Below are 230,686 nucleotides of genomic sequence, written 5' to 3'. Positions count from 1 at the left end.
ATACGATCCCAATCCTCAGCGCTGATCAGTCTCGGAAGGAGATCGTAGGGAAAAATTCTCTCCGTTCCTTCTTCCTGACCGTAGACCGTGAAGGTGATGCCCTGCATCAGGAACGAGACGTCGGCATAGTGCTTGCGACGCTGCAACTCTTCCGGAGGTAACGAAGTGAGGACCTTCAGGAGCGCTTCATACTGAGGCCGGATTTCACCGTCCGCGCCGAACATCTCATCATAGGCACGGTCCAGGCAATACTCGCGCAGCAGCGGGTTCTGCGAATGGCCTTGCGGAAGCGTTGTACTCATCAACACCCTTGACCGTTCCCGAGCTACCTGCGCCGTTGTGGAAACACGATGTCCTGAGGTTGCGATCGAACCGTTTCCCAATTCACTTTCAAATGTCTCGAACCAACCTTTATGCAGGCCGTGTTACAGCGCAAGGTGATTTTGTTTGTAGCACGTCTTGCAAATGCCAGCAAGAAATAGTGCACTGCTGAGGGAATCATCGCCGCCAATTCCCTGCTCTTCTGGCGCTCAAATGCGCTTTACCGGTCCAATGAGATTCCAGTGGATAGCAAGGACGCTCAGGAGCAGGCAGGCCAGAGCGACGAGTGAGTACTTTACCCGCGTGATGTTACGGATGCCAGCCCGCTTCCAGATGCGAATTCCCGAAAAGATTGCACAAAAGCTCAGCATCAAAGCCAATGCTGTCACGAGATTGATCAGGAAAAAATACTTATCCCATGCCGGTGTTGGCGGCAAAAAGTCGTCCCCTTTTGCGGCAAAGAAACCAGCAATGGCCGACAACATTACGACCCATACCCATGCGGCTGTCTGTGAGATGAATGGAAGCCACTTGGTTCCCGATTGCGGTGCGGGCTTGCTCCGCTTCCGCAGAACAATTCTTCGACACAGCCGGCTCAGCGATGCAATAACCACTGCCAAAAGAATGGCGAGACTTGCTCCTGCAGCAGTCAACACCAACTTACTGTTGTCATACCAAGATACGCGCTGGCCTTGCACGCCGGGGAAATCGTGGGCCAGTCGAATCACTCTTCCCCGCTCATCGCGAATTGCGAAAAGCTTGCGTTGGCCGTCGATCTCCTGCCAGAGATCTTTGCCGATCGGCTTCCACTTGATGGGATGATTGCGAAGATCCGTGATGTCCTCGATATGAAGAACTCCGTCCTTGTCGACTTTTGCGCTGTGTTGATTGAAGAGGTCTCCGAGTCTCAGCCTGGTGCTGTCTGCACGACGCGTGCTCTGGTATGTTCCCTCAATCGCGTCGAGTTCATAACGCGGCAGGTTGACGAATGTCTGCTTGCTGTTGCCCGGAAAATACCGATCGGAAAACATATCGATGATTTCAGGCCGCGGTTTGTCCCCAGCGCCCGCTGAATTATAGGAAACGAAGAGCACGAGCTTTTCTTTAGGCTCGACGAAAAAAAGACTGTGAAATGCGATCAAGTCGCCCTCATGGCCAATCCAACGCAGGTTGTTGCGCCACGTTTGATAAAAACCCATGCAGAGGGGTGGCATCTGGTCATTGGCGCGAAACTGCGGAGTCCACATCTGGGCGAGTGTTTCAGGCTTGAGGATGCGCTGCCCGTCGAGTTCTCCGCCGTTCAGCAGGGCCATGCCGAAACGTCCCATATCAGAAGCGGTAGAAGAGAGCCCGCCTGCGCCGACTGGGTTGAAAATCTCGAAGCCTACCGCAGGCTTTTCTGTGTTGCCGCGATATCCCTCGGAAGGCAGGGACGACAGAGCTTGGTGCGGTGGCTCGTAGAACGTCGAATGCGTCATTCCCAGCGGGCTAAAGATGTGGTCGGCGACGTATTGCTCGAACGGTTCTCCGCTCACACGCTGGACAATGTAACTGGCCAGACCGACGCCATAGTTGGAATAGGCGGGAACGACTCCCGGTGGAAATAGTCTGCGAGGCTGGTTCTGGATTAGATAATCTCGAAGGCTGAGCGCCCACCTCGGGTCGGTAATGATGATGTCGCGTAGAACCTCTTCGAATCCTCCGGTGTGCGTCATCAGGTTGCGCAGCGTAATCGGCTTTCCGAAGGCTGGCTCAATTTTGAAATCAAGATACTGATTGACATCTGTGTCGAGGTTGAGCTTGCCCTGCTCTTCAAGCTGCATGATGGAGACCCAGGTGAACAGCTTGGAAATGGATGCGAGACGGAAGATGGTTGTGTTGGGATCGACCGGCTTCTTCGTCTTCTCGTCCGCGTAACCGTAGCCCTTCTGCAGCAAGACGTTGCCGTCCTTCATCACCAGAACGGCTGCCCCGGCAATATCGCTGCGCTCCAGTTGCATGGGGAGTATTCCATCAAAAAACGCCTGCAGATCGGAGGCATCGAGGGCATGGCCGCCAGCAGGAACAGTCGGTAATGTCTGCTGGTCTGCATGCGTTGGCTGTAGAACGGGGGCAGGACCAACTGGCGCCTGAGATGGTTGCGCTAATGCCGAGACAGCTATAGGGAAACTCAACCAGAAAACTACGGTGCGAAATAGTGTCATGCTGGCTCCGCAGCGCAAAGGTGCGGACCATTCTAGCAGCACTGGAAAATGTGCTGTCCGCCGGATTTGGTTACTTGATGGAAGGCAAACGCTAGCGCAAAAACAACTGCGGCCGGAGAGGAACCTGATTAGGTAATACAACCTTTCCGGCCTCAAGCGGAGGAATCGAGACTACTTCTTTCTTCGATTCCGCGTCTTACAGATGGCTCTCTCGACATTCCAGACCAGCAGGTTGCACCTGTGGGGTTCGCTGCAGCCGTGGGACCGAGGCGTGAAACGGCCTGGAACCGTTAGAATTGAAGGTGGTAGTCCGCATTGGCCCTGAAAGTAAAACTCGCCCCCCGATCTTTCTCTGGCAAGCCACTTAATCGCATGGTGCTCAAAATAGCAGGCGTAGCGGTAGGCATTGTCGCTCTCTTCTTTCTTCTTGTTTTTAGCTTCTACTACAACAAGTACAAACATATTGTTGACGAACGGCTGGAAAGACCGCTGTTCACGAATACGGCGAAGATTTACGCCGCACCCCATGAGGTTCGGCCGGGGCAAAAGCTGACTGCCAGTTTTGTGGCGCAGGAACTGCGCTCAGCCGGCTATACAGAAGATGGCGCCAGTCCCGTGTCGCCCATGGGAACGTATTCGCTCAATGCACGGAGTATCACCGTTCATCCTGGTGCGCAGTCCTATCATGCACCAGACAGCGCGACGATCAGCTTTGAAGGCAGCACCGTAAATCAGATCACGGACGCCAATGGGGAACAGCTTGCCGCCTATGAGCTCGAGCCCTTACTCGTCACCGGACTTTCCGACCAGACCCGTACGAAACGGCGGCTGGTGACTTACGATGAGTTGCCGCACGATCTGATTCTGGCTGTGACCTCGATTGAAGATCGCAGGTTCTTTGAGCATGGAGGCGTCGATTATGTCCGCCTGCTGGGCGCCATGCGCAGTGACCTGCTCTCGCACCGGTATCGTCAGGGCGGATCGACCCTCACGATGCAACTCGCGCGCGGCTTCTTCCTGTCACCTGAAAAGCGCTTCAGACGCAAACTGATCGAGATTGTTATTACGTTCCAGCTTGAACACCGCTTCACGAAGCAACAGATTTTTCAGATGTACGCCAACCAGATTCCTCTGGGGCAGCAGGGCAGCTTTGCCATCAATGGATTTGGCGAAGCTGCGCAGGCATATTTCGGTAAGGATGTGCGTCAGTTGAACCTGCAGGAATGTGCTTTGCTGGCTGGGTTGATTCAGAGCCCGAGCCGCCTTAATCCTTACCGGCACCCGACGCGAGCGCTTGAACGCCGCAACGTTGTGCTGGATGCGATGGTCGAAACGGGAAGTGTTACCAAGGAGCAGGCAGAGGAGGCTAAAGCTAGTCCGCTGAAACTGGCGACGCAGAGCGTAGATGCGAATGAGGCTCCTTACTTTGTTGACCTGGTGCGTGACCAGATCGTGCAAAAGCTCGGTGATGCGGAATACAACCAGCAAGGCCTGCGGATTTATACATCTCTCGATCCTCAGCTGCAGGCTACCGCTAGCGAAGCCATCAATGAGGGTATGAAGCGCGTGGATGACCTGGTGACGAAGATGCACACGCACCGCGCATCCAAGAATGCTCCGGCAACTGTCGACAGCAACATTGTGTACCCGCAGGTAGCTCTGATCGCGCTCAATCCTCATACGGGGCAAGTACTGGCACTTGTGGGCGGGCGCAACTATGGAATGAGCCAGTTGAATCATGCGGTAGCGCATCGCCCCACAGGATCGATCTTCAAGCCGTTCGTCTACGCGGCGGCGTTTAACACCAGCCTGTCGGGAGCGCAGCTCACGAATAGCGACGGTGTGAGCGGGGTCTTCACTCCTGTCACTATGCTGAACGATGAACCGACAACATACACGATCGGCGACCAGGAATATACTCCGCACAATTATCACAACGAAGAATACGGTGAGATTACGGCCCGGTTTGCATTACAGCAATCACAGAATGTTGCGACGATTGCTCTTGCGCAGATGGTGGGATTCAACAATGTGGCTTCTTTGGCGCGTGACGCCGGCATCAAATCCGCGCGAGGAACGCCTTCCGTAGCCATCGGGGCATATGACGCCACTCCACTTGAAATGGTAGGCGCATACACTGTCTTCGCCAATGCCGGGGTAAAGATCGATCCTTGGATGCTTGCCTCGATACGCAATGCGAACGGTGATGTGATCAGCGACTATGCACCAACCAGCAAGCCGATTCTGGATCCGCGCGTTGCATATCTGACAACCAGCCTGATGGAAAATGTCATTAACCACGGTACAGCTGCCGGTGTCCGCGCCATGGGATTCTCTGCTCCAGCGGCTGGCAAGACCGGAACGTCGAACGATGCCTGGTTTGCCGGATACACCTCGAATCTGCTGTGCATCGTTTGGGTGGGTAATGACGACTACAGCGACATCAAGCTTGACGGAGCAAAAGCAGCAGCCCCGATCTGGGCTGAATTCATGAAGCGTGCTGTTGCGCTGCCGGAATATTCGGACACAAAGGATTTTGTGGCTCCGGAAGGCGTGACTGAGGTGCAACTGGACAAAGGCACCAACCTTATTGCCGACGCAGCTTGCCCAGGCAATTCTTATGCCGCCGCTTTTCTGGATGGAACACAACCCACCGACACCTGCGACCACTCGAACGGTGACCAGCGAAATCTTTTCCAAAAGATCTTCGGGCTTGGCGAAAAACCCGTCGGGCCTCCACCGCCAGCTCAGGCGCAACAGCCTGTCCCGCAACCGGTGAGACCAATGAATCCTCCGTCGAATCCTGCACAAGGAGCCGTAGCGGACAATCAGCAAACACAAACGCAGCAGCCCAAGAAGAAGCGCGGATTTTTCGCCCGCCTGTTTGGCAGCGGCAAAAAGGATGACCAGCAGCAACAACCACAGCCCCAGCCCAATCCCCAATAGCCGATGAGCGTATGCCTGGATTTCCCGTATGCGTTCCTTCAGTGGCGAATCTTGTCACATCAAGCCAATTCGCGACACTTGGCCGCGCGTCGCCCCCAATGCGATCCGCACACCGATTCCGGTGTGACGACCTGCCAGGCTTCTTAACGAAATCTGTCAAGAGCGAAAAACCCCTTCGAGCCTGTAACCGCTTCATTCCAAAGCGAAAAAACCTCGCCCAATTTGGCCGACTTTCCTTTCCAGTCAGCTATAATGGATATAGAAGCTCTGAAAACCCGCCTCAAAGTAGGCGGGTTTTTCTATTGGGTGTAAACCTTTCAAAATCAAATAGATGCTCATAAGCTAAATGGAATGAAATAAGTAGAGCAATCTCAGAGAAAATGGCTTATTTTCAATAATTTATTGGACAGGGGTATGCTCACTCGGGTTATTGCACCTCGGCTGAAACAGACTGCAATGGCGGCATGCGGCGCACGTTGAAACCAGGCGGAGCGGCCTGAAATCCCGCGTCTTGCAGAAAGCGCGACAGCGGATGCATATGCACAGGCTGCCCATTGATGGTTGAGATCAGCAACCCACCGCGATGGCGCGCCTCCCCTTCCTGACGCATCTCCTCTAGCGCCAGATGGACGAGAAATGCGGCGAGATCGCGCGCGGCATTCCCGCGTTCCGGCTCATCGGACGGCAGAAAGACCAGGATATTCGGATTGTTGCGGCGCAAATATCCGATGAGTTCGCCATTGCGCAGGATGACCGTTGCTCCAACGCTGCGCGCCAGTGAGCGCATTCCACTTTCGTCGACGCCTTCAACCTGCACCGTTGGCCACGGAAGCACAGCGCCATATGGATTTGCGGGATCGGTTGCAGCAAGCGATAGGATTTCCGTTCGATCCGGTTGTGAAGTGCCGCGCAGCGACCGAAGAAGGTCGACCGCGGAAGGCAGCGCGAACTGCGTGGCTCCTAAACCGGCAACAAAGTAACCGCGACGGACGCGGCCGCTTTCTTCTAGAGCCTTCAGTACGTCGTAAATTGCGCTGAAGCCGCCCGGGATGTTTTCCTGCTTTACCGATTCGCGCGATACGATGCCATATCGATTCAGCAATTGCTGCGCGATGGCGTGACTCCATTCTGTTGGAGAGACTGTTGAACCCGGCAGAAGACCCCAACGACCTTGCGCGCTTGGCGGTGTGGTTCGGCGTGAGCGAAAGCTTTGAACATTGTGCTGGCGTTTCGTAGGCCTTGATGTATATGGACGGGTTACATACGCGCGCAGTGAGTGAAATGTGTCGTTCGTAACAACGCCTCGCCATACCATGTTCCAAAGAGCGTCCAGCGTTTCTCCGGGATATCCGCCTCCAACTGTTTCATGTAGTTTGCTGAAAAAGAGTGCTCCCCTTTGTTGCAGTGCCGTGATGATTGCCTCTTCCCGAGAACTTGGGCCATCTTTTTCGTTGGGTCTAGCGAGCGCGGGAGGGAACAAAGCCGTCATCTTGTCGGCGAGATAAAGCGCAATGCGCCCGTCGCGCTCTCCAAGGGGATCGAGCCCGCACCAGATAATTTCTCCCGCAGCGATCAGAGTATCGAGATCGGAGGGCGAGTATTTCGCCAAGCGCGCCGGCAGGATCGTCGACTCCAACAGAGATGCCGGAAGTGGTGCTCCCTGCAGATTTTCAATCGTATCGAGCAGGGCATCGAGACCGCGTCTTCGCTGGAGAACGCCTTGCCAGTGCGTCTCAAGCCGGGCAAGCATCTGCTGTTCTACGGGCTCGATTTCTTTTCGCAGCCGCGCCAAGGATTTTCTGCGAATCATGCGCAACACTTCCGCATCGCACCATTCGCGGTGGACACCGCCTGGACGAAAGCCGCCTTCTACGATGCGGCCATCGAGAAGCAACGCGCGCAGTACTGACTCTGCTTGTGATTCAGCCAGACCAAATCGTTGCGAAACATTCTGTAACGTGAACGGACCGTGAGTGCGGGCATAGCGGCGAATCAGTTCGAGCCTTGGTGCGGCTACCGGTTCGAGTAGTTGCTTTGGAATTCCCGGAGGCACCGGAATGCCGAGCGCATCGCGGTAGCGCGCAGCGTCTTCTACTGGGATCAGGCGTTTCTCGCCCGCGATCTTGATCTCCAGCAAACGCTTTGCCCGCAAGAGCCTATCCACAGAAGCAAGCAGGTCCTGAGAAGCGAGCCGGAGCGAAAGCTCTTTTTGTGAAAGATCGCCTAGGCGCAGCAACAGATCGTGCATGGCATCGGCCGATCGGGCACGGTAGTTTTCTCCGAGCATCTGCAGTTGCTCTTCTACCTCGGCAATCGCATCGGCATCCAGGAGTTCGCGTAGATCGGCATCGCCGAGGAGATCCTGAAGCTGCTCCTGATCGATGGAGAGGGCTTGCGCCCGGCGCTCTGCCAAAGGAGCATCACCGTCATAGATGTAGTTCGCCACGTAGCTGAAGAGCAGCGATGAGGCAAAAGGCGACGGGGTGCGGGAATCAGCCACGTGAACCCGAATCTGGCGTTTTTCGATCGCGCGTAAAACTTCCAGAAATGCCGGCATATCGAAGACATCCCGTACGCATTCGCGGTAAGCCTCCAACAACATGGGGAAAGAGGGATAGCGCGCGGCCACAGAGAGAAGGTCGTAGGCGCGTTTGCGCTGCTGCCAGAGCGGCGCTCGGCCCTGCGCGCGACGTCGAGGCAGGAGAAGCGCTCGCGCCGAGCTTTCACGAAATTTCGCCGCGAAGAGTGCTGTGGTTCCAAGCTGACGCAAAACAAAATCAGATGCTTCCGCTGGATCGAGGAGCAGGATCCCGGAATCCGGCGCTGCTTCGGTGTCCGGAAAGCGGAGAACGAATCCGTCATCGGCCCACATCGTTTCTACATCGACTGCACCCATGGCACGGAGTTTTCCGCTGATCGCCATGGCCCACGGCGCGTGAACGCGATTGCCGAAGGGAGTGAGCACGCAGACACGCCAGTCGCCCAGTTCATCGCGCACACGCTCGATGACGATGGTCTGGTCATCTGGGACAGCGGTAGTCGCAATCTCCTGATCGGCGAGAAAACGGATGAGATTTTCAGCGGCAACCGGATCGAGATCGTGCTCGCGAACGAGGCGGCTGATCGCAGCGTTCCTCGGCATCTCGCGCAGTTCGCGTACCAACTGTCCGATGCGCTTGCCAAATTCGAGAGGGCGGCCGGCGCTGTCTCCATGCCAGAAGGGCATCTTGCCCGGCTCACCCGGAGCGGGCGAAACGAGAACACGATCATGAGTGATTTCATCAATGCGCCAAGTCGAGGCGCCGAGAATGAATGTTTCCCCAGTGCGGCTTTCGAAGACCATCTCTTCGTCGAGTTCTCCCACCCGCACAGGCTTGCCTTCGGTGCCGGAAAGGAAAACGCCATATAGACCGCGATCCGGAATCGTGCCACCGTTGAGGATGGCAAGGCTCTTTGCGCCCTCGCGCGGCGTGATAATGTCGTGCACTCGATCCCATGTAATACGAGGGCGTAATTCTGCAAACTCGTCTGAAGGATAGCGGCCAGCGAGCAGATCGAGCACTCCATCGAAGGCGCCGCGGCTGAGCGAGGCAAATGGCGCTGCGCTGGTGACGATGCGGAACAGATCGGCCGTGGAGACTTCTGCGTTTGCCGGCGGCTGGCCCTTTGTCCGAGGAATAGAGGTCCGCGGAGGTTGCGCGACCGTAGCGACGATCTGCTGGGCCAGCACGTCCAGCGGATTGCGCAGATAACGCGTCGACTCAACCAACCCTTCATGCATGGCTCGCGTCACGGCGGCGCAGGCAACGAGATCAGCACGATACTTGGGAAAGATGATGCCTTCGCTTGGCGCGCCTACTTGGTGGCCCGCTCGCCCGATGCGCTGTATGCCGCTGGCGACGGAAGGAGGCGCTTCCACCTGGACCACGAGATCGACCGCGCCCATGTCGATGCCAAGTTCAAGCGTCGAAGTGGCGACAAGAGCCTTGATGGATCCCGCTTTGAGTTGCTCTTCGATTTCGGTACGCTGTGCAGCGGCTAGAGAGCCATGATGGGCACGCGCGATCGGTTCATTGGCAAGTTCGTTGAGCGCGCCGGCAAGGCGTTCTGCGATTCGCCGATTATTCACGAAGATGAGCGTTGACTGACGTTCGCGAACAATTTCGAGGAGTCTTGGATGTATCGCGCTCCAAATGGAAGTGCGCTTTGGCCCCTGAGATGCGGCGCCACTCGGTATCTCCTCTGGCTGGCCAAGCTTCGCCATATCCTCGACTGGAACTTCAATGCGAAGCTCAAGTCTCTTGGGCTCGCTCGCGTTGATGATGGTGACTGGGCGAAATGCCGGAGCTCGATCTTTGCCGATCGCATCGACATCGGAGGTCCATTCTTTTTCGAGCGCAGTGAGATTATCGTCTGTCTTTGCTGTTGATGGTGGCGGTCCATCACAGCCTGCCAGAAAATGTGCTACCTCCTCAAGCGGGCGTTGCGTAGCGGAAAGACCGATCCGCTGGACGCGCTTCTCGGTGATCGCTTCAAGGCGTTCAAGGCTAAGAGCGAGATGGGCTCCCCGCTTGGTGGGCACAAGGGCATGGATTTCATCGACAATGACGGTATCCACGGTGCGCAGAGATGCGGCTGACTCAGAAGTCAGAAGCAGATACAGCGATTCCGGCGTGGTGATCAGAATTTCCGCAGGATGACGACGGAATCGGCTACGCTCTTTTTGCGGAGTATCCCCGGTGCGTACGCTGATTTCCGGCTGAGAAAAGGCCGCGCCTCGTTGCCGGGCCATGTTCGCAATTCCAGCCAAAGGCGAGCGTAGATTGCGTTCCACATCAACGGCCAGCGCCTTGAGAGGGCTGATATAGACGACCCGGCATCCTTTCACTGCTGTCTCACGCTGTCGAAGCATGAGCCGATCCAGGCACCAGAGAAATGCTGTCAGCGTTTTTCCTGTTCCTGTCGGAGCAAGGATCAAGGTGCTCTCACCCCGAGCGATTGCGGGCCAGCCGAGACGCTGAGGTGAGGTGGGCTTGTCGAAAACGGCTCTAAACCAATCTGCTGTTACCGGATGAAAGAGATGAAGCACCTCCTTAAAACCGGCGTTGTCCGTCTCGATCTTCTTGATTCGCCGCTTCTCCACCCATGGCCTCAGCAAGCAGGATATCCGCCTGCACAATAAGATGCTCAGGCATTTTGATGCAATGGAAGGGGCCGCGACGTTTCAGCGCGGACTGTAGTAGCAGGTCTTGTCGTCAAGAGCCGGCTGCCAGAGATCGAGTTGCGCGGGCTGCTCGCTCGAACCGAGAATCAGGAATCCGTCTGACTGCAGGGCAACGTGAACATTTTGAAGGACGCGTTTTCGTGTGGCGTCGGAAAAGTAGAAAAGCACATTGCGCATGAGGATGCCGTCGTATACATCCAGCGCTGGTAAGGTGTGGCTCAGGTTCCGTTGCTGAAAGTGACAAAGAGAACGCAGCTCCGGTGTGACCTCCCATTCGTCATCGTCGCGCGTGAAGTACTTGAGCAAGAGACGAGCAGGCAAGCCGCGGTTGATCTCCATGCGTTGGTAACGGCCGGACTGTGCGCGGCGAATCATGTCTGCATGAATGTCCGTGCCTACGATCTCTATCTTCCACTCGGCAATTTGAGGGAAATGGTATCGAATGAGCATTGCCAATGAATAGGCTTCCTGACCACTGGAGCATGCAGCGCTCCAAAATCGCAGACTGCGCTGCAGGCCACGGCGTTCGATCAGTCTCGGCAGCAGCTCGTTGCGCAATAACTCGAATGGGGCCTGATCACGGAAGAAACTAGTCTCATTGATCGTCATAGCCTCGACCACTGCCTGATCAAGCATGGGATCCGCCGCAAGTCTTAACCTGCGGACCAGGTCATCGATGCCCGACATGCCATGCACTTGCAGCAGGCGATAGAGGCGCGCATCGAAAATATCGTTGCGTGAGGGATCAAGGATGTTCTCTGAACGGCTCTGGATAAACTTTCGCAGGAAACTGTAATCCGTCTCGGTAGAAGGCATGTGCAATCACTCCTTCGCTGCGAGAGTAGCGTGACGTGACGAACAAAGACGGATCAGTTCGGCCGCGATGGACGGAAGGGGCAGAATGCGATCTGCCAATCCGGCGTCGGCAACAACACCGGGCATGCCCCAAACAGAGCTGCTCGCGCGGTCCTGCACGAGGATTCTTCCTCCTGCGCGGCGAATGGATTTGCAGCCTTCCAAGCCATCGGCACCCATTCCGGTGAGTACCACGCCCAGCACAGCATCGCTGTAAACCTGCGCGGCTGAACGAAAAAGCATATCGACCGAAGGACGGCAGTAGTGCTCCGGTGCGGCTTGCGAGAGATGAAGTAAGTGTCCATAGCCAAATGGGGTCTGGACAAATTCGAGATGCCAGTCTCCGCGAGCAATCGAGACCGTTCCGGGCTCGGGAAGCATGCCGGTCGCCGCTTCGCGCACATTGAGGGCACATTCACGATTCAGTCTCTCGGCCAGAAGAGCAGTAAAAAGCCGAGGCATGTGCTGGACAATGACGATTGGAACGGGGAAATCTGCAGGCAGCATAGGCAGTAAGGTTTGAAGAGCGGCAGGACCTCCGGTTGACACTCCAATCGCGACAATCTCTGGCGTCCTCTGCAGCCGGGTTTTGCCTCCTGCGTAACCAGCGAGGATGACGCTGAGTTGTGGTGCTGGAAACAGAGCTTTGATCCGCGGAAGAAGCTCACGCATAAGCGTAGCGACTGCATCCGCAGCGCCATTCTGCACGGTCGGCTTTGTAACATAGTCGGTCGCCCCTTGCACCAGCGCATCAAGGGTGATGCGAGCGCCACGACGTGTGAGGGTGCTGCACATAATGATCTTTACTGTGCTGTGCCGTGAACGCAGTTCGGCCAGCACTTCAAGGCCATTCATGCGCGGCATTTCAATGTCCAGAAGAATGAGGTCTGGTCGAAGCCGCTCGACGGCATCGAGAGCTTCGATACCATCTTTCGCCATTCCTGCCAACTCAATGGCGGGATCCGAGGCGAGCACCATGCGCAGAAGGCTGCGCATCACGAGGGAGTCGTCCACTACAAGGACACGAATTGGTCGGGGCATCGAGATCGAACCTTATGCGATGCCAATCATCTGGAGCTTGTCGATGAGCGCGTCAGCGTCAAAAGGTTTCATCAAGTATTCATCCGCACCGGCTTCAAGCGCAGCTTCGATGAAGGCATGGTCTGCCTCCGACGTCACCATCATGATCTTCATCGACCTTGTTTCCGGATTGCCTCGCATCGCCTTCACGCATTCCAGCCCGCCCATGACGGGCATGTTGACATCGACGAGAGCAAGATCACAGACGCCGTTCCTCTGCATCGCGTCTAGCGCCAGCCGTCCGTCCTCTGCTTCGATGCATTCGAGTCCCTGCTTTTCCAAAAGCAGTCGCAAGTAACTTCGGATGGAACGCGAATCATCGACGATAAGCGCACGCATATTCTTTCCCTCATCGCTCAAGCGGGGGATGTTTCTGCAAGACACATCGGATCGAGACGATCCGGATCGAGCATCACCAGAAGAGCGTTATTGAGTTTGTAAGTTCCGGCAAACAGCGCTTTGCGGCGATCATCGAGAGTTGAGGGGTTGCTCTCGAAATTCGCAGGCTGCACCGTCATCACTTCACCTACCTCGTCCACCAACAGGCCGAAGTATCCATCGCCGCCTTCAAAGACGAGGATGTCTTCCACGGCATCGTGCTCCGGCAGATCCACCAACCTGCGTAGCGAAACAGCCGTCAGTACCTCGCCACGATAGTGCACCAACCCGCCGATGTAGCTGGGAGCAAGTGGAACAGGCTGCTTCGCAGGCCTTCCCAGAATTTCCAGAATGCGGGTTACAGGAACGCCGTAGAGCGTCTGGCCCACACGAACAGAACACATCTCGATGCCTTCGTCCTGTGCGTCAGTCTGCAGTAGTAGAGTAGGCATCATGCGGACATCTCAACAATTCCAACTGGTTTCCATGTCTCCACGAATTCGCCCGAAAGCGGGTGCGTGCCGTGCAATGCCGGGATGCTTCGAAGATCGACGATGCTTGTCACTTTGTCCTTTAAAAGGATGGCATCCTGCGTCGCAGCATTGGTTCCGGCCTCAGTCAAAGACTCGCCCGGAGCCACGTCTAGAACCTGCGTGACGGCGACTCCTACGTGACGCTGCCCGTCGCGGCAGACGACCACCGTCATCTCGCTCTCTGGTGATTCTGCTCCAACATCCGTTCTGTCTTTGAGCGGCAGAAGTGTGCCGTCAAAACGCAAGACAGGGATACCGTTTAGCCACTCCATTTGCCCACGCGGAATGCGCTCAATCCGTAACACGCTATCCAGAGGTACTGCCGAATGCTCGCTCGCGGATTGCATCAGCAGATATTCGGCAGTTCCTTCCTTCAAATTTCCCCCCAGAACCTCGGGCTCGTCATCTTCAAGCGCCATGCCGATATTCGATTGTGTGGCGATTGCTCCGGGATCAAGAATCAAAGCCATCTCACCGTTGCCCAGCACTGTCGCTCCCGAAAAGAAACCGATTCTCTTGAGCACCGACGACAATGGCTTGACCACAATCTCTTCCGGGTCCGCAAGGCTGTCGACCACCAGGCCATAGCGGCGGCCTTCCGCATTCAAGACGGCGATATATACTTCACGCGGCTCTTCTGACCGCGTATGTTGTTTAAGAAGAGAACCAAGGAAGATCAGCGGGAGGAGTTTGCCCCGCAAACGGTACAGCGCCGCACCCTCCATCCACTCCACTTGCGCGCTGACCTGGTCGGAAGAAAGGTGCACGAGTTCAGAAAGAGCCCCCTGAGGCAACGCGAAGCTCTGGCCTCGGCTGTGCACGATCAAGGCAGGCACAATGGCCAGGGTGAGCGGAATACGTAGGCGCAGCGTTGTTCCCTTGCCGACACGGCTGTCGATCTCAACCTTGCCACCAATTTTCTCCACGTTGGTGCGCACCACGTCCATGCCGACGCCGCGCCCGGAGACATTCGTAATGGCCTCAGCGGTGGAGAATCCTGGCAAGAAGATCAACTGCATCAACTCGCGGTCGGAAAGCTGCGCTGCGCGTTCGCGGGTGATCAACTTGCGCTCAAGGGCTTTGTCACGGATGCGCTCAACCTTCATGCCGCCACCGTCATCGGAGACTTCGATGACAACGTGGCTGCCCTCCTGATAGGCACGCAGCCGCAGCGTGCCTTCCAGGTCTTTGCCGGCGGCCTCGCGGAGGTGCGGCAACTCGATGCCGTGATCGATAGCGTTGCGAACAGAATGCGTCAGCGGATCTTTGATGGCTTCGAGCAGGCTCTTGTCGAGTTCCGTCTCCTGCCCTTCCATGACCAGACGTACCCGCTTGCTCAGCTGCTGCGCAAGATCGCGCACCATGCGCGGAAACTTCGAGAAGACATGGCTGACAGGCTGCATGCGCGCCTTCATCACTGCTTCACGCAGATCGGCTGTTACCATGTCCAAGCGACGCGAGAGCATGGCCAGGCTGGCATCGGCGCCGACCATCTGCAGGATCTGATTTCGGGTGAGCACAAGCTCCCCCACGAGATTCATCATGCGGTTGAGCAGATCCACGTCGACGCGCAGCGTCGATTCGGCTGCGTTCACCGCTGCCCTCGCCTGCGCGATCTGTGGCTCGGCTTGATAAACCTCGATGGCCCTGCTTTCCTCTTGCGGCCTCGCGATCTCCGCGTCACTGAGCGGCGTGATCGCAGCGGGTGATGCAGCCTTTGGTTTGCGCGCCCGCTTCTTTCTTGCGGCAGCATGCGGAGAAGAGCACACCTCGGGAAGCGAGACATCTTCGAGAGACCTTCCTGATGTCTGCGCGTTGTTCTCACCTGTCGAAGGCTGCTGCAATGCGTTCAGACGATGGATCATCGCGGCATGATCCTCGCCGCCTTCCTTCCCGCTTGCTTCAATCTGTCCAAGAATTTCGCGCAGGATATCGAGCAAGGCAAGCAGACCACTGACAATGTCTGCGTTGGCCAGAAGCTTGCCGTCGCGCAGTAGACCAAGCAGATTTTCTCCGGCATGAGCCAGCGATTCCAGTCGTAAAAAGCCGAGAAAACCCGTGGTTCCCTTGATGGTGTGCACAGTACGAAAGATCTCAGCCAGAAGCTCGCGGTCCTCGGGGCGTTCCTCCAGATCGGTCAGGCACCGCTCCATGCGGTCCAATCCTTCCTGGCTTTCGATCAGAAATTCTCGCGTCAACTCGTCCACACCTCTACTATCGGGTGGAAGACCAGTAAACTTGAGCAGCCTTGCTCTCCGGGAGCAATGCCGTTAGCCTCAGGATGATGGCAAATCTAACGCCTGAAATTACCGCACAATTACGTGCCTCTGCCGAATCAGCCGCCGCGAAAGCTTATGCTCCTTATTCAAAGTTTCGCGTGGGAGCGGCCTTGCTCTTCGATGATGACACCATCGTGAGCGGGTGCAATGTCGAAAACATCTCCTACGGCCTCACCATCTGCGCGGAACGCACAGCGTTGTGCCGCGCGATCGCAGAACGCGGAGCACAGCACAAGATCGTCGCAATTGCCGTTACAAATCTGAATCAGGCTGCCAGTCCTCCGTGTGGTGCATGCCGCCAGATGCTAAGCGAGTTCGTCACTTCCGATGCCGTCGTTTATTTCCCCGACGATCAGGGCATCACATCCGCTCCATTCAAAGAACTACTGCCCCACATATTCCACCACTGGACGAAGGAAGAGCATGCACGCGGTTGATCTGATCCGAAAGAAACGTGACGGCGAAGAACTTACACTCGCAGAGATCCAGTTCCTCGTGCGCGGAGCGGCCACGGAAAGCATTCCCGAAGAACAGCTGGCCGCTTGGCTGATGGCAGCATTTCTGCGCGGTCTTAGCCTCGCAGAGGTCGATGCATTGACGACGTCGATGAGGCTTTCCGGAGTTGTCTTTGATCCTGCTCCGCTCAGGCGCTTTGCCGTTGACAAACATTCAACCGGAGGCGTGGGAGATAAGACATCGTTTCTGATTGCTCCGATTGCAGCCGCTGCCGGGCTCGTGGTTCCCATGATCAGCGGACGGGCTCTGGGCCACACCGGCGGCACGTTGGACAAACTCGAAAGCATTCCTGGCTACCGGACTCACTTGAGCCTTGCGGAAATGGCGGAAGTGCTCGCGAAATGCGGCGCGAGCATTGTTGGCCAAACCAATCAGCTTGTTCCAGCCGACCGAGTTCTCTACAGTTTGCGCGATCGCACAGCTACGGTAGAGAATCCGTATCTCATTTGCGCATCGATCATGAGCAAGAAACTTGCCGCCGGCCTGAACGGCCTAGTCCTTGACGTAAAGACCGGCACAGGAGCTTTCCTACGGAACAAGCAAGATGCTCTTTTTCTTGCAGCCCTGATGGTGGAGATCGGAGAACGCGCTGGTACACGCACGGCGGCATTGCTCACGAATATGAATCAGCCGCTGGGACGCTTTGCCGGCAACTGGATCGAAATACAAGAGTCGCTCGACTTGTTAGCCGATAAGCGGCATCCCCTGAACGAAGACCTGCGGGAGCTCTCCCTAGTACTAGCGGGATGGATGATTTTCCTCGGCGGAGCCAGCGACAGTGCGGAAATGGGGCGCGACCGTGCCGAGCAGATTCTAACCTCGGGCGAGGCACTCAAGATCTTCACGCAGATGGTAGAGGCGCAGGGTGGCGACACGGCAATCTTCGACCAGCCTGAGAAATTCCATAATCCTCACGCGCGCATGGATTTTGTAGCCGACCGATCAGGCTATCTGGCACATGTCGATTGCACGCTGGTGGGCTGGGCAGTCCAGCGACTTGGAGCAGGGCGCGAGCGTGCAGGAGAGCCCGTCTCGGCGCACGCAGGACTGGAGATGCATGTCAAGCTGGGCGATAAGGTCGAGGCTGGCAAGCCGCTGTGTACGCTGTTTGCAGACTATGATGGGCGGTTCGCTGAACCGGAGATACTGTTGCGGCTAGCACTGATGGTTGCCGATGAGCCCCCCCCCACTGAGCCACTCATCCAGGACACGATTACGGTTGAAAACAAAAAACAGTACCTCGAAAACGCCTATCGCCCATAGGATGAAGAGAATAGGAGAACGATTTGGGGCGATTTACCGGAATTCTGGGCCTGCTTACCATGCTGGGCCTGGCATGGATTTTCTCTACCAATCGGCGGGCTATCCGCTGGCGTACGGTCATTTGGGGCTTAGGACTACAGATTTGCTTCGCGTTCATCGTCCTTGACTTCTCGTGGGGCCAAAAGGTCCTTGCGGTTGCCGGTGATGCCGTTACCCGACTATTGTCGTATGCCTTTGTGGGTTCGACGTTCGACTTTGGCGAATTAGGCAAACAGCACTCCACTTTTGGCAGTATCTTCGCGTTTCAGGTGTTGCCAACGATCATCTTTATTTCTGCTTTCTTCGCGGTCCTCTATCACCTCGGCATCATGCAGTTGCTGATTCGGCTCTTTGCCCGACTCATGCAACTCACTTTGCGCGTAAGCGGCGCGGAGAGCCTGAATGTGGCTGCCAGTATCTTTATGGGGCAGACAGAGGCGCCTCTGACCATTCGGCCATTTCTGCCGGACGCGACGCAATCCGAGCTGATGACGATTATGACTAGCGGCATGGCGCACGTTTCCGGCGGCATCATGGCAGCCTACATTTTGTACGGTATTGAGGCACAGCACTTGCTGGCTGCGGTCATCATGACAGCTCCGGGAACGATTCTCATTTCGAAAATGCTTGTGCCGGAGACTGAGACACCTGCGACGGAAGGCATTGTCCACATGCCCAAAGATGCTGAGCACAAGGAGGAGAATCTGCTGGGAGCAATCGCGCGTGGGACCATTGACGGAGGCCGTCTCGCCTTTAATGTCGCCATCATGCTCATTTCGTTTCTGGCCCTGATTGCCCTGGTGAATGGAATTCTTGGCGGGATACACAACTGGCTCAGCCCACACCATATCCCTTTTCCGTCCAAGCTCGATATGATTCTTGGCGTGCTCTTTGCGCCTATAGCGTGGGTCATTGGTGTCCCGTGGCACGATGTGCGAATCGTAGGCAATTTGCTTGGAACGCGCATGGTGCTGAATGAAGTAGTGGCCTATTCCCTCCTGGGAACACAGAAGGCGATGATGGACTTTCGCTCCTTCACGATTGCAACCTTTGCGCTTTGCGGCTTCGCCAACTTGAGTTCGATCGGCATTCAAATCGGAGGCATCGGTGCGCTCGCTCCGAATCGCCGGAATGATCTGGCACGGCTGGGATTGCGCGCCATGCTGGCGGGGACGATGGCAAATCTGATGTCCGCCTCGATTGTTGGCATCCTGATGCGATAAAACATATAGATAGACGTGAGCAACAACATCTCTTTGTTTGAACAAGCCACAGCGGCTGTCGCCCACATTCAAGCCCAGACGCCCCTGATCCCCACGGTAGGCATCGTCCTCGGGTCGGGGCTCGGGGCCTTCGCCGACAAGATCTCGGACTCGATCGCTATCCCCTTTGCTGAAATTCCGCATTTTCCGAAGTCCACTGTTCCCGGTCACAGCGGTCGGCTCGTCATCGGTACTCTTGATGGTGTCCCCGTTGCTGTAATGCAGGGGCGCGTGCATGCGTATGAAGGCTATTCGCCGCACGAGGTCACGTTTCCCGTTCGGGTGCTTGGTCTGCTCGGCATCAAGACATTGATCGTGACGAACGCCGCCGGCGGTATTCGGCCCGGGTTAAAACAGGGCGAGTTGGTGCTGATTTCCGATCACATCAACTTTACCGATCGCAATCCAGTCATCGGAGAGAACGATGAGCGCTTCGGGCCACGATTCTTCGATATGACCGAAGCTTACTCGAATCGCCTGCGCAAACTGGCGGCGAAAACCGCCGAACAGTCGAGGTTCTCTCTTGCGGAGGGCGTGTATCTCTGCGTGCTTGGCCCCAGCTTTGAGACACCGGCAGAGATTCGCGCATTTCACGCGCTGGGCGCAGATCTCGTTGGCATGTCGACGGTGCAGGAAGTGATCGCGGCGCGGCAAATGGGGATTGAGGTGCTCGGCATATCCTGCGTAACCAATCTTGCTGCCGGTATCCAGACTGAGCCACTGAGCCACGAAGAAGTTATGGAAACAGGACGCCGCGTATCGGCGAAGTTCACGCAGTTGCTCACGGCGCTGATACCTGCCATACAAGGGAAGACCGGCGGCACATGAACGGAACAAACAACGGCCCAGTTGTTATTGGCATAGCAGGATGTTCAGGCTCCGGGAAAACGTCCCTGGCGCAAGAATTGGCGCGCGAGTTGGAAGGCACTCACTTTCATCTGGATCACTACTATCACGATTTAAGCCATCTTTCTTATGAAGAGCGATGTAAGCAAAACTTCGACCATCCCGACGCACTTCAGTCCGATCTGCTTATTTCGCAAATCGGCGAACTTGCATCGGGGCACAGCATCGCGCTTCCGCAATATGACTTCTCAGCTTACACGCGCATTCCAGGAGCTTCTGTAACCATCTATGAGCCGCATTTCCTGCTCGTGGACGGAATTCTCGCACTTCACTACGAGGGCTTGCGGCGCCTCTATCATCTCGGCGTTTACGTCGATACTCCGGACGAGATTTGTTATCAGCGGCGCCTCGCACGAGATGTGCGGGAGCGCGGACGAACTCAGGAATCCGTGGCAAAACACTATGCCGAGACGGTGCGACCGATGGCAGAGGAGTTTGTCAGGCCCTCTGCTCAATATGCCGACCTGATTGTCGACGGGACGTCCTCATTCGACTGGTCGGTAGAACAGGTTTTGAGCGTGCTGCGAAAAAAGCAGCTTCTCGCAGCACATGACATGTTTGTGAAGGATGGATTTGCCGGTCACCCATAAATGGAGACCGATTACTCGTAGTGGGCCTCAGGTACGGGTTTTGCACTCTCAAGCCAACGCTGAGTAGATGATGTCTCGCAGCATGCTCGCGCCTGCGGCGAGGCGTTCAGAGGTAAACTGCTTCGCTTCCGGAGTACCGGCGCCATCGAATCCATGCGTCTTATCGAGCTGGTATACACGCTCGACAAGTGTGCTTGAATGCCGCAGATATGACCTGTAGTTATCGAACTCGTCGTCGACCGGATGTATCGCCGTCAGCAGCGGCTTGACGTCCGATTCCTTGATGTTGGCTCCGAGATAGACGCCTTCAAATTGCCAATGGATCTTGTGGTCGGTGGTGTATCCATTGGGATTGTCTTTGTTCACCCATCCGTTGTAATTCACCGTGGTATGAAGCGGCTGCGAACCGTCTCCAACATAATGACCAAGCCAACCCGCATAAAACAAAATGGCTGCTTCGACCGGTTTCGTGTCCTCGTGTTTGGCGCTGAGATCGCGATACTCTCGCATCGCGGACTTAAGCCGCTCCCACACTTCGTTTGTGATGTATGGTTGAAAACCGATGCGTTCCGGACGAAGATCACGCGCCTGTGCCTGATGCGTGAGACTGGCTGCGTAGGCGGAAGCGATAAAATCGTAGCGGCGGTGCGGCAGCGGCTGAATCACATCCGCCAGTTCCATGTCGATGAAGTGCTCTGGAGCCTGCGCGGCATTCAGTTCAGGCTCGGCAGGTGAGCGCCAGCGGTCGGGCTCCGGTCCCAGGTACTCTATCTCGTCGATCGCGGCTTGCGTATGCATGAAAGCGGGCATATCGGCAGGCAGGCTCTCTGCGGCTAGTTTGTTGATCATGCTATGCCCTACGTTGCCCCAACCAAAGGAAGGCGGCACGACGACCAAAGGCAGAAGGACACTAACAGCAACGTGACGCAAAATTCGAGCGGCATTGATTCTCTCAATGCGAATATAAACGTCGGTCAGATGACATAAAGGACAGTCTCAACACGCGCATTTATCATCGAAGAAATGCTCTTCCGCAAAGAGAAACTGAAACAGGAACACAAAGTCATGCTGCAGGCAGAACGCGCTGCTGGAGCGCTGCTGCCTGAATACCACCGCGCCACTCCTGAGTGCCCTCATCCTGAACGCTGGAGCATGTACGACTCGATGACTGCCGAGGCGGAGGTTCTGGAATTTCTCCGGACTCTGATCACTACGGTGAAACCAGAATTGGTCGTCGAAACGGGAGCTTTCCTGGGGGTCAGCACGCTGTGGATCGCTGAAGGGCTGAAGCGCAATGGCTTCGGCAAAATCACCAGCTGTGAGTTGGATCCTGTCGTCTTTGCTAAGGCTCAGGAAAAGGTTGCAGCTTCCGGCCTTTCTGAATGGGTTGAATTGCGGAACGAATCGAGCTTGGAGATGAAGATTGATGGCCGGATTGACATCCTCTTCAGCGACAGCGACATGCCGATCCGCGAACCCGAAGTGAGACGTTTTCTGCCACAGGTCAACCCGCAGGGACTCATCTTGCTGCATGATGCGAGTTCGCACCTTAAAGTGGTTCGAGAAGCCGCACTGCGGTTGGAGGCAGAGGGACTACTGTCCGTCGTACTGCTGCCAACTCCGCGGGGTCTGGTGATCGCGCAAAAACGGCAAGGACGGAGATAATCCAGAATTTCTTCGCCTTAGATTCGCCATTCCGACCAACAGAAATTAACACAAATCGCCTGTAATGACGCGGGTTTTGTTGATATTCTGAAATGGCTATGCCTACGAAACAGGAACTTCTTACCAACCCTATCCAGCACATCGATATCAAGCAGCACAATGTCGTGGCGCTGGTAGATGCCATGGAACACATGGCTTATAGCTCCCGTGATCTCCACCGGGCAGCTTCGATTTATGAGCGGATGCTTCGCGATAAGGATTGCGGCGTCATCCTCTGCCTCGCCGGCTCGCTGATCAGCGCAGGCTTGAAGCAGATTTTCATCGATCTGGTACGCAACAACATGGTCGACGCCGTGGTTTCCACCGGCGCGAACATCGTCGATCAGGATTTCTTTGAAGGTCTCGGCTATAAGCACTGGATTGCCGACGACATCCTCAAGCAGGGCACGGAAGACGGGATGCTCCGAGAGCTGATGATCGACCGCATCTATGACACGCTGATCGACGAAGAAGAGCTGCGCATTTGCGACGCGACCACAGAGAAGATCGCCGATTCGCTCGATCCCCGCGCTCATAGCTCGCGTGAATTTATCCGCGCGATGGGTGCCTACCTCGAAGCCAACGGCAAGACTCCGGCAAAGGGTGGCGTGGATTCCATCGTCTACGCGGCTTACCAGAAAGATGTGCCGATCTTCTGCCCTGCGTTCAGCGATTGTTCTGCCGGATTCGGCCTTGTAGCGCATCAGCACAAGCGTCAGGACAAGCCGAAGGTTGCGATCGACTCCGCGAAGGACTTTTACGAGATCACGCAGCTGAAAATCGCGAACCCGACTACGGGTCTGCTGATGATCGGCGGCGGTGTGCCGAAGAACTTTGCGCAGGACATTGTGGTTGCTGCGGACATCCTCGGTACCGAAGCGCCGATGCACAAGTATGCCATCCAGATCACGGTCGCTGACGTTCGCGATGGCGCCCTTTCTTCAAGCACGCTTAAGGAAGCCAGTTCCTGGGGTAAGGTGGACACCACCTTCGAACAGATGGTTTACAGTGAAGCAACTTTGGCTTTGCCGTTGATCACGGGTTACGCTTATCACAAGAAAGCGCAGGAAGCGCGGCCCGAGCGGCGCTGGGCGCGCTTGTTAGAACCGGTCACAGCCTGATTTCAATCTAACTTGGAAAAAGCCGCGAGATGCTCGCGGCTTTTCCTTCGCGGGAAGATCGGCCTCCCTGCTCAACTATCCACTTGCGGGATAAGATTTGATTCACTCTCCGACGGAGTTTTCTGCCACGTTGTTCGTGTTCTCATCCATCGGTAGTCTTTATCTGATTTGCTTTCTCTGGTTCCGCTCATTATGCCGCGCCGCCATTCGCTCCTACCAGTCAAGTGTCGAACAAACACGTACCTCGAATCTTATTCCCTTTGAGCGTGTCTAAAGCTGCACGTCCAGAAAATGCACTGAGCGGTTAAAGAGGCCTATCTATTCAAAAATGATGGTGTTCTTCATCGAAGAGTAACGCGCGTGCATTTTCCGCGGCGCTCTCGTCTAAAGTCCCTGCCTCTGCGTCAGCTCGAAGTTTTGCGACGGAAAGCCAATTGTCTTTGTGGGGATGTTCAGACACCCAAGGTGGAAGATCCATACAAAGATAACGGCTAAGCGCCTCGGCATAGCCTTCATAAAGTTGCCGCATCTGACGCAGTCGTACGGATGAGTGAGCATCACGGCAGAGTCGCACGCCGGACTGGCACATCTGGTCATATACCTGCCCAAACTGCTTCTCCGTCAACCGGTCCGGCATGTCTTTGACCGGTTCCAGCGAGAAAACCTGAGCCAGATCAACAAGCGCATGCCGCGCCATAGCAAATGTAAGCTGTGCCTGTCGCGCTGGCCGCTCCTGCACTCCGGATATCAGCAAAGCACAGGTATCGAGGATAGCAGTAAGCGCGCCAATCCAGCTCTGATGCGTATGTTGGGAACGAAAATAGCAAAGCAGAGGATAGGAAATATGACTCTCGAGCAACTCAGCGGACCAGCGCTCCCACTCTTCCAGTAAAACGACCAACGCGGCATTTCCACCATCGAAGGCATGCCGGTGCAGAAGCTCGACCGCGGTCGGCGGGGAGCCGGCACGAGCATCAAGCAGAGCAATACTGACCTCACGCCGCGAAAATGCCGCATACAGGACCGGGAAATAACCGATCACCATCGCGACAAATCCCAATCCCATTCCCGCTTCGAGAATCACGAAATCTCGGATGAGGTACTGGCGCGGCACCACATCTCCCAGGCCGAGTGTGAAGAGCGTGGTCCCGCTGACATAGATGTCGGAGCGCAAACCAACAGTGCGGCCAAGTGGATCGGCAAATGGTGAACCGAACCCGTAATAGATGAGCGCAAAACCCAGGACCAGAGCACTGGCCCACACAACGATCAGCAATACGAGCGAAAGCGGACCGTAGAAGCTCAGCATGGTCTCGCGCTTGCGTTCGTTCTTAATCTTATTAGCGAACCCTGACCAGGGCGCCCAAGTGAAGATGTAAAAGACTCCCGTGATACGAAACCTGCCCGTTGCCCGCCTCGGCAGAATCACAGTCTGAAACGCATCAAGCAACGCCAGGACCAAACACGCAATACCGGCAATCAGGCTCAAAATCTGCACGTGCTTCTCACTTTCTCGTGCGCTTAGAAGAGCAGGAATTATGGGTCCGCGTCAACGATGAGCGAGGCTGTTCTAAACTGGCAACATGAATGACTTTGGCCGCATGCTTGTGGGCCTTGGGCTGCTATTTCTCGTTGTTGGCAGCTTGATTCTTCTACTGGGCAAGACCGGCATCCCCTTGGGCAGATTGCCCGGAGATATCACGTATCGTGGCAAAAATACGTCCTTCTATTTCCCCTTGGCCAGTTCCATTCTGATCAGCATTTTGCTTTCGATTGTCTTCTACCTCATTTCGCGCTTTCGGCGATAAACTAAGCTTTTGTGAATCACACAGCATCAGAATCCGATCCGCAGCTCGGCTTTATCTTTGAAGCACCAAAGACGGAAACGCGACGCATCTGGAACGTCGCAGAGCTCGTTAGCGAAGTGCGCACTCACATCGAGCGCGCTTATGCAGATCTTTGGGTGGAAGGAGAAATCTCCAACCTACGCCCGGCGCCGTCGGGGCATGTCTACTTCACCTTGAAAGACGGCGATGCGCAACTGCCGGCTGTTCTTTTCCGAAAACAGTCTTCGCTTCTCCGCTTCCGTCCGGAAGATGGTTTGCACGTAATGGTCCGCGGTAAGATCTCGGTCTATGAACAGCGTGGGCAAATGCAGATTGTTGCCGAATTCATGGAGCCGGTCGGTGCAGGCTCCCTCCAGATCGCCTTTGAGCAACTAAAAGCGGGGCTGCAGCAGCAGGGCCTTTTCGAACAGGAGCGCAAGAAGCCGCTACCGGCGTTTCCCAGGTGCGTCGGAATCATTACTTCTCCGACGGGCGCCGTCATTCGCGATTTTTTGAACGTAGCCGGCCGCCGACATGCAGCGTTGGATATTTTGCTTTATCCGGCTTTAGTGCAGGGGGAAACTTCTGCCGCAGAAGTCGCTGCTGGCATTACCTTTTTCAACCGCAAGCGCAACGTCGATGTAATCGTGATCGCCCGTGGCGGCGGATCGCTAGAAGACCTTGCACCGTTTAATTCCGAACTTCTCGCACGCTCCATCGCCGAGTCCGAAGTGCCGGTTGTCTCGGCCATCGGCCATGAGACGGATTTCACGATCGCAGATTTCGTCGCCGACCTGCGTGCTCCCACTCCGTCCGCGGCAGCTGAGATTATCACCGGCGCGCTACACAAAGTGGAGGAGCACGTCGAGCAATTATCGCTTCGACTTGATCGTGCCTGCCGCTATCGCCTGATGCAGGCGCGTGACAGCTTCGCCCGGCTCGATGTGAATACGTCATTTGCCCGCCTGCGCGAGGGTTTTGCGCGTCGTCAGCAACGCGTGGATGAATTACGGTTTCGCATAGAAGTAGGGTGGAATCTGCTAAACCGCATGTTCTCGGAACAATTGCATCTGCTCACAGCGCGTCTCCGACGGCAAGACGTTACACATCGTTTGCAGTTTTTGCGCGAACGGCTGACGACTCTCGATAGCCGCCTTGCGCTGTCGCAGCAGAACCTGGTTCGCAATTTATCGATCCGGCAACAAAATCTGGCACGGCAGCTGCATGCTTTGTCACCACTTGCCGTTTTGAATCGTGGTTATGCGCTCGTGTTCGATGAGGCGGGAACACTGATCAAGAGCGCGTCTAGTCTGACGCCGAACCAACGACTCGTAACACGCCTGGCTCAAGGAAGTGTTGAGAGTCGCGTAATAGAAATCACTCCTGAAGGCACTTCGTAACTTATGAGAAAACTTTTCGGCACTGATGGCATTCGCGGCGTAGCCGGTCAATCGCCACTCGATCCCAAAACCATTTACGCGGTTGGGCTGGCACTCGCGCACCAAGTAAGAGCAAGCAATAGTCATCCGCGCCTGCTCCTTGGCATGGACACGCGCGAATCGAGCAGCTGGATTGCAGCCGCGCTCAGCGCTGGCATCGTCAGCGGGGGGGCTAAGGTCGAGAGCGCCGGCATCATCACCACTCCGGCTGTTGCGTATCTTGCGCGAACGCATGGCTTCGATGCAGGAGTCGTGATCTCGGCGTCTCACAATCCCTGGCAGGACAACGGCATCAAAGTCTTCGGCGGGAACGGTTATAAGCTTCCCGATGAAATAGAACTGCGCATCGAAGAAGAAATATTTCGCCAGTTGGAAAATGTAGCTGCTCCTGACATTTCCTCTCTGACTGCGCCAACAGTCAATCCTCGCTTTCGCGCGGACTACGAAGATTTTCTGCGAGAGGCCGTTCCTGATCTCAGCCTCGACGGTTTACGTCTAGTCCTCGACTGTGCGAATGGAGCGGCATCAGCAATAGCGCCGGAACTGTTTGCTCAGCTTGGCGGAAGAATCGATCTCACGCACATCTCGCCGACTGGCCGCAACATCAATGCGACTTGTGGCGCCCTTCATCCGGAAGTTGTCGCTGCCGAAACGAAATCACTCCGCGCAGACTTGGGTGTGACCTTCGATGGCGATGCCGATCGCGCCCTGTTTGCCGATGCCCACGGCAATGTCGTAAATGGAGATGCCGTGCTTCTTCTCGCCGCGCGCGATCTCTTGGCGCGCAAGCTTCTCAAGCGGGGACTGGTTGTAGCTACAACCATGTCGAACATGGGCCTCGAAGCAGCACTGCGTAGCGATGGCATTCTGATGCTGCGTGCTCCCGTAGGTGACAAGTACGTGCTGGAGCGCATGCAGCAGGAAGACGCTTCACTTGGTGGCGAGCAGTCCGGCCATATTCTCTTCCCGCACCTTGCGACTACAGGCGATGGGCTTCTGACCGCGCTCGTCGTGCTCGACATTATTCGCCGTGCCCGAAAACCGCTGCATGAACTCATTGCGGATCTGAAAGTCTTTCCGCAGGTCATCGTCAATGTCCGCGTGAAAGAGAAAAAGCCGCTGGAGGAAATTGCAACCGTCAGAAGCACAATTCGTGAGGCAGAAACAGAGCTTGCAGAAAATGGACGCGTCGTCGTGCGCTATTCCGGAACGGAAGCACTGGCTCGTGTCATGATCGAAGCTGAATCTGAAGAAGCAATGCGGCATCATGCCGACCGCATCGCCGGTGCGATCCGCGAAGCGCTCGGCGCATAACTCTCTCAGCAGGGACCTGAAGGCACCGGCGCTATTTCAGGTCTCGCCAATTTGGTCCCAGTCCGCAATCAGCAACGATGGGCACCTTCAATTCAACGACGTGCTCCATCTCGTGCTTAACCATAGCCTGCACCTGATCCGCTTCGTCTTCAGGCACATCGAAGAGCAATTCATCATGGACCTGTAAAGTCATCACAGTACTCAATTTCTCTTCAGCGAATCGACGATCGATCCGGATCATCGCCAGCTTAATCAAATCCGCTGCTGTTCCCTGCAGTGGGGTGTTGACAGCGGTGCGTTCTGCAAATCCGCGGAGATTGGCATTGCGGCTTTGAATATCCGGGATGGGCCGCACGCGTCCAAAGATTGTCTTCACCCGCTGGTCACGCCGAACTTCCTCGAGCAAATGATCAATGTAAGCGCGCACTCCCTGATAGCGTGCAAAGTAAGTGTCGATATAGAGTCTCGCCTCGTGCTGATCGATGCCAAGTTGCTGTGCTAATCCAAATGGTGAGATTCCATAAACAATGCCAAAGTTCACGGCTTTGGCTCGATTGCGGGTCTCCTTGCTCATCTTGTCTACGGGAACACCAAAGACCTCGGAAGCAGTCAACGTGTGGATGTCTTGTCCGGTCTGATAGGCGCGAACGAGCAAAGGATCGTCGGAGAAATGCGCCATCAGTCGTAGTTCAATCTGCGAATAATCCGCCGAGAAGAGAACCCGGCCCGGCGCTGCGATGAATGCAGCTCGAATCTCGCGCCCTAGCTCAGTACGTATCGGGATGTTCTGCAGATTGGGATTCGTCGATGATAACCTCCCCGTGGCTGTACCCACTTGATTGAACGTCGTATGTACGCGACCTTCACTATCTGCCAGCAGAGGCAGCGAATGCACATAGTTCGACTTCAACTTGGCGAGCTGCCTGTATTCAAGAACCAGTCGCGGCACCTCATTGTGATCGGCAAGTTCTTCGAGCACATCTTGCGCAGTGGAAACTACCTTACCTTTGCCGTACTTGAGCGGCTTGGGCAGGTTCATTTTGTTAAAGAGCACATCACCGAGTTGCTTTGGTGAGTTGATATTGAAGCGATGTCCAGAGCGCTGGTAGATCTCCTCGCCGACCCGATGGATTTCCGTCGAAAGCCGTTCTCCCATCCGTTGTAGAACACCAGAGTCGATGCGGACGCCCGCTTCCTCCATGCGCAGCAAAATGGGGACCAGCGGAAGGTCGATGGTTTCGTAGGCCTGACGCGTTTCCAATGCATCCGCTTCACTGCGCAAGACTGGAGTGAGTGTCTGCACCGCGTGCACTGCTTCGGTGAGTTCATTTTCTCCCGTTTCTCGTAAAGGATGATTGCTGAAACGCGCCGCAACATCACTCAACCGATGAGAGGCGTGGGTCGGATTGATGAGATACGAGTAGAGCATCAGGTCGTCAAGCGCATTCCTGAGTTGCACACCTTGATGCTCCAAGGCACGAAGAGCACCTTTCAGATCGTGCACACGCTTGGAAATAGACTCGTCTTCAAGAATCTGCTTGATGGCACTCAGCGGAGCCAGCAACGCCTGTTCGGTGTTGGCGGCCACAGCAATCCGCAATTCCTGTTTCCCTGAAGAAGTCGGCTCTGTTGTTTCGGCCAGATCAAGAAGCGACATGGTCTTGAATTTCGGCTCGTTCTCCTCAACGCTCTCTGCTTCCTTCTCGCTAACCTGCTCGGCTATCGTTTCCAATTCGGATGTTGGCAAAGCAAATGCGAAGCCGTTTTGGCGTGCTTGTGTAATGAAATTTTCAATCTCTTCCGTTGAAGGGTTGAGCACATGTTCGACCGGGTGCTCCACTTCAGCCGGAGCAAGCTCCTTCAGCAAAGTTGTGAATTCAAGCTCAGTGAAGAGTTGGCGGCAGGCGCTCACGTCGTTTGGCTGCGTTCGCATCGCATTCAGGTCGAGTTCAAGCGGCACTTCGCAATGGATCGTCACCAGTTCTTTGCTCAGTAGGATGTTGTCGCGGTTATTCTCCAGCGATTCGCGATAGGTCTTGCGCTTTACTTCAGATGCTCGATCGAGAGCTGCGTCCAGAGTGCCAAATTGCTGAATGATTTCAACAGAACCCTTGTCGCCGATGCCGGGTGCGCCGGGGATGTTGTCGATGGAGTCGCCGCGTAGGGCCATGACATCAATTACCTTTTCGGGTGGCACACCGAGCGTTTCTTCGACTTTGGCGCGGTCGAGAACCATGTTGTCTTTCACCGGGTTCAGGACTTTTACGTCGTCGTTTACCAGCTGCAGCATGTCCTTGTCATTCGAGACAACGTAGACTGGGTGGCCTTCTTCTGCGGCCTTCTTTGCTAACGTACCGATGACGTCATCCGCTTCGAATCCTTCGGCTTGCAGGATCGGAATGTGGAAGGCTTCGAGGGCGCGTCGGATGTAGGGGAGTTGCTGCTTCAGGTCCGGCGGCATTTCGGTGCGGTTGGCTTTGTAGCCCTCGTAGTCGATCTCGTCGAAGGTCTGCGTCTTGATGTTGAACTTGCGGATCTTGGTCATGGCGCGGGCCCGTTCGTCACGGAAGACCTGTCCGCTGATGTCGAAGACGGCGGCAAAGTACTCTGGCTGGAAGTCGCGGCGCAGCTTGTTGATCATGTTCACGAAGACGTAGGTGGCTGCTGTTGGCACGCCTTTGCGCGTGGACATGGGCCTCTGACGCTGCATCGCGTGGTAGGCACGGAAGATGAACGACATCGAATCGAGCAGGAAGACAGGCTTTTTATCGGAAGAAGACATCGAATTCGAGTCTAATTCTTTTCACTGCTGCGGCGCTGACGACAGGAACATGCAGTCGCCGTAGGAGAAGAAGCGATAGCCTGTTTCGACGGCGTGTTTGTAGGCGGCGAGAACGTGCTCGCGTCCGCCAAAGGCGCTCACCAGCATAAGCAGTGTCGATTGCGGAAGATGGAAGTTGGTCAGGAGTGCTTCGACGATGCGGAATTCGTATCCGGGCGAGATGAAGATGTTCGTAGCTCCAGAGTGTGGTTCGAGTCTGCCGTCCCGGGCGATGCTCGCGCAGTGTTCAAGCGTGCGGACTGTGGTTGTTCCTGCCGCAACGACTCGGCGGCGTTCGCGTTTCGCTGCGTTGATGGCTTCGGCGGTGGTTTCCGGAAGTGTGTAGCGCTCGGTGTGCAGATGAATGTCTTCGACCTTGTCGACGCGGACTGGCTGGAAGGTTCCTAGTCCTACGTGCAGTGTTACGTATGCGATTTGGACGCCTTTTTCTGCGATTTTTTGCAGAATTTCGGACGTAAAGTGCAGTCCTGCGGTCGGTGCGGCGACTGATCCCCGCGACTCGGCGTAGACGGTCTGGTAGCGGTCGCGGTCTGCGGTTTCGTCCTGGCGGTGGATGTAGGGCGGCAGGGGGATGTGGCCCAGATTCTCCACGACTCCATAGAAGTCAACGACCGGCTCGAAGCGGATCGTTCGTTCGCCGAATTCGCCGTGGGCGATGACTTCAGCGCAGAGGGCGTGATCGCCGAAGGTCAGCTTCTCTCCGGTCAGGACTTTGCGTCCAGGGCGCGCGAGAACTCTCCATTCCCATTCGCTGATCTGCTCGGTGAGCAGGACCTGGATGCGTCCGGTGGTTTTGTGGCCCTCTTGCGTGTGCAGTCCAGCGCGGTGTGCGAAGAGGCGCGCGGGAATGACCCGGCTGTTGTTCAGGACCAGCACGTCGCCTTCTCGGAGCATCTCCGGGAATTCGCGGAAGTGGTGGTCTTCGTAAGCTCCTGTCTTGCGGTCGAGCGTTAGCATGCGTGATGCTGCTCGGTCCCCGAGGGGTTTCTGGGCTATGGATTCTTCGGGAAGGTGGAAGTTGAAGTCGGAGACTTGCACTCAGTTGATTTTATCTGCGCTACGTTTTAGCTCTTTTGAGAGAAAAGCCCTGGGCTAAAGCCCTTTTCTCTTCGTCCACTTATTCACCGGCCTGAAGGCTGGTGCTTTTACCGGGCCTTGCTTGCGCAAGGCTTCGCACGAGCTTTGCTCGCGCGGGCCCTTCGACTACGCGCTTCGCGCTCCGCTCAGGATGATATCTCGGAGGAGAGGCGGCGCTCGGCGTTCAGTCGTGCTCGTTCGATGGCTTGGTTCAGTTCTTCGCGCTTGGCTTCCAGCGTTGTCGCGTCTGCATCGAAGGCGGGAGGCGCAACGCTGCGCGACCAGCTTACGATGACCCTTGAGAACGGCTTTGGGATGAGGAAGCGGTCCCAGGAATTCAGCTTCCAGGCTCGCTCGGGCAGGAGGTGGAAGCTGCTGATCTGCTCCTGCGTCATCTGCGCCAGCTTTACGGGACCCATCTTGGTCTGGTAGATGGGGCCTCTCGGGCCGTCGGCGGTGAAGACTACCGGCAGGCCGGATTCGAGGACTTGCTGGAGGGCCAGCAGTCCGGCTGCTCCTCCGCGGGAACTGGAGCCGCGGACGGCGTCAAAACCCAGGATCGAGAGAGTTCGGGTGATCAACTCGCCGTCGAAACTGCGGCTGATGAGGATGGAGCAGCGGAACTTGCGGAAGTACCATCCGCAGGGCAACGTACACTGGTGCCAGAAGCAGAAAATTCCCTTCGCTGGCGGCGTGGCCGGGATGGCTCCTTCTTCGGCGATGACCTCGAAGCGCAGAGTGATGCCGATGGCAGCCAGAATCGCGGCGGTGAGGCGCGGGACGATGGCCAGCGCGATCCGCTGCGGGAGGGTGAAGTCTTTCCGGGTCACGCTCCTGATTCTACCTACCCCCTCCCCCCGCCCTCTTTCTTTTCGCTCCTATATTTTTCAATGACTTAGAGGGGGATCATCCCCTGATATCCTTTTGATTCTATTAGGCTTAGGTGCTTTCTAGTGTTTTCAACAACTTAGCTGGGGATCGACCTTCCCGGCAATAGAAAAGCCCGCCATCGGCGGGCTTTTTCTCCTCTATATCCAGAATAGCAGTTCTGGCAAAATAACACGCCAAATTGCTTGTCTTTTATGTGCTTTATTTTCTTTGATTTGAAAATTATTTTGCTGATCATCCCTTGACAAAGGAGAAGGCAGGAAAAGCCCGGGGCTGAAGGCCCCGCTCTTCACCGCCGTCCTGCTTCGCAGGACAAACGGTCCAACTCCAACCTCATTCAAAGGAATCACCACTATTATTTTGCGGTTGGAGGGCTTGACACGCGGTGGCCGGGTAAGGGGCAGATAATGTTCTTTGATTGAGCCGATCGACGGGATTTAGTCGCTACGCTTTCCAAACTCAATGCCAAGCTGATCAGCGGAATTCCGTGTCGTATTTTCTAAGGGCAAGGTCCTTGATCTGTTCCCTGGTGAGTTGTTTTGCGGGCATGCCAGGCGGGCTGCAGGTGTCACGGAAAAAGCCGTCCAGGCCTGCGGGCGACACGACCCAGAGCAGGAGAAGTTCGTGATCGGGATTCTCGAATCCATGCCAGGTGTTTCTGGGAATGTATATCGTTGAGCCTTTTTCGAACGGATTACGCACATCGTTGAGGAGGACCGTTCCACTGCCTTCGAGAACGTAGAAGTCTTCGTCCATCTTGAAGTGCCGGTGGGTGGGAATTCCGGTGCCGGTCATCACCTGCTGGGTTCCCATGGCGAGTTCGCTGGAACCGTTGGCCGCGCCGAATTTGATGAAGATGTTGCCGTGGTCACGGAAGTGGATGAGATGTTCGCCTTCGGTGGCGTTGAGTACAGAAGCTTGTAGCGCGGTGGCCTGGGCGACGGCGATGCCTTGCGGTAAGACCTGGCTGATGCCGAGGCTTCCCAGGCGGAGGAGGATGGATCGGCGTTGATGTGCGAAGGTGTCCATGGCGTTCTTCTCTGTGACGAGTATCGCCTTATTTGGTCGCTTCGTCCTTTCGGACTGCGCTCCAGCCTGCGGCAGCGAGGTACGGCTCTTCGAGCCGGTTCTTGTTCACCGGCCTGAAGGCCGGTGCTTCTACCCCTTTAATTTTGTGCACGTCTTCGACGGCGTTAACTCTCTTAACGTACGCACCTATGCTAGCGCTGTCAGGATCAGTCAAGAGGAAGTCCCGAATTCACCTGGGAATTCAATTTTGAGTAATAGACGTACCCATATTCGGAGAAGCGGAAGCCATTTCGTTACAGCATTGACATCTTCCAACCTATCAGCAACAGTCTCGATCTTACCGGACCGCATGAGGGCATGTGCGACTCGATCTCGAAGTGGTTCGAGGTATTGCCCTCTGATCGCTTTGAATCTTTTTCCACGCGCTTCAGCTGGAAGAATTTGATCCATTGTAAGATCGTCGTCCCAATCTGTCCGCCACGGGTAAAGTAACCCGAGAAGGCCTTTAATTGCTTCTCTTGAGAGAGGCACGTCCTCAGAGTATTTTCGCGGTTGTTCTCCCCGAGTTTTTGCCTGTTTTGCATTATCGCCACGACGCACATAAATGCTTTCTGCGATTTTGTAAAAACAAAGAAACCGATAGAACGAGCTATTGGTATTCATCCCTTCCCGATAAACGCTTGCATAATGGCGGAAATCCTGGGAAAGGGCTGCGGTATGCCCCGCGCCTGGGGTCATCTCCACATACGGAGCGTTAAGGCGAAGCATATCGGTGTGAGTAGTAAGGTCAGTCACCTGGATTGTTTCAATTAGGACTGGAACATCAAGCGTTAGTGACCAAGAACTCAGAAATGGGGTCAATGCTTGGTAAGCAACAGACTCGGCGTGACGATAATCTTGAGCGGGAAGATTCTCGACAACAATTTTGCCAATGTAACCATCATCGTTGATGACGCATTTGAATTCGATCTGCCAGCTGTCACCTCGAGTTTGCAGAACCATACCCACGATATCTTCATCGGACGTTCGCTGTGAAGCAGGTTTACCGATACCTAGATGGGAGTCACCTACTACGTTTGTCAAAAAGGAGGGCTCTCGTTCCGAAAACTTCAATCGTCCTGGCCTAGCCAAGAGGAATTGAACTCGGAATCGACCAGGAACGCTGATTGGGCGTGAACCAAGAGGAAAATCGGTAGTTCCAAACAATACAAGCATTTTTTGCTCCTCTCCTGGTACGCCACGCATCCGTATTCTCTCGGTACTGCTAAACGACGCCATGCCGGATCTCCTAATTGTTGCTATAGACAAAAAGTGATTCTAGCGATCAAATCGCGTACTTATCACGACATAATTGCAAGGAATCAGCGAAGAGAATATTGGTCTTGCCTTCGGCAAGACCAATTCGCACGAGCGTTGCTCGTGCGGGTCCTTCGACTTCGCTCAGGATGACATCGGTTGGGATGGACTGTGCTTTCCCACCCCTTCGGCTGCGCTCAGAGCAGGCTTTATCGCAAACTACGCGATAGGATGGGCACCCTTTTTCGTGCTGCTCGATGTGAAAAGCAGAAGAGCTCGGTACATCGGGCTCAGTACTTCGGGCTTAGAACAGGGAGGGCCGCGCTGATCCGCCGAGAAGCGAAGAGTTCATATTGAAGATGTTGTGATGCCCTTCGCTTCCTCCCCAGGCGAACATGAGCGAGACCATCGGGAAACCGCCGGCTCTGAGTGTGAGTCCAGCGGCGAAGCTGTCTCTCAGGTTATCGAAGTCGATGTCGCTGCGCGCAACCGCGACTTTGCCCTGGTCGGCGAGAAAGCTGAAGCCGAAGGGGCCCCATATCGAGTGCTCGAAGGTCTCGCGCAATAGGAAAACGTTCGGTGCGCGGAAGCGATAATCCTGATAGCTTGGGAGCGCCATTGCGCCGTTGATGTCCGATCCGCCAAGGGTGGGCTGGAAATAGAACGGGACTGTGTTGATTGACGACGTGGAGGATTCGGAAAGCAGTACGCGAAAGCCGATCGAGCCGTTGAGGTTTCGCGAGTGGGAGACCGGCGGGCACTTTTCGCTAAGCGGCGCGCACTCGTCCGGACCATGCACGTCGGTATTGACCATCCCCGACTTGGTGTATCCGTAAAGATAAAAGGTGTGATTAAAGTCGGTCGTCCAGCGCAGAAAAGAATGACGAGAGTCCGACGAGGCCGCGAACTGCTGAAAGCTGCCCTGATAGTTCAGCTGGAAGCGGGCTCCAAATTTGGGATTGATGCGCACGCCTTCACCGAATTGGGCCATGGATGGCTGCGAGCTGAGGCCAGGCGCGGTTGCTTCCGTGTAAAGGGCTCCAATCGAGGGTTGCGACTCGCCGTGATTGCCACGCACGCTCACGAATCGGCCATTGAGTTCTCCAAGCAGCGCAAGGTTGAGGCCGCGGATGGCTTTCCATTCATACACCGGCTTGATGGCGTTTACGCCGACAATTGTCTGCGTCATGCCGAAGACAGACTGTCCCGCAAGTGTGGAGTCGTTGCCCAGCCCAAAGTAGTACAGCTTGTTCAGCGAAATCGCCTGGGCGTACAGATTCAGAACGGTGTTGGGATGAATGAAACTGGGCGGCTTTGTTCCCGATGCCGACCCTGTTGTGCCCGTTCCGGAAGGGACTGGAGTCAGCACATGAATGTTCTCAGGCGGCGTGTGGATCATCTTCATGTAGCCACCTGCGCGAAAGGAGCCGTTTACCGAGCCCACCGCGTCGACGTCCCATGTCATGCGCCAGTTTTTGGTGTTCTGGCCGGCAACGAAGGCCGCTCCGAGCGCGAAGCCGTTCTGCGGCGACATGCTACCAGCCGCAATGTGCAATGGATGATCGGTGAAGAGCTCGATACTGCATCCGGGAATCCCCTTGACACCTGTGCCTTTGCAGGCCTCTGCCACGCGTTCGCTTTCGCGCCGGAAGTCCGCCTGTAACTTACCCTCCTGGGCGAATGCCAGCAGAGACGTAAGCCACAAGATCACCGCCACACTCCATCGCATATCGCCCTCCTCAAAAATTGAATTGCTATTTCTTCTTCGGTGCGGTTTTGGCCTTCTTACCGTCTTTGGTTTGGCCCGTGAGTTTCGGCGCGGGCTTCTCTTCGGCAACTGCAGCAATCTGAAGCATGGTCTTCCGCTTTGGTACGGGCCTTACTCGCTGCCTGGTTGCGTCTGCGTGCGCTTGATGGATCGCCTCTGTTACTTCACGGATGTACCGGGCGGCTTCCCCTTCCGTCTTGATGGCATTGACGTAGATCTCGGTGCGGTAGCGCAACGGGAGCCGCCTCTCTGCCTCGTGCATGTGCTCCACCTGCTTCAACAGCAAAGCATTTGCAGGACGGTTCGGGTTCATTGCTTCTTTTGGCGGTCTGGGGACTTGAATCAGTGTCATCGGTCTGTCTCCTTGCCTGCGCTAGACATCAAACTCGGGACAATCGTTTCGCATGGTCGCGAGCGAAAGCAGATTTCTTTGCGGATCGACGGGCTGCGTCTTCGGTTCAAGAAACACGTCAGCATTCTTTTCGCGGACAGAGCGTGGCTCGTAGTCTCCCAGAAAAAACTTCGTTACGGTCCCTGGAATTGAAGCGTGATCGAAGGTGCGATCGACGACTGTTCCCTTCGGAATCCATGGCGAGATGAGTATGGCTGGTACTCGCACTCCGAGCCGGTCGAATTTGAATTCTTTTCCTGTTCCCGTATCGTTTGCCGAAGCTGTGAATTGATCGGGAGGACACGCTGGAGGCACCACGTGGTCGAAAATACCGCCGTGCTCATCGTAGGCGATGAGCATCGCTGTGCTGGCCCACAGCGGGCTCCTTTTGATGGCCATATACACCTGCGCGATGAACAGTTCCCCTTGCTGCACGTTGTGGTCGGGGTGCTGGTCGCTCGCTACCGCCTCTCCCGTATCGGTGTCGTGGTCGCTGTAATTCGGCTCGATGAAGGAGTAGTCGGGGAGCTGTCCTTTGCTGCAGTCGTCCATGAACTGATCAAAAGTGCCGAAGAGTTCCGGCTGGTTCTGGAGCAGGTTGACAATTTCAATCGTGGAACTGGCGACGTCGAAATAGTAGAGCTTCGATGTATGCTTCGGAGACGCATTGATCAGGCGGCTGTAGGTACTCTTGAATGGTTCATTCACATACAAAAGATTCATGTCGACCCGCCCGAAGGACGTGCCGTAATGCGCAAACGCGCGATTGCAAACCGTCGGTCCCGGGATCGATGCAAACCAGCGATTGAAAACGGCGAACTCCTGCGCGAGAGTCGTCAGCACGGGCAGCTTTTCTTTCGGGAAGTAGTACGTGATCTTCTGCGAGTGCGCGACGTCTCTTCTCTGGTTGAAATAGCTCTTGATGAATCCTTGCATGTTCGCTGTGCGGTTCTCGCTCGTGTCTCCGCCAAAGATTTGCAGATCGACGGCAGGAAAATGATGATCGGGGTCGGGGTCGAGCTGGCCCTGAAAATCCGCCAGTGGCTGCGGCTTGATTTGCGCGCCTGCCGTATCTGGATTGCTGATCGCATTTTGAATGCCGTCGATGCGCGGATTGTCGGCGCCGAGCGAGCCCAGCATGTGGTCAAACGAGCGGTTCTCCATCATCAAGACGACGATGTGTTGGAGAGCATCGAGTCCGGGTGCTGTTCCATTTGCCATTCATGGCTCCATTCATGAAGTACAGGCTAGTTGTCTTTACTCTTAACGACGAGCGCAGGAGAATGCCTGCAATCGGCCGACACTTTAATAGGGCAGCGGCAATTGCTTTCGTTTCTTAAGTCGACTCGTAGGCACTCGCATCGGCGTTATGTCGGGCGACGATTGAGAGACAAGTTTTACTCCATTGCGTTACATATGCCAAGTCTTTGCATTCAGGGACTGGGCAATCGAATAACTGGTTGGGTTGGGTTCGTGCTTTCCCACCCTGACTGCGTCAGGATGGCGCGCCCTTTTTCTTGCTGCAGCTTAGAAAAAGCAGATCCTTCCTCTTCACTTCGTTCAGGGTCAGGATGACAGCATTGTTGGCGGGTGCAGTGTCGTGCTTCAGTGAAAGGCGGCAGTGCCGTCTCCCGCTCTTTCGCTGGCAAGGCCCGTGCGGCGAGCCGCTTTCCGCGCAGAGCCTGCCCTGAGCTTGCCAAAGGGAGCCGCCGGAGGCAGATTTAGGAATACCGCAGCCAGCGGAAGATTTCTGGCAGGGTGGCTCGTTTGCCGTACATCAGGATTCCGATGCGATAGATGCGCGATGAGAACCAGACGACGAAGACGACTGAGAGCAGCAGCAGGATGAGTGAGACAGCGATTTGCCAGAGCGGCGGGAACTGCGAGGCGATGCGCAGGAACATCGCAATGGGCGCACAGGGCGGGAAGAGAGACACGACCACCGACCAGAAGGAGTTGGGATTGCTCATGATGAAGGTGATCATGCTGAAGCTGAGCCAGACGGGGACGGCGGCGAGCGGCGCGTACTGCTGGAGTTCCTGCTCGCTTTCGCAGGTGGCGGCGAGGCCGGCGAAGAGCGTGCTGTAGAGGGCGTATCCGAGCAGGAAGTAGACGCCGAAGAGAATGACTTCGGGGAGGGAGATGTGGATCTGAAATTCGCCGGTCATCAGAGTGGCAGCGAGGGCGGTGCTCAGGAAGATTCCGGCGGCTGCGGCCCAGATGGCGAGCTGCGTGAGCCCGACGGCTCCGATGCCGATGAGTTTTCCCGCGAGCATGTCGCGGGGCTCGACGGTGGAGAGCATGACCTCAAAGATGCGCGAGGTCTTTTCCTGAATGACGGAGCGGCCTACGTTCATGCCGTACATCATGACGGTGAAGGTAAGCAGGAAGGCCATGACGTAGGCGGCGATGAAGGTGCCGAAGGTGCTCGAGTCGACTTCTTTGCCGTCGCGCACCTGACGGGTTTTGATTTTGACGCCCTTGGTGAGCATGGTGGCGTCGGTTGATGCGACGCCGTGGCCGGTGAGCTGCTGTTCGAGGATGGCGTGGTCCACGGACTCGGAGAGACGCGAGGCGGTCGAGAAGTCTCCGGAGGAGCGTCCGGCATAGACGGCGGCTGTCTGCCCGTTCGCGTCCTGGACGAGCCAGAGGAAGCCATCGATCTGCTTCTGGCTGACCTGGTCGACGAGCTTCTGGCGGTCGGTGTCGGCTGCGGGAGCGAGGATATCGACGTGCAGATCGGCGTCTTTGTCGGTGAGGAGCTGCTCGCGCACGTCTTCAGCTAAGGTGGCGTTGTTGGCCGCGACGGTGAAGTGCTTGCCGGACCCCGAGTACTTGTCAGCAACAAACGAGATGGCGATGACGGCGGCGAAGATGACGGGGATGAGGATGGTCGTGATCCTGAAGGCCTTGCCGCGTACCTGTTCGAGGTATTCACGCTTTGCGATGAGCCAGGTATCACGCATCGATTTTTTCTCCCACGGTTCGGATGAAGATTTCTTCGAGTGATGGTTCCATCAGCTCGAATTTGTAGATGGTCGCTTTCTGCGCGGCTTCGCGGAGGAGGCTTTGCGCGTCGGCGTGCGGCTTGAGTGTGATTTCAACGTGGTCGGCGTAGTCCTTATATTCGGCGATGGCGGGATGCTGGAGGAAACTGCTGTCGCCTTCGAAGTCGATGAGGACGCGGTTGCGCTCATAGCGCGACTTGACTTCGCGCATGCCCCCGGAGAGCACGGCGTGGCCGCGATCGATGAGGCAGATGGCGTCGCAGAGCTTCTCGACCTGGTCCATGCGGTGGGTGGAGAAGAGGATGGCCCTACCGGCTTTCTTGAGGTCGACGAGCGTGTCCTGCAAGAGGATGGCGTTGACGGGGTCGAGGCCGGTGAAGGGCTCGTCCATGATGATCAGCGTAGGGTCGTGCAGAAGTGTGGCGATGAACTGAATCTTCTGCTGCATGCCTTTGGATAGCTCTTCGGTTTTCTTGTCGGCTGCGTCGAGGATCTGGAGGCGCTCGCACCAGTCGTGGGCCCGCCGTTTTGCCGTCGCTGGGTCCAGGCCCCTTAGCTCACCTAAAAAGATGAGCTGGTCCATGACTTTCATCTTTTTGTAGAGGCCGCGCTCTTCAGGCAGGTAGCCGATCTGCCTCAGGCTTTCACGGGTGAAGGGCTTTCCGAGGAGACTGACCGTGCCAGAGTCGGGCATGGTGATGCCGACCATCATGCGGATGCTGGAGGTCTTGCCTGCTCCGTTGGGGCCGAGGAGGCCGAACATGGTTCCGGCGTCGATCTGTAGGCTTAAGTCTTTTACGGCGATTTTGTTTTCGTATGACTTTGAGATGTGGTCCAGTTCTACGACTGCGGCCATGCGTTCTCCCTTGGGGTGGGGACAGTGTAGCAGCGTAGCCTGTTGACCAAGGAATGCCCGGGGCTAAAGCCCCCTTGGATTTCTCAGCTTATTCACCGGCCTGAGGGCTGGTGCTTTTACCCTTTCGTGCGCTGCGAACTGTTGTGCTCTCCCACCCTTTGCTACGCAAAGGATGGGGCACCCGGCCCGGGGCTAAAGCCCCTCTTGAATTCTCAGCTTATTCACCGACCTGAAAGGCCGGTGCTTCTACCCTTTCACGGCGGACTCACATTTTGCTCTCCCAGCCTTTCGCAAACTACGCGAAAGGATGGGGCACCCGAGGTTTTAGGCGCGAAGAAACATGGACGTTCGTTCCTGTTAGCATCCATTTTGTGCTGGGGCTGGAAACTGACGTTCAATTTGTAAAAGGCATTGGGCCTCGCATTGGCGAGTCGCTGAAGGCGAAGGGTGTTTCGACGGTTGAGGATTTGCTGTATCACCTCCCGTTTCGGTATGAGGACCGGCTGCATCCGCAGCCTTTGAGTGAGCTGAAGCCGGGAGAGATGGCGAGCGTGATTGGCGAGGTGCGCGGTACGGTGCTGCTGCGGACGCGTGCGATGCCGATCTTCGAGATGACGGTTGGGCAGGGCATCTCTTCGCTCAAGTGCATGTGGTTTCACGGCACGTATCTCAAAGACAGGTTCAAGCCGGGGCAGATGCTGGCGCTCTACGGCAAGGTCGAGCCTTCGCGCTCGGGGCGCGGCTTCAAGATGATTCAGCCTCAGGTGGAGATTTTGACTGCGGACGAGGATGAATCGGAGCTGCTGGAGGTTGGGCGGATTGTTCCTGTATATGAATCGCTGGGCGGAAACAAGCTGACTACGCGGTGGATTCGGCGGATTGTCTACAACCTGCTCGGAGAGCTAGAGGGGCATGTTGCGGAGACGCTGCCGCGTACTCTGGTCGAGCGATTGAATTTGCCGAATCGCGAAGAGGCGCTGCGAAGTGTGCACTTCCCCCCTGCGGGAACGCCGATGACGCAGTTGCAAGCTTCGGGGACTGTCGCGCATAGGCGTCTGATTTTTGAAGAGCTGTTTTACCTTGAATTGGGATTGGAGTTGAAGCGGCGGCGCTTTAAGGAGCGCGTCGGGATTGCCTTTGAGACGACCGAGAAAGTACGCGAGGCGATCCGCGAGATTCTGCCGTTCCATCCGACGTCGGCGCAGAAGAGCGCGCTGGGCGAGATTGTTGCTGATATGCGGCGGCCTTCGCCGATGCGGCGGCTGCTGCAGGGTGATGTCGGCTCGGGTAAGACGATTGTGGCTCTGCAGGCAATGCTGGTAGCCATTGAAAGCGGCTACCAGGCCGCGCTGATGGCTCCTACGGAGATTCTGGCCGTCCAGCATTACCTGGCGGCAAAGAAGCTGCTGGAGAAGTCTTCGAGGCGGTATCGGATTGTGCTGCTGACCGGATCGCTCGATGACGATGTGAAGCGGCTGGCGCGGAGCAGGATTTATCAGGGTGAGGCTGATGTTGTCATCGGCACACATGCGCTGATCGAGGAGAAGGTCGAGTTTGCGAAGCTGGGGCTGATTGTTGTCGATGAGCAACACCGGTTTGGTGTGCTGCAGCGTTTTCGGCTGATGAAGAAGCCTAGTGATGGAGAGCCCGATGTTCTGGTAATGACGGCGACGCCAATTCCGCGCACGCTGGCGCTGTCGTTGTATGGCGATCTGGATTTGAGCGTGCTCGATGAGCTTCCGCCGGGACGCACGCCGATTGTGACGCGGCAGGTTTCGGATGAGCGCGCGGATGAGGTTTGGAAGTTTGTGCGCGAGCAGGTGGGACGTGGGCATCAGGCTTATGTGGTGTATCCGGTGATCGAGGGTGCCCGGGACGATCAGCCGGAGCTGGATTTTGCTCCTCCTGAGGCTGAAGAGGAGCCTAAGAAATCAGCGAAGAAAGCGAAAACGCCAGCTTTATTTGAGAAGCCAACGCTCAAAGCCGCGACTGAGATGTACGAATCGCTGAAGGCGGGTGCGTTGGCTGGGTTGCGGCTGGGCTTGCTGCATGGACGACTGGATTCGGACGAGAAAGAAATTGTGATGCGGCGCTTTCAGCGCGGCGAGATCGATGTGTTGATTTCTACCACGGTGATCGAAGTGGGCGTGGATGTGCCGAATGCGACCCTCATGGTAATCGAGCATGCGGAGCGGTTTGGGTTGGCGCAGATGCATCAGCTGCGCGGGCGCGTCGGGCGCGGGGCGGCGAAGTCGTATTGCGTATTGATGACGGGTGGCAAGGTGTCTCCGCAGGCCGAGGAGCGGCTGGCGGCAATGGTGAGCACGCAGAATGGGTTTGAGCTGGCCGAGCTGGATTTGCAATTACGCGGGCCGGGGGAGTTTTTTGGGACGCGGCAGGCTGGGCTGCCGGATTTTCGCGTGGCGAATCTGGTGCGTGATCGGGAGTTGCTGGAGTTGGCCAAGGCCGAGGCGGCTCGTTTTGTAGAGAGTCCTGAAGGGACGGATGAGGAGAAGAAGCTGGTTCGTACTCGATTGCGCGAGGCGTGGCAGCGGAGGTATGGGCTGGTCGAGGCTGGGTAATTGCTAGGGTAGTTTTGACTCCGGGCAAACTGTCGAACCCGGAATAACAACCTCTGGATTTGCGGCTGGATTTTCGTCGCATGGATTCTTCCTCCCGTTGGTCGTCAGAATGACGGCTCAATCTGCTTTTTGCTCTCCCACCCTTTGCTCCGCAAAGAATGGGGCACCCGAATTCTTGATCTGAGTGAAAACCCGCAGGTCCTTCGACTACGCGCTTCGCGCTCCGCTCAGGATGACATCACTAAGGGACGCGGCCTTACCATCTTCTCTGAGGAAGCGCCTTTACCTTCTTCCGGCTTGCGGCTGGTTGTCGTTTGCTTCCTTGCTACCCAACGGAGCAGCGTAAACGAACAGGCGAATGCGGGCTACGTCAAAGCCTTTGGTGGCGAGCAGATTCTTGGTGCACTGGCACAGCTCGGTCAGGCTGATGTGGGCGTCGCGACTCAGTTCGAGGCCGCTGGCGATGAGCATACTGTAGATTTCCAGGCTGACGCCGCGGGCAAACTCAAAGCTGATCTCCGCGGTATCTGAGCCGGGCAGGCTGCGCGATAGTACCCACCCGCCGCAGGCGAGCACGGCGCCGGTGAGGAAGCGCAAGAGTCGCTGCGGGTCGTCGGCGCAGGTTGCCGTCAGCCTGAGGTCCCACTCTACGAGTTCATCTGCCTCTAACACACCTACCATGATCGGACGAGAAGGCTGGAATCTTCATCGTTACCTTGAGCACTCTTTGGTGTGGTTCGGTAACCGCTTGTGCTAACTTGCAGGGAGGAAATTTCTGCTCATGCTTGTTGGCACCGGAATCGACGCTGTGGAAATCGAGCGAATTGCACAGTCCATTACCCGCTTTGGCGACCGTTTTCTGGAAAAGATTTTTACCCAGGGAGAAATTGACTTTTGCCGCCGCAAAAAGAACTTTGCCGAGAGCTTTGCCGCGCGTTTTGCGGCGAAGGAGGCAGGAGCGAAGGCCCTTGGAACCGGCATTCAGCACGGAATTACGTGGAAAGAGCTGGAGGTACTGCGGCAACCGGGGCATCGTCCTACATTGCATTTGAGCGGGCGGGCGCTGGAGTTCGCGAATCGTCTCGGAGTGACGCATGTGTCACTTTCGCTCACCCATACGGCGACGCTGGCCATAGCTTCGGTCCATCTTGAAAACGACGCGGTAAGATAGTGACTTGTATCGTTTTGCAACGGCTGGCCAACTGCCTTCATCAAAACGAGAGCCGTCGACGCCATAGCCGTGTTTGATATGCTCAAGTCGCAGATGCAGAGTTTGTGAATTTCCGGGGATAAACGAGGAGGGCTGTGCCGAGCCAGCAGGAAGTCCAGTGGTCACAACTGAAAGTCGGCGTGCTGGTGCTTGTAGCGCTCGCTGCGCTCACCGCACTGGTATTCCTCATGTCGGGCAGCACAGGTGGCTTTCTGGCAGGGAAGATTACGGCTCACTCCTATTTCGAGAATTCAGCCGGATTGAAGGTTGGGGCACCCGTCAATCTTGAGGGCGTTACCATCGGCACCGTCACGAGCGTTCGCATTGTGCCGGAGCGCAAGCTTACTCCGGTCGAAGTTACGATGCGCATCGGCAAGAAAAATCAACCGGCACTGCACACCGACTCGAAGACGAGTCTGGAAACGATCGGCGTTCTTGGCGACACGGTTGTGGATATCAACAGCAAGTTTGCCACCGGCCCTGAAATCAAGGATGGGGCTGAGCTGCAGACCACCGAGACGCCGAACCTGACAGATGTCATCAAATCGAGCCAGGGAACGATTGAGCAACTGAACACGATTCTTGCGAAAGTCGACAATCTGGTCGATTCCCTGAACAGCGGGAAAGGCTCGATCGGCATGCTGATCAACGATCCAACCCTGTATAACCGGGCCATTTCTGCACTGAATGAGATTCAGAGCCTGGTGGATCAGGTGGGTAATGGTAAGGGATCCATCGGGAAGCTCATTGCCGATGACACACTATACAACCGCGCCAATGATACTGTGGCAAAGTTGGAAGACGTCGCCAACCAGATCGACAGCGGCAATGGCACCATCGGGAAGCTGATCAAAGATGAGACGCTCTATAACAATTTCCGCGAGGCGACGCAGAATCTGAACGGATTGCTGAAGGACATCAACGCCGGGAAGGGCTCGATCGGGATTCTGGCCAAGGATCCGAATTTTGCACACAAGCTGAATGACACGGTCACCAAGCTCGATTCGATTCTGAACCGGATCGACAATGGCGAGGGCACGATCGGCCAGCTAATGGTGAACAAAGACCTCTACAACCACACGGACGAGATGATTCAGAATACGAATAATCTTATGACTGCCATCCGCCAGAATCCGAAGAAGTATCTGACGATTCATCTGAAGATTTTCTGAAGACAGCTAGAAGCGGTCAGCTAAAGTCCGGTCAGCAATACTACGATCAGCTGAGAAGCCGTCAATGGAAAGACTTCACGGTCAGATATTTCTCACCTTGGTATCCCGTAACGTCACCCGATATCTCTGTTCCTGCCTATAGGCCGCACCTGCTCATCCCGAGAAAAACCGGCGGGCTGATTTGCTGACCGCTTCCTGGCTGAATGGACTTTCGCTGACCGCTTTGCAGCCAGCCGCCTCTTAGCTGCCCTCGCGTGTTAGGCTTTGTGCAACCACCGCTCATGCCGCTGTGGTACTTCCGGCCAGCACCCTATCACGCACGCAGAGGTGTGGCCTGCGTTTTCGAGGACTCACTATGCAATCGCTTCGCCTTGCTTCGGTGCTCTTGCTCTGCACCGGATTCGCCATCGCGCAAAATTCGACTATCGCTGCGGCAGACCAACCATCTGGCAGCGCTCCTGTTGCACCTATGGCGCCACACAGCTTCGATCTTTCGGCGATCGACAAGACAGCCGATCCCTGCACCGATTTCTTTCAATACGCCTGCGGGAACTGGCGGAAGGCCAATCCTATTCCCGGCGACCAGGTGCGTTGGGGACGCTTCAACCAGCTGTCCGAATATAACCGCTATCTGCTCTATCTCGATCTGAAAAAGGCCGCCGATGCGCCGCAGACTCCGCTGCAGCAGAAATACGGCGACTTCTATGCCGCCTGCATGAATACCGATGTAGCGAACCAGCTTGGCGACAAGCCCATTCAGCCGATCCTGGCGCACATCGACAGCCTGACCGACAAGAAACAGCTTGGCCTGCTGCTGGCGCACATGCAGACGGACGCCGGCGTGCCTGCGTTCATGCGGTTTGGCGTGGAACAGGACCAGAAGGATTCGAGCAAACAGATCGCCGACACGGCGCAGGGTGGGCTGTCTCTCCCGGACCGCGACTATTACCTTGAAGACAATCCGCACATGACGAAGATTCGCGGACAGTATCACGACTACGTGGTGCAGATGTTCAAGCTCATCGGCGATTCCGACGATAAGGCCGCGGCCGAGGCGAAAAGCGTGATCGAAATCGAGACGGCTCTGGCGAAGGGTTCGATGCCGCGCGTCGAGCTGCGCAATCCTGACAACGTGTACCACATCATGAAGCTCGCCGAACTGGATTCGCTCACGCCGGACTTTGACTGGACAGCGTACATCGGCGCGCTGGACGCTCCCCACTTTGACACCCTGAACGTGGCCACGCCGGAATACTTCAAGACGCTGAACACAGTGATTGCCGGCCAGAGTCTCGACAACATCAAGAGCTACCTGCGCTTCCGCACCGTCAACACCTTCGCGCCATGGCTCTCAAGCAATTTCGATGACGCGAATTTCGACTTCTTCCAGAAGACGCTGCAAGGTCAGGCCGAGCAGACAGCGCGATGGAAGCGCTGCACGGCACTCACGGATCGCACGATGGGCGAAGCCGTGGGGCAGGACTGGGTGAAGGAAAACTTTCCTCCATCCGCGAAAGAGAATATGGAGAAGCTTGTAGCCGCTCTGAAGGTTGCGCTGGCGCAGGATATACAGTCGCTGCCCTGGATGAGCGAGGAGACGAGGAAACAGGCTGAGGTCAAGCTGGATGCTTTCCGGCAGAAGATTGGCTACCCGGATCACTGGCGCGATTACTCGAAACTCGAAGTAAAGCGCGAGGATCCTATTGGCAATCTGCGGCGAGCGGCAGCCTTCCACTGGGACTGGGAAGTCCATCATCTTGGCAAGCCAGTGGACGAGAAGGAATGGACGATGACTCCGCCGACCGTCAATGCGTACTACAACGACGGATTGAACGATATCAACTTCCCTGCCGGCATTCTGCAGCCGCCATTCTTTGACAACACCAAGGATCCGGCTGTGAACTTTGGTGGCATTGGCGTGGTCATCGGCCATGAGATGACGCACGGCTTCGACGACCAGGGTAGCAAGTTTGACGCAAAGGGCAATGTGAAGCAATGGTGGACGCCGACCGATCAGAAGGAATTCGAAGCGCGCACGGACTGCGAAGTGAAGGAGTACAGCGGCTTCGAGCCGGTTGCAGGAACGCATCTGAACGGCAGGCTGACGCTCGGCGAGAATACCGCTGACAACGGTGGCATTCGCATTGCGTATCAGGCGCTGCTGAGCACGCTGGCTTCCGAACACACGAGTCCGGACAAGAAGATCGACGACTACACTTCACCGCAGCGCTTTTTCATTTCGTTTGCGCAGGTGTGGTGTGAAAACCGCACCGATGAAGTGCAACGCCAGTCCGCGAAGACAGATCCGCATTCGCCGGGACAGTTTCGCGTAAACGGCGTGGTGCAGAACTTCGATGAATTCGGTAAAGCCTTTGGCTGCCACAAAGGCCAGCCGATGATGCCTGACAATTCCTGCCGCGTCTGGTAGCCAAAGACAGGGCACGGGCTCAGAAAATTTTCTGGGCCCGTGCTCACTGTTTCAAATCCTAAAAAGTCTGAAGAACAGCACAAACATGACAGGTTTCGTTTGCATAAGCGGTGTCAAATGCGAGACCTGCACGCCTCAAGACCTTTGCCTGTTTTACAATGCAAACGGGAGCCCTCTCCCGACCCAGTTGCCTGCGCCATCCTTTGTGGCCAGGATGAAGGAAGCGCATGAAGTTTAAAAAAATTGGCCAGATCTCTTTGGCTGCGGTGGTTTCCCTTGTTCTGATGTTCGGCGCCACCTCGTGCATGAATGATTTCACAGTGGCGTATGTCTTTACCGTTGGAACCCAGTACAACCAGATCGGTTCATTTAAGGAAAGTAGTGAAACTGGTGCGCTGACGAATGCACCCGGATCGCCTTTCGGCTCGGGCGGCACCAACCCTATTCGCACCTTCGTCCTTAGCGGAGGCCGTTATCTCTACGTCCTGAATGAGGGAGCGCAGCAGGTTGACGCGAGCGGCAACATTACTTATACGGGCGCGAACATTTCGCTCTTCAGCGTTGGCGGCAACGGCACTCTTGCCTTCCAGGCCAGCTACACCAGCCAGGGCACAAACTCGATCCGCTTCCTCCCTGACACCACGGGCAAGTTCCTGTTTGTGCTGGATAGCTACGCGCCGGTCACGAATGGCGCAGTGACGCCGCAGACCAGCTACAGCGCCGAGTATCCCTGCCAAGGTTCTGATGGACGATTCTATCCGACCGGCGATATTACCGCGTTCAACATCGATCCGAATACGGGCCGGCTCTCGATCATTACCAACCAGCAGCAGCAGAATGGGAACGGCACACAGCTGACCTACTTCCCGCTTGGGTGCTCTCCTGTTGACTTCACCGTTGCCTCGGGCTTCATCTTCACCGCGGATGCGGGCAGCAAGACGAACAACGACGTGCAGACCGTGTTTCCATATCAGTTGAACGCGAGCACCGGCCAGCTGACGCTCACGCAGAACGCTCCGCTGGTGATGGGCACGCAGGGGATGTCGGCCATCAGCACGGCGCAGGGATCGACCCTCAGCGGCAGCAAGTACATTTACGTTCTGGACGCCGCAGCCAACAGCGGCTCGGGCGAGATACTTCCCTTCACTGCCGGCACGAATGGTTCTTTGCAGGCGCTGACGAATGGAGCAGTGGCAAATGACGCGACTGCCTCGAATCCGGTTTCGCTGGTTGTGGACAGCAGGAGCAAATATCTGTTTGTGGTGAATGCCGGGCCGACGAGCGGCATTGTGAACCCAATCAGCCAGATCACCGGATGGACGATTGACCCGACCAACGGCACGCTGCAGCACATTGCCGGTGAGCCATTCGGCTCGGGCTCCGGCGTGAACTGCATCTTTGAAGACACCTCGAACCAGTACATCTACACGACAAGCTTCAACGACAGCCAGATCACCGGACGCATTCTCGATCCGAACTCAGGCAGTTTGACGCTGTTGCGCAGAGGTTCGACGTTCAATGCGGTCGGCAATCCAACGTGGTGCGCTGTCAGCGGACGCACGACCTAACCGGAGAGATAACCTGCTTTGCAGCGTTGCCCGCGGGAACACGGGCGCGCTGCTCAGCAGAGGCCGCCCTTATATAGCCGAAAGCGGCCCGAACTTTTACAATGCAAGGGAACATTCCCTTATAAAAAGAAGCCTGTACCACGACGGACAGGATGAAGGAAGCGCATGAAGTTGAGGAAATCGGGCCGGACGCTACTGGCCACCGCAACAATTCTAGGACTGGGTCTCGGTCTTACGTCCTGCAGCCCCAGCAACACGGTTGACTTCGTTTACGTCACCGCCTCAAAGAACAATCCAGGCCAGATCAGCGTTTACAAGGTCGACTCCGAGTCGGGTGCACTCACCCAGATTCAGGACTCGCCGTATCCTTCGGGCGGAAGAAATCCGGTGGGCACCATTACCTCGCCCGATGGCAAGTACCTGTATGTGATCAACAAGGACGACAACAGCATCGTCGAATTCGCGATCGGCACGGATGGCAAGATTTATCAGCAGCAGACCTGCAATACTCCAGGCTCAGAGCCTGTGGCGCTGACGATGAACGCCAGTGAGACGCTGCTTTACGTCGTCGACTTCTTCTCACCGACGACTCCGGGGGGCCCGGTTTACAGCAGCGCTAACCCAGGGCCGGGTGCTCTAATCGTGTATCCGGTGGATAAAACGACAGGCAATATCGGCGGCAGCGGTTGCGCGCCGGTGCAGCAGACCTTCGTCGATGCGAACAACGTGACGCAGACCGCCACGTATGTGCCGATCGGGTTCCAACCGACGGGTGTGAACGCGCTGGCCAACGGCAATTCGGTGTTTGTCGCCGCGCAGGATGGGCTGCCTTCAGCAACCAGCACGCTGGGTGTGGTGGATGCGTTCGACGTCAATTCCAGCGGCACCTTGTCCCCTGTGACCACGTATCCAACGGGCACGGCGCCATCGTCGATTGCCAGCGACCCAACCAACCGCTTCCTCTACGTGACGGACAGCCGCCAGAACCAGCTGATTACCTACACCATCCTTTCGACGGGCATCTTGAATGCAAGCCAGAACCCGCCAGTGAAAACTGACACCTTCCCAGTGGCTATCACTGTGGATCCACGCGGCTTTTACATTTACGTCGCCAACTACAACGCTTCAGATATCAATGCTTATGCCATCAACCAGTCCACGGGTACGCCATCGGCAGTGGCAGGAGCCAGTGCTTACGCGACAGGTGCGGGTCCCTCCTGCGTGCTTGTGGAACCGGGGCTTGGGCGCTTCATCTACACAGCCAACTTCATCGATAACACCGTTACCGGTATGGAATTGAACCCGAATACAGGCGCGCTGACCGCGAATCAGAACTCGCCGTATCTGTCGGCTGGGCAGCCGACTTGCGCGGCGGCGATTCCGCACGGCAACCACTCAACGCAGGCAGTGTCGGCAACGGCTGGCAGCTAGCTGATTTTTCCTCAGCTTCGCGACTACCTTTGTGATCTGGGCCCGCCCTCACCGGCGGGCCTTTTCTTGTGATTCAATCAAGAATGTGAGTCACGAATTCGAAGTTGGTAACGTACATGTCGGCTCTGGCAAGCTGTTTCTGATCGCCGGGCCCTGCGTCATTGAAAGCGAAGCGCATGTGCGCAAAATGGCGGATGCCATCCAGCGCATCACGTCTGGTCTTGGTGTCCCCTATATCTTCAAAGCTTCTTACGACAAGGCCAACCGAACATCCGTCGAGAGCTTTCGCGGTCCCGGCCTGAAAGAAGGCACGGCGATCCTGCGCCGTCTGGCTGAAGCCACTGGGCTCCCAGTCCTGACCGATGTCCATGAGCCCGGGCATTGCGAAATTGCCGCTGAAGGCGCGGACGTGCTGCAGATTCCGGCGTTTCTCTGCCGCCAGACGGATCTGATTCTGGCCGCCGGCCGCACGGGCCGTGCCGTCAACGTGAAGAAGGGCCAGTTTGTGGCGCCCTGGGACATGAAGCACACCGTTGGCAAGCTGCAGACGACGGGCAACAACCGCTTCTTCCTGACCGAGCGCGGCGCAAGCTTCGGGTACAACAATCTCGTCGTAGACATGCGTTCTCTTCCCATCATGCGGAAGCTTGCGCCTGTCGTCTTCGACGGTACGCACTCGGTACAGACACCTTCCGCTGCGAACGGCGTTTCCGGAGGACAGCCGGAGTTTATTCCGGTGCTTACACGCGCGGCGGTTGCCGCCGGTGTAGATGGCATCTTTCTTGAAGTGCATGACAATCCGGCAGAGGCAAAGTCGGATGGAGCCAACGCGCTCGATCTGAAGTACCTTCACGGATTGCTGGAGACGCTGCTTGCCATTCACGAGGCCGCCCACGCAAAGGTGACTGCTGAATGATGGTGCCAGGGACACCGGCAGTGCAGCCGGGACGCATTGAAGTCATCACCGGACCGATGTTTTCCGGAAAATCCGAAGAGCTGATCCGGCGGCTAAAGCGGGCAAAGATTGCAAGGCAGCGCATTGTCTGTTTCAAGCCGGATATCGATCTCCGCTATCACAAGACAGCGATTGCCTCACACAGCGCACAGACGCATGACGCCTGCGTGGTTGCCGACGTTGAGCGGCTGCGGGAAGTCTTGTTCGCGCAGATCGATCAGGTGGAGGTGATCGGCATCGATGAAGCGCAGTTCTTCGATGAGAGCCTGTTGCCCCTGTCACTGGAGCTGATGCATCTGGGCAAGCGCGTTTTGATTGCAGGGCTGGATACGACCTTTGCCGGGGAACCATTTCGGCCCATTCCGGACCTGATGGCGGTGGCGGATGAGGTGGTAAAGCTCTCGGCTGTCTGCATGCGTTGCGGTGCTCCGGCGATTCATACGCAGCGACTGGGGGGTAGCCAAGAGCTGGTGGTGGTGGGCGCAGCGGGGCTGTACGAAGCGCGCTGCCGGGCGCACTTTGAGCCGTTTGCTGATTCAGAGCAGCTGGAGTTGCCGGTTTCAGCTGGTAATGCGGTCAGCTAAGAAGCGGTTAGCGGGCCTTCGGCGCCGAGCGAGTCAGCAAGTCAGCTTCTTAGCGCCGAGCATATTGCCATAACCCCCAAAAAGCAGATCCTTCGCTTCGCTCAGGATGACAAGTCGTTGAAGAGATATCCAGTAGGGCTGACCGGACTTGCTTGCGCCGAAGGCCGCGCTGGACTCGCTGACCGCTTTATCGGCTGACCGGCCTTTAGCTAACCGCTTTACCAGCTGGTCGGTTCTTCGCTGTTTTTTTCCAGGAACCCAAACCGCCCTACCCGGTGTCTAAGCAGGCAGAGTGAGCGAGACACTCGGCCGCCGGCGGCTTGATTGCAGACCTGAAATGGGCCTCCGACAGGCGGTCGTATCAGTACGTGCTCGCTGCTGTGGTGTGGGAGATGCCAGAATCCCAGACTATTTGTTACTGTAGGAGGATACCGAGAGGTGCAAGCAGGAACAGTAGTGGGAAATCTGGCAGGCGTTGTAGTAATCCGGCCTGACGAGGCGGATGTCGTTGCGGAGCTCAAAGCGGGCTCTGAAGAGGCCTTTGCGTGGCTGATCTCGACTTATCACCAGCCGATCTATAGCGTCATCGCACGCATGCTGCAGAACCCTGCCGATGCCGCCGATGTGACGCAGGATGTTTTCATCAAAGTATTTCGCGGCGTTGGTGGTTTTCATGGCGAATCGAGCCTACGCACGTGGATGTACCGCATTGCGCTACACGAGGCTTCGAACCGGCGCCGCTGGTGGTCGCGCCATTGCCGTCAGGAAGTTACCATCGAGGCCGAAACCGGCCACTCAGCGGATGGCCAGCCGCTCTGTATTAAAGACACTCTGGTCGACTTGAATGAGTCGCCCTTTGATCTTGCCGCGCATGCGGAAATCCGCGCCCGCGTGGAAGCGGAGCTGCGGGAAATCTCTGAGCCGTTCCGCACTGTCCTGATCCTGCGTGACATCGAAGGACTGGCCTACGAAGAGATCGCCGAGATTCTGAATGTTCAGCTTGGCACAGTGAAGTCGCGCCTGATGCGCGGCCGCGCCACGATCAAAGCTCGGCTTGCCCCATTTGCTGAAGCTGCCGCCAAGCGCCCGGCTGGCGCCGCACGGCGGCCTGTATCTGCGGTTGCCTGCGTTGCAAAGGAGGCCCAATGAGCAAATGCAGCAGCATTCGCGCTCAGTTCTCGGAATACCTTGACGGGGCGCTGACCGGAATTGCCATGCAGGGCGTGGCTGCACATCTGGGGTCGTGCAGAAAGTGCTCCGTTGAGTTCGACCGCTGGCGCAGTGCGCAGCGGATGCTTGCCGATCTCGGTCCGGCGAAGGCTCCCGCCGACCTGGCACTGCGTCTGCGTGTCGCGATTTCGCAGGAGAAGACAAACTCGCCGAAACGGAATCTGGCGCGGTGGCAGGTGCGCTGGCAGAACACAGTTGCCCCTTTTCTGCTACAGGCGTCGGCAGGCTTCGCCAGCGCTATTCTGTTGATCGGTACCGTCGGCCTGCTGGTAGGCGCAGTCGCCGCTCCTGAACCGGCTTCGGCAGGCGATCAGCCGCTCGGCGATGCCTCGGGTCCGCATTATCTCTATTCGAATATGGCGGCTGCCACGTCTGCGATCGGCGATCGCGACAACCCGGTTGTGGTTGAGGCCTATGTCAACGGCAACGGCCGTGTGTATGACTACGAGATTGTCTCCGGTCCCAATGACGCCCATACGCGCTCCCAGGTCGAGAACCAGTTGCTCTTCAGCGTCTTTGAGCCGGCGCGCTTCTTTGGCCAGCCTGTCCGCGGACTTGTTGTTCTCTCCTTTTCCGGCGTCTCTGTCCAGGGCTGATTTCGCATCCATCTGCCCCGATGGATCATCTGTAAATTAGTCATAATTTCGGCGCCGTGGGCGCCATTTTCGTTCTTAGACAATCAATCCCCTGAAAAATTTTTACCTGGAAAGAGACATAAAACATGCCGAATGCAAAGGGTTATGCCGCTGCCGTCGCCAAGGCTCCACTTCAGCCTTATTCTTTTGAGCGCCGCGAGCAGCGCGAACACGATGTAGCCATTGAGATTAAATATTGTGGCATCTGCCATTCCGATATTCATCAGGCGCGCGACGAGTGGGGCGGCGCAATCTTCCCCATGGTGCCGGGCCATGAGATTGCCGGAATTGTCACTGGTGTTGGCAGCAAGGTTACGAAGTTCAAGGTCGGCGACAAGGTCGGTATCGGCTGTTTCGTCGATTCGTGTCGCACTTGTGAGCAATGCAAAGAGGGTCTGGAGCAGTATTGCGCGGTCGGCGCTGTCTGGACCTATAACGCCAAGGAGAAGGACGGCGAGCCGACCTTCGGCGGCTACTCCAACAAGATTGTGACCGATGAAAACTATGTTCTGCGCTTGCCGGACAATCTTCCGCTGGATGGCGTTGCGCCGCTTCTCTGCGCAGGTATCACGCTGTATTCCCCTCTCAAACATTGGAATGCGGGACCTGGAAAGAAAGTCGCGATTGTAGGCCTGGGCGGACTTGGGCACATGGGCGTGAAGCTTGCACACGCTCTCGGGGCTGAAGTGACGGTCCTGAGCCAGTCGCTGCGTAAGCAGGAAGACGGCAAACGGTTGGGCGCTGATCACTACTACGCGACATCTGATCCGAAAACGTTTGAAAAGCTTGCACGGTCGTTTGATCTCATCATCAACACGGTCGGTTCGGATATGGATCTGAACCCGTACCTCGAACTGCTGAAGGTGGATGGATCGCTGGTTGTTGTCGGTCTTCCGGACAAACCGGCGTCGATTGCTCAGTTTGCACTCGTGCTTGGACGCCGCAGCCTGGCAGGCTCCGCAATCGGCGGCATCCCCGAGACGCAGGAGATGCTCGACTTCTGCGGAAAGCACAACATCGTCAGCGATATCGAAGTGATCCCGATCCAGAAGGTCAACGAAGCCTATGAGCGCGTGCTGAAAAGCGATGTGCGCTATCGCTTCGTGATCGACATGGCTTCACTGAACGCGAATTAACACACCGGGGCAAGCAGCTTACTGCTTGCCATCCGTCATATTGATGTCGTGCCGGTGAACACTGGCCTGCAGCTCCGGCACGACGCCATCGTTTACGATCACCTCGGTTGGCAATCCCTGAACGAGCATGCGGTGCGTCACTTTGGAACGCGCGGGAATCTGCACACGCACCGTTTGCGTTGACGCCTGCGAGCGCACCGTAACCGGCACCTCTGCTGCGGCGTAGCCGTCGTTCGCGAGGTCGATGGCCACGATATACTGCCCCGATTGCGATGACGTTGCCGGGTAAATGGCGGCGATGGATAGATCGGGTAGTCCTTTGTCGTGATAGACCCAATCGTCGAAGAACCACTTCAAATCCTTGCCGCTGGCCTGCTCGACCAAATGCTCGAAGTATTCGGGTGCTGTGTCCTGCTTTGGGTCGTAGGCGCGCAGGGCTGCCGCGAGAGCTTTGTCTCCAGCCAGATCGCGGAGCATCCAAAGCACATAGGTGGATTTGTTGCGGTAGTAGACAGCATCGGCTGCCTCGATCAGGGGTTGCCCCGAGCCCTCGCCAGGGCTTGAAGGCTCGCCTACCGCCAGTGCACCGCGCGATGCTTCGAGATGTTCGAGCGCGGCATCGCGGCCTTTGGTCTGCTCGATCCAGAGCGTGCCCAGAAAATTCGCCACACCTTCATTCAGCCACTGACGCGGAGATTCGAAATACGCATGCGCCATGCCGTGGCTTAGCGCGTTGGCCAGATCCTGCGGCTCAAGCGCCTGCAGACCGGTAGCGGTCACGGCTCCCTGCTCAAAGGCGGCGGCGTGCTTATCGGGCAGGTCGAAGATGGTAAGAGGCTCTTTCGGCTTGCTGCCGAGCCACTGCTCGATGAGCGGTTGCACCATGGTGGCCGCAGTCAGATAGCCCTGCACGTTCGGTTCGTCATAGTCGGCGGCGAGAACACGTATGCCATTCGCTTCATGCGTAATGCGGGTGGCAAGAAAGAGGTCGAGTGTGCCAAAACCGAGGCGTGTTGCCGGTAGTGAAAATGTGACGACGCCAGGGAAGGACGCCGTAGGCGTGACCGCGGGAGCCTGAACGGCGATGAAGTGGCCATCGATGACCGCGGAATTCGGAGCCGTTCCGATGTACTCGGCAGTTACCCGCATCGAAACCTGCGCGTTCTGCGAGCGCAGCTTCTGACGCCCAATCTCGGTGAAAAGCTTTGCGCCCTCGCCCAAAGCTTGCGGCACAGACGATACCGGATACCAGACCACGTCGCCAAAACCGCGCAGCCCGGTGAAGTCCTCAGAGATTTCATCCCAGTCAGACTGTTGCGCAAGGTCGGCTGGCGTGCCTATGTCTTCGAGTCTCTTGGTCGAGGCTGGAATCGCGCCGCTATATACGACATTGAGCGACTGCTCTGATTGGGGAGCGAGCGGCTTCGGCAAGACTACAACAACTTCACGCAGCTGGCCCGTATGGTCGGCATCGCTGTTGATGATCTGCTGGCTGAAGGCGAGCTTCTGGCCCTCGATGCTGATGCTTTCAAACTTGAGGGATGACGAGAGCTGCAGCGGAAGCTGAGTGAGTGCCTGGCTACCGTCGTTGCGAACCGTCACTCTCGCGCGGACGGCGATTCCCTGCTCCTTGAGTTGCAGATGCACGTCGAGATCGTAGGCGGTGAAAGTTACCGCTGAACGCTCTGTGTCACTCACCTTCGCATTTGCCGATTCCGCCTCTTTCGCCTCAGGCTGCTGAGCGTCTTTCGACGAGCGCGAGAACAAGACCTTGCCGCGCGGGGGCGGCAGCTGATCGTCCTGAGACGTGGGCTGCGCCTGTTCCTGCGTTGCGGCTGGCTTCGCCTGAGTTTGTGAACTGGGAGCCTGCTGCGCGAAGACAACGGCACTGCATACAACTGCCGCCAGAAGCGGCGTTACTACCTTCATGAACCTAAACCTTTTTGCTCTTTCTTTTTTGCAGGGGCTATAACCTTCGGCTCGGCCTTTGCTTCGCGCCGTTGCCGGGCGGCTTCATACAGGACCACGGCCCCTGCCACTGACACGTTCAGCGACGCCACATTGCCCGCCATGGGAATGCGCAGCAGGTGATCGCAGTGCCGCCGCACCAGATCGTGCAGGCCTGCACCCTCCCGTCCCAGAACCAGCACACAGTTAGACGTGAAATCGAATTCCTCGTAAGACATCGTTCCGCGCTCGTCGAGCCCAACGCACCAGAGGTCGTGCTCCTTGAGCTGCTCAAGCGCCCGGCTCAGGTTTACGACGCGGGCGATGGGCACGTGCTCGGCTGCTCCGGCTGAAGCCTTGATGGCGACCGGGCTCAGAGGCGCGGAACGGCGTTCGGTGAGGATGACGCCGTCAGCCCCGGCCCCATCGGCTGTGCGCAGAAGCGCACCCAGATTTTGCGGGTCTTCCACGCCATCGAGAGCCAGCAGCAGGCGCGACTTCCCTGCGAGGCCGTCGAGAAGATCTTCCAGCTCAAGCGTAGCTTTGGCCCGGACGACGGCGACCACGCCCTGGTGCCCGGGAGTTTTGGCAAGTTTGGTGAGGTGGTCACGCGGCTCGAAGCGGAGGCGGACGCCGGATTCGCGGCAGGCGTCGATGATACGCTGCAGGCGCTGGTCATGCCGCTCGCGGGCGACGCAGACGTGGTCGAACTGGCGGCTTCCGGCGCGCAGAGCCTCCTCCACCGGATGCAGCCCGTAAAGAACTTCCATTGAGTCTAGTGTATCTCTTGCGGCATCGTATCTATGTGCCGGATAATAAGAGTGTTAGCGGATCGCTCCTAAAGTTGCGCCACGTGCTCTCATCCGCCGCCGGGAATTTGCTATGAGTCCGATTGAAAAAGTGCAGAATTTTCTCTCCAAGAGAGTCTTTGGCGGTTCAGAGTCCGTCTCTCAACCTAGTATGAGCACAGCCTCCATCTCATTGACGGCACAGTCGCGACAGGAGAATGTCCTGATCGCGCAAGGACTGAAGCGACACGATGAAGGCCTGCTTGACGAGTTGATCGTGCAGTATCAGCATCGACTGCTGCGCTACCTGCTGTATCTGACGGGCAACCGCGAAGTCGCGGAAGATCTCTTTCAGGAAACGTGGATGCGGGTGCTGATGCGCGGTGCGCAATACAACGGCAACGCCCGCTTCGATACCTGGCTCTTTACCATCGCGCGCAATCTCGTCATCGATATGCGGCGCAAACGGACAATGGTGAGCCTCGACGAATTGTGCGAGAACGCCGAAGATGAGCGCGCATTCGAGGTGCCCAGCAACGGGCCGAATCCGTTTGAGCTTTACCAGGGATATGAAAATGGCCAGCTTGTGGCCAAGCTGCTCTTGACTCTCGATCCGCTTCACCGCGAAGTGCTAGTCCTGCGTTTTCACGAGGAGCTTTCGCTCGATGAGATCGCCCATGTAACGGCAGCTCCGTTGTCCACGGTGAAATCGCGTTTGTATCGCGGGCTGGCTGCGCTGAAGCCACGGCTTGAAGCGATGACCCGGCAACAGGAGGCTTTGTGAAGCAGCCGGGACCCCTTACAAATCCACAAGCTGATTGGCGGAATGCAGATCCACAGATCATCGAAATGCTGGCGGGCATGAATGCCGCCGCCGACATGAAGGTGGTTCAGCGGACGCGGCGTGCCGTGATGCTGGCTGCGGCTGAATTGCGCGAGCAGCGGCGGCGCAGTCGCCGGAATATGGCGGTTGTCCTGCTGACGATCGCTGTGTTTGCGATGGTTCTAACGCCTGCGATCTGGAGCAGCGTGGACGACTTTCTTGGCGGTGAGCAGTGGTTTGAGCTGCCCGGCATGGTGATGGTTCTCGTGCTGTTGCTCTTTTCCACCATCGTTGCGGCACTCATCATTGGCTTCCGAGGCCAGCGACAGATGCACGGACGGCGATAACGGGCGATGGCAACCAATTATTCAAACCGGGAAGAGTCGCAGACGTCATTCTCCAGCGAGCTGAAGCTGATTCCTCGTTGGTCGGTGGCGGCGGCCATCCTGGCCTTTGTGGTCATGGAATATCTCTTCTGGGTTGTGTTTCCGCATGAGCGCCATCATCCCGGACCGCCATTCGGATTGCGTCTCTACTTCGCGCTCTCATGGGGCGCGCTGGCGTCGCTCTACATGCTGATGGTGGGCTATATCAGCAACGATTCGCCACGCCGCGGCATGAGCGTGCGCATCTGGATGATCATCTGCCTGGTGATGCCTGGAGGTATCGGCGCTGTGCTCTATTTCCTGCTGCGTCAGCCGATCATTTCACTCTGCCCGGCTTGCGGCACGCATGTGCAGAGCGAGTATCATTTCTGCCCCCAATGCGCGTATCAGGTATCCGCATCGTGCGGAAACTGCTATCGCAGCGTACGTATCACCGACCTCTACTGCGTGAATTGCGGCCATGATCTCGCCTCGGACAATCGCCCGGCGCGACTGCACGCATTCCGCTAGCAAACCCGATACACTCTCTCGGGAGAGTGCTTTCTCTGATGACCATAATCGAACTCCCAAAGCCAGTCCGCGCTCAAGCTATTACTTCGATTCAACACTACTTCGAAGAGAATATGTCTGAACCTATCGGCGAGTTGGCCGCAGGGCTGCTGCTCAGCTTCTTCATCGAGGAAATCGGACCTGTCATTTACAATCACGCGATCTCTGAGGCGCAGACTCGATTGCAGCAACGCGTGTCCGATCTTAACGGTGAACTGTATGCGGATGCGTTTCAATACTGGCCCAGACTGGACGCAAGGAAGCGGAAGAATTCCCGCTAGTATTCCGGATACGTCAGGGATCGGATTCCTCGCCGACACGAATGCCTCAGAGCGTGTATTTCTGCTTCACATCTCTCAGCGTGTACTGGCCAGGCGCTGCAGAGGTGCCATTTGCTTGCCAGATTCCGAAAAAGGCTTCGCTGTTCGATCCATTCGGCGAACCCTTCCACGGTTCGTCATAAGCCTCAAACATGAATGTCTTGATCGCGTTCGCAACTGACCAATTCTTGATGGCCTCGTAGTGCCACTGGGCTTGCTGCGTGCTGGCCAGAAAATCGTTCGGCTGTGCTGGCTGAGAGCCCTTGCTCGGCCAGCCTGTTTCTCCAATCCGAATCTCAGTCGATACTTTTTGGCTCGAGAAGGCACTCTTGAGTGCTGCCAGTGTAGCGTTCATGCTGTTAGTCACCGCCTGGGTGAACGAAGCTTGATTTGGATTCCTCCCGATCTGACCGGCAATGTTGGGATCGAAATAGGCATACATATTCGCGTATACGAACCCCTCACATGCGGACAGCAGACTGAGCAGCGCTTGTCGCATGGCGGCATACCCCGGTGTTGCGTTACTGACTCCTCCCAGCACATCCCACTTTTGACGGGTTGTGACGGGCAGAGTGCGCTCATTGAAATTCGGGGCTCGCTTTGACTTTGCGTAGTTGATGAGCTCAACGATGGCTTGCGTCGAATCAGGCCCCCACAAACATTCATTGCCGATGACGAGTTCGATTACGTTGCCATGAGTTCTTGCCTGATCGAGTGCGTAATTGATCTCGGTCTTGGTCCATTCGACATTCAGGAAGTCTTTACCGGGGTCCGCTCCCTGTTGGTAACAGCCTGCAGAAACCTTTAGTCCCACATTTTTGGCGGCCTGGATGTTGTACCGGTTGGAATCTTGAATGTTAGGAACGTTTTGCCATACAAATGTGCCCTGTCCGTAGGTGGCGATTAAGGGAAATCCCTTCGCGACGGGACTGAGAAGCTGAGTCACCTGCTCCAACGTGTAGGTGTTGAAAAGGACTAGAACATTGTTGACCCATGGCCCCACGTAGGGAGAGAAGGCGATTCCATAAATACCTGTTGCAGCCATGTCATCCTCCTGCAACTAGAGAATAATCTCCATGAAACCACGATTTGACATGACGTAGAGCGTCTCACGTCACTCATCTCCCTTCACCTCTCGCGTTTGACCTCCCTTTCTGCGGCTTCCTATACTTAATCTTTGTGCTCTATGGCAATGACTGCACTCATCATCGATGACGAAGAGCTGGCGCGTGAAGAGTTGAAGTATCTGCTCGACACGACAGATGTGGAAGTGCTGGCTCAGGGAACGAATGGTATTGAGGCTGTCGATCTGATTCGCACGCACCAGCCCGACGTCGTCTTTCTCGACGTGCAGATGCCGGGGCTGGATGGTTTTGCCGTGCTCAAAAAGCTGCTGGAACACGGCGACGGCGAGCATCTTCCGCAGATCATCTTTGCCACTGCCTTCGATCAGTACGCAGTCAAAGCTTTCGACGTAAACGCCATCGACTACCTGCTGAAGCCCTTTGACAAGGCACGTGTGCTGCAGGCGCTGGAACGCGCGCGGCAGCGGTTGCAGGAAGTGCATTCGCACGACGACAGCGCGGTGAAACACGGCGACTTGAGCGGAGACATCCGCATCGGCGCGCTGCTCAAGCTCATCGAGCAGCAACAACAACCGCAGCGCCACAGCGGAAAAATCGTATTGCAGGCGCAGAGCCGCCTGCTGCTCATCGATCAAAAAGACATCTGCTTCGCTTCAATCGACGAGGGCGTGATCACGGTCGTAACGCCAACTCTTGAAGGGCAATCGAAATGCAGAACACTCGAAGAATTGCTCGACCTTCTCGATCCGTCAATTTTCTGGCGCGCGCATCGCTCCTATGTCGTCAATATCAACCACATCAAGGAAGTTGTGCCGTGGTTCAAAAGCAGCTACCAGTTGCGCATGGACGACAAGAAACAGACCGAAATCCCGGTGAGCCGCGCGCAGACTCGCAGGCTGCGCGAATTATTCAAACTTTAGTCCCTCTACTTGTTCTTGTTGCGGGCCTTCCACGCGACTGAAACGCCAAAGATACTGGCGTTCTTCCAACCAACGGGGAGATTCACCGACTGAAGCATGTAGTAAAGCCGCGTCGATAGATAGCCGGTAATCGGCAGCCGGATTCCCGTCTGGAAGCGATTCTGCGTAAAGGCGCTCCCACTGGAGAAGCTATTCGTACCGGGGACAACGAAGATCTCGTCATTCACAACCAGCACCGGAGGCCTTGTCACCCGAAGCGGAAGAACATAGTCGATTCCCGGCCGAAATCGTAGACGTGCGGAGGCAATGCGGTTTTCGGGGAAACGTCCCTCAGTCAGCATGCGGAAATTCGGCCGCCATCGGCCTGTCGTTCGCAACAGAGTCAGGTTCAGCAGAAGACGATTCTCATAAGAAGATGTTGGGTTACTTGGATAACGCGCATAGCGATAACTCGGCAAGAGCATGAGCCATGGCCTTGGACGAAATGCCAGGCCGGCCTGGCCAAAATACTCGAACAGGTTCGAAGCCCCATCGTCGAAGCGTTCGTGAAATTCGGATTCCAGAGATTTCGTCTTCGACAGATCGAAAGAAATTCCCTGATCGAGCCAGAGCCCGATCTGATGCTCGTCTTCCGGGTCTTCCGGCTGCTGTTGCTGCGCGCGGACAGGAAAGACAATGCAACAGCACAGCAGAAGGAGGATAAGGACCGTTCGATGATTTGCGGTGCGGTGAAAACTGGAGACGTCGTCATCGCTCTGCGGTGCGCGAGCCCATCGTCCATTGAGATGGACCCGTAATCTCATCGAGACCCAGTATACCTAGAGAGGCGACACCTTTGGTTCTGCAATCACTCAGGGATACTTAATGCGACACGGAAACGGGCGGCAGGTCGTACACCTCAATGGCGCCCTGGCGCAGAATCGCGAAACGCAGTCCATCGGGTGAGAGTGCGTAGTTCTGCCCCGCGCTGAGAATCGGTGTTGCATTCTTGACAAGACGCAACTGACCGGTCTGCGTATCGAAGACTCCAATCATCTGGTTCACGATGTTGGTTTCGTCGATCGGGTCCATGATGCCGACAGAATGATTTACCTGCAAGGAACTATAGGCGAAGCGGCTTCCGTCCTGCGTAAGCTGGAACGTTGGCCAGATATAGCGGCTCTCCCACTTCTGTTGCCACAGGGTTTTCCCATCAAGGTTCACCGCCATTACCTGATGATCATTGCTGGATCGGGGGCAGGTCATCACCAGAGTGACATCGCTGCTGATTGTTTCCTGAGAAGGATGGCAGTTGGACTGAACCTCGGTTAGTGTTCGCGCCTCGCCGTGAAATGGCATGTAGCGAATGAGCCATTTGTTCTCCTTGCCCGGAATCGCCTGCAGGTGGCCTTCGCCCATCATCGGAATCTCGACTGCATTTAGCGTCTCAGCGTGAGCAATCACAGAGCGCGTGTCGGCACGCATGATGTAAATCTGTATTGGCTTCGGCTGAGGCGTCGGATCTCCGAGCGTTGGCACGGTGCTCGCGACCGCCTGCCGGTTTTCTTTCTTGCTCTCCGATTCAACGACCAGCATCTTGCGGTCCGGCGAAATTTGGACCGATTCAAGCGCTGTTTCGAGGTTTATGTAGGGTTTCAAGTCCAGCGACGTGTCGGTAACGAAGAGGCTGCTGCGCTGTCGCACAAGAAAATGCCCCTCAGCCAGGCGCCACAGATAACGTGAGCGGTCGTGCATGCGCCAGTCTGTTTTGGCCGTCACGTGGCCGCTGGGTAACTCGAGAACAACGGCTCGAATCGTCTGGTCTTCGTCATCCGGTGGCTCATCCGGCAGGCGCTTCATCAGCCCCGGCAGCCGGAACGTGAACAGCAGATGATCCTTGTCGATGAAGTCGAGAGAAATCGATGACAGCCGCGATGTCAGATAAAACGAGCTTGGTGCGACAAATCCCAGCGGTTCTACGGGAATGCTCAGATCAGGCTTCGGCCCTGGATCGCTATTCTTCTGCCCTGCGCGCGCCTGAGTTGTTACACACAGGAGGGCCATGAAGAACGCCAGCAGCATTCGGACCGGTACCGGCAGGTCCATCTTCAAACCCATGCCCAACATTCTCCTACAAAAAGGAAACGATTGACTTTCTTCGTTCGTATGTTTTTGATAACGCTAGCTTGCCTTGTTTACCTCATAGGCAACTTTTTGAGGCCTGTATGCCCTTTTTGAGAACATCGATTGTCTCCGGCATGATGCTTGCCGGCTGTCTGATTCCTGCGTGCCTGAACGCTCAGGATACTACTGACATGCAGAAGAATCTTAAAGCGCTTGACCCCAAGCTCATGGATACCAGCGCCGATCCATGTGTCAATTTCTACCAGTATTCCTGTGGAGGATGGTCAAAGCAGAATCCAATCCCAGCGGATGAATCCTCCTACGGACGCGGCACCGAGCTCGAAAACCAAAACCGTCTCGTGCTGAAATCCATTTTGGAAAAAGCAGCAGCGGGTGGTTCAGAACGCAGCGCGAATGAGCAAAAAATTGGTGACTACTATGCAACATGCATCGATGTAAATGCAGTGAACGAGGCCGGGCTGAAACCACTGCAGCCGTTACTCGACCGCATCGCCGCGCTGAATTCGAAAGATGGCCTGCCGGAACTGACGGCTTACCTGGACAGTATCGGGATCGGCACATTCTTCGGCTTCAGCTCCGATCAGGACTATAAAGATGCGACGCAGCAGATCGCTGAATTCGATCAGGCCGAGCTTGGCCTTCCGGAAAAAGGGTATTACGACCGTACAGACGACAAATCTGCGAAGCTGCGTGACCAATATAAAGAGCACGTCGCCCGCACCTTCGAACTGCTGGGCGAGTCGCACGAACAGGCAGCAAAGGACGGCGACACGGTTCTGAAAGTCGAGACAGAATTGGCGAAGCATTCGCTAACCAACGTCGAGCGGCGCGACCCGCAGGCACTCTACCACAAGATGACGCTGGCCAATTTCGAGAGCAGCGCTCCGAACTTCGCATTCAACAAATACTTGCGTTCGCTCGATATTCCGCCGGTGGACTCTTTGAATGTCACCGAGCCTAAATTCTTTGTTGGGTTGAACGAGGTGCTGGCCTCGACCGATCTCGATTCGCTCAAGGCCTATCTGCGTTGGGCGGCGGTACGGCAAACGCCGAGCATCGCATTGCCACAGGCGCTCGATGAAGAGTCATTCAATTTCTACGGCAAGATTCTTGAGGGCCAGCCTGAGCAGCAGCCGCGCTGGAAGCGCTGCGTCCGTTCCACGGACCGCGACCTGGGCGAGGCATTGGGTCAGGTGTATGTTGCCCAGCGCTTCAGCTCGCAAGACAAGCAGCGCACGGTTGAGCTGACGCATGACATCGAAGCCGCTATGGGGCGCGACATCGATCAGCTCGAATGGATGAGCCCGGCGACCAAGACGCGCGCGAAGGAGAAGCTGCACTCCGTCGCCAACAAGATCGGATACCCAGACAAGTGGCGCGACTACTCAAGTCTGGAAGTGGTTCGCGGAGATGCCTTCGGCAACGCACGCCGCGCAGTGGCATTCGAAGTTCACCGCCAGATCAACAAGATCGGCAAACCCGTCGATCGCGGCGAATGGGGCATGACGCCGCCGACCGTAAATGCCTACTACAATCCGCAGATGAATGACATCAACTTCCCTGCCGGAATTCTGCAGCCGCCATACTTTGATCCGCGTCAGGATGATGCCGTCAACTACGGCGATGCGGGCGGCGTGATCGGTCACGAGCTTACGCATGGCTTCGATGATGAAGGCCGCCAGTTCGATGCGGCAGGCAACCTCAAAGAGTGGTGGACTCCGGAAGACGAAAAGAAATTCACCGAGCGCGCCGATTGCGTCGTGAAGGAATACGACGGCTTCGTAGCAGTCGACGATCTGCACGTGAACGGCAAGCTCACGCTCGGTGAAAACATTGCCGATCTCGGCGGATTGAAGCTCGCCTTCCTCGCCTATCTCGATCGCGCGCAGAAAGCCGGTGTGGATGTGACGAAGAAAGGCGATGCGGAATACGGCGGCCTTACTCCGGACCAGCAGTTCTTTGTCGCTTTCGGGCAGAGTTGGTGCCAGAACAACCGCCCTGAAGACCTGCGCTTGCGAGTGCAAACCGATCCGCACTCGCCGGAAGAATTCCGCGTCAACGGCGTCGTTGTAAACTTGCCGGAATTCCAGAAGGCCTTCGCCTGCCAGACCGGCCAACCCATGGCCCCTGCAAAACGCTGCGCCATCTGGTAGCAATCCGCTAAGACAATCGCGCCCGCTCCTCGCGGGCGCGGAACCCAATGGAAACTTTTTTTTGAAACCGCATGGAAACATTTATTTCGGTATAGCTTGTAAATTCAGTTTATACTGAAATTACAGTCTCAGGAGAATATTCCATGACCCTGTCGAAAGCTGCGCTCGAATTCATACTTCACTGGGGCGAGATGGGCAACCGCTGGGGCGTGAACCGCACAGTCGCGCAGGTACATGCACTTCTGTATCTGTCGCAAGAACCGCTCACGGCAGAAGACATCGCTGAGGCACTCCAGGTAGCCCGGTCGAATGTCAGCAGCAGCCTGCGTGAGTTGCAGAACTGGGAATTGGTTCAAATAACGCACCAGATCGGCGATCGCCGCGACTTCTTCTCTACCTCGCACGATGTATGGAGTCTCTTTCTCACGGTGGTAAGGCAGCGCATGGAGCGCGAGATTGAGCCCACCATCGCTGTACTTGGAAGACTTGCCACAGAAACACGCGCGGAAAAGCCTGAGGTGGCGGCACGCATCGCTGGCATGCACGCGTTTCTACAGGAACTGCACGGGTGGTACCAGCAGGTGATTGAGTTGCCGCCCAGCACATTGCGCACCCTCGTGAGCATGGGCGCAGGCATAACTAAGTGGCTGCCAGGCCAGCGCAAGGCAAAGGGGGAGAAATGATTGCCGCGGACGTCGACGCTATCAAGGAATCTGCAGCTCAAACAGTGGCTGCGGCAAAGGCCACACCACAGATCGGCCTGGAACAGTATTACAGCGAAGCAGGTCCCGACTATGCAGCCTGGAGCCGCGAATTCAATATGCATTTTGGGTACTACCAAGCCGGGACAAACCCTCTGCATCGCGAAAGCATGTTGGAGCAGATGAATGCAGAGGTGCTCGCACGGCTACAGTTGGATGATGTCGCGGAACCGCAACTGCTCGATCTTGGCTGCGGTCTCGGCGCCACGCTGCGCAGTTTGGCGCGCCGCCTCCCGAATGCGCGACTGTTTGGACTAACGCGAGTTCCATGGCAGGTGGAACAGGCGCGCGCTCTAAACGAGGCAGCCGGATGCAGCGAACGCGTGCGGCTGATCGAGGGCGATTACGAAGACACTCTCCTACCGCCTGCCAGTTACGATGGCGTGTACGCGCTTGAAAGCAGTTGCCATGCGCACGGTGCAAATAAGAATGCGTTGCTGGCGGAGGCGCATCGCTTGCTTCGACCCGGCGGACGTCTCGTTGTTGCGGACGGTTTTCTCAACAGCAACCGGTTCGCCAACACACTTCAAAAGCGCATCTATCTCAAGCTCTGTGAGTGCTGGGTCATTCAAGAACTGGCACAATTGCATCTCTTCACGGCACGACTGAAACAACTTGGGTTCGCAGATATTACCGTTGAGCACTTGCAGATGCGTGTCGCTCCTTCGGTCGCACACATCCCTTGGGTGACGCTGAAGTTTCTGCTCACGGATGTAGTGTTCGGCGAACGAAAAATGACCCGTGCTCGCTGGAACAACGTGCTGGCTCCGGTATTGTTGCCGCTCGTCGGCGCACCATTGGGTCCTATGATCTACTGCATGATCACAGCGACAAAATGCTGAACACTGCGAGTTATTCTTTACCAGTCAGTTATACACTGCTAAATAGATGCGGCTTAGTCCGCTGATTCTAAACAATCGCCGCACGGCACAGCCCTCGTAACCATAACAAAATAAACGATCTTAGCACAAACGACCGGGGTACTACCGAATCGTCACAGCATGAATCGGAGCGCGCCGATTTCCAGCTTGTGCCACAGTGAATACATGCCTTCAATTGCAACCAACAGCGTAAGAATACCCACTCGTGCCTTGATTGGCTATGGGGCATGCGCGCTTGCCGGATGCTTGTGGGGAACAGGGTTTTTCTTCGGCAAGATCGCGCTGGCTGAGATGTCGGTAGGACACATGGTGCTCTACCGCTTTCTCTTTGCCTGCCCTCCGCTATTCTTCTTGCTGCGCCGGCCGGGATTCACGAGCCGCGACTGGACACTGTTGCTGATCGCTTCGTTTCTTGGAATTCCCGTGCAGTACTTGCTGCAATTTCAAGGGCTGGCGATGACCACGGTTAGCCACGCGGCGCTAATGGTCGGCACTATGCCGGTGATTCTCGCCGTGGGTGCGTCGATCTTCGCGCATGAGCGGCTCGATTGGATGGGATGGCTGGCCCTGGCCGGATCGACCGCAGGCGTTTCGATGATCGTCCTCGGAGGTCATCGCAGCCCATCAGGACATGGCCCTACACTCGCGGGAGATCTTCTGATCGTGATTTCTCTGCTGATTGCTCTGGCGTGGGTCCTGCTGAACAAGCACCTGATGCAAGGCCACTCGCCGATGGCCGTGACCGCCTATGGTCTGCTCACTGGCACGGCCATGCTCGCGGTGTGGGTTGTCTTCAGGGATGGTACGCCGCCGGTGCATGGGGTCAGCATCAAAGCATGGCTCGCACTCGCCGCCAGCGGTCTGCTGTGCAACGCTGCCGCCATGCTGCTATGGAACACGGGGATTCACCGCGTACCTGCCTCACGCGCAGGGGTCTTCCTGAATATCGAACCGGCTCTCGGTTCGATTCTCGGCGTGAAGTTACTGGGAGAGACACTGGGCCCGCTGGCGTGGATCGGGGGTGGACTGATTCTCGCAGCCGCCATCACGCTGACTGCAGGAGGCAAGGGCGTAGAAGAAGTTGTCGTTGAGTAGCGGCTCAATCTAAGCTCCGCATATTCAAGCAAATACCACTGATTCCTTCGCTCATCTTCTCGGCCCGGGAAAATTCAACGAAATTCCTTCGCATTCGTAAGTCATTCCGTGTTAGCGTTTTGGCGATTCAGAACTCGCCCATGAGGCGCATGCTAGGAGGAATCGTTTGTGACACCAACATTGATTCGTCGTTCGGTCGCGGAGTTTCTGGGTACATTCTGGCTCGTCTTTGGAGGTTGCGGATCTGCCCTGATTTCAGCGGCGTTTCCTGAGTTGGGCATCGGCTTTGTCGGCGTTGCGTTTGCATTCGGATTGACGGTTTTAACCATGGCTTACGCCATCGGCCATATTTCGGGATGCCACCTGAATCCCGCTATATCCGTGGGACTGGTTGTCGGCAAGCGTTTCCCGGCGAAGGACCTTCCCGCCTACGTCGTTGCGCAGGTGTTGGGCGCAATTGCGGCTTCCGGCGTTCTCTACATCATTGTTACCGGCAATCCGTCATTCAACGCCGCGAGCAGTTCGTTCGCCTCGAATGGATTTGCCGAGCATTCACCGGGTAGCTATTCGCTGCTGGCCTGCTTTGTTGCCGAATTCGTTTTAACCTTCTTCTTCCTTTGGGTGATCATGGGCTCCACAGATAAGCGCGGCGTGCCTGCCGGCTTTGCACCGATCGCAATCGGTCTGTGCCTCACGCTCATTCACCTGATCAGCATTCCGGTTACGAATACATCGGTAAATCCCGCACGAAGCACGGGACCGGCCATCTTCGCTGGATACTGGTGGCCGTTGCAGCAGTTATGGCTCTTCTGGATCGCGCCTATTCTCGGTGGGGCGGTCGGCGGTGCGGCCTACCTCTTCCTTTTCAAGGAACCCGATAAATCTTTTTAACCCCGAAGTAGCCTTCCATAACCAGGAGCGGTGTTGTTACGAATGCCGCTCCTTTCCTATTGCAGACAACATATAAGCAACATCCTTTGTTCCTATCAGCATTTCCTCAACTGAGTTAGAAGAGATACGCAAAGGTTACGCAATCGGATTTATGGGCGAAGAATATTTTTCCAGCCCTCGTAACGGAATCTCTGCTTCTTTCACTACTTGTGCGTAAGACATCTCTGGGCCTCGGGGCCACCTCCCCAAAATCCTACAAAAGAAAGAAGTAGAAACGATGAATCAGCGTGTGTTCTCTCTCGTTTCGGCATTGCTCCTTGCTGCGCCTCTGACAGGCGTAGCTCAAGAGCAGCAGCTGCATCAGCTGAAGCCGAATGAACTTGCAACCAATGTTGCGGGTGTAACCACAATCGCAGCTCCACCAAAGGGATTTAATCCTCTTAGCGCCTCTGATCAGGAGCTGGAATACTACGGCTTCCCGCCGCGGCCGAACGAGGTCGACGCTCCAAAAGCATTCGCGAGCTGGCAGAAAGCGATGAAGGCATCTCAAAACCGCGTGACACCTGTACTCGAAGTCACCAAGAACTTTGCTGGTCCGGCGAAATTGAAGGCTGGCGCGAGTGCTGCCGCACCTGCGAGCGGCAACGCAGCTCTCTCCTATAACTGGAGCGGCTACGTCAATACGAATGGAGTTACCAAGTATGGCAGCTCTTCTTTCTATTACATTATCGGCGACTATGTTGTTCCCGTTGCCCGTCAGGCTTACAGCAAGTGCGACGGAACCTGGGACTACACGGTAACGTGGGTCGGAATTGATGGCTGGGGATCAGGCGATGTACTGCAAGCCGGTAATGAAGCTGATGCATATTGCAGCGGATCCACGAAAGCTACCTATTACTCAGCATGGTATGAGTGGTATCCCTATGGCTGGACACGCATTCCCAGCCTTCCAATTGCTCCTGGCGATGATCTCTTCGTTGAAGTCTGGAGCACCTCCTCAACCGCAGGTCATGCTTATCTCGTGAACTACAACACCGATCAGTATGTGATCATCAACTTCTCTGCGCCTCCGGGAACGCAGCTGGTAGGCAACAGCGCAGAGTGGGTTGTGGAGCGCCCGGGTGTTGGTGGTGGTCTGGCAACACTGTCGAACTATATTTCGGATTACTTCTCGGATGCTTATGCTTATAACTTCAGCTACAGCGCAGTCGATCCGGGCAGCGCGGGATCGTTCCCTGTAACCATGCTCGACAACAACGGCTATGCCATTTCGTATCCCACGCCTCTGGGCGTGAATGCGATCTGGATGCAGGACGAAGGCTCAGCTCGGTACTAATTCTGGATCAAAGAATTAGGGCCATCTGCCTTGCGAATGACGACGCGAACCTGCGTCGTCATTCGTTTTTGTGTGTATGGAGTGACGATTAAGTTAGAGATTCCAAACTCATCGGAAACGAAGTGCGTGCCGGCCTCACTACTTCTATGTAAGTCATCCCTGGGCCTCTGGGCCAAATCCATACAACTTCATACAGAAAGAAGCAGGAACGATGAAACAGCGCATGTTTTCCCTCGTTTCGGCTCTGCTCCTTGCTGCGCCTCTGATTGGAACAGCGCAGAACCAGCAGCAGCTGAAGCCGAATGAACTCGCGACCAATCTCGCGGGTGTAACTACAATCGCAGCTCCTCCGAAGGACTTCGATCCTTTAACGGCCTCCGATCAGGATCTGGAATACTATGGCTTCCCGCCGCGACCGAATGAGATCGCTGCGCCGAAAGCGTTTGCCACATGGCAGAGAGCGATGGCCGCATCTACAACGCGCATCACGCCTGTACTTGAAATCAGTAAGACCTTAGCTAATCCATCGACAGTGAAGGCCGCACCACCGAGTGGCAGTTCCGGACCTGTTACCTCGACCAGCTGGGCTGGCTATGTTAACAAGAATGGAGCTACCACTTATGGAAGCTCTTCCTTCTACTTTGCGATTGCAGACTATGATGTGCCGAATGTGCGACAAGCCACGTGTGATGGCGGCTGGGATTATGCAGTAACATCTGTTGGCCTGGACGGCTGGGGATCGAGCGACGTTCTCCAAGCTGGAACGGAAGAAGCGGAGTACTGCAGCGGCACGGTGAGAGCCTCCTACTACGCTCCCGTCTATGAGTGGTATCCCTTAGGTTTGACGAGCGTCACCAGCATGTCCATAGCGCCCGGCGATGAGTTGTTTGTTGAAGTGTGGACGACTTCTTCTACCAGTGGCCATGTCTATCTCGTGGATTACAGCACAAATCAATATGTCATCGTGAGCTTCGCGGCTCCCGCTGGAATCTATCTCGTAGGCAACAGCGCACAGTGGGGGATGTCGCTTTACGGCGGTCTGGCTACGCTGAAGAACTACATCTCTGAATATATGTCGAATGCATATGCTTATAACTTTAGTTACAGCGCGGTAGATCCCGGCAGCGCGTCATCCTTCCCAGTGGATATGGTGACTGGACTCGGCGCGATTGCCACTCCAACACTACTGGGACCCTCTGGAATCTGGATTCAAAACTGAGGTTGCTTTCGATACTAATTTTCGTCCCTGAAAACCCCGTTGATCTGCCCTGCAAGAGGACGATGCGCAAAGCGCGTCGTCCTCTTCGTCACTGAATTGCTTCTTGTCTGCGGACGACTAAGTTTAGAGATCCATAGCATACTGGGTCGAGGATGGCAGTAACTGTGCGGGCTTCGGTTCGCTGGCCAGGTCCATCACCAAGCGCTCCAGCACGAGTTTCTTATCCGGCGGTTGCGAGCGAAGCTCTAAGTCTGCCCGCGCAATGAGGCGCAGAGCGCGGGTCAGCTCCCTCTTCGATTTGTAGCGGCGTGCCTGGCGGATCAAATCTTCGGCTGCGAAGGGTGGCATGCGAAAGCCCTGCCACAATGCCTGCCAGATTGCGCGTGAGTCGCGCACATTCTTTTCGAGGATCACGAGCATCTGGCGGAAGGTGCGCGCCAGCATGTAAAGATGTCCGATCGCCGCATCTTCGCCGCCGTCAGACGCGTTCAGCAGGCCAGCTAACAATGCGAGAGCGCGCCGCTTATCTTTGGCTGAGATGGCGTCGGTCAGTTCGTACAGTGAGCGTTGCTTCGCTGCCAGGACCATCGTTTCGACATCGCCCAGCGTGATGAGCTTTTTCGGACCGGCGTAGAGCGAGAGCTTTTCAAATTCGCTCGCGATGAGCATCATGTCCGCGCCGAGTGCATCGACCAGCTCTCTCGCTGCGTCCTGTTCCAGCTTAATCTGCTGCTTCTCAGCTTCCGCCAGCAGCCAGCGCAGCGCGTCGCTTTCATCGACGCGGGCCAACTCGACGATGCCGCAGTGATCGCCAAGAGTTTCGCGGATGCGCTCATAGCGGTCCTTGTCCGTCATGTCCATGCGGCGCGGGTCAGATGGAATGCGGAGGTGGTCGGCGATGAAGATGAGCATTGCCTGCGGATTTGGCGAGCGGAAGTAGCCGTCAATTGCGGCGAACTCTTCCTTTTTTGCGCCGCGCGTGTAGAGCTGCTTCAGGTTGCGAATGAACAGCACTTGAAAAGGCGCCATCAGCGACGGCGTCTGAGCGCGGTCAAGCGCTTCAAAGATGCTCATCTCGGCAAGATCGATATCCGACAGGCAGAAATCGCGCAAGTCAGCGGGGACGAAGACTTCTAATACGGCGCGTCGGCAGCGCTCGTAAAGAAAGATCTCATCGCCGACAAGAACGTAGCCGGGCCGCAGTTTGTTGCTACGCAGTTCAGCGAGGAAGCGGTCAGTAGAGGCGAAGCCTGCGCCCATGCCTAGATCGTCTCCTGTCGGAGCGAAAAAGCGGATTCTTCGACTGCGCGCTTTCCCCACTCCATTGCACAAAAACGGTGCGCTGGGGACCCCGGTCTTCGCGCTCCTCCGCTCAGGATGACATCATCGTTGGTGCGTGTGACTTGCATCAGAAGGATTCCAGAATATCGGAGACGAGCGCCTGCGCAAAGTCACGTGAGAGACGTTGCACGGCAGCGGGGTCTTCCTGAATAAAGCTGACCAGGTCCTGCGTGGTCTGGTACTGCTGGCGGAAACTGTAGGTTTTGTTCTCGTAGAGCACGCGCTTGTCCCTATCAAGGACTTTGACGCTGGCTCCAACGCTAATGAGATAGCTCGACGACTGACCTGTCTGGATGTTGTAGGTCAGAGGAATCACCTGAAAGCTGTTGATCGCGCCTTCCAGCACGGCATCGCCTTCATCCTGCTGATCCGTTGCCAAAACCTTGTATGGAGTGCGGCTGGCGAATTCGCGGATCACTGCATTCGTGAAAGACACTTCTGTGTGGAAGGACTGCGTGTGGTTGGCAAAAGTCGGCACGGCCAGCGTGTGCACCGTCTTGGGTAGATGTGCCGCGGAGTTGACTGAGTGGTAGCCACAGCCCGTGAGCAGGCAGATCAAAGCAAACAATGCAGCCAGAGGAAAACGAGACATGCTGTGACATTCTCTCATTTCACAGATAACCTTTGCTCTTCCCACATATTGTTTCTAAGCACTTTATTTTCACGAGCGTAGCGTCGGAGATGTATGATGGCAAGGTTCGGAGGGGCCGGAAAGTTGCCGCTGGATCGTTTTATTTTTGTTGTTTTGCTGTTCTTAATCAATTGTCCGAACCTGCTTGCTGATGACCAAATCCCCCAAGCTGCCTGGCACATCGCAATTGGGCAGCCGCCTCCTAATCCCGGCGGTAAGAAACCCTCGTTGCCTACGGACATTGATGATGGCTTTTGGCAGGGAGCGCCTGTCGGAGGATTAGGCGCTGGCACTTTTTCGCGCAGTTATCGTGGCAATTTCGAGCGCTGGCATGTGAAGGTCGGGGTTCATAAGTATGAGAATGTACCGGGTAATCAATTTGCAGTCTTTGTACAACCGGAGGATGGCACAGCAAAGGCGGTTGCGCTTTCCACTGGCAAGCCGCTGAACGGAGCGCTCTCGGCGTGGGACTGGTCGTATCCGGCGGGTAAGGGCGAGTATGCGGCCCTATATCCCAAGTCATGGTTTGCCTATGACCCGGAAGTGCTCGGCATCAAGCTTACCCTTGAACAGTTTTCGCCTTTGCTTCCGAACAATTATCAGGAATCGAGCTATCCGGTTGCGCTTTACAACTGGTATGCGGAAAACCCCTCGGATAAGAAAATCACTGTCTCGTTGCTTTTCTCGTGGACGAACATGGTGGGCTGGTTCCGCGATCAATCCGCTGGCTTCAGCACGGCGCTCAGTAACCAAGACAAAAACCGCTACGTCACAGAAGACCTGAATGGCCCGACCGGAAGCGCGGAGTCGCTACGAGGTATCATCTTCGACCGTATTCGTACTGGTGCGGTTCGCGATGAGTGGGATGGCCAATTCGCTATCGCCGTTAAAGACGGCCCAGGTTTTGAAGTGTCTTACCTGACCACTTTTTATCCTCAGTTGACGGGCGACGAGGTATGGAGGCCATTCGCAACCGACGGACGGCTGCCGAATGCGAATCCGGATGTGGCCAGTAGCGGCGAGCAAATTGCCGGAGCCATCGCGGTTCGCTTCACGCTCGATCCGCATGAGAAAAAGCTAGTGCCCATGGCCTTGTCATGGGATCTGCCTCTGATTCAATTTGGCGGCGGTCGCAAGTGGGTGCGGCACTACACCAAGTTCTTCGGCGCCGAAGGAACCAACGCCTGGAAAATTGCAAAAGTCGCTCTTGAAAAAGATGAGGAGTGGAGCAAAGCGATCGACGAGTGGCAAAAGCCATATATTGAGGACGAATCGAAACCGCTGTGGTACCGCGGTGAACTCTTTAACGAGATGTACATCCTCGCCGATGGGGGAACGGTCTGGGCGCATGAACTCGATGGCATGGGGAATCCGAAGCATTTTTCCTCAAAAGACGAGGACAGCTTCAGTTATCTCGAGTGCTTCGATTACCCCGACTACGGCACTTTGGATGTTCGGTTCTACGGCTCGTTTTCTCTTATCCGTTTCTGGCCAGAGCTTGAAAAGCAGGAGATGCGCGAATATGCGGATACGGTGCAGGAGAGCAATCCTCAAAGGTATCTGTGGATATGGCAGGCGCTGCATGAGCACAAATTTGTGACCATGGAGCGGAAGACGGCTGGTTCGGTGCCACATGATCTCGGCGCTCCCGCGGAAGACCCATTCGTAAATGTGAACCAGTACAACTATCAGGACGTGTCAAACTGGCGCGACCTGAACAGCAAGTTCGTACTGATGATCTGGCGCGATTATGTCTACACCGGCAGCAAAGATCTGACTTTCCTGCATTACGCATGGAATGGGGTGAAGGCCGCGATGGAGCATCTGCGGCAGTACGACACCGATGGCGATGGACTGATTGAAAATGGCGGCTTTCCCGATCAGACTTACGATGACTGGATCGCCACTGGCGAAAGCGCTTATAGCGGCGGATTGTATTTAGCTGCGTTGCGGGCGACGACGGAAATCGCGCTGAAAGTCGGGGACACGAACGCCGCCAGTGAATACAACTCGCTTTTCAGAAAGGCCCAGTTGGCCTACATCACGAAACTCTGGAATGGAACCTACTTCGACTATGACACGCGGAGCGAATATCGCTCCGACATCATGGCCGATCAATTGGCCGGGCAATGGTATGCCAATCTCACTGGCCTGGGCGACCTTGTGCCGAAACGGATGCGCCTCTCGGCATTGAAGACGGTGTATAGCAACAACGTGATGCTCTTCGGAAACGGTGAGATAGGAGCAGCCAATGGTATGGGACCGAAAGGGGAGCCGCTCGATCAGAACCCGCAGGTCACCGAGGTATGGACGGGCACGACTTTCGGCGTGGCCTCGCACATGTTGTCAGAAGGGATGCGCGACGAAGCCTTCAAAACGGCGGAAGGTGTGTATAACGTCGTGTGGCGCGACCGCGGATACTTCTTCCGCACGCCGGAGGCGTACGACGAAGATGGCATGTACCGTGCCAGCATGTACATGCGTCCCGGCGCAATCTGGTCGATGGAATATGCGATGGAGTTGGCGAAACAAGAGCCGTCTAAGAAGAAGTGAGCGCAGTGCCGGGAGCCGGAGATAGGTCTCCGCGCATCTCATTCTTATGACGTATCTCGATCGACGCAGATTTAATGCTCTTCTCGCAGGACTCGGTCTGGCTTCAGCCGGTTCCGGATTCGCCAGCACGTCCAAGCCAGAGACATTGCAGCTCTCCCGTAACGGATGGATGCCGAACAATGAGCATCTGCCAGTGCTGCTCTATCGAGCAGTGATCCCTTCCGCCGGAGCAGATCCGGCAGCAGCGTTTGACGCCGCTTTTCTGCGCAATGGCTGGCCGCCGCAGTGGCGCAATGGCGTCTATGATTTTCATCATTATCATTCCACTGCACATGAAGTGCTTGGATTTGCCGGCGGTCATGCGCGCCTGATGCTAGGCGGCGAGAATGGACACGAAGTCGTGGTTCGTGCCGGAGACGTTGCGGTTTTGCCTGCCGGAACCGGCCATTGCAAACTAGACGCGAGCGCGGATTTTCTGGTCGTAGGCGCGTATCCTCCAAACCAGAATTGGGACATCTGCCGCAGCGCCCCGTCAGAGCAAGCGCTACAGCGCATGGCGAAGCTGCCCTTTCCTAAATCCGATCCAGTGGATGGATCTGCTGGAACACTGACGAACTTGTGGAAGTCAGTTTAGGACCTCAGCCGACAAGATTTTCCTGGCCGCCCAGAATATTCGCGTGCCGAGCGAGCGTTTGACGAGAAATCTATCCAGAACGGCTGATTTTGCAGAATCAGACTCGTAGCAAACTTGATACACTGGCGGTGTCGTGGTTGAGCTAGCTCCATCTATACTTTCGGCGGATTTTGCCCGTCTCGCGGACGAGGTTGCGGCTGCAGAACGCGGCGGCGGTACGGTCATCCATGTGGATGTAATGGATGGTCACTTCGTTCCCAACATTACGCTGGGTCCGCCTGTCGTCAAATCGCTGCGTAAGGTGACCACACTGCCGCTCGATTGCCACCTGATGATCGAGAATCCCGACGAGTTCATTCCCGAGTTTGCCGATGCCGGAGCAGACTGGATCAGCGTGCACTATGAAGCCTGCCGCCATCTCCACCGCACGCTGGAACTGATCGCTCAGCACGGGATGCAGCCTGCTGTGGTTATCAATCCGGCGACGGAGGTCGCGGTGCTGCGGCCCATTCTTGGAATGGTGCACCACGTTCTTGTCATGAGCGTGAATCCCGGTTTTGGCGGGCAGAAATTTATTCCCTACTCGCTCACGAAGTTGCGGCAGCTCAGGGAACTTCGCCAGGAACTGGGGCTGAGTTATAGGATTGAGGTGGATGGTGGAGTAGCTCACGATACGATTGTTTCTGTCGTCGAAAATGGAGGCGAGCTACTGGTAGCTGGGAATGCTGTTTTCGGTGATGGCAAGGCAGAGCAGAATGCACGCGAGTTGCTTGATACCGCACGCAAGGCAGCAGAAGTGGAGAGCTGGGGGCCGGTGGCCTGAAGGCTTATCAACGCAGGTTAGGGCTTTGCATGAGGAAGTATGGGCTCGAAGGCCTGCATAGGTTTGAGGTGTTATGAATCGTTTTGTGACCCAAGTCTCGACTGTTTGTCTGTGTCTGGCAATGGTGCCCGCAGCCCATGCAATCGGGAAAAAGAAGAAGAAGCAGTCGGATCTGAGTACGAATCCGTTGGGCAGTGTGAATTCAAAGCAGCCGGACAAGGAACTCTTCGACAAGGCCATGAGGGCCATGCAGAAGGGTAAGTATGATGTCGCCCGCCTTGATCTGCAGACGCTGCTGAACACCTATCCCGACACAGAATATGCGATGCGCGCCAAGCTAGCCGTCGGCGACACCTGGTATAAGGAAGGCGGATCGGCAGCGCTGACGCAGGCGGAGCAGGAATACAAGGACTTCATCACCTTCTTTCCCAACACGCCTGAAGCTGCCGAGGCGCAGATGAAGGTGGGCGACATCTACTTCCAGCAGATGCAAAAGCCCGATCGCGATCCGCAGAACGTGATGCACGCGGAAACAGAATACCGCCAGATGGTCCAGCAGTTTCCGGACTCTCCGCTCGTTCCTCGCGCCAAGCAGCGCCTGCGCGACGTGCAGGAAGTTCTGGCACAGCGCCAGTTTGAAATTGGCCAGTTCTACGCCTCGCATGAAAACTGGCCGGCGACGATTGCCCGTTTGCAAACCGTTGCCGACAGCTATCCACTCTTCAGCCACAGCGATCAGACGCTCATCACGCTGGGCGATGGTTATGTGACACAGGCACAGCTTGCTGGCAGACTGAATCTTCCACCGAAAGCAAAAGCAGAGCTAATCAGGGCCTATAACGATCGCGCGGCGGATGCCTACAGCCGCGTGGTGACCGTGTACGCGATGGCTCCTCACGTGGAAGATGCCAAGGACCGTTTGATTGCAATGGGCCGTCCGGTTCCTGAGCCGACGCAGGCACAGCTGGCCGAAAGCGAGGCAGAGGAAGGCAGCCGTACAACGGTCAAGCTGAAGGATCGCGCCATGCTACTGGTCAAGCAGGGTCCGTCCACCGTGCGTGCTGCGCGTGTAGGCGAACCTACGATGGCAGATGCGACGCAGACTACCGCACCTCAGGTCCGCGATAACACCGTGGCAATGTTTAACGCCGCGATGAAGGGCGAAGCCATGCCGCCTGCTCCGACGTATGGTGGAGGAGCAACGACCGCTTCTGCTGCAGCCGCTGCATCTACTGGTGCCGCTCCTTCTGCAGCTACAGGGAATGGAACAGCAGTGGAAATGGAAGCCGTTCCGACGGGCACGAGTGGTGGTAACTCGACCAGTGTTGAGATTGTGAACCCGAGCGCCAGCTCTTCCGGTAATTCCTCGAGCGGAGCAGCTCCTGCAGGAGCAGGAAATGAAGCTGCTCCCGGTGTTGGAAATGGGGCGTCCCCTGCGGCTGCTGCGCCAGCACCGGCTGGCAATCCGGCAGGGGCGGGAGCACCGGACCCAAATTTTGGACTGAAGCCAGTCGGTCCGGCAGCTACAAACGCTGCTCTCCCGCCAGTTGACAAGCCGGCCGAAGCTCCTGATCAGGTCAACGACGTCAAGGCGGGCAATCAGCCGGCACAGGTGCAGACGGGGACGAAGAAGGGCAAAGCCAAGAACGTCCCGGTCGACAAGAGCAAGGAATCTTCCAGCAAGAAGAAGAAGACGGGACTCGACAAGCTGAATCCGTTTTAAAAACAGAAGCAGTTGAATCGAAGAAGGCCGCCTCTTTGGCGGCCTTTCTGCTTCTGGCGAAATGCTTTATCGTGAAAGGTTAGGTCTTCTTTAAAAAATGTCACACGATCTACCGAAAGCTTATGACCCGACAGCGATTGAAGATCGCTGGGCAGAATATTGGGTTCACGAACGTCTCTTCGACGTGCCAACTCCTGAAGGCGCGCCCGCTGCGCCAGTTTTTACTATTTTGCTCCCTCCGCCGAACGTGACTGGCCGTCTCCACATGGGGCACATGCTCAACCAGACAGAGATGGATATTCTCACGCGCTGGCGTCGCATGTCAGGCGATCTGGCCCTCTGGCTGCCTGGAACGGACCACGCCGGCATCGCAACGCAATTGATGGTGGAACGCCAGCTCGCCTCAGAGAACAGTACACGGCAGGAACTTGGCCGCGAGGCTTTCGTTGAGCGCGTGTGGCAGTGGAAGCAGCACTATGGCGGGGCGATTCTCGATCAGATGAAACGCCTGGGCGCAAGCGTGGACTGGTCGCGTGAGTACTTTACGATGGACGACAATCTGTCCATTGCAGTGCGCGAAGCCTTTGTCCGTCTGCATGAACAGGGCCTGATTTATCGCGGGGCCTACATCGTGAACTGGTGCCCACGCTGTCAGACGGCCATCAGCGACCTTGAAGTAGTACATGAAGAACAGCAGGGTAAGTTATGGGAGATTAACTATCCTGTCATTGAAGAGCCGGGGCAGTATTTGACCGTCGCCACAACTCGACCTGAGACGATGCTGGGCGACGTAGCGGTGGCTGTGAACCCGGACGATGAGCGCTACAAGCATCTACATGGCAAACGCCTGCGGCTGCCGCTGGTGGAACGCGAAATTCCCGTCATCACTGACGCGTGGGTGAGCGCCGATTTCGGCACAGGCGCTGTGAAGGTGACACCTGCGCATGACCCGAATGATTTCACACTTGGACAGCGGCATGGGCTGCCCTCTGTCAATGTGATGGACGAGACTGCGCATATCAACGCAGAAGGAGGAATATACGCGGGACTCGATCGTTACGAAGCTCGCAAGCGCGTTCTTGCCGCGCTTGAGGCGCAGGGCCTGCTTGTAGCAGCCAAGGATCACGTGAATGCGATCGGCAAGTGCGATCGCTGCGGAACGGTTGTCGAACCACGACTCTCGACACAGTGGTTCATCAAGATTCAGCCGCTTGCCGACAAAGCGATTGCTGCCGTCGAACAGGACTACATTAAGTTCACGCCTGAGCAATATGCGAAAACCTATTTCGAGTGGATGCGCAACATCCATGACTGGTGCATCTCACGGCAGTTGTGGTGGGGACATCGCATTCCCGCGTGGCACTGCCTGACGTGCAAGCAGATTACGGTGGCACGTGATACTCCGGCGACGTGTTCCCACTGCGGCGGCGCGGAGTTGCAACAGGAGACCGACGTACTCGACACCTGGTTCTCGTCGGGTCTCCTTCCCTGCTCCGTTTTTGGCTGGCCTCACCACACACATGCTGCCGATGTTTTTTATCCCACGCAATTGCTTGTAACCGGCTTCGACATTCTTTTTTTCTGGGTGGCGCGCATGATCATGCTCGGCTGCCACTTCATGCTCGATATGCCGATGCCGGATGGTTCCGAACGCATGCTGAAAGATGCTGTGCCTTTCCGGGAGGTGTACATTCATGCGCTGGTGCGTGACGCCGACCGCCAGAAAATGTCGAAGACCAAAGGCAACGTGATCGACCCGATCGAGATCGTCAGCAAATATGGCACCGATGCCGTGCGCTTCACGCTGGCAGCGATGGCCTCGCCAGGAACCGACATTGCATTCAGCGAAGCGCGGACCGAAGGATACCGCGCTTTCGCAAACAAAATATGGAACGCGGCTCGCTTCATCTTTATGAATGTGGACCGCGCCGCCGAAGTAGGAATCGTGGTCGATCCTTATACGCTGGTAAATTCCTTTGGCCCGGATGAGCATGATCCCATCGAAGCGCGATGGATTGTGTCGCGCCTGAACAACACGGCGACTGAGGTGAACAAGGCTCTCGAAGAGTATCGCTTCCACGAAGCCGCCAACCTCGTATACCAGTTCTTCTGGGGCGACTTCTGCGACTGGTATCTGGAGATCGTAAAGCTTCGGCTGAACTTCAGCGAGTCAGCAGGCAAGCAGGCCATCAAGTCCGCCCTCACAACTCTTCTGAGCACATTTGAAGCAGCTCTGCGCCTGCTTTCGCCCTTTATGCCATTCATTACCGAAGAGTTATGGCATGCAATGTATAACGGCATGCCTCCTGCGAAGTCGATTGCGCTATCACGTTATCCGCAGCCGCTCGAAGAAGCGCTGAGCGCCCAGGTCGAAGCGGATATATCGATCCTGCAGGATTTGATCGTGACGGTGAGGGCTCTGCGGAAAGACCTCGATGTACCCGAGCGTCAGCTCGTGGCCATCCAGGTCACGGCATCCGAAAAAGTTCAGGCACTTATGGAAACAAACCGCTCGATCATCGAGAAACTTGCGCGCGTCACCACAATTGATTTCCCTGCCGTTTGGAATCTGAGCTCTGCCAACACAAGAACGACAGCCAACTTCACCGTCGGCTCGCCTTACGAAAAGCCGATTGATATCGCCGTCGAACGGGAGCGGCTGAAGAAGAAGCTGGAACAGTACGAGAAGATGCTTGTCAATGCGGAGCGTCAACTCGGCAACGAGGCGTTTCTCGCAAAGGCTCCGGAAAAAGTTGTCTCGGGATTGAAAAAGCAAGCATCGGAAGCGGCAATGCTGCGCCAGGAAACACTCGACGCGATTGAGAAGTTGGAAGGTCTCGCTTAATCACAGAGGAAGCCTATGGATTGGAAAAGCAGGCGGGTTGAGGCAATTCTGGAGCAGGCGCTGGTGGAGGACAAGGCCACGAGCGATGTCACCACGGCAGTCACGATCGATCCGAACCTGCGCGCCTCGGCCACGATTATTGCCAAGCAGGATTGCGTGATCTCTGGCCTGGGCTGCATACCGCGCTTTCTGGATATCTTTGGGAGGCTCGATAAGCGCAACAGTGGACGCTATGAAGTTATCAGTCACCCGGAGATATTCGAGGGGGTGCGCGTCAAGAAGGGACAGGCAATCGCTGTAATTCGGCATAACGCACGTGTCATCCTCGCCTGCGAACGCGTCACACTAAACCTGATGCAGCGAATGAGCGGCATCTCGACGATGACGCGACAGTATGTCGACGCAATTGCCGGCACTGGCGCCCGCGTGCTGGACACACGCAAAACGATTCCGGGCCTGCGTATCCTCGACAAGTATGCCGTGCGGTGCGGTGGTGGCGAGAACCATCGTCTCGACCTTTCCGACGGCATTTTGATTAAGAACAACCACATCTCGCTCGGTGGTGGCATCGAGAAAGTACTGCAGCGCGCGCAGGAATTACGCAAGCCAGGACAAACCATCGACATTGAAGTGCGCACCTTTGACGAACTAGAAAGGGCCTTGGACAACGGTGCTGAGTCTCTGTTGCTCGACAACATGACTCCTGGCGAGATTAAGAAAGCAGTCGGCATCGTGCATGGTCGAGGACTAACGATCCCCATCGAAGCCTCTGGCGGTATCGTGCTTGAGAACATCCGCAATTATGCCCTCGCCGGAGTGGATTACATCTCTGTAGGCGCGCTCACGCACTCCGCTGTTGCAGTGGATCTGAGTATGAAAATTACGGCTGAGATTTATTAGCCAATCGATTCGTCCATCTTAGCGAAGCCAAGAATCTGACCGATGCAGTTTGACCCAGAAGATCCATTCAATATTGCAGAACTTGACCGGGGCCTGATTGAAACTCCGTTCGCCGGCAAACTGCATTTCTTTCCCTCCATTCATTCGACCAACACTTATGCTATGCAGCAGGCAGAAGCGGGCGCTCCAGAGGGTACGGTCTATTTTGCTGACGAGCAGACCGCAGGACGTGGACGCGGAGCGCACAAGTGGTCCTCACCTCCAGGCTCCGGCCTTTATGTAAGCATCTTGCTGCGGCCTGGCATTCCTCCTGCAGATGTGCTCTGGCTTTCATTGGCTGCCGGGCTTGCCGTACGGGATGCTGTCATGCAAGTAACATCGCTCGCTTGTGACCTGCGCTGGCCCAATGACTTACTATTCGGACCCCGAAAATTTTGCGGTATTCTCACTGAGCTCAATGCAGAAGTCACCCGCATCCGTCACCTTGTGATTGGCATCGGCATTAATGTGCATCAGCGGCAGTTTCCGTCGGAACTAAGCCAAATTGCGACATCGTTACAGATCGAAACTGGCCGCGCCTGGCCACGCCAGGACTTGCTCACTGCCCTGCTACAATCACTTCATCGTGAAGTGATTACACTTACTGATTTCACCCAGTCAGAGGCCGCAAAGCAGTCTATTCTTTGTCGGCTGGAAAAAGCGTCCAGTTGGGTGCGTGGCAAACAGGTGCGCGTTGAAGAGACGGATGGCTTCGAGGGAGTGACCGAGGGCCTTGACACTCGCGGTTTTTTGCAGGTGCGCACTCCGCATGGTTTGCGCACGGTCTTTTCAGGTGGAGTTCGCGAAACAAGAAATGTCCGTGGGAAATAAATGCTCCTTGTTTTGAACGTAAACAACACAAATACCGTCATCGCGATTTACCCTCTCCATGCTGACGGCCGCGTGGGCGAAATGCGCGCAACCTGGCGGATCAGCACGCGGCACGCACAAACTGCCGATGAGTACGGCATTCTGGTACAGAGCCTGCTGCAAAGCAAGGGGGTCGAAAGCAGCGCCGTCAGCGGCATCGTGGTCGCGTCGGTTGTTCCCCCCATGGATTGGATACTGCGAGTCTTTTGCGAACGTTATTTTCATCACAAGCCGCTCTTCATCGAGCCGGGAGTTAAGACAGGACTGCCAATTCTCACGGACAATCCCAGCGAAGTGGGAGCTGACCGCGTGGCCAATTGCGTTGGGGCATTCCAGAAATATGGCGGGCCGTGCATTGTTGTGGACTTCGGGACCGCCACAAACTTTGACGTGATTTCAAAGAAAGGCGAATTTCTTGGCGGCGCCATCGCTCCGGGCATCAACATTTCGGCGGAGGCACTCTTTGCGCGAGCAGCGCGGCTTCCCCGTGTCGAAATCAAGAAGCCAGCGAAGATCATCGGCACGAACACTGTCGATAATCTGCAGATCGGGCTCTTTTACGGACATATAGGCCTCGTGGACAGCATTCTCGAACGCATGATCGCGAAGCTTGGCCCTGACACAAAGTGCGTGGCCACCGGAGGGCTTGCGCATCTCATCGCCGATGAGTCGAAATTCATCTCAGAAGTGAATGACATGCTCACGCTCGATGGCTTGCGTATCATCTATGAGCGCAATCGCGCTACGAAAAACGTTGCGAGTTGAACCGCAGGCGTCCGCCTCCTAATATCGTCGTACCTTGGAAAACTATTTCAATTACTTCACGGAGATCGAAGAGCACTTCCAGCGGCGGCGGGGCTCGCTGTTGTTGCTGTCGACGCTTGACTGGGCGTTGATTGAAACCTGGCGTGAGGCAGGCGTACCACTGACCGCGGTGCTGCGCGGTATCGATGCCGCGTTCGACAAATATGAATCCCGAAAATCGCGGACACGTGTTCGCCGCGTGAATGGCCTCGCGTATTGCACACAGGAGGTCATGACGGCGGTCGAGGAGATGCAAGAAGCATCGGTTGGCGCCTCACCCGCGCGCGGTAAAGAAGAGCCTGCACCCGGGTTTGAAGCTGACCGAATTGCGAATCACCTTGAATCGTGTGCCAGTGCTTTACTGACCGCGACACTTACAGGCATCGCCGAAGAGGGGGCTCACGAAATGAATCAGCGATTGCGCGGACTAGCGACAGGCGTTCGTACCGAGCAGCCGGAACTCGAAGAATTGGAGCGAACACTCACTGTACTTGAAGAAAAGCTTTTTGCGTTGTTGCTCGCCACCACAGCAGAAGCCGATCTGACAGCGGTCCGCGAACAAGCATCGCGTGAATTGGCTCCCTATCGAAGGCGTATGCAGGCGGTGCAGATTCGCCAGATCGAACAACAATTTCTGCACAAACGACTGCTCGAGAAATACCGGTTACCGCGCTTCAGCCTCTTTTACATGAGCCAGCTATGAGGCTTGAGATTGAAAAGTGCGTCTATGGCGGTGCAGGACTTGCACGTGCCGACGGCAAAGCGATTTTTGTGCCTTTTACGCTGCCCGGCGAAGTTGTTGAGGCACACATCACCGAAGACAAAGGCAGCTATGCCAATGCGGAGTTGGATGGCGTGCTTGATCCATCGAACGAACGTGCGGCTGCCCCTTGTGATTATTTTGGGCAATGCGGTGGGTGCCAATATCAGCACGCTGCTTACGCACAGCAGGTGGACCTAAAGGTCAATATTTTGCGGGAAACGCTCGAGAGGGCGCGGATCGCTTCCATTCCTGAGATTATTTCGGTATCCGCGGAGCCGCTCGCTTACCGCAATCGCGTGCGCCTGCACATACAACGTGAACCCTTCGCTCTTTGCTATAAGAAGCGTGCCTCCCACTCGAATCTTGCGGTAAACAGATGCCCTATCGCAGCTCCCTTGCTGCAACGAGCTAGTGCCGCCGCAACACGAATCGGTTCGGAGTTTTTTCAAGAATTCGACGAAATCGAATTCTTCTCAAACGGCGATGAGAGCGAGCTGCTCCTGTCGCTTAGGACGCGGCACTTAGTCAGGAACTTGCCCTCAGCGCTGAAAGAAGTTTGCGAGGATTTGCGACAAGAGCTTCCAGCGCTCGCTGGGGCAAGCGTCTTCTCAACCAGCGACGCAAAACACCCGGATAAACATGTGGCCGAGTGGGCAGCACAGGCGCTCTCGTATCGAGTGGGTGATTTTGCATATTCCGTGAGCGCCGGATCCTTTTTTCAAGTGAATCGATTTCTCGTTTCGCAGCTGGTCGAGCTTGTCACTGCGGAGTTTTCCGGCGGACTTGCATGGGATTTATATGCGGGTGTTGGGTTGTTTGCGCAGGCACTCGGCCGGAACTTTGGGAAGATTGTTGCAGTTGAAGCTGCTCCATCGTCATGGAACGATCTGCGTCGGAATCTTTCTAGCGACGCGCACAAAACGGTTCGGAGTGGCACCCTGGAGTTCTTGCACAGACCGCAAGGAGGAACGCCCGACCTTGTCGTCATAGACCCGCCGCGCACTGGCCTTGGAGGCAAAGTCGTCTCCCTGCTTACCAAAGTAAGGCCGCAGACCATCGTTTACGTCTCGTGTGACCCGTCAACGCTCTCGCGCGATCTCCGCGCGTTGGTAGAATCCGGTTATCACCTCAGAACTATTCACATGGTGGATCTCTTTCCGCAGACGTTCCATCTCGAAAGCGTCACGGTGTTGTCGCTCGGTTGACCTCTGCTGGAGCGATGGCGGATCATGTCTCGGGCATCGATAAAGACGCGCCGTTTTCTATGATCACTGAACCATTACGCTTCCATTTTGTTCCCTTGCTGTTCGCTTCTATTTGTTTTTCAGTTGGCATTTCCATTGCACGCTATATCTGGCTCTCCCCTGCACTGCTCCTCTTTGGGCTCTTTCTTTGCGGCATCGTGTCCCTAGTGGCCGCGTACAAGGAGTCCAAAGTTTCTTCGTTGCCGCTTGGTGTCGTCTTTCTTCTTCTCGGAGCCGTTTGCGCAGAGATTGCTCCACGACCAGATCCGCAAACTCAGCTTGTCCAGCTTGCCGACGGGACACAACGAACTATCGAGGGAACGGTCATCAGACTTGGACCGATGCGGCGCATCGAATCTACGCTTCCTTTTTCGGATAAGCCACGGGAGGAGCAAAGCCAACAAGTACAAATTGCCGTAACGTCCATATTTTCGGAAGCCGGTACAAAACGGGAGGTGACGGGCGGCCTTTCCCTGACACTCTATGCACCGTCAGATGCTGTATTGCCGGCCATTACGTGCGCCGATACGGTGCGCGCGACGGTAACCATGCGACAGCCTGAAAGATATCTCGATCCCGGAGTGTGGGACGAGCGCGAGTATATGCTCAACGAGGGCATTGGGGCATTTGGCAATGGCAAACCAGCTGGATTCACAATCATTTCCAAAACGGCTTATGCATCGCCTCGGTGCCGGCTACACACGATTCAACTGAATGCAAGCTCACGCCTGCTCGCCTTCGCGGACGATCAAGAATCGTCATCGAAGTTGCCTTCCTTCTTCAGACTGAACCACGAAGATGCGACTATGCTGGCGGCGATGCTGACCGGTGACCGGAGCTATCTCTCACGTGGTGTGCGTACCGGCTTCGAACGTACGGGATCGTTCCATCTGCTTGTTGTCTCCGGCATGCACCTGGCGATTTTTGCTGGACTCATCTTCTTCATCGCGAAGGCTGTCCGCGTCCCACGCATTCCAGCAACATCCACCACCATTCTGCTTGCCTTCTTCTATGCGCTCTTTACCGGATACGGCCAACCGGTGCAGCGCTCGTTCTGGATGATCGCACTATTTCTTCTGGGTCGGCTCTTATGGCGGGAGCGTAACGCGCTGAATGCAATTGCCTTTGCGGCTCTTGCCCTGCTAGTGATGAAACCGCAGGCACTCTTCGACGCCGGATTTCAGATGACGTTGCTCTCCGTGCTGGCGATTGCGGGTATTGCCGCGCCGATTGCGGAAAAGACCTTCGCACCCTATCTTGCAGCGTTGCGCGACCCTTGGCTGTTGGCAATTGATCCGACGCTTCCTCCACGAGTCGCGCAATTTCGGGTAAGCCTGCGGCTGATTGTGGAGCATACTCGCCTCTTGGCGGGCCGGAGAGCAGCCAACTGCATCCCTTTTCTTCTGCGTATATCCCTCAGATCTGTTGAGCTGTTACTGATTTCGGTCATCGTGGAGCTAGTCATGTCGCTGCCGATGGCTCTCTATTTTCACCGCATTACTGCCGTTGCATTACCTGTGAATTTTGTCGTAATTCCGTTGCTTGGCATTCTTCTGCCATCCGCGATTCTTACGCTTCTGGCTGTGCTGATTGTGCCTGTCGCCGCATTCGTGCCGGCTGCTATAACGACATCTGTGCTGCATGCGGTACTGTGGACTGTTCATCTGTTTGCCGCCACGATGTCTAGCGATCTGCGCACGCCAACACCATCCATTGCGGCCATTATCTGCTGGATGATCTGTTCCGCATTTGCGATATGGATCGTCCGGGCAAACCGCTTCGCGATTGCCATCGCGATAAGCTCACTTGCAATTGCTGCTTCGATTGTGCTCCTGCCACATCGGCTTCTCTATCGCCATGACGCATTGGAAATAACGACAATTGACGTTGGGCAAGGCGACTCGTTGCTGGTGGTCACGCCGGACGGAAAGACACTGCTCATCGACGCTGGCGGCATTGCCGGTACGTCAGCTGACTCGAAATTCGATATGGGCGAGGATGTTGTCTCGCAGATGTTGTGGGCGCGCGGCATTCGCAGGCTGGACGCTGTAGCGATCACCCATGCTCACGCCGATCACATAGGCGGTATGCCAACAGTTCTCGAAAACTTTCGTCCGCGTGAGTTGTGGATTGGATGTAACCCGAATTCGCCGGCTTACGACCGCCTCATGCGCGAAACAGAAGTACTTGGCATCAAGACACTTCGCAAAATGGCGGGCGATTCATTTCACTTCGGAAGCGTCGACATCCATGTTCTTTCTCCAGCGCGTGGCTACATTCCCAAGACAAGTCCTAGCAATGACGATTCCCTGGTACTGCGCGTAAGCTTTGGCGCAACTTCTGCCCTCCTGGAAGGAGACGCCGAAGCGCCAAGCGAGGCAAGCATGGTTGCCTTGGGCAATCTGCGCTCTGATCTGTTGAAGGTGGGCCACCACGGCAGCAAGACGTCCACCACATCCGGATTTCTTGGGGCCGTATCGCCTTCTTATGCCGTCATTTCGGTCGGGCAGCGCAACTACTATGGCCACCCTAAACTAGAAACTCTTGAAAAGCTTGAGACTGCCAACGTTCATACCTATCGGACAGACTTGCTTGGGGCTTCAACGTTTTACCTCGATGGAAAGCATGTCACTACGGCTGGATGGCGGCAGGTTCCAGTCAGGTAAGGTACCAAATCGGTTAAAGCAAGCATCTTTTCCATTTGCAGAGCATCCCTACCGTTGTAGGATGACGGGAAAGCAAGCCCCAAAGTCGCCTATGGAGGACAAGAATGGGCCCAAGTGAAGTTGATGGTAGCAGAGACCTTCCGCGTACACACATCAACTCCCCCGCTACAAATGGTGAGTCTTCACCTCAGACCCTTGAAGAACTGCGCGAGGAACAGCGTAAGATCCGCCGCCTGCAAATGATGATGAACATGGTGATGTCGGTCATCAGCCAGGACAACACCCTTACCGTCGACGAAGCCGCCGCAATGGTAGCCGATACCCGTCGCGCTGCGCTGGCCATGTTTCCGGATAAGGAACTGGCTTACAACCTTATTTACAAGCCGCGCCTGCAGCGATTGATGCGTGAGCGGTATCGAATCCAGTAATTCATTTCTGTTCGACGTTTGTCAGCAGGAACGTAATCGTTCCCCAGAAGAGTCGCGCCCGCATCTGCACCGGCATGTGGCGATCATCATCCGTGTACCATATCCAGATGTTACCGCGGTTCTTCACCACGCCTGCGTCCGCAGTAGGCTGTACCCGTACGGTCTGATATGTCCCTGTAGGCGTCTTGACCGATTCCTTACCCTCAATCTTCATGGTTACAGGAATCGTTTTTCCCGCGTCGAAAATCGGCATCTGAAAACCCTCGCCAGTCTGTAAGGGCTGCGATGCTGTGTAGAAAATCGCGGAGAGCAGGTCCGATACGCACGCAGGAATCGCGGTCTCCTGGTGCTTGCTGATGCCGGAGACGAGGTTCTTCTCATCCAGGATCCCCTTGCCCTGTAGATAATTGAACTTCAGGTCGCTGTTCACCTGACGGCGCCCCTCGATGAGCTGTTTGCTGAATCCAAGGGAGCATCCAGTGCGCCGGTTAAAGGAAGACTGAAAGCGGTCGCTGACGCGGTAGATGAGATTCACGGCACCGATCGAATCGCCGACAACGGTGATGCGCTGTACATCGCCGTCCGCTTCCTGACGGAAGGTTACGGTGCCAGCAGGAAAGACGCGCCAGTCTACGCTATAAGTGAGGCTCTGCCTGGCCGGGAGACCGAGGCCAGGATGCGGAGCCGGAAGCTGGGGACTGTTTTGAACAGGCTGAGTCTGCGAACTTTGGGCCCGTATAACCGCCAGCAACAAAAAGCACAAAAGGATGGGGAGAAATCCACGACGCCAATTCAAAATCCGTGCTCACTCTTCTAATGCTTGAAAAAAACTCTGAGGGCGAGCACAGCATATATGGCCGTCGCACCCATGAGTGCATTGTACTCGCGGTGCTTGCGGTACAGCGGGAAAGAAAAACTACCTCGCTCTATTTCGGAACCGATGCTGCCTCCGACACGAGCGGGGGTCACGCGTGGTATCAGACGTGGAACGCGTGCTGCATACGTATCAAAATCTGCGAATTTTGATCGCAGAAACTCCTCTTCCGATCGAATCACGGGAATGTAGATAATCGCAAAAAGCGCAGCCAGCAAGAGCACAATCACAATACTTTTAGATGCAGCTGCAAATCCAAACGCGATCAACATCGAGCCCAGATATAACGGATTGCGCGTGTACGAGTAAGGTCCGGTCATCGTCAACTCAGCGTTCTTCTTCACATATCCAGCTGCATAGCCGCGCAGCCACAGGCCGGGCGCTACCAGCAGCAGGCTCCATGCCATAGATAGAAGCGTGGGGCGCGCCAGCCAGATGTAGACGCCGGCAAAGACAAAGCCCATAGGCACGCGAATACGCCGCGCAACCATACTCCAGTCAGCGGACATCTTCTAAGAGCTCCATTGCAGCACTCGAAACTTCAGCAGCTGAGATCGTCAGCAGACCGGCTTCCGGCTCGGCGCGGCGAGTGTGATCGCGCTTGCTCTCAGGATGCCGCAGAATCCGAAACTTTCCCCCGAACGGCCCGTTCCGGGCGGGGTCCGTAGGGCCAAAGATACCGACGACGGGCTTACCCAACGCCGACGCCAGATGCAGTGGTCCTGTGTCGCCTGCAATCACCAATGACGCGCGACGCGTGAGAGCAATCAGTTCGTCGAGCGTCGGAGAAAGACTCATGGCAGTATTTCCGCTCGCAGAGCACACTTCTGCGGCCAGCATTTCCTCCCCTGGTCCGGAATTGATTACTGCGCCATATCCCTTGTCGGCACAAGTGCGAGCCACCTCACCAAAACGTTCAGTGGGCCATCGCTTCGCTCCCCATCCGGCTCCCGGATTCAGAATAACGAACGGCTTACCCCCGAATGCCGCAAGCTTTGTGTTGCAGTTTCGCTCGGCCCTTTCACTTACCGGCAGACAGGGCAACATGAGCGGCAAATTCTCACGAGTGACGGCATTTGCCACTTCAACGGCTTGCTCGATCACATGTGTCCCCTGTGTTGCAATATGTTCGTCAAAAAGATACCGCGCAGCCCATTCACGCGGCTTATCTTCTCCTAAAAGCCGCCGCGGATGCGCCCATTTTCCGAGCACAGCGGAGCGCACAGCCCCCTGCAGGTCAAGGCAGATGTCGTATCGTGCAGCACGTAGTTCGCGGCGTGTCTGACGAATCTGCTCTATAGTACTGGGACTTAGCGGCCGTCGCGCCCAATCTTTGGCCAGTACGATGTGAAGCGCATCGACGAGTGGCATTGCCGCCCCTCTGACGTCAGCACCTTCTCCAGCCAACAATCCACGCCACTGCGGCTCCACTGCCCAACCAATGAACCACTCGGGGTGCCTTGCACGCAAGGCTGTAACTGCAGGCAGGGCATGGAGAATGTCGCCCATTGCGCCCAGCCGCACAATGAGCACTCGTAACTGCTGACTTTCTGTTGGCAAACTCTAATTTTCTCACAGAGAATGTGCAAAGTTGGGTGGCAACAGTCCCTCAAGACTTTGCAGTACAGAAGCTTCGTCGTGCACAGCAGTCACCAATTTCGCAACCTTGAGCGGCACAACTGACGCCATCATCGTTCTCTGAGTTGGAGACAAGCGCACAAGATCTTTCTCTGTGGTAAGAAATGCCTCCGCTCTCTGTGCCTGTGCCATTCGAATAAGTTGTTGCACATCGCCCTCACTGTAGCGATGATGATCGCCGAAGGTGCTTCTTGCGACGATCTTTCCCTCCAACTTCTGTAAGGAGTGAAAGAACTCATCAGGCCGGCCTATTCCGCAGAAAGCGACAGCCTTTCCGAGATTCTCTGGAAGGATGATCGACCGCTTGACGAACCAGACAGGCTTCTCGATGCCACGCCGCTTCAACTCCTGCTCCAGATCAACATCCTCCTCTCGCAGAACGAGAACTGACGCGCGGTGTAATGAGCCGAGCGACTCGCGCAGATTCCCTGAAGGCAATAGCTTTTCCTGAAGATCACTGCGATGCATGACGACGATATCGACTGCTCTTGCCAGCCTGCGATGCTGAAATCCATCGTCGAGCAGGTGTATCCCCTTATTCCCCAAAATGTTTTCCGCAAGGAGCCCGGCTGCATAGCGCCTTGCTCCAACGTAGACAGGCACATTCGCGGACTGCGCGATGAGGACCGGTTCATCACCAAAGCGCTCCACGTCTCCAGTCGGGTCAACCTGTTCCACTGCATCCGAGTTGCGGCCGTAGCCGCGTGACAGCACATCGACATACACGCCATGTTGCTTCAGCAACCTCGCAAGAGCGATGACAAATGGCGTTTTGCCAGAGCCTCCAACAGAAATGTTGCCGACGCTGATCACTGACCATAGAAGACGCCGCGCCCTGACGAGTCCTTTGTCAAAAGCAGCATTCTTTGCCCCGACAGCCGCCGCATAGATGGGATTGAGCGGAAATAGCAGGCGGCGCGTCATGGTCGCTCACTTACAATCTCGGTCAGCGCGTCAACAGCACGCGCGGTCGCACCAGCCTCTGCTGAAAATACAGCATGGGCCCGCTCCCCGATGGCTTTGGTAGCCAATTCATCGGACAATAGTACGTTCAACTCATTTCCGATTTCGGTGGGTTGCACGATACGAATGGCATCTTGCGCCCGTAGAACATCTACGATTGTCCGAAAATTTTGATAGTTCGGTCCCATCACTACCGGAACCCGGAACTGCGCCGCTTCAAGCGGATTGTGGCCGCCGCCAGAAACCAGGCTCCCGCCAACGAATGCAACGGTTGCCAGCGAATAGATCGAGGCTAACTCGCCGATCGAATCGAGCAGGAAGATTGTGGGAGCAGAGAGTGGGGTTTGCGCGTTCATCCATTGCGTTCGCTGCACCCAAGGTTTGTCACAGCTTTCCAGCAATCGCTTTACGGAGTCAAACCGCTCAGGGTGACGTGGCGCAAGAATCAGCAGGACATCAGACGGAACAGCATCGAGCAGTATGGTTTCCTCACCTTCGAGCGTACTTCCGCACACCAGCACTTTCGATCCAGCAACGATCCGTTGCGCCAAAGCCTGTGTAACTGCGGCTGGATCAGCGACATGAATGTCGTATTTCAAGTTGCCACCATAGCGAACATTCGCGGCACCAATTGTCCGCAACCGATCGACATCAGATTCGCTCTGGGCTAGAACTATTCTGAGACTGCCGAGCAGCCGCTTCCACAGAAAGCGCAATCGCAAATATCGAGGCCAGGACCGATCCGAGATACGCGCATTCACCACCGCGACGTGAACGCCTGAACGATTGCACTCAAAAAGCAGGCGAGGCCAGAACTCCGTTTCCATGAGGACAAGCAGCCGCGGCTTCAGCCTGCGCACGTATGCGCGCACCGCGAAGGCAAAATCCAGTGGAAAGTAAAAGACGTTTTCCACCCCGAAACGCTCGCGCGCCAGTGTTTGACCGGTACGTGTCGTTGTCGACACAACAATGCGCCATCCGGGCAGAGTTCTCTTCAGGTCTTCGATCATGCGCGTAGCTGCTAACAGTTCGCCCACCGAAACTGCATGCACCCAGATGATTGGGCCGCTAAAGCGGCTGATGAGGCGTTTCGGAACGAATCCAAGCCTTTCTCCCAGCCCTTCACGGTATTTTCCGCTGGTTGCCATGCGGAAGAGCCAGTAGGGCGCACCCAGAATGATCACAAGAGCGAGGGCAAGGCTGTAGAAAAGCAGCATTCGCTTACGAATCTCACTTTACTGAAGTCTTAAGCGATGATGATAATCGTCCACAGGATGATTCGCTTTCGTTCTTTTCTTTCCCTTGGGTTCTTTGTTGCCTGTTTGATTGCACGTTCATCAGCTTTTGAGCATGGCCCGGCGGCAGCCAAGGATGCGTCCACCTATCCCGCCGTCGATATCCATCAGGACGAGCATGTCGCCATTGCCGCCGAGCCCTATAACACGGAAGAAAAGGTAAAGATCTTTAGGGTGAACTATCTCGAACACCAGTTCCTACCGATCCGCATCATTATCACTAACAGCGGTGACAGGCCCATTTCGCTGAACGATGCGCGTATTAACTTCATCAGTGCGCATGGAGACCGAATTCCAGCCGCCGAACCCGACGATGTCGAGCGCCGAATTTCTCTTCGCGATAAGGAAGGAGCCACCGTGCCGGTTGGCCCAATCCACATCCATACCAAACCAAAAACTCCCAATGGCAAGGTTGAGCAGGATTTTTCAGAGTTTGAGTATGCTGCCTTGGTTGTTGAGCCACACACGACCCGTGCCGGCTTTCTTTTCTATGATATTCAGGGGCTGGGCTCAACACCTCTACGAGGAGCAAAGCTGATGCTCCGTCAGATAAGAGATGCCGATGGGAAAGAGCTGTTTTATTTCGAAATTCCGTTCGACAAATATTTACAGACGCAACCACAGTGAAAGCGGAGAACTGATGCTCCTCAGCTTCGATGGGCATCTACTGATCCGCTCCCAAAGCACTGACAACGCCTAAACGCCCTTTTTCTGCGGCTCCCAAATGTACTTGTGAATCTGCAGACTCAGCCGAGCATCCACACCATCCGCAAGCATCCACTCCACCAACTCGCGCGGATCTAGCATGCAGTTCTCCGTGCTGCGCATTGTCGACGGCGCTTTGTGGAAGGCGGGGGATAACAAGAGACTTCTAACGCAGGCCTCAAGCGCATGCTGTCGAACGAAATTGCGAGCGAACTCATAGTCGACACGATCAGTGATGACGAATTTGACCTCGTCACCCTTCGTCAAGAACTCGAGGTTGCTTAAGCGAAAGCTACCGCCCTCACCTGATCCTGGGCATTTCACATCAACAATCTTATGTACGCCAACAGGAACGCGATCCAATGCCCGCTCACCGCTGGTTTCGATCATCAACTCGTATCCAGAGGCCAGCAATCGTTCCATCAGTGGAACCAATTCGCGCTCCTGCAGTAAAGGCTCGCCCCCGGTAAACTCGATCAGCTTCACCGGAGCTAGTTTCTCAACCTCTGCCACGATCTCGTCTTCCGAGAGTTTGTAACCGCCCTTGAAGGTATATTCCGAGTCGCACCAGGAACAGCGCAAGTTACAACCTGCTAGACGCACGAAGATACAGGGACGACCAGCAAAGCTTGATTCCCCTTGAACTGATTTGTAAATTTCAATCAGATACACGGCTCGTTACTCGTAATACGTCGCCGTAGTGGTGTCTGTTTCGTAGATCGTGCAATCTTTCACTTGGACCCGTCCGTCAGTCATCTCTGCCAACTGCTTGTTCGTTTCCTCAAAGAAATAACGCGCGAGATTTTCTGCGGATGGGTTAATCTCCGTGAACGGCTCCAACTCATTCAGCATCTGGTGATCAATGCGATCGATCACCGGGCGCATCACCTGCTTCAAATCCTTGAAATCGAGCAGAAGGCCTGCGTGATCGAGTCGCTCGCCAAGTAATGTGATGCGCACCTTGTAGTTGTGACCGTGCGGATTCTCGCACTTGCCTTTGTAATTGCGCAGGTAATGCCCAGAGGAAAACCCGCGCTCCACAGTTACTTCATACATGTCGTTGCTTGCTCTCTCAGGGGCGGTTGGGCCCTTTATCTATTGTAACTTTTTCTTAGCTGCGAGGCTTACGACTACGCATACCTAGGCGCTCCTGAAAGCGCCGCTCTTCGGCTCGACGGTCCACCTGTTCAAACATCGCAGTCATTACACCGAAAAGCGCAATCACTAACCCGCCGAGCGTAAGAAACAGCGAAGTTGTCTTCCATAAGGAACCATTCCCAGGAAGTCCAGTCTGCCCATTACCGATCAACGTCATGCCACACGAAATCAGGGCGAATAGTAACAGTGTTCCGGCGAGAATGTAAAGATTACGGGCCATGCTCACTTTAATGCTAACGGATTCCGGTCAGTCCCTGCACGAATGCCACAGGTTCAGAAGGTCGTAGCCAATGCCGCCATTGAATCGCTGGCGATCTCTTGGGACGCGCGCAACTGGACGCAATCATGAGCGCAGCTTCACAGCGCTCAGTGAAAATCATGCGACCTGACATCAACAGCGCTAACAGCAAGACGTTGGATTGAGGAAGCTTTTACTGAAACAACTCCATCTTGATTCTGTACTGTTCCTTCGACCAGCAAAATCTTGCCCGAAGTGACCACTATTTTGTTTTGCTCGTAAAGACTGGGGTGAATGATTACGTTTGATATTCCGCTTTCATCTTCAAGGCTCAGAAACACGAAGCCGCTGGCAGTTCCCGGCCGTTGGCGAGCAATCACACATCCAGCTGTTCTCGCGGGCTTGCCATCCTTCACTCTATGCAGGTCAGCGGCCTTGGTGATACCAAGGCTATTCATGCGCTCACGATGGAATGAGAGAGGATGCTTATCACTTGTTGCCCCGGTTAACTTGAAATCCGTTACCAGACGCTCCTCCGTGGTCATAGCAGCCAGTGGGGTTGAGATGTCCAATTCGCAAGCATCTGCAACCTTCTCAAACAAGGGTCCCGTTGGCTGGCCAGCGCGTTCAGCTCGCCAAAGTGCTGTGCGGCGATGATGTTTTTCTCCTATCCAGTTCAACGCGCCAGCCCTTGCCAGCAACGTTAACTCTGACTTTCGGATGCCAGGTACACGACGCTGCAGATCGTATTCAGAAATAAACGGGCCATCTGCCTTTCTGGCGATAGTAATGGAATCACCAGTCTGCTGGCGCAGTCCTTTGATATATCTGAGACCCCATCTCAGGGCGAGTCGGTCGGAGTACTTACTTCTCTCAGTGTCGCTCAACTCTTCCAGCGCGCATTGCCACTCCGAATGCTGCACATTTATGGGAAGAACCTTCAAACCGTGACGTTTTGCATCATTTATCAACGTCGAAGGCGAATAAAAGCCCATCGGCTGATTATTGAGCATGGCACAAGTGAACGCAGCAAGATAATGCTGCTTAATGTATGCGCTGGCGTATGCAATGAGTGCGAAGCTGGCAGCATGAGACTCAGGGAACCCATACAATGCAAATGAACTGATGGCCTGCACAATCTGCTCTTGAGCTTCCGGAGTAACATTCTTGTCTGTCATGCCTTTGCGAAGTTTCCCTTCTAGAGCTTTCATTTTCTCGCGTGAACGACGCATTCCAACCGCTCGGCGCAACTCTTCTGCCTCACCACCTGTGAAACCAGCCACCACCATTGCAATACGAATCAGTTGCTCCTGAAAGAGGGGCACACCAAGGGTACGCTTAAGCACAGGCTCAAGCAGCGGGTGGGGATATGTAATCTCCTGCCTCTTCTGCCTGCGCAGCATGTAGGGATTCATCATCTTGCCGACGATTGGCCCCGGCCTGATGATGGCCACTTGTACCACCAGATCGTAAAATTCTTCTGGTTTATTGCGCGGCAGAGCGGACATCTGTGCGCGGCTCTCTACCTGGAACATCCCTACTGTGTCCGCACGTTGAAGAGTTTTATAAACTTCTGGATCTTGTGGGAGTTGGGCCAGATCAAGAGGGTCACCGTAATGACGCGGGACAAGTTCCACGCAATCCTTCATCACTGCCATCATGCCTAGACCCAGCAGATCAACTTTAATGATCTTCATATCGGCACAGTCCTCCTTATCCCACTGAACGACTGTCCTGCCAGGCATGGAGGCACGTTCCAAAGGCACTACTGAATCGAGATGACCCTGGCAGATCACCATACCGCCTGAATGCTGACTCAGGTTTCGCGGCAAGTCCTGCATCCGCGTACATAGCTCCAGATATTTCGCAATTCGTGGATGCCTGAGGTCAAAGGAGGCAGCGCGGAAGCTGTTTTCCAGTGTGTCGTCCGGGCCTTTCCATTCCCATGCTCCTACCAGCGAGGTCAACCGGCCTAAAGTGCCATGGTCAAAACCGAGCACTTTGCCAGCCTCGCGGGATGCAGATTTTCCACGATAGGTCGTGACATTCGCGGTCATGGCGGCACCCAGCTCACCATAACGCTTGTAGATGTATTGAATGGCTCGCTCTCTATCTGTATCGCTAGGCAGATCCATATCGATATCCGGCCACTCTCCGCGCTCTTCCGATAGAAATCTTTCAAAAAGCAATCCCATGCCGACTGGGTCAATTGCGGTGATCTCAAGCGCGTAGCAAACTACACTATTCGCTGCTGAACCTCGCCCTTGTACAAGGATGCTATTGCGTTTACAGAACTGCACGATATCCCAAACAATCAGGAAATAACCCGCCAACCCAAGCTGCTCGATTAAGCGCAATTCTCTCTCGGCCTGCTTTTGCGCTTTGATAAAAAGATTCGCATTGTTCTTCGGCAAGTAGCGTAGAAGTATTCCTTTGCTCACTTGCTCGCGCAGAAAATAGTCCATCGTTTGCCCACCTGGAACCGGATAACCTGGGAACTGATAGCCGAGATCATTCATTTCATACTGCAAACGAGACGAGAGTTCTTTTGTGTTGGCAATCGCTTCCGGGTAGTCATAGAACAACTGCCGCATCTCATTGGCAGGACGTAGATGACGCTCAGAATTGTTTGCCAGTAAACGGCCTGCAGTATCGAGCGTCTTCTTATGACGGATGCAGGTAAAGACATCCATTACTTCGCGTTCGTATGCTGTCGCGTAACTAATCCCACCTGTAGCCAGCAGAGGCAGGTTTAATGATCGCGCAATACTGACAGCAGCACGGTTGCGATGCTCTTCCTCGCGGTTGAAGTGACGCTGCAGTTCTATGTAAACATTGCGCCGGCCAAAAATTCCTACCAGATTCTCCACGACTTTCAACGCTGCATCGTATCCACCGCCGGCAAGCGCAGCCGCGAAGGGGCCTTCGTCACCACCTGTGAGGCAGACGAGCCCCTTACTGAATTGCTTCATGTCACTTTCAAGTGCTGAGCCTTCTGCTTTCGTGCTTTCACGCATCTTGAAGCGAGTAATAAGTCGACAAAGGTTCTGGTAGCCAGCACGCGACTTCACGAGCAGAGGCAGGCGTACTGGTTCAACAGGACATTTGTGAGGCAGATATGCCGGCGGCCCGGATCGTTGCCCCAAACCAGAGACGGCAGTTTCTGCTCCGATGTGAGCTTTGATTCCTAACTTCTGACCTGTCGCGTGAAATCGTGGCGCACCGTATATTCCATTGCGATCTAATAGAGCCATCGATGGCATTCCAAGATCGGCAGCACATGCCATCAGAGTTTCAGGCAGGGATGCGCCTTCAAGAAAGCTGAAAGCGGATCGTGCGTGAAGCTCAACATAGTCAGTCATATGTCCCTTGCACGCACCAGCAGTTTGAGTTGGGGTCACGCTCTATCCGGCAGGTTTGTATTGAACTGCCGTTTTCCAGCTTTACATCCCATTGTTCCCCGTTCCAGGTCGATTCAGACCACCATTGACCGCTGAGACGCCAAGGACCGGCATGCTCAACAACAACATATTTCTGGCCATTCCAAAACACATGCTCTGGCGCGGTTCCATTTAGCAAAACACCGATAGATTGAGGTGGACGATATATGCGCAGTGCCGTCGACCTGGACGCGGGTCGCTGCTGCAATTTCGTACATAATGGAGAAAACGGCGTCATGTGAAATGCATCCCGCCTATTTTCGTCGAGTAACTCCGGTGAGCCGACACGCTCGTTGCCCAGCAACTTACGCAGACGTGCCAGTAGTACTTCTAGACTTCCTGGCTCAGGAGACTGGGGCAGGAATAAACCATGCTGTGCGCGATGTGGTTTTGCAGATTGCGCACGAAGTTCAAGCCCAATGATTGCGGCCTTTGGTGGATGAGTTTCCAGGTCTAGCTGCACAAGCTTGAGCAGCGTTCGTTGGTCTTGCAGAGGCAGTGCAGGTCGGACAACGCGCCGGTAAACCTGAAACCGTCCATCTGCATCTCGTTCCAATTTCAAGATGACTTGCAGAGATGCAATAGCGCGCGAATGCGATGCTGCTCGCTTAAGTAGTTGGTCAATCATTCGCGCCAGCAGGAACAACAACGGCTCAAGCATCTCGACTGGATAATCCAGTTCAATTTTCTCTATCAATCTCGATTCAAGGTCTGCCTCGATTGGAACCATGAGGTGTGGCCATTCTCCGCGAGCAAGCGCATGCAGAAACTTTCCGCTCTGCCCCATCCGAGACACGAGGTCAATTTCGGGCAAAGAGGCGAGTTCCGCGAGCGTGCGAATTCCCCATGATGCGAGCGTCTCTGCCTGCTCCGGCTCAGGATCTAGAACAGATATAGGCAGCGCTCCTAATGCTTTCGCTTCGTTCTGGGGTGGAATAACCGAGATCCCCGCCTTACCACGCGCAAGACAACAAGCGGCATGAAAGTTCTGTGAGACCGCAATGTTCACCAGAAAACCTGCTGCCATCACTCTACGGCGCAATTTGTTCGCGAGTTGCGCAGAATCTCCAAACAGGCGATGCATGTTTTGAATGTCGAGCACATATGTCCCGGGATGAGCTTCAATCGCTTCAATGCGTGGAGAGAAGCAACAAAGTATTGTGTGCAGGATTATGAGCCCGGCCTCTTCGCGCTCTCGATCTCGACGCAAAACAGTTGCGCCAGCAAAGGATTCAGCTTGCAAACGGCTCATCGCTTCCTGGATACCCAATGCTCGGGCCTGCTTGTTTGTTGCGAAGACCGTTTCTAACGGAGACTCGCCATCAATTAACGCCACTGCCTTCTTGCGCAGTTCCGGTCGCTGTTGTGTGAGGGACTGAACGTTAAAGTCCGGAGTGTGCAAAGCAGCATACATCACCGCACCTTTGCCCATTCCGTTTGGGTCTGCCATTCGGCTCTGGCAGGTGGTTTCTTCTGGATGATTGCTGAGCTTTCATTCCGATTTCGTTCTCGTATCAGCGTGTATTGCTGATTCTGGAAGAGTGGAGTTTCACCATTGCTCCACGCCTGATTGCCTGCCGACTCGCTGATAAGCACAAGGGCAGCACAACTACTTGCACATGGTGATGGGGTAAGAAGAATTAGAGCAGTACGTGCTTGTTCGGCTGCAAGCCTGAAGCGATACCAGGTGGCCAAAGGAATGCGCATTAAATGCCAAGATGTAAGATCGCTCATATCGAGCACAATTGCAGCGAAACCTCCAGCCTGGAGCAGCAGATCAGTCGCTCTAAGCGCCTGATCCAGACGTGACCAAGGGTTTTCGCTTGATGGAAAAGGTTTAGTGGCCATTTTTCTGCTGAATCTGGGTTCGGCCGGATTGACGTCAACAAATTCTCGAAGGAAATACTCGCCTCGTCTGGCAGGCAGACGATCGTATGCCACTTGTTCGTTGCGCTGAGCGCGGGGCAATGGTGCTGCGCATCTCGGTTCAGTTAGGGGACGATTTGTTCTGCCAGGAGTACCTATGCTTTTATCACGTAACAAACCACCTTCCCCTTTGAAGAGGAGCGAGACAGCGCTATCCATTCCATGCATCTCATTTCGAGGGTGCTGACCGCCACCGCTTTGATAAGTAGTCGGCCTTATCTTTGTAGCTGGCAATGAAATTTGGCTTACACTCTGAGGATCACATGCCCTTTGTTCAGATTTTGCAGGATTGATGCGCAGCCAGAGCAGCCTTTGTAGCACAATGCCGGCCGCAGCCGCTGATTCGGGAGACAGGGCATCGCTAACATCTACCCAAGCGCAGGCAGCCCCCGATTGTGTAATTCCAGAGAGAACAGAAAGTGCAAGCGAGGTTCGTCCTGTTGAAGCCGCTCCACTTATTTCCGTAATACTTCCGCAAGGAATCCCGCCTTCGAGTATTGAGTCTGCCTCCGCTATGCCAGTCGTAAAGAGCTCCGGCGGTTGTTTGATTTTTGGTGTGAAAGCCGCAGGAACACGATGTGCAAGTGTGGCCTCAATTTGAGCGCGAAGCTGTGCTGCTGTCGACATAAGACAAAAACAGCATAGGCGAAACAAAGGCGAAAGTCACTAGGACTTTTAAAGATTTGAAGTCAAAAATTCCGGGGCAGGCATTTCCTGTAAACTCGCCCCGAACGTCTTAAAAACAGTCAAACCTAGACTCGCGTTGCGCGGAAGGAACATTATGCACACCCCACTCTCCGAACTATTGGATCTTTACAATCCCGATGCCCTGCTGGAGGAGGCTTATACGTTACCAGCAGCATGGTACCGGGATGAACAAATCGCAAGTTTGGAGCATGAACGCATCTTCAGCCGCAACTGGATTGCGGTGGGACGCGTTGATCAAGTCGCTGTGCCTGGTCAATTCTTCACCATAAATCTGACAGGAGAGCCCCTCATTGTAGTACGTGGGGCTGACGGCGAGCTTCGAGCTTTCTACAATGTATGCCGGCATCATGCCACCGCCGTCGCCAATGTTCCATGTGGCATAGCTGATCATCTGCGTTGCCCGTATCATGGTTGGACCTATGGACTGGATGGTTCCTTGAAAGGAGCCCCGGAATTCGCAGGAGTGCGCGACTTCAACCGCGCAGAGAACGGCCTTGTTCCAATTCGTGCAGCTACTTGGGAACAATTCGTGTTTATCACCCTGAACGAAAATGCTCCCTCACTTGAGCACTTTCTTGGGGACCTGCCGGTAAGGACAGCGCCACTTTCTCTCAGCAAGATCCACTTTTTCGAGAGAAAGACCTATACCCTCGCATGTAACTGGAAAGTCTACATGGATAACTATCTGGATGGCGGATATCACGTACCTCACTTACACAAGGGGCTTAACAGTGTTCTGGATTACAAAGAGTACACAATCGAGAACAGCGAACGTTACTGCCTGCAGACAAGCCCAATGGTTGCTACACACGACAATACTTCCATCGGGACGACAAGGACGGGCGATCGTGCTTATTACTATTGGCTCTATCCCAACTTCATGATCAACGTATACGAAGGCGTCATGGATACGAACCTGGTTCTTCCGCTCACAGCGGACACATGTCTCGTCCAATTCGATTTCTTTTTTTCTGATATTAGCGACAACAAGGAGAGCTACAACCTTGAGAGTGTTACCGTCAGCGATCGCATTCAAGATGAAGATGTAGCTATTTGCGAATCCGTGCAGCGTGGATTGCACTCACGTGCTTATGGCGCAGGCAGACTCTCGGTCCGCCGTGAGGCTGGAGAACATCTTTTTCACCGCCTCCTGGCAAACGACCTTCGTAACCTTCACGAACTGGTTCAACTAACTAAGACATCAAATGAATAGGACTATCTGAGCGAGTTTATTCCTCGCGGAGAAGAATCAAGGGGCTAACGGAGAGTGCGCGTTGCGCTGGAATCCATGTGGCAACCAGACCCAGGATCAGCATGATCAGAACAACGCCGGCCAGCACCAGAGGATCGCGCGGCGTTGCTTGATACACAATAAAAGCCAAAACCTTGGTTGCCAAAAGACCTAGGAACAATCCTAGTGCAGACCCGAGCGCCAGGAGTTTGAAAGCCCGTCCTAACGCTGCCTGCAAGACTTCCACTCTCTGCGCACCGAGGGCCACGCGAATTCCCAGCTCCCGCAAGCGCTTGCTGACTGAATACGCAGCCATTCCAAAGATACCCGTTATCGAGAGCATCGCCCCCATAACACCGAGCACGCCAAGCGAAATCGTTGCCATACGAGCGGCGAATAGGGCTCCATAGAGTTGTTGGTCCCACGTTTGGATGTCGGCTGGCAGGCCAGCGTCTAACTCATGCAGTTTACTTCTTAAGGCTGCAGTGAGTTGCTTCGGATCTCGGCTCGAGCGCACCACGAGCAAGGTTTCGTTCACCGGCGTTTGCTGCATGATGGGTAGAAACATGGCTGGCTGAAGATCTTCGGTAATGCTGCCGTATTTTCCGTTTTCGACGATTCCTACGACTTGTATCCGCGTTCCATCCCGCCTCTTGAAATATCCGCCAACTGCACCGGCTACTGAGCCAAATATTCGATCTGCAAACTCTCGGTTCACGACCGCTACTTGTGACGCGTTTCTGTCGTCGTGCCAAGTGAGCGACCTGCCTGCTAACAATGCCGTCCTTGCCGCATCGAAGTATTCCGGGGATATGTTGTATAGCATGGCTTCGGCGACGGCATTCTTGGGCCTGAGATCGGTCGTCGTATCGGTAAATACGCTCGAACTGTTCGCGCCGTAATACAGCGGCGATCGGTCTACTAAACCCACAGCTTGTACACCTGGAATCGTCTTCAGACCTTCGATCATGCGCTTCTGCATTAAAGGCGCACGATCGCCGCTGTAGCCAGCCATCATCAGGTTGGTGCCAACAAGCATTGCGTTCTTTGGTTCAAAACCAAAATTACTGTGCAGCGAACGTATGAGACCGCGCACGGCTACCATCGAAGACGTGACCAGCACGGCGCAGATCGCAATTTGCGCGACAAGCAACAGGTCTTGAACCGTAATCCGGCTTCCAGTGGCACGCGTGAACCTACCGGCTGGTCCTGACTTGACCACCTCGTAGGGATTCGTTCGAAGTATCTGTCTTACCGGCACGGCGGCAAAGAGAAGGCCGCTCGTGAAGGCCAATAGCAAAGCGACCACGTAGACTTTCGCGTCCGGATCCGCAGGTATATGAAGGGAGAATACTCCTGGAAGCGGTCTCCATACGCTTAACCAACGCAACAACATCACGCTGGCTGCCAATCCGATGATGCCTCCGATTAACGAAATCAAGATAGCTTCAGTGAACACCTGTCGCAGAATTCGTCTGCGACTTGAACCAAGCGCGAGCCGCAGAGCCACCTCTCGCCCACGATCTGCGGCTCGTGCGGCGAAAAGGCTCCCTAGGTTCGCGCATGCAGCGAGCAGAATCAGCCCGGCAAGCAACATCAATCCTGCAAGGAATTCGCGTACTGGATCACCCAGCCAGTCTCCGGCAAGATATGGACGCGTTAAGTAAAATGTCATTTGTCCATCGTCTTTTGGGTAACTCTTTTCCAGGTAAGCGCCGATAGAGTTGAGGTCAGAAATAGCCTGTAGCGGAGTGACTCCCTTTTTAAGGTGTCCCATCACCATCAAAATGCCACGATATCCGCGCTCGTTCAGGACATTCGTACCCTCTACTTGCTCCTGATTGACGATCGGCACCCAGATATCGGGAGCCGCAAATAAAAGAGTCCCTTTGAACTCAGGTGGAGCTACACCGAGGATGGTAAAGGGATGCCTGTTCAGTTGAACTACACGACCCACAGCGTTGCGATCATCCTGAAAGTGGCTGTGCCAATAGGCATAGGAGAGCACGATGTATGGCGCGCTGTTTGGTCCATGCTCATCTGTGCGATGGAAGAAACGGCCAAGATAGGGCCGAATCCTAAGCACGTCGAAGTAATTCCCTGTTACTTCAAAAGACCAGACGCCGGATGGATCTTTACCCGTGTCGAGACCTGCGCCGGTAACGTTATAAGCGGCCAAGTCATCAAAGCTGCGGTTGCGATCACGCAAATCTACATAATCAGGATATGAATGATTGATGGCCTTATCGCTCCCACGCTCAATTGCATAAAGGCTCTGAGCCTGAGGCACATTCAGCGGGCGCAGGATCATGGCGTTCAATACAGCAAAAACAACAGCGTTTGCGCCAATTGCCAAGGCCAGCGTCAAAACGGAGATGATGGTGAACCCCGGGGACTTCCTCAAGATACGGAGACTGAATCGTGCATCCTGCAAAAGCGTCTCGAAGAAATGGCTGCCGAGCGATTCGTAGCTCTCCTGCCTGAACTTCTCATAGCCTCCAAACTCAATGCGCGCTCTACGCTCGGCTTCGGCACGATCAAGACCCGAACGCTCAAGGTCTTCGATTCGGAAGTGGATGTGCGACAAGAACTCTTCCTCCATGTCGTATTGAATATGGGAACGACGCACGAGCTTGCCGGCGAGGGAAAGGAAATATGCCAGAAACTTCATATCTCCTCCGATTGGGCCGCGAGGGCCGCGGCCATAGCCGTTGACAGGCGGTTCCAGTCTTCGGTCTCTTGGCGAAAGCGCTTGCGACCGGTCGCGGTGAGTTCATAGAACTTAGCTCGCCGATTGTTCTCTGATGTGCCCCAGCTTGCCTTAAGCAGACCCTGCCGCACCAGACGGAACAAGGCGGGATAAAGCGCGCCCTGTTCAATGAGCAGCGCCTGGCCCGACATTTGTCCAATACGCAAAAGAACACCGTATCCGTGCAAAGGACCTAGAGAGACGGCTTTCAGAATGAGCAGATCGAGTGTGCCAGGAAGAATCTGAGCCTGGTCGGCCATGTATCCCTCCTAAAATGATTAGGAGAGTAGCTCAGGCTCTCCTAAGCTGTCAAGGAGAAATCATCTCGGATGGCTAATAACTAATAAAATCGCTCCATAATCGAATGACCTTCGATCACTTCTAGGCTAATCGTGTCAGCTCGAAGAAGTGGAAGTTCCACGGACCAAGGTCTACGTATAGGCCCGGGGACTGCATCTGATCCCCGTCACGCTCGTGAACCTCGCCGCAAAGCCGATCCGTTAATTTCCATGCCCTGCCTTCGATGTCTGACCATGGAATCTGCACCTCGGCTTGAGCCGGCTTGTCACTCAAATTGACTACGATGACGTATCTTTCTTCATCTTTGAGCCAGCACCATGTAACGAGGTTTTGATAGCTCGGGTTATCGACCCAGCCGGATCGTCCACACAAACGCCATTCACCTTCGCGAAACACTGATTGACCGGTTACATCGAGTAGGTTTTTGGCGAATGTTTGCAAATCCTCATCGGCGGGCTCATCCGGGCGTCTTCCCAGAAATACCGGCGGCCTCACTTTCCGTCCTTCAAACTGCCCTTCGTGGAAGAGCCTTGCTCCTGGTAGTGTGGCAACGATCAACATGGCGGATCGAAGTTTCGCGGCTGAAAAGGTGGTGCCAGCGCGCGGCTCGTCGTGGTTCTCGATAAAACGAAGCAGTTTGTTTTGATACGCAGGATCGGCGCACAGATGCAACCGAACGCTCTCTGCGTCGCCGTGTTCGAGCCGATCGTAGAGCTTCTTGTCGTAGCAGAAGTCGAATCCTTGTTGCTGAAGTTCCCACTCCAAATCCCAATACGCCTCGGCAATGAAAAGGAATCCGGGGTGCCTGTCCTTTACAGCGGGGATCACTTCTCTCCAATACTCCGTTGCAGGCCGCAGATTGGTGCGGCCTGTCCAAGTACGCTCGAAGATAGGATTCATTACGAGCATCGCCATATCGCAACGCACGCCATCACACTGCTGCGCAATGTTTGAGAGACTTTCAACCACAGCTTGCCGCAGACCTGGCTCAAATGCATTTAACTGCAGAACGTCCGGCCACGCCGGGAAGAAGGGATCGCGCCCGCAGGCAAAGACGTTGCCATCCACATCGATGAAGGACGATGGATCATTCCTGGCGTCTTCACGATCGCCTCGGATGAAATACTCTGGATGTTCTCTCACCCAGGGATGGTCCGGCGCAACATGATTGGGCACAAAATCGAGCACTAAGTTCCGTCCCCGCCGTGACAGTTCAGCACGCGCAATTGCTAGGCCTTCGGCGCCTCCGAGATGCTGATCGACCACATAACGCCGCACACAGTAGGGCGATCCCACGTTGTCATCTTTGCTAAAGTCAGGAAGCGCTCGTTGAAAATCTTCAATCAGGCTCTGATTTCGATTCGCGATTGAAATACCGGCGGGACTTCGCTCCCATACACCCATCAACCACACTGCATCGAAACCATACTCAGCGATCGCATCCCATTCACACGACGGGACAGATGCCAAGTCAACTATGGTTCTATATTTCTCACTCAATTCAGTGAGCCAGACCCACGTGTTGATTTCATACAAAAAAGGATACTGGGGCCATGTTGACATGTGAGAAGGTGTGCCGTTTTTAGCCGGTGGTGAAGTCATCATTACACTCCTCTTGCTTACGACTATCCTAAGAGTCTATTGAACCTCAGATCAGGAAAGCTCGGGCAAAGATTCGGTGATTCGTAGTAACCTTCATAATCTCTATTTATGGTTACTATGAAAGGGGCTTTTTGCCTTTATACGGATGCAAGAAGTTTACCGTCTTAAAAGGATCTGCCAGTGAAGACACGAGCATCACAGGCCGATTATGTTTCTTCTCCGCTCGATTTCGTGGGCGATCATCCAGCCATCAATTTCATCAATACTCTCCGGATGAAAGGTAGTGAACTGATCGACACGTGGCAAACGGATGTGATGACGTAGCGGTGTGGACTATTCGTGAGGGATTCCGCGATACTCCATCATCGACAACATGGCCAGATGGCGCTCTACTTCGAAAAGCACGTAATCTGAGAGAGATCGCGCGTAATGCTGTCGAAGCGAGAAAATCAAAAAAGACTATTCCACTGGAAGAACTTAATGATTTTCTTGGGCACTTAGTCAGTCATTGCATTCTAAAAGCAAAGTCGCGAATAGAATTTCGTCTGGAGCGCGTATACCGCCAGAAGACGGTTGAGGAATATCTGGCGCCTGTTGCTGAGTCCGTAACAGAACTGCTGTCGCATGCGGACTTTGACCTCGTCCGTCATTGCGAAGGCGAACAATGCGTACTGCGGTTTTACGACCGTACTAAGTCTCAGCGGAGACGCTGGTGCAGCCCACAGTTCCGCGGCAATCGTGCCAAGGTAGCGGCATTTCGAGCGCGCGCCAAGCGATCTCGGTAGTTGATTCGGTTTATGAACACTCCGAGCAATTCGCAGGCAAGCTGAACTAGGCCTCGAACTCGCCAGCCGCACTAAGCGATAGAATGAGTTGGGTCTGCGCCTCGTCGTAGGGTCGAGATCTAATTGCTCGAACTTGAACTTGTTCCCGCAGCCAGTCGGAGTGCGTTATATGCGTCGATGCACTTTTGCCCGATCAGATAACCATAGACACACCTGTCTGAGATGCTGGCAATTCAGATTTTAGATGTAACTTTTTAAGAATCATTAACAGGTTACACGAGTCTTCTACTGTGTAAGGACAAGCAATAAGCTTACTTCAGGCCTCACATTGATTAGCAATCGCGGGAGCTGGAATCTCTGAGGCTCCCACGAGAGGGCAGCAGGCAGGTAAAAAGACAGTCATTGTGACCAGTCAGGAGACTTTCTTGACCGGCCCAAGGTCGCAGATGCTGTCTCAGATCTGTTTCGAGATGTTTTTGGCATCGAAAAGATTCAGGATACCCGTAGAACTCAAAGTCATCTTCGAAGTCACAGGGTAACCGGCAGGCAGAGGCAAAGGGCCTCTGCCTACTGCTTTAGAAGGGTAACGATGAAACAGCAGTCTACCAATTCGTCATCGCAATGGAATAAGACTCGGTTTTCCTCCCGTATTGGGATCGAGTACCCAATTATTCAGGGCCCTCTCGGTGGCCTCTCGACGCAGCGATTGACAGCAACTGTATCTAATTTTGGGGGCCTCGGCTCATTCGGGGCGCATGGATTGACCCCTTCTGCAATCAAAGACGTGATCGATGAAATTCGCGCGCTGACCTCGAAACCATTCGCGATCAACCTGTGGGTCTCGATGGAAGACGAAGGCGCTCGTTCTTCTGGCAGCGAGGCATTTTCGCGAAGCCTGGCGCCTCTCGCCGGACACATCCATGCCCTTGGCGGCACGCTCCCGACATTCAAGCCCTACGTCCCGATCAAGTTTGAAGATCAGGTGCGGGTCTTGCTTGATGCAAAAGTGCCTGTGTTCAGCTTCATCGTTGGAGTTCCACCGAGAGAGATCCTCGACGAATGCCGCGCACAGAAAATCCTGACGATTGGAACCGCGACGACACCGGACGAGGCCATCGTTCTGGAGCAGGCGGATGTCGACATTATTGTCGCGTCAGGCTTTGAAGCAGGCGGCCATCGCGGTTCATTTCTGTTTCCCGCTGAAGAATCACTCACCGGAACGTTTTCACTCGTGCCCCAGGTTGCAGATGCCGTTTCGGTTCCCGTGATTGCCGCCGGAGGTATCGCCGATGCGCGCGGGATCGTTGCGGCTTTTGCTTTGGGGGCCGAAGGAGTGCAGATCGGCACAGCTTTTCTAGCTTGCGACGAATCAGGTGCGAGCGCGCTTCATCGCAACGCGATCCTCACTGGGAAGGCCGGCAGAACGGGATTGACCAAAGGCTTTACTGGAAGGCTTGCCCGCGGAGTCCAGAATCAATTGCTCGAAGAACTCAATCGCCCAGGGGTTGAGATCCTCCCATATCCACTGCAGCGCTTTCTCGTGAGAAATCTTGTCACCCTTGCCGAGGAGAACCGGAACCCGGAACTCCTTCAGCTTTGGGCCGGGCAGAGTGCGAACCTTTCACGGCAAACTGATGCGACTGCACTTTTGCAGACGTTAACATCCGAGGTCTCTGCGATGGCCGATCGAGTTTTAAGTTGGAACCGCCATCCAGATAGCCAATCATTGCGTTGAGGCCTAGGAAGCTCTACTACAGAAGAGAGGCACCAGGTCGCCTGAAGTGGCCTTTAGACGATGGAGTTGAGATCGTGAAACTCTGCACAATGACGCATTCCAGGGTGGTGGTAGAGTCAAGCTTGGGACGGTAGATCGGCTATGCCTGAACACGAGAGATACGACGCTCATCACAAAGCTCTTTCGGTCAACCTCGATCCAACAACCTTTGGCTCGTTTGCTGAAATCGGTGCGGGGCAGGAGGTGGCGCGCTGGTTCCTGCGCGTCGGCGCTGCCTCCGGCACAGTAGCCAAAACGATTTCGGCTTACGACAAAGAGGTCAGTGATGACCTTTACGGGGCCGGGACACGCTATGTCTCCAAGCCGCGATTGCACGCCATGCTCGATAACGAGTGGCAGCAATTGTTGTCGCAGCTACAGGCCACTCGCGGAGACCACACCAAGTTTTTCTCTTTTGTCGACACGATCTCTGCGCGGAATTATGCGGGAACAAACGACTGTCACGGTTGGGTGGGACTGCGCTTTATGCAACAGCCGGGCGGGCCACCGAGCGACATCTTCCTGCACATCAACTTGCTGGACCCCAGTAACGTACAACAACAGGAAGCGGTAGGCATTCTGGGAGTAAACCTGATTTATGCGGCATACTTTGTCTCAGGGCCGGCAGAGAAATTTCTTCAAAGTGTGTTCGAGGAACTAGGGCTGGAGCGAGTAGAGATCGACTACGTGGAATGGAGCGGCCCGGCCTTCGCTGACTGGAAGCGGGACGAAGCTCATGCACTTCTGGTTGTGGGCGGATATGCCGAAGCTGTAGCGTTTCCAGCAGGCGATGAACTGGCGCCTTCCAACGAACTGCTCTATAAGCGAGCGCTCGTGCTGGCGCCGGGAAGGTTCGACAACGTGTGCGACCTTCATGCGGACCTCATCGAAGACACGGTGGCGCAACTGCCTGAGGAGGAACTCAAGGAGAGTAAAGGCGGCTTGGGGTTGTTCTGTCTATCGGTCGAGGGCATCAGTGCTCCGGGCCAGCAAGCATCGGTGAAAGAAATTCTGGAACATGTCGAGGAGCTGCAACGGCTGGGCTACGGGGTGATGCTGTTTCGCGCGCAGGAACTGTATACGATGAGTGCGTTTGCGAATCGATACACGAAGTTGCGAATTCACTTTGCGATCGGACTCACAGTGCACGTGCGTGTTTTGCAAGACAGATACAAGGACCTGCCGGGCTCGCTGCTTGAAGGTTTGGCCCGGATCTTTACGCAGAATGTCAGGGTGACGGTTTATCCGATGCCGGCGGAGGAGCTGCGGAGGCGAGCGGCGGCAGCCGGGCTTGTCGGATGGAGTTGGAAAGAGACTGATGGAATGGTCAGCGCCGACAATCTGCATCCACCAGGGTCGCTGGATTCGCTTCATCAATATCTTCTGGACAGCGAATTGGTTCTTCCGGGAAAGCCCAGAACAGCGCAGCCGAGCGCTTCGTCGGCTAAGGTTTAATCGAAAGCCGCCTCGGCGCCCGATACGAATCGCCACATCCGCATCGACGAAATGGGCTGCCCATGCAAGGTTTTCGACCATTTCAGAAACTAAGACTTTCTTCGTGCCGGTCAGCGGCGCCCGGAAAAATCTGCCGGAGTCCAGCGTCGGAACGGATAGGAGGACAGCATCCCCTCACCGACTGGTCCACTCGGACAGGTAACTCGGGCAAGGTTTCTATGCGCAGGTCACTTCCGGTGCCTTGGGCAGCACTCTCGGCAGCCGTAAGGTTGAGACGAGCAGGAGCAAATGCAGGACGGCGAGCACTAAGAACGAGAGCGTGAAGGCGCTGGACATCCCGCCGGCCAAGACGGCGAAGTGCATCCTCCACGCCAGAAATGCCGCCATCAGCGTCGTCACGGTAGGACCGCCCAGCCGCTGCACGATGTTCAGCGTGGTCGTTGCCATGGGCAGCTCCTGCTTGGGCAAGCCGCTGTATGCGGCCGAGAGTGACGGCACTCCGATTGCGCCCTGTCCCATGCCACGCAGCAGCAGCGACACGACAAAGACCGTCCCCACGATGAGCGCTTCTCTTACTTCTCGCTGATCACCACGGTCGGCACACCAGTGCATCACTGCACAGGAACTGCGCGTGGAATGCATGTTTCCGATTCATGCCGAAGAGAGATGAACTCGAATGAGTTTCCGATGTTTGTCGGCGAAAGGCCCAGTACACAGATTTCGACGTTTTCCGCTCTCTGTCGGCTGCCTGATCTTCCCACAGATGGATCAGATTGACTTCACTGGGCCATTTGAAATTCTTTCACGCATGCCGGACACAAAGGTCCACGTCGTGGGAAAAGACCTTGAGCCTATTCGCGACGTGCAACGGCTTCTGCTTACGCCGGATACTTGTGTTGCGCGAGCGGGAGATTTTGTTTGTACCGATGGCGGCAAGCGTAAGACCCCAAAGCTGCAAATCCGCTAAGAGCCATATTGAAGCGCGGCTGCTGACTCTTCATCTAACACTTCGTCGAGCGTCACCGGGCGTAAGGCTGTTTCAACTTCCAATGCTCACTTGACAAACGTTCATGTAAGCGCTTACCTTTCACCGTTAACGTACACAATCGTGGGCTTTGATTGACAGTCGACCCCAATCAAATGGATCCAGGCCAGGCAAAGCTTGCGGCGCATTAGGTGGAAGTAGAACCAGGGTGGTTCAGCCGCGTACGTATTGTGCGGCTGACTATCTACATCAATTGTAAGGGACCGGTCCACAAAAGAGCCCTTGACTTCAAGCCGATTTCATTGCGAGGCAATAATGATCATGTTCAAACACGAATCCAGTGCAGCCAGACGTCTTCTTGGCTGGGTAAGGTTAATGCTACTCTCGCTCCTGTCTTTCATGACCGGCACGAGCTGCTTTGCACAGGTCGATCAGGGCGCCATTATAGGAATTGTTCAGGATCAGAGCGGAGCCGTGGTGCCTGGCGCTCAGGTTACGGTAACGAACATCGACACTGGCTTGGCGCTGCAGGTAAAAACGAACTCAAGCGGCACATACGTCTTTCAGCCGCTTAAGATTGGGAATTACACGGTGACGGCCACAGCAGAAGGCTTTCAGACGGTGACCCGTGAGAACCTTCACGTAGACGCTCAAGCGCGTGTCAGCGTAAACCTGCGGCTGCAACCCGGAGCGGTATCCCAGACCATAACTGTTTCAAGCGCGGCGCCTCTGTTGGAGACGCAAAATGGCGCCGTAGGACAGGTCATCAGCACAGAGGTGATCAACAATACACCTTTGAATGGACGAAACTGGGTGTATATCGCGCAGCTCACCGCAGGTGTCGCGCCTCCCTTTGGAAATACCCGCGGCAGTGGCAGCGGCGATTTTGTAGCCAATGGCCAGCGTGCAGAGCAGAACAACTTCATTCTCGACGGTGTGGACAACAACACCAATCTTGTCGACTTCCTGAACGGATCGAGCTACGTAATGCGGCCTCCGCCTGACGCGCTTTCCGAGTTCAGCCTTCAGACCAGCAACTTCAGCGCAGAATTCGGCCACTCGGCTGGCGGCGTGATGAATGCCAGCATCAAGTCAGGAACAAACCAGATTCATGGAGATGTTTGGGAATACTTTCGAAACACCAACCTTGACGCGATCAACTGGAATGCTGGACCCGACGCAAAGACTCCGCCGTATCACCAGAACCAATTCGGTGCTACGCTCGGGTTTCCAATTTTGAAGAACAAGCTCTTCTATTTTGGCGATATCGAGGCCAATCGCATTTCCATCAGCAACCCGACGCCGATTAATGTGCCTTCGGCACTGGAAAAGCAGGGCAACTTCTCTGAGTTGCTGAATGGCGACTTGACCGGTGTGGGAGCACCAACTGTGCTCTATCAGCCAAACTCCGCCAATCCCGCCCAGCCGCTGACGTGCAATGGGCAGCAGAACGTGTTGTGCGCCAACCAGATCAACGGAGTCGCTTCCAACATTCTCAACTTGTATCCAGCACCGAACACAAACAACGGCAAGCTCTACAACAATTACCTCGTCAACCTCGGAAACACCGACAACATTATCCAGTGGGACCAGCGTCTGGACTGGAACATCAGCGCGAAAGACCAGACTTATGCACGCTACAGCTACCTGCATGAGATTAAGACAAACGGTCTGCCGCTGGGTCCACTGCTTGACGGCAGCGGGTATGGCGGTCAGTACGATACCAACCTCGCCATGAACTTCATGGGCAGCGAGACTCACATTTTTAGCCCCAATCTCACCAACGAATTCCGCTTCGGCTACAACTGGGGCGTCTTCAACTTCCAGCAGCCGAATGCCTTCAACCCTAACGCTGCTTCTTCGCTGGGATTGGGCCCGCAACCGGCGAATCTCAAGCCCGGACAGTTTGGTCTGCCGTCGGGCTATGTCAACGGCACCATACAACAGTGGGGTTCGGTTGGTATCAGCAGAGAATCGCAGAATGTTTACCAGATCCTGGACAACGTTTCGAAGATCTGGGGGAACCACGCACTAAAGTTCGGCGTCTCGTTTCAGGCCGTTCGCTTTTATTACATCTATGCTCCTGCAGACCTCGGCCAGTATCACTGGAACGGTCAGTTTACCGGCTTGCCTGGTGTGGCCAATACTGGCTCGGCCGTAGCTGACATGCTGGTAGATCAGGAAAATTATGCGACGATTTCGCAGTCGCCCAACGTGAACGATGCCCAGTGGTATGACTCAGCCTATGTGCAGGACGACTGGAAGGTAACACCAAAGCTGACGCTGAACCTGGGCGTCCGTTATGACTACTTCCAGCCTTACAAAGAGAATGGAGGACAGCAGGCCAACTTTGTCGCCACTGGACCGCTCGGAATTGGCACCGGATCCGGCGTGTACCAGTTGCCAAAGAGCCAACAGAATGTCGACCTCGGCACACCATTCCTCAACATCCTGGCAAAGGACAATGTTTCGGTACAGTATGTCGACAATGACCGTCTGGTGACGTCGCAGAAGACCAACTTCGCTCCTCGCATCGGCTTTGCCTACCAGGCACAACCGAGCACGGTCGTTCGTGGCGGCTTTGGCATCTTCTATGGCGGCCTGCAGTCAGAAGGCAATGGAAACCTGGGAGCAAATTTCCCCTATTCCAACCAGGCGCAGTTTTTCGCTCCTACCTGCGCCACCGGAAATTGCCCATCGCTGGCTTCGCAGGGCATTACATTACAAGCTGGATTAGTTCCGTCGATTGGTGCAGGCCTGCAGACCTTCGTCTCTCAACCTGGTTTCCATGCAACTGATCCGGAAGTCAAAACGCCTTACACGATGAACTACAGCCTCGGGGTACAGCAGGCGATTTCCCCGAACACCGTAGCAACTATCAGCTATGTCGGCAACGTTACCCGCCACATGGAGCTGTACAATGCCGTCAACACCGCACCGGGACTGTGGCGGCCCGGCACAAACACCAACCCATTCAATCCATTTCCGGATCTCGGCGGGGTTGGCCAACTCCACTTCGCTGGGGTGAGTACATATAACTCGCTGCAGGCCAAGCTGGAGAAGCGCTACTCGCATGGATTAACGTTCCTGGCGACGTACACCTGGTCGCACGCCCTCGATGACGCCAGCGATGCCGGTGGTCTCTTTACAGCGATCGGCACGCGAAACCAGACGCTGATCCCGTTTATCGATGAGCTGACGAATTCAGTTTTCGATATCCGCAGCCGCTTCACGATCAATGGAAACTATGAGCTGCCTTTCGGTCATGGCAAGGCCTTCATGAACAATTCCCGCTGGGCCGATGAGACGATCGGAGGATGGTCCACAAGTCTGACGTGGGCAGCGCAAACCGGCACACCGTTTACGGTCTCCCCAAATATCTCTACAGCAGCGAATGGCGGCGCGCGCGCCTACCCCGTCAGAGATCCATACAGCGGAGGCGGCACACCGGATCCAACCAATCCAAGCCTCACTTCCTGCCCGGGCACGGTGAAGACAAAATTGAACTACATCAATCCTTGTGCGTTCCGCAATCCATTGCCAGGTGAAACGATTGCCGATGATCAGCATCCAGTTGGTTCGACAAACCCGGATGGTGTTCCGGTTCTTTTCTCGGCCCCCGTCGTCGACAAAGCCACAGCGATTGATCTACTCGGCAGCGTGCAGAACAATGTCTATGGTCCCGGCTACTACCAGGTGAATATGTCGCTTTTCAAGACATTCCCCACCTGGCGTGAGCAGAACCTGCAATTCCGCGCAGACGCCTTCAATCTGCTGAATCACCCAACGCTGGGAACTCCAAACGGGTCAATGAATGCGAATGGAGGCCTGATCTCCGGGCCGAAGTTCTTCCAGAACAATACGCCTGATGCCCGGTTCTTCCAGCTGTCACTGAAGTATATTTTCTAGTTGTTCTGCAAATCATTTGCGAGCTGCGCTTCTAGTAGCTCGCAAATTTGCTTTTACTCGGCAACACGCCAATCCTGTTTCAATTCCGCAATCTGAGGCAATTCGACTATGTTGAAGGTTTGCACTCCTCTTCTTACTTGCACTGCAATGGTTTCTTTCGCTTCCTGTTTTTCGCAAACTGTTCCCGTAAAGCTCGCGTCCCCTGATGGGCAGATTGTTGTTCACTTTGGGACGCAGCCGCAGAAGAGCACAGAGAGCGGTGGCGGCAAGTTGGTCTATTCCGTCGATTTTCACGGCAAGCCTGTGCTCTCTGAATCAGGCCTGTCGCTCGAACTGGGCGACCAGCAGGCCCTCGGCTCCGATGTGAAGATTACCGGCGCCGACACAGGACAGGGCGTCGATGACTACACGATGCAATACCAGAAGGTGAGCAAAGTACATGATGCCTATAACAGTCTAACCGTGCATGTGGTTGAGGATGGCAGTCGGCATCGACGGATGGATATCGAAGCACGGGCTTATAACGCCGGCATTGCGTTTCGTTACGTACTCCCCGAGCAGGGCTCAGTGAAAGAACTACAGTTAAGACAGGAGAACACTGAGTTTCGATTAACGACCGACGCGACCGACTGGTTGCTGGCATTGCCGAACTATCGCAGCAGCTATGAGAGCGAATACGTCAAGCTGCCTACGTCGGCATTGAGCAATCAGGGAGGCGTTTCCAGCAACTTTTTGATCGGCCTGCCGCTATTGATGCACGAGCCCGGCGCCGCCTGGATGTCGTTGATGGAAGCAGATATCGAAGGCAATAGCTCAATGTATGTCAGCAATCCATCGGGAAACTGGGCGGGCCACTGGTTCGTGTCGAAGCTCGCGCCGCGCTTTGATCGGCCCGAATACGCCGTCCTGGGAACGCTTCCACATCACTCCGCATGGCGAGTGCTTGCCATTGCCGATGATCCGGGAAGGCTGGTTGAGTCTACGCTCGTCTACGACCTGAGCCCGCCAAGCCGCGTACAGGATACAAGCTGGATTCATGCCGGGAAGGCTTCGTGGAACTGGTGGGTGAACGATATCGACAAGAATGGCAACTCGGCCTACACGACCGACAATATGAAGTACTACGTGGACTTTGCGTCAGAGTCCGGCTTCCCCTACATGATGCTCGATGCAGGCTGGGCGACGGGGCGCGATATTACGCGGATGAACGGCAAGATCGACATTCCGGAACTTGTCCGCTATGCCGCAATGAAAAATGTAAAGGTGTGGATCTGGTGCTATTCCGAATCGGTGATGGACCAGATGAAGGAAGCATTTCCGCTATTTGAAAAATGGGGGGTCGCCGGCGTAAAGATCGACTTTGTGAATCGCGACGACCAGCAGGGTGTGCAGTTTTATTACGATGTTGCGCGCGACGCTGCAGAACATCATCTGATGGTAGATTTTCACGGGACGCGAACGCCGTGGGGTCTTGAGCGCACCTATCCCAATGTGCTGAGCTATGAAGGCGTCCTTGGCATGGAAAACAACAAAGTCGGACGGCGCGACAGCCCCGTGGACCGCGCAGTCTTCACATTCACGCGACTGCTGGCGGGGCCGATGGACTACACTCCCGGCGGTTTCAACAATGCGACGGAAGACGGCTTCGTAGCGCAGAATACAAGCCCCATGGTGATGGGGACGCGCGCGCAGCAGCTTGCGCTGTATGTGATTTTTCAAACGCCGATTCAGATGGTTTCCGACAGCCCGCAGATGTATGCTGGTCAGCCCGCATTTCAATTCATTAAGGACGTGCCGGTTTCCTGGGACAGCACGCACGTGCTGAATGGAGTTCCAGGAGAATACATTACGATGGCCCGGCAGAGCGGAGACGAATGGTATCTGGGCAGCATGACAAATTGGGAGTCGCGAAAGTTGTCGGTGCCACTCAGTTTTCTAGGCGAAGGAAGTTATACCGCTGAGATTTACGAAGATGGGGCCAACGCCGACAGTAACCCGAAACACGTGACGATCCGCAAGCAGACCGTGCGGAAAGGACAAACACTGACGTTGCAGCTTGCACAGGGCGGTGGATGCGCGATTCGGTTTATTCCAGCGCAGAAGCATTGAGGAGCCTACTCAAGCCTCCAACAGCGCAATGTCCAGTTCCTCGTCTGTCTCGATGATCTGGTTCGAGAAGATGGAAAGATTGCTGCGAAAAATAACATGAGGAGCCAGACGAACGACCCGCTGAGGCACGGCTTCCCTGCGAAGATACGCAAGCAGGCCCTCGAATGCGACCTTGCCCTGCGTGTAGGGACGCTGGTACATCGTTGCCAGCACTTTGCCAAACTCGAGGAAGGGGACAAGCTCGTGAAAAAGGTCTGTCGTGATGACCTGCACCTTGCCGAGAAGCCCAAGCTCGTCGAGTGCCCGCAACACGGGCATGCTATTTGCAGTGCTTACATACAGGCCTTCCGGACGGTCCGAACCCTGCATGACGGTGAGTGCCTGTCGATAAGCCTCCTCAGGGCGCTCATGGCTCTCAAGTGCAGGGAGCAATGTCAGATGGGGAGCCTGGACAGCGAGAGTTGCGGCAAAGCCCCGCAGCTTTTCAGCGTGGTCGAGGTTGAACAGTTCTCCGGAGAAGATAGCGACATTCGCCTTATGAGGAAGCTTGAGAGCAAGCAGTTCGGCAGCAATCGAGCCGCTTATATAGGCATGTGTCGCGACCGAGCCGATGCGATCTGTACTGGGCACTTCTGTGCCAACGCACATGACGGCGGTACCGCTGCGCGTGATCTTACGAACCATAAGATCGAACTTGCGTGTGTCACCTGGGAGAAAAATTATTCCATCGTAATTCCGCTGCAAGGCCTGCTCGATAGCTTCCCCGTCTCCGGCCCCAAGGCGCGGGAATTCATGAAATTCAAGGTTCACCATCGTACCCACGGTCGCAGCCGCTGCATCGCGAATACCGGCACGCAGCGGATCGAAGAAATGCGAGATGTGTTTCGGCAGGACAACACCGATCGAGACTCGCCGATTCAACTTGAGAGCCTGCGCGGCGAGATTGGGCTTGTAGCCAAGGCGCTTGGCCATCTGCAAAACGCGAGCCTTCGTCTTCTCGCTCACGCCGGGGCGGCCATGCAGCGCGCGATCCACGGTGCCAATCGAGACCTTCAGTGCCTTGGCGATATCTTTGATTCCGGCGTTTCCCGCCGTGTTCTGCATGGCTTTACCTTATATGCGCAGATAATGTTTACTCGATTGTCTCACTCAAAATGGTTTTTGCGAACGAGATTAGATTTGCTGTTTTACGGAGCATAGATGCCAACGAGCAGGCGTAATTTCCTCAAGTGCAGTGCAGCCGCTGCAACTCTCCAATCCTTGCCGGGATTCGCATTTCAGCCCGACGAGAAACGCTGCGACGAGCTTTGGTATCGCAAGCCGGCGGAGCGTTGGCTGGAGGCATTGCCTATCGGAAACGGCCGCATGGGAGCGATGATCTTCGGCGGCGTCGAGCTGGAGCGAATTGCACTTTCCGAATCCACCGCGTGGTCTGGCGCGCCTGAAACCGGCGTTGTGAACCCCGGTGCCCTGCCGCATCTGCAGGAGATTCGTGAGTTGCTCTTTGCGGGGAAATATGTCGAGGCCCGCTCTCTCTGCGAAAAATATCTTCTCGCGCACCCAAAGAACTTCGGCACAAATCTCCCGCTGCCTGAGTTGACTCTATCTTTCGAGCATTCGGGACGGGCAGACAACTATCGCCGGTCGCTGAACCTTGAAGAAGCTACGGCACAGGTGAGCTACCGCAGCGGTGAGGCCGTTTTTACGCGCGAGGTCATTGCCTCGCATCCGGATGACGTGATCGCTCTGCGCTTAGGATGCAGCAAAGCTGCGAAAATAAGCTTCGATCTGGGATTTCGCGCAACAAAGCTACCGCATTCCATCAAAAGCATGGGGAGAAATGTTCTCGTACTCGAAGGAAAAGCATTCGAGACCATGCACAGTACGGGTCGCGACGGTGTTAGCTTCCAGATACATGTCCAGGCGATTCCGGACGGCGGCAGCATTCGCTCCGGGGACTCGTCTCTTCATGTGGAAGCCGCCGACAGCGTGACAATACTGGTCGCGATCGCGACCAGCTTCGGCGGGAAGCGGCCTGACGAAATCTGCACACGCGCACTGCAAACAGCAGCGCAAAAGTCGTACGCACAATTGCGGAAGGCCCACATCGCTGACCACGCACAGCTTTACAGCCGTGTTGCGCTGGACCTGGGGAAGACCGATGCTTCTCTGCGAATGAAGCCGACGGACGAAAGGCGCAGTCAAATGGCAGCTGGCTCAACGGATCCTGAATTGCTGGCCCTCTTCTTTCAATATGGACGCTACTTGACCATTGCCGGATCGAGAGCGGACTCACCCCTGCCGCTTGCGTTGCAGGGAATTTGGAACGACGGCCTCGCCAGCAGTATGGGCTGGACTGACGATTTCCATTTAGATATCAATACACAGCAAAATTACTGGGCTGCCGAGGTGTGCAATCTAGGCGAGTGCCAGACGCCCCTCTTCAAGTTGATCGAGGGGCTTCGCGTGAGCGGCCGGACAACCGCGCGCGAGATGTACGGGGCTCCCGGATGGGTAACTCACACGGTGACAAATGCCTGGGGCTATACGGCGCCGGGCTGGGGAACTGGGTGGGGGCTTTACGTAACCGCGGGCGTCTGGATTGCGCTGCAACTCTGGCAACATTACACCTTCAATCCCGACGAGGCGTTCCTGCGCGCCAGCGTCTATCCGGTATTGCGAGAGGCGGCGGAGTTTTTTCTTGCGTACATGGTGCCCGAACCCAAGCATGGATGGCTGGTGACAGGACCATCCGACTCCCCTGAAAACTGGTACAAGACGCCATCAGGCGACCAGGCTGCCGAATCGATGGGAAACACCTGCGATCGCGCCTTTGTGTATGCGCTGTACTCCATGTGCATCCAGTCGTCAGAAACGCTGAATGTCGATGCGGATTTCTGGGAACAGTTGATGGAGGCGCGGGCGAAGGTGCCGCCATTTCAGATCGGACGCCATGGCCGACTGCAGGAATGGCTGGAAGATTTTGAGGATGCCTCGCCGAATCACAGGCACACATCGCATCTGGTAGCTTTGTATCCCTTAAGTGAGATATCGCCGCGGCGGACACCAGAGCTGGCGCGGGCGGCCGAAGTCACTCTCGATCGGCGCATTCACGCTCCCAATTGGGAACAAAGCGAATGGGGCCGCGCTAACCTTGCAGCATACTATGCGCGTCTGCTGAAAGGCGACGCAGCACTCGATGCGTTGACGGGGCTTGTGGCCCGTGCGGCCGATGACAATTTGCTGACGTTCTCAAGCAGCGGCGTGGCCGGAGCCGACCAGAACATCTTTGCCATCGATGGCAATACAGCAGGCGCTGCTGCGATGGCCGAAATGCTGCTGCAGTCGCAGGACGGTGAGATCGTGCTGCTGCCTGCGTTGCCCACGGCATGGCCGGAAGGATCAGTGCGTGGCTTGTGTGCACGCGGCGGTTACGAAGTCAGCCTGCAGTGGGGCAACGGCCGCCTGCGCGGCGCATCCATTTTGAGCCGCATAGGCGGCAGTGTCCCTGTTCGCTACGGCGAGCGCACGACAACAATTCACCTGCAAGCCGGCCGGACGGCACGGCTGTCTCCTAGCAGCTTTCAGACAGTTGCCGGCTAATTTCGCGAGGAGGCCCGAACTGTCGTGCCTCCTCGCATTTTATCCAGCTAGTGCAGGATTTCTCCCATCAGATCACCCAGAACCGTTGGGGCTACGACGATGCGATCAAGATCAGGCGCATAGCCGGTTGCGTTGTCGAAGCGCAGCGTATTCGTGCCTGCGTTCAGGTGGACGCGAAGAACGATATAAGTAGGCTCGTCGAATGTACTGCCATTCAAATCCAGTTCATTCGCTGTCCCGTTGTTGATGGTGAGGAAGAATGAACGCGGCCCGCTGGTCGCATAGTCTACTTCGAGCAGATACGTTCCAGCAGACGGCGCCGTTACATTCGAGAAGGTAACTGCATTGCCCGCTCCGCCTCCAATGTTTCCAGCCTTGGCGAGTCCTGAAGAGTAGTTGCTGAATCCGCCGCTCGCGTTGCCGCTTAGAGTGGCGACCTCCGCTTCGTATACCCGGAACGAAGGCTCCGGCGCATCTCCATTTCCGCTGATGACGATGCGGTCAAGATCGGGTGGATAGCTGACCGGGCTGCCGAACTGAATGGAGTTCATGCCTTTTTGCAGGCGCACGGGAATCGTTGTGCTGGCGGGAAGAAAGAAGCTGCCACCGCCCGAATTGAGCGTCTGGAAAGGCCCTCCGTTCACACTGTAAAGATACGACCGCAATCCCTGCGTCATGGAATCGACCTGCATCAGGTAAACTCCGGCGCGCGCGACGTAAACATTGTTGAACGTAACAGTGTTGTTTGCACCCAGGCCCAGGCCACCCACCTTCTCTCCGCCTGAACATGCTGCGCAGTCAGCGATGACAGCAGAGCCGCCCAGCGTAGCTGATTCTGCCTCATAACTGGTCGAAGACGTAGGCGCTGCCTTGCCATACGTGACGACCTTCAGCAGACGCACATCGTGCCCCTTCAATACGGTGGTGAAAGGCAGAACGGACGGCCCGAGATTCTGGTGGTTCCATAGATCACGCACCTGCAGAGCTCCGTTGACGCCGAGCAGGTTCCATGGAAGGTGGATGATCGCCGGCGTCGCGTTCAGATTAAAGAGCGCAACGTAGTAAGTGTTGTTGCCCTGGCTTGATACCCATACCGGCTGTTCGCCTCCAAGCACTTGCTTTGCGGGCTTGCCCGACTGGTCGACAGCAATCATCTCGTCGTTGCTGACAAGCTGCTTGCCAAAGCTGTCGAGCTTAGTCAGATCGCCGCCGAGATACATGGGGGCATTCGCCATGGCCCAGAGCGAGATGGCGGTTCTCTTCTCATCGTTCGTCAACCCATCGAGCGACCCATCTCCAATGTCGAGTGAATCAAGATCATTCCAACCCTGCGTCGGACTGGCGTCATTCTGCCAGCCCGGCAGATCGCGAAAGCGCTGATAGATGCGCTGCCAGTCGGTGAGTGTGCCGCACCGCCCTTCGCATTCAATGTCATCTTCGATACGACGCGCATTCTGATAAGGCCGGAAGTCTCCGAGATAGTCCTGATCGATTGCCCAGGAGATTGTCAGCCAGATAGGGCGTCCGCTCGCGGCGATCGCTTTGGACCACGCGGCAACATCCGGCCGGTCATCGATGGACAGGCTGTCGCTGTAGGAGCCGGGTGCAACGCCATCGAGTTTGATGAAGTCCACGCCCCACGAGGCGAAGAGCGCGACCACCGAATTGATGTATTCCTGTGCGCCGGGTTTCGTGAAGTCGATCTTGTCGTGATAAGGATTTGGCGGGGCGCCCGCAAAAGCATTTCCCTGCGCCAGCGGAATGGTGACGATGTCCTGTGTGTGATACTGCGTACCAAGAATCGGATAGTTGCCGTCGACAGCAGGCTGCTCGATACCGGGAATCCAGTAGATGCCGGCCTTTTGTCCGTTGGCGTGGATGTGGTCGATCAGCGCTTTGATATCGGGAAAGGTGCCCGTGTTCGGAATGGGACGTCCGTTGCTGTCAAAGCTTCCCATCCAGCCGGAATCAATATTGATATAGTTGAAGCCGTGATCCTGCATGCCTGAGGATTTCATGGCATCGGATTGAGCCTGGATGTTTGCCTGCGTCAGGAAGCTTCCATTGATGGTCTGCTCGCTGAACGTGCTCCACCCAAGATACGGTTTCTGTCCCACATTGTTCGCTTGGGCATGCGCTGCCGCAGCGCCGATCACGAAAGCAGTGAGCGCCGCTGCACGTAGCTGAGAGAAAAGAGTGATTGCGTGCCTCTGTATTAGCGTCGAGCCTGCGTAAATTCTCGCCTTAAGTTTCATTCTTTTGCCGCTCCAAATCGTCGTTTTGTGACTCTGTTGCTCTTCGGGCGCATGACAGCATGAGCTTGCAACGGCAACGCGCATGCGATCTAAGCGCCGGTTTTGGCAGGAAGGGGGAAAGTCCGGCAGGACTGAAGGACGAAAGAGCGTCGGTGTCATCAGAAGTCTTCGCTTCAAGAGTTTTTCGACGCGGGTTATATATAATCGTGTACGAACACGATCTGTCAACATCGCTCACATTTTAATTCTAAACAAAAAGTAATTCATTGAATTCGTTAACGTTAACTGTGGGGGTGCTAAATCACTTTCTCGTTATACCGGAAGCGATCTCTTCGAGCGTTCGCCCTTTTGTTTCCGGGACGCATGCTACGACCAGAATCCAGCCGCTGAGGCAGATCAAGCCATAAATTAGAAAAATGCCGGTGGTACCGAGATGTTCATTCAGTATGGGAAAGCTATAGGTAAGCACAAAGGATGCAATCCACAATGCGCTGACCGCTGCTGAAACTCCCTGCGAGCGCACTCGGTTCGGGAAAATCTCTGCGATCAATACCCACGTGACAGGTGCGAGCGTGAGGGCATAGCACGCAATTGCACTCAGCGTAAGCACCAGTACGGCGCTCCCGCGCCATCCGGCGTGATAGGCGAAAGAACACAAAAGATGTGAGAGGCCAATGCCCACGCAGCCGAAAAGCATAAGCCCGCGACGCCCTACGCGATCGACAAGCATCATCGCCGCCACCGTGAAAATCAGGTTGATGGCGCCTGTAATGACGATGTTGAGAAAAATGTCATTGGCTCCATAACCCGCGCGGCGGTAGACCTCGGCCGCATAGTTGAAGAGCGTGTTGATGCCGGTCCACTGCTGGAGCACTGCCAGTGCTATGCCAACCAGAACAATACGGCGGATCGAGGGGCGGAGTAACTCCCGCCATGAGGAGCGCTCCATTGCAGCCTCGGCGGCAACCGCCACCCTGATGCCTTTGACTTCTTGCTCGGCATAAGCATCGCCACCGATCCGTCGCAGCACATTCTCTGCTTCTGAACTGCGGCCGCGCGTTAGCAGCCATCGGGGACTCTCTGGAATGAAGAGTGAAGCAAAAATAAAGACAACTGCTGGCACAGCTACTGCCGTAAACATCCAGCGCCAGCCATATTGCACATTCCAGCTATGCCAGATCAAGTCGGATGTAAGCGTGGAAGGAACAGGCTGCGCAATGCGCCAGTTTGCGATCTGTGCCAGCAGAATCCCCACGACGATCGCAAACTGGTTGAGGCTTACGAGACGGCCTCGCATCGCCGCAGGACTGATTTCCGCAATATAGAGCGGGGACACATTCGAGGCGAGCCCAATAGCAATCCCGCCCGCGATTCGGCAGAAGATGAAGGCGGAAAAAGACCATGCCCAGCCGGTGAAGATGGAAGAGACCGTGAATAGGACAGCGGCAATAAGCAGAATTGGGCGACGCCCATAGCGATCGGCGAAATATCCGGCGGCTAGTGAACCGATCAGGCAACCAACAAGCGCGCAGCTATTGGCCCATCCCACAAGCGCTGCGGAGGTGAGGCGAAAATAGACCTCGTAGAACTGGCGCGCACCGCCAATCACCACCCAGTCATAGCCAAAGAGCAATCCCCCCAGAGCTGCGACAATCGCGATTCCCCATACATAGGCAGTGGTCTTGGCTGCAATCGAGGTTGGCGATGTGTCGCCTGCTACGTGGATTCCCTGCATGCTATTCCGTGAATGCATTAAGCATATCGACTGCGCCTGTGTGGCTAGAGTCTTTCTGCTGAACCCGATGTAGAAGCGCGATGCCTTCTGCTTTTTTTCCAAGGCCAAGCAACGCCTGCGCGCGTAGAAAAAGCGCTGTAATCACCTGCCGCTCGTTCAGGTCTTCTTCAAACAGCAGCATGGCAGGCAGTGATGTTGCGAAATAGTCGATCTTTGGTGTTTGCTTTTCAAGCGCAGCAGCATGGTCGAGAATCTCTCGAAACAGAGCGTCTGCTTCGCTCTCGCGGCCCAGTTTGCGCAGAGCCATCGCACTCCAGTATGTCGTCTCGGAGACTGCCTGCACCTGCATCTGCTGAAAGTCCCCTTTCTGAGCGGCGGCCTTTTGCCAGTGCACCGAAGCTTTCTCGTTGTCACCGTTTGCGGAGTACGCGATGCCCAGCCAGTAGTCGATCATGCTCAAGTTCATGAGCAGATGCCTGGCTTCACTGAGGCTGTGAGGAGGATTGGAAGCCGCATGCAGATAGTCGATGGCAGCGCGCGCGTCATTTTGTGTGAGCGCGCGTTGCGCAAGCAGTACATTGGCACGCACATACTGCGACAGCACCATACCTTCGCCGCCCTCCCACGGCTGAAAATGGCGAGCCAGCAGCAGGCGCAACGCTTCCTCCGGGAATCCTGCGCTGATGTAAAGCGAAATCAGTTCTACTGAAAGATCGTCGCGTTTCTCGACCAGCTCTTTGTGCAATTCAAGCGTCGCCAGTCGTCGAGCAGGATCCTCGCCAGTCCGCTTCAGCAACTGGTCCTGCTCGTAGAGGATGCGAGCATCCCGCGGTGCCAGGGAGCGTGCTTTTTCAAACGCCTTTAGAGCTCGCCCCGTGTCACGCAGCACGTTGTAGTAGCCAAACCCGAGATTTCGCCATGCAGTCGGCAAATTGGGATCGAGTTGCGCAGCCCGCTCCCACATCGAGATCGCCTCCTCGTGGCGGCGACGGTCATACAGAAGATTTCCAAGATAGTACGGCGCGCGCGCGTCAGCTGGGTTCGCCCGGATGGCACTTTCGAGCAGAACCAGCTCTTCAAGCCGGCTCGGGAAAACATAGTCGGGATTCGCGAGAGACGCCTCGTGATAGGCCGCGCTGCTCTCATGTTCGAAGCCAAGCTCGCCCAGAACGAAGGCACGCGCGTAGCGGAGCAGTGCTGCGGTGCCATCATGAGCCTCAGCCTGTAGAGGAGCGAGTACCTGCAAGGCTTCTTCGAGCAGTCCCATCCGCACCAGATCAAGGGCAAGATCGATCCGCTGTTGCCCGTCTGCAGGCAGCGTGTCTGTCGCAAACCAATAGCCAAAGATGTCCAGTTGATCGAGAGCGCGTGTTTCATCGAGAAGTGCCTCAGCCTCGTCCGTGCGCTCCAGTTTTCGCAGGACGACCGTCTTGAGATTCCGTGCATTCAGGTTATCGGCATCGGCGAGGAGCGAGCGGTTGATATGGTCAAGCGCTGCGGCCCACATGCTACGGCGGCAGTCGATCTCTGCGAGCCGATGGTAACCGGGTCCTCGCCAGGCAGCATTCCATGTGCTCTTGAAGAACGCAGCATAGGCTTCATCCACGCGTCGCTGGTAGAGCAGCGCTAATCCAAGGTTGTAAAACGGTTCGCCATCGTATGGATTTGGATTTCTCACCGTAAGTCGCGCGATGCTGGCGCGCAGATATTTTTCCGCTTCGATGAACTCGCCACGTCGCAAATGCCAGCGTCCGAGTGCATGGTTACAACGGCTGTCGCCCGGATCGCGACGCAAAACTTCAAGCCAGTAGCCTTCGGGAGAGCGCGTGGGGTGACGATACTGCTCCAGGTGCAGGCCATTCAGATAGAGCTCATCACTGCTGGCGACATCCGCGGGCAGAGGTGGTTCTGTCGCAACAACGGGAGGCTTCGCTGGCGTAATCTCAGCGGGAGCATATCGCAGCAGCATCTGGTTGCTTTGCCCTACGACTACTATGAGATCATCGGTAGCTCCATCGGTGGAGAAGTCCTCGTGCAGCGGCTTTTCAGCCTCCAGATCGCCATGCCAACAGCCAATCTCTCTGCCACCCAGGCTGACCGTCACCACACTGCCGGGAAAAGCCCCGGTCGCCTGCAGGTGTAGTCGAACACCGGATTCAGTCGGCTCGACACGCAGCGCCGCATCGAGGTTGGCGAGATCCGGCACGCCAATCTCGCTTATCGGATACCAGAACTGACTGAAGGTCTTCGTTTCACCCGGCGCGAGAAATGAAAAATCTGGCTGATTGTCGGTGTAGACGCCAGACATCAACTCGACATAAGGCCCATCTTCATCTGTCAGGTTGCGGTCCCAGGCATAGCCAAAATCGTGATTGCCCCAGGTCCACTGTTTTTTGCCGGGAGCAATAAAGTGGTTTGAAATAGCAACGGTGCCCGCGTCTTTTTTGTGATCGTAGCCACCAAAAAAATCGCCGCTCGAATCGACGATCATATAGCTGGTCGGCACCGGAATGTTCGCATACCAGCCCAGATCGTTGGGTGGGTACGAACCATCAGGAACAAAGTGTCGGGGCTTTTCAGACTCGGGGACGCCATTCCGAGCACGCTCTCCGTAATCAATGCCGTAATAGACGCCGTGGCTGAGCGGGTATTCCGTGACTGCGCGCTTGGCGTGGTCGGCTGCAAACCGCACATCGTGTGGAAAGAAAGATTGATATTGTTCGTGGACGCGCGTCGCTACATTCGCCCACCACAAGAAGGTCTGAGTGTCCTGCGTGCGGTTGTAGAGACGCACGCGCACTTCAAGATACGCTTTGCCCGGACGCAGGCAGAGGCCGTGCATTCCTTTCATCCGGGCCATCGGATCGTGGTCGCTGCACCATACGATGACGGTGCCGTCAGGTTCGCGCTCGATGGCAACCTCGACCGGCATAAACGTTGCCGGACGGTGGTGCTGAGGCCAGTTAAACTCGACGCCACCCGAGATCCAGGGGCCGGCAAGGCCGACCAGCGCGGGCTTGATCACGTTCTGCCGGTAGAAGAAGTCATAGCCATTTCGCTTGTCAAGACCGACGTGAACGCGACCGCCGATCTCCGGCATGACCATGATGCGGAGGAACTCGTTCTCAAGATGCACTGCCTTCCAGACTTGTTCACGAGCTTCGGTTTCGATGTAGTCGATCACGGGCAGCGGATAGACACGACCGCTGCTGCCCTGATAGACGCGCTTTTCAAGGAAGAGAGGATTGCGATCCGGACGGGCAGGTGCATAGGTCCGCATTGTGACGCACTCTTCCCAGACCTTCACCGGCCCGGATTCTGATGTCGGAGCCAGAGGCAGCTCCAGCTGGGCAATACCTTTCTTTTCCTCCTTCAATACGCTTCCCATACCTTCGAGTTCACCCTTTTTACGTCGCAGAATCATCCGGTCCATCTCTTCTCACGCACTCTCTCTAACTGTTACGTGTACGTTACCGTAAGGCAAATTTAGGTTCTAAGATTAGGGATGTCAAGCCTTTTAACTTAACGAATTGTAGGGGAAACCTACCGCTCGGGAAATTACCTATAACCCTCTTTCCCTGGGAGCTACGGGATGCCACTTGTCCGAAATGCTGACTACTCAGTCACTTGGTTTGCCCTCAGTCGTCTTTTGTGCCAGATAAGCATCTCATGATAAATCACAAAATATGCTCAGAGAACCTCCCCACGCAGGCCGATTTCAGACATCAGTTCGCTCGCTAATCTTTCGTCCATACGAATTCAGAGCAGGGGCTGTATTGGCAATTTCCTCATGCCCTTTGTCTCGTGACCGTTCTCATGCAAAATCAGATAGCTAGCCTGGCCCTTGTCATCGGTTTAGAACTGTGAACGCACTCAGAAGGGGAAAAACGCTCTCTCCCGGATCTCTCGATCAGCGACGTAGTCATGCCCCGGAGTGAGTTGTCGAACTCGCGAAAAAGATGAAGTCTCAAGACCCTCAATGCAGAGTCATCCTCTCTTTCAACGGGGCCAGCCATCTGGATTCATTCGTTTTACATCCAATCCACTGTTCCAGCGAATGCTCAGGCTCGCTTTCGAGGGTATGCCGTCCGAGACTGCGGTAGGTCGCTGGTTCCACCCAACCTGTTTATGCTAAGAAGGTTCTCCAACACCCTCATGCGCCGCCTATCATCCGCGTTCATTCTGCTTTGTTGTGCTGCAATGTCATTATTTCTACGAGCGCAATCTGAAACGTCTCCGCAGGGGCCACCCGCAGCAGTTACGAATGCATCAGACCCTCGCCAGTCGGAGTCCCAGCCTGACTTGAGTGTCGACCGCGATCCGGTTCTTTCGCCTGATCCAGAGGACAATGCGCCCTTAAGTGCCAAGACACAAAACGCAGGTCGGTCTGAGGTTCAGAAGACACATGACAATATCTACACCCTGCACGCGGACGTTGATGAGGTACTACTGAACTGCACGGTAGTCGACGAAAAGGGACAATTGGTCAGGGATCTGAATCGGGATGACTTCCGTGTTTGGGAAGACAATGTTCCTCAGACAATCGCGTCGTTTCAGCATCAAGACCTTCCAGTATCGGTGGGCATCCTGGTCGACAACTCAGGTTCCATGCGTGCTAAAAGGTCAGCGGTCAATACGGCTGCTTTGGACCTGATAAAGGCCTCGAACTCAGCAGATGCGGCATTTATCGTAAACTTCTCGGATGAAGCCTACATCGACCAGGACTTGACCTCGAATCTCGGCGACCTGGAACGCGGGCTTTCGCATGTCGACTCAAGAGGTAGTACAGCTCTGTATGATGCAGTGGCAGCCTCGGCAATTGAATTGGCCAATCACGCGAAACAGCCGAAGCAAGCGTTGCTGATTATTACGGACGGAGAGGACAACGCCTCGAGACTCGACCTGAGACAAACAATCCGCCGTGTGCAGAACCTGGGAGGGCCAGTCGTATACTCCATCGGATTGCTTTTTGATGACGACAACAGGGAAAAATCACTTCACGCGAAGGATGCATTGGAAATGTTGTCGCAAGAGACCGGAGGCATAGCCTACTTCCCGCGCTCTTTACAAGATGTAGATGCCATCGCGATGGAAGTCGCCAGCGATATCCGCAACCAATACACCATCGGCTACCATTCGACCAAGCCAGCTAACCTTGGGGGATATCGGGTTGTGCATGTTGAGGTGAAGTCACCGAGACGCGGCAAACTAATCGTCAGGACACGCAACGGTTACTATCCGAAGCAGATCCAAAGCACTCCCATGCAGACCGCACAAAAGACCCAATAGCGCTCCCCCTACCCTTTGCACATTTAATAAACCTTTCGTGAAGTGAGACTGTTGTGTGCAATTCGATCCACAATCTGTGACCTCGACGGGTTCACTGCATTCATCCAAGAAGTCGGAGCTATCGAAGGGTCAGGGCTGTAAGTAGGTAACGAACGAGGGATCGATTGAGTTCTAACGCTTACCCCAGACATTTGATTGCCGGATTATCCTCGCTAAAAGAAGGAGGAGCCGAATGGCTCCTCGCGTTCTTAGCTGATCCATACTATTAGTACAGATGGAAATTTACGTCGATAACGACTCTCACTGCTACTGGATGCCCTTGGTACATCGCGGGTTTGAATTTATACTGTTTTATCGCTGCTATGGCCTTCTCGTCCAGTCCCATTCCAAGATGACGAACTACTTGGATGCCCTGAGGATTTCCATTCGTATCGACGATGAGTTGTATCGCAACCGCACCGGTGAACTTTTCACGACGCGCCTCATCTGAAAATTCCGGGTCGACCGAGTGGATCACCTGAGGAGCAGCGACACCGCCGCCCACGCTCATGACTCCGCCACCATAACCGCCACCACTGCCCGGACCAATTCCATTGCCATGGCCCGAGCCAAGCCCACCGCCGCTGCCCTGGCCGAATCCAGAACCGCTACCACCTCCCTGGGAGGCCATGGCGACCTGTGGTGACTGCGGTAAGCCAACGTTTGGCATGTTGTTATCTGGCAATTTCACTGCCTGCGGCATTACGACCGTCGGCTCAACTGCCAGCTTAGGATGATCGATTCTTAGTATCTGTGGAGGCGCCGTCTGTGTCTTTGCAACGGGTGGGATACGTCCCTTGCTGGGCTCTACAATCTGATGAGCTCCGCCTCCACCGCCTCCGCCCATAGCTTTTGCTGCCGGCATTGTCACTGGAATAAACGGCTTGATGTCTATCGGAGTAATCGATACTTTTTGCGGCAGAACAATGTGAGAGTGAGCTTGCAATGTCAGCCACACGATCAGGCCAATCATGCCAGCATGCATGACGAAAGAAATAGCGCTCGATGTTGGGTTACGCTTCACCGCCATCGGGTCTGCAACCGCTACTGGCCTTGACGTTAGTTTGAGCGGAGGTTGTCTTTTCGAGAAGAATGCGTCACCAAGGTTTGAAAATAAAGATTTCCAGACTGAAGTATCATTTTCCAGTTCCAACATGTTCAGGGAAACTTCTGTGGTCCCGCGATTGCCGGGGTTCAGTTCCAGATCTGTGAATACCAAATTGCCCATAAGTAGTTTGCCGGTGGCAGAAATCCCGGCACCTCCTAATTGTTACGTTCAAGCTATGTACCGGTTAAGCCTCAAGCCCACTGGCATAGTCGGCATTAGAAGTATCGGTTACCAGATACCTTTGTCGCTCCCGGTGAGCTTTTGCCCAACAACGGCTGCGGTGGCCAGCCAGGGCAACAAACCGAGTCGCGCACTGTTGTTCAATTCCCGCTTGCGTAGCAGCCCAGCTAATTGTGATCCATAAAGACTGGCGGACTGCGGCATAATCGGGACGCGCAAAAAGTCACGCGCGAAGTAAACTTCAGCGCCGCCAAAACGCGCAGCGGTGCTTACTGATTCGGGAAGATCAAGGCCGGTTCCACGATACTGCCTCACATAATCCGACACAATCGCCAGATAGGTGGCTACACCTTCCCAAATTCCGGCAGCTCCCGCCGAGGCGCACAAATCGTCATAATCGATTGCACCGCTCTCTACTAGTCCAGCAGAGTCAACAATGTCGCACAAACGGAAATAGAAATGACGGTACATGCGTTGCAGAGTCGAGATCATGATGCGATCCGAGATCGCGGATACATGAAACGTGAGATCTTCGATTTGAATCACTCGAGCGCGTCTTGGCACCTGGGAAGCTATTCTGACTTGTTCACCTGTTTGTCCCAGTCGGCCCATGTGAATCTCGACTGCTTCTGGCAGGCCAGGTATGAGGAAATTCCATTTGCAAGCAAGGCGATCCCCCCAACTCCGTGGGGCAATCTGTGCACGGAAGCGCTTTTTCATCAACCGGGAGACTGTTTCAGAGTCAGCACTTGTATACAGATCGAGATCGCTACCAAGGTCGGGCCAGTGATCCAGTGATTTGATCACTGTAACGTCGAGGCTCTCTCGTTCAAATGCTCCACAAATTTCATGCAGGAATGATGTTGCATTCTTGATACGTGCGTGCTCCGCTGAGAGTGCGGTGGCTGCCCATTCGGAACGCACATCATCTCGCGCATGGCACGTGAGTCGAAACAACACTTCCAGACCACGTACGATTACGTGATTCGTATTGGCCAGATACAGCAAGTCACCGAATTCATTTCGACTGATGTTTGTGATTGCATGTGAAAGTGAGTCATCTTTATCACGCCGCGATAACAGCAATTTGGAGAGAAGGATCATCGACTCATTCGATAGCCGCGGAGCTGATTGATTGGGCATATATGCAACATATCCTTGATATTTATTGAGGAGGAGTACTACTGGAAGGTGCTGAAGCGTTGCTCCCACGGTGCCTAAGTTCAATCGGCCCAGTCTGCTGCCGACGAGTCTGCGTGTATTGATCAATCTGTTGATCTACCTTCTGGTCACTATCGGTAGAGACGGCCACAATATGTTTTCCTTCAGCCGCACTCTGTGTCGCCAACCCAACGCGAGCATCTGCATTGCCAGCCTTCTGCGCTCTTTCGTAGAAAAATTCCGCTGTTTCGAGATCGCCATCTCTCTCGGCAACGTACCCGAGGTTATTCAAAGAAAATGCGCTGTAGGGGTCGAGTGAGTAGGCTTGAATAAAGTCCCGCCTCGCAGTGCTCCAATCATTCCGATTTACCGCTGACACTCCACGCACAGTAAGCACAGTTGCGCGCGCTTCTGCCGACTCGCTCTGCATTCGCTTCTGAAGTCTCCGCGCACTCTCGGCCGCCATCTCACTGACAGGCTTCCCTTTCCAGCCGTGATTTAGCGTAACTACGACGGGTTCAGTAGAGCGCGAATCAGAAGCGGCAACGTAGTATTTCAACGCGGCTTCGTAGTCACCCAGTGCTTCCTTGGCAACTCCCAAATTGTTCAGGGTGAAGGTATTTTGTGGATCTAACGTGAGGGCTTGCTGCAGAAGAAGATCTGCCTCCGTATTGCGACTCTCCGAAAGCATCTTGATCGCTTCCACATTGATGCGATTGACGCGCATTGGTCCCTCTTTAAGGGAACCCAAGGCATACATCATCGGCTTTCCTTCCAGCTGTTTCGCATTGCTGCGATCTATATACGCATTACTGCCCTGCTCAGTTGCTAACGCGTAGAACTTCTGAGCGCGATCCAGTTGTCCTTGCAATTCAGATATGTAACCAAGATTGTTCAGTGTGAACGGATCGGCCGGATCATAAAGATATGCCTTGTAGAAGATCCCTTCGGCCTTGTCATACTGGTGCTTCCGAATGGCTTCTACACCTTCTCGATTTAGACGCTGCACTGGGGTTAGTTCACTATGCTTTGGGAAAGTAATCTTGATGTCCCCTGCCCAGACCGGGCGAAGCCCTGAGCCGGCGATGATCACGGTAAAAGCAAGCAATCTTAGTCGTGTAGGAAGCATCTCTCGGTTTTGGCCCCTTGCATATTCACATATCAGGCGATGCAAGCAATCATTTTGATGCGTAGCACGGACATATGTTGCCTTGCGGGGTGGCTGCCGCATACCGTCCCTTTTGCTTCATTCAACAGCATGCGAATTCTCTCTTTATATGCGTTTCAGGCCACCAGCTCTTAACAATCACCATCAAATAACTGCTGAATTTATTTGAATGCCAAGGTGCCGAATGGGCCGATGTCTTGCAGTCGCTATCTTGAGTAGTATGGCAATCACGCAACTATCATTCGCAGGCGCAAAGCCAGAGCAAACGATTGATAAGCAATTCATTGCAAGCCCTGAAGGCACAGCCGATAGCTTGCCGTCTTTGCCACCCAGTCCTCGAGGAAAGAGCACGGTCATGGGCGGCGCCATCCACAATGTCGATCCTGTGCGAGACCAGTTGACGCTGAACGTATCCGGCGGAAAGCAGCGGGTGAAAATACTCTTTGATGAACGCACGCAAGTTTATCGCGATGGAGTAAGGGTCAAATTGGGTGATTTGCGCCCCGACGATCATGCATCGATCGAAACTGTGCTGGATGGAACAAGTGTCTTTGCTCTTAGCATTCACATGTTGTCGCAATCTCCTGAAGGCGAGTGCGAGGGGCAGGTGCTGAACTACGATGCTGGAAGTGGCGAACTAACTGTGAATGATGTTTTGTCTCGCGAACCAGTAAAACTGCGTGTCCCCGCAAAAGTGGCGGTGACTCGTGAGGGCCAAGCGGCAACATCCTCCTCAGGTACAGGGCTCGCAAAAGGAACTTTGATATCAGTAAAGTTCCAATCCGACAATCAAGGCCATGGGATTGCGAATCAGATCGCGGTGCTGGCTACTCCAGGATCTTCATTCGTTTTTAGCGGAAATGTTGCTTTTCTTGATTTGCATTCCAACTTGCTGGTCGTAGTCGATCCAAGGGATGAGAAGAGTTACAAGATTTCTTTTGACCCAGCCCGCTTCCCTGCCAGCAAAGATCTCCACGAAGGTGCGAATGTGAGCGTAACTGCAAGCTTTGATGGAACACACTACGTTGCTAGTGCCATTATCCCCAGGCAAGGCCGATGACGCCATTGTCGTTTTCGCAATGAGATAGATTAGAAACGAGTGCTGAAAACCAGGCGTGATTTCCTCACAATGTGTGCTGTATCTGTCCCGACCTTGTCTCTGACAAGCGGAGCCAGTGCCGAAGAGTTAAAGAATGCCGCGTATCGCACACCCCATACTCTCGAACGATATATAGATCCCCTTCCCATTCCCAAACGATTAACACCACAGGCGATGCATGGGGGCAGCGCCCATTATCGGGTGCGGATACTGGAATCGAGACGGCAACGTTCCCGCTCTTAATAGCGGGACTCTTCAACTCGCCGGAACACCACGCCTCCCTCATGCAAATGAAGCAGGCTGGAAGGATACGGCAGTGGTCAATCCGAAGGAGATACTCACAATACTCATTCGATTCGACGGATACACTGGGCGCTACGTATATCACTGCCACATGCTTGAACACGAAGATAACGACATGATGCGCCCATATGAGGTTGTCGCTAGCGATCTGAAGACGCCTAAGGGATAATCCGTCCACCCCGGCCGCGAATATGATCACAGGTTCGCATTCACGGTTGAGCCAAGTAAAGGCCATCCCCTGCGTAAAACATAGTCGAAGTATGCGACAGTGATGTCCGCCCTCTTAGACAATAATGCCCTCATGGTCCCATGCTGGTTGGAGTACATGGGTCGTGACCTAACGACTCTGCAGTCACTGGCGCAGGGGGCGATGGTGGCGTAGCCCACGGAGTATTTGTGAAGTCGAAGAATTCGAGCAAATTGGGCTGCACTTCGTCACGAGCAGTCAAGTGCGCGGATGCGCCGATGAATCGGTTTTCGACAAACTTGATCACTGCGGTGTGATCCATGGGCGTGTGCGAGACATAGTGCTTACGCGTGAAAGGCGAGATGATAATGTTCGGTAGCCGAAATCCAAGTTGTGCGGCAAAGCCCTGGACTGCCGGGGCATCTCCTGAATTAGCTCCAGGATCTGTTGCTGACAAGTCACAATGGGCGGTGCCATCGGGTAGACATGGGTTGTAGTTATCGGCATTCACCGCAATCTGTGAGACATCCGGGATCGTTCCAAGCGAAGCATCGGTGTAGTCATTTGAGTGTTTGGGGACGGGTGGCACATGATCGTATGGTCCTCCACCTTCGTCATAGCTAAAGAAAAAGATGGAGTCCTTCCACTCGGGGCTGGTCATGAACGAATTCACAATGTTTGCCACTTGTGCCTGACCTAACAGAACGGATTGGCCCGACCCTGGATGCTCGTCATTGTTACCATAGCCAGCTTCAATGAAGGCAAAGCTGGGTAGCGTGCCGTTCGTGAGATCGGTGAAGAATTGAGACAGCGGAGCGATATGGTCCGTGTCGATGCAGAATGAGTTCGATGAATCGCCGACTGCACTCGACTGTACGGTTGGGGGGCTACAAGGGGTTGCTGGCGAATACTCGTGCAAGTACTGATATGAATAGGACAAATTAGAAAAGTCTGTTGCGGGATATGCCGCGCTTGACGAGCCCGTGCAATCATCTTCTTCAAGGCAAAAGCCCAAGGTGACAGTGTAATAAATCTTCCATGACACTTTGGCTGTATCGAGCTCCTGGAAGATTGTTGGAAGATCGAGCTGACCAGAAAGATGGTCGTCTCCGCTCGGATCCTTGACCAATCCTTGAGTAGTACCGCCGGTGAACGTAGCGATGCGATTGCCGATGCTCTTCGTCGCAACCGGGGAGAACCAACGATCAGACACAGCAAACTGAGAGGCCATGTAGTAGTAATAGTTCAGGAAGTCCTGATCGTAGTACCCCATGGAACGTTGTCCCTGAGTATCAGTAAAATTGCCAGAGCACGAGCCAGTGGTGGAATTCTGGCAGCTCTTCGCAAAGCCTTCAGCGTTGTGGACGAAGCCATCCATCAAAATCGGGCGCGTGGTGAGAAAATCATATCGATTGACGTCGCCATAGCTTGCCAGCCAGTCCGAGCTCTCATCATCGACGCAAGTACTCTTCAGCTTAAATGGGGAATAAGGAGTGCCTTCATCGTTTACGTTGCTGATGATAGCCGACTTGTGATCGAGGCCATCTACGTCATATTCCTTGCCATCGTCGCCAATGTTGTAACCGTTCGCTTTGCGGTAAGGATTCAACATGCCGAAATAATTATCGAATGAGTGATTCTCCTGCAGCATGAAGATGACGTGATCGACGGATTGAAGGCTGCCCGCCGGAGTTACCGCTACAGTCGCACTCGCCGTCGCAGTTCCTCCGGCGCCGGTTGCGGATGCGGTATACGTTGTGGTTTTGCTCGGGCTGACAGATTGCATTCCCCCGCCCGCTTGCAATGTATATGAGCTGCCGTCGGTTCCGGTGACTGTTACCTGTGTCGCATTCATTGCAGTCACAGTCAACGTAGAGGAGTTTCCAGAGATGATTGCGGTCGGGTTAGAAGTAATGCTGACTGTTGGTGGAGGATTCGCTGTCACTGTTACGGTGGCGCTCGCCGAGGCCTTTCCCCCTGGGCCAGTCGCAGTAGCAGTGTAAGTCGTTGTGGCATCTGGGCTCACCGATTGCGTTCCGTTGCTCGATTGCAAAGTATACGAGCTTCCATCCGTTCCTGTGATCGTGACCTGGGTGGCGTTTGCTGAAGATACAGTGAGCGTGGACAAACTTCCTGCAGTAATTGAAGCAGGGCTCGCAGTCATGCTGACAGTGGGCGGTGGATTCGGAGTCACTGTTACCGTCGCAGTCGCTGAAACTTTCCCTCCCGCTCCCGTGGCGACCGCAGTGTAAGTTATTGTTGCTGCCGGACTGACCGATTGTGTCCCACCACTCGGTTGCAGAGTATATGTGCTGCCGTCTGATCCTGTTAACGTGACCTGCGTAGCATTCGTCGCGGTTACAGTCAAGATCGATGAACTCCCAGCACTGATGGATGCTGGACTGGCAGTGATGCTGACTGTCGGAGTCGGATTCGCAGCTACGGCTACAGTTGCGGTCGCTGTGGCCTTCCCCCCAGCTCCGGTTGCGGTTGCAGTATAGGTAGTTGTTGCAGCCGGGCTGACAGATTGCGTCCCCCCGTTGGGCTGTAAGGTATATGAACTGCCATCCGAACCAGCGACCGTCACCTGAGTGGCGCCCGCTGCAGTCACGTTCAAAGTAGAAGAACCGCCCGTCGCTATCGAAGTGGGACTGGCGGTGATATTGACCGTTGGCGCTCCCGCTGCCGCGACCGTTACCATCGCACTTGCAGATGTGCTCCCTCCGATTCCCGATGCTGTTGCAGTGTACTTTGTTGTCGCAGTTGGGGTAACGGTTTGTGCGCCTCCGTTTGCTTGCAAGGTATACGAACTGCCATCCGAGCCTGTAATTGTGACCTGTGTAGAGTTCGTCGCAGTTCCAGTTAATGTGGAAGAGCTTCCCGGCATTATGGAAGTTGGGCTGGCGCTTATGCCGACAATTGGAGCTCCTGATATTTTGTTTTCGCTACCGCAGCCAATCAGCAAAATAAACAGCGAGCAGCTGAAGGTCGCAGCCGCCATGCAACAAACCCGAGAGAGTAACCAACCAAGACCCACCTTAAAGAAGAGGTCATTCTTCTTAACATGCTCCACAAAACGCCGGCGCCCACTAAACAAGCTCATATCATTCTCTCTGTTCTGCTTCTTCGATCAGCTTCTACGCCCGATTCGAATGGCTCCATGCTCTAAGTACCTTCTTTTGCGCAGAACAACTAAGCAGAATTGAAATCACGTGCATACCTAAAAATCGCTTTCGAGCATTGGGGCGGATTGATACCCGTCACCGCCGGGATGTTCTGTTAAGGCCTCTTTGTCATGCCACACTTGAACATCCGCAGAATCGATGGATTCTGCATAGTCTCTAGGGGGCTCAAGACTGTGGCTCCGCTCTTTGCCATTTCCGTCTTTAGTCGGGAAACTCACATCGAATGTTTTGTCGTGACGTGAGAGCCGGGAACGCAGCCTGAGGCTGAGCCAGTTAGGAACAACGCGCGCATGATGTCGCTTGAATCGATTAAGCTCAAACCAGCGAAGATAGTTACGAACCACACTGGCCATCGTCATTTGTATGCCCGCGGCATAATTATGCTCAGACATCTGTTTTTGCAGTTCGGCTGAATGAAGAATGGTTACGAGTTGGTCTGCCAGATCCGCGGCATCCCCCACCCTGTAAAACTTGACCGCCATGTCTTCGTCAGCCGCCATTCCGCGAAAGTCTGCGATGTCCGCGCAGAGGATGGGAACGCCATATTCGCACGCTTGATGGGCTGGACCGCTCGATCCCGTTGCGGAATCGTATGGCATCACCACAACCGAGGCCGTTCTAAAGAGTTCAGGGATAGCTTCTTCAGCAACGTATCCGCGGAACTCGATCGGTAAGTCCGCAGGTTGTGCCTCACGCACCGACTCCCAATAGCCAGCCTTTGTGTGATGATTTGCGCCGGCGACGATCAATTTGGCGTTCGGAACCTTTGCCAGCACTGCTGGAAATGCCTCCATGAGCGTCTCCAGCCGCTTGTAGGTTCCCCAATGTCCGATCGCCAAAATACGAACCTGCGGATCCCCGCGCTTCGTAAAATCCGGGGGACTAGGTACAGACGAAAATGTTCCGTGCGTACCTAATAGAACATTTCGAGCCGAGTACTTTTTGGTAAGGGTGCGCCGGTAGCCGGAAAGCAGTACTGAAACCGAATGCGCCTTCAGTAGGGTCCTAGTGGCGACCTGAGTTCCTATACGAAATATCTTTTCCCGGCGCACTCCGGCGGTAGAAAAGTCTACGTGTTCGATGATGTGATGCAGCGTAATATGCGTATAAAAACCTGAAGATCGCACCAGTGCAGGTGCAGAGAGTCCCGCAAACGCGGCAAATGGATTTTCTGGTGTCGCAAAGCTTGAGAATACGAGATTGAACCACACCACATCTGGCTTCAATCTTCGAATTGTGTTTAGGAGACGGATCGGAGTTGCCAGGCTATTGAATTTCCAACAACGAATCACATTGAAGCCTGGCAACTCGGGCTGTTCCTGCGCGTTGAATGATTTGCCGTCCTCGTCAGTGGCGAATTCATAGTCAGTGAGTTCGTCGGCCAGAATAGTCAGTTCGATGGCGGGGTTGCGCCGAAGCTCTCGCGCAATGTGGAATGCATATTCATTCAACTGTCGTCCGCTAGGGGGGAACGTCGCAACTAAGCAGATTTTCATCTAGGGGCCCCTATTTCAAAACACCGTGATGCTTACGTAAGGTCTAAACTGCTGATTGTTCCCGCCCGGAAAATTGAAGAATGTTTCCTCCTGGAATCCCGCAGAAAAGCGAATCGGATACTGCAAGGTAACTTCTCCGCTCTCATCGTTAAACTTGCGATGGAGCGATCTTGCATACGATATGGAAAAACCGTTCTGTACCGCGTCATAAACGTGGAAGCTTCTGGTACTCGAATAGGATGTTGAAGCCTGCAAGTCCCAGTTACGTGTTGGCGCAAAGTCAACCGTCCCACTTGGACGTAGATTCTGCGCAATTCCTGAGGCTGTGCCGACCACTCGCCATGCTCGCAAATCCTCTGCGACAGCTCTAATCCTCAGTCGATCCGTAAACCGGCGTTCCAGACCGATATAGGACGAGGTGTAGTAGTTTTCATAATTTGTCGGCGCAAACTGTTGGTCATTACGGCCCCATCCAGTAACTAAAGCGGTTTTTCCCCAAGGCGCTCCGACTCGAAAGTCAATCGCTCCGGTCAACGACTGTGAGTGTAGATTGCTTTCGGTGAAAGGCCCGGACTCGCGAATGATGTAACCGCTAGCTGATAGCACGTTGAAAAACGAACTCGTAGATACATAGGTAAATACACGAAAGAGATTTTGGTTCATCTGCACTGGGGACTCGGAATCACGGCGAACCGTTGTCTGAAGACCGGCGTTGAAGGTCAGCACATTGGTCCCGAAATGAACCGTTGGATTTAAACCAAAGTTGAATGTGTAATCTGTTGTATCCCGATTGACCACTGAGTTCGTGCTGGGAACTGATATTTCACCTTGAGCGTTCCGAACTTGGAAAAATCCTCCAGGAGCCGGTAGGTATCCAAAGTGAAGATGATATGCAACTGTCCCTTGCGTCTCGATTGACGACCGCGGTGGCGGAAGAAGAGCTGTGTCAGAGCTCGACACTGGAAATGGTGCATCGAGTTTGGCATCCAGCACATAAACAGTTGAGTCTTCGAATACTGGCTGAATGGAAAAATCGGAGAGGAGGCTCAATTCGGGTGCCACTCTCCATCCTTCATTAGCCCCTGCTGCAATCAGGCTTTGCTCCGCCGTTTGATCATCTCCTGCGGCGTTTGTTGCTTGACCAAAAGCTGTAAGCGCCTGTGTGTTTTGATGTTCCTGCTGCAACACATTGGCTTCCGCCAGCAAGTACTGGTAGTTCGGTTCACTGTCAGGTGCATTACTGATCGCCGAAAGCTCACCTTGAGCTCTGGCGGTGTCTCCCAGTGCGAGATAGTTATCCGCCATACCGATGCGCACAGTTGTTTGGGACGCACCTGCAGCCTGCGCTCGTTCGAGATATGTCTGCGAGAGCTGATAATCATGCAAGCCACGAAATACATCAGCGGCCTCGACCAGTTGTTCGCCTGTCGGTGGCATCGTCTCTCCTGCCTGAGCTTCCATCTGAGCCAAGGCAATCTGCCGTGCGGCATCGTCCGGATCGTCTTGTTGCACCATGAGCTGCGCGATCGCTAAACGTACGCTCACGCGGTCGCTATCTGGCGCGACAAGCGCTTTGCGAAAGCAATCCATGGCAGCTGTCCGATCTCCTAGCATGTTTAGAGCCTGGCCTGTTGACACAAATATCTCGCTCTGCACGGATTTCTCATCTCCCGCCGCCGACGGCATTGATTTCGCATGCTGCTGTGCCAGCTCTACATATTTCAAGGTTTGATCTCGATCCTGAAGCTGCGCATAGGAGCGAGCGAGCAGTGCATAGATGAAAGCGTTGTCCTGTGAGAGCTTCTGTGCGATCAGCAGTTCCTCGACCGCGTCATGATACTGTCGCTCCGAGTACAGCGTGCCTCCCAAGGCAAAATGCAACGCCCCGTCATCTGGAGTAAATTTCAACGCTGCGCGATATTCGTATGCTGATTTAGCAAGCATGCCCTCTCTGCCATAGGCGGTGGCACGAATCAGGTGGATATGCTCTGAGTCGCCCAGTTCGGCTTCTGCCATCTGCGCTTGTCGAAGGGCTACTTGAGGTTTGTGAAGATCCAGGCTGGCGTATGCAAGTCCCAGGTGCGCCTCGCCGTTCTTCGGTTCTCGCTTAAGGGCCGCCTCAAAATCCTCCGCAGCGGATTGAGGCTGATGAAGATCATTCAGCATATATCCGCGGTTCACGTATGCCGTAACCACGTTGGGGTCCCGACTCACCGCCTCTGTGAAATCCTCCCGCGCCTTCTCCGGTTGTCCTTCGTGCTTGTGTACATAGCCGGCGAGCAGAGGAACGTCAGGTTCTTTTGGCAGGATCAGGTTGTATTTGTTCGTTAGCTCAAGCAGCTCGTCGTATTTCTCAAGATTGAGCAAGTCATAACCTAGATAGACCACAACATCTCGATCGTTTGGCAACACCTTTATCGCTTCAAGGCCTACTTCTGCCGACTGCTGATATTCGCCCTTAAACCTCAGGTATCTTTCCTTTTCTCGCAGAATTTGCGGTTCATGTTGCATATCGCTTGTTGAACGGCTCAGCCATACCCCCGCCAGGTTCAGGTCATGCGCTTCGATCGCGGCATTCATTCCTCCAGCTATGATGAGGGCATTGTGCGGGGCCATCTCATATCCTTTGCTGTAGGTTGCCTCCGCCTTGGTAAATTGGTTGTCTGAGGTATATAAATCCCCAAGAGCGAGATAGGGAACGTATAATAACGGGTAGGCTTGCGCTAGGCGTTGAAAGTATTTTTCGGCTTCCTGATCTTGACCGGATGCTCGTGAAGCGTAACCGAGAGACGTAAGCGCAAATCGGTTTGCCGGGTCAATTGCTATGATGCGTTTATAGACGGCAATTGCATCCTCGGTGCGCCCTAATTTCATCAACAGATCGCCATCGAGTTGCAAGTTATTGGGATCCTGCGCATTGAGTGCGAGCGCTTCCCTCATATCGCTCAAAGCACTCTCAAGCTGTCCAGCGTTCATTTTGATGAGTGCTCTCAAGCGAAGGAACTGACCTCTGCTGGGGCCATGGTCATCCATCGCGCTGACTTGTGTCTGTGCTATCTCGAGCTGATGTTTGGCAGCGGCTGCATCATTTATTTTCTGGTCCATCTCCATCAAATCCATGTGAAGCTGGATGCCGTAAAGCGGACCTTCCGCAGGATTCAGCGGGAGATGAGCCAATGCGGAACTGTACTCTCCTGCCGCCTCCCGGTCGCGTTCCTGTATCTGCGCGATCTCTCCGCGGATTGCGTGCAAACGGTAATAATCGGCGTCAATTCCTGTTGCTCGCTGGAGAAATGAGTTCGCATGGTCAATCGAACCCGCAGCGATTGCAGCTTGGGCTGCAGAAAGCTGCAAGCCAAGGTCTTTCGGCATTGCATTGGCCGCTTGCGCGTAGAGCTGTGCGGAATCATCGAGCTTGCCATCGAGCTGATAGGTATAGGCGAGTTCAGCCGCTACGTCCGGCTTTGGATTGCGAATTGATTTAAGAGAAGCAATTGCTTGCGGATAGTTTCCTATTTCACGGTAATAGCCCGCGAGCGATCGCTGAACATCTTGATTGTCGGGAGCACGCCGTTTAGCTGCCTCGAGATAACGGCTTGCCATATCCATTTGCTTCAGGTGCTGATAGCAAAGGGCCATGAGCAACTCTGACCGTGCGTCGGGCTCAATTCGTTCCGCCTTGCTTAACCATTCGAGGGCCGCGGTGTAGTCTCCGGATCTCATGGAGAGATCGCCAAGCAAAAGCGCATCGTCTCTACGCCTTGGATCCGCTGAAACCACCTGCATTAGCAGATGCTGCGCTTCGTCGTTTCTACCAATGGTGCTATAGGTTTGTGCAAGACCAGAAAGACCATCGAGTGCTGATGGATTCAGTTGAAGGCCCCGGTTGTAAGCGTCAATGGACAACTGAGTCTTCCCGTCAAGGCGGGCCGCATAACCAAGCAGGAACCAGAGCTGCGCATCGCCTGGAGCAGCTTGCGCGGCACGCTGGGCATAGTCAACTGCGAGGGCATGATCCCCACGCTTCAATGCCGCTGTTGCCGACTGCGCAAGACGGGCATTCTGAATATTCGTACCCCAACCCAAAGATTGGTCCGGGGAAGATGTTTGAGATGATTTGCTCTGTACCCTTGCGGAAGCATCATCACCTACCTTGTAAGTCTGCGCATTGGTGGGGCATGAAAGCGCAGCAAGCAGTGGAGACAAACTTATAATCTTCAGAATGACAAATCTATCTATCAACTGGTCACCGGGAAAAGTTCTAGTTCGAGCAGTGTCTGACTAAGTTTTGAAGTCATGATTAGTTCAACTAGTTTTGACTACCAGCTCAACTAGAGACTCTTTTAATTTCGAGAGCTTTGATGCTGATGCGGCAAGCAATGTTGGCTTAGACAGACTGCATGTGACCCTGGCGTCGACAGAGCAACCCTTCGCACTGATCTCAGAATCAAATGCAAAACGAGAGGGGACCTTTGCAACGCATCGAGTCTGTCGAACCGTCTACACGGCCCATTCCCTTAGCGTTCATCTTCATGGCCGCAATTGTGGTTCATTTGCCACTTTTACTCATGAAGTTGCCGCTGAAGTCGTACGATACAAACTTCCATATTTTCTTTGCATCTCACTATGTTCATCACTGGTTTGATCCCTGGAACCTGAAGTGGTATGCAGGATTTTCTCAGACCACGTACCCACCTTTACCCCAGCAGTGGGTGGCATTGATCTCTCGAATGATCGGTTTGGACATGGCCTACATGGCAGTTCAGTTTGTTGCCATACTGCTTCTTGCCCTTGGTGTTTACCGATTCTCTCTGCTGTGGGTTAGTCCGCGTGCGGCATCAATCGCCGCACTCGCGAGTATCTTTTTAGGCGCAGAGGGCTTTTTGGTTTACTCCACGGGACAGTTGGGCACTACCTCTGCCGCCCCGCTTTATTTGAATGCGCTGCCCTATCTCTTTGAGTGGGTTCGTTATGGGAACTGGCGATCCTTTGTTAAGAGCACCGTTCTCTTCGCAGCTGCGGCAGCAGCGCACCACGCAACACTGCTTTTCGGCTCACTATTTTTTGCGGTGCCTGTTCTTGCACTGGCATTCATAGATCGCCAAAACGACACGCGAGTCGCAACGTCTGCTTTCGCCTTTCGTACGATCACCATCACTGTCGTCGTCGGTGCGGCAATCGCAACGGTTCTTTTGCCATTCTGGATTGCATTGATCCACTACCCAGTTACGCAAGCTCCTATTCCGCACCCAAGCCGCGCAAACTATATCCTGAGTCCGCAATGGGGTCTCAACTACTTCGTCATTCCGTACGGTGCTTTGATCCTTGCGTTGCCGTTCATTATCCTGCGCGGCTCCATGACGCCTCGCCTTCGCCCGCTGCTTCTGGGCTTTTGGCTGGCGTTTCTGGTAGGACTCGGAGGAACGACTCCTGTCGGACGCCTTTTGCTGGGGCGCGCTTTTGAAGTCCTGACCATGGAGCGCTTTAGCTATTGGGCAACTCTACTTGCACTGCCGTTTGTCGGCCTCCTGGCTTCGGAACTTATTGCTCGATATCGAACACGCGCTGCTGTGGGCCTAACGATCGCCGCGGCGGCAAGCTGCGCACTAGCGGTGGCGTGGGCAACTTATCGACCGGCAGACGCTGCGGAATTTAAGGTCGATTCAGTTGCTTCATGGCTCAATCGCGACGGCCACGATCAATACCGCTACATTACCTTGGGCTTCGGTAATAAGATCTCGCGATTAGCGGTTTTGACTGACGCAAGTAGCGTTGACGGCGAATGGAATTCTGGCCGCATGTTGCCAGAGTTGACACAGCATGGCGCCGGTGCGCTCACCAGTTCAAAATACTTTGGAAAGCCGGGCCTCGATGCTCTGCGCGCAATCCTGGATCACGCGGATCGATACGGTTTGAAATGGGTATTCCTGAAAGATCCGTATTATGAGCCGCTCTTGTCGTTCGCAGGGTGGCGCCGTGTCGATAATCTTGAGGACAAAACCATCACCGTCTGGATGAAAGAAGGTGTACCTCCGGCCACACCATTGAATGCCCCTCAAATCCCTCCACATTGGCAAGGCCTTATGTGGGGGACTCTTCCGTTCGGTACTAGCTTGTTGGCCATCCTCGTGGTCTTCATTCCGGAGAAGCGCCGGAGCAGAAGCGAGGAGACGGAAACGTCTCCTGTCTATGACGATCTAGCCGCAGGGAGGATGGCCTCATGAACAAGGGACGTCTACTCGCTGCCTTCATCACAATCGCAACAGTGGCACTCATTGTGGTGGGAACTCTATGGCCCAATCAATCTGCTGTGGCTCTCGCTGGCGGGAAGAGTCTGCTGAGTCAATCATCGACGCCGGAAGCTGCGGTTACAAGTCTGGCGCAAGATATCGGTCAGCAAGCATGGCAAAAAGCATATTCGAGTCTTGCCAACAAGGCTGAATTCACTGAAGCGGAGTTCGTGCGTGACTTGACGGGAAGCTATCTAAGCCTTCGCACGTATGCCACTCTGGACAATTTTGAAGTGAGGCCGTTACATGCATCCTCCAACGATGCGCAACTGCAACTCACATTACACTGGTCCACGGTTGTGGGGACGTTTGCAGATACACGCAATGTGCACGTCGTCAAAAATGGAGATCATTGGGAACCCGAATGGCCCATCGTGAAAGAGACTCGCGTACCTCCACAGGTCATCACTGTGAATTATCTGCGATGGGATGTGATTTATCGTGGCGCTGGAGACGATTGGGGCGCGCAGGACGTCGAAGCGCCGCACGTTCGCATAGTGGACATGCGCCCTATTGAGAGAAGCGATGGTGTAGTCATTCTGGGGGAGCTTCTGAATGAAGACGTCGTCCCCGCTTATGTGTCAGTAAAGGCGACTCTGCAGGATAAGAGCGGTAAGCCGATTGCAACGGAGGAGAGTTTCGATAAGATCTCGCATCTTCTCCTGCCAAAGCAGGTTACACCGTTTTTCATCCCGTTTCATGATGTAGCACTATCCGACGTTGGCAGTGTTCACATGGATCCGCTGGCAACTCTGGTGGCGGCCTCAGCTGATCCAGTCATAGAGACAGAAAATCAAAAATTCAATCCGGCTCCAGGAGCCACATTGACGGGAGAATTGGTCAACCAAAGCGGCCAGATTGTAAATATTGGACATGTTCTAAGTACGTTTTACGACAAGGGTGGGCAATTGCTTTGGGTTGCGGATCACTATGTTGATCGAGCACTCTTGCCACAAGCTCCGGTTTCATTCTCAATCAATGTTCCGGAAGACATTGCAAGAAAGGTTAGCAACGAGCGCACGATCACAACTACGTACAGTTCAGGCAGTTTCCAATGAGACTCATACTGAAACCGTTGATTGTAAGCCTGATTGCATTGGCGACCCAACTAGCCATTGCTGAGAGCAGCAATCTAGGTCTGCCCAAAACTGTTGAAGCGGGAAAGGCATTCTCAATTCAAAGCAAGGGTAGTGGCGTTGCCGTTCTCTATTTCGTTGGTCCAGACCAGGTCCTCCGGCGTGACGTACAGTTGGGCGGTACTACGTCTATCCCCGCTGGAACTCTTTACAATGCCGGCCACTACACGGTAATCCTTGTAGGAGCGTCCTCGACTGACAGCGTTGCGTTCGATGTTGTTCCTACAGGCCAACCTGCGGCGCTGAGTTTTCTTGCGAAGCCTTCTCGCCTTCCGGTTGGCCTGCACAATGGTCTTAGCGGTGCGGTGTATGTCTTCGACTCCTATCAGAATTTGATTACAGCCCCCATTCCGGTTTCCTTTGAACTCTCGAATGCATCGGGTTTTGAACAAACTCATACGGTTACTTCTCGAGACGGCGCAGCCTGGATCACTCTGGATTCAACACCAAAAGAAGGTGCTGCCACGTTTATGGCTCGAGCCGGTGGGACTTCCAGTGCGCGCGTCATAGAACAGGTTCCGGGCGAACCTTGCGGGTTAAGGATAACCGCCAGGCAATTGAGCCAAAAACTGGATTTACAAACAGACCCGGTGCGTGACTGCAGTGGAAATGTTGTTCCCGATGGGACTATTGTCACTTTCACCGAAACCTACAACGGCACCCAATCAACCGCAGACGTACCGCTTAAACGTGGGATTGCACGTGTTGAGATGCCCGCCTATGACGGAGCGCGCATCTCAGTTGCAAGCGGAGTTGTCATGGGGAATGAGATTCGGTGGGGAAGATAACGATGATAAAAGCCCTCATGATCGGTTGCTCAATCTTTGCCGCGACGACCGCCTTTGGTGCCGATCAAGCCACTGTGCGTGTCGAACCGCCAAATTTGCAGAGTCCACGGCCCATTGAGAAACAGACGGAGGCAGCAGTGATTCGTGATTATCTGCAAGCGTGGCAGAGCTTTGGCACTGCATTCGAGCAAAATCAGATTGATCTGCTCGATCGTGATTTTGTTGGAAGCGCCAAAGACAAGCTTGCGAGTACAATTCAAGAGCAAGCCAAGCTCGGGATCCATACGCGTTATCAAGACCGCGCGCACGATCTTCAGATCGTTTTCTATTCGCCGGAAGGATTGTCCATTCAGTTGATCGACAATGTCGAATATGATGTGCAAGTCCTTGATCACGACCAAGTAAAGACAACGCAGACAGTCAAGACCCGTTATCTCGCGGTGTTAACCCCATCGGAAGTGCGATGGAGAGTGCGCATATTCCAGTCAACCCCCGAATGAGCCAACTGGAATAAATACGATCGTCAGTACAGAAAAGAACGACCAGAAAATAGTACGACTCGTAAGTAACAACACTTGTTCCCGAAGGAGCTGCAATCTCAAATGATCTCCGTGGTCGTTCCTATCTTTAATGAAGAGGAACTTATATCACTATTCCATGTAGCAGTTGCTTCAGCCATGAACTCTGTTGGCGAAGACTGGGAGGTGGTGTACGTAAACGATGGCTCCAGGGATTCGTCTTTGGATTTGCTGAAAGCCCTTCAATCGGAAGATCCTCATATAGTCGTAGTTGACTTGTCGCGCAACTGGGGCCACATGGGTGCAATCTCCGCAGGCATGCAAACCGCACGTGGTGACGCCATCGTGCTCATGGATGGCGACTTTCAGGATCCTCCGGAAGTTATTCCTCGATTGGTAAATGCATGGCGGGCCGGGGCTCAGGTCGTAGTTGCAGTCAGAAGAAGCCGACAAGAACGACGGATGATTCTCGCGAAGCTGTTTCCTCTTTTCTATCGAGTCCTCGGAGCGCTTTCGGATTTCCCGATACCGCTAAACGCAGGAATATTCGGCCTCATGGACCGACAAGCTGTGGATTCAATCAACTCCATGCAGGAAAGAAACCGGTATCTGCCCGGACTGCGAGCTTGGGCAGGCTATCGAAATGCCGTCATATATTATGACCGGCAGGATCGCGCCGCAGGCGATGGTAAGTTGTCATTCATTAGCCGCATTAAGTATGCGATGGATGCTATTACAAGCTTCAGCTATAAGCCGCTGCGGCTTTGCTTTGTTCTATCGCTTTTTTCCATCTGTATCGCTGCCGTTTTGGCATTTTTTGCCGTCTTTGCGAGAAGTCCAATGAACAGTGTAGGTCTGAGTGTGGCGGCCTCCGTTTTCCTTGTAGGATGCCTGCTACTCCTTTGCCTTGGCGTGCTCGGCGAATATTTGGGGAGAGTCTATGACGAAGTGCGCAGTCGGCCACTCTCAATCATCAACAAGGTCTACTACGCTCAAGCAATAGCTGCTCAACTTGATAGCGAATACCCACAGGAGGCGGCAGACAAGATATTTCGAGTAGCTTAACGGTTCAGTAAACACCCGGTTCAATAGGGCGTGGGGCTACAACCATGCGCAAGCGGCTCATGCCTTTGAAAGATATCCCAGCCTCTAGATCTGTCTTCTTTCCTGGCGATTAGCGCATAGCTGGTTGTTGCGATTCCCCGTTACAGCTAGGAATTCCATGTTCGATTGCTGTGCCTTCTTCATAGTCGTTCCATGTTTCTACAAGTAAGAACGGAAGAGGATCACTTGGCACTGAATACTTTTTCCACAGATTGAACGTATCGGTAAAGGTTTGCCCGCAGCGGGGAGATATATGCCGGTTGAGTCCCCAGGCAGCCTTGCGGTCATCGAAGCTAGCCCATGCGCCACCTACTGTAATTTTATCCGGGTATTTTGATTGCATGGTGCTATAGAAATCATTCAGATATTGCTCTCCCCAATTGCTCCCGTCTGCCGCCCAACCATTCTTTCCAGGATTAATCCATGCATAGAAACCGTCGAACGCCGCTGCATACTGCCCAGGTTCATTTTCCTGGATGAGGAGAGGTTGAGGGTTCCATCTGTCAATCTCGGTACGTATCCGGCTCCAATCCGTATGCCCTCCCTTGGGAAAAATAAAGATGACCGGTTGGCCCTCATATGTAAGGTATGCCTCGCGTCCGGGTGCATTCGGAGCAAGGTAGGTGTCGTGAAACATCTTGAAATCGGCAAAAGCCTCGTCAGTTGCCCCTTCTTCTTCATCCGTCTCGTCATACATCATCGCAATATGGAATTGCTCTTTGGCGGCAATCGTCTGCATGAGGGCATAACTCTGATCAATGAAAGGTTCGCGATCTCCATACCAGTCCACCACAAATCCAGTGATTCCGAGAGCTTTGGCCTGGTGAATTTGTTTTCTTATCACTTCTGGGTCATGTGAGGAATATCCCACGGACATGTGTCTCGGATGGCCGAACCATGGCTCATACAATGCCAAAACTTGGGATTGAGTGCCTGCGACGGATCTTCTTAATCGTGCCGCCTGGCGCGCTTCCTGATTCGTACAACCGTGGGGCAAAAGCAAAACAAGAAATAGTGCAGCGCCTATGCGATCAAACATATAAAGATACTCTTTAGAAGCCTTCAGTTATGCTCGGGTTGTTATGCCAAGGTAGGAATACCTCATCGTCATTTCATCTATTCCAAGCAGCCGAAAACTCAAAGATTTGCATCAAAGAACGTATCGCGCGGTAGCACTGCGTTTCCTAACTTTCCCCTAGGAATCCCGCGCACATCTTTTGCAAGACAAGACTTTTATTAAGACTCCTCTCTAAAGCTGGAGCACAAACACGTGGTAAAAAGAGGCCCGACGCAAGAAGTAAAGACGCTTCAATCCCGCATTCTCTCAGGAAGTTTTGTATTGCTCTCAGGCTCAGGCCTGGCAACCGCCATTAATTTTGCATATAACATCGCAGTTGCACGTTTCCTGGGTCCGACAGGTTTTGGACACGCTACTGCGGTTTACACACTTCTGACTCTTATATCCGCAGTAACCCTCTCTTTTCAGATCGTCTCTGCAAAGATGGTGGCGCAACAGTCTTCGCCAGAAGACAAAGGCGCGGCGTATCGGGATTTCCATCGCGGCGCGTGGGGATGCGGCATCCTTGCCGGCCTTCTTCTTTTGCTGTTTCAAAGCGCAATCGCTGAGTATCTCAAGTTGCCTAGCCCGTTTCTCGTTGCCTTGCTCGCGGTTGGAGCAGCGTTTTATGTTCCCTTAGGAAGCCGACGCGGTTACATTCAGGGGGCTTATGGATTCCGTCGCTTAGCCACCAATCTAGTGCTCGAAGGTGCGGTTCGACTCGGTGGGTCCCTTTTATTGATCATGCTTGGCCTGGGTGTTGAGGGCGTGATCGCAGCAAATTCCGCAGCCGTAGCGGTCGCTTACCTTGCCGCCGTACCGAAACTCCCAACCCTGATTCCCAACCAGCTTCGTTTGTCGTATGCCCTTCGTGAAACACTCCAGGGAATGGTCTTTTTTGCCGGTCAGGTTCTCATCAATAACTGCGACATCGTGCTGGTGAAACACTTCTTTGCGCCAAATACGGCGGGACTCTATGCCGCGGTGGCTATGGTAGGGCGTGTCATCTTTGCTTTTTCCTCGGCGGTGGTCAACACCATGTTTCCGCTTGCTGCAGGCACGCGTGAAGAAGAGAGAAGAAATCACAAGCTGCTCACAACTTCACTGCTCCTGGTTTTGGGAATTGGTTCTGTATTGGCCATTGCCCTGTGTATCACGCCTGCTTCGCTTTGGACAACGTTCTTCGGATCTGGATTTGCAATTGGTGGTAGGCATGGTCTTCCGTATTTGTTGGCGCTCTACGCCATTACGACTGTGATTTATTCGTTAAGCGTCGTAATTATCACGTACGAAATGTCCTACAAGATTGCCAATACTAGCTGGATCCAGTTGGCGTTCAGTGGCGTTGTCGTCGCAGGCATTTGCCGATTTCATTCATCTCTGCAGCAAGTCATCCTGGTCCAGTTGATCCTGATGTTCATTTTGCTGGCTCTAGTCGCATTGCCGTTTTTCCGCAGTACGTTAGGCGAATCAGAAGTTTTACAGCCGTTTGAACCCGTTCGACCAATCCGAGTTCTTCGGCGCATCTCAGAGGATGAGGTCATCGCTGAGTTTCTGAAGAGCGATTTCGACAATCCCGCCTTTCGCGATTACCGAGAAGCTTTGCGCGAGATTGTTATCAATCCTGACCTTGATGATGCTGGCGAAAATGCGAAGCGCCGCGCTCTATTCTTCATACGGCATTTGTCTTTGTGGAAAGAACTCCCGTCAGGAACTAGTTGGTACGAAGTTGAAGTACGGGAAACGGGATTAGATCACATTCGGGCATTTCCTCGCGCACAGTGGCGAAAATTAGCGCGGGGCAATTACTCCATCACTGACGTGGCCGAGCGAATTCGCAAGTATGACAACGTTGTCGAAGGTCCATTTCTGTCAAAGATTACCGCAATTCGCAATCAGCTTCTCAAAGAAGACGCGATTTTGGGCACTGTAGTTCTCATTGGGATAAACGAAAGCGAACCTCTAACAGTTCTTGATGGAAATCATCGCCTGGTGGCAGCAACACTCACTTCGCCCCACAGTGTGCACAAACTCCGTTTTCTATGCGGTTTGTCGCCAAGAATGACGCAATGCTGCTGGTACAACACGAACCCCTTGACCCTCTTTCGATATGGGCGAAACCTCTTGGCGCATCTTGTCCGTGATCCCGAAAGGGAACTTACACGCCTTTTGCAGAGTTCTTAAACGTTTGAGAAATATGAACGACGAGTTAGGCAAATGCAGCAAAGGCAGGCATACAGATATGACAATTCAAGGACGCGCCGTAATGGTAAAGCAGTTGCCGGAGAAATTAAGCCTGCGGCAAAGATGGATCTTCTTTCGCGAAATAGAGAATTACATGAACGCCGAACGCCCACGTCTTGTGCTCGACTGTACCAACATACACCAAATGGACAGGATCGCAATTCACGTGTTGCTGCGGTGTTTGGAAGAAGCGATGAAACGCAATGGCGACGTTAAGCTTGCTGCGATTCCTCGCGAAGCACTAGCAACTCTGGAACGCATCGGAGCAATCCGCTTGTTTGAAGTCTTTCATACGACCCAGGAGGCGGTGAACAGCTTTCATCAGGCGCCGATGTATGCAATTTCACAAGAGTTGCTCTCCGGGTCCTCACCTCTGGCATCAGAACAAGCGGCATAGTTGATCTTCATGACGTGCAGGAAGGGTACGTATTGCAATGACAATCTCAAGTTCTTGGATCCGGCAGCAAATAGCGGCATGTCTGGTGATACTTTTGATTGCACCATTTTGTGAAGCAAGCACAGCATCACCACAGCAGGCACCACAGGAACAGCAGCCGCAAAGCGCGTCCCCTGCCCAATCGCAAATGCCAAGCAGTGAAGCTGACGCGCCACGCACCAACTCAACGCAACCTGAAACATCGTCTGGCACTTCCGCTCCTGCGGCGCAGGCTGTCCCGTCAAATAGCTTGCAGAACGCTCCGGAACCGCAGCAAAGTACTCCGCAACCTGTAGGCACTGCTGCAGCGCCATACGAAACAATCGTGGGCGTTGCAGCTTCACGTCCGGCCGGAGCAGCTATAGCGCCTGCGAAGCAGAAGAGAAGACGTGCCATCCTTATTAGTGTAGGTATTGTCGTGGCCACGGGTGTCGCAGTAGGAACAGTCGTCGCCCTCTCTAAGGGAAGCCCCAGCCAGCCACATTGAGCCAAAACACTGCCGAATGAAACTCGACGCAACACATTCAACGAATAGGCGTCCCATATTGGTAAGCTTCTCCGGCATCGACGGCGCCGGGAAAAGCACTCAAATTGAAGCGCTTCGAACGAAGATTGAGCGCACTGGAGCGCGCATTCAGCTCATTACTTTTTGGGATAACGTTGCGACATTTACGCGTCTACGAGAAGTAAGTGGGCACACTCTCTTTAAAGGAGACAAAGGAGTCGGAAGTCCAGACAAACCAATTAATCGGCGAGACAAAAATGTCCGTTCTTGGCCCATGACTCTAGTTCGATTGTGCCTTTATTTCGCCGACGCCGTCTCATTGCGACTTATGGTTAACAAAACTATACGGTCTGATGCAGACTTCATCATATTTGATCGATATGCTTACGACGAACTCTCAAACCTGATACTAAGCAATTCAGTTAATCGCGCTTACGCTCGAGTAATCATGACGATTGTGCCAAAACCGCATGTCAGCTTTCTACTGGATGCGGATCCGGTTCAAGCTCGCGCACGAAAGCCTGAATATCCTCTCGAATTTCTCCATACGAACCGTGCATCCTATATTGCCCTCACCGAACTGATTGGTGGAATAACCATCATCGATCCGATGCCCGCCCGGGAGGCTCACGAACACATTTGGAAACACGTACTGAAACAGCTGTCTCTCGATGAGTGTCAATACACGCGGAGTACAGAGTTGCTTGATGCTGATCATCGTGTTCACGCCCCGCTCGACGAGGAAGATGTCCATCCAAACGTTTCGTGAAAGATGCTCTCTACCAAAATGTGAAGTTAAGAGTGTCGATGGATGTGGTCTAGGCTGCTGTGGTAGATCCCATCCAATCGATAACTGGGAATTATAGCCCCATCATTAAACCTCAAAATCCAGTGGGATTAAGTAGTCCCAGGGTTTGCTCCAGCGATTTGATCCATCGGCAGTTCCAAAGCGAATACCGAAGCACCGTTTTGATTCGCATGGATCCAGATGCCGTGAAAGGCTGACCCCAGTTCAGGATGTACAGCCAGCATTGCTTTCATCAAGTCCACTACTTGCTTTCGTGCCGTCACCGGGTCGCGCAGCCCACCTGCCTGAATGGCACTAGGGTTGTAATACACAACGAGATCCAAGCCACCCAGCGAATCTGTCGTCTCAAGCCCGGTCACTTCAAAGGAGGAACCGGAAGCATCGAGCATCATGGACTTCACTCCAGGAAGATTGTCAGGATGGACCTGGTCGGTTTCGCGCCGTAGTTTTTCCAGGTTTGGACTGGAAATGAAATCAACGGGATCGAGAAGGAAAGCTGCGTTCAGGTAATAAAACCAGGCATCCCAATTCATTTTCTTCTGTGAGTATTGCCGCGCCTGAGACCAGTACCAAAGGCCATCATGTCCCGCCGTCAACATAGGCTTATTGAAAAAGCCTGCAAGTTTCCACTGGTTGGGTTGGGACTGCGACAGAACGAGGGAGATCTGCTGCGGTTGAGGCACGCCAGTCGCGTGAAGAATCACAGCAGCATATTTTCCCGACGGTATCGTGGGGAAGTTAAGCACGACTGTCATGTTCGAGTGTGCCGGGCTGCAATAGAACTGAATTCCCTGAGCGCCGGCCTGGTCAGTCCCAGTATCAAAAGTGAACAGGTTATCGACAGTAATGGTTGCATTCTGAAGAAGTGGCTTCAGGGTTTCTGCAGAGTTCGCTATTCCATTGAAATCAGCGGCAACAGCGGGGATGGTGCTGGTTCGAAGACCCTGCACATCTCCGCTCTGCACCTCGCCGACCATGGTGCGGGCAGTGTTTGAAAGAGCGTCTCGCTGAGTTGCGGTCAGCTGCGATGCAGTAGCGCAGGAGGTCGCATGTGCACTTGGCATCGGCAAAGCTCCCACAAGCGCGAATATCAGAAGAGACTCAATTCGGCCGCGTGACCTGAACGTAGATTTCGATCGCATAATTCCAGCGCAATATCCTTTACTGCTTCATTGTTTGAGGAACTAAGTCCCGTGCTCATTCAAACTCTGTGCCACTAAATTTCTTGAAGCACTTCTCGTATTCGCTCGCACAGGTAAACTGGGCCCTCCAGTTTGTTCAGAAACAAATCGGCGGCCAGCCCGTCAGGAATTTCATGTACGCCGGAAATCATTACTACTGGGATATCGGGTTTCCGCCGCTTCACCTCGCCTGCCAATTCCGCGCCAGTTTTGCCCGGCATTAAGAAATCGGTAAGCACGAGATCGATCAAACGCGTATCCAGAATTTCCAAAGCCTGGTTTACCGAACTGGCAGGAATCACCTCATATCCTGCTTTTTCCAGGACCCGCTGTCTTATGAGAAGTGCGATGGGCTCATCATCAACGCAGAGGATCACAAATCTGCAACCGCCTGGGCGCACTTCCATAATTCACTTAGATGCACTTCAGGCCACATCTGCCTTCGGCCGTTGTGACGGAATTTGTCCGGGAATAACTACCCGAAAGCAGGTGGCCGACATGTCAGAACGCCTGACGCTTCGGAATTGAATTGCGCCATCATATTTGTGGACGATGCCTTTGCTGATCCACAAGCCAAGACCCGTACCTTTCATCGATTTTGTGGTGAAAAAAGGTTCGAATAATTGCTTCGCATGCTCGGGTTTAATGCCCGAACCTGTATCGCACACACTCACGGATACGCCCGTGCTTCGAGTCTTGGAGTCTGCATACTCACGTATGATGATTCGCAGCCTTCCCCCGTGCGGCATTGCCTGAATGGCATTTCCGACCAGGTTCATGAACACCTGTCTCAACTCGCCCGGAAATCCCTGGACGGTCCCTTCCGTGAGGTAACGCTTTTCCAGAGTGATTCCCTGTAATTGAATATTTCGCGACTGTAATTCCAGGACGTTGTCGAGCGCCTCTGAAATCGAAACAGCTATCGGCTGCTGAGCCTCGCGGTAGAAACTGAGCGTGTGCTTCACGATGTGGGCCACGCGCAATAGCTCCTTCTCTGCTAATTGCGCATACTCTAGCGCCTCAACATCGAGCGACGTATGATTGCGAAGAAGATGGAAAATGTTAAGAATTGCTTCCAATGGATTATTAATCTCATGCGCAATAATGCCCGCGACTCTTCCCATTGCGGCCAGCTTCTCAGCATTGCGCAGTCCCTGCTCGGCCCGTAACGTCGCGGTTATATCACGGCTGATCTCCAGAATCGCCACTGGAGAGCCAGCCTTGTTCGTTTTCAACGCCTTTCGACACGCAACTGTAATCTCCTGCCCATCACGTGTGCGTTGAGTGAGATTGCCTTCCCATCTACCTGTCTCATGCAAAGAAGCTTCGATCTTGCTAAACGGAACGGGAAACTTTGTAGACAAGACTTCGTGGACGCTCTTGCCAAATATCTCCTCGCGCTTCCAGCCATATAAATCTTCCGCGCCGGCACTCCAGAACCGAAGGGTGCCATCCATGTTCCGCACCGTGATCGCTTCAGATGCGAGATCAAGCAGGTCCGCGCGTTCTCGCAGTTCCTCTGTTCGTTCCGCGACACGCTGCTCCAGTTCCTGGTTCAAATTCTCGAGTTCCAGCCGCTTGCGGTGTAGTTCAGCAAACACGCTGACTTTCGCTCGCAAAACTTCGGGAACAACAGGGACAGAGATGTAGTCAACTGCGCCTCGTTCATACCCCTTGATTCTGTCGAGATCAGAAAGATGGATTGCGGAAATAAATAGAATCGGAGTCTTCTGAAAACGTGGGTGCTGGCGCATCATGTCCGCCAACTCGAAGCCGTCGATCCCTGGCATGCTGACATCGGTAAGCACGACCGCGATATTGGCTTTCAACAGATGCTCAAGAGCTTCCGTTCCTGAAGCCGCTTTGATAAGGTTCTCGCCGAGCTCCCCTAAAATTGCCTCATAGCTCAATAGCTTTGCGGGTTGATCGTCAACAAGAAGTATGTTGACTTTTTGATTGGGCCCCGTCGATTCGCGAGGCCTTTCTTGCCCGATGGGTTGATTCTTGCCATTTGTTGACATATGAAGGATTCCCTTGGCTACCTGTGGAGCCACATACGCAGAGCTGCCAGCAACTGCTCCGTATTCACCGGCTTGGCCAGATATTCAGATGCACCCGCCTCCAGGCATTTCTCTCGGTCGCCCTTCATTGCTTTTGCTGTAAGAGCGATGATCGGAAGCCTGCGGTAGGCGTCGTTCCGACGTATGACCTGCATGGTCTCATATCCATCCATTTCCGGCATCATGACATCCATCAGAACAATCGCCACATCGGGTGTGGACTCAAGTGTGGCGATGGCCTCGCGCCCTGTGCTCGCAGTTAGAACACTCATACCTCTTCTTTCAAGAACGCTACTCAGGGCGAAGATGTTTCGCACGTCATCATCGACAACCAGTACCTTCTTCGCCACCAGAGCGTCGTCTGATCTATGCAAACGATCAAGCATATTCTGCTTATTCGTCGGCAAATCAGCAACTACTCGATGGAGAAACAGTGAAGTCTCATCCAGCAGGCGTTCGGGCGATTCGACATCCTTTAAGACCACGCTGCGGGCAAGCGTGCGAAGCTTTGCATCTTCATCTGGAGTCAACTCCTTACCGGTAAAGACGACAACCGGCAAGTCGCTGAATGATGGCATATCTCGCAGTTGTTCAAGTACCTCAAAGCCGGTCATATCGGGCAACCGCATATCAAGAACCACACAGTCAACCTGCTGTGTGCGGACTGTAGCCAGAGCTTCCGCGCCGCTTGAAGCGACGGATACATCGATATCGTCATAACCGAGCAATTCCTTGATGCTCATCTGCTCGGCAGGATTATCTTCCACCACAAGCAGCCGTTTGCGTCGTGTCGACGAAAATTCCTTGATCTTAGTCAAGGTTGCTTCCAGACCTTCGGTCGTCGTTGGCTTGGTCACGAATGAAAATGCTCCCCGTGACAAGCCGTGGTGTCTATCCTCATCCATCGTCAACATCTGGACAGGTATATGCCGCATGCCCGGGTCTTGCTTCAGATGATTGAGCACCGTCCAGCCCAGCATGTCCGGCAGAAATACATCGAGCGAAACAGCGCTGGGACGAAATTCGCGCGCCAACTCTAATGCCTCGGCGCCGCGCGATGCGACCAGAACTTTGAATCCTTTATCGCGAGCGAGATCGCACAGAACCCGAGCGTAATGGGGGTCATCCTCAACGATCAACAGTGTGGTGTCTCCCGGCTCCAGCGTTCCGCGGTCATCTTCAACCTCTTCCGTCGAGTGCTCGGCTACAGATGTGCTCGCAAGTTGAAGGACTGAAGCTACTCTTGATTTCTCCCTTGACGCATCCTCTGTATTACTTGAACTTGTAGGACCAACATACGTCTGTGGCAGATAGAGGGTGAATGTGCTTCCTTTTCCTGGAGCACTGCGCAATTGAATTTCACCGCCAAGCAAACTGGCAAGCTCGCGGCTGATTGCAAGACCTAGCCCGGTGCCACCGTACTTGCGGCTCGTACCCGCATCCGCTTGTTGAAAGGCTTCAAAAATAATTTTCTGCTTCTCTGGCGGGATTCCAATTCCCGTGTCAGCTACTTCGAATGCGATCACCGAAACCGCGCTCCCCAGGATGGGATGATTCTCGCTCCAACCATTGCCCGCTTTGAACACCGAGAGTAGAACACCGCCTTGCTCTGTAAATTTGAAGGCATTCGAGAGCAAGTTCTTGAGCACCTGCTGTAGACGCTTCGAATCAGTGACCAGGCTGCGCGTAAGATGCTTATCCGTGTGTAGATCGAAGGAAAGCTTTCTGTTCTCAGCTTCATGCCGGAACGGACGTGCAACCATCTCAATCAGGCTGGCAAAGAAGACCTCTTCCGCATCTACGGAAACCGTACCAGACTCGATCTTTGAGAGATCGAGAATATCGCTGATCAGAGTGAGCAGATCGGTTCCAGCAGCATGGATCGTGCGGGCAAATTCGATTTGCTTTGAAGTAAGGTTGCCATCCGGATTGTCGCTGAGTTGCTGCCCCAAAACGAGAATGCTGTTTAACGGAGTGCGCAACTCATGCGACATGTTGGCCAGAAATTCTGACTTGTACTTCGAAGTGAGGGCCAGTTCTTTGGCCTTTTCTTCCAGAGCTCTGCGGGCCTGCTCGATTTCCTGGTTCTTGCGTTCGACTTCCACATTTTGTTCGGCCAGCTCCTGCGCCTTCAGCCCGAGCTGTTCGTTTGTCTGCTGCAATTCTGTCTGCTGTGATTGAAGCTCGGTGGCGAGTTGTTGCGATTGCTTCAGCAGCGCCTCGGTCTGCATCGTCGCTTCAATGCTGTTCAATACAATGCCGATGCTGGATGTGAGCTGCTCCAGGAAAGCAAGATGTGAGGCTGTGAACGCCCTGAGCGTAGCCAACTCGATCACTGCCTTCACTCGATCTTCAAACAACACCGGCAAGACGATTACGTTCTGCGGGACTGACTCAAAAAGGCCGGATCGAATGGGAATGGTGGACTTTGGCGGCAGATCGGCAATCAGCATCCGCTTCTTTTCGGTCGCGCATTGGCCGATCAGGCCTTGGCCAATTGGTATCCGTTCGAGTTGTCCGGCCGGTGTGCTTGCGTAGGCGGAGAGCAGTGTAAGGGTACCGGGCTCTTCGGAATCCATCTGGTAGATCACACCCTGTTGCGCATTCACAAGCGGAGCCAGTTCGGAAAGGAGCATGCGGCCTACGGTGCTCAGTTCGCGCTGCCCTTGCAGCATACCGGTAAAGCGCGCAAGGTTAGTCTTGAGCCAATCCTGTTCTGTATTGCGCTCAGTGGTGAGTCGAAGATTGTTGATCATCGTGTTGATGTTGTCCTTCAACTCTGAGACTTCCCCTCTTGCCTCTACCTGAATCGACCGCGTGAGGTCGCCTTTTGTCACAGCCGTTGCAACTTCAGCGATGGCGCGAACCTGGTTGGTCAGGTTGTCAGCAAGCAGGTTTACGTTATCGACAAGATCCTTCCAGGTTCCAGCAGCGCCGGGCACATTCGCCTGTCCACCGAGACGGCCTTCGACGCCGACCTCGCGCGCCACCGTAGTTACCTGATCGGCAAATGTCGCCAACGTGTCAGTCATGCTGTTGATCGTCTCCGCCAGAGCGGCGACTTCTCCCTTGGCGTTCACGGTGAGCTTTTGCGTGAGCACGCCGTTGGCGACCGCCGTCACCACTTTCACGATGCCGCGCACCTGTTCGGTCAGGTTTGCAGCCATGACATTCACGTTGTCGGTCAGGTCCTTCCAGATACCGGCAACGCCAGGGACCTGGGCTTGGCCTCCCAGTCTGCCTTCGGTTCCTACTTCGCGTCCAACGCGCGTTACTTCAGCTGCGAAGGCGTTGAGCTGATCCACCATGGTGTTGATGGTTTCTTTGAGTTCTAGAATTTCGCCTTTCACATCTACGGTGATCTTGCGCGACAGATCACCGCGCGCGACGGCCGTAGTTACTTCAGCGATGTTGCGCACCTGAGCAGTCAGGTTTCCTGCCATAGCATTAACGGAGTCGGTAAGGTCCTTCCATGTACCGGCGACGCCAGGCACGACAGCTTGTCCACCCAGCTTGCCGTCGGTGCCGACTTCGCGCGCGACGCGCGTTACCTCAGCCGCGAAGGAACGCAGCTGCTCCACCATCGTGTTCAGCGTTTCCTTCAGCTGCAGGATTTCGCCGCGGACGTCGACGGTGATCTTCTTCGACAAGTCTCCGTTAGCGATTGCCGTGGCGACCTCAGCGATGTTGCGCACTTGGCCGGTCAGGTTGCTGGCCATGAAGTTTACATTGTCGGTAAGGTCTTTCCACGTACCAGCGACGCCGGGCACCTGTGCCTGTCCGCCAAGCTTACCGTCGGTGCCGACTTCGCGGGCCACGCGCGTTACTTCACCGGCGAATGCATTGAGCTGGTCCACCATCGTATTAATGGTGTTCTTAAGTTCGAGGATTTCCCCCTTCACGTCGACCGTGATCTTACGCGACAGGTCACCGCGGGCTACTGCTGTCGTAACCTCAGCAATGTTTCGCACCTGGCTGGTGAGGTTTCCGGCCATCGAGTTGACGTTGTCGGTAAGGTCTTTCCAGGTTCCGGCGACTCCCGGCACGCTGGCTTGTCCACCGAGATTTCCCTCCGTACCCACCTCGCGAGCCACGCGCGTCACTTCGCCGGCGAAGGCGTTGAGCTGGTCCACCATCGTGTTGATGGTTTCTTTGAGCAGAAGAATTTCGCCGCTGACGTTTACTGTGATCTTTTTCGAAAGGTCGCCACTGGCAATGGCCGTGGCTACCTCTGCGATGTTGCGGACCTGGTTGGTCAGGTTGCTGGCCATCGAGTTCACCGAGTCGGTGAGATCTTTCCATGTTCCCGCGACACCCGGCACCGCGGCCTGTCCGCCCAGCTTGCCGTCCGTACCCACTTCGCGAGCCACGCGCGTCACTTCAGAAGCAAATGCGCGCAGCTGGTCAACCATTGTGTTGAGCGTGTTCTTTAGTTCTAGAATCTCGCCCTTGACATCGACGGTGATCTTGCGTGACAAGTCTCCACGTGCCACGGCCGTGGCAACCTCAGCGATGTTGCGCACCTGGCCGGTCAGGTTGCTGGCCATGAAGTTGACGTTGTCGGTTAGGTCTTTCCACGTGCCAGCGACGCCGGGCACCTGTGCCTGTCCGCCGAGCTTGCCGTCCGTACCGACTTCGCGGGCCACGCGCGTTACTTCGCTGGCAAAGGCGTTAAGCTGGTCCACCATTGTATTGATGGTGTTTTTGAGTTCGAGGATTTCGCCCTTCACATCGACAGTGATCTTGCGCGACAAGTCTCCGCCAGCAACAGCGGTTGTAACTTCTGCAATGTTGCGCACTTGTCCGGTCAGGTTTCCGGCCATCGAATTCACTGAGTCCGTCAGGTCCTTCCACGTTCCGGCAACGCCGGGCACGTTTGCCTGTCCCCCAAGCCTGCCCTCGGTTCCCACTTCGCGCGCCACGCGCGTTACTTCGCCAGCGAAGCGGTTTAGCTGATCAACCATCGTATTCAGCGTTTCTTTGAGCTGAAGAATCTCGCCGCGAACGTCGACGGTAATCTTGCGGGAGAGATCGCCATTCGCAATTGCCGTCGCAACCTCGGCGATATTGCGCACCTGACCCGTCAGGTTGCTGGCCATGAAGTTGACGTTGTCAGTCAGGTCCTTCCACGTGCCAGCGACTCCGGGCACACTAGCTTGGCCGCCCAGCTTTCCCTCGGTTCCAACTTCGCGCGCCACGCGTGTCACTTCACCGGCGAAGGCGTTGAGCTGATCAACCATCGTGTTGATGGTTTCTTTGAGTTCAAGAATTTCTCCCTTCACATCCACAGTGATCTTGCGCGACAGGTCTCCGCGGGCCACGGCGGTTGTTACTTCGGCAATGTTGCGTACCTGCGCCGTCAGGTTTCCCGCCATGGCATTCACAGAGTCGGTAAGATCCTTCCATGTTCCGGCAACGCCCGGAACGACCGCCTGTCCGCCGAGCTTGCCATCTGTTCCAACTTCGCGCGCAACGCGCGTCACTTCCGAAGCAAAAGATCGCAGCTGATCCACCATCGTGTTAATGGCTTCTTTCAGCTGGAGAATCTCGCCGTGTACGTCGACAGTGATCTTGCGTGAGAGGTCGCCGCTTGCTACCGCCGTAGCTACTTCAGCAATGTTGCGCACCTGGCTGGTGAGGTTGCTGGCCATCAGGTTGACGGAATCCGTGAGGTCCTTCCAGGTTCCGGCAACTCCGGGCACCACGGCCTGTCCTCCGAGCTTGCCATCAGTGCCGACTTCGCGGGCCACGCGCGTAACCTCTGACGTGAAGACGCTTAACTGCTGAATCATCGTGTTCACGATGTTTGCCGAACGCAGGAACTCGCCTTCCAGAGGGCGGCCGTCTACGTCGAGTCGCACTTTTTCATTGAGGCTGCCCTGTGCGACTGCAGCGATAGCACGTGTGACTTCTGTCGTCGGCCGCAACAGGTCGTCAACGAGGGTATTGATGGAAGTTTCCATCTCACCCCAGGCGCCCTTGGGGGCATGGAAACGGGCACGCTCACGAATGCGCCCTTTCTTCCCGACAGCCTGACCTACCCTGGCCAGTTCGAGCGCCATCTGTTCATTTGCTGCGATGATGTCATTGAAGGTATCTGCTACTTTTCCAGCGAGCCCTGTCCACGCTCCAGGCAGGCGGACAGAAAAATTGCCCTCCTTCATCTTTTGCAGGCTCGCCAGGATTACGCCTAGTTCCGCCGTTACCGACTCCCCCGAAATAGTATGTCCGTTTCCGCTTAAAGCATTGTTGACTTCAGCAGTGGCCGGATCAGATATGACCGCACCACTCGGCCTGTTCTTTTTCATGGTTGAATCTCCCAGAACCCACCTAAACCCAAGACACGAAAAACTGCAGTTATTTCACAGCGTCGATTCTGTACCGCATACCTCACAGAGGGATTGTAAGGCAGAATATTTCATCCGGACCATCACCTCCCCGAGTCCAGGACGTGCGAGTTTTATAACCGGAACGGTAACGGCCAATTAGATGCAAGTAGCCGAATGCGGGTTGGACTAGAAACCCCTTGCAGGCGGTGCTTTTCGAGCGATAAATCCGGCGCAATGATGCCCGATTTCGAGGCACATTGGGGTTTGATAGGCTCGGTTTCAACAGTTCGAGGGATGCATGAGTGGCTATTTCCCATCTCTTAGGACGCTTCCACACAAGCCACGGCGTTTCCCCTGGTGGTGGTTCCCTCTTTGAGATTCGTCACGATGAGGCGACTCTCCTTATCAATCCTTGGCTGGAGGTGGATCGGAGTGCCACTGACACGGCAACATTACGGAAAGACATGTTCCAGACAAGCCAGGTTGGATGCTGCTGCGCACTCGAATGTATCCATGATGCTCACGCACGATCGCGCTACTGAGCCACAGACCGATGCCTGATCCCCTTAGCTCTTTCGTTGTAAAGAAGGCATCAAAGACTTTCCTGAGATTCGGTGCAGGTATCCCAACGCCCTGATCGGAAATTGTCACCCGGGCAATCCGTCCGCCAACCGAGCCATTCCGTGGGTATCCCGAAATCCTGAGACGAAGCCTCGTTTCTGGAAGTGCCGCTTCAATTGCGTTGCGGATTATGTTCGAAAATACCTGCCGTAACTGCGCGGGAAATCCCTCGATGCATAGACTTGAATCCCACTCGCGGATGACCCAAAGATTTTTGTCAACAAGTCCACGGTTGTTAAGCGCCAGAACATCTTCAAGAAGTTCGGATAACTTCACGGGAACGGGAGCCTTGGACTCGCGGTTGAAAGAGAGAATTCTCCGCGCAATTTTTGAGACGCGCTCGACTTCTATTTGAGCAGAATCGAGATAGTCCCTAGCCCTGTCAGGGTCGGACGTACTCTTTAGTAGATAAAGAAGATTCGTGATTGCTTCAAGAGGATTATTGATCTCATGAGCAATTGTGTTCGCCATGCGCCCGGTTGCGGCTAGACGTTCGTTCGCAAGTACAGCGGCCTCGGCTACCTTGCGTGCTGTTATTTCGGAAAGAATCAAAATGCTGCTTGTATGCACTTCATCAAGAAATATCGGCTCCAGGCTGAGGTCAAAATAACGATCATCGTATTGGATCTCTGAAAACTGCTGTTTCTTTCGGCAATCAACTTCCATGCCAAAATGCGCGCTGAGCAGATCGTTCAACGGATGCTTCTCAATTTCTAGGTAGGGGCGATCCAATAGTTTTGATAATGCGCGATTGCTCCGCTGCACCACTCCTAACGAATCCGTAAGGGCAATACCTTCGGAGAGTCCATCGAAGGTAGCCTGCCATTGCTTGGCGGAAAGCCGCGACTGCGATTCCGCGCGATGTAGCCTGACGAGAGATTTGATGGTAGCGACCAGAACATTTGGTTCGACAGGCTGGGTTAGGTAAGCATCTGCTCCACTCTCCAACGCATAAATCTTGCTTTCATTATCGAGAAACGCCGCTGATAGCTGCACGATGGGAATAAAGCCGGTATTTGGATTGGACTTGATTCGCCGGCAGACTTCATACCCAAGAATGTCGGGGAGTCTCACATCGAGCAAAATGACAGCCGGGATGCGGTTTGCCATCTCGAGTGCTTCTTTACCATTCGAAGCTTCCATCACCTGAAAGCCTGAACGCTTAAGAGTGTGTGCGATTGTGTAGCGATTCGCCTCGCGGTCATCGACGATCAATACGACAGGTTGATCATCGATCATTCTTCAATTCCCCCCATTTTCAGCGCATTCCGCAGTGCGGCTGTGCTTGCGTCCGTTGCTAAGGCCTGTTTCGGATAGATCGTTACGCTCATACCGGCGATTAGATTCAGTTCCTGTACGGAGAGGTTTTTCGAGGAATGAATTATGATCGGGATGAATTTTGAATTCTCATTCGCACGAATTTCCTTCAGTACTTCAAACCCATCCAGTCCCGGCATAATAATGTCGAGAAAAACGCCGTCCACGACGCGTTCCTTGACTGTCTTGATCGCTTCGCGCCCATTCCTGGCTTCTAGAACACGATACCCGAGCCTGGACAGGGCTTCACCAAGCAAATAGCGGGTAACCTCATCGTCATCGACGAGCAGGAGCGTTTTGGCAGATTGTCCTTCGATGAGTTCCTGAACCGTACTTAACAAAGTAAATGGCACCACTGGCTTTGCCAGGAATGCTGCCGCTCCCGCATCGAGTGCTGCTTTCACATCGTCGACTACACTGACAACGAGGACTGGACCTAAGAAGCCTGTGGACCGCAGCTCTTCAATGTAAAATAAGCTGTCTTCACCATCGAGCAAGCGATCCATTAATACCAAAGCAGGCTTCAGCCGTTTCATCGCGGTCCGCGCTTCGTGAAGAGATGCGACGAAAGTCAATTCATACTTTGTATTCTTGAGTGTGGACTCGTAGACAAAATTGGCTTCGCGATTATCCTCGATCAACAGTATGGCCGGACCACTTGCCTCCGCGATTTGTGCTTCCTGCGTCGTTCCCTGCTGGGTCTTCCCATAGATAACCGGAACCGTAAGAACAAAAGTCGATCCCACTCCCGGTTCGCTGTCGACCTTGAGCGTTCCGCCCAGCAGTTCCGCCAATCGCCGTGATAACGGAAGTCCCAAACCGGTACCCTTTACCTGGCTTTGCAGCTCACTCTCTACTTGAACAAACTCCTCGAATATCCGTTCCAGGTTTTCGGGCGCAATTCCAATTCCGGTGTCGGACACACTGAAGACAACATCGTTGTCTTCTGCATCGAGATTTGCCGTCACACGAACATGCCCGCGACGAGTGAACTTCAGCGCGTTCGAAATCAGATTTCGAAGGATCTGGGATACTTTTCCTTCATCCGTATACAGCGGCGGGAGGTTCACCTGTGCGTCAAAGATCAATTCAAGACTGTTGCCGACTAAAAGTGGCTTTAAAACCCCCCTCAGCGCACCAAAAACATCCTGCACTTCGAAATACTTGGCTCTTACCTCCGTTTTTCCTGCTTCAACCTTGGCAAGATCCAGAAGATCATTGACAAGTTCGGACAATTCGGACGCAGAACGTTGAATATAGATAACTTGCTTTTCCTGCTCCAGTGAGAGATCCCCATCGGATCGATTGAGCAGTAATCGGCTGAGCGAAATGATGGAATTGAGCGGCGTCCTGAATTCGTGGGAAAGATTGGATAGAAAACTAGTCTTGAGGTCCGATACCCGCCTTAGATCGTCGGCATGCTGATCGAGTTCGGCGTAGAGCGCCACGACACCTCGATTCGTATCTTCCAGTTCGCGGTTGAGTTCAGCGAGTTGCTCCTGCTTTTCCCGAAGCGTTGCCAGAGTCTTGAGCAATTCCTGATTCTGACGCTCGATTTCATCGAATGGATCAGCAGTGTCTGTACTGGCCAGTTGGGTTGAGATCGCCTTGGCTCGATTCGCATCAATGCGCGGCGCCGAAGCTGGAAGCCATTTGCCGGCTTCCACGCGGGTACCGCCTGGGGGTGCGGTGATGTTGAAGTGATCCATCAGACGGCTCGTTCCTATAATGCCTTTACCCAAGCCCGTCTTTGAAACGTATTGCCCGTTCAGAATCTCAGCAAGGTTCGCAATCCCCGGACCTTCATCCGTAACCGAGATGAGAAAGAGCTGTGGCGACGAATCCTGAACCAGAAACTCGACCGCTCCATTTGTGGCGTATCGAAATGCGTTTCGTGCTAATTCCGAAGCTGTCGTGGCAAGGCGTATTTGTTCCTGGTGATCGAACCCGAGCAGTTTCGCAATTTCTCTTGCCCGTTGGCGCGCGTAGACCACATGCCGTTCCTGCCGAAGACGAAGCGTAAATATCGAATAATTTTGAATGTCTTTCATTCTGACTGGATTCGTGACACAACGATTGTCGCATCGTCGCGTTTTCTGCTGAAGTCGCGAAAGAGAACAGCGGCAATCAAAGCAGGATGGCGTTGGGAGAGACCAGGATATTGATCCAGACTCCATCGGGTTCCCAACCCGTCGGAATGCATGATCAACATGGAATTTGATTCCCAGGGGTAGGAGAAAGACTGAAGTTTGCCAACCGAATGGCCAACTGTTCCGTTCATCGAAACCAAACTTCTGCTCTTTCCCTTTGACCAGAGGACAGCTGCTATGTTGCCTGCTCCCGCGTAATTCACGCTGCGCCTGTCATACAGGATTTCTGCGATGGAGACGGCAGCTCCACGAGTCTTTGCCAGTGCGCCATGAATCTCTCCTAGTATCTGCTCCGGGGAGCGTTCTGACGATTCATGGAATACTCTAATGGCCTCCTGCGCTGCCTCGGCTGCCAGTGGGCCATGGCCGAGGCCATCAGCAACGATGTAGATGCTGCGTTCCGGAGTATGGCATGAACTCCACGCGTCGCCACAAACGGACTCTCCAGCTACTGCAACGGAAATAGCTCCCTGCGAGGGTCCTATATTCGGCCTTGATGTGGCAGGGCCATAAAGAACACGGGCAAAAAGCGCCGTCCCCTGGCTGGCCGCCGAATAAATCTGGAAATCTCCGGCCAGACGTTGCATCGCTCCCATGCCTTGACCAGCAGTTCCCGCCGTGGAATATCCGTCTTCTAACGCCCTTTCGATATTTGCAATACCCTTGCCCCGGTCGAGCGCGAAAACATCGATACCTTTCATGCCGTCCAGCGACCAGGGGCACAGAATCAGCTCGCCTGAATCAGCATGCATCGCAATGTTGCGGGCTGCTTCTGTGACGATGATGCCAAGCTCTCCCTGTCGAGTGTCATCGAAACCCACAGAACCTGCTATGGCCATGGCCTGCCTGCGTGCATTGCCAACTTGGCTCAAATCGTTGGCCTGGAGAGATATGAGTCGATTGATGAGCACAGTCACTTCCATCGGATGACAGTGACTGTCGTTCCGCCGCCTGGTTTGGAATCGATTTCGAATTCGTTCATGAGCCGCTTGCTTCCGCCAAGACCAAGCCCCATTCCCTGCCCTGTCGTAAAGCCATCGGTCAACGCCTGTTTAACATCCGGAATCCCCGGTCCACGGTCCGAAAATGCTAGTCGCAACCCTTTCCGGATGCCATTTTCAATCACAGCTAGCTCCAGGTCTCCGCCTTTTCCATGTTCGAGCGTATTTCGAGCTAGTTCGCTCGCCGCGGTTACGATCTTTGTCTGGTCCACAAGGCTGAACTTCATTTCGATCGCCCAGGTACGCACTCGCTGACGTACCGACACGACGTCGGAGTCGGTCTTGATGGGGACTGTTTCAGTCTTCTGTACTGTCCCCATTGTCCTGGCCCTCGGTCACATTTTCCCGCAGATATTCCATACCAGACTCAACATTCAACGCTGTACGAATGCCCGGCAACGACATCCCCAATTCAACAAGTGTGATGGCAACCGCGGGCTGCATTCCGACTACGACTGTTTGCGAATCGAGCACCTTCGCCATGGAAGCGATATTTGCCAGCGTTCGTCCTATAAATGAATCCACGATCTCCAGCGATGAGATGTCAATGAGAACACCCTTTGCTCCGACTTCTGCAATTTTTGTTGTCAGATCATCCTGAAGGGTAAGAGCGAGCTTGTCGTGCATGTCTACCTGGATTGTTACCAGGAGCAAGTCTCCCATGCGCAGAATTGGAATCCGTTCCATCAGAACTCCTTGGAGACTGCCGAAACGGTGTTATTTTTAGCGACCCGAACGACTGCGCGGCCACTTCGCTCCAGGGCGAGACGGAACGCATCTGCCAGCCTCGCCTTCGTCGTCACCTCTTCGAGGTTGATGCCGAGGTGAACGATCGTTTGAGCAATCTGTGGCCGAATACCGCTGAGAATGCAATCAGCACCCATGAGTCGCGCTGCGGTAATCGTCTTAAGCAAATGTTGAGCAACGAGAGTGTCGACTGTAGGAACGCCGGTTATATCGATAATCGCAACCCGGGAATTTGTCTGCACGATGGCCTGAAGGAGCGATTCCATCACCACCTGCGTCCGCGCGCTGTCTAGTGTTCCGATCAGAGGGAGAGCCACGATTCCATCCCATAGAGTCACCACTGGAGTCGAGAGTTCCAGCATCTCCTCCTGCTGCCTGATGATGACTTGATCGCGTCCATGAATATAACTGTCTGTCGTGTGAAGGGCCAACTTGTCGATAAAATCAGCGGCGACGGTGATTTCCGCAAAGAGCTGATCCGCTTTATTGCCCCAGTGCTTTCTGATCAGGGCAAAGAGCGGTGCTCTCAGGGAAAGCACGAACATAGCTGTTTCAGAAGGAGTAAACCCCTGAATGGCCCGCGATGCCGACAGGTTAGCCAGAAGATCCTTTAATGGCCGCCACGCTGACGTGTCGAGGTTATTGAGAGGTGTTTCGGTCGGGACAATATAGATCGCCGCCAATACTTCTGAGGTCTGCGTTTCCAGCTCACGATCATCAATTAAGCCGCGCCTGCTGCTCACTTCGCGGATTGCTTGTAACCATTCATTTAGTATTGCGTCCCGATTCTCTTGAATCAGGGTCAGTAGATTACTCATGGAATCTCCATTCGAAGTCGAATACCCAAAAGCTTATGCCATGCGAGCCCGCTGATTCTATCAAAGGCAGATACCGCTTAGCTCCCAAATGAACGAATGAAAGAACGAATGAAACATCTGGGGTGCGAGCACTCAGTGATGGCATTCCCCTCTGTTGCCGGAAAGCGGAAAAACGTTGCCTCAATCGTTTTCGTTTTTTCTTCTCCTGGTCCACTTTCGCATGCCAAAGGCGATCACGACCACAAAGAGGCGAACGGAACGGTAAGAGGCGCTCTGCTCTTGTTGTAAGGAACGAGATCCCGCAAGGCAACTTCGACGTATTAAGTGTTTCTTATTCGGAGCTCACGTTCTTTGCGCCATGTGGGCTCAGCTCGACAGGACCAGACCCCTGCCTGTTTCGTTGCGGGGCAAGCACGGCCGAATTTAGCAATAATTGTAGCGCGGTGCTACCTGCCCTACCGAAGTCGACTCTTGCGCATTTACAAAGCTAATAACTAAGACGCCGTTGACTGGTTTCTGATAGCAGGCTTGCCAGAGACGACGACAAACTGTAGTTATGTTCCCTTATGGTTTGTTACAGCGACTGAATACTGATTATGTGACAGAGCTAGTAAGTTCCAGGTGTCCTTATCTCATACAGCAGAATGTCTTAAATGACAGCAGTTACAGCATTAATTTATAACTTGTAATCATTAGCCATACAAAGCTAATGACATGATGATCGCCATGGGCCAGTTCTACTCTTCTCGATCTGATTTCGTCTAATCGGATCCCTCCACAGGCCCGCGGCAATGCGGGCATCTTTATTTCAAACTCATGGGATCAACCTCCTCTAGCTTTTAAAATGAACCACTGGCTGTCTGTAACCCTTTCACACTCGGAGGCGTCCAAAGTTACGATTCAGTTTCCTGGTAGACGAGGGAGTTGCGGTTCCATGGTCCTGTTCATATTGGCCTATGTTGGAGGCATCCTCACCATCGTGAGCCCGTGCATCCTCCCGATCCTGCCCTTCACCTTTGCACGTGTTGACCAGCCTTTCCGCAGAACTGGATTGCCTCTTCTGCTAAGCATGGCAATCACGTTTGCCGTCGTCGCTTCCATCGCCGTAGCCGGAGGCTCATGGCTGATACGCGCGAACCAATTTGGACGCGTGGCTGCTCTACTGCTCTTTGCTCTCCTCGGCCTGTCCCTTCTTTGGCCAGCATTAGCAGAGCGACTCTCCCGACCTTTTGTGCATTTGGGCAATCGACTTACTCAGGTGGCATCTGACGGTTCTGTGAGTATTTGGCAACCGCTCGTACTGGGCGTCGCCACCGGACTGTTGTGGGCGCCGTGCGCAGGTCCCATCCTCGGCCTGATTCTCACAGGAGCAGCCCTGCAGGGAGCAAGTGCCCACACATCCTTGCTGCTCTTGATCTACGCAGCAGGCGCTGCAACATCCCTCGCCGTAGCGCTCTTCGCCGGCGGACGCGTCTTCGCAGCGATGAAGCGATCCCTTGGCGTGGAAGAATGGGTACGCCGCATTCTCGGCGCCGTTGTTCTGATCGGAGTGATTGCGATTGCACTCGGATTGGACCGCAGTATCCTGACGCGAATCTCACTCTCAAGCACATCGGGCCTGGAACAGAAGCTGGTCGATCGCCTGCACCCAGCAAAGGTAATACGCATTCCCGATCAGACGCTAACCATCACTGACACCGGCGAAGCTCTGACGGAAGGCTCCCCGCTCTCCGGTCTGACAAGCGCAACAGCGTGGATAAACACGCAGCCGCTAACCGCCGATCAGCTCAAAGGAAAAGTTGTTCTCGTCGATTTCTGGACCTACTCCTGTATCAACTGCCTTCGCGATCAGCCGTATCTTCACGCATGGGCCGAAAAATATAAAGACAGCGCCCTGGTAGTGATCGGTGTGCATACGCCGGAGTTCCCCTTCGAAAAGGACTTGTCGAACGTACAGAAAGCGGTACGCGATCTCGGAATCACTTATCCCGTGGCGCTGGATAACAACTATGCAATCTGGACTGCCTTCAGCAATCAATACTGGCCTGCACACTACTTCTTCGATGTGAATGGCAAGCTACGCTACCACCATTTCGGCGAAGGAGACTATGAGCAATCTGAGCAGTGGATCCAACTCCTTTTGAAAGAGCGAGCCGGCGAGCAACCTCTTCCTGGTGGCGTCGTGAGCGTCAGCGCAAATGGAGCCGAAGCCGCACCGGATATGGATGAGGTGCAGTCTCCTGAAACCTATATCGGTTACGCACGGGCGCAAAACTTTGCCTCACCTGGCGGCTTCAAGCAAGATGCCCCGAAGCTCTATGCCACCCCGCCCCACCTCGAGTTGAACCAGTGGGCGCTTGCCGGCAACTGGATTGACCACGACCAGACCGCAATGCTGACCTCCCCAGGAGGCAAGATCGCATTTCGTTTTCATGCCCGCGACTTGCACCTGGTTTTGGGTCCCGCAGCAGACGGGAAACCCGTGCGCTTTCGCGTCACCATCGATGGCCAGTTACCCAGAGAGAACCACGGCGTAGACACCGACGAGCAAGGTAACGGCCTCCTCACCGAGCATCGCCTGTATCAACTCATCCGGCAGAAGGGCGCGATCAAAGATCGAGATTTTGTGATCGAATTTTCAGATCCAGGTGTGCAGGCCTTCGCCTTCACCTTCGGCTAGAAGAGAAATACTGCGAACGAACCTCTCGTCACCACAAGATTCCATCGACCGGCTGCGCTGGCGGCGGCAGTTCGGTTTCGCCCAGCAGTTGCCGCAGATTGATCTCGATAGTTGTGGCAATCGCTGTCGTCGACACATCATGAATTCGATTTTCAAACGGATCTTCGAGGTCGCGCCCGATCTTTTCCAGAGCCAGGAACAGGAACCCGACCAATGTGGAACCCAGCGGCGTATACCACCCGAGATCCACGACCATCCCTATCGGCAGCATCAGGCAGTAAATCTGCACAAAGAATCGAGGGAAGAAATCGAACTGCTTCGGCATAGGCGTGTTTTTGATGCGCTCGGCGCCGCCTTGTGAATCCATAAGCCCCGCCAGGCTCTGATCCAGAGCCTGCCACTGCCATTCATCCAGCCAACCGCGCCGGCGCGCCGCCACCAGCATCGCGCTCATCCGGGTTTGCAACTTGAGAGCCAGGTTCTTCTCGCGGGCGAGCTTCGCCGGATCTTCCGTTGGAATCAGCCGCACCACGGTGGGCACAGGGTCCTGTCCGCGTAGCTGATGACACAGCGCGTGAACATAGGCGACCTGATGAAGTACCAGTTCCCGCTGCGCATCAGCAACCTCAGTCTGTTCGGCAGGTGTCGCAGATCGCTCAGGCGACATCGTCGTCAACACTTGCCGCGCGAACGTCCTGCTTCGGTTCACGATGGCTCCCCACAGTATCCGCGCCTCCCACCATCGCCCATATGCGGAACTGTTCCGGAAACCAACGATGATGCCGAGCACTGCGCCGAAGGACCCCAACGGTACAAAGCTCGATCCTACCCACTTCCAGTGCAGGACCTTGTAGCACACCACGATCACAAGGTCCCATCCCAGCAATGAAAACAGCGCCGGTCGCAGCCCCTGAAGCATCACCGTTAGCCGCTGAGTTTTGGAAACGATCATGCCTTGGCTCCGGCGCCCACCGTCACCGGTATGAAGTCCCTGTGTCCCTCCTCAGCGATGCGCACCACGCCGCTCCCAATGTCATAGACCCAACCAGACATGGTCAGCTCGCCACGCGCCATCGCGCCCGCCACACTCGGGTGTGTCTTCAGATGCACAAGCTGCATCAGCACATTCTCTTCCGTGAGCCGCTTCAGCTTGTCGATCTGTGGCTCGTCCTTGTGAGCCATGCTTTCGGCCACCATCAGCGCTGCCTGTCCATGGTGCAGCCAGTACCTCACAGTCGGCAGGTTGTCCGTCGCCGGAGGATGCAAAAGTGCTTTCATCGCTCCGCAGTCCGAGTGACCGCATACTACAACGTGCTTCACTTTAAGCGCGGCAACCGCGTACTCAATCACCGCAGTCACGCCGCCCGGGGTACCGCTGTAGGGCGGCGCCATATTGCCCACGTTCCGCGTTACGAAGACCTGACCGGGCCCCGAACTGGTGATCGCTTCTACGTCCACTCTCGAATCGGCACAGGAAATGATCAGCGTGTGTGGTGCCTGCGGAGTCGATGCCGCCCGCTGATAGTGCTCGGCATTCTTCGCGTAGACCTCAGCCTGAAACTTCCTTGCTCCCGCCCTCAATTTTTCCAGAACACTTTCTTCGCTCATAGCTCCACCTTTCGCGCTCCTGGTGTTTCCTGATTATTGTCCTACAAGCTGAGACAGGGTTATGTTCAGCTTTCGAAAATAGGCTTTCGCGATTGCGTCCCCGGTCTAGTAGGGTGCCGGCAGGGACGCCGGCTGCTGCAGACGGAACGAAATAAGGGTCTCGCTCGGCACCTTGATGGACTGCCCTTTCTGCGCTATGGATCCCACAGCACCCGCAGTTACACCAATGGCAGCTCCCATCCCGGCGTTCCCTGCTATGCCTCCGATGATTGCCCCCAAACCGGCCCCACCCAAAAGACGCTTGGCGCTTCTCTTCGTGCTGCTGCTGCCTTTCACCTCATAATCGCTCGTGTAGATCGGATAGCCAGTACCGTTGACGACGATATCCGTAAGTTCCAATTGCAGATTGGAGGATCCCGTCGCGCGTCCCGCCTGTTCCGCCACGGCAAGCCGTCCATACACAGTATTGCCTGCAGGAACGATGACGGTGCCGTTGACGGCGATGTTGGTCTCAAGCACCGTCGTAAACCGATAACCCTGCGGATTCTGGCTGGAATCGATCGAATCCAGCATTCTCACCATAATGGTTGTCCCGGCGGGGATCGTAACCATGTTTTCCTGTGCCACGGCCGCTGGCGCAAGGCCTGCAAGAAACACCAACACAGCGCACAAGACTCTTATCGGAGAAACTCTGGAGATATGCATTTCGTTCTTTCCTCCTTTCGGATTACGAACCCGCCAGTGGCAACGACGAGTCAATTTGCAGATCGATGATCAGCAGCAATTGGTATTCAGCCTGTACAAAGCGCGCTGCCGTAGTAGCTCCCAATGATTGCTTCATGACGTCGTAGTACTTGTTCAGTAGATCCATGCGTTGCTTCTGATATAAGAATGCGTTCTGAATCAGCTCATCTGCCTTCGCATCCGTCAAATGGTCGTATGTTTGCGAGTACTCTTTAATATTTGACACTCGCAGATTGTTCACCTTCGACAACTCGGCGTCATAGTCACGATAAATTGGCCAGAACTTAGCCGCCTGGTCCGGGTCGAGTTGCATAACCGCGCTCATCACTGCGGACTTTTGTGACCGCACATCTTTCCGTAAGAGCGTGATGTACTCATTGAGGTTCTGTTCTTCTGTCGCACCCGGCTTACCGGGCGCGGCCGGAGCGGGCGCTTTTTCCTGGGTAAAGGCCGCGGGTGCGCAAGCCAGGTACGCGAAAACGATGAACAGAATTGCCTTGTTCTTGATCACTTCTCCTCCTCCACGACAGAACCCGTGCATGCGACCCACACCGATATGGATTGAGGCAAGTTAGCGCCACGGCAGGGAGGCTCGTTATCTGAATCGAGGTTGATCCTACTCGGCTGGAATCACCCTGTAGACTGTCAATTGTGACAGGGGGCCTATCTACTGCTGCATAGACTCCCCTTACCGAAAAGAGAGCCCCCGATCCCGGCATGTCCTCTTCAGCAACCGGACTTTCCGACATCCTCCTGCAGATCTTGCTATACTTAACTAACTGGTTAATCAATGACCGATGAGTTTAACCTCAAGCACTAAGGATCGTGCAGATCAGACCCGGGGAAAGATTCTTCGCGCAGCGATACGAGAATTCAGTGCACACGGTCTTGCTGGCGCGCGCACCGACACCATTGCGGAATCAGCGAAGGTGAATAAGGCGCTCATCTATTACTACTTCAAGAGCAAAAGCGGCTTGTATGAGGCAGCATTGGAACAGGTCTCCGGCATGGTGGCGGAGCGCACGCTCGCCGTCCTGGATCCTAAGTACAGCGCTGGAGAGCGCCTGCTGCGCGCGACACTGAACCATTTCGATCGAATTCTCACCCAGCGCGATTTCCAGAGTCTCATGCAGCAGGAGATGGTCCGTTTTCGCCTGGGCGAGAGCGGATCCATGCCGCTCATTGTGAAAAAGTTCTTTAAGCCTCTTCTCAAGAAATTGCAGGAGACCGTTGCAGAAGGGATACGGACTGGCGAGCTATGCGACTTGGATTCCCTTCAAGTGGTGTATTCCATGCTCGGTGCAAATGTCTTCTATTTCCTGAGTGCCCCGATGATGCGTCTCGCCATGTCTCTTCGTCCGTTTGATAAGGCGGAGATTGCAGCCAGGCGCAAGGCTTCTGTGCAATTTCTAGGAAACGCCCTCTTCGCGGATCGGACTCATGGCGCAAATCTGGCCAAACACGTCCTCGCCGCCATGCCCGTACCTCAGGCTAAGAACGTTCAAATGTGGGGAAAGCTCTCATGAATGCTCGCAACCGCATATTCATCCTGCTTGGAGTCTTGCTTCTAATTGCACTTGCCTGGTATTTCCTTACCACGAAACGCTCTGGGGATCTCCAACTCATCGGCACGGTCGACGCCAATGAAGTGGTCGTTAGCTCACGCGTTCCCGGCCGAATCGAGACGCTCACCGTTGATGAAGGAGACGATGTCCAGGCCGGACAACTGATCGCCACGATCCAGAGTGACGACCTGGCTGCCGCCCGCAACGCTGCCAAAGCTACAGCGACGAGCGCGCAATATAAAGTCCAGCAGGCAAGTGACACCGAACGTCAGACACGCGGCGGCACGTCCAGCCAGGTGACAAACGCTGAAGCTCAGTTGTACGCTGCACAAGCCGCCTTGGCCCAGTCTCAGGCACAGTATGCGCATCAGGAAGCCGACAGCAAGCGCACAGTCGCTCTTGCAGGGCAAGGCGTAATGAGCGAACAGGCGCGTGAGGAAGCAGAAACGTCCCTCAATGCCGCGAAAGCAGCCGTCGACAGCGCGAAGCAGAATGTGGCCGCGGCAGAGGCGATGCTGAAGGTTGCTATTGCCAATACGATTCAGGCGCAGGCTGCTGCGAAAACCGTGGCCGCGACGCGCAGCGAGATGGAAAGCGCTCAGGCTCTCGTCGATCAGGCCGAAGTACAACTGGGCTACGCCCGCGTACTGGCGCCTGTCTCTGGCAAAGTAAACGTGAGAGCAGCGCGCCAGGGAGAAGTGGTCGCATCCGGAACTCCGATCGTGACCATCACAGACCTGACCCAGACGTGGATATATGCGCCCCTCCCCGAAACCGAAGCGGACTCCGTACAAGTGGGCGACACTCTGCGCGTGGTCATGCCGAGCGGCGGCGCCATTCAGGGCAAAATAATTGCCAAGTCAGCAGAAGCAGACTTCGCGACACAGCGCGACGTTAGCCGGCGCAAGCGCGATATCAAGACGATTCGTCTGAAACTCCTCATCGACAACCCCGGCATGAAATATGTGCCGGGAATGATCGCCGAAGTCTATATACCGAAAGACAAACTGGTGAAGCCATGAACGGCAGCACTGCAGGGACGGCGATGTCGGTTGAGAACATCGTCAAGCGCTATGGCGCTTTCGAAGCCGTCGGCGGTGTCACCTTCGACGTTGCCAATGGAGAAATCTTCGGACTCCTCGGACCGAATGGCGCCGGCAAAAGCACGCTGATCCGTATGATGACGACACTGATTCCGGTCACCAGCGGGAAAGCGATCGTCGCCGGCCATGACGTCTCTAAAGAACCCGATGCCGTCAGGCGAACCATCGGCGTGATTCCTCAGGCGCTGACCAGCGACATCGATTTGACCGTGGAAGAAAATCTCTCCATCTATGCCAAGCTCTACGAGGTTCCGAAAGCAGAACGGCAGGACAGTATCGATGAATTGCTGGAAGCCGTCGATCTGCTCAAGTGGCGCAACGCGCAGACCAAGACGCTCTCCGGCGGCATGCGACGGCGCCTTGAGATCGCCCGCGGGCTCGTTCACAATCCGCGAATCTTCTTCCTCGACGAGCCCACTACAGGGCTCGACCCGGTCTCACGCGTCGCTGTATGGGAGATGCTGAATAACCTCAGGAACAGCCGGGACCTCACCATGCTGATCACCACACACTACATGGACGAAGCCGATCATCTGTGCGACCGAATTGCCATTGTCGATCACGGGAAGCTGGTAGCTCTCGATACTCCGATGGCGCTCAAAGCCAGCGTTCCGGGAAACAATGTAGTGGAAGCCCAGCTCACACATGAGTCTGAAGAGTGGCCCGCGCGATTGAAGCAGCTGGCTGGAGTCATCTCAGTCGAATCGCTTGGTACGGGAATGTACAGGCTGCTGACCTCGAACGGTTCAATGACGACAACGCAACTGGTGGAGATGGTGAGCGATAAGGGTGACACCATCAAGTCGCTGAGCGTGCAGAACACCACGCTCGACGATGTCTTTGTGCACTACACGGGGCGTCAGCTTCGTGACGAACAGGTCAAGGCGCATGGCTTCGTCATGCCGCCACGACCGGGGATGCAACCATGAAACGCATGATGGCTATCGTCGAGCGGGAGATGCGAAAATTCTTCCGCTCACCTGCCTTGATGATGGTCTCGATGACGCTTCCGCTTGTTCAATTGATTGTTCTCGGGAATGCGTTTGGAGGCAAAATTCGCGGCGCGAAAATGGGCGTAGTCGACTACGACCGCGGTTCGCAGTCGTTGAAAATCCATGAGGCCTTCGACTCCATCGCCGTAAATATCCGCACCTTCACCACCGTCCCCTACGAAGATGAGCAGGCTGCGCGTGAAGACGTGCGCACCGGCAAACTCGATGGCGCAGTGATTATTCCGGCTCAATATTCTCGGCGTGTCCTCGCGGGCGATTCCCCCGCGATCGGTCTCGTCGTCGACAACTCAGATCAGACCATGAGCAACAGCCTCGAAGCAGAGATGCAGTCTCTGGTCGATGCCATGAATGCTCCCGTGATTCAACAGAAGGTAGTCACACAGATCGCGCTTGAGATCGTCGAGCTCTACCCGTACGTCGAGTACATGAAGTATCTTCTCTCCGGATCGATCGCGCTCGCGATGTATGTAGCGGTCATGATCGGCGGCGGCATGCTCTACATCGACGACAAGGCGCGAGGGGTCCACGAAGGCTATCTGGTGACGCCGATCACCAGGCTCGAGCTGGTACTCGGACTCAACCTTGCAGGCACCATCAAAGCCGTGCTGTCGGGCGTCTGCCTCACCGTCATCGGCTCGCTCTTCGCCGGCCTTGGCGTCATCTTCCATCCGATCTCTGCATTGCTACTCTGCCTGCTCATCATCTCTACTTCCGTCGCGTTCAACGGCATGATGTTCCTCATGATGGTGCGTGTCGAGGACCCCCTGGTGCCGCGTGCGATGTTTGGTGTCCTCAACACGTTGTTATTCTTCCCCAGCGGAGCCATCTCTCCCGTTTCCGGCTTCCCGAAATGGCTGCAAGCCATCGCCGTTGTTGATCCATTTACGTATGCCGTCCACGGCTTCAAAGCAGTGCTTCTCAAGGACGGCGGCTTGACGGCCATCCGCTTCGATCTGCTCTTCCTATTCGGGTTTGGAATCGCGACCCTCTTGATTGCGACGCCTTTGTTCAAGCGCACTCTATAGCCAGACCACTCGATTTGCCTGTTGGCGGAACGTCGGCAGAAGACAATAATGGCCTGAACGTCTCTACCGGGGATCTTCCATGCGTAGCCGTGTTGTCCGCCGCTTCATCCTCATTGCCGGACTCCTATGCATCATCATGGTCGCCGGTACAACCGGCTTTGTATGGATCGAGGACTACTCATGGTTCGAAGGCTTCTACATGACCCTCACAACCATCACCACCATTGGTTATCAGGAGCTGAAGCCTCTCAGCCATTCCGGCCGCGTTTTCAATTCATTTCTCATCATCTTCGGAGTGAGCGCACTCTTCATCTCCGTTGGGGCAATGACGCAAACCATCATCGAACTCGAATTGCAGGATCGCTACGGCAAGCGCAGGAAAAAACGCATGATTCAAAACCTACACGACCACTTCATTGTCTGCGGCTTCGGCCGCGTGGGACGAAACGCCTCGTATGAATTCCAACGAGCCAACGCCCCTTTCGTGGTGCTTGATCGCAATGATCAGCGCGTCGCAAAAGCAACTGCAGCAGGAATGCTTGCCCTCGTTGCCGATGCCACGCACGACGATTGCCTTCGCGAAGCCGGTGTGGCCAGAGCGAAAGGATTGATTGCCGCTCTACCCTCTGACGCAGAAAATCTCTTCATCATTCTTTCTGCGAAAACGCTGAATCCAAATCTGACCGTCGTAACCCGAGTCTCAGAGGAAGAAGCCGGAGAGAAGCTGCGCCGCGCTGGAGCCGATACGGTCTTTACTCCATACGCCATGGCAGGGCGACAACTCGCCGACGCGCTTTTAAGACCTCATGTACTCGAGTTCCTCGACTTTACCAGAAGCAATATAGGACCAAAGGTCACGATGGAACAGCTCTGTGTCACTCCCAAAACTGAATTCACCAGCAGACCGCTCGGGCAACTGTTGGAATCACACAAATCCGGAGTGATCGTACTTGCCGTTCGCAAACAGGGAGGCGAAACAATCTTCAATCCCCCGGCTGACTTCAACATCTCATCCGGCGACTTCCTCATCGTCATGGGCGAACGGCCGAGCCTCGAAAGGCTCGAACAGATTCTCACCCGCTGAAGTTCTGATATCGGCATCGGGTAACGCTCAGGTTTTGTATGCTGATACAAGATCCCTTTTCGTGGAGAAGTTGTGAGTACCAGCTATTTACCCGAAGCTCTTTACACGCGAGCCGGGTTCGCATCAAATACTGCTCTCTCGGTCGATGACCGTGGCAAGATCAGCGCGCACGCCGCCGAACCTGTGCAAACCGTATCGTTGCCACGCCGCGCATTGCTGCCCGGACTCATCAACGTCCACTCTCATGCATTCCAGCGGCTCATTCGCGGCAAGTCAGAATCGCGTGTGACCAGCGGAAAGGACTTCTGGTCGTGGCGAGGAACCATGTACCATGCTGCCGCGCAACTCACTCCGCAAGATGTGTACGACGTTGCCCGGATGACATTTCTCGAAATGGCGCGCGCGGGAATCACCACGGTAGGTGAGTTTCACTACTTGCATACCGATCCCAACGGCCACCCTTATGATGACCCAAATCTTCTGAGCCGCATGGTGATCGCTGCCGCCCAGTCGGTCGGCATACGAATTGTTCTCTTGCGAGCGGCATATTTCCGTTCTGGATATCAGGTAGCGACCGATCCAGGCCAGATACGATTCTTTGAGAACACGACGGATTTTCTTGCAAACGCGGAATCACTCCTCGCCATCTACCCAATCAATTCCGGCAATCAGGTCCAGTTGGGCATCGCGCCACACAGTATCCGCGCGATTCCGCTGGAAGACCTGCGCGAATTAACAGCATGGGCGAACGCCAAACAGCTCCCGTTGCACATGCACATCTCCGAGCAGGTAGCAGAGAACGCGGCATGTAAGGCTGAATATGGAACTACTCCGGTTACATTATTGACCAGAGAAGGTCTACTGACGCGAAATCTGACAGCCGTTCACGCGATCCACATCACCGATGACGAGATTCGCATGATGGCGGAGGCAGGGGCCACAATCTGCTCTTGCCCCACGACCGAGCGCAACCTGGGAGACGGAAGCTTTCCAGCTGACCGGACAATGCGAGCCGGTATCCCCATCGCCTTCGGCAGTGATAGTCAAGCCCAGATAAGTCTGATCGAAGATGCCCGCGAACTGGATTATCACCTTCGGCTCAGCCACCAGGAACGTGCTGTACTCGATCAGATTGACGGACAACCGCTCGCAGCGCGTCTTCTTGACTGTGCAACCATTCACGGTGCGCGATCGCTGAGTGTAGCCGCCGGCGAACTTACGGATGGCAAATATGCGGACTTCTTTACCGTCGATCTTGACCATCCATCGATCGTCGGCAATTCCCCTGAAGATCTCCTGTCGATTATCGTCTTTGGATTGGATCCCTCTGCCATTCGCGACGTCGCGGTAAATGGCAAGTTGATCATTCGCGATGGTAAGCACGAATTCGAAAAGGAGATTATCGCACGCTACAAAGAGGTATACCGCAAGGTCTGGGCAAAAGCCCCAGCCATCGAGACACTTGCATGACGGCCGCTGTCGATCACCTGCTGAACCTGATCCGAATTCCCTCCGTCTCCTCGACCTCGAATCTCGCCGTCATCGAGTATGCGGAGAAATTCCTGCAATCGAAGAAATGGCAGACACGGAGACTCTCCTATCGCGATTCGTCCGGCACAGAGAAAGTCAATCTCATCGCGGCCCCGCCGAATCAGGATGTCGCCAGAAACGATGTCGATCTCGCGTTCTTCTGTCACACCGACACAGTTCCGTTCGCTGTCGACTGGACAAAAGCGCTCGATCCATTTATCGAGAATGAGAACCTGCATGGCTGCGGCGCATGCGACGTAAAGGGCTTTCTCGCCTGCTTACTGGCAGCAACCGATCAAGTCGAGTCCAACGCTTTTGCGGATGGTTTGCGTATCGTTCTCACCGCGGACGAAGAAATCGGCTGCATCGGCGCGGCTCATCTGATCGCGGCGAATGCGTTGAAACCTGCACGGGCGATAATCGGAGAGCCGACTTCTCTCCACGTTGCGCGAGCAGGCAAAGGCTACTGCCTGGCAAAGGTCACCGTTCATGGAAAGGAAGCGCACAGCGCGCATCCTGCGAGCGGAGCCTCCGCCATCTTGGCGACTGCACGACTCATCTCCTCGATCGAAGAACTCAGCAAGGAATTGGCAAGCGACCGGCACAACTTCTTCGACCCGCCTTTCACCACGCTCAATGTCGGAACGATTCAAGGAGGCACAGCAAAAAACATCGTGCCCGGTCGATGCGAGTTCCTGGTCGAATGGAGGCCCATCCCAAGCCAGCCGGCCAACAAGGCGCTCGATGGCATCGGGGAGATCATAGCCGGAATGCGCCGAGGGGATTCGCGATTCGAGTATCAGGTAACGACTCTCCGCCAACAGTCCGGCTTTGAGACACTCGCGAATGCCCCGCTAGTTTCTCAAATCGCCGACTTCACTGGCCGTTCTGAGACTTCCATTCCATTCGGTTCAGAAGCTAGCCTTCTGTCCACGATTGCGAAGGAAGTTGTAGTCATAGGGCCGGGTGATATGCGCTCCGCTCACAGCGATCGCGAATATGTCCCGATCCCCGAACTCGATCTGACAGTCCGTCTGATGGCAGAACTGATGCGACGGGGTTGAAGCAATCGGAGGGAACCACCTCCCGGCAGCATTCCCTTAAAATTGTTGTCAAGCCCCCTCGATAGGCCATCGCCAAATAACCGATTTAATTTGAATAATTTACACAATTAGCGAGTGTGCAGGGAATTATGGGGAAAATTGCTAAAATATATATAGAAGGCAACGGACTCCAATCCAAGGAATCCCAATCCTGGAACTCACGAAGTGGCTAAATCCCGCAAATAGAAGAATTTAACGCATAAGGCACCGTCAAGTGTAGGTAAGTGCCTGTGGAATGAGTAATTTGCCGGAACAATAGGGTCGTTCGCGCAAGGAAAAATCAGGCGTACCGAGCATAGGGCTCCGGGCCTCTAGAACACGAAATCGGCTAACTCCTGCAAATAGAATAATTTGGCAGATTAAATCGCCACAAAATACAACTAAGCTCTGTGAAATGAAGAATTTGCCGGAAATATAGGGGTGGGTACAGCCCTCAGTCGGCATCCTTCACGCATCGAAAACCAAGCGCTCCGGAACGATCGTAACTCGGAGCCATCAGCAGCAACTTGCCGTGCTGATCGTTTCTGTAAGCCTGCGGAAAATACCAGATTGACCCCTGTGGCTGGTAATAGCTGCCGCCGCGCAGAATTCCACCGCGAGTATGTTCGTCAACATATTCGTCGGTCCACTGCCACACATTGCCGACCAAATCCATCACTCCGAAAGGACTCGCGCCTGCGGGATGCGCATCAACATCGTTGGGACCACGCATCGTCCGGCTGCGATCCGGAACCGGCACTTTGCTCGCATCCCAATCATTCCCCCATGGGTAGATGCGCCCATCTGTGCCCTGGGCCGAGTATTGCCATTCCCACTCATGCGGAAGCCGCTTCCCTGCCCACTTCGCGTAGGCGCGGGCATCCTCCTGCGATACCCAGGTCACAGGCTTGTTTCCCGATCCGTCTGGAAAAGTGCCATCCTTCCAATCTTTGAGGAAGTTCAGATCGTCGCTCGGATGGTAGTGCGTCGCATCGAGGAACTTCTTGAACTCGGCGTTGGCCACCGGATATTTGTCGATGTAGAAAGAGGCAATGTGCATCTCGTGCTCATGGTAGCGACGCGGAATATCCTCCCATGGATACTGCACATCGACGCCGGCGTCGTTGAAGCCTTCAATCTCAATACCTTCTACCTTGAAGACATAGTCGGCTGCTGGAATCTTCACCATGCCTTCGGGAGCCGTGGCCGCAGGCTCTGTCTTCGGAATCTCTACGAGATGTTGTGGCAGCGGCTTCCACTCATGCGAATAACCGGATAGCGGCGCCGCCGCCATCTGCTTCGTCTTCGCCATCAATTGCGTGATCGGCGCGTCTGGTTCACCGGGAGTCGCGAGCAGTGCACCATAACCATGCGCTTCCATCGCAAACGACAACACGGCCTGATCGCCGTCATGCTCCGGAGTCAGTTCGACTCCGTGGTAGAGATCGAAGTAGCGTACGCCCTGCGCGTACGGAATGGAAATCTGCCGACCGGCAATGTCGTACTCATTGCGATTGACGATGGTCCAAACCGTCTGCTGCCCGAGCGGCCACTTGCTGGCAAAGACACCGTAAAGGTGCGTGGGATAGAAAGGCTGCCATTCTTCGCTCGCAAAGAATGGAGCAACGGCGCGCTCGATGGTGGCGACGCGGCGTGTGGCTTCTTCGTCGCGGGGCGTAATGCCGTTCCAGATGCCCCAGATGTTCTCCCAGCTTTCCCAACCTTCGCCGTTGAAGAAGGCGTACTGAAGATCGTCAGTCTTATCACGGTTCCACCGATCGGAGATGTTGACCTGATGTCGCGGCTCGAGCCACCTGAAGCGATCGACCTTCGGCGCGAATTCGAATTTGTACTGACCCCAGGTGAGAACGTTCCACGCGAGGGCTTCGTCACTCGGGCTGCCTTCGGGCTCGAAGACTAACGGATGACCTGACTTGTCAGCGGCCAGCGAGAAGGCGAGCGGCACCCCATCCTGCGTGTCGCCGTTGACGCCGTCGGCGCCGATCTCTTTCATGATTTCAGCGATGGCCTGCGGCCACGGCATTCCCGGGTCACGCGTTCCCTGATCCCACATCATCATGGGAAACAGAATGTGCACGCCGCGCCCATGGAAGTCGGCCACCATTTGACGGACGCCCGGTAATCCTCCGGGCATGGAGCGGATCATGTCGTGCTGGTTGCGGTTGTCGATGCCCATGTTCGGATAAGTGGGCCAGATGAGAACCGCGTCGATGCCTCCGTAGCGTTTCTCGAGATCCTCAAGGTAGCGATCGACGGTGTACTTGCCAGCGACGGGATCGTAAAAGTAGCGGTCCTGCACCATCATTTGCGGTTGCATGAAGGCGGATTGCGCCCACTTGAACGCGGGCTGCTGATAGCGATCGTTGCTGTATCCGATGCGAATCTTGCGCTCCGTCCGCCAATGCGTGATGTCTTTCAGCCACGCGTCGAAGTCTTCCGTCGTGCAGGGCTTGGATCCGCCTTCCCACGCGCCTTTCTGCGCGATGCATCCTGGTGCGGGAATCTGCTGGCCCACCTGAGCGTAGTGAGTGTCCTGTGCTGGTAATTGGAGCGCGAGAAGAACGACAACGAGAGTTAGCCGAGAAACCGATAGACGCATCTGTGCCTATGTTCCTTTTCCAGTTTCGAGCAAAGCCTCCACTTCGGCGCGGGTCGGCATGGAAGGCTGGGCACCGGGACGGGTGACCGAAATGGCCGCCGCTGCTGCTGCGAAGCGGGCAGCCTCGACCGGCTCCATGCCCAGCATAAGTGCGGTGGCGAAGGCCCCGTTGTAGGCGTCGCCTGCTGCCGTAGTGTCAACTGCTTTTACCGGGAATGCTGGAATCGTATGCGAGAAGCCGTTCGCGGAAGCAAGGAACGCTCCGCGTGAGCCCAGCTTCAGCACGACATTCTCAACTCGCGCGTTTAGCAGAGCGCGTGCTATCTGTGCCGAATCTGATAGGTGTGTCTGATTGGTGGGCGCAGCATAGAAGGCTGCCTCGGTTTCATTAGGAGTAAACCAGTGCACTTGCGGAAATAGGTTGTCTGGCAACGCACGCGCGGGTGCCGGATCGAGCATGAGTGGGACACTCTCGTCGCTGCAGAGTTTGGCCAGGTGCTCCACGGTCTCGATCGGTATTTCGAGTTGCGCGAGAACGATCCCGGCATTGCGAATAGCACCGTGATGCATGTTCAGAAAGTCGGGCGTCACATGCGCGTTGGCTCCCGGCGTGATGATGATGCTGTTCTCTCCATCTGGAGACACCGCAATGATAGCTACGCCTGATGTACCTCTGTGTTTTTCTACTGCCTCGACATCGACTCCGGTCTGCTGAAGGTAGGAGAGCACTTGATCCCCGAACGAGTCGGTCCCGACCTTGCCGACGAGTTGCACAGGATAACCAAGGCGAGCCACGGCGACTGCCTGGTTAGCGCCTTTTCCCCCGGGATGAACCTGAAAATCCGTACCGCGCACGGTTTCTCCCGCGGCCGGAATCTTCTCGGCGTTCGCAACCAGGTCGATGTTGATGCTGCCCACAACGACAATCGGCTTCTGCACGGAGGTCATTGGGATCCTTAGCTAGAAGACCGGCGCCAGAGCGACTGTGGTCAATCCGCAGATGAAAAAGATAAACATCCAGACAAGCAGTGTCTTCGAACGCGGCGGCGCTGAAGAGAATTCTTTCCAGACGAAGACACCCCAACAGGCAGAAATCATCGTTGCTCCCTGCCCGATCGAATACGACACTGCGGGACCGACAATATGAGCGCGTGATGCGACGAAATTCAGGACGGCGCCTGTGCACCAGATTGCGCCTCCCACGATTCCCCATATATGCCATCGTCCCGGCGCAGAAGCATAAGCGGACATCCCAACCGGCGACTTGCCGTCAAGGGGATGCCGCATCAGAAGAGTATTTGCAACGACAGAGCAGGCCGCCACTCCTAGAGCAAAAAAAAATGATGTCGCATAAGGACCGGGAGCATCTACACCGCTCATCGCCTTCGAGACGAAAGGATAGAAACAGCCCATAAGCAGCCCAGCTACGAGGCTGAGAATAACGCCACGCCCGCTCATCTTCTGCTGTGTCGCCTCTCGGAGACGATATGCAGCAGCATCCAGCACGATTGCCGTCACCACAAGAGCTATACCACTGAACAACATGACGGGATTGCCCGCGGGTGAGACCAAATAACTGCCGACGGCTCCTACTACCAGCGCGAGACCTATGCCGATGGGAAAGGCGACCGCCAGTCCAGCAATGTCAATTGCCGCTACCAGCAATAGGTTGGCAACGTTGAAAATGATGCCGCCCAAGGCGGCAAGCCATATGCTATGGCTGCCGCTGTGGGCCAAGTCGAACTCAAACGAACGTCCGCTGCCTCCAATGCTCCCAAGTGTCCAGCCCCAGAGCAGAGAACCGAGGATCAGGCCAATGACATAGTCCCAGTAGAAAAGCTGAAAGCGATATTCGGGGCAAAGTTTGACAGTATTTGCCCATGAACCCCAACACAGCATGCTGATAATCATGAATGAGAGCGTAATTGCATACGTCTCCGGCTGATACAAGAATGTCCTCCTCGCAGCAAGCTAAGCGGAATCGAAAATGACTCGAGCGAGAGAGCTTTCATGCGTGTTGCAGCACAAGCTCGTTCGCATGGCGCTCGTCCAAGCAACATTACAGCAATTCTCGACGGAGTTACACGCTTAAGTTATCCGCGCCCGAGCACCGTGATGCATCGAAGACCATTTTGAAGTTGCATAGTCTCCAGTGAGGTAGCTCTAGGACTAGGGTCTTGTCCAGCAGAATTTGATCACGATAGAGGAACAGCCGCCAGCAAGTTTTGCTAGACATCCGGCCAAGGCAGACACACGGCTGCACAGCCTGTCTAAAAAAATCAAGTAAGTGCGAATTTCAGCTTGAGAGTTTTGCCTCAGACGAAGCGACGCGTGCTCGGTCCAGGTTTCTTAGGAGAATGCCAAAGCTGCTTGTTGTGCCGTCAGTGCTATTCTTCCGGAGCTTGGTAACAGCTGCGCCCCGGCACGCATCTGGCGAGATGTACATAGTTCTCGTCGGGACCAGCCGGGCCCATTGTGCACAGGCACCAGTAGCTTGAGGCCGAATGCACACCTGGGAGCCATGATTCTGCATCCTGGGGTGTTGTGCCATACGGGTTCTTGGTTCGGAGGCACTGGCATGGCTGCGGTTTGACATTTGTTGTGCTCATCATTGCCTCCTAACCGGCCGCACTCGGGTCGCGATCCATCTGCCCTGCGGCCAGAAGAATGGTGCGATAGATTGCAACTGGAAAAAGCTCGACCTTATAGGCATTCATTGACAGGGGATGCGCGCCTTCCATTGCAGCCTTGCCTGCCGCCCATGCATTTGCCTCGGTAATTGGCTTGCCGGATAGCACAGCTTCAGCCTGTGATGAGCGGCGCACTACAGGGGATGCTGCTCCCATCGTAATCACAGCCCGTCGGCAAATGTTGCCGTCCATTTCGAGAAGAACTCCGGCATCGGCAATCGCCCAGTCAAAGCTCTCTTTCTCCCCATACTTTTGATACGCCGAGCGCGTTCCAATTGCGGGCTTCGGAATCATGATCGATGTCAGAAGTTCGTCAGGTCCGACAGCAGTGAACTTTGTCGGATCGTCTTCACCAGTAACGTAGAGATCTTTAACAGCAAGGACCCGCTTACCTCGCTTCGTCGAATTAAGCTCGACACTGGCATTCAGGGCAAGCAGAGCCACGGCTGCAGAAGAGGGGGCGACCGCAGGACAGGCGCCATAATCCATAATGGCGTGATACTGATTGAGGCCGTCAAAAGCGAAGCACATATCTTTGCCTTTTCGCAGGCACTCAAAATCCGCAGAACGGTAGTACCAGCACTGTATTCGTTGAAGCAGATTGCCGCCCAGTGTTGCCATATTGCGAATGTGTGGAGTTGCTGCGCTCCCGCAGGCGTCGGAGAGAATTTGGTATTGCTTGCATATCACGGGATGCTCGCTGATTTCGGAGAGAGTAGTGAGCGCTCCGATGGTCAGTCCACTGTCTGTCTGGTGAATTCCACGCAGCCCAGAGATGCTTCGGATATTCACGAGTTTCGATGGCTGCTCGATCCCAATCTTCATGCGGTCGAGCAAATCTACGCCACCCGCTTTGATGACTGCGCCATCCCTTAGCTGCGATAGAGCGCCATCTACCGTTGTGCAATTTGCGAGTACGAAACTGTTCATGCCAACTCCCTCTCCGGCTCGGGCTTGCGTAGCGCAGCCAGCACCACCGCCGGTGTCATGGGCATCTGGCGGATGCGGACTCTGATCGCGTTATAGACAGCATTCCCAATAGCTGCTCCTATGGAGACAACGCCTGCCGCTTCGCCAATGCCCGACGCATCCGTTGAACTTTGACCGATGTAGGCTTCGACGAGCTTCACCTCAATCTCAGGAACTTCACGCGAGCCGGCGATCTTATACATATCCAGATTTGGGTTCACCATCAGGCCGTAGGCTGGATCCAACAGACGATTCTCGAAAAGTGTGTAGGACATTCCCTGGATGATTCCACCGTTGATTTGGCTGATGACCAAAGAGGGATTCATGGGCCGCCCGCAATCATGTACAGATAGAACACGCTTCACATGAATGCGCCCGACCTCTGTATCCACCTCAACTTCTGCCACATCAACACCACCATAGGTCAAGTACTTACTCTTGTCGTAGTCCGGAATCCGTTTGGCCTGCACTGTAATCTGATCGGTCGTCATTTTGCCCGCGGCACGGCGGAAACTAAGCGGTTGAAACTTGCCGGACTTGCTCCTGACATCGCCGTCAATTAGCACCAGGTCTCCAGGCGTTGTACCAAGGGCTGGTGCGATGTCTGCGAGGAATTTCTGTGATGCCTGCCAAGCTGCGTCACGAACCGCGGGAGTCAGCGAAAGCGTAGTCACGCTTCCACCCGAGTTCGGGCCGGGCGGATAGTTGGTGTCACCCGCTTTGACGACAACCTGCGACGGGGGCACACCGAATTGTTCCGCCAGAATCTGCGCCATAACCGTCTTTATGCCCGAACCAATATCCTGCACCGCGGAGAGAACTTCGAGAGAGCCATCCTTATGCACACGGACTTCGGCAGCAGAATTCATGCTGACGAACCGATACCATACAGACTGCGCGAGACCTACGCCGCGCTTCATAGGGCCAGTATCTGCGCCAGCTTTTGGAATGCGTGCCTTCCAGAGATCGCTTTCGCGCACAATCTGTCGCTCAACGCGGCGCACTGGATGAATGTCGGTTTTATCTCGGAGATCGATGGGATCCATTCCAAGCTTCACGGCGAGTTCATCGATTGTCTGCTCCAGTGCGAAAGCTCCCTGCGGATGTCCTGGCGCACGCATGGCCGCTCCCGGACCGGCATTGATGAATACATCGTTCTCCTCGGTGTGCAGAGCTGCGTACTTATAAAGGTTGGATGCCGGTCCTGCACACCCAGCCCCGGTGCCACATCCCGCTGTGCCGTAACTGACAAGATGAATGGCAGTTATTTCACCGCTCTTCTTTGCTCCGATTCGCAGCACTTGATCGGAGCTGGGACGATTGCCAACAGACAGATGCTCCTCTTCGCGATCAAGCATGAGCCGAACCGGCGCACCAGTTTTCTTCGAGAGAGCTGCCGCCACCACTCCTGGATTCCCTGCTCCGAATTTGGCGCCGAAGCCGCCACCCATATATTCAGTAATCACGCGCACTTGCGGCATTGGAATTTTGAAGAAGGCGGCCAGTTCCTCGCGCACGCTCGCTGTGCCTTGCGTCGAGGCCCATACTGTCAGTAATTCGGGCTTCCAGTCGGCTACTACGCCGTGTGTTTCGAGAGCAGAATGCGTCTGGACCTGCGTAATGTAGTGACCCTCGACAACAACATCCGCATCCTTAAAGCCTTGATCTATATCGCCGACTTTCTTGACCGACGGTCCATGAATATTGCCGGTTTGTGGAACATCATGGGGTCCACCACCGCCGCCCGCAGTGCCTGCCTGATCGGCCACACCTGGAAAAACCAGAGCTGCATTTTTCGCGCGCGCCTTGTCCAATTCGACAACAAAGGGCATCGGCTCATATTGAACCTTCACAAGCGAAGCTGCTTCCTCGGCAGCATAAGGAGTCACAGCCGCCACCGCCGCAACGGGCTGGCCGGCATAACGCACGACCGGATACTTTGTCTGCTCAAGAGAAGGATCGCGGAGAACGGCTCCCCCCATTACGTGTTCGATCACGTGAACGGCTTTGACACCAGGGTACTTCTCCGCCGCTGAGGTATCGACGAAGACAATCTTGGCGTGAGGCACAGATGCATTCACGAATTTTGCGTACAGCATGCCCGGCAACTGAATGTCGGCAGTGTAGCGTGCGCGGCCTGAAACTTTGGCCAGGCCGTCCCAACGCTCCACCGCGCGGCCAACATATTTCAGATCCTTGTTAACCGGCCACACTGGCGGCTCGTCGGAAGGGATCTCGCGCGGCTCATCTTGCAGGGTATATCCGGGCACGCCAACTGGCATCATCACGGTCTTCTTGTCAGCAGTTGTCTTATCCGGGCTATCTGCTTCCTGGAGCAGCGCGTTTTCACTCGTGTGAATTGCCATGATGCTCCTCCACTATGCCTTGCGGCTGTTGCCTGCCACCTCAAGCGTGGCCGAGAAGATTCTAGGATAAGTACCACAACGGCAGAGATTACCGGCGACTGCACGACGAACGTCCTGCGTCGTAGGATTTGGATTTTTTTCAAGTAGTGCTGCGCAACTCATGACCATGCCCGGAGTGCAAAAGCCGCACTGCAAAGCATCATGCTTCACAAACGCTGCTTGGAGCGGATGAGGACTTCCGTTCACAGAAAGGCCTTCGATGGTTGTCACCTGATGGCCAATGGCATCGACAGCAAGCGTCATGCAACTATTTACCGGTACTTTATCGAGCCATACAGTGCAGCCCGAGCACGTACCCCGATCACAGATCACTTTGGTGCCGGTCATACCCATCTGGATGCGCAAGGCTTCCGCCAGCGTCGTTCGAGGTTCAATTTCGATGGCATGTTCCTTGCCATTCACGCTCAACTTGATGGAAGTGAGGCCAGGGCCGATTTCCGTAACGCCATGCTTTGAACCGTCCGAAACGTCGCTGCCAAAGGCGTGGACTCCCTCGAGTAACGTGCTGCCAGCTGCTGTCAATCCAGCGCCCTTGAGGAAACCGCGGCGCGTGATGCCGTTCCGGCCTGGATCGCCTGTTACTCTTTTGCTTCGTTGCTCTTCCCTTTCTATCGACGGAAGATCGGAATGCGACGTCTTATCAGCCGACATACATTGCTCCTCATACGGTTGCCGAAGGCTGTGATCTTTCTTGAACAGTTGAAAACTTCTCTGTCCTGAAATCAGCGGGCGCATCGGCTGTTCAGAACTCATCTGCGTCGACTTTGGAAGTCTTCCGGCAGAGCGAAATCACCGATGCCCAACTATAACTCCGTCGATATTTGGCTTGCAACTGAGCAGGGAGAACACGTTTTTATGCAGCATGCACTCGCTTACCAATCCTGTCGCATTACACATACCCTTGCCTTCCACGACGTGCACGTAGCGATTAGGAGCAACGTTGTTGAGTTTCTCGATGTGCTTGCTTGGAGCCGGCCAGTGAATCTCCAACTCGTCAATTTGCGTGGCTGTGCCAATGCCCAGGACTTCGCGAAGATCGTGCGAGGAAAGATAACTACCGCCGTTGTTTTTCAGTTGCGTCCTTACTTTGCCACCCGCTTTCCATACAATCCGGACGCCGATAGCATCACGGTTGCAGGTGACACCCGCTAGTTTCAATCCCAGCCAGTTGTTGTCCTCTTAATAAGGAGTACAGGGGGCCGCCATTGACCCCTATGATTACGTCCAGCGCGCCATCGTTATCGTAATCGCCCACGGCGAAGGTGCCGTCGCCGTTGTTGTGGTAAAGGAAGCTGGCGATGGGCTTGAAGACGCGAGGGGACGCAGTAGTAATTCCTGCCGAGCTGATTGTTGCCGCACTCAAGCTTGCGGACTCCCGTGTAGTCGACAAAGCTGCAGACAAACAGATCTAGTCTTCCGTCGTTGTCGTAATCGAACCACGCTGCGCTGGTCGTCCACCCCGGAGTGGCGACACCTGCGCGATCTGTCACGTCCGTGAAGGTCCGATCGTGATTGTTCTTGTAGAGAATACATCTGCCATATGCGGTTACGAACAGATCTGGCCAGCCATCATTATCGTAGTCTCCAACGGCGACCCCCCATTCCGAAATACGCTCCGCTGACCCCAGCCTTTTCGGTCACGTCCGTAAGATTCCATCGCGATTGTTCTTGTAAAGAGCATTGCGAACAGGTTTGGATGGTTTCCAGAAATCACTTGGCCCACTGTTCACCAGGAAGATATCCATCCAGCCGTCATCGTCATAATCCAGAAAGGCGCATCCTGGTCCGTACGCCCTCGTCAAGCCTGACGGGACTCCGGTCTCGACTCAAAAAGGACAGATGTGGAAGGCTGCCAATCATGAAGGCCAGCTCATGAACATAAATGAGCGCCTCAAGCGTCTCGCGAATTCGGCCCGGAATAAGCAGCATCCTGCTTTATCTTGATTTCCTCTTTTCTAGGATTGCGTTGAATTCGGAGCGGGGCATTCTCAGCTTTTCGGGATGAGCATCAATCCACTTCGCTAGTGCGTCGTATTTTTGTGATGTCCAGCCACCCTCGAATTCGCCGCCATTCTTGCCCGAACGGTTCAATTCAAAGTTGAATTCATCCTGCAAATTGGTGAATTCCGCTGAGCTGACCGCGTCTTCCGCCAAAATTGCGGGGATGAAAATTACCCCATCTGTTTTCGCTAAAACAAGGTCTCCAGGAAGCACAATAGCGCGTCCAATCCGCACGGGAGCGTTGATGGCTGTCAATGTCATGTCAGCCCATGCAGAGGGATCATAGCCCCGATAGAACCCATTTAGGTTCGGAATTTCTCGGTTCTCTTCCTGGTCGCGAATTCCAGCGTCGAAGACGAATCCGGAGTGGGTGTGTGCCGCAATCCCACTTCCAAGGTTAGAGCCTATCAATGTACCTTCGATGACCTTTCCAAAACCATCGGCTACATAAACGTCTCCTTCCCGGAGTTCGTTAATGGGCCAGCTATTGGTCCAGCTTACTCGCCCTTCAGCTTTGCCTTCGGCGGCGATCGCCTTGGCCATGTCCGGTCTGAGCGGCATATATTGCGCAGTCAGGGCACGGCCAGCGAAAGGCTTGTCAATGTGAAGGGCTTGCCAACCACCATCAAATTGGCATTTATAACCTTTATCGCGAAGATAATCCCAAACATCTTCGATTGAAACGTCTAACGCTCGTTTGAGAAGATCGTCTGGAACTTTGGGGCGTCCGTCCGGGAATCGTTCGCCATTCCAGTCCGAGGTGTAAAACAGAATCTGTTCTTTCGTCATCCTCACCTGAGAAAATGCAGGCACCACAATGATTGCGCAGACAAACAAAATAGTCGCTAAAACTCTCTTCATGAATTCTCCTCCAGCAGTCGGAAATTCCTTTTGTTTGGGGAAACTGCCATCAACTGAACGTCGCGTCGTCCCATGACTGCTGTTCGTCCCACATGGGCGTTGGCTCAAAGTATCCGGTTCCAGGCTTCAAGTGACGCTTCACTTCATCGTCGTTCAGGGTGATGCCCAGACCCGGCGTATCCGCGACCTTGATAAATCCTTTGTCGATGATCGGTTTGTCAATTCCTGTGACCAGATCCTGCCAGAATGGCACGTCGAGCGAATGGTTTTCGAGCGCAAGAAAATTCCGCGTCGCGGCTGCGCAGTGCACATTCGCCATACAGCCCACTGGAGTGCCAGCAAAGTGCATCGCCATGGGAACGCCATACCGAAATGCCATGTCGCCGACTTTATGCGTGCGCAAAATTCCACCCGATGTTTCAAGATCGGGATGAATCTTGCTGACCGCATGGTTCTTACATAACGTCTCAAAATCGGTAAACTCATAAATGTCTTCGCCGGTGAGCGTCGGCGTCGGACTAGCGTCAGTGATCTGTTTCCAGAGATCGGTGTAATACCAAGGAATCAAGTCCTCCATCCACTCCAGATTGAACTTTTCATAGGCCTTGCCCAATCGAATGGCAGACTTCACACCTACATGGCCAAGATGATCCATAGACAATGGCATGTCATAGCCGATTGCATCGCGAACAGCAGCCACATACTCGCACAATCTGTCGATGCCTTTATCCGTAACTTCGGTGGCAATAAACGGGTGGGGCTGACTGTGCAGTTCCCATGAACTCAGTCCGGAGGGCTGCATCACGGTATTTGGAATGCCCTCGAGTGTATCGATGCCGAGATCCATCTTCATCCAGGTAAGCCCCATCGCTACACGCTCTTTTGCACGCCGCCCATACTCCTGAGGATCCTTTGATTCCGTCGTGTCGGCATAAATGCGGACAGTATCGCGCCACTTGCCACCTAACATCTGATACACGGGGCAGTTGTAAACTTTCCCCGCAATATCCCAAAGGGCCATTTCCACGGCGCTGACACCACCTCCCTGACGAGACACACCACCAAATTGCGCAATCTTTTCGAAGAGGTAGTCGACATTTAGCGGGTTTTCGCCGAGAATGCGGCTCTTCAGCACCATCGCATATTGAGGGCCAGCAATATCCCGCACTTCGCCCAGGCCATATACATCCTGGTTCGTATCGATTCGAATAATGACACAGGGGCTCGGACCAGGCTTAACGACTATGGCGTAGCGCATGTCTGTGATCTTGAGTGTCGATGGACTGGAATGCAGATTGACGTTCTTGACGGTGTCCTCCGCCTCAGCCTTCTTGAAAGTTTGGCCAACGAGACCACCAGCCAGCAGCATCGCAGAGGATTTCAGCATGTTACGGCGATTGAAGCTTGATCCATTTCGATCGAACATTTTCACCTCTCCCTTTCAGAATTCAAATTCAATCTGTCCGGAAAATTGAACCTCGAAAATATAGCACTTCGCAGGAGTATAGACGTCCCTTGAGTGTAGGACACTGGTGCGGTTCTATCTTTTCATTTCTGCTCTTCCTTCTCGGCGCAGATGCTCATCTCGATCGGACGAACATCTCGATTGCTGGACTCCAGATCAGTTCAGGGTACAGCTTGGGAAAGCAATATCTGGGCTGGATATTCTCTTCTGATCGTTATCCCAGATTTCCAATACCGGCAGGATGGCTCGCGGCCCGCTTCGGTCCGCGACGCCTATGGTCGCTTGGAGTCTTTTCGTGGGGGATCGTTACAGGGGGCCACTGCGCTTCTGCCTACAGGTGTGTCGCATGTATGCGGCGTGTTGATCGCAATTCGCTTCGCGCTACCACAGTCTCGCTCACGCCTTGGTTTTCACAGCACTTCGGCTGGGGCAGTTCCTTCACAGTAGCCGCCACCGCACTTGCGGGGTGCCGGTGCACCCAGCAGCGTCCTCTCGAAATGGAAAAGACACCCTGGCGTCAATTCTGTAAGTAGTCTCGCTCAGTCGTGAAATCCCGGCAAGTCGATGCGTTTTGCAATGTGATCTTTAATCCAATGGCTGTCCCACCATTCCTTCGGATCAATCTGCACGCCATCGAGCAGCATACCGAAGTGAATGTGGTCGCCGCCGGCCATGCCCGTCTGGCCGCTTGTGCCCATAACCTGCCCCCGCTTCACCATGTCACCCTCGTGCACATCAATGTGGCTTAGATGACCGTAGAGTGTCTGCAGCCCATAACCATGGTCAACTATAATGCAGTTGCCGTAGATCCCCAGAGGAGCCGCGTAGACGACTCGTCCGTCGTTTGACGCCTCCACGCCTACGTGCTGCGTGACCGCGAGGTCATATCCAAGGTGCACCTGCTGATCGATCTTTTTGCCTTTGTAGATATAGTTGCGCAGGTCCGCAAAGGTCGCCTCCGACTGCGAATGAGACTGCCGAACAAAGGGCTGTGACCATAAGAATTTGTCGGTAGTCTTGAGCCGAAGATCAAACAGCACCTGATTATTGGCACGCCTCATTTCGTTATTGATCTTTACAAAACGCGCTACAGGATCGCCCGAGCCATTCGGGTCAAGCTCGTTGACGACCTTCTGCATGAACGCGTCGCTCACCTGCAAGTCATGGACCGTGTACTTGGGCTGCTCCTTCTTGGGAAACTGGAAAACGATGGGGCTCGTCACATCGTTCCCAGCCCCGTTTGACGCATAGACGACGGGTACCGTGTTCGACGGCATATTCCAAGCAAAAGCAAAGAGGGAGAAGTAACCCGGTTTGCCCCCTGGCACCGGCCAAGCGCGAAATATCTGATCGCCGACACGGACGCCCGCGTCCGTCCACGCACCAGAGACATTGAAGGTGGCGAGATCGGCCATCCCCAGGTACAAATAGTGCTGATCTGAATCCACACTGACGGTTGGCGGTCGCGTCACAACCGTCACATCGCGCTCCCAGCGCCCAGTCTTTCGAAGCAGATCGTTCGACGTGGCTTCGAGAATCAGTTTTGCCTTACCGTCTTTAAGCTGCGGCGTGGAATTGACCCCCGCTGTGAAGTTCCATGTGCCGTCAGCGACGTGCGTGGCCTGATCCTCCTTCCAGACCGGGTAGTGGACGCCGTTCTGCTCAACTGACGCTTCCAGTTTGCGAAGACCGCGCACATCGTGCACCCGAACCGTCACCGGCGTAGCCAGGCCAAGGACCGTGATCGGAGACGTCACATCGATGACGGGTGTCGTCGAACGCGCAACGAGAAAAATGATGGGCAGTAAAACAATGAGGACAAGAATCAGAAGAAGGACTTTTCGCACAAACTCATTCTAGCTGACGAGCAACTGGAAATCTGCGTCTGAGACTGTTCCGCAGCGAGAGTGGAATTTATCGCTTAACCTATTCAAAAGATTCGATAAAACGTAACGAGACTGTTTTCTCGGGTGATTTTTTGAACCCGGCGCCTCACCTGCCGCGTCCAACCTACGAAAGTTCCTTCGCGCATGAATATTAGGCTTTTCATGTTCAGGCTAGTCTTATGCGTTTCTGTCACCTGTGCTGCGGCGGCTCAGCAAATTTCCGCGCCTGAGCCACAGACTGGAACTGTCATCGGCACAGTGATTGACGTAAATGACGGGACTGTTCCCGGAGCCAACGTAGTTCTTCAGAGTTCTTCGCTCCCTGAGCCTAAACAGGTAACAACAAACGACGATGGTTTCTTCCAAATCACTCAACTCAAGGCAGGGATTTCTTATCACATTACGATCAGTGCCAACGGATTTGCGGACTGGATCTCGCCCGAAGTCACTCTGAGACCTGGCCAATATCTGGAACTGAAAGGAATCCGACTCCGGATTGCAGTCGCGGTGACTACGGTGAAGGCTCTCTCCACCGAGGAAATTGCCAGAGGACAGGTCGAGATAGAGGAGAAGCAACGTGTCCTTGGCTTCATTCCTAATTTCTATGTGGTCTATGACCACAACGCTGTTCCGCTCACACCGAAACTGAAGTTCAGACTCGCGCTCAAGACCTCGAAGGACCCCATCACGATTCTTGGCAGCGCCTTCGTCGCGGGAATCGATCAGGCGGCAGGCACTCCCGACTACGAGCAGGGTGCAAAGGGCTATGCTCAACGCTTTGGTGCCAACTATGCCAACGGCTTGACTGACATCATGGTCGGCGGAGCCATCCTGCCCTCGATCCTGCGTCAGGATCCGCGCTATTTCTATCGAGGCACGGGCACAACGAAGTCGCGCATAATTTATGCCCTGCGAACGCCGTTCGTCTGTAAGGGAGATAACGGGCGCTGGCAACCGAACTACTCAGGACTTGGGGGGTACCTCGCCTCGGGCGCCATCGCGAATACCTACTATCCGTCATCAAATCGCGGCCCGGGACTGGTCTTTTCTGCCACTGCGATTGATATCGCTGCCGACATGGCCAACGGCGTCATACAGGAGTTTGTCCTGCGCAAACTCACGACCAGCGCCAAAAAGCAGCCCTAGATGAGTGGGCAAGCTGTTTACGCCGTAAGACAGTTGGGAGAAATAGGTGTCAGGTGCCATATATATGGCTAGACTCGAAAGGTGCATGGCGCACTTGCCCATCTCCCAGTTTTCCACGAACTAGAGCTCTTGAATATTTAGTCCTTTTACGGTGCTGGAAATCCGGGTCTCGCCACACCCTTCTACCCCCTCGACAGCATTGTGGGCACGAAACATAACCCAAGAATTTGAGAAGTGATCGGCAACTAGATCTGCAAGAGCTTCAGGGATTCGTTGACAAATCACGAGACTGAAATTGAGAAACCCATCGTCAGCCGATTTCCCTCGGGAAGCCTCTCGTAAGCCAACGATCCTGCGAAGTGTCGGAGTAGCGGTAGTCCGTTTCCGCCTGGTGCAATCGACTCAAGACTCACCGGTTCGGATCCATCGTCCCGAGGCAGAGCGTCAGCTGGATTGAAAAGCAAAGCCTTGTCATCGATCGCAAAAAACAACGTGTCCGATGAACACCAGCACCGAATAACGATACGATGCCCAGACTCACTCCGATAGCCATGACGAATGACGTTGGCCAGAGCCTCTTCCAGGCACAGCCGAATTGCGTAACGGATGTTCTCAGTCACACCGAACCGGTCTGCAAATGCCTCAGCCCATGACTGCGCTCGGCTCACCTCGGTCAGTCGGCTGTCTAGCACAAGGAAGTCTTGCAGTTGTTCGATTGGCATGTTCGGCAGTCGTTCTTCTTGCTGGCTACCGAAGCGCGGCTACTGCTGCATCAAGTTCGCGGAAAACGGGAATCACCTGGTCAACCTTGCTGGCTTTGAGCACTTCCTCTACCAGGGGAATAGGACCCAAAAGCGCCACCTTTCCTCCCCTGCGGCGAACGGCCTGCGCCGGAATTATGATTGTACTGAGTCCTAACGAACCGATGAACGACACTTTTTGGAGATCAATGAGAAGAAATTTGGCGCTTCCTGCCAACACATTCATGCGCAGGTCGATTGCGGCCGCGCCTTCAATATCCAGTCGGCCGTCCAAAAGAATACGGGTGATATCACCCGCCATAGACTCCGTCGAAATTGTCATTCTGTATTCCCTCTTGAGTATCGGTCGATTTCCGGGGATGTGTGTATATTGCGGACCGTGATTAACAATCACTGATGCTGCATTATACTTCGAGTTGATTTCTGGACCATCACCGCAGATGCGACCCATCGCGATCGCCTCCCAAACTTTTAATTCGCGTTGACACACGTCTGTGCGAACGTTATAGTCCGTTGCAGCCAAATCCGACGCCTATTCACCGCTCAGGCTGCTCGCGTCGAGACTCCCCTGAAAGATATTCGAAACATCAATCAATCGACCCTTTGATGTCCGCTCATCTGGCCGATCTATGGAGTTGCGAACGCATGCAGAAAACAATCTTTAGCGTTGTAGGCACGATAATCTTTTGCCTGTTCTTTAGCCATTCTGCTTCAGAAGCACAGACGCCAATAAAGATATTTGACCCTGTCAACGTGCGAAGTTCCGCGAATGGCACAGGTTACGGAGCCAGCGCTGTAACATTCAACAGCGCGACCATTAACCTCAGTTGTCCCAGTACCCCAATTGCGGCTGTTCTATCGTCCTCTACAGACGGAACGGGGAAGGTGCTGGTAGACAACTTCATTAACTTGACTGTGAATTCTTTGTCTGGCGTGCCCATCGTTGGGCCGGTGAACGTCTGTAGAGGCGGGACCGCCGACTCGACACCAAGTGGCCCAGTTCAGAATTGTTTCACTTCGAGTTATCAAATTCCGGCAGGCGCAGGGAACCTGACCGGTCAAAATCCCGATACTCTGGTAAGCACCGGAGGGGTTTCTCCTATCGACATCAGCTCACAACTGCAAGCGGGTGCACAGCAAATAAAAATCGATTTGGTTGACGAGGGCGGCTTTCTCGCAAGCTCAACGATTTATCTCAATACGAATTGTACACAGAGCGGGGTCACCGGCCCGTCGACGATTACCGGGAATCCAATCCCCCAGAACAATCCGACACCTCAACAGCTAACCCAGAATTTCCCATTCAATTCGGGAACTGACCAACAAATCCAGTCTGTTTACGACCTTTCCCAGGCCCAAGCTGCAGGAAGTCTGACTATATCCCCCAATACCATTCCGCAAATGCAGGATTCTCCCGTAAGTCAGACGGCTTTTCAATCGACTCTTGTTCCCGGCACCTCTTTTGCTACGTCCACGTGCCTCATTCACACCGGGGAGCTGATCGAGAATCAGCCGGCGTGCAAACTTTTTACTCTCCAATGCACGGTTGGAACTGGCGCTACGGGTAGCGGTGCTCAATGCCCCGTCTCTTCGCTGCCAAATGAAATTTTCATGGACATCTTTGACGGGCCTGGCTTTACGTTGCCAGATATCACAACACCGAGTGGCATCACATTCCATCAAGGAATCGGGCTCTTAATGGCGGCTGAAGGTTGGACGGGCGGGCCATGCACTTTCGATCCGGCTTCGAATCTGCAGGATCTGCTGTGCCCTCAGAACCTGCTGACTAATTTCAGCGGTCCAGGAGTGTACGAGGCGACTGGTCACGTAACCCATCCCAATTCGACTTTTATTCCAGTAGCACAGGTCCCTGAAGATCTGACTACGGTTACGGTTGCGAATCAACAAGCTGGAGGCTGGATCAATTCGTCAAGCGCAAGCGTTACGTTTTCAAGTCAACCGCCTGTCCTTACCGGAACGAATCTTCCAGGTGCTGCGGCCTTTGTCCCATCTCCCATTAGAAGCATTACTTACGGGATTTCGGCTGCCAATAATGTCCCCATGCCGAGCGCACCATCCACGACGGATACAACGGTAGAGAACGCCATTGCCTGTCCCACTGCTGCCAATCCAACCGACCCAGCAGCGACGACCTTTACAACACCGCAAAACCTCACCGGGTTGTCGGATGGTAATTACCTGATTCATTACTTTGCACAGGATTGCGCAGGAACTGAGGAACTTAAGTTTACGCAAGATTCCAGCGGAAGCTGGTCGACTGGCTATTACACGTTTCCAGTGAACGTAGACACCATCGCACCTGTGATCGCGTCCGGGCCAACTCTTTCTCCCGCGCCCGGAGCAGGCAATGCGTATACAGTTGGCCAAGCGGTTACCGCAACCTATAGCTGCACCGATGAACGCTCGGGGATCATACGGTGTGGCAGTTCGACCTATTCGCCGAGTTCGGGGGTGTTGAACACAGGCGCGATTAGTAGCCCTGTTGACACATCGACGGCAGGACCAAAGACCTACACCGTTACGGCTATCGATGCGGCGGGCAATCAAGTATCAACCTCAGTCCAATATGTCGTGACAGCCGCGTTTGATTCTGCAATCAAGGTCACGTTGAGTTCCACCACGGTCACATACCCTCAAGGAACCAACGTTACAATCAGCATCGCTCCCACCAAGGGACACACGCCTACCGGGACGGTCCAGTTGCTCGACGGCACGAAGGTTCTCCAGACCTCCTCACTACAAGGAAATGGCGCGGCGTATCTGTATATCCAGGGACTTCCAGTTGGCGTCCATCAACTGAGCGCGACGTATGCGGGTGACGCATTTAATCCCGGAGGCACTTCTACGCCGGTGCAACTCATCGTGAACCCAGTGCCGGTAAATCTCAGCACGTCCTGCTGGAATCTGAACTACCCTTATGGCGCCAACTTCCAATGCGGAGTTTATACCAGTTCGAATGCAGGACCACCACAAGGCGTCGTGACCTATCAGTATGATGGTGCGGCGCCCGTATCGCTAACTTTGCAAAATGGCGTTGCGCAGTTCACTTTGGTGAAGCCTCCGGCTGGAACGCATGTCCTAATCATCGGCTATGCCGCCCAGACGAACTACGCCGCTGCGAATCCGAGCAAAGTTACTTTCGTCGTGACGCCAGCTCCGGTGACTATACAACTCACCCCCTCCAGCTGGTATTTGACCGGCGGCACGCTCACGCTCACCGCGTCTATTCAGTCATGGAGTGCCGGCCCCCCGAACGCGATTGGTACTGTTTCTTTCTTCGATGGGAGCAACCTGCTGGGTAATATGCCGGTGAATGCCTTAGGTGTAGCCACAGTCACAGTTTCGGCGTCCTCGCTTTCGAATGGCAGCCATACTATAGCCGCAAACTACAGCGGGGGGACCAACTACGCGGCGGCCAGTTCGACGATAACGATTACGGTAGCTCGATAAGACTTTCGACGCTCGATTCGGCGAATGAGGCAGTCACAGATGTGGTTGCCTCCTCGCCTTGGGCGAGTCGAGTAAAAGTAAGGACCGTAATGTCATCGTTCTGACCAAAGGCTATGGCCGCTTCAGTTACCTGCTGCGCGGTTGGCTGGGTTGCGAATAGAGTGTGTAACCGGTCAAATCCGTAGAGTTCTCTAGTGGTATTTCTCGCCTCGAGCAGTCCATCCGTATAGATGCTCAGTTGATCTCGTTGTTGCAGATGCACTGAAGATTCTTCGTAGGTTAACGCTGGCGAAAGCCCAAGCGGCAGAGAACCCTCGGTAGCAAGCTCCTTTTCGTTCAGAAATGGAGGCAAGTGACCGGCATTGGCTATCGTGACTGTTCCATTGTGGTGAAGTTGTAAGATGACAGCAGTCACGAACCCGTTCTGCAGCCGCCCGTACAAACAACGATTCAACACCTGCAATATCTGCGCCGGGCTGTAAGACGCGTCAGAAAGTGAACGCAAAATTCCCACGATAAGAGAGACGGTCATAGCCGCTCTTAAGCCCTTGCCGCTCACATCGCCAAGCGCGACGATGGTGGATCCATTCTTACGACGCATGATCTGGAAGAAGTCTCCGCCAACTTCGAGAGCTGGACGATAGGCACTCGTGACAGCATAACCCTCCAGGGACGGCATGGCTTCCGGAATCAATAGTCCCTGTATCTCGCGTGCGCTTTGCATCTCGCGTTCCAGCAAGCTTTGCCGTGTCTGGCGCTCTGTGTCGAAGCGATAAACGGCATAGAGGATAGAGACAAAGAGAACAATTTCAATAACATTCGAAGCCCAAAAGGCGATGCCGTGAATCACGAAGAGCGGTGTATTGATAATGCGTTCGAAAAGTGTCCAGTGAGTGAAGCGCTGTCCTGCTGCGCTCATATCGGCAATAATGTTGATGATTTGCGATATGAAAGCGCTAATGGCTACCGCCCAATGAGCTGAATCCAACCGTTGCCGGATTCCCATCAAGATGATCAGAATCGGATATACCTGGACGGCCAGCATCAACGAGGTCAGAATCGCGTCGATAGTCTGCATCCAGTCGCCCGCAGTTCCCCAGAACGGCGCAAGAAATCCGTCCAGTAGGGCGACAGATAACGTGCAGATGGCAAGAATACGAGTGCAACGCACCAAGCGTCGTTTTCCATTCAGGCGCAGCAACCACAAGAGCAAGAGCCAGAGCGAAACATGATTCAACGCATAGATGGGTTGGTTCAGTCCTCGACCCAGTCCATAGGAAATCGGAAGAGAAAAGAGACCTTGCAGAACTGCAAGTGCTACCGTGGTCGCCGTGAACAGCGCTAGCCAAAGAAACACTCGGATCTTATGCTCTCTACCCCAAAGTAGAAGGCTGAAAATGCTTACCATCCCATACAAGATCAGCAGCGTGTACTCATATAGGACCTGATGTATGGACTCTGAATTCTGCTCTGCTTCCTGAGCAGAGATCGTATCGGGATCGCCCAATAAAGGTGCCCCATGCAATCCACCGAGCGTACCTGAGTCGACGAATAAAGGCGGAGACTTCCAAACGCGGATTGCGATTGTGTCTTCTCTGCTCGATGGCACGGTGAAGCTTTGGGGCAGCGGATTATAAAACCAGTGGGGGTTAGGTGGACCGTTACCCTGGTGGCCCACTAAGACGCCGTTCCAGTACAGGTCATAAGAATCATTTACTGGTGGCATGAGCAAAGCGTAGTTACCTTGTTGCTCAGCTGACATGATTCGCAGGTGTTTCCGATACCACGCGAAACCCGTGTAAGCATGATGCGTTTGGCTTCCCCAGGAGGTTGATGGATCTATTGATTCCCAGGCCGAATCATCATAGGAAGGTGACCTCCACGCCAGATCATCGCCAAGACGAAATTGCCATGGTCCGTCCAGCGACACTGCCCCAGGGCCGAGAGATTGAATTTCCAGTGAGGAGGGGGATGGAGACACCGTCTCGGCACAGAGACATGCGCCGACCATGCAGGTCAATGTCGCCAGAACTAGCCGAAAAAACATGCCTCGACAATATCACCACGAATCCGCTGGCCATGAGACAAAAGATAGTCAGAAAGTTGTTGAAATTCGTGAAAGGGCGAACTGCAAGTTGGCGCAACAGTTGTCTCCGGCGATGCAAGGCGACTAAATTGGCTTGAATTCTTTCAATGAATCACTGAAACTGAGGTCCTGTTTGAATGCGGTAGATGCTGGCAGCTATTGGACTTTCCGGGGCAGAGACTCTTGAGCCCCATCCCCGGAATGCATAGGTCAGCAAGAGAGGTCATTGGAACATGGATGCGGCGACACCTTTCTTGCCTCAGGATAGCCTCTCCCTGGAGCAACAGATCGCGCGATTGCAAGCCCTTCTAGAAGCTACTCGGAGGGTTCACTCCACGATACAAGTAAACGAGGTTCTAACAGAGGCTGTTCAGATTTTGGTACGAGAGCTCGAGATAGACGGAGCCATCTTTGTAGCGCCATCAACTGGAAAGCCCATCGCATTCTACGGCCAGAAACCGGAGCCACCTTATCACAACTGCCTCAAATTTCCTTTGCCGTCGAAAGAGGGCCAAACGCTGGCTGAGTTGATCGTGACTTGCCCAGAAGCAGGTGTTTGTTCCATTTATGAGCAGGACTTTATTGAGGGATTAGTTCTGCAAACTGCAGTGGCTCTGGACAATGCCACGATGCATGAACGCGATCTGGAGTGGGCTCGCGTACAGCAGGATTTGAATGCCGCGCGCGCTATTCAGAAGTCTTTACTGCCGCGAAGTATGCCGGAGATACACGGCTTTTCCATCGCCGCTCGCTCCACAGCTTGCTACGAGGTAGGAGGAGATTACCTTGATTCAGTGCTACAACCAGACGGCGATTATTTGATGGTGGTAGCAGATGTCGCCGGGAAAGGTCTGGCATCAGCGATCGTCGCGACCAGCTTTCGTTCTGCATTGCGCTCGCTTGCAGGACAGATCCTTCCCCTCGACGAGCTTGCAGCGCGACTGAACCAGCATCACTGGGAAGAGGGAATAGAGGCCCAGCGTCGTTACGTAACGGCTGTATTTTTAAGGCTAAGAGCTAAGTTTGGCCAAGTAGAAATATTAAACGCCGGCCACAACCCAGTAGCAATGATTTTGCCCGACCGATCGATCAAGATGATCGCGTCCTCGGGTACGCCTTTGGGCATGCTTCCCGAAATGAAATATGCGACCGAAATTCTGTCTTTCGAAAGAGGTTCGAGTATTCTGCTTTACACTGATGGATTAACAGAAGTTTTTCGTGACGAGGACGAGTTCGGCTCTGAGCGGCTTGGTGTTACCTTCCGCGATTCGCCGTTTTCGCAAGCCGAGCGCACACTTGACTATCTGTGGGATACTCTTGCCACCTTTTCCGCAAACGCACCACAAAACGATGACATGACTGCCCTTGTGATCTATCATCTCGATTCCGTGCAGCAGGAGTTCGCCAACAGATGAAAAGCGGAAGCTCCGTATACGTTCATCTTCCTTCGGAACTTGGTTTCGAAAAGGTCGCCATGAGCACTGCCGCCAGCATGGCCAAGCTTATGGGCTTCTCTGAGGATCGCATTGATGATCTCAAGACCGCTGTCTCCGAAGCCTGCATCAATGCCATAGAACACGGAAACAAACTCAACAGCGCGCTCAGCGTAGGTGTTGTCCTATCCACTACAGACGATCAACTTGAAGTGAAGGTCATTGATGATGGCGCAGGTATTGGCAGCAAACCGCCTGCCCCTGATATTGATCGCAAAATGCATGGCGAAGAGGACCCGCGAGGTATGGGGATGTTTCTGATCCAGGCTCTCGTCGATGAAGCCGAATGGCATCAGGGCCCTCCCGGCAAGAGTTTTGTCCGGCTGGTCATCAAGCTAGGCAAGGAGAATCATTAAATGCAGGCGACTACGAGGGTTTCTCAGCGGACAGCAACCGGAGCTTCGCAAACTCCGGTCAGCATTCTTGCTTTTTCCGGCGATATTTCTTCGTCTTCGAAGGAATCGATCCTTGGTGCTTACAACAATCTGGATGGCGCTACCTCTAAGATTCTGCTCGATTTCACTGCTGTCGATTACATCAACTCGTCGGGCATCGCGATCATCATTCAGATGTTACTCGAAGCCAGCAAGAGCGCCGCGCGGACGATTGCAATCTTTGGCTTGAGCTCACATTTTCAGAAGGTATTTTCAATGGTGGGCATCAATAAATATGCGGCGATTTATCCCAATGAGACGACGGCTCTTGCCTCAATTTGAATGAGCAGATCGGAATACACACCACTGGCCTAAGACAGAGTTCCTTCAGCGAACGCAAGTACACTGGTAAGGTTGGCAAGTAAGAATCATCTATCTGATTCGCAGTTCTCCAGCGATTCAGAATTCACCACATCACGACACTCGACGCCGATGCGCCGATGCCGCTGCTGACTTCTTGTTGCATTTGCACTCATGGCCTGAGCCATTAATCACGCGAGTCGGCGAGCCAAAAGACTTTTTGCGCTGCTGCTAAAGCAAAAAGCCGGAGCTGTTGGATTGCTCCAGCTATATCAACATCATTGCTGCAGCGAATAGTTAGTCATTATTGGGAAAATCGAACAGGCTAAAGAGATCGCCGACGGCTGGGCTCAACAGTTGTCGCTCGCGGCATTAAAGCAGGATGGATTCAGAACTCTTTCCTCGGCCAGGAGTAACGCTTCCGTTCGAAGCGTTACTCGTCTTTGAGACTGCCTTCTAAGCGGCTGCAATACCAACTCCGTCGAGGCTGGCGACAGCTTCATCTGGGAGCTCCAACGTTGCAGCCTTGAGATTCTCGCGGAGATGCTGGACCGACGATGTGCCGGGGATCAGCAGCACGTTCGGCGACCGCCGAAGAAGCCATGCGAGAGCTACTTGCATCGGAGTCGCCTCGATCGATGCGGCTACTTCGTTAAGGCGCGATGACTGAAGCGGCAAGAATCCTCCCAGTGGGAAGTACGGTACATAGGCGATGCCCTGCGCAGCAAGTGTATCGATGAATTCATCGTCAGTGCGCTGCGCCACGTTGTAGAAGTTCTGGATGCAGACAATCTCGGTGATGGCTTGCGCCTCGGCCAGCTGTTTGGGAGAGACGGTGCTGAGGCCGATATGCCGGATCAGCCCCCTGCTGCTTGAGTTCGGCCAGAGCGCTAAGCGGTTCCTCAAACGGTTCGGCCGTCGGTGCGGTAAGACCGCCAATACGCAGATTGACTACGTGGAGCGCCTCGAGGCCGAGATTCTTCAGATTGTCGTGCAGCGCGTCGACAATCTCCTGACGTGAGCGAGCATGTATCCATGATCCATCACTTCCGCGGCGCGCGCCCACCTTGGTCACGATCACAAGATCGTCAGCGTAAGGATGAAGCGCCTGTTTGATGAGTTGATTGGTTACGTGTGGACCGTAAAAGTCACTTGTATCGATGTGGTTCACTCCCGAGGCAACGGCCTCGCGCAGAACAGCGATTGCACCAGGAATATCGCGCGGTGGACCCCAGACCCGTCTGTCACCATCCTGTCCTGCGAGTTGCATTGCGCCATAGCCCATGCGGTTCAAGGTCATTGAAGTGTTGAGAAGAGAAAAGGTTCCGCCAAGCTCCGATTGCTTCATCATGAGTCTCCTCAGAATTTGCCAATGTCTGTATTAGGAATTGCTGTTTACAATCATTGGATGAAGGAAACTTCAGGTTTGGAGTTCGCATTTGCCGAAGCGACCAAAAAGTACGTTAGAACCCCGAAAATCACCGGTTCAGGCGCGTTCAGCCGCGAGTGTCGACGCAATTCTTAAGGCAACGATTCAGGTTTTGCTGAAAGTGGGCAAAGAGCGTCTGACAACAACGCGCGTCGCGGCCCGCGCCGGGGTTTCAGTCGGTACGCTGTATCAGTACTTTCCCAATAAACGTGCACTGCTGCGGGCGGCACTGCAGCGTCACATGGATGAGATCGGGGCGGTTCTGGAAACGGTATGCCGCGAAGAAGCTGGCTCTTCGCTTGAAGAGATGGCGACGGCGCTGGTAACGAGTTTTCTGAAAGCGAAGATGAGAGACACAAAGGCCAGCGTCGCACTCTATTCGGTTAGCTCAGATGTGGATGGCGCACGAATCTCGCATGAGATGGGTCTGAGAGCCAGTCGCGCCATCGTTGCCATGCTTGCGACTGCAAAGGATGAGTTGGCGACAGATCCCAATTAGTGGCCTCTATGCTGCAGGCAACGATGGCCGGCGTGGGTCGGAGGCTGCTGGAGTCTGCATCGCCAGAAAGAGATTATGAAAGATTGCGCGATGAACTCGCATTCCTGGTGCGCGCGTATCTCCGGGCTTGCTCGAAAAATAACAACCTGCACCCGCCTCAGAGTCTGTCAGCGCAATAGCTTCCTGTGACTCTCGTCAACCGGGCTCAATTCCGGCAACTCTCACTTCCAACAATGAGGTTCATTGAGTGCTAGAAGTGAGTTCTGTAGGTCAGAACAATGAAAAGGCCCGGCGCTGCCGTTTATACTGGTTAACGCAATCAGCGCCTCAAAATGCGCCATTGGCGCACGCCAGGCACAGCAAACGTTGCCGCTTAACCGTTCAGTGCTTGAACCCTCAAATCAACCGCTCTAAGCTGCACCCATGAGACCACTTATGCGGCAGCGACATCCGGTTTGATCTTGCCGAGGCATTTCAGGTTCATCTCATGCTATCTGACTCCGGCCCGGATGTTATCGATGATGGCCTGGATGTGGCACTCCGCGTGGGCCTCCCGCGGACTCGAGTGTAATCGCCAGGAAGATCCTCACTGCCAAACGCATGGTCTGCGCGTCCCCAGCCCACTTCAAGAAACACGGAGTTCCGACAAGACCGAGCGATCTTCTGCAGCATGACTGCATCCGCCTGGTGCGTGGCCGGCGGGTGATGGACACATGGCTCTTCCGGGATCAAGGCAGACGCTTTGAAGTAATCGTCAGTGGAACCCTGAGCATGACGAGCGGTGAGGTGGTGCATGACTGGGTGCGCGCGGGTAAGGGGATCGGACTGAAGACAGCGTGGGATCTGCAACCCGAACTTGCAAACAAGGCAGATGCGACCTGCGTAAATTTGATCTAAGAGCTTGTTGGGGCGTCAGTCGATTGCGCCTCGGATATTTTGCGGGCGCTATCGGAGTCGCTCCGTCTCTCAACGCCCCTGCCCACGGCATCAATTCGCCGCCGAACTGCTCTAATCTTTCCTGTCTTTCCTCCGCCGCAGAAGAACTGGTCGTCACCGTTCGACTCGAGCCCTGAAATATAAACACCATGAGGCATTTCGAGCTGTTCAAGAACCTCCCCAGTTCGAGGATCGATTCGTCTCAAGTCGCTCTCATCGCCTTCCCAGGTTGCGTGCCAAAGATCTCCGTCAACCCAAGTGACCCCGGTTACGAAGCGGTTGGACTCGATCGTTCGCAGTACCTCGCCGGTGTTCGGATTGACTTGATGGATTTTCCGGTCACGATATTGACCGACCCACAGCGTCCCTTCGGCCCACGCCAGGCCCGAGTCACGGCCGCCGCCTGGCGCCGGAATCGTGGCGACGACTTGGCCGCTCTTGGGATCGATCTTCTGGATGCGATCCTCAGCGATTTGAAACAAGTGGTGGCCGTCATAGGCTGTTCCTGCATGCGCGGCGATATCGATCGAGCGCACTGCCTGCCCGCTCGCGGGTTCGAATGCATTCAATTTGTTTCCGGACGCAAACCAGACATGCTCGCCGTCATAGGTGACTCCATCCACACGATCGGCGCCGGGAAATGGGCCATACTCGCGTACGATTTCGGCTGATTGTTTCATACGTCCACCTTATTCGATTGGCAGCGGAGCAGGGAGTAACAAGGTTGTCGTGAATCCAGGCACTGGCGGAGTGATCCAACGACGAGCTCGCGCTCGACCGAAGGACTGCACCTTTCCCGCCGCCGCTAGCGAATCAAGCGCTCTCTGCACTGTTCGCTGACTTGTCCCAAGCGCAATTGCCAGCGCTGAACTCGACCACGCCTCTCCGTCGGCGAGGAATGCGAGCACTGCCCCATTGTCATCTTCAACCGGTCGCGCCAGCACAACTACCTCGCGTGCGTGGCGAGGTACCAGTGTAAACCCATGCTTCGTCGCAGTTACATTAGCCAGTGGCCGAAGCAGCTTGCGAAGCCGTCCGATTTCGACTCGCAACCGCATGCGATGCGATTCATCAATGAATCTCGCTCCGAATGCCCGAGCAAGAAGCAGTTCCCTCGGAACGTCATCGGGCCATGCCTCGCCCAGCGCGCGTGCGAGCGAGAACAACACCGGCCGTGTCACAAGCGAAACCATTGTGCTTGGATCACGCACGACATTCCGGCATGCGTCCACGACGAGCGCTCTTGACGCCAGCAAACCTTCGACTTCTTCCAGCAGGAGTGGTCGCTCTTCGCCAAGTGCAATCAGGCGAGCTGCCGACATGTTCAGGACGTGGGAAGCATTTTCAACCTCCGCCGTCAAAGCAGGAATGCCCGCTTGGCCCGCGGCAAGTTCGGCCCGGGCGAGCGCAGCACGCGCATCTTTCGTCCGTAAACGGCGCATCGCAATCCCGGCAACTACGAGTTCGTGGGTGGCCCTCGATGCTGGCCGGAATAGCGTAGGGTCAAAATCGGCAAGCATGTGCTCCGCCTCATCTAGGCGCCCGATGAGAACAAGGCGCCGGACCTCAAGATAGCGCGCATGCGCCGCGTTCAATAGATCGCCATGTTCTTGGAGCGTCACCCTTGCTGCATTGAGCGCCTTCGCAGGCCAGCTCAGGTCGCGCGAGGCAAGTGCAATCTCGGCTTCGGCGACGATGCATCTCGCTCGTGCCACGGACTCTTTGGGACCGAAGGCGCGTGTCGCCTTTCGAAGGAGTTCCTTCGCCCGAACAAACTCTCCGAGCTGTGCCATTGCGATCCCGCGAAGCGCGAGCGCAGGCGCATCGTCGCGCAGCGCGACTCGTTTCAATGCTCCGAGGGGATCACCTGCGGCGAGGGCACGTGCTGCGGCTGTGATCAGCGAATCCATCGGAATCCCGCCACACTTGTCACTCTCCGTCCATTCGATACCTGCATCACTATTTGTATATGACCACCGAGCACCCGGTATATCGAGAACGCGGACGAAAAAGCCAACATCCGACGAACGAGAAAGAGGCAATGACGACACAGGTAATGCACTCAGGCGTGGACGAATTAGAAGTTTAGAGGAGGGAGATATGTGCCCAGCATGCATCGCAAGCACAGCAATAATGGTTGCTGGAGCCGGATCCACAGGAGGAATTCTGGCGGTATGCATCGGCAAGCTCACAGCTTTTTTAAGACCGAATCGTCTCGGTCTAATTCAGAGAACAAAGGAGAAATAAGATGGCAACAAGCAAAGAGAAAGACAAGGAACACGGAAAAGGAAATCTCGGAACGAATACACCCCCGATCGTATCCCAGCAGGAGTGGGAGGCTGCGCACCAGCAGCTCCTCGTCACGGAGAAGACCTTCACCCGCTCCCGTGATGCGCTGGCCGCCGAGCGTCGACGGATGCCGTGGATGGCAGTGGAGAAGCAGTACGAGTTCGACGGGCCCAGAGGTAGAGTTAGCCTGCTCGACCTGTTCGAGCGCCGCCGTCAGTTGATCATCTATCGCGCCTTCTTCGAGCCCGGTGTGTTCGGCTGGCCGGAGCACGCCTGCCGGGGCTGCTCGCTGGGTGCCGATCAGGTCGCCCACCTGTCCCATCTGAACGCTCGCGACACCACCCTCGCCTACGCCTCACGCGCCCCGCAGGCGGACATCGTCCGCCTGAAGGCGCGGATGGGCTGGGAAATGCCTTGGTATACCATCACAGACGGCTTCGACGCAGACTTCGGCGTCGATGAATGGCACGGCCACAATGCATTCATCCGCGACGGCGACAAGGTGTTCCGCACATACCTCATCAACAGCCGCGGCGACGAGGCGATGGGGACCACCTGGAGCTACCTCGATATCACGCCGCTCGGCCGTCAGGAAACATGGGAGGACTCGCCAGAGGGTTACCCCCAGACTCCGCCGTACAAATGGTGGAACTGGCACGACAACTACGACGCCGAGGACTCGCCCGACCCGAAGTGGGTCAAGGTGTCCGACGCTGGCGAAGCAGCCCTCCGAAAGCATGACTCAGAGACGAAAGCATGACTGATGCTAGCAACCAATACTGATGCCCCTGCAAGCGCGCTCGTGGAAATGGAGACTACATGCATGACTCACAAACTTGCCTCGCCAGCAATTTCGGACCCGGCATCTCAAGGCCGACACGCGCTCTTGTGGTCTCTTGCGGACTTCGCAAGAGTGACGACCTGTTCTGCACAGCCGTGTACCCAGAAAGACGCTTTGGAAGATGCACTGATTCACTATCGTGAATACGCTCATGAAGTAGATGATCATCCTCATGCTCATGATCTTGCAGTGAAGTTCAACGGACTCAGGTCTAGAACACCCAAAACCTGATCTACGCACTCCTCCGCATTGTAGGCAACTGTGTCCAGACGAATATCGGGCGTCTCAGGAATTTCATATTTACTATCGATACCCGTGAAATTGACAAGTTCTCCCCGCCGCGCTTTGGCATACAATCCCTTCGGATCGCGGCGCTCGCATTCTTCGAGCGAGGCGTCGACGAAGATTTCCAAGAATTCTTCGGAATCGAAACTTGATCGGGCAGACTCTCGTTCAGCGCGATACGGGCTGATAAATGCGACGATCACGATGAGACCTGCATCAATGAGCAACTTGGCAACCTCAGTTACCCGCCGGATATTCTCAACCCGATCAGCTTCTGAAAATCCAAGATCCCGGTTCAGTCCGTGACGAATATTGTCGCCGTCGAGTACATACGTGTGTCGTCCGGCCGCAAATAATCGCTTTTCAAGCAGGTTTGCGATGGTTGATTTACCCGATCCAGGAAGCCCCGTGAACCAAAGACAAACGGGCTTCTGAAGCTTTTGGCGTGCACGCGCTTCTTTGTTGATTGCTAACGCTTGCCAATGAAGATTGGCGGCCCTACGCAAAGCAAAATCAATCATGCCCGCGCCTACGGTCTGGTTATCCAACCGGTCAATCAGAATGAAACCACCCAAGCGCCTGCACCGATGGTAGGGCTCAAATGGAACTGGGCGGTCAAGAGAAAGATGGATCACTCCAATATCATTCAATCCTAATGATCGCGTGGCCAGTTGGGTGCCGAGCGTCACATCAATCCGGTACTTGATCGCTGTGATCGTGGCGACAGCCTGGCAGCTATGAAGATGGAATATGTACGATCGACCCGTAAACAGTTGGTTCTCCGAGAGGCAGAGTACATTTGCTTCGAATTGATCGCTGACTTCTAATGCATCGGCCGCCGCGGCAAAGACACTTCCGCGACTAACGTCGATTTCATCTTCAATGCAAATCGTAATCGACTCTCCGCACAAGGCCGCCTGCCGTTCCTCTTTCCATCCAACAATGGAGCGCACCTTGCTCTCCGTTCCGCTCGGCAGTACACGTATGCGCTCTCCGACTCTCACTTCCCCGCTCGCTATGCGCCCGCAATAGCCGCGGAAATTGTCTTTGTGCCGATTTACCCATTGCACAGGCATACGAAAACCCAACTCCGGTGCACTAAGGCCAACTTCAATCGACTCCAGCCAATCAAGGAGGCTTGGGCCTGTATACCAGGAAGCGGCAGACTTGGTTCCGGTGATGTTATCGCCATGCAGGGCCGACATCGGAATTGGCTGGAACGACTCAAATCCGAGTGCGATCACTAGAGGCTCGAACTGCTCCACGATCTGCCGGAAAACAGTTTCATCCCACTGCACCAGGTCCATTTTGTTCACAGCCATGACCAGATGCCGGATTCCAAGCAAGGCAACGATCCGCGCGTGGCGATGGGTTTGCGTCTGTAACCCATTCTTTGCATTTACCAGTAGCACCGCCAAGTCAGAATTAGACGCTCCAGTAGCCATGTTGCGCGTATATTGTTCGTGCCCTGGGGTATCAGCCACTACGAACCGCCGTCGTGGCGTGGCAAAAAAGCGATAGGAAACATCGATCGTGATACTTTGCTCGCGCTCGGCTTGGAGCCCGTCGACCAGTAGCGCCAGATCCAACGCATCGCCTTGCGTGCCGTAGCGAGTGGAATCCTTTGCCAGCGCCGAGAGATGATCCGCATATACCTGCTTCGACTCGAACAGCAGTCTGCCTATCAGCGTTGACTTGCCGTCGTCGACGCTTCCGCAGGCAATGAAGTGGAGAGCATCCGGCATCAGAAATAGCCCGCTTGTTTCTTTCGCTCCATGGAAGCGACCTGATCGAAGTCGATCAGTAGACCCTGACGCTCAGACAGTTGAGTGCTCTGCAGCTCGTTCACAATCTCCGACACGGTGCTCGCCGTACTTTCGATCGCGGCTGTCAGCGGATAACACCCCAGCGTTCTAAACCTGACGACTCGCATCTCCGGTCTTTCGCCGGGATTGAGCAGAAACCTCTCATCGTCGACCATGATCCACCTCTCTGAACGCCTCACCACTGGCCTCTGCGCCGCGAAATAGAGCGGCACAACCGGAATATTTTCTGCGGCGATATGTTGCCATATGTCGAGTTCAGTCCAGTTCGAAAGCGGGAACACCCGAATCGTTTCCCTGGGATGAATCCGCGCGTTATATAGATTCCACAACTCGGGCCTTTGTATCCGTGCATCCCACCGGTGCCCGGCCGCTCGAAATGAGAATATCCTTTCCTTAGCGACCCTTCCAACAGGCACTGTTTCAACACCGGTCGCCCATCGGTGAGAAGCAGACTGGAACTTTTTTCATCCAATGAGGGTTACGCGCTCATTGCTTGATGCTGGAATAACATAACGCATGCCAATTGTTTGCCCGCAACCGAAATACCAAACTCAGTGCCATTTCTCTTGATGGCAGATTGTCGAGCTAAGTTCTTTTTGCTCTGCAGAATCGATCTGCAACGGCAAAACAAAAATCTCAATTCTTAGCTGACAAAGTTGCAACGGGATATCCGACAGTGACAGATGTTAGTTGTAAGGTCGTCGCGAGATCACCACTATGATCGGCTGCTCTATACCGGAATCAGCGGTCAATTAGATCTGTAATGTCGTCCGTGTGGTGAGCGCAACAGCACTCCTAACCGAAGATGTAGATCGCAAATAACAAGGTCTCATTTCCCTGAGGGATTGAGACGCTTCGAACGATACAGTTACTGCGTTCTTCTGCCCAGCCACAGCAATGCGCGCGCAAAAAAGTCGTTTTGCTGTGGGTCATCAAAGATTTTGCTGCCGTGACCCATGTTCGTGTAGATCATTCGGTACTTCGTGTTCGTCCAGGTGACGGGAATATCCCCGCCTGTAAGCGTGTCCTTGAATCCTAGCGGATAATTCTTTACGTCAAGCGTCATCATGACGCGGATGTTGGGGCTTTTGCGTGGGCTTGGGTTCCAGCTATACCACTCATTCGCCGGAGAGACGAACTGTTTCGGCAGTCCCGCTGTGACGTTGGATGGGGAGTCGGCGACATCAAGAGTTGCCGGCATGGGGGGCCAGCTATTTCCATAGAAAACCGTTCCCAGAAAATCGGCAAACCACGGCCAGTTTTCGCGACGCTCCATGAAGCCGGCAATGTGAAACCCGAGCCACCCTCCGCCGTGTTCCATGTAATCCTGGAACGCTGCCTTCTGCGCTGGCTCGGTGGGAAAATTATCCAACCACAGGATCACCTGATAGTTCTTCAACACTTTCGAACTCAAGTCGTTCCAATCGGTCGTGGTTTCAAATGAAAAGTGTTCGCGCCGCGCAAGATCCTGGTAAAAAGCAATTGCCTGCTTGGCGAAGTCGACATGGTCCTGTTCTACTTGGGTTGAATAAAAGGCAAGGACACGGAAGTTTATTTCCTGAGCGTGTACCAACACCGTGGTCAGGAAAACCGCAGTAAGAATTCCTGGAAATCGTGCCAGTCGCCTCATGAATCTCGTCACGCCTCGAGGTAGAATTTCGCTAACGATCTTTCTAACGTTTGCTAATATAGTCCATATTTTGTCGCCCCTCAATATGAAGCTCTCCTCATCTCTCCGCCACAAACCTCTTGCCTCACACGCTCTGAGTTGCGGTCTTGCATTCTTCTGCGCTGCTGCTGCATTGTTCCCGCCCGAGGATGCATCGGCTGCTGAAGCAACAGGCAGGTTAATCACCAGCGTTGGTATCGCAATAAATCCTGTGACGCACAAGGTTTATGCAGTCAATGAGGGGGTTGATTCAGTAATCGTGACAGACGAGAGCACTGGATCTACGCACAGAGTTGAGGTAGGCAAAGCGCCAATCGCGATCGCTATATTGCCAGCTGTCAACAAAGCGTATGTGGTAAACACGGACAGCAATTCGATCAGCATAATCGATGGAACCCAGGATAAGGTGATCGCCACCATCAAGGGCGGTTCGCACCCATATACCATTGCTGCCAATGAAAAGACGAATAAGGTCTACGTTACCTACACCTACGACCATATTCTCACCGTGATCGACGGAGTCACGAATGCTTCCAGTTCGCTCGAAACAGGGAGTGCGGACGCAATCGCGATCGACGAGAGGACCAATACACTCTTTCTGTCGACATACGAAGACCCATTCATACGCATTGTCAACGCAACAAACGGAGCGCTGCGCAAGGTGAAGGTCGGAGAGCACATCTGGGGCCTGGCGTTCGACGCTGCAGACTCCAGGTTATATCTGGCACACACGATGACGGCAGATGTCATGAGCCTCGACGAAAAGACACAAGGGATGGCTACCGTACCGGTTGGGCAGATCCCCTGTGCCCTTGCATACAACCGGGCCACCCACATGCTCTACGCTGTCAACTACGGAGATCAAACTCTTAGCTTAATAGACACGGTCAAGGCGAAGGTGGTGAACGTGATCGCGGTCGGTGATCACCCGCAAGCCGTCGCGGTCGATGCCGAGAGGAATCGTGTCTATGTCGCGAATGTCCATGGCGATAGCGTGACGGTTATCGATGGCGTGAAGAATGCGATCCTCGGCACCTATCAGGCAGGAGAACATCCTTACACGCTCGCGGTCGATGAGAACACCGGCCAAGTCTATGCTGCTGTCTATGGATCAAAGGCGTCCGTTCGCGTCGACGGGCCTGCGCTTCACAAGTAGTTCTTTAGAAAGACTGCCCTAGCTACAGATTCTGTGTTCGGTGAGTGTCTCGGTAAATTAACTTATTGAAAATACAGGCTGCGAATGGCTCTCTGGAAGCCTTTTAGACACTTTTGTCGCCTTTTATTGGTCACAAAACATCGATTACGCAAGTGGCTACTCCACCGGGCCCCCACTCGCTCCCCTCAGCAAAACTCCTTTGCACTTTACAACCATCCAGAGGAGAATTTACGCTTCCATCAGCAAACGTTTACTCTTTAGCCTTTGATTCGTGCGGAATGAGTTAGAGTTTTTCACACAGTGGGTGCAGATGATGAATTGGAAGAAGCCTTCCAGCGATATTTGGGAAAACGTAGCAACAGATGCAGCAAAAGTTGAGCCACCAATGGAGCCGAGCCGCCGGGAGTTTCTGACGGGGGCAGGAGCCGCTGCCGTGTGGACAGCGCTGGGGACGTCCAGAGCGTTTGCTCAGGCTCCGGATAGCGCTCTAAATGTCGCTCGGGTCGCAATTCCGACGAGCCAATTCATGATGAGCGAGAACAAAATCTCCGCATTGAATGATGGGTTCACGCCTGAGAATTCGTTCGATCGCAGTCACGCGCTCTACGCGTTGTGGGCGGACCGCTCATCGATTGAGACTGCAAGTTGGGTGCAGTATGAGTGGAGCGAACCGATCAATGTAAACAGGCTTGAGGTTTACTGGGCAGTTGATCATCCTCGCCCGGGCACGCTTCCCGGCAGCGGTGGCCCCCGGATTCAACCGCCTGTGAGTTACAAGATTCTTTATTGGAATGGAAGCAACTTCGTTCCGGTATCTCAGCCGCAAGGTCTAGGCGTGGCTCTGGACACCTTCAATACAACGGCGTTCGAACCTGTAAAGACAAGCAAATTACGGCTGGAGGTTGTTCCACAGCCGAAGCACATGGCCGGAATTCTCGAATGGAGAGTCTTCAACTATGGCTCCATTCCTGCGCTTCCACCGGTGGTGGATGCCGGCGTAGATCGCTCAGTGGTGAGCGACGGGCAGACCTATCTCTCAGGCAAGGTGACATGGCTTGAGGATTCGCAGCAGAACAGATCGCGATGGGTGAAAACGGCAGGTCCAGGAGCAGTCGCGTTTGCCGCGGCTAATGCACCGATCACGACTGCAAACTTCTCCGCTCCCGGTGACTATATTCTTGCTTTAGAAGCGTCAGGAAGCAAGGATAAACCGCGTGCCATTAACGTCCACGTGGAACCGGCTCCGCCCGCTGATCGTCTTGACGTGGTATACACCCGCAAGTACGCGATCGACGGCGGGTTGTGGAAGGAGCGTGCCAAAGTTCTAATTACGGACTGGATTCCACACTGCATTGCGATGTGTGAGCGTACAGATATCGCACCGATGCGCGGCGACGGTGGAATCGACAACTTTATCGAGGCGGGCAAGGCTAATCGCGGTGAGCCCCACGGGCAACATAAGGGATACGTGTTCTCGAATGCGTGGGTACATCAGACCGTAGAGTCGATGTGCATTGCGCTCATGGTGGAACCTCAGGGCGATGCCGAGATCGTTAAGGCGCAGGAACTCATGCGCGCAACGCTGGAGCGCTGGATTCCGATCATTCTTGATGCGCAGATGTCCGATGGCTATTTACAGACTGCTTATATTCTGGCGGATCGCAAGAGCTGGCCGGAACGCTGGTCACCTGATCATAGAGGCAATCATGAAGGCTACGTCTCCGGCTACTTTATCGAATCAGCTATCAATCATTACACGCTCACCGAGGGTCAAGATCTTCGCCTGTATAACGCCGCGAAAAAACTCGCGGACTGCTGGGTCGCGAACATTGGGCCGGGCAAGAAGGAGTGGTTCGACGGACACCAGGAGATGGAGCAGGCGCTGGTGCGCTTCGGCCGTTTTGTGAACGACCAGGAAGGCAATCACCATGGAGACGCGTATATCGTTCTCGCGAAATTCCTCCTTGATTCGCGCAGAGGCGGATCAGAGTACGACCAGAGCCACCTGCCCCCAGGGCAGCAGTACGAAGCAGTAGGCCATGCAGTGCGCGCGATGTACTTCTATTCAGGCATGGCGGACATCGCGGCTGAGACCGGCGATCGCGATTACCAGAGCGCGGTTATTTCGCTCTGGGACAACATGGTCAACAGGAAATATTACGTGACCGGCGGGATTGGGAGCGGCGAAACCTCCGAAGGCTTCGGGCCGAATTACTCGCTCCGCAACGAATCTTACTGCGAGACGTGCTCGAGTTGCGGAGTTGTCTTCTTCCAGTACAAGCTCAACCTTGCTTATCACGATGCAAAGTATGCCGACCTATATGAGCAGACAATGTACAACGCTCTGCTGGGCGGAGTAGCGCTCGACGGCCAGAGCTTCTGCTATACGAATCCACTCGTGAATACCGAGCGTGCGAAGTGGCACGTGTGCCCCTGCTGCGTTGGCAACGTTTCGCGCACATTGCTTATGATTCCCACTTGGACATACGTCAAGAGCAAAGAGGGGCTCTACGTGAATATGTTCGTGGGTAGCCGTATTCACGTCGGGCAAGTCGCAGGCACCAATGTCGAGATCGTGCAGAAAACAGACTACCCATGGCATGGATCAGTTTCAATCACCGTAAATCCTGAAGAGGCCAAGACGTTTTCGCTCTACGTCAGAATTCCGGATCGGACCACGAGCAAGCTTTATCAGGAATCGCCTGCGGTCAGAGGTGTAAAGCGTTTTGCCGTCAATGGAAAAGAACAAATGCCGACTATTCAGAAAGGCTATGCCGTTGTTACGCGCGAGTGGAAGCAGGGTGACCACATTGAACTGGAATTGCCAATGGAGCCACAGCGAGTGGTGGCGGACAGTCGGATCAAGGCGGATAGCGATCTCATGGCTTTGAAGTATGGTCCACTCATCTATAACGTCGAGACTGCGGACAATGAGAAGATCGACCACAAACTCGGCAATGCGCCGCTTCGCACTGAGTGGCGTCCCGATCTGCTGGGCGGCGTCATGGTGATTACTGGCAAATGGCAAGACAGCTCTTCCATGATGGCAATTCCCAACTTCGCACGCATGAATCGAGTGGGGCCACCCCACGATTATCCAGACGATCGCGATGATGACTCCAAGCGCTCTGTTGACTCAAAGGTGTGGATTTAAAATTCCTAACCTGATTTCTGAGGAAGAACTGGCATATCGCGACATTACGGATGAATTTGGGCAATCGAGAGCGCTGAGGACCATTAGGGTGATACTCTAAAAGAGATCGAAGAATCCGATCTGGTTTACTTGCTTGTTCCGGCTTGCCTCTACTCGCAAAACACTCCACATTGCGTTCGGCGGTACATCAAATTTACAAGGAATAAGTCATGGAACAAGGAACAGTAAAATGGTTCAACGATGCAAAGGGATTCGGCTTTCTTAGCCGTGAAAATGGCGAGGATGTTTTCGTCCACCACACGGCAATTCAAAGCAATGGATTCCGTAGCCTGCAGGAAGGGCAATCCGTACGTTTCAACGTCGTGAAAGGTCCCAAAGGCTGGCAGGCCGAAAATGTCGAAGTCGCCTGAGCGCAAGAACAGAATCAACGGAAAAGGGAGCGTCGGCTCCCTTTTTGTGCTTAAGCATTCTTCGCAACCGGTTGACCTTCCAACCCTCATAACAGGGAGTCCTATGCAAAAGCCCGTCAAAGTGCAAGACAAATACTATCTGAAGTCTCTCCATGAGGAGATCGATCTCTACGACCGCAAGCTGGCTCATATGGCAAAGTACGAGCTTTTTGCTTCGGAAGCGGAGCGTGAAACCGCGATCGGCAAAATGACGGCAAAACGGGCAACTCTTGCACGGACTGCGCAGAAACTTGTAGAAGATGGGGTCGAATTCCACCCATCCGACCTTCCGCGCTCGTTTCGCCCGCAAACAGAAAGCACAGAGCACGCCAACATTGCCTAGTGCCGCCTAGATGGCTTTCATCTACAATCTGGGCAACGCCTGCACTGCCCAGATTGTAGGGGCTTGCTGTTCAGCATGGTCTGTCTGACACCCAGAATTCATCCAAGATCCATGTCCTAGTCTTCTGCTCGACCATCTTCTCCCGGAAAAAACCTAAAATGTATTCTGTCATGCACTTGCAAACGAAAGCGGATCGAGAACATCTAACAATAAGATCCAAGAATCCTCTAGCAGCCTTCAATCAGACATTCGATCCGTTTGAAATGGAGACAGATGAAAACAACTGAAGTATTGCAGGCATGGAGAGGCATCCTAGCTGGCCGGAAACCATCTCTTTCAATCGAGATCACCAAAGAATGCCCGCTTCGTTGTCCAGGATGTTATGCATTCGATTCTGCTCATCTTGGCGGTGAATCAGAACTGCGTCAACTCTCGGATTTCAAAGGCGACCAGTTGGTCAAGAACATTCTTGCGATCGTCGACCGTGAGAAGCCTCTGCATCTGTCTCTGGTCGGTGGCGACCCCCTGGTTCGATACCGGGAGCTGGAGCTACTGCTTCCACAACTGGAGGCACGCGGTATCCATACACAGATTGTGACCAGCGCGTTCCGGACCATCCCTGCTGAATGGAACAAGTTCACCCGTTTGAACATCGTCATCTCCATCGACGGACTTCAGCCTGACCACGATGAACGGCGGAAACCTGCAACCTATGAGCGAATTCTCAAAAATATTGCTGGGGCGAAAGTCACGATCCACTCCACTATCACCGGAAACATTGCCGCCCGGCCTGGCTACCTGGAGGAGTTTCTTAAGTTCTGGAGCAGTCGTCCTGAGATCAAGAAAGTTTGGTTTAGTCTCTTTACGCCACAACGAGGGGCAGTCGGCCCGGAGATTCTCACTTCTGAACAGCGATCGTTTGTTGTTGCGGATCTTCTGTCGCTTTGTAACAAGTATCCCATTCTGGATATGCACGAATCGCTCATTCAAGAGATGCTGACACCGCCCTCCAGTCCCGAAGCTTGTATCTTTGCGAGGACAACGCAGACGATATCTGCAGACTTGAAGGCTAAGATCACGCCATGTCAGTTTGGCGGTGATCCGGATTGCGCTCAGTGTGGCTGCATTGCTTCCATGGGGTTGGCAGCGGTCGGGCATCATCGAGTATTGGGTAGGCTGACCGCGGGTCATTTATTCATGTTGTCTGATAGAGCTGGGACATCCTGGAGAAAGGCGAGAGACAGCTTCAGGCGGCCGCTGACAGTTCCGGAAAGTTCAAGGTTCCGGATTTTGCAGGACTGATGGGCGTTTCTCGGTCTTTACTACCTACAGCCGATGACCCGTTGACCGGACATGTCCTGGCGCGCTAGGTATCACGGGCGGGTTTGATCAGGCAGGCGATCCTTCTCGGCAAGACACGTTTTCGATGTCGTGGATCACATGCGCATGGGTTGCAATAGATGAGTGTCATGGCCTTCATCGAAGGCATTTTTTTCACATTCGTAAGAATCGAGACGGTGCCGGCAGAATTGGTTGAACCGTGCGAAACCTCATGCGTCATTCGTGGTTCGTCATCATAGGCACCCTGCGTGATGTGGCGAGCCCTCCAGGCCACCAATTCCAATCGCCTGCAATACGAAGGAGCGCGGGGCCGATCACGATACGAACCAGTGTCGCGTCAATCAGAACGGCGACCGCCAGCGTAAATCCGATCATCTTGACCACCAGGAAGTTTCCGAAGGTAAATGCCGCGAAGACCACGATCATGATCGCAGCCGCGCTCGTAATCAGGCCTGCCGTTCTAGCTAGCCCCTCCGGGATTGCGTCCATTTCACTCAGTCCGCTTCTCCTGGCTTCGAGAACTCGCGCGACCAGGAACACTTCGTAATCCATGCTTAGTCCGAAGACGATGGCAAAGGCGACGATAGGAACAAGGGGGAACACGCTGCCCGTTCCCTCGGGAACTCCCAGCAGGCTGCTCCCGCGTCCATCTTGGAAGACTAAGACTAAGGCTCCGAAGGAGGCCGCAACCGAGAGCAGGTTCAGTGCGATAGCCTTCAGGGCGGCGAAAAGCGATCGGAACCCGGCCAGAAGCGCCAGCAGCGTCGCCACCACCACCATCGCCGTAACCCGCACAAAGCGGTCCGTGACAATCGTCTGATAATCGGCATTGAGTGCCGGGATGCCCCCAATTTGCAACGTTGCTCCGGGCACGCCGGTGAGAGTTGCCGCGCCGGTCTTCCGGAGCTCTCGCACCCAGTCGACCTGATCGCGCAGGGAAACCGAAGTCGCGGGTAGCACTTCAAGCAGCGCTGCCCGTCCATCACTACTCAGAAACGTGCGCTGCGTCTCCTGCGAGAGGTCAGTGAGGGAGGCACGGTCGCCGTCCGCGAGTGTTGTGATAGAAATTACGCGCGCGCAACGAGGGTCGCTCGCGAGGCGCTTGCTGAGGCGATCGAGCACATTCCATCCCGCGTCGGTTTGCGCAATGGAATCCGCTGGCAGTTCGACAATGACCCGCATCGAATAAACAACGCCGACCCGATCCATCTGTTCCAGACTGTGCAGCGCATGGAC

At 54.7% G+C, this 230,686-nt stretch carries 177 protein-coding genes and 1 pseudogene (2 of these 178 running past the window's edge); 88 read left to right on the top strand and 90 right to left on the bottom strand.

Going from position 1 to position 230,686, the window contains the following annotated elements; translation table 11 throughout:
- Together H7849_RS04870 and H7849_RS04865 are read right to left on the bottom strand one after the other, a co-directional pair.
- On the bottom strand, nucleotides 1–302 hold the 5' portion of the coding sequence (locus tag H7849_RS04870) for a circularly permuted type 2 ATP-grasp protein (RefSeq protein WP_186744618.1). The gene continues 1,171 nt to the left of window position 1, outside the view; 302 of the gene's 1,473 nt are visible here — the first part of the coding sequence; the start codon lies at nucleotides 300–302; its stop codon lies off the left edge, out of view.
- A 228-nt stretch (nucleotides 303–530) separates the two neighbouring features.
- The gene (locus tag H7849_RS04865) at nucleotides 531–2,525 is read right to left on the bottom strand and encodes a serine hydrolase domain-containing protein (RefSeq protein WP_186744616.1); all 1,995 of its coding nucleotides are present in this window, start codon (nucleotides 2,523–2,525) and stop codon (nucleotides 531–533) included.
- A gap of 372 nt (nucleotides 2,526–2,897) precedes the next feature.
- On the opposite strand from H7849_RS04865, the gene H7849_RS04860 reads away from it, so the two are divergent.
- Nucleotides 2,898–5,471, top strand: a complete 2,574-nt coding sequence (locus tag H7849_RS04860) for a PBP1A family penicillin-binding protein (protein WP_186744614.1) — start codon at nucleotides 2,898–2,900, stop codon at nucleotides 5,469–5,471.
- Nucleotides 5,472–5,898: 427 nt separating this feature from the next.
- On the opposite strand, the gene H7849_RS04855 is transcribed toward H7849_RS04860, so the two are convergent.
- The 6 genes from H7849_RS04855 to H7849_RS04830 all read right to left on the bottom strand — a co-directional run bounded on the left by H7849_RS04855 (nucleotide 5,899) and on the right by H7849_RS04830 (nucleotide 15,748).
- Nucleotides 5,899–10,614 carry an Lhr family helicase gene (locus H7849_RS04855; protein WP_186747206.1) on the bottom strand — a complete coding sequence of 1,572 codons (4,716 nt, stop codon included), beginning with the start codon at nucleotides 10,612–10,614 and terminating at the stop codon, nucleotides 5,899–5,901.
- A gap of 81 nt (nucleotides 10,615–10,695) precedes the next feature.
- Nucleotides 10,696–11,511, bottom strand: coding sequence for a CheR family methyltransferase (locus tag H7849_RS04850; protein ID WP_186744613.1), 816 nt, complete (start codon nucleotides 11,509–11,511; stop codon nucleotides 10,696–10,698).
- A gap of 6 nt (nucleotides 11,512–11,517) precedes the next feature.
- Nucleotides 11,518–12,591 carry a protein-glutamate methylesterase/protein-glutamine glutaminase gene (locus H7849_RS04845; protein ID WP_186744611.1) on the bottom strand — a complete coding sequence of 358 codons (1,074 nt, stop codon included), beginning with the start codon at nucleotides 12,589–12,591 and terminating at the stop codon, nucleotides 11,518–11,520.
- Nucleotides 12,592–12,603: 12 nt separating this feature from the next.
- Entirely contained in the window at nucleotides 12,604–12,969 is a 366-nt protein-coding gene (locus H7849_RS04840; RefSeq protein WP_186744609.1) for a response regulator, read from the bottom strand.
- 17 nt (nucleotides 12,970–12,986) lie between these two features.
- Entirely contained in the window at nucleotides 12,987–13,463 is a 477-nt protein-coding gene (locus H7849_RS04835) for a chemotaxis protein CheW (RefSeq protein WP_186744607.1), read from the bottom strand.
- Nucleotides 13,460–15,748, bottom strand: coding sequence for a chemotaxis protein CheA (locus H7849_RS04830; RefSeq protein WP_251106616.1), 2,289 nt, complete (start codon nucleotides 15,746–15,748; stop codon nucleotides 13,460–13,462). Before H7849_RS04830 ends, H7849_RS04835 begins: the two co-directional genes overlap by 4 nt.
- 74 nt (nucleotides 15,749–15,822) lie before the next feature.
- Here H7849_RS04830 and H7849_RS04825 point away from each other — a divergent pair, with 74 nt between their 5' ends.
- From H7849_RS04825 to udk, 5 genes are read left to right on the top strand one after another with little or no spacing between them, the layout of a single operon-like run.
- Entirely contained in the window at nucleotides 15,823–16,257 is a 435-nt protein-coding gene (locus tag H7849_RS04825; protein WP_251106615.1) for a cytidine deaminase, read from the top strand.
- A complete protein-coding gene (locus tag H7849_RS04820) occupies nucleotides 16,244–17,599 on the top strand; it encodes a thymidine phosphorylase (protein ID WP_186744603.1) in 1,356 nt (451 codons plus the stop codon). The genes H7849_RS04825 and H7849_RS04820 overlap by 14 nt, the downstream gene beginning before the upstream one ends.
- Nucleotides 17,600–17,622: 23 nt before the next feature.
- Nucleotides 17,623–18,861 carry a NupC/NupG family nucleoside CNT transporter gene (locus tag H7849_RS04815; protein ID WP_186744601.1) on the top strand — a complete coding sequence of 413 codons (1,239 nt, stop codon included), beginning with the start codon at nucleotides 17,623–17,625 and terminating at the stop codon, nucleotides 18,859–18,861.
- A gap of 15 nt (nucleotides 18,862–18,876) precedes the next feature.
- Nucleotides 18,877–19,728 (top strand): purine-nucleoside phosphorylase, encoded by an 852-nt coding sequence (locus H7849_RS04810; protein WP_186744600.1) that lies wholly within the window; start codon nucleotides 18,877–18,879, stop codon nucleotides 19,726–19,728.
- Nucleotides 19,725–20,396 (top strand): uridine kinase, encoded by a 672-nt coding sequence (udk, locus tag H7849_RS04805; RefSeq protein ID WP_186744598.1) that lies wholly within the window; start codon nucleotides 19,725–19,727, stop codon nucleotides 20,394–20,396. Before H7849_RS04810 ends, udk begins: the two co-directional genes overlap by 4 nt.
- Nucleotides 20,397–20,444: 48 nt before the next feature.
- Here udk and H7849_RS04800 read toward each other — a convergent pair whose 3' ends face one another.
- A complete protein-coding gene (locus H7849_RS04800) occupies nucleotides 20,445–21,245 on the bottom strand; it encodes a phospholipase C/P1 nuclease family protein (RefSeq protein ID WP_251106614.1) in 801 nt (266 codons plus the stop codon).
- A 174-nt stretch (nucleotides 21,246–21,419) separates the two neighbouring features.
- Between H7849_RS04800 and H7849_RS04795 the strand changes: the two genes are divergently transcribed.
- Nucleotides 21,420–22,061 (top strand): O-methyltransferase, encoded by a 642-nt coding sequence (locus tag H7849_RS04795; RefSeq protein WP_251106613.1) that lies wholly within the window; start codon nucleotides 21,420–21,422, stop codon nucleotides 22,059–22,061.
- A gap of 98 nt (nucleotides 22,062–22,159) precedes the next feature.
- Complete coding sequence (locus H7849_RS04790) at nucleotides 22,160–23,221, top strand: 1,9-bis(guanidino)-5-aza-nonane synthase (protein WP_186744596.1); 1,062 nt, start codon at nucleotides 22,160–22,162, stop codon at nucleotides 23,219–23,221.
- Between the two features lie 322 nt (nucleotides 23,222–23,543).
- Here the strand turns inward: H7849_RS04790 and H7849_RS04785 are convergent, their stop codons facing one another.
- A complete protein-coding gene (locus H7849_RS04785; RefSeq protein ID WP_186744594.1) occupies nucleotides 23,544–24,719 on the bottom strand; it encodes a potassium channel family protein in 1,176 nt (391 codons plus the stop codon).
- Nucleotides 24,720–24,804: 85 nt separating this feature from the next.
- On the opposite strand from H7849_RS04785, the gene H7849_RS04780 reads away from it, so the two are divergent.
- From H7849_RS04780 to glmM, 3 genes are read left to right on the top strand one after another with little or no spacing between them, the layout of a single operon-like run.
- Nucleotides 24,805–25,029, top strand: coding sequence for a DUF2905 domain-containing protein (locus H7849_RS04780; RefSeq protein WP_186744593.1), 225 nt, complete (start codon nucleotides 24,805–24,807; stop codon nucleotides 25,027–25,029).
- 11 nt (nucleotides 25,030–25,040) lie between these two features.
- Nucleotides 25,041–26,447 carry an exodeoxyribonuclease VII large subunit gene (xseA, locus tag H7849_RS04775; RefSeq protein WP_186744591.1) on the top strand — a complete coding sequence of 469 codons (1,407 nt, stop codon included), beginning with the start codon at nucleotides 25,041–25,043 and terminating at the stop codon, nucleotides 26,445–26,447.
- A gap of 3 nt (nucleotides 26,448–26,450) precedes the next feature.
- The gene (gene glmM, locus H7849_RS04770; protein ID WP_186744589.1) at nucleotides 26,451–27,800 is read left to right on the top strand and encodes a phosphoglucosamine mutase; all 1,350 of its coding nucleotides are present in this window, start codon (nucleotides 26,451–26,453) and stop codon (nucleotides 27,798–27,800) included.
- A 31-nt stretch (nucleotides 27,801–27,831) separates the two neighbouring features.
- On the opposite strand, the gene polA is transcribed toward glmM, so the two are convergent.
- The 10 genes from polA to H7849_RS04720 all read right to left on the bottom strand — a co-directional run bounded on the left by polA (nucleotide 27,832) and on the right by H7849_RS04720 (nucleotide 40,955).
- Nucleotides 27,832–30,582: a DNA polymerase I gene (gene polA / locus H7849_RS04765; RefSeq protein ID WP_186744587.1), complete on the bottom strand. Its 2,751-nt coding sequence runs from the start codon at nucleotides 30,580–30,582 to the stop codon at nucleotides 27,832–27,834.
- A 21-nt stretch (nucleotides 30,583–30,603) separates the two neighbouring features.
- Nucleotides 30,604–31,680: a tRNA preQ1(34) S-adenosylmethionine ribosyltransferase-isomerase QueA gene (queA, locus tag H7849_RS04760; protein WP_186744585.1), complete on the bottom strand. Its 1,077-nt coding sequence runs from the start codon at nucleotides 31,678–31,680 to the stop codon at nucleotides 30,604–30,606.
- A 185-nt stretch (nucleotides 31,681–31,865) separates the two neighbouring features.
- A complete protein-coding gene (locus tag H7849_RS04755; RefSeq protein WP_186744583.1) occupies nucleotides 31,866–32,549 on the bottom strand; it encodes a lysophospholipid acyltransferase family protein in 684 nt (227 codons plus the stop codon).
- A 532-nt stretch (nucleotides 32,550–33,081) separates the two neighbouring features.
- Nucleotides 33,082–33,636: a cupin domain-containing protein gene (locus H7849_RS04750; RefSeq protein ID WP_186744581.1), complete on the bottom strand. Its 555-nt coding sequence runs from the start codon at nucleotides 33,634–33,636 to the stop codon at nucleotides 33,082–33,084.
- 210 nt (nucleotides 33,637–33,846) lie between these two features.
- On the bottom strand, nucleotides 33,847–34,914 hold the full coding sequence (mauJ, locus tag H7849_RS04745) for a methylamine utilization protein MauJ (protein ID WP_186744580.1): 1,068 nt from the start codon (nucleotides 34,912–34,914) through the stop codon (nucleotides 33,847–33,849).
- A gap of 322 nt (nucleotides 34,915–35,236) precedes the next feature.
- On the bottom strand, nucleotides 35,237–36,661 hold the full coding sequence (locus H7849_RS04740) for a hypothetical protein (RefSeq protein WP_186744578.1): 1,425 nt from the start codon (nucleotides 36,659–36,661) through the stop codon (nucleotides 35,237–35,239).
- A gap of 25 nt (nucleotides 36,662–36,686) precedes the next feature.
- Nucleotides 36,687–37,052 carry a hypothetical protein gene (locus tag H7849_RS04735; protein ID WP_186744576.1) on the bottom strand — a complete coding sequence of 122 codons (366 nt, stop codon included), beginning with the start codon at nucleotides 37,050–37,052 and terminating at the stop codon, nucleotides 36,687–36,689.
- Between the two features lie 21 nt (nucleotides 37,053–37,073).
- Entirely contained in the window at nucleotides 37,074–38,312 is a 1,239-nt protein-coding gene (locus tag H7849_RS04730; protein ID WP_186744574.1) for an alkaline phosphatase family protein, read from the bottom strand.
- Between the two features lie 500 nt (nucleotides 38,313–38,812).
- Nucleotides 38,813–40,057: an ABC transporter permease gene (locus H7849_RS04725; protein ID WP_186744572.1), complete on the bottom strand. Its 1,245-nt coding sequence runs from the start codon at nucleotides 40,055–40,057 to the stop codon at nucleotides 38,813–38,815.
- Nucleotides 40,050–40,955 (bottom strand): ABC transporter ATP-binding protein, encoded by a 906-nt coding sequence (locus tag H7849_RS04720; RefSeq protein ID WP_186744570.1) that lies wholly within the window; start codon nucleotides 40,953–40,955, stop codon nucleotides 40,050–40,052. Before H7849_RS04720 ends, H7849_RS04725 begins: the two co-directional genes overlap by 8 nt.
- Nucleotides 40,956–41,326: 371 nt before the next feature.
- On the opposite strand from H7849_RS04720, the gene recG reads away from it, so the two are divergent.
- Nucleotides 41,327–43,537, top strand: coding sequence for an ATP-dependent DNA helicase RecG (gene recG, locus H7849_RS04715; protein ID WP_186744568.1), 2,211 nt, complete (start codon nucleotides 41,327–41,329; stop codon nucleotides 43,535–43,537).
- A 282-nt stretch (nucleotides 43,538–43,819) separates the two neighbouring features.
- On the opposite strand, the gene H7849_RS04710 is transcribed toward recG, so the two are convergent.
- The gene (locus H7849_RS04710; RefSeq protein WP_186744566.1) at nucleotides 43,820–44,218 is read right to left on the bottom strand and encodes a hypothetical protein; all 399 of its coding nucleotides are present in this window, start codon (nucleotides 44,216–44,218) and stop codon (nucleotides 43,820–43,822) included.
- Nucleotides 44,219–44,318: 100 nt separating this feature from the next.
- Between H7849_RS04710 and acpS the strand changes: the two genes are divergently transcribed.
- From acpS to H7849_RS04660, 10 genes are all read left to right on the top strand, one after another.
- Nucleotides 44,319–44,708, top strand: a complete 390-nt coding sequence (acpS, locus tag H7849_RS04705; RefSeq protein ID WP_186744564.1) for a holo-ACP synthase — start codon at nucleotides 44,319–44,321, stop codon at nucleotides 44,706–44,708.
- Nucleotides 44,709–44,842: 134 nt separating this feature from the next.
- Nucleotides 44,843–45,919 (top strand): MlaD family protein, encoded by a 1,077-nt coding sequence (locus H7849_RS04700; RefSeq protein ID WP_186744562.1) that lies wholly within the window; start codon nucleotides 44,843–44,845, stop codon nucleotides 45,917–45,919.
- A 355-nt stretch (nucleotides 45,920–46,274) separates the two neighbouring features.
- On the top strand, nucleotides 46,275–48,347 hold the full coding sequence (locus tag H7849_RS04695) for a M13 family metallopeptidase (RefSeq protein ID WP_186744561.1): 2,073 nt from the start codon (nucleotides 46,275–46,277) through the stop codon (nucleotides 48,345–48,347).
- A gap of 227 nt (nucleotides 48,348–48,574) precedes the next feature.
- Complete coding sequence (locus H7849_RS04690; protein ID WP_186744559.1) at nucleotides 48,575–49,915, top strand: lactonase family protein; 1,341 nt, start codon at nucleotides 48,575–48,577, stop codon at nucleotides 49,913–49,915.
- A 165-nt stretch (nucleotides 49,916–50,080) separates the two neighbouring features.
- Complete coding sequence (locus H7849_RS04685; RefSeq protein ID WP_186744557.1) at nucleotides 50,081–51,346, top strand: lactonase family protein; 1,266 nt, start codon at nucleotides 50,081–50,083, stop codon at nucleotides 51,344–51,346.
- A gap of 85 nt (nucleotides 51,347–51,431) precedes the next feature.
- Entirely contained in the window at nucleotides 51,432–52,262 is an 831-nt protein-coding gene (gene kdsA, locus H7849_RS04680; protein ID WP_186744555.1) for a 3-deoxy-8-phosphooctulonate synthase, read from the top strand.
- Nucleotides 52,259–52,885 (top strand): thymidine kinase, encoded by a 627-nt coding sequence (locus tag H7849_RS04675; RefSeq protein WP_251106612.1) that lies wholly within the window; start codon nucleotides 52,259–52,261, stop codon nucleotides 52,883–52,885. The genes kdsA and H7849_RS04675 overlap by 4 nt, the downstream gene beginning before the upstream one ends.
- Before the next feature lie 438 nt (nucleotides 52,886–53,323).
- Nucleotides 53,324–54,034: an RNA polymerase sigma factor gene (locus tag H7849_RS04670; protein ID WP_186744553.1), complete on the top strand. Its 711-nt coding sequence runs from the start codon at nucleotides 53,324–53,326 to the stop codon at nucleotides 54,032–54,034.
- Complete coding sequence (locus H7849_RS04665) at nucleotides 54,031–54,711, top strand: anti-sigma factor family protein (protein WP_186744551.1); 681 nt, start codon at nucleotides 54,031–54,033, stop codon at nucleotides 54,709–54,711. The genes H7849_RS04670 and H7849_RS04665 overlap by 4 nt, the downstream gene beginning before the upstream one ends.
- Nucleotides 54,712–54,836: 125 nt before the next feature.
- Nucleotides 54,837–55,886, top strand: a complete 1,050-nt coding sequence (locus H7849_RS04660) for an NAD(P)-dependent alcohol dehydrogenase (protein WP_186744550.1) — start codon at nucleotides 54,837–54,839, stop codon at nucleotides 55,884–55,886.
- Between the two features lie 18 nt (nucleotides 55,887–55,904).
- On the opposite strand, the gene H7849_RS04655 is transcribed toward H7849_RS04660, so the two are convergent.
- Together H7849_RS04655 and rlmB are read right to left on the bottom strand one after the other, a co-directional pair.
- Nucleotides 55,905–57,815: a M1 aminopeptidase family protein gene (locus H7849_RS04655; RefSeq protein WP_186744549.1), complete on the bottom strand. Its 1,911-nt coding sequence runs from the start codon at nucleotides 57,813–57,815 to the stop codon at nucleotides 55,905–55,907.
- On the bottom strand, nucleotides 57,812–58,603 hold the full coding sequence (rlmB, locus tag H7849_RS04650) for a 23S rRNA (guanosine(2251)-2'-O)-methyltransferase RlmB (RefSeq protein ID WP_186744548.1): 792 nt from the start codon (nucleotides 58,601–58,603) through the stop codon (nucleotides 57,812–57,814). The genes H7849_RS04655 and rlmB overlap by 4 nt, the downstream gene beginning before the upstream one ends.
- A 112-nt stretch (nucleotides 58,604–58,715) precedes the next feature.
- Here rlmB and H7849_RS04645 point away from each other — a divergent pair, with 112 nt between their 5' ends.
- From H7849_RS04645 to H7849_RS04630, 4 genes are read left to right on the top strand one after another with little or no spacing between them, the layout of a single operon-like run.
- Nucleotides 58,716–59,405, top strand: coding sequence for an RNA polymerase sigma factor (locus H7849_RS04645; protein ID WP_432756523.1), 690 nt, complete (start codon nucleotides 58,716–58,718; stop codon nucleotides 59,403–59,405).
- Complete coding sequence (locus H7849_RS04640) at nucleotides 59,402–59,791, top strand: hypothetical protein (protein ID WP_186744547.1); 390 nt, start codon at nucleotides 59,402–59,404, stop codon at nucleotides 59,789–59,791. Before H7849_RS04645 ends, H7849_RS04640 begins: the two co-directional genes overlap by 4 nt.
- A gap of 6 nt (nucleotides 59,792–59,797) precedes the next feature.
- Nucleotides 59,798–60,340, top strand: a complete 543-nt coding sequence (locus H7849_RS04635; RefSeq protein ID WP_186744546.1) for a zinc ribbon domain-containing protein — start codon at nucleotides 59,798–59,800, stop codon at nucleotides 60,338–60,340.
- Nucleotides 60,341–60,378: 38 nt separating this feature from the next.
- Entirely contained in the window at nucleotides 60,379–60,660 is a 282-nt protein-coding gene (locus H7849_RS04630) for a DUF2164 domain-containing protein (RefSeq protein ID WP_186744545.1), read from the top strand.
- Nucleotides 60,661–60,706: 46 nt separating this feature from the next.
- On the opposite strand, the gene H7849_RS04625 is transcribed toward H7849_RS04630, so the two are convergent.
- The gene (locus tag H7849_RS04625; protein WP_186744544.1) at nucleotides 60,707–61,744 is read right to left on the bottom strand and encodes a glycosyl hydrolase family 17 protein; all 1,038 of its coding nucleotides are present in this window, start codon (nucleotides 61,742–61,744) and stop codon (nucleotides 60,707–60,709) included.
- A gap of 141 nt (nucleotides 61,745–61,885) precedes the next feature.
- Here H7849_RS04625 and H7849_RS04620 point away from each other — a divergent pair, with 141 nt between their 5' ends.
- The gene (locus tag H7849_RS04620; RefSeq protein WP_186744543.1) at nucleotides 61,886–62,704 is read left to right on the top strand and encodes a LytR/AlgR family response regulator transcription factor; all 819 of its coding nucleotides are present in this window, start codon (nucleotides 61,886–61,888) and stop codon (nucleotides 62,702–62,704) included.
- 5 nt (nucleotides 62,705–62,709) lie between these two features.
- Here H7849_RS04620 and H7849_RS04615 read toward each other — a convergent pair whose 3' ends face one another.
- Nucleotides 62,710–63,507 carry a DUF2490 domain-containing protein gene (locus tag H7849_RS04615; protein WP_186744541.1) on the bottom strand — a complete coding sequence of 266 codons (798 nt, stop codon included), beginning with the start codon at nucleotides 63,505–63,507 and terminating at the stop codon, nucleotides 62,710–62,712.
- 58 nt (nucleotides 63,508–63,565) lie between these two features.
- Nucleotides 63,566–64,801: a hypothetical protein gene (locus tag H7849_RS04610; protein WP_186744539.1), complete on the bottom strand. Its 1,236-nt coding sequence runs from the start codon at nucleotides 64,799–64,801 to the stop codon at nucleotides 63,566–63,568.
- Nucleotides 64,802–64,908: 107 nt separating this feature from the next.
- On the opposite strand from H7849_RS04610, the gene H7849_RS04605 reads away from it, so the two are divergent.
- The 7 genes from H7849_RS04605 to H7849_RS04575 all read left to right on the top strand — a co-directional run bounded on the left by H7849_RS04605 (nucleotide 64,909) and on the right by H7849_RS04575 (nucleotide 73,164).
- The gene (locus tag H7849_RS04605) at nucleotides 64,909–66,981 is read left to right on the top strand and encodes a M13 family metallopeptidase (protein WP_186744537.1); all 2,073 of its coding nucleotides are present in this window, start codon (nucleotides 64,909–64,911) and stop codon (nucleotides 66,979–66,981) included.
- A gap of 143 nt (nucleotides 66,982–67,124) precedes the next feature.
- A complete protein-coding gene (locus H7849_RS04600) occupies nucleotides 67,125–67,664 on the top strand; it encodes a GbsR/MarR family transcriptional regulator (RefSeq protein WP_186744535.1) in 540 nt (179 codons plus the stop codon).
- Complete coding sequence (locus H7849_RS04595; protein ID WP_186744533.1) at nucleotides 67,661–68,584, top strand: SAM-dependent methyltransferase; 924 nt, start codon at nucleotides 67,661–67,663, stop codon at nucleotides 68,582–68,584. The genes H7849_RS04600 and H7849_RS04595 overlap by 4 nt, the downstream gene beginning before the upstream one ends.
- A gap of 204 nt (nucleotides 68,585–68,788) precedes the next feature.
- On the top strand, nucleotides 68,789–69,718 hold the full coding sequence (locus H7849_RS04590) for a DMT family transporter (RefSeq protein WP_186744531.1): 930 nt from the start codon (nucleotides 68,789–68,791) through the stop codon (nucleotides 69,716–69,718).
- Between the two features lie 168 nt (nucleotides 69,719–69,886).
- Nucleotides 69,887–70,609 (top strand): aquaporin Z, encoded by a 723-nt coding sequence (aqpZ, locus tag H7849_RS04585; protein WP_222439764.1) that lies wholly within the window; start codon nucleotides 69,887–69,889, stop codon nucleotides 70,607–70,609.
- 277 nt (nucleotides 70,610–70,886) lie between these two features.
- Nucleotides 70,887–71,945 carry a G1 family glutamic endopeptidase gene (locus H7849_RS04580; protein ID WP_186744529.1) on the top strand — a complete coding sequence of 353 codons (1,059 nt, stop codon included), beginning with the start codon at nucleotides 70,887–70,889 and terminating at the stop codon, nucleotides 71,943–71,945.
- 211 nt (nucleotides 71,946–72,156) lie between these two features.
- On the top strand, nucleotides 72,157–73,164 hold the full coding sequence (locus H7849_RS04575; protein ID WP_186744527.1) for a G1 family glutamic endopeptidase: 1,008 nt from the start codon (nucleotides 72,157–72,159) through the stop codon (nucleotides 73,162–73,164).
- A 123-nt stretch (nucleotides 73,165–73,287) separates the two neighbouring features.
- Here H7849_RS04575 and holA read toward each other — a convergent pair whose 3' ends face one another.
- Together holA and lptE are read right to left on the bottom strand one after the other, a co-directional pair.
- A complete protein-coding gene (gene holA / locus H7849_RS04570; RefSeq protein ID WP_186744525.1) occupies nucleotides 73,288–74,424 on the bottom strand; it encodes a DNA polymerase III subunit delta in 1,137 nt (378 codons plus the stop codon).
- A gap of 148 nt (nucleotides 74,425–74,572) precedes the next feature.
- The gene (gene lptE / locus H7849_RS04565) at nucleotides 74,573–75,097 is read right to left on the bottom strand and encodes an LPS assembly lipoprotein LptE (RefSeq protein ID WP_186744523.1); all 525 of its coding nucleotides are present in this window, start codon (nucleotides 75,095–75,097) and stop codon (nucleotides 74,573–74,575) included.
- Between the two features lie 93 nt (nucleotides 75,098–75,190).
- Between lptE and H7849_RS04560 the strand changes: the two genes are divergently transcribed.
- The 12 genes from H7849_RS04560 (at nucleotide 75,191) to H7849_RS04505 (ending at nucleotide 91,428) form a co-directional block, all read left to right on the top strand.
- Complete coding sequence (locus tag H7849_RS04560; RefSeq protein ID WP_251106611.1) at nucleotides 75,191–77,689, top strand: GH116 family glycosyl hydrolase; 2,499 nt, start codon at nucleotides 75,191–75,193, stop codon at nucleotides 77,687–77,689.
- Between the two features lie 46 nt (nucleotides 77,690–77,735).
- A complete protein-coding gene (locus H7849_RS04555; RefSeq protein WP_186744522.1) occupies nucleotides 77,736–78,323 on the top strand; it encodes a cupin in 588 nt (195 codons plus the stop codon).
- Nucleotides 78,324–78,456: 133 nt separating this feature from the next.
- Nucleotides 78,457–79,146: a ribulose-phosphate 3-epimerase gene (gene rpe / locus H7849_RS04550; protein ID WP_186744520.1), complete on the top strand. Its 690-nt coding sequence runs from the start codon at nucleotides 78,457–78,459 to the stop codon at nucleotides 79,144–79,146.
- 73 nt (nucleotides 79,147–79,219) lie between these two features.
- Nucleotides 79,220–80,869, top strand: coding sequence for an outer membrane protein assembly factor BamD (gene bamD / locus H7849_RS04545; RefSeq protein ID WP_186744518.1), 1,650 nt, complete (start codon nucleotides 79,220–79,222; stop codon nucleotides 80,867–80,869).
- Nucleotides 80,870–80,966: 97 nt separating this feature from the next.
- Nucleotides 80,967–83,714 (top strand): valine--tRNA ligase, encoded by a 2,748-nt coding sequence (locus tag H7849_RS04540; RefSeq protein WP_186744516.1) that lies wholly within the window; start codon nucleotides 80,967–80,969, stop codon nucleotides 83,712–83,714.
- Nucleotides 83,715–83,729: 15 nt separating this feature from the next.
- A complete protein-coding gene (nadC, locus tag H7849_RS04535) occupies nucleotides 83,730–84,614 on the top strand; it encodes a carboxylating nicotinate-nucleotide diphosphorylase (protein WP_186744507.1) in 885 nt (294 codons plus the stop codon).
- A 42-nt stretch (nucleotides 84,615–84,656) separates the two neighbouring features.
- Nucleotides 84,657–85,484: a biotin--[acetyl-CoA-carboxylase] ligase gene (locus tag H7849_RS04530; RefSeq protein ID WP_186744505.1), complete on the top strand. Its 828-nt coding sequence runs from the start codon at nucleotides 84,657–84,659 to the stop codon at nucleotides 85,482–85,484.
- Nucleotides 85,485–86,288: a type III pantothenate kinase gene (locus tag H7849_RS04525; RefSeq protein ID WP_186744503.1), complete on the top strand. Its 804-nt coding sequence runs from the start codon at nucleotides 85,485–85,487 to the stop codon at nucleotides 86,286–86,288.
- A gap of 34 nt (nucleotides 86,289–86,322) precedes the next feature.
- Nucleotides 86,323–87,030 (top strand): hypothetical protein, encoded by a 708-nt coding sequence (locus H7849_RS04520; RefSeq protein ID WP_186744501.1) that lies wholly within the window; start codon nucleotides 86,323–86,325, stop codon nucleotides 87,028–87,030.
- Nucleotides 87,027–88,295 carry a 23S rRNA (uracil(1939)-C(5))-methyltransferase RlmD gene (gene rlmD / locus H7849_RS04515; RefSeq protein ID WP_186744499.1) on the top strand — a complete coding sequence of 423 codons (1,269 nt, stop codon included), beginning with the start codon at nucleotides 87,027–87,029 and terminating at the stop codon, nucleotides 88,293–88,295. The genes H7849_RS04520 and rlmD overlap by 4 nt, the downstream gene beginning before the upstream one ends.
- A gap of 14 nt (nucleotides 88,296–88,309) precedes the next feature.
- Entirely contained in the window at nucleotides 88,310–91,000 is a 2,691-nt protein-coding gene (locus H7849_RS04510) for a ComEC/Rec2 family competence protein (RefSeq protein WP_186744497.1), read from the top strand.
- 104 nt (nucleotides 91,001–91,104) lie between these two features.
- Entirely contained in the window at nucleotides 91,105–91,428 is a 324-nt protein-coding gene (locus H7849_RS04505; protein ID WP_251106610.1) for a hypothetical protein, read from the top strand.
- Between the two features lies 1 nt (nucleotide 91,429).
- On the opposite strand, the gene H7849_RS04500 is transcribed toward H7849_RS04505, so the two are convergent.
- Genes H7849_RS04500 through H7849_RS04480 form a run of 5 tightly spaced genes read right to left on the bottom strand, consistent with a single transcriptional unit; the run spans nucleotide 91,430 to nucleotide 96,120 of the window.
- Entirely contained in the window at nucleotides 91,430–92,224 is a 795-nt protein-coding gene (locus H7849_RS04500) for a DUF3108 domain-containing protein (RefSeq protein ID WP_251106609.1), read from the bottom strand.
- A gap of 17 nt (nucleotides 92,225–92,241) precedes the next feature.
- On the bottom strand, nucleotides 92,242–92,811 hold the full coding sequence (locus H7849_RS04495) for a methyltransferase family protein (protein ID WP_186744488.1): 570 nt from the start codon (nucleotides 92,809–92,811) through the stop codon (nucleotides 92,242–92,244).
- The gene (locus H7849_RS04490; RefSeq protein ID WP_251106608.1) at nucleotides 92,801–93,862 is read right to left on the bottom strand and encodes a glycosyltransferase family 9 protein; all 1,062 of its coding nucleotides are present in this window, start codon (nucleotides 93,860–93,862) and stop codon (nucleotides 92,801–92,803) included. The genes H7849_RS04495 and H7849_RS04490 overlap by 11 nt, the downstream gene beginning before the upstream one ends.
- A 12-nt stretch (nucleotides 93,863–93,874) precedes the next feature.
- Entirely contained in the window at nucleotides 93,875–94,864 is a 990-nt protein-coding gene (lpxK, locus tag H7849_RS04485) for a tetraacyldisaccharide 4'-kinase (protein WP_186744486.1), read from the bottom strand.
- On the bottom strand, nucleotides 94,861–96,120 hold the full coding sequence (locus H7849_RS04480; protein ID WP_186744484.1) for a 3-deoxy-D-manno-octulosonic acid transferase: 1,260 nt from the start codon (nucleotides 96,118–96,120) through the stop codon (nucleotides 94,861–94,863). Before H7849_RS04480 ends, lpxK begins: the two co-directional genes overlap by 4 nt.
- Before the next feature lie 57 nt (nucleotides 96,121–96,177).
- On the opposite strand from H7849_RS04480, the gene H7849_RS04475 reads away from it, so the two are divergent.
- Nucleotides 96,178–96,825: a hypothetical protein gene (locus H7849_RS04475; protein ID WP_186744482.1), complete on the top strand. Its 648-nt coding sequence runs from the start codon at nucleotides 96,178–96,180 to the stop codon at nucleotides 96,823–96,825.
- A 69-nt stretch (nucleotides 96,826–96,894) separates the two neighbouring features.
- Here H7849_RS04475 and H7849_RS04470 read toward each other — a convergent pair whose 3' ends face one another.
- The 6 genes from H7849_RS04470 to H7849_RS04445 all read right to left on the bottom strand — a co-directional run bounded on the left by H7849_RS04470 (nucleotide 96,895) and on the right by H7849_RS04445 (nucleotide 104,292).
- On the bottom strand, nucleotides 96,895–97,575 hold the full coding sequence (locus H7849_RS04470) for a 7-carboxy-7-deazaguanine synthase QueE (protein WP_186744480.1): 681 nt from the start codon (nucleotides 97,573–97,575) through the stop codon (nucleotides 96,895–96,897).
- A 6-nt stretch (nucleotides 97,576–97,581) separates the two neighbouring features.
- Nucleotides 97,582–97,959, bottom strand: a complete 378-nt coding sequence (queD, locus tag H7849_RS04465) for a 6-carboxytetrahydropterin synthase QueD (protein ID WP_186744478.1) — start codon at nucleotides 97,957–97,959, stop codon at nucleotides 97,582–97,584.
- A gap of 55 nt (nucleotides 97,960–98,014) precedes the next feature.
- Nucleotides 98,015–98,281, bottom strand: coding sequence for a hypothetical protein (locus H7849_RS04460; protein ID WP_186744476.1), 267 nt, complete (start codon nucleotides 98,279–98,281; stop codon nucleotides 98,015–98,017).
- A 146-nt stretch (nucleotides 98,282–98,427) separates the two neighbouring features.
- Nucleotides 98,428–101,661 (bottom strand): DNA polymerase III subunit alpha, encoded by a 3,234-nt coding sequence (locus H7849_RS04455; protein WP_186744475.1) that lies wholly within the window; start codon nucleotides 101,659–101,661, stop codon nucleotides 98,428–98,430.
- On the bottom strand, nucleotides 101,654–103,189 hold the full coding sequence (locus H7849_RS04450) for a DNA polymerase Y family protein (RefSeq protein ID WP_186744473.1): 1,536 nt from the start codon (nucleotides 103,187–103,189) through the stop codon (nucleotides 101,654–101,656). Before H7849_RS04450 ends, H7849_RS04455 begins: the two co-directional genes overlap by 8 nt.
- Entirely contained in the window at nucleotides 103,153–104,292 is a 1,140-nt protein-coding gene (locus H7849_RS04445) for a P-loop NTPase family protein (protein ID WP_186744471.1), read from the bottom strand. Before H7849_RS04445 ends, H7849_RS04450 begins: the two co-directional genes overlap by 37 nt.
- Nucleotides 104,293–104,446: 154 nt before the next feature.
- On the opposite strand from H7849_RS04445, the gene H7849_RS04440 reads away from it, so the two are divergent.
- On the top strand, nucleotides 104,447–105,586 hold the full coding sequence (locus H7849_RS04440; protein WP_186744469.1) for an aromatic ring-hydroxylating oxygenase subunit alpha: 1,140 nt from the start codon (nucleotides 104,447–104,449) through the stop codon (nucleotides 105,584–105,586).
- A gap of 16 nt (nucleotides 105,587–105,602) precedes the next feature.
- Here H7849_RS04440 and H7849_RS04435 read toward each other — a convergent pair whose 3' ends face one another.
- The 3 genes from H7849_RS04435 to H7849_RS04425 form a co-directional block, all read right to left on the bottom strand.
- Nucleotides 105,603–108,275, bottom strand: coding sequence for an ABC transporter permease (locus tag H7849_RS04435; protein WP_186744468.1), 2,673 nt, complete (start codon nucleotides 108,273–108,275; stop codon nucleotides 105,603–105,605).
- Entirely contained in the window at nucleotides 108,272–108,613 is a 342-nt protein-coding gene (locus H7849_RS04430) for a PadR family transcriptional regulator (protein WP_186744466.1), read from the bottom strand. The genes H7849_RS04435 and H7849_RS04430 overlap by 4 nt, the downstream gene beginning before the upstream one ends.
- Nucleotides 108,614–108,734: 121 nt before the next feature.
- Entirely contained in the window at nucleotides 108,735–110,258 is a 1,524-nt protein-coding gene (locus H7849_RS04425) for an alpha-amylase family glycosyl hydrolase (protein WP_222439763.1), read from the bottom strand.
- A 177-nt stretch (nucleotides 110,259–110,435) separates the two neighbouring features.
- On the opposite strand from H7849_RS04425, the gene H7849_RS04420 reads away from it, so the two are divergent.
- The 4 genes from H7849_RS04420 (at nucleotide 110,436) to H7849_RS04405 (ending at nucleotide 114,269) form a co-directional block, all read left to right on the top strand.
- Nucleotides 110,436–110,579: a hypothetical protein gene (locus H7849_RS04420; protein WP_186744464.1), complete on the top strand. Its 144-nt coding sequence runs from the start codon at nucleotides 110,436–110,438 to the stop codon at nucleotides 110,577–110,579.
- A complete protein-coding gene (locus H7849_RS27305) occupies nucleotides 110,555–111,040 on the top strand; it encodes a CGNR zinc finger domain-containing protein (RefSeq protein ID WP_432756522.1) in 486 nt (161 codons plus the stop codon). Before H7849_RS04420 ends, H7849_RS27305 begins: the two co-directional genes overlap by 25 nt.
- Nucleotides 111,041–111,629: 589 nt before the next feature.
- Nucleotides 111,630–112,775: an NAD(P)H-dependent flavin oxidoreductase gene (locus tag H7849_RS04410; RefSeq protein WP_186744460.1), complete on the top strand. Its 1,146-nt coding sequence runs from the start codon at nucleotides 111,630–111,632 to the stop codon at nucleotides 112,773–112,775.
- A gap of 141 nt (nucleotides 112,776–112,916) precedes the next feature.
- Complete coding sequence (locus tag H7849_RS04405) at nucleotides 112,917–114,269, top strand: hypothetical protein (RefSeq protein ID WP_186744458.1); 1,353 nt, start codon at nucleotides 112,917–112,919, stop codon at nucleotides 114,267–114,269.
- A 216-nt stretch (nucleotides 114,270–114,485) separates the two neighbouring features.
- Here the strand turns inward: H7849_RS04405 and H7849_RS04400 are convergent, their stop codons facing one another.
- Entirely contained in the window at nucleotides 114,486–114,911 is a 426-nt protein-coding gene (locus H7849_RS04400) for a hypothetical protein (RefSeq protein WP_186744457.1), read from the bottom strand.
- Between the two features lie 34 nt (nucleotides 114,912–114,945).
- Here H7849_RS04400 and H7849_RS04395 point away from each other — a divergent pair, with 34 nt between their 5' ends.
- The 3 genes from H7849_RS04395 (at nucleotide 114,946) to H7849_RS04385 (ending at nucleotide 121,272) form a co-directional block, all read left to right on the top strand.
- Nucleotides 114,946–115,236 (top strand): type 1 glutamine amidotransferase family protein, encoded by a 291-nt coding sequence (locus H7849_RS04395; protein WP_186744456.1) that lies wholly within the window; start codon nucleotides 114,946–114,948, stop codon nucleotides 115,234–115,236.
- A gap of 393 nt (nucleotides 115,237–115,629) precedes the next feature.
- A complete protein-coding gene (locus H7849_RS04390; protein WP_251106607.1) occupies nucleotides 115,630–119,163 on the top strand; it encodes a TonB-dependent receptor in 3,534 nt (1,177 codons plus the stop codon).
- A gap of 108 nt (nucleotides 119,164–119,271) precedes the next feature.
- Nucleotides 119,272–121,272, top strand: coding sequence for a glycoside hydrolase family 97 protein (locus tag H7849_RS04385; RefSeq protein WP_186744455.1), 2,001 nt, complete (start codon nucleotides 119,272–119,274; stop codon nucleotides 121,270–121,272).
- A 9-nt stretch (nucleotides 121,273–121,281) separates the two neighbouring features.
- Here H7849_RS04385 and H7849_RS04380 read toward each other — a convergent pair whose 3' ends face one another.
- Entirely contained in the window at nucleotides 121,282–122,376 is a 1,095-nt protein-coding gene (locus H7849_RS04380; protein WP_186744454.1) for a LacI family DNA-binding transcriptional regulator, read from the bottom strand.
- Nucleotides 122,377–122,472: 96 nt separating this feature from the next.
- Between H7849_RS04380 and H7849_RS04375 the strand changes: the two genes are divergently transcribed.
- Nucleotides 122,473–124,875, top strand: a complete 2,403-nt coding sequence (locus H7849_RS04375; protein WP_186744453.1) for a glycoside hydrolase family 95 protein — start codon at nucleotides 122,473–122,475, stop codon at nucleotides 124,873–124,875.
- Between the two features lie 47 nt (nucleotides 124,876–124,922).
- Here H7849_RS04375 and H7849_RS04370 read toward each other — a convergent pair whose 3' ends face one another.
- The 3 genes from H7849_RS04370 to H7849_RS04360 all read right to left on the bottom strand — a co-directional run bounded on the left by H7849_RS04370 (nucleotide 124,923) and on the right by H7849_RS04360 (nucleotide 132,289).
- Nucleotides 124,923–127,130: an alpha-galactosidase D gene (locus H7849_RS04370; RefSeq protein WP_186744452.1), complete on the bottom strand. Its 2,208-nt coding sequence runs from the start codon at nucleotides 127,128–127,130 to the stop codon at nucleotides 124,923–124,925.
- Between the two features lie 301 nt (nucleotides 127,131–127,431).
- On the bottom strand, nucleotides 127,432–128,865 hold the full coding sequence (locus H7849_RS04365) for a sugar porter family MFS transporter (protein WP_186744451.1): 1,434 nt from the start codon (nucleotides 128,863–128,865) through the stop codon (nucleotides 127,432–127,434).
- Between the two features lies 1 nt (nucleotide 128,866).
- A complete protein-coding gene (locus H7849_RS04360) occupies nucleotides 128,867–132,289 on the bottom strand; it encodes a DUF5107 domain-containing protein (RefSeq protein WP_251106606.1) in 3,423 nt (1,140 codons plus the stop codon).
- Nucleotides 132,290–133,167: 878 nt separating this feature from the next.
- Here H7849_RS04360 and H7849_RS04355 point away from each other — a divergent pair.
- Nucleotides 133,168–134,154 carry a VWA domain-containing protein gene (locus H7849_RS04355; protein ID WP_251106605.1) on the top strand — a complete coding sequence of 329 codons (987 nt, stop codon included), beginning with the start codon at nucleotides 133,168–133,170 and terminating at the stop codon, nucleotides 134,152–134,154.
- Nucleotides 134,155–134,419: 265 nt separating this feature from the next.
- Here the strand turns inward: H7849_RS04355 and H7849_RS04350 are convergent, their stop codons facing one another.
- The 3 genes from H7849_RS04350 to H7849_RS04340 all read right to left on the bottom strand — a co-directional run bounded on the left by H7849_RS04350 (nucleotide 134,420) and on the right by H7849_RS04340 (nucleotide 137,771).
- Nucleotides 134,420–135,349: an energy transducer TonB gene (locus tag H7849_RS04350; protein ID WP_186744447.1), complete on the bottom strand. Its 930-nt coding sequence runs from the start codon at nucleotides 135,347–135,349 to the stop codon at nucleotides 134,420–134,422.
- 180 nt (nucleotides 135,350–135,529) lie between these two features.
- The gene (locus H7849_RS04345) at nucleotides 135,530–136,624 is read right to left on the bottom strand and encodes a hypothetical protein (protein ID WP_186744446.1); all 1,095 of its coding nucleotides are present in this window, start codon (nucleotides 136,622–136,624) and stop codon (nucleotides 135,530–135,532) included.
- 22 nt (nucleotides 136,625–136,646) lie between these two features.
- Nucleotides 136,647–137,771: a tetratricopeptide repeat protein gene (locus H7849_RS04340; protein WP_186744444.1), complete on the bottom strand. Its 1,125-nt coding sequence runs from the start codon at nucleotides 137,769–137,771 to the stop codon at nucleotides 136,647–136,649.
- Nucleotides 137,772–138,165: 394 nt separating this feature from the next.
- On the opposite strand from H7849_RS04340, the gene H7849_RS04335 reads away from it, so the two are divergent.
- Nucleotides 138,166–138,870, top strand: coding sequence for a hypothetical protein (locus tag H7849_RS04335; RefSeq protein ID WP_186744442.1), 705 nt, complete (start codon nucleotides 138,166–138,168; stop codon nucleotides 138,868–138,870).
- Nucleotides 138,871–139,087: 217 nt separating this feature from the next.
- Entirely contained in the window at nucleotides 139,088–139,381 is a 294-nt protein-coding gene (locus H7849_RS04330; RefSeq protein WP_186744441.1) for a multicopper oxidase domain-containing protein, read from the top strand.
- A gap of 130 nt (nucleotides 139,382–139,511) precedes the next feature.
- Here H7849_RS04330 and H7849_RS04325 read toward each other — a convergent pair whose 3' ends face one another.
- The 3 genes from H7849_RS04325 to H7849_RS04315 form a co-directional block, all read right to left on the bottom strand.
- Nucleotides 139,512–142,199: an alkaline phosphatase family protein gene (locus tag H7849_RS04325; RefSeq protein ID WP_251106604.1), complete on the bottom strand. Its 2,688-nt coding sequence runs from the start codon at nucleotides 142,197–142,199 to the stop codon at nucleotides 139,512–139,514.
- Nucleotides 142,200–142,619: 420 nt separating this feature from the next.
- Nucleotides 142,620–144,080, bottom strand: a complete 1,461-nt coding sequence (locus H7849_RS04320) for a glycosyltransferase (RefSeq protein WP_186744437.1) — start codon at nucleotides 144,078–144,080, stop codon at nucleotides 142,620–142,622.
- A gap of 15 nt (nucleotides 144,081–144,095) precedes the next feature.
- Nucleotides 144,096–148,286, bottom strand: a complete 4,191-nt coding sequence (locus H7849_RS04315) for a tetratricopeptide repeat protein (protein ID WP_251106603.1) — start codon at nucleotides 148,284–148,286, stop codon at nucleotides 144,096–144,098.
- 266 nt (nucleotides 148,287–148,552) lie between these two features.
- Here H7849_RS04315 and H7849_RS04310 point away from each other — a divergent pair, with 266 nt between their 5' ends.
- The 5 genes from H7849_RS04310 (at nucleotide 148,553) to H7849_RS04290 (ending at nucleotide 153,877) form a co-directional block, all read left to right on the top strand.
- Nucleotides 148,553–150,304 (top strand): glycosyltransferase family protein, encoded by a 1,752-nt coding sequence (locus H7849_RS04310; protein WP_251106602.1) that lies wholly within the window; start codon nucleotides 148,553–148,555, stop codon nucleotides 150,302–150,304.
- The gene (locus tag H7849_RS04305; RefSeq protein WP_186744435.1) at nucleotides 150,301–151,428 is read left to right on the top strand and encodes a hypothetical protein; all 1,128 of its coding nucleotides are present in this window, start codon (nucleotides 150,301–150,303) and stop codon (nucleotides 151,426–151,428) included. Before H7849_RS04310 ends, H7849_RS04305 begins: the two co-directional genes overlap by 4 nt.
- Complete coding sequence (locus H7849_RS04300) at nucleotides 151,425–152,294, top strand: hypothetical protein (protein WP_186744433.1); 870 nt, start codon at nucleotides 151,425–151,427, stop codon at nucleotides 152,292–152,294. The genes H7849_RS04305 and H7849_RS04300 overlap by 4 nt, the downstream gene beginning before the upstream one ends.
- 2 nt (nucleotides 152,295–152,296) lie before the next feature.
- Nucleotides 152,297–152,794, top strand: coding sequence for a hypothetical protein (locus H7849_RS04295; RefSeq protein ID WP_186744432.1), 498 nt, complete (start codon nucleotides 152,297–152,299; stop codon nucleotides 152,792–152,794).
- A 102-nt stretch (nucleotides 152,795–152,896) separates the two neighbouring features.
- Nucleotides 152,897–153,877: a glycosyltransferase family 2 protein gene (locus H7849_RS04290; protein WP_186744430.1), complete on the top strand. Its 981-nt coding sequence runs from the start codon at nucleotides 152,897–152,899 to the stop codon at nucleotides 153,875–153,877.
- A 109-nt stretch (nucleotides 153,878–153,986) separates the two neighbouring features.
- Here H7849_RS04290 and H7849_RS04285 read toward each other — a convergent pair whose 3' ends face one another.
- A complete protein-coding gene (locus H7849_RS04285) occupies nucleotides 153,987–154,955 on the bottom strand; it encodes a glycoside hydrolase family 71/99 protein (RefSeq protein ID WP_186744428.1) in 969 nt (322 codons plus the stop codon).
- Nucleotides 154,956–155,186: 231 nt separating this feature from the next.
- Between H7849_RS04285 and H7849_RS04280 the strand changes: the two genes are divergently transcribed.
- From H7849_RS04280 to H7849_RS04270, 3 genes are all read left to right on the top strand, one after another.
- A complete protein-coding gene (locus H7849_RS04280; RefSeq protein WP_186744427.1) occupies nucleotides 155,187–157,157 on the top strand; it encodes a lipopolysaccharide biosynthesis protein in 1,971 nt (656 codons plus the stop codon).
- A gap of 82 nt (nucleotides 157,158–157,239) precedes the next feature.
- Complete coding sequence (locus H7849_RS04275; protein ID WP_186744426.1) at nucleotides 157,240–157,614, top strand: STAS domain-containing protein; 375 nt, start codon at nucleotides 157,240–157,242, stop codon at nucleotides 157,612–157,614.
- A gap of 992 nt (nucleotides 157,615–158,606) precedes the next feature.
- A complete protein-coding gene (locus H7849_RS04270) occupies nucleotides 158,607–158,927 on the top strand; it encodes a hypothetical protein (protein WP_186744425.1) in 321 nt (106 codons plus the stop codon).
- A 128-nt stretch (nucleotides 158,928–159,055) separates the two neighbouring features.
- Here the strand turns inward: H7849_RS04270 and H7849_RS04265 are convergent, their stop codons facing one another.
- The 10 genes from H7849_RS04265 to H7849_RS04220 form a co-directional block, all read right to left on the bottom strand.
- Nucleotides 159,056–160,030 carry a hypothetical protein gene (locus H7849_RS04265; RefSeq protein ID WP_186744424.1) on the bottom strand — a complete coding sequence of 325 codons (975 nt, stop codon included), beginning with the start codon at nucleotides 160,028–160,030 and terminating at the stop codon, nucleotides 159,056–159,058.
- Nucleotides 160,031–160,182: 152 nt separating this feature from the next.
- The gene (locus tag H7849_RS04260; protein WP_186744423.1) at nucleotides 160,183–160,554 is read right to left on the bottom strand and encodes a response regulator; all 372 of its coding nucleotides are present in this window, start codon (nucleotides 160,552–160,554) and stop codon (nucleotides 160,183–160,185) included.
- A gap of 18 nt (nucleotides 160,555–160,572) precedes the next feature.
- A complete protein-coding gene (locus H7849_RS04255; protein WP_186744422.1) occupies nucleotides 160,573–162,168 on the bottom strand; it encodes an ATP-binding response regulator in 1,596 nt (531 codons plus the stop codon).
- Nucleotides 162,169–162,185: 17 nt separating this feature from the next.
- On the bottom strand, nucleotides 162,186–168,515 hold the full coding sequence (locus H7849_RS04250; protein WP_186744421.1) for a HAMP domain-containing protein: 6,330 nt from the start codon (nucleotides 168,513–168,515) through the stop codon (nucleotides 162,186–162,188).
- Between the two features lie 426 nt (nucleotides 168,516–168,941).
- Entirely contained in the window at nucleotides 168,942–170,396 is a 1,455-nt protein-coding gene (locus H7849_RS04245; protein WP_186744419.1) for an ATP-binding response regulator, read from the bottom strand.
- Nucleotides 170,393–172,525, bottom strand: a complete 2,133-nt coding sequence (locus H7849_RS04240) for an ATP-binding protein (RefSeq protein WP_186744417.1) — start codon at nucleotides 172,523–172,525, stop codon at nucleotides 170,393–170,395. The genes H7849_RS04245 and H7849_RS04240 overlap by 4 nt, the downstream gene beginning before the upstream one ends.
- Nucleotides 172,522–173,547, bottom strand: a complete 1,026-nt coding sequence (locus H7849_RS04235) for an ATP-binding SpoIIE family protein phosphatase (protein WP_186744415.1) — start codon at nucleotides 173,545–173,547, stop codon at nucleotides 172,522–172,524. Before H7849_RS04235 ends, H7849_RS04240 begins: the two co-directional genes overlap by 4 nt.
- A complete protein-coding gene (locus H7849_RS04230) occupies nucleotides 173,538–173,945 on the bottom strand; it encodes an anti-sigma regulatory factor (RefSeq protein ID WP_186744413.1) in 408 nt (135 codons plus the stop codon). Before H7849_RS04230 ends, H7849_RS04235 begins: the two co-directional genes overlap by 10 nt.
- Nucleotides 173,923–174,312 (bottom strand): STAS domain-containing protein, encoded by a 390-nt coding sequence (locus H7849_RS04225; RefSeq protein ID WP_186744411.1) that lies wholly within the window; start codon nucleotides 174,310–174,312, stop codon nucleotides 173,923–173,925. The genes H7849_RS04230 and H7849_RS04225 overlap by 23 nt, the downstream gene beginning before the upstream one ends.
- Nucleotides 174,312–175,190 carry an STAS domain-containing protein gene (locus tag H7849_RS04220; protein WP_186744409.1) on the bottom strand — a complete coding sequence of 293 codons (879 nt, stop codon included), beginning with the start codon at nucleotides 175,188–175,190 and terminating at the stop codon, nucleotides 174,312–174,314. The genes H7849_RS04225 and H7849_RS04220 overlap by 1 nt, the downstream gene beginning before the upstream one ends.
- Before the next feature lie 934 nt (nucleotides 175,191–176,124).
- Between H7849_RS04220 and H7849_RS04215 the strand changes: the two genes are divergently transcribed.
- Nucleotides 176,125–177,870, top strand: coding sequence for a cytochrome c biogenesis protein DipZ (locus H7849_RS04215; RefSeq protein ID WP_186744407.1), 1,746 nt, complete (start codon nucleotides 176,125–176,127; stop codon nucleotides 177,868–177,870).
- A 28-nt stretch (nucleotides 177,871–177,898) separates the two neighbouring features.
- On the opposite strand, the gene H7849_RS04210 is transcribed toward H7849_RS04215, so the two are convergent.
- The 4 genes from H7849_RS04210 to H7849_RS04195 all read right to left on the bottom strand — a co-directional run bounded on the left by H7849_RS04210 (nucleotide 177,899) and on the right by H7849_RS04195 (nucleotide 180,733).
- Nucleotides 177,899–178,822, bottom strand: coding sequence for a bestrophin family protein (locus H7849_RS04210; RefSeq protein WP_186744405.1), 924 nt, complete (start codon nucleotides 178,820–178,822; stop codon nucleotides 177,899–177,901).
- Nucleotides 178,819–179,478, bottom strand: coding sequence for a carbonic anhydrase (locus H7849_RS04205; protein WP_186744403.1), 660 nt, complete (start codon nucleotides 179,476–179,478; stop codon nucleotides 178,819–178,821). Before H7849_RS04205 ends, H7849_RS04210 begins: the two co-directional genes overlap by 4 nt.
- A 105-nt stretch (nucleotides 179,479–179,583) precedes the next feature.
- Nucleotides 179,584–180,183: a hypothetical protein gene (locus tag H7849_RS04200; RefSeq protein ID WP_186744401.1), complete on the bottom strand. Its 600-nt coding sequence runs from the start codon at nucleotides 180,181–180,183 to the stop codon at nucleotides 179,584–179,586.
- 22 nt (nucleotides 180,184–180,205) lie between these two features.
- A complete protein-coding gene (locus H7849_RS04195; RefSeq protein ID WP_186744400.1) occupies nucleotides 180,206–180,733 on the bottom strand; it encodes a hypothetical protein in 528 nt (175 codons plus the stop codon).
- 286 nt (nucleotides 180,734–181,019) lie between these two features.
- On the opposite strand from H7849_RS04195, the gene H7849_RS04190 reads away from it, so the two are divergent.
- From H7849_RS04190 to argE, 7 genes are all read left to right on the top strand, one after another.
- Nucleotides 181,020–181,748: a TetR/AcrR family transcriptional regulator gene (locus H7849_RS04190; RefSeq protein WP_186744398.1), complete on the top strand. Its 729-nt coding sequence runs from the start codon at nucleotides 181,020–181,022 to the stop codon at nucleotides 181,746–181,748.
- Nucleotides 181,745–182,809 carry an HlyD family secretion protein gene (locus H7849_RS04185; protein ID WP_186744395.1) on the top strand — a complete coding sequence of 355 codons (1,065 nt, stop codon included), beginning with the start codon at nucleotides 181,745–181,747 and terminating at the stop codon, nucleotides 182,807–182,809. The genes H7849_RS04190 and H7849_RS04185 overlap by 4 nt, the downstream gene beginning before the upstream one ends.
- Nucleotides 182,806–183,819: an ATP-binding cassette domain-containing protein gene (locus H7849_RS04180; protein ID WP_186744393.1), complete on the top strand. Its 1,014-nt coding sequence runs from the start codon at nucleotides 182,806–182,808 to the stop codon at nucleotides 183,817–183,819. The genes H7849_RS04185 and H7849_RS04180 overlap by 4 nt, the downstream gene beginning before the upstream one ends.
- A complete protein-coding gene (locus H7849_RS04175) occupies nucleotides 183,816–184,928 on the top strand; it encodes an ABC transporter permease (RefSeq protein WP_186744391.1) in 1,113 nt (370 codons plus the stop codon). The genes H7849_RS04180 and H7849_RS04175 overlap by 4 nt, the downstream gene beginning before the upstream one ends.
- 79 nt (nucleotides 184,929–185,007) lie before the next feature.
- Nucleotides 185,008–186,012 carry a potassium channel family protein gene (locus tag H7849_RS04170; RefSeq protein WP_186744389.1) on the top strand — a complete coding sequence of 335 codons (1,005 nt, stop codon included), beginning with the start codon at nucleotides 185,008–185,010 and terminating at the stop codon, nucleotides 186,010–186,012.
- Between the two features lie 72 nt (nucleotides 186,013–186,084).
- On the top strand, nucleotides 186,085–187,482 hold the full coding sequence (locus H7849_RS04165) for a formimidoylglutamate deiminase (RefSeq protein WP_186744387.1): 1,398 nt from the start codon (nucleotides 186,085–186,087) through the stop codon (nucleotides 187,480–187,482).
- Nucleotides 187,479–188,606, top strand: coding sequence for an acetylornithine deacetylase (gene argE, locus H7849_RS04160; protein WP_186744386.1), 1,128 nt, complete (start codon nucleotides 187,479–187,481; stop codon nucleotides 188,604–188,606). Before H7849_RS04165 ends, argE begins: the two co-directional genes overlap by 4 nt.
- 472 nt (nucleotides 188,607–189,078) lie before the next feature.
- Here the strand turns inward: argE and H7849_RS04155 are convergent, their stop codons facing one another.
- The 11 genes from H7849_RS04155 to H7849_RS04110 all read right to left on the bottom strand — a co-directional run bounded on the left by H7849_RS04155 (nucleotide 189,079) and on the right by H7849_RS04110 (nucleotide 203,503).
- Complete coding sequence (locus tag H7849_RS04155; protein ID WP_186744384.1) at nucleotides 189,079–191,244, bottom strand: formylglycine-generating enzyme family protein; 2,166 nt, start codon at nucleotides 191,242–191,244, stop codon at nucleotides 189,079–189,081.
- 6 nt (nucleotides 191,245–191,250) lie between these two features.
- Complete coding sequence (rbsK, locus tag H7849_RS04150) at nucleotides 191,251–192,192, bottom strand: ribokinase (RefSeq protein ID WP_186744382.1); 942 nt, start codon at nucleotides 192,190–192,192, stop codon at nucleotides 191,251–191,253.
- A 12-nt stretch (nucleotides 192,193–192,204) separates the two neighbouring features.
- Nucleotides 192,205–193,194 carry a GRP family sugar transporter gene (locus H7849_RS04145; RefSeq protein ID WP_186744380.1) on the bottom strand — a complete coding sequence of 330 codons (990 nt, stop codon included), beginning with the start codon at nucleotides 193,192–193,194 and terminating at the stop codon, nucleotides 192,205–192,207.
- A gap of 668 nt (nucleotides 193,195–193,862) precedes the next feature.
- Complete coding sequence (locus H7849_RS04140; protein WP_186744378.1) at nucleotides 193,863–194,864, bottom strand: FAD binding domain-containing protein; 1,002 nt, start codon at nucleotides 194,862–194,864, stop codon at nucleotides 193,863–193,865.
- Entirely contained in the window at nucleotides 194,861–197,269 is a 2,409-nt protein-coding gene (locus H7849_RS04135; protein WP_251106600.1) for a xanthine dehydrogenase family protein molybdopterin-binding subunit, read from the bottom strand. The genes H7849_RS04140 and H7849_RS04135 overlap by 4 nt, the downstream gene beginning before the upstream one ends.
- Nucleotides 197,270–197,281: 12 nt before the next feature.
- The gene (locus tag H7849_RS04130; protein ID WP_186744376.1) at nucleotides 197,282–197,980 is read right to left on the bottom strand and encodes a (2Fe-2S)-binding protein; all 699 of its coding nucleotides are present in this window, start codon (nucleotides 197,978–197,980) and stop codon (nucleotides 197,282–197,284) included.
- Nucleotides 197,981–198,118: 138 nt separating this feature from the next.
- Nucleotides 198,119–198,487 (bottom strand): ASPIC/UnbV domain-containing protein, encoded by a 369-nt coding sequence (locus tag H7849_RS26705; protein WP_251106599.1) that lies wholly within the window; start codon nucleotides 198,485–198,487, stop codon nucleotides 198,119–198,121.
- 80 nt (nucleotides 198,488–198,567) lie between these two features.
- Nucleotides 198,568–198,939, bottom strand: a complete 372-nt coding sequence (locus H7849_RS26700) for an FG-GAP repeat domain-containing protein (protein WP_251106785.1) — start codon at nucleotides 198,937–198,939, stop codon at nucleotides 198,568–198,570.
- A 325-nt stretch (nucleotides 198,940–199,264) separates the two neighbouring features.
- Nucleotides 199,265–200,191 (bottom strand): RraA family protein, encoded by a 927-nt coding sequence (locus H7849_RS04120; protein WP_186744374.1) that lies wholly within the window; start codon nucleotides 200,189–200,191, stop codon nucleotides 199,265–199,267.
- Between the two features lie 49 nt (nucleotides 200,192–200,240).
- A complete protein-coding gene (locus H7849_RS04115; protein WP_186744372.1) occupies nucleotides 200,241–201,617 on the bottom strand; it encodes a mandelate racemase/muconate lactonizing enzyme family protein in 1,377 nt (458 codons plus the stop codon).
- A 578-nt stretch (nucleotides 201,618–202,195) separates the two neighbouring features.
- Entirely contained in the window at nucleotides 202,196–203,503 is a 1,308-nt protein-coding gene (locus tag H7849_RS04110; RefSeq protein ID WP_251106598.1) for a M23 family metallopeptidase, read from the bottom strand.
- Nucleotides 203,504–203,704: 201 nt separating this feature from the next.
- Between H7849_RS04110 and H7849_RS04105 the strand changes: the two genes are divergently transcribed.
- Nucleotides 203,705–204,688 carry a carboxypeptidase-like regulatory domain-containing protein gene (locus H7849_RS04105; protein WP_251106597.1) on the top strand — a complete coding sequence of 328 codons (984 nt, stop codon included), beginning with the start codon at nucleotides 203,705–203,707 and terminating at the stop codon, nucleotides 204,686–204,688.
- A 281-nt stretch (nucleotides 204,689–204,969) separates the two neighbouring features.
- Here the strand turns inward: H7849_RS04105 and H7849_RS04100 are convergent, their stop codons facing one another.
- Entirely contained in the window at nucleotides 204,970–205,410 is a 441-nt protein-coding gene (locus tag H7849_RS04100) for an ATP-binding protein (protein WP_186744368.1), read from the bottom strand.
- 25 nt (nucleotides 205,411–205,435) lie between these two features.
- Nucleotides 205,436–205,972, bottom strand: a complete 537-nt coding sequence (locus H7849_RS04095) for an STAS domain-containing protein (protein WP_186744366.1) — start codon at nucleotides 205,970–205,972, stop codon at nucleotides 205,436–205,438.
- A 122-nt stretch (nucleotides 205,973–206,094) separates the two neighbouring features.
- Here H7849_RS04095 and H7849_RS04090 point away from each other — a divergent pair, with 122 nt between their 5' ends.
- Nucleotides 206,095–208,920: an Ig-like domain-containing protein gene (locus H7849_RS04090; RefSeq protein WP_186744364.1), complete on the top strand. Its 2,826-nt coding sequence runs from the start codon at nucleotides 206,095–206,097 to the stop codon at nucleotides 208,918–208,920.
- Here H7849_RS04090 and H7849_RS04085 read toward each other — a convergent pair.
- Complete coding sequence (locus H7849_RS04085; RefSeq protein WP_186744363.1) at nucleotides 208,904–210,682, bottom strand: PP2C family protein-serine/threonine phosphatase; 1,779 nt, start codon at nucleotides 210,680–210,682, stop codon at nucleotides 208,904–208,906. The two genes, H7849_RS04090 and H7849_RS04085, sit on opposite strands and share 17 nt — an antisense overlap.
- Nucleotides 210,683–211,239: 557 nt before the next feature.
- Between H7849_RS04085 and H7849_RS04080 the strand changes: the two genes are divergently transcribed.
- From H7849_RS04080 to H7849_RS04070, 3 genes are read left to right on the top strand one after another with little or no spacing between them, the layout of a single operon-like run.
- A complete protein-coding gene (locus H7849_RS04080) occupies nucleotides 211,240–212,421 on the top strand; it encodes a PP2C family protein-serine/threonine phosphatase (protein WP_186744361.1) in 1,182 nt (393 codons plus the stop codon).
- Nucleotides 212,418–212,855 carry an ATP-binding protein gene (locus H7849_RS04075; RefSeq protein ID WP_186744344.1) on the top strand — a complete coding sequence of 146 codons (438 nt, stop codon included), beginning with the start codon at nucleotides 212,418–212,420 and terminating at the stop codon, nucleotides 212,853–212,855. The genes H7849_RS04080 and H7849_RS04075 overlap by 4 nt, the downstream gene beginning before the upstream one ends.
- The gene (locus H7849_RS04070; RefSeq protein WP_186744342.1) at nucleotides 212,856–213,215 is read left to right on the top strand and encodes an STAS domain-containing protein; all 360 of its coding nucleotides are present in this window, start codon (nucleotides 212,856–212,858) and stop codon (nucleotides 213,213–213,215) included.
- A 474-nt stretch (nucleotides 213,216–213,689) separates the two neighbouring features.
- Here H7849_RS04070 and H7849_RS27185 read toward each other — a convergent pair whose 3' ends face one another.
- Together H7849_RS27185 and H7849_RS04065 are read right to left on the bottom strand one after the other, a co-directional pair.
- Entirely contained in the window at nucleotides 213,690–214,052 is a 363-nt protein-coding gene (locus H7849_RS27185) for an aldo/keto reductase (RefSeq protein ID WP_349627472.1), read from the bottom strand.
- Nucleotides 213,982–214,584, bottom strand: a complete 603-nt coding sequence (locus H7849_RS04065) for an aldo/keto reductase (protein ID WP_349627454.1) — start codon at nucleotides 214,582–214,584, stop codon at nucleotides 213,982–213,984. Before H7849_RS04065 ends, H7849_RS27185 begins: the two co-directional genes overlap by 71 nt.
- Nucleotides 214,585–214,672: 88 nt before the next feature.
- Here H7849_RS04065 and H7849_RS04060 point away from each other — a divergent pair, with 88 nt between their 5' ends.
- Both H7849_RS04060 and H7849_RS04055 read left to right on the top strand, forming a co-directional pair.
- On the top strand, nucleotides 214,673–215,161 hold the full coding sequence (locus H7849_RS04060; protein ID WP_251106596.1) for a TetR/AcrR family transcriptional regulator: 489 nt from the start codon (nucleotides 214,673–214,675) through the stop codon (nucleotides 215,159–215,161).
- 555 nt (nucleotides 215,162–215,716) lie between these two features.
- Nucleotides 215,717–216,058, top strand: a pseudogene (locus tag H7849_RS04055) (LysR substrate-binding domain-containing protein); the annotation flags it as partial.
- Here H7849_RS04055 and H7849_RS04050 read toward each other — a convergent pair.
- Nucleotides 216,055–216,777 (bottom strand): Vgb family protein, encoded by a 723-nt coding sequence (locus H7849_RS04050; RefSeq protein ID WP_186744340.1) that lies wholly within the window; start codon nucleotides 216,775–216,777, stop codon nucleotides 216,055–216,057. The pseudogene H7849_RS04055 and the gene H7849_RS04050 sit on opposite strands and share 4 nt — an antisense overlap.
- A gap of 9 nt (nucleotides 216,778–216,786) precedes the next feature.
- Nucleotides 216,787–218,007 carry a helix-turn-helix domain-containing protein gene (locus tag H7849_RS04045; protein WP_186744338.1) on the bottom strand — a complete coding sequence of 407 codons (1,221 nt, stop codon included), beginning with the start codon at nucleotides 218,005–218,007 and terminating at the stop codon, nucleotides 216,787–216,789.
- A 338-nt stretch (nucleotides 218,008–218,345) separates the two neighbouring features.
- Here H7849_RS04045 and H7849_RS04040 point away from each other — a divergent pair, with 338 nt between their 5' ends.
- On the top strand, nucleotides 218,346–219,146 hold the full coding sequence (locus H7849_RS04040) for a DUF899 domain-containing protein (protein ID WP_186744336.1): 801 nt from the start codon (nucleotides 218,346–218,348) through the stop codon (nucleotides 219,144–219,146).
- A 257-nt stretch (nucleotides 219,147–219,403) separates the two neighbouring features.
- Here H7849_RS04040 and cysC read toward each other — a convergent pair whose 3' ends face one another.
- The 3 genes from cysC to H7849_RS04025 all read right to left on the bottom strand — a co-directional run bounded on the left by cysC (nucleotide 219,404) and on the right by H7849_RS04025 (nucleotide 222,968).
- Nucleotides 219,404–221,257 (bottom strand): adenylyl-sulfate kinase, encoded by a 1,854-nt coding sequence (gene cysC / locus H7849_RS04035; protein ID WP_186744335.1) that lies wholly within the window; start codon nucleotides 221,255–221,257, stop codon nucleotides 219,404–219,406.
- Nucleotides 221,257–221,754: a sulfate adenylyltransferase subunit CysD gene (gene cysD, locus H7849_RS04030; protein ID WP_186744334.1), complete on the bottom strand. Its 498-nt coding sequence runs from the start codon at nucleotides 221,752–221,754 to the stop codon at nucleotides 221,257–221,259. The genes cysC and cysD overlap by 1 nt, the downstream gene beginning before the upstream one ends.
- Nucleotides 221,755–222,206: 452 nt before the next feature.
- Nucleotides 222,207–222,968 (bottom strand): ThuA domain-containing protein, encoded by a 762-nt coding sequence (locus H7849_RS04025; RefSeq protein WP_186744333.1) that lies wholly within the window; start codon nucleotides 222,966–222,968, stop codon nucleotides 222,207–222,209.
- A 298-nt stretch (nucleotides 222,969–223,266) separates the two neighbouring features.
- On the opposite strand from H7849_RS04025, the gene H7849_RS04020 reads away from it, so the two are divergent.
- From H7849_RS04020 to H7849_RS04000, 5 genes are all read left to right on the top strand, one after another.
- Nucleotides 223,267–224,163 carry a YncE family protein gene (locus H7849_RS04020; RefSeq protein ID WP_186744332.1) on the top strand — a complete coding sequence of 299 codons (897 nt, stop codon included), beginning with the start codon at nucleotides 223,267–223,269 and terminating at the stop codon, nucleotides 224,161–224,163.
- Between the two features lie 310 nt (nucleotides 224,164–224,473).
- The gene (locus H7849_RS04015; RefSeq protein WP_222439762.1) at nucleotides 224,474–227,317 is read left to right on the top strand and encodes a beta-L-arabinofuranosidase domain-containing protein; all 2,844 of its coding nucleotides are present in this window, start codon (nucleotides 224,474–224,476) and stop codon (nucleotides 227,315–227,317) included.
- Between the two features lie 209 nt (nucleotides 227,318–227,526).
- Nucleotides 227,527–227,727: a cold-shock protein gene (locus H7849_RS04010; RefSeq protein ID WP_186744331.1), complete on the top strand. Its 201-nt coding sequence runs from the start codon at nucleotides 227,527–227,529 to the stop codon at nucleotides 227,725–227,727.
- A gap of 103 nt (nucleotides 227,728–227,830) precedes the next feature.
- Nucleotides 227,831–228,109, top strand: coding sequence for a hypothetical protein (locus H7849_RS04005; RefSeq protein ID WP_186744330.1), 279 nt, complete (start codon nucleotides 227,831–227,833; stop codon nucleotides 228,107–228,109).
- A gap of 273 nt (nucleotides 228,110–228,382) precedes the next feature.
- Nucleotides 228,383–229,411: a radical SAM protein gene (locus tag H7849_RS04000; RefSeq protein ID WP_186744329.1), complete on the top strand. Its 1,029-nt coding sequence runs from the start codon at nucleotides 228,383–228,385 to the stop codon at nucleotides 229,409–229,411.
- A gap of 255 nt (nucleotides 229,412–229,666) precedes the next feature.
- Here the strand turns inward: H7849_RS04000 and H7849_RS03995 are convergent, their stop codons facing one another.
- Nucleotides 229,667–230,686: the end of an MMPL family transporter gene (locus H7849_RS03995; RefSeq protein WP_186744327.1), read on the bottom strand. 1,251 nt of this gene lie beyond the right edge of the window; 1,020 of the gene's 2,271 nt are visible here — the last part of the coding sequence; the start codon falls outside the window, past its right edge — the gene reads right to left on this strand; it ends in the stop codon at nucleotides 229,667–229,669.

The sequence above is a fragment of the Alloacidobacterium dinghuense genome (genome assembly GCF_014274465.1).
GTDB lineage: Bacteria > Acidobacteriota > Terriglobia > Terriglobales > Acidobacteriaceae > Alloacidobacterium > Alloacidobacterium dinghuense.
Note: the sequence above shows the minus strand (reverse complement) of the source record. Positions and strands in the feature narration are given on the sequence as shown.

Bases quoted from the DNA above. Each gene is read 5' to 3' on its own strand.
- H7849_RS04865 (WP_186744616.1), bottom strand. From the start codon at position 2,525: ATGACACTATTTCGCACCGTAGTTTTCTGGTTGAGTTTCCCTATAGCT.
- H7849_RS04860 (WP_186744614.1), top strand. From the start codon at position 2,898: ATGGTGCTCAAAATAGCAGGCGTAGCGGTAGGCATTGTCGCTCTCTTC.
- H7849_RS04850 (WP_186744613.1), bottom strand. From the start codon at position 11,511: ATGCCTTCTACCGAGACGGATTACAGTTTCCTGCGAAAGTTTATCCAG.
- H7849_RS04845 (WP_186744611.1), bottom strand. From the start codon at position 12,591: ATGCCCCGACCAATTCGTGTCCTTGTAGTGGACGACTCCCTCGTGATG.
- H7849_RS04840 (WP_186744609.1), bottom strand. From the start codon at position 12,969: ATGCGTGCGCTTATCGTCGATGATTCGCGTTCCATCCGAAGTTACTTG.
- H7849_RS04835 (WP_186744607.1), bottom strand. From the start codon at position 13,463: ATGATGCCTACTCTACTACTGCAGACTGACGCACAGGACGAAGGCATC.
- H7849_RS04825 (WP_251106615.1), top strand. From the start codon at position 15,823: ATGATGGCAAATCTAACGCCTGAAATTACCGCACAATTACGTGCCTCT.
- H7849_RS04820 (WP_186744603.1), top strand. From the start codon at position 16,244: ATGCACGCGGTTGATCTGATCCGAAAGAAACGTGACGGCGAAGAACTT.
- udk (WP_186744598.1), top strand. From the start codon at position 19,725: ATGAACGGAACAAACAACGGCCCAGTTGTTATTGGCATAGCAGGATGT.
- H7849_RS04800 (WP_251106614.1), bottom strand. From the start codon at position 21,245: ATGATCAACAAACTAGCCGCAGAGAGCCTGCCTGCCGATATGCCCGCT.
- H7849_RS04795 (WP_251106613.1), top strand. From the start codon at position 21,420: ATGCTCTTCCGCAAAGAGAAACTGAAACAGGAACACAAAGTCATGCTG.
- H7849_RS04790 (WP_186744596.1), top strand. From the start codon at position 22,160: ATGCCTACGAAACAGGAACTTCTTACCAACCCTATCCAGCACATCGAT.
- H7849_RS04780 (WP_186744593.1), top strand. From the start codon at position 24,805: ATGAATGACTTTGGCCGCATGCTTGTGGGCCTTGGGCTGCTATTTCTC.
- glmM (WP_186744589.1), top strand. From the start codon at position 26,451: ATGAGAAAACTTTTCGGCACTGATGGCATTCGCGGCGTAGCCGGTCAA.
- polA (WP_186744587.1), bottom strand. From the start codon at position 30,582: ATGTCTTCTTCCGATAAAAAGCCTGTCTTCCTGCTCGATTCGATGTCG.
- H7849_RS04750 (WP_186744581.1), bottom strand. From the start codon at position 33,636: ATGGACACCTTCGCACATCAACGCCGATCCATCCTCCTCCGCCTGGGA.
- mauJ (WP_186744580.1), bottom strand. From the start codon at position 34,914: ATGGCGTCGTTTAGCAGTACCGAGAGAATACGGATGCGTGGCGTACCA.
- H7849_RS04740 (WP_186744578.1), bottom strand. From the start codon at position 36,661: ATGCGATGGAGTGTGGCGGTGATCTTGTGGCTTACGTCTCTGCTGGCA.
- H7849_RS04735 (WP_186744576.1), bottom strand. From the start codon at position 37,052: ATGACACTGATTCAAGTCCCCAGACCGCCAAAAGAAGCAATGAACCCG.
- H7849_RS04730 (WP_186744574.1), bottom strand. From the start codon at position 38,312: ATGGCAAATGGAACAGCACCCGGACTCGATGCTCTCCAACACATCGTC.
- H7849_RS04725 (WP_186744572.1), bottom strand. From the start codon at position 40,057: ATGCGTGATACCTGGCTCATCGCAAAGCGTGAATACCTCGAACAGGTA.
- H7849_RS04720 (WP_186744570.1), bottom strand. From the start codon at position 40,955: ATGGCCGCAGTCGTAGAACTGGACCACATCTCAAAGTCATACGAAAAC.
- H7849_RS04710 (WP_186744566.1), bottom strand. From the start codon at position 44,218: ATGGTAGGTGTGTTAGAGGCAGATGAACTCGTAGAGTGGGACCTCAGG.
- acpS (WP_186744564.1), top strand. From the start codon at position 44,319: ATGCTTGTTGGCACCGGAATCGACGCTGTGGAAATCGAGCGAATTGCA.
- H7849_RS04695 (WP_186744561.1), top strand. From the start codon at position 46,275: ATGCAATCGCTTCGCCTTGCTTCGGTGCTCTTGCTCTGCACCGGATTC.
- H7849_RS04690 (WP_186744559.1), top strand. From the start codon at position 48,575: ATGAAGTTTAAAAAAATTGGCCAGATCTCTTTGGCTGCGGTGGTTTCC.
- H7849_RS04685 (WP_186744557.1), top strand. From the start codon at position 50,081: ATGAAGTTGAGGAAATCGGGCCGGACGCTACTGGCCACCGCAACAATT.
- H7849_RS04675 (WP_251106612.1), top strand. From the start codon at position 52,259: ATGATGGTGCCAGGGACACCGGCAGTGCAGCCGGGACGCATTGAAGTC.
- H7849_RS04665 (WP_186744551.1), top strand. From the start codon at position 54,031: ATGAGCAAATGCAGCAGCATTCGCGCTCAGTTCTCGGAATACCTTGAC.
- H7849_RS04660 (WP_186744550.1), top strand. From the start codon at position 54,837: ATGCCGAATGCAAAGGGTTATGCCGCTGCCGTCGCCAAGGCTCCACTT.
- H7849_RS04655 (WP_186744549.1), bottom strand. From the start codon at position 57,815: ATGAAGGTAGTAACGCCGCTTCTGGCGGCAGTTGTATGCAGTGCCGTT.
- rlmB (WP_186744548.1), bottom strand. From the start codon at position 58,603: ATGGAAGTTCTTTACGGGCTGCATCCGGTGGAGGAGGCTCTGCGCGCC.
- H7849_RS04645 (WP_432756523.1), top strand. From the start codon at position 58,716: ATGAGTCCGATTGAAAAAGTGCAGAATTTTCTCTCCAAGAGAGTCTTT.
- H7849_RS04635 (WP_186744546.1), top strand. From the start codon at position 59,798: ATGGCAACCAATTATTCAAACCGGGAAGAGTCGCAGACGTCATTCTCC.
- H7849_RS04630 (WP_186744545.1), top strand. From the start codon at position 60,379: ATGACCATAATCGAACTCCCAAAGCCAGTCCGCGCTCAAGCTATTACT.
- H7849_RS04625 (WP_186744544.1), bottom strand. From the start codon at position 61,744: ATGGCTGCAACAGGTATTTATGGAATCGCCTTCTCTCCCTACGTGGGG.
- H7849_RS04620 (WP_186744543.1), top strand. From the start codon at position 61,886: ATGGCAATGACTGCACTCATCATCGATGACGAAGAGCTGGCGCGTGAA.
- H7849_RS04615 (WP_186744541.1), bottom strand. From the start codon at position 63,507: ATGAGATTACGGGTCCATCTCAATGGACGATGGGCTCGCGCACCGCAG.
- H7849_RS04610 (WP_186744539.1), bottom strand. From the start codon at position 64,801: ATGGGTTTGAAGATGGACCTGCCGGTACCGGTCCGAATGCTGCTGGCG.
- H7849_RS04605 (WP_186744537.1), top strand. From the start codon at position 64,909: ATGCCCTTTTTGAGAACATCGATTGTCTCCGGCATGATGCTTGCCGGC.
- H7849_RS04600 (WP_186744535.1), top strand. From the start codon at position 67,125: ATGACCCTGTCGAAAGCTGCGCTCGAATTCATACTTCACTGGGGCGAG.
- H7849_RS04595 (WP_186744533.1), top strand. From the start codon at position 67,661: ATGATTGCCGCGGACGTCGACGCTATCAAGGAATCTGCAGCTCAAACA.
- H7849_RS04590 (WP_186744531.1), top strand. From the start codon at position 68,789: ATGCCTTCAATTGCAACCAACAGCGTAAGAATACCCACTCGTGCCTTG.
- H7849_RS04580 (WP_186744529.1), top strand. From the start codon at position 70,887: ATGAATCAGCGTGTGTTCTCTCTCGTTTCGGCATTGCTCCTTGCTGCG.
- H7849_RS04575 (WP_186744527.1), top strand. From the start codon at position 72,157: ATGAAACAGCGCATGTTTTCCCTCGTTTCGGCTCTGCTCCTTGCTGCG.
- holA (WP_186744525.1), bottom strand. From the start codon at position 74,424: ATGGGCGCAGGCTTCGCCTCTACTGACCGCTTCCTCGCTGAACTGCGT.
- lptE (WP_186744523.1), bottom strand. From the start codon at position 75,097: ATGTCTCGTTTTCCTCTGGCTGCATTGTTTGCTTTGATCTGCCTGCTC.
- H7849_RS04560 (WP_251106611.1), top strand. From the start codon at position 75,191: ATGATGGCAAGGTTCGGAGGGGCCGGAAAGTTGCCGCTGGATCGTTTT.
- H7849_RS04555 (WP_186744522.1), top strand. From the start codon at position 77,736: ATGACGTATCTCGATCGACGCAGATTTAATGCTCTTCTCGCAGGACTC.
- bamD (WP_186744518.1), top strand. From the start codon at position 79,220: ATGAATCGTTTTGTGACCCAAGTCTCGACTGTTTGTCTGTGTCTGGCA.
- H7849_RS04540 (WP_186744516.1), top strand. From the start codon at position 80,967: ATGTCACACGATCTACCGAAAGCTTATGACCCGACAGCGATTGAAGAT.
- nadC (WP_186744507.1), top strand. From the start codon at position 83,730: ATGGATTGGAAAAGCAGGCGGGTTGAGGCAATTCTGGAGCAGGCGCTG.
- H7849_RS04530 (WP_186744505.1), top strand. From the start codon at position 84,657: ATGCAGTTTGACCCAGAAGATCCATTCAATATTGCAGAACTTGACCGG.
- H7849_RS04525 (WP_186744503.1), top strand. From the start codon at position 85,485: ATGCTCCTTGTTTTGAACGTAAACAACACAAATACCGTCATCGCGATT.
- rlmD (WP_186744499.1), top strand. From the start codon at position 87,027: ATGAGGCTTGAGATTGAAAAGTGCGTCTATGGCGGTGCAGGACTTGCA.
- H7849_RS04510 (WP_186744497.1), top strand. From the start codon at position 88,310: ATGGCGGATCATGTCTCGGGCATCGATAAAGACGCGCCGTTTTCTATG.
- H7849_RS04505 (WP_251106610.1), top strand. From the start codon at position 91,105: ATGGGCCCAAGTGAAGTTGATGGTAGCAGAGACCTTCCGCGTACACAC.
- H7849_RS04495 (WP_186744488.1), bottom strand. From the start codon at position 92,811: ATGTCCGCTGACTGGAGTATGGTTGCGCGGCGTATTCGCGTGCCTATG.
- lpxK (WP_186744486.1), bottom strand. From the start codon at position 94,864: ATGACGCGCCGCCTGCTATTTCCGCTCAATCCCATCTATGCGGCGGCT.
- H7849_RS04480 (WP_186744484.1), bottom strand. From the start codon at position 96,120: ATGCTGCTTTTCTACAGCCTTGCCCTCGCTCTTGTGATCATTCTGGGT.
- H7849_RS04475 (WP_186744482.1), top strand. From the start codon at position 96,178: ATGATTCGCTTTCGTTCTTTTCTTTCCCTTGGGTTCTTTGTTGCCTGT.
- queD (WP_186744478.1), bottom strand. From the start codon at position 97,959: ATGTATGAAGTAACTGTGGAGCGCGGGTTTTCCTCTGGGCATTACCTG.
- H7849_RS04460 (WP_186744476.1), bottom strand. From the start codon at position 98,281: ATGGCCCGTAATCTTTACATTCTCGCCGGAACACTGTTACTATTCGCC.
- H7849_RS04455 (WP_186744475.1), bottom strand. From the start codon at position 101,661: ATGACTGACTATGTTGAGCTTCACGCACGATCCGCTTTCAGCTTTCTT.
- H7849_RS04450 (WP_186744473.1), bottom strand. From the start codon at position 103,189: ATGGCAGACCCAAACGGAATGGGCAAAGGTGCGGTGATGTATGCTGCT.
- H7849_RS04445 (WP_186744471.1), bottom strand. From the start codon at position 104,292: ATGTCGACAGCAGCACAGCTTCGCGCTCAAATTGAGGCCACACTTGCA.
- H7849_RS04440 (WP_186744469.1), top strand. From the start codon at position 104,447: ATGCACACCCCACTCTCCGAACTATTGGATCTTTACAATCCCGATGCC.
- H7849_RS04435 (WP_186744468.1), bottom strand. From the start codon at position 108,275: ATGAAGTTTCTGGCATATTTCCTTTCCCTCGCCGGCAAGCTCGTGCGT.
- H7849_RS04430 (WP_186744466.1), bottom strand. From the start codon at position 108,613: ATGGCCGACCAGGCTCAGATTCTTCCTGGCACACTCGATCTGCTCATT.
- H7849_RS04425 (WP_222439763.1), bottom strand. From the start codon at position 110,258: ATGATGACTTCACCACCGGCTAAAAACGGCACACCTTCTCACATGTCA.
- H7849_RS04410 (WP_186744460.1), top strand. From the start codon at position 111,630: ATGAAACAGCAGTCTACCAATTCGTCATCGCAATGGAATAAGACTCGG.
- H7849_RS04405 (WP_186744458.1), top strand. From the start codon at position 112,917: ATGCCTGAACACGAGAGATACGACGCTCATCACAAAGCTCTTTCGGTC.
- H7849_RS04400 (WP_186744457.1), bottom strand. From the start codon at position 114,911: ATGCATTCCACGCGCAGTTCCTGTGCAGTGATGCACTGGTGTGCCGAC.
- H7849_RS04395 (WP_186744456.1), top strand. From the start codon at position 114,946: ATGAGTTTCCGATGTTTGTCGGCGAAAGGCCCAGTACACAGATTTCGA.
- H7849_RS04390 (WP_251106607.1), top strand. From the start codon at position 115,630: ATGCTACTCTCGCTCCTGTCTTTCATGACCGGCACGAGCTGCTTTGCA.
- H7849_RS04385 (WP_186744455.1), top strand. From the start codon at position 119,272: ATGTTGAAGGTTTGCACTCCTCTTCTTACTTGCACTGCAATGGTTTCT.
- H7849_RS04380 (WP_186744454.1), bottom strand. From the start codon at position 122,376: ATGCAGAACACGGCGGGAAACGCCGGAATCAAAGATATCGCCAAGGCA.
- H7849_RS04375 (WP_186744453.1), top strand. From the start codon at position 122,473: ATGCCAACGAGCAGGCGTAATTTCCTCAAGTGCAGTGCAGCCGCTGCA.
- H7849_RS04370 (WP_186744452.1), bottom strand. From the start codon at position 127,130: ATGAAACTTAAGGCGAGAATTTACGCAGGCTCGACGCTAATACAGAGG.
- H7849_RS04365 (WP_186744451.1), bottom strand. From the start codon at position 128,865: ATGCAGGGAATCCACGTAGCAGGCGACACATCGCCAACCTCGATTGCA.
- H7849_RS04360 (WP_251106606.1), bottom strand. From the start codon at position 132,289: ATGATTCTGCGACGTAAAAAGGGTGAACTCGAAGGTATGGGAAGCGTA.
- H7849_RS04350 (WP_186744447.1), bottom strand. From the start codon at position 135,349: ATGTTGGAACTGGAAAATGATACTTCAGTCTGGAAATCTTTATTTTCA.
- H7849_RS04345 (WP_186744446.1), bottom strand. From the start codon at position 136,624: ATGCCCAATCAATCAGCTCCGCGGCTATCGAATGAGTCGATGATCCTT.
- H7849_RS04340 (WP_186744444.1), bottom strand. From the start codon at position 137,771: ATGCTTCCTACACGACTAAGATTGCTTGCTTTTACCGTGATCATCGCC.
- H7849_RS04335 (WP_186744442.1), top strand. From the start codon at position 138,166: ATGGGCGGCGCCATCCACAATGTCGATCCTGTGCGAGACCAGTTGACG.
- H7849_RS04330 (WP_186744441.1), top strand. From the start codon at position 139,088: ATGGGGGCAGCGCCCATTATCGGGTGCGGATACTGGAATCGAGACGGC.
- H7849_RS04320 (WP_186744437.1), bottom strand. From the start codon at position 144,080: ATGAAAATCTGCTTAGTTGCGACGTTCCCCCCTAGCGGACGACAGTTG.
- H7849_RS04305 (WP_186744435.1), top strand. From the start codon at position 150,301: ATGAACAAGGGACGTCTACTCGCTGCCTTCATCACAATCGCAACAGTG.
- H7849_RS04300 (WP_186744433.1), top strand. From the start codon at position 151,425: ATGAGACTCATACTGAAACCGTTGATTGTAAGCCTGATTGCATTGGCG.
- H7849_RS04295 (WP_186744432.1), top strand. From the start codon at position 152,297: ATGATAAAAGCCCTCATGATCGGTTGCTCAATCTTTGCCGCGACGACC.
- H7849_RS04290 (WP_186744430.1), top strand. From the start codon at position 152,897: ATGATCTCCGTGGTCGTTCCTATCTTTAATGAAGAGGAACTTATATCA.
- H7849_RS04285 (WP_186744428.1), bottom strand. From the start codon at position 154,955: ATGTTTGATCGCATAGGCGCTGCACTATTTCTTGTTTTGCTTTTGCCC.
- H7849_RS04275 (WP_186744426.1), top strand. From the start codon at position 157,240: ATGGTAAAGCAGTTGCCGGAGAAATTAAGCCTGCGGCAAAGATGGATC.
- H7849_RS04270 (WP_186744425.1), top strand. From the start codon at position 158,607: ATGACGATTGTGCCAAAACCGCATGTCAGCTTTCTACTGGATGCGGAT.
- H7849_RS04265 (WP_186744424.1), bottom strand. From the start codon at position 160,030: ATGCCAAGTGCACATGCGACCTCCTGCGCTACTGCATCGCAGCTGACC.
- H7849_RS04260 (WP_186744423.1), bottom strand. From the start codon at position 160,554: ATGGAAGTGCGCCCAGGCGGTTGCAGATTTGTGATCCTCTGCGTTGAT.
- H7849_RS04255 (WP_186744422.1), bottom strand. From the start codon at position 162,168: ATGTCAACAAATGGCAAGAATCAACCCATCGGGCAAGAAAGGCCTCGC.
- H7849_RS04250 (WP_186744421.1), bottom strand. From the start codon at position 168,515: ATGAAAAAGAACAGGCCGAGTGGTGCGGTCATATCTGATCCGGCCACT.
- H7849_RS04245 (WP_186744419.1), bottom strand. From the start codon at position 170,396: ATGATCGATGATCAACCTGTCGTATTGATCGTCGATGACCGCGAGGCG.
- H7849_RS04240 (WP_186744417.1), bottom strand. From the start codon at position 172,525: ATGAAAGACATTCAAAATTATTCGATATTTACGCTTCGTCTTCGGCAG.
- H7849_RS04235 (WP_186744415.1), bottom strand. From the start codon at position 173,547: ATGGAAGTGACTGTGCTCATCAATCGACTCATATCTCTCCAGGCCAAC.
- H7849_RS04230 (WP_186744413.1), bottom strand. From the start codon at position 173,945: ATGGGGACAGTACAGAAGACTGAAACAGTCCCCATCAAGACCGACTCC.
- H7849_RS04225 (WP_186744411.1), bottom strand. From the start codon at position 174,312: ATGGAACGGATTCCAATTCTGCGCATGGGAGACTTGCTCCTGGTAACA.
- H7849_RS04220 (WP_186744409.1), bottom strand. From the start codon at position 175,190: ATGAGTAATCTACTGACCCTGATTCAAGAGAATCGGGACGCAATACTA.
- H7849_RS04215 (WP_186744407.1), top strand. From the start codon at position 176,125: ATGGTCCTGTTCATATTGGCCTATGTTGGAGGCATCCTCACCATCGTG.
- H7849_RS04210 (WP_186744405.1), bottom strand. From the start codon at position 178,822: ATGATCGTTTCCAAAACTCAGCGGCTAACGGTGATGCTTCAGGGGCTG.
- H7849_RS04205 (WP_186744403.1), bottom strand. From the start codon at position 179,478: ATGAGCGAAGAAAGTGTTCTGGAAAAATTGAGGGCGGGAGCAAGGAAG.
- H7849_RS04200 (WP_186744401.1), bottom strand. From the start codon at position 180,183: ATGCATATCTCCAGAGTTTCTCCGATAAGAGTCTTGTGCGCTGTGTTG.
- H7849_RS04190 (WP_186744398.1), top strand. From the start codon at position 181,020: ATGAGTTTAACCTCAAGCACTAAGGATCGTGCAGATCAGACCCGGGGA.
- H7849_RS04185 (WP_186744395.1), top strand. From the start codon at position 181,745: ATGAATGCTCGCAACCGCATATTCATCCTGCTTGGAGTCTTGCTTCTA.
- H7849_RS04180 (WP_186744393.1), top strand. From the start codon at position 182,806: ATGAACGGCAGCACTGCAGGGACGGCGATGTCGGTTGAGAACATCGTC.
- H7849_RS04175 (WP_186744391.1), top strand. From the start codon at position 183,816: ATGAAACGCATGATGGCTATCGTCGAGCGGGAGATGCGAAAATTCTTC.
- H7849_RS04170 (WP_186744389.1), top strand. From the start codon at position 185,008: ATGCGTAGCCGTGTTGTCCGCCGCTTCATCCTCATTGCCGGACTCCTA.
- argE (WP_186744386.1), top strand. From the start codon at position 187,479: ATGACGGCCGCTGTCGATCACCTGCTGAACCTGATCCGAATTCCCTCC.
- H7849_RS04155 (WP_186744384.1), bottom strand. From the start codon at position 191,244: ATGCGTCTATCGGTTTCTCGGCTAACTCTCGTTGTCGTTCTTCTCGCG.
- rbsK (WP_186744382.1), bottom strand. From the start codon at position 192,192: ATGACCTCCGTGCAGAAGCCGATTGTCGTTGTGGGCAGCATCAACATC.
- H7849_RS04140 (WP_186744378.1), bottom strand. From the start codon at position 194,864: ATGAACAGTTTCGTACTCGCAAATTGCACAACGGTAGATGGCGCTCTA.
- H7849_RS04135 (WP_251106600.1), bottom strand. From the start codon at position 197,269: ATGGCAATTCACACGAGTGAAAACGCGCTGCTCCAGGAAGCAGATAGC.
- H7849_RS04130 (WP_186744376.1), bottom strand. From the start codon at position 197,980: ATGTCGGCTGATAAGACGTCGCATTCCGATCTTCCGTCGATAGAAAGG.
- H7849_RS04120 (WP_186744374.1), bottom strand. From the start codon at position 200,191: ATGAAGAGAGTTTTAGCGACTATTTTGTTTGTCTGCGCAATCATTGTG.
- H7849_RS04115 (WP_186744372.1), bottom strand. From the start codon at position 201,617: ATGTTCGATCGAAATGGATCAAGCTTCAATCGCCGTAACATGCTGAAA.
- H7849_RS04105 (WP_251106597.1), top strand. From the start codon at position 203,705: ATGTTCAGGCTAGTCTTATGCGTTTCTGTCACCTGTGCTGCGGCGGCT.
- H7849_RS04100 (WP_186744368.1), bottom strand. From the start codon at position 205,410: ATGCCAATCGAACAACTGCAAGACTTCCTTGTGCTAGACAGCCGACTG.
- H7849_RS04090 (WP_186744364.1), top strand. From the start codon at position 206,095: ATGCAGAAAACAATCTTTAGCGTTGTAGGCACGATAATCTTTTGCCTG.
- H7849_RS04085 (WP_186744363.1), bottom strand. From the start codon at position 210,682: ATGTCAGCTGAGCAACAAGGTAACTACGCTTTGCTCATGCCACCAGTA.
- H7849_RS04080 (WP_186744361.1), top strand. From the start codon at position 211,240: ATGGATGCGGCGACACCTTTCTTGCCTCAGGATAGCCTCTCCCTGGAG.
- H7849_RS04075 (WP_186744344.1), top strand. From the start codon at position 212,418: ATGAAAAGCGGAAGCTCCGTATACGTTCATCTTCCTTCGGAACTTGGT.
- H7849_RS04070 (WP_186744342.1), top strand. From the start codon at position 212,856: ATGCAGGCGACTACGAGGGTTTCTCAGCGGACAGCAACCGGAGCTTCG.
- H7849_RS04065 (WP_349627454.1), bottom strand. From the start codon at position 214,584: ATGATGAAGCAATCGGAGCTTGGCGGAACCTTTTCTCTTCTCAACACT.
- H7849_RS04050 (WP_186744340.1), bottom strand. From the start codon at position 216,777: ATGAAACAATCAGCCGAAATCGTACGCGAGTATGGCCCATTTCCCGGC.
- H7849_RS04045 (WP_186744338.1), bottom strand. From the start codon at position 218,007: ATGGATTCGCTGATCACAGCCGCAGCACGTGCCCTCGCCGCAGGTGAT.
- H7849_RS04040 (WP_186744336.1), top strand. From the start codon at position 218,346: ATGGCAACAAGCAAAGAGAAAGACAAGGAACACGGAAAAGGAAATCTC.
- cysC (WP_186744335.1), bottom strand. From the start codon at position 221,257: ATGCCGGATGCTCTCCACTTCATTGCCTGCGGAAGCGTCGACGACGGC.
- H7849_RS04025 (WP_186744333.1), bottom strand. From the start codon at position 222,968: ATGAGGCGACTGGCACGATTTCCAGGAATTCTTACTGCGGTTTTCCTG.
- H7849_RS04015 (WP_222439762.1), top strand. From the start codon at position 224,474: ATGATGAATTGGAAGAAGCCTTCCAGCGATATTTGGGAAAACGTAGCA.
- H7849_RS04010 (WP_186744331.1), top strand. From the start codon at position 227,527: ATGGAACAAGGAACAGTAAAATGGTTCAACGATGCAAAGGGATTCGGC.
- H7849_RS04005 (WP_186744330.1), top strand. From the start codon at position 227,831: ATGCAAAAGCCCGTCAAAGTGCAAGACAAATACTATCTGAAGTCTCTC.
- H7849_RS04000 (WP_186744329.1), top strand. From the start codon at position 228,383: ATGAAAACAACTGAAGTATTGCAGGCATGGAGAGGCATCCTAGCTGGC.